This window comes from Curtobacterium sp. Leaf154, from assembly GCF_001424595.1.
GTDB classification, from domain to species: Bacteria; Actinomycetota; Actinomycetes; order Actinomycetales; family Microbacteriaceae; genus Curtobacterium; species Curtobacterium poinsettiae.
In genome coordinates this window covers 745,156-975,841 of record NZ_LMOS01000001.1, presented here as the reverse complement: position 1 = coordinate 975,841, position 230,686 = coordinate 745,156, and the positions used below count along the sequence as shown (strand labels likewise).

The following is a 230,686-nucleotide window of genomic DNA, read 5'->3' as shown; positions in this document are numbered from 1 at the left end:
CGTGCAGACGCAGGCAGCCCAGCAGAAGGGTGAACTCAAGTGACCCTCGCAGCAGATCGTCCCCGGCGCACCGCCGCGACCCGCGACCGGGCGACGGACCGTCCCGACGTGCGGGTCCGACGCGAGACGGGCCCGAAGCTCCGGACCGCCGTGCAGGCCGTCGTCATCGCCGTCTGGTGCCTCCTGCCGTTCTACTGGATGGTGGTCACGAGCTTCCGCGAGGTCGGGTACACGTTCGACGCCACCCCGTGGTTCACCCACGTGACCCTCGACAACTACGCGACCGCGTTCTCGACGGCACTGGGCAACCACCTCGGCCGAGCCCTCCTGAACAGCGTGTTCATCGGCGTCGCCGTGACCGTCATCGCCCTGCTCGTCGGCACCACGGCGGCGTACGCGCTGGCCCGGCTCGAGTTCCGCGGCAAGTCGTTCATCGCCGGTGCGATCCTGGCCGCGTCGATGTTCCCCGGTGTCGCCCTCATCTCGCCGCTGTTCCAGCTGTTCACCGACATCGGCTGGATGGGGTCGTACCAGGCACTCATCCTGCCGAGCATCTCGTTCGTGCTGCCCTTGACCGTGTACACGCTCGCGTCGTTCTTCCGCGAGATGCCGTGGGACCTCGAAGAGGCCGCCCGCATCGACGGGTGCACCCGGGTGCAGGCGTTCCGGCGGATCATCCTGCCGCTCGCGGCGCCCGCGGTGTTCACCACGGCGATCCTGGCGTTCATCTCGAGCTGGAACGAGTACCTCATCTCGTCGCAGCTCTCGAGCGACGCGACACAGCCGGTGACCGTGGCGATCGCCTCGTTCGCCGGGTCGCAGCCGCACCAGGAGCCCTACACGGCGGTGATGGCCGCCGGCACGATCGTCACGATACCGCTCGTGGTCCTCGTGTTGATCTTCCAGCGGCGCATCGTGGCGGGGCTCACCGCCGGCGGCGTGAAGGGCTGACGGCCATGGCCCAGCGCGGACCCACCCGTCCCACCGCCCACATCGAGGAATCGATCGGCTTCGTCGGCATGTTCGGCGTGCTGTTCCTCGGCGTCACGGTGTTCTGCGAACTCACCGGGCGACCGGCACTCGGCTGGGCGCTCACCCTGCTGGTGTGCGTGCTCGGTGTCGTCGCCCTCGACCGCTGGCGGGTGCGGGTGCTCCGCCGGCACGCCGAGGTCGACGGTGTCGGTGCCACTCCCGCCATCGCTGGGTTCCGCACCGCGCGCGGCGACGACCACCGGCGCCGGCCACGACCCTCCGCGGACGGGCGTGTGCACCGGCACAGCGGGTGGGACGAGCTCGCACCAGCCGGTCGTCGAGCGCCGCACGGCGCCCGCCGGGCCGCAGCGGCCGTCGCGCACGCAACCCCCGGCACTGCGGCCGACCGACCGGCGGACGTGACGCACGGGACGGACGGCTGACGGGCCTCCCGGGTCGCACCGATGGGGATCCAGGAGATCGCGACCGTCACGGGGCTGTCGAAGTCGACGGTGTCGCGGGCGCTCCGCGGCATGTCGAACGTGGCCGACACCACGATCGACGAGGTGCGCCGGGTCGCCGACGAACTCGGGTACGTCCCGAGCTCGGCGGCGGCCGGCCTCGCCACCGGGCGTCAGCGCGCCGTCGGGGTGGTCGTGCCCGTCATCGACCGCTGGTTCTACGTGAAGGCGCTCGGCGGTGTCGACGCGGAGCTCCGCCAGGCCGGGTACGACCTGGTCCTCTACAACCTCGGCGGCCCGGGCGGCGACCGCGACCGGGCGTTCCGACGCTCGATGCTGCGGCACCGCGTCGACGGCCTCGTCCTGCTCTCCCTGGTGCTCGACGCCACCGAACGGGCCGAACTCGAACTCAGTCGGCACCCCATGGTCGTCATCGGCGGCCCCGCACCGGGCCTGCGGAACGTGGGCGTCGACGACCGCGAGGTCACCCGGATCGCCGTCGAGCACCTGCACGGACTCGGGCACCGGCGGATCGCCTACGTGGGCGGCCAGGACGAGGCCGGCCTGAACGTCGCCGTGCCGCACCTGCGTCGGGACGGGTTCCTCGACGCGATGCGGTCGGCGGGGTCCGCGGTGCCGGAACGGTGGTCCCTGGACGGCCGGTTCTCGTTCGCCGGTGGGACCGCCGCCGGGGCCGTGCTGTTCGCCGAGCCGGCGACCGCGCGACCGACGGCGGTGCTCTGCGCCTCGGACGAGATGGCCCTCGGCGTCCTGCTGGCCGCCCACCGAGCCGGCCTCGCAGTACCCGAAGCCGTGTCCGTGATGGGGATCGACGGCCACGAGTTCGGTGCCACCGTCGGACTCACCACCGTCGCGCAGGACCCGGTCGCCCAGGGGCGGACCGCGGCGCGCGCGGTGCTCGCCGAGGTCGACGGCGGTGTGGCCGGCCCGATCGCGGCGGCACCGGCGCACCTGGTCGCCCGCGCGTCGACGGGGCCGCCGCCGGGGTGAGGTCGGCGGCGCGTGGGTGGCGTGGGCGTGGGCGGCGTAGGCGTGGGCGTGGGCGTGGGCGTGATCGACTCGGAACGACGTTCCCGATGTCTCACGACAACGGCGATGTCGTTCCGAGCCGACGCAGCCCCCGCGGCCCTCCCTCGCTCGGCTCGGCTCGGCTCGGCGTAGCCTCGCCCGCATGGAGGTCACGAAACTCGAACACGCCTGCCAGATCATCACCGAGGGCAACACCCGCCTGGTGCTCGACCCGGGCAACTTCACCCGCCCGGTCGACGTCACGGGTGTCGTCGCCGTCGTCGTGACCCACGAGCACCCGGACCACGTCACGCCCGAACAGCTGCACCGGATCCTCGCCGCCGACCCCGATACCATGGTGTTCGGCCCCGAAGGCGTCCGCGCGGCGCTCGCCGACTCCGGCATCGCGGTCGAGGTCGTGACCGACGGCGACCACCGCACCGTCGGCCCGTTCGAGCTCTCCTTCCACGGCACCCGACACCAGCTCATCCACTCCTCGGTGCCGATCGTCGACAACACCGGCGTGCTCGTGAACGGCCGGCTGTTCCACCCGGGGGACTCGTACACGGACCCGGGCGTCCCCGTCGAGGTCCTCGCAGCGCCCGTCGGGGCACCGTGGCTCAAGGTCGGCGAGATGATGGACGCCGTCGCCGCGATCGCGCCGTCCCGCGCGTACCCGATCCACGAGGCCACGCTCTCCGACATCGGCTACGACATGCACACGGGGCGGCTGCGCGAGGCCGTCGAACCCGCGGGGTCGCTCGTCGTGCTGCGGCCGGGGGAGTCGCTCACGATCTGACCGCGCGGGCGGACGGGAGGCCCGTGGCGGGCCCGCCCCGCGCCTCCCTTCCGAGGGGCGGTCGCGTCCACGGCCGCGCGACCGATGCGTGCGCATGTTGCGACAGAATGCGCGTCGTTCGACGGGTGTTTCGTCGCTCGATGCGCACGCAACGGATGCGTGTGCAGGTTGCGACAGAACGCGCGTCGTTCGACCGGTGTTCCGTCGAAATCTGCACGTGCAGCGAGCGCCGTATGCCGGGCGCAGCACGACGGCGCACCCGGGCGACACGCCCCGTTTTGGTGCGGATGCAGGGCTTGTGCAATACTTGTCGAGTTGTCGGAACGGCCCCATCGTATAGCGGCCTAGTACGCTGCCCTCTCACGGCGGTAACGCGGGTTCGAATCCCGCTGGGGTCACCACAGGTGACATGCTCCGAGTCCGACAACAGCCGCGGCCCCATCGTATAGCGGCCTAGTACGCTGCCCTCTCACGGCGGTAACGCGGGTTCGAATCCCGCTGGGGTCACCAGCACACGAAACCCCCGTCGAGCTCCTGCTCTGCGGGGGTTTCTTCGTCCCCTCCGACAGGCGGTGTCGACCCGGCTCGGCACATGTGCGCATCCACAGACCGTCCAGGTGCGGGCGATCGCGGGCGCCGCGGGTGGGGCGGTACGCTGTCGACGTCGCCAGACCCGGCAGTGGGGCCTGCCGGACCCAACCGCGCACCAGCCGCCAACGGTCCCTATCCCGAACACCGCACGCGCGGAGACGATCCGGCGTGCTCGGCGATAGGAGAACCGATGACCGATGAGCGCCCACCACACCTGCGATGGGGCTTCGTCACCCTGGTCGCCCTCGGCGGCGCGATCGGGACCACCGTCCGCGCACTGCTCGCTGCGGCGTTCCCCGCCCACGACGGCATCAGCTGGACCATCCTGGCGATCAACGTCGTCGGGGCGTTCTGCCTCGGGTTCCTGCTCGACGCGCTCGCACGCCGCGGCGCCGACGTCGGTCGTCGTCGTGCGGCCCGGCTGTTCGTCGGCACCGGCGTCCTGGGCGGCTTCACGACCTACAGCACGCTCGCGGACGACACCGCGCAGCTGCTCGACCTCGGCCGGTGGACGGCCGGCAGCGGGTACGCCCTGCTGTCGGTCGTGCTCGGACTCGCCGCGGTCGTCCTCGGTCTCTGGGTCGCCGCGGCCACCCGGCCCCGCACCCGCCCCGAACCGCTGCAGGACGCCCGATGAGCCCCGTCGAACTGCTCCTCGTCGCGGTCGGCGGGGGAGCAGGCGCTGCGCTTCGCTTCGTGCTCGACGGGCTCGTCAAGGGCCGCGTGGCCCGTTCGCGGTTCGTCGGGTTCCCGGTCGGCACGCTGCTCATCAACGTTTCCGGGTCGCTCCTGCTCGGCGTGCTGACGGGCCTCGGACAGGCCGGCACCATCCCCGCCTCGACGGTCGCGGTGCTCGGGACGGGCATGATGGGTGGGTACACGACGTTCTCGACGGCGAGCGTCGAGACCGTACAGCTCCTCCGATCCGGCAAGACCCGGCTCGCCGTCCTGAACGGCCTCGGGATGCTCGTCGTCTCGGTCGGCGCAGCTGCGCTCGGCCTCTGGATCGGAAGGAACTCATGACCTCGGAACGCCCCGGCGAACTCGTCCTCGTCCGTCACGGAGAGACGGAGTGGTCGAAGAGCGGGCAACACACCGGCCGCACCGACATCCCGCTCACCGACAACGGCGTCGAGCAGGCGAAGCGCGCAGGCCGGTACCTCGGGGACCGGTCGTTCGCGCTGGCGCTGTCGAGCCCGCTGCAGCGCGCCCGCGACACCGCACACCTGATCGGCGTCGAGCCGGAGCTCGACGAGGACCTGTACGAGTGGGACTACGGCGCGTACGAGGGCCTCACCACCCCGCAGATCAAGGTGCTGCGCCACGGACCGTGGGACCTGTGGACCGACGGCGTCCCCGCCGGCGACACCCCCGGTGAGAACGCCGCCGAGGTCCGGGTCCGCGTCGAGCGCATCCTGAACCGTGCCCGTCCGGTGCTCGCCGAGGGCCACGACGCCGTGTTCATCGCGCACGGCCACGTGCTGCGGGCGCTCGGCGCCGCGTGGATCCGGCTCGCACCGCAGGACGGTGCCGTGCTGAAGCTCGGCACCGCCTCGGTCAGCGTCCTGGGCTACGAGCACGGCCGCCCCGTCATCGACGCCTGGAACATCCAGCCGCGCGACTGACGCGCTGGTGGGGCGTGCGGTGCTCACGAAAGCGACAGACCCGCGGCACCCGGTGCGGTCCCGTCCGCGAGGGCGACAGACTTCAGCGGTTGTTCCGCAGCGATCTGTCGCTTTCGCAGGGCGCGGTGGTCGTGACCACGGACGGACGGGAGGCCCGTGGCGGCCCCGCCACGGGCCTCCCGTCCGTCGTCCGCGCCCGTTCCTTCCCCTGTCACGCGCGATGGCAGGCGGAATCGGGCATCCCTGGTCGGAAGGAATGACCAGGAACGCCCGGAACGACCGGGTGCGTCAGACCGTGCGGATCGCGCTCGTCGCACCGAGGGCACGGCCGCGCCGGCGCTCGATCGCACGCCCGACGAGCAGCAGCCCCACGCTGACCACGGCACCGAGCACGGTCTGCGCGATCCGGTCGAGCGCGAGCAGCTGGGGCGCCTCGGGCAGGCTCAGCCACGAGACCGCCAACGCAAGCGGGGTGAGGAACAGCAGGCACACGGCGTAGTTCCGGGCGACGAAGATCTCGGCGAAGAACTGCCCGACGACGGCCAGCACGACGATCCACCACGCCGACGGTTCGAGCAGCAGGACGCCGACCGCGACCACGGTGCCCCCGATCGTGCCGACCACACGCTGCCCGGCGCGGACGACGGTGTGCCGCTGCCGGATCGCCGGCAGCGTCGACACCACCGCGATGACGGCCCAGTACGGGTGGCCGAGTCCGGGGATCGACTCCGCGACCGCACCGGCGACGAGTGACCCGACGACGTTGAGCGCGACGGTCTCCCACAGGGCCGGGGTCCCGAGGACCGCGAGCGAGCGGTGCTTGCGGTCGGCCAGCGGGCGGAACCGGTGCGGGGCGTGCGGGTGGAGCACCCGGCGGAGCACCGAACCGGACATCGCGACGAGCCAGGCCCAGACCACCGAGCACACGATGATCGTCGCGACGAGCGGGACGTCCGCCGGACGCATCGGGACGAGTGCGGACACGACGAACGCGAACACCGGGAAGATCGGCTGAGCGGGGATCGCCCGGAGCGCGGAGAGGGTGCAGACCGCGACCACCAGGACGACGACGAGACCCACGGCCTGCAGCCAGAGCGGCGACCCGACGAGCCCGACCCCGATGCCGGCGAACATGCAGAGCGTCTGCAGTGCACCCGCGACGCCGGTGGTGACGGCACGCTGCCGGTAGGGCTCGGTCGCACCGAAGATGGCGGTGAACCCGGCGAACATGGCGAAGGCGGCGTACCCGGGCATCCCGAGGGCGATGAGCAGCGCGAGCGGTGCGCCACCGGCGATCGCGGCGCGGGCCGCGCCCTCGAGGTTGATGGTCCGGGTCGAGTGCGCAGGTGTCGTCATGTCGTCCCCATCTTCCCACCGCGACAGGTGTCGGGGAGTCGCCTCGGGCCTCCAGGCCGCGCCGTCACGGGGTGACGGGCGTGCGACGGCGGGGTGACGGGCCCGCCACGGGCGGGGTGCCGCGCGTTGGTATACCAATGGTAGAGTCGCCTGATCGTGCCGCGGTCGCGGCGCAACGACGAGGACGAGGAGGGCCGGGCTCATGGGAAAGACGCTCGCCGAGAAGGTGTGGGACGACCACGTCGTGGTCAAGGGTGAGGACGGCAACCCCGACCTCCTCTACATCGACCTCCACCTCGTGCACGAGGTGACGAGTCCGCAGGCGTTCGACGGCCTGCGGCAGGCCGGTCGGCCGGTCCGTCGCCTCGACCTGACGATCGCGACCGAGGACCACAACACCCCCACGCTCGCCATCGACCGCCCCATCGCGGACCCGACGAGCCGGATCCAGATCGAGACCCTCCGTCGCAACTGCGAGGAGTTCGGCGTCCGCCTGCACTCCCTGGGTGACAAGGAGCAGGGCATCGTCCACGTGGTCGGCCCGCAGCTCGGCCTCACCATGCCCGGCATCACCGTGGTCTGCGGCGACTCGCACACCAGCACCCACGGGGCCTTCGGCGCGATGGCCTTCGGCATCGGCACGTCCGAGGTCGAGCACGTCCTCGCCACGCAGACCCTGCCGCTCAAGCCGTTCAAGACGATGGCGATCACGGTCGAGGGCACGCTGCGCCCCGGGGTGACGGCGAAGGACATCATCCTGGCCGTCATCGCGAAGATCGGCACCGGCGGCGGCCAGGGCTACGTGCTCGAGTACCGCGGCTCCGCGATCCGCGCGCTCTCGATGGAGGGGCGCATGACGATCTGCAACATGTCGATCGAGGCCGGTGCCCGCGCCGGCATGGTCGCCCCCGACCAGACGACCTACGACTACGTGCAGGGCCGCGACCACGCCCCGACCGGTGCGGACTGGGACGACGCCGTCGCCTACTGGGAGACCCTCGCCACCGACGACGACGCCGTGTTCGACGCCGAGGTGTTCATCGACGCCGACGACCTCGAGCCCTTCGTCACCTGGGGCACGAACCCCGGCCAGGGCGTCTCGCTGTCCGAGAACGTGCCGGACCCGTCGAGCTACAGCGACCCCAACGACCAGGCCGCAGCACGCCGAGCCCTGGAGTACATGGACATCACCGCCGGCACCCCGATGAAGGACATCGCCGTCGACGCGGTGTTCATGGGGTCCTGCACGAACTCGCGCATCGAGGACCTGCGGGCCTTCGCGTCGATCATCAAGGGCCGCACCAAGGCCGACGGCGTCCGGGTGATGGTCGTGCCCGGCTCCGCCCGCGTCCGGCTCGAGGCCGAAGCCGAGGGACTCGACAAGGTGTTCACCGAGTTCGGCGCCGAGTGGCGGTTCGCCGGCTGCTCGATGTGCCTCGGCATGAACCCGGACCAGCTGGCACCGGGGGAGCGCTGCGCGAGCACCTCGAACCGCAACTTCGAGGGGCGCCAGGGCAAGGGCGGCCGTACGCACCTGGTGTCGCCGCTCGTCGCCGCGGCCACCGCGGTGCGCGGCACGCTGTCGAGCCCGTGGGACCTGGAGACCGACGACGAGATCGCGGCGGCGACGTCCGCCACCGCCACCGAGGGGACCTTCTGATGGACAAGATCACCACCGTCACCGGCATCGCGGCCCCGCTCAAGCGGTCCAACGTCGACACCGACCAGATCATCCCCGCGGTCTACCTGAAGCGCGTCACGAAGACCGGCTTCGAGGACGCCCTGTTCTCCGGGTGGCGCCAGGACCCCGACTTCGTCCTGAACCAGGAGCGCTACCAGGGCGCCCGCGTCCTGATCGCCGGCCCCGACTTCGGCACGGGGTCGTCCCGCGAGCACGCCGTCTGGGCGCTCCGTGACTTCGGCTTCTCGGTCGTGATCTCGCCCCGGTTCGCGGACATCTTCCGGGGCAACGCCGGCAAGCAGGGCCTGGTCACCGCGATCGTGACCGAACCGGAAGTCGAGCGGCTGTGGGCCGTCATCGAGGCGAACCCGGGCGTCGAGGCGACGGTCGACCTCGTGACGCAGCGCGTGTCGCTGGGGGATGTGGACGTCCCCTTCGAGATCGACGCTTACACTCGTTGGCGGTTGATGGAAGGGCTCGACGACATCGGGCTCACCCTCCGTGACGAGACCTCGATCACGGAGTTCGAATCCCGCCGCTCCAGTTGGCGGCCGAAGACATTGCCGGTGAAGTAGTGAACTCTCTCGTACAGGACGCAGCGGCCGCAGGGGCGCGCGTGGGCCTCACGTCGGACGAGATCGTCATCCGCGGGGGCAAGCCCCTCGTGGGGCGCATCGAGGTCCGTGGGGCGAAGAACCTCGCGACCAAGGCCATGGTGGCGTCGCTGCTCGGTGACACCCCGTCGATCCTCCGTGACGTGCCGGACATCTCCGACGTCAAGGTGGTCCGCGGGCTGCTCGAGGTGCACGGCGTGCGCATCACCGATCCGGCACGAGGCGAGCTCATCCTCGACCCGTCGCGCGTCGAGTCGGCGCACTTCGCCGAGATCGACGCCCACGCCGGCTCGAGCCGCATCCCGATCCTGTTCTGCGGCCCGCTGCTGCACAAGCTCGGCGAGGCGTTCATCCCCGACCTCGGCGGCTGCCGCATCGGCGACCGCCCGATCGACTTCCACCTCGACGCCCTCCGTGCCATGGGCGCGGTCGTCGACAAGCAGGTCAACGGCATCCACCTGACGGCCCCGGACGGCCTGACCGGCGCCTCCATCGAGCTGCCGTACCCGAGCGTCGGCGCCACCGAGCAGGTCCTGCTCTCGGCGACCCTCGCCAAGGGCGTCACGGAGCTGCGGAACGCCGCGATCGAGCCCGAGATCATGGACCTCATCGCGATCCTGCAGAAGATGGGCGCCATCGTCTCGGTCGAGCCGAACCGCGTCATCTTCATCGAGGGTGTCGAGTCGCTCCGCGGCTACACGCACCGTGCGATCAACGACCGCAACGAGGCCGCGAGCTGGGCCTCTGCAGCGCTCGCCACCAACGGCGACATCTTCGTCGAGGGTGCGAACCAGCAGGAGCTCATGACGTTCCTCAACGTCTTCCGCAAGGTCGGCGGCGGGTTCGACATCCAGGAGGACGGCATCCGGTTCTACCGCGAGCTGGACACCCTGAAGCCCGTGGTCATCGAGACCGACGTGCACCCCGGCTTCATGACGGACTGGCAGCAGCCGCTCGTCGTCGCGCTGACGCAGGCCGACGGCCAGAGCATCGTGCACGAGACCGTCTACGAGAACCGCTTCGGCTTCACCGACGCCCTGAACGAGATGGGTGCCGACATCGTCGTGCACAAGGAGGGGCTCCCCGGCCACGACCGCCGTGTCGCCCGCCGACCGTTCGAGCAGGCTGCCGTCGTCACCGGGCCCACGAAGCTGCACGCCGCGAACGTCCGCGTCCCCGACCTGCGCGGTGGCTTCAGCCACCTCATCGCGGCGCTGACCGCCGAGGGCGAGTCGCACATCACCAACGTCGGCATCATCAGCCGCGGCTACGAGCACTTCATCCCGAAGCTGCGCAAGCTCGGCGCCGACTTCGACTTCGCTGGGTAGGCACCGTGCGGGCTGAAGGCAAGGGCGACGGTCTGGAGGCCCGTGGCGGCTCCGACGCGCAGGTCGCGACCGGCATCCCCGTGCGTGGGCGCCGGTGGCGCCGCGGCGAGCTGAACACCGCGTTCCGCATCGTCGCCTCCATCGTCATCCCGACGTTCCGGTTCTCGGCGCGCTACCACTGGCACGGCCCGAACCGCCTGCCGGCCGAGGGCGCGTTCGTGCTCGCGCCGAACCACTTCACGAACATCGACCCGCTGGTCGTGGGCACCGCCGTGTACATCTCGAAGCGGGCGCCGCGGTTCCTGGCGAAGGCGTCGCTGTTCACGGTCCCCGTGGTCGGCAAGCTCATGTCCGGCATGGGGCAGATCCCGGTCGAACGCTCCGGCCGGACGCGTCTGAGCGACCCGCTCGGCGGCGGCCGGTCGCTCGTCGAGCAGGGCGGGGCGATCATCGTCTACCCCGAGGGCACGCTCACGCGCGACCCGGACCTGTGGCCGATGCGCGGCAAGACGGGCGCGGTCCGGATCGCGCTCGAGAACGACGTCCCGATCATCCCGATGGCCCACTGGGGCACGCAGAACATCATGGCGCGGTACGGCAAGAAGCTCCGGCTGTTCCCGCCGTCGCGCGTCGACGTGATCATCGGCGACCCGGTCGACCTGTCGGCGTACCGCGGTCGGCCGATCGACCAGCAGATGCTCGGCGAGGCCACCGAACTCGTCATGCGCGAGATCACCGCGCTGCTCGAGGTGCTCCGTGGTGAACGGGCACCCGCGACCCGCTGGGACCCGGCGGCGAACAACCAGAAGGAGACCGGCCGGTTTGAGTGACCTCCGCCCCCACGACGACCGACCCGACCCCGCTGCGGCGGCTCCCGGGGCCTTCGACACCGCTGCGATCCGGGTGGTCATGCAGTCGACCGACAAGCCCCGGGTGGCCGTCATCGGTGCCGGCAGCTGGGGCACCACGTTCGCGAAGGTGCTGGCCGAGGGCGGTGCGTCCACCGTGGTGTGGGCCCGGCGCCCCGAGGTCGCCCGCGAGATCACCGAGACCAAGCGCAACTCGGACTACCTGCCCGGCATCAACCTGCCGCGCACGCTGACCGCCTCGACGTCCCTCGAGCGCGTGCTCGACGGTGCCTCGCAGGTGTACGTCTCGGTGCCCTCGCAGACCCTGCGCTCCAACCTCGCCGCGATCCGCGAGCTGCTGCCCGCCGACGTGCCGGTCGTCAGCCTGATGAAGGGCGTCGAGAAGAGCACGGGGCTGCGGATGAGCGAGGTCCTGCTGCAGGGCCTCGGCATCGACCAGGACCGCATCGCCGTGGCCAGCGGCCCGAACCTGGCGCTCGAGATCGCCCGCCGGCAGCCGACCGCCGCCGTGGTGTCGTCGTCCTCGCTGGAGACCGCCACCGACGTCGCCGCCGTCGCGACGAACCCGTACTTCCGGTCGTTCATCAACACCGACGTCATCGGCACCGAGTTCGGCGGCGTGCTGAAGAACCTCATCGCCGTCGCGATCGGCATCGTCGACGGGGTCGGCTACGGCGAGAACACCAAGGCCTCGATCATCACCCGCGGCCTGGCCGAGATGACCGACTTCGCGGTGTCGCTCGGTGCGCAGTCGTCCACGCTGTCCGGGCTCGCGGGCCTCGGCGACCTCATCGCCACGTGCCAGTCGCCGCTGTCGCGGAACAACACCGCCGGGCGGCTGCTCGGTCAGGGCTACCGGTTCGACGAGGTCGTCCGCCAGATGAACCAGACGGCGGAGGGGCTGGCCTCGGTCGCCCCGATCCTCGAGCTGGCCGCGGCGAACGGTGTCGACATGCCCATCGTCAGCCAGGTCGGCGAGGTCCTCGCCGGTAGGCTCGATCCGCGCAACATCGCGCCGCACCTCACCGAGACCGACGAGCCGCAGGGCGAGTGACCGGTCCCGCACCGAGTCACGAAGGGACTCCCGTGCCCACGATCCCCGAGGGAACCCCCATGCCCAGGACCACCGTCGCCGTGCTCTTCGGCGGTCGATCGAGCGAGCACGAGATCAGCTGCGTGACCGCAGGCGGCATCATGGACGTCGTCGACCGGTCCGAGTACGACCTGGTGCCGATCGGGATCACCCAGGACGGTGCCTTCACGCTGCAGTCCGACGACCCGGCGCAGTGGACGATCCGCGACGGCGCGCTGCCGACCGTGCCCGACAACGGCACGCGGATCGCGTTCCCGACGTCCCCGGCCACGAACGAACTCGTCGTGTCGCACCCCGACGGCACCGTCACCGCGATCCCGGTCGACGTGGTGTTCCCGATCCTGCACGGCCCCTTCGGAGAGGACGGCACGATCCAGGGCCTGCTCGAGATCGCCGGGCTGCCCTACGTCGGCGACGGCGTGCTCGCGAGCGCCCTGGCCATGGACAAGCACGTCGCCAAGGCCGTGCTCGAGCACGCCGGGCTGCGGGTCGCCCCGTGGACAACAGTGCTCCGCCGGCAGTGGGCGGCCGACCCGGTCGACGTCGCCGAGACGGTCGCCGCACACGGCTGGCCGCTGTTCGTCAAGCCGGCCCGAGCGGGATCGAGCATGGGCGTCTCACGCGTCGACGACCCCTCGCAGCTGGGTGCCGCCATGGACCTGGCGTTCGAGCACGACTCCAAGGTCATCATCGAGCCGCGGGTGATCGGCCGCGAGGTCGAGGTGGCCGTGCTCGAGGGGCGCGACGGTGCGCCGCGGACGAGCCTGCCCGGCGAGATCGTGGTGGCCGAGGACGGCTTCTACGACTTCGCCTCGAAGTACCTGGGCGGCGACGAGTCGCTGCTCTGCCCGGCCCCGCTGACCGAGGCGCAGACCGACGAGATCCGCTCGATCGGCGCGCGCGCGTTCGAGGCCATCGGCGGTTCGGGCCTGGCCCGTGTCGACTGCTTCCTGACCGACGACGGCTTCGTCGTGAACGAGGTCAACACGATGCCGGGCTTCACGCCGCTGTCGATGTACCCGCGCTGCTGGGCGGCGTCGGGCGTGTCCTACGGCGAGCTGGTCACCGAGCTCATCGAACTGGGTCGCGCCGCCGTCCGCTGACCAGGTCGGTCAGCCCTGCACGTCCGCCGGGTCGAGGCACTCGTGTCCGTCCTTCGGCAGCGACGACACGGCGTCGGACAGCTCCTGCACGACCGACGTGGTCTTCGTCGAGTCGACGACGACCTGCACGGCCGGCGACCGTCCGAACGTGGTGAAGACGACCTGGTCGCCGCGGTCGTCGCGGATCCAGTCGACGCCGCCCTGCGAGAAGCACGGCAGGTCGGACACGGTGGGCACGGCGACGCCGCAGTGGTAGATCGCCACCTCGGGGTCGCCCCAGGCCGCCGTGGCCTGTGCGTTCGTGTTCCGCAGGTCGAACTTGGAGCCCACGGTCGCGGGCAGTCGGACCTGCACGGCGGCACACGCTGCGGCGTCGGCCGACGGCGCTGCGGTCATCGAGACGGCGTTCGTGCACCCGGTCAGCCCGGCGGCGAGGGTGATCACGACCCCGACGATCGCGAGGGTTCGAGGGGTGCGGCGCGCGGTGTCCATCGCCGTCCAGGCTACCGTTCTCGTGTGGACGCGACGGACGACGCCTGGACCGGACCGACGGTGGGGGAGCTCGGCGAACTCGTCGTCCTCGACCGGATCACGAGCCGCCTGCCGACCGGGACGCCGATCCTCGGCCCCGGTGACGACTGCGCGGTGGTGGCAGCACCCGACGGTCGGTTCGTCGTCACGACCGACATGATGGTCCACGGTCCGGACTTCCGGTGGGCATGGTCGTCGCCGACGGACGTCGGGTGGAAGGCCGCCGCCACGAACCTCTCCGACGTCGGGGCGATGGGTGCGGTGCCGAGTGGCCTCGTGATCGCCCTGGCCGCGCCGCAGGACACCCCCGTCGCGGTCCTCGAGGGCATCGCCGACGGCTTCCGGCTCGCCGTCGACGCGCTCGCGCCGGGGTGCGGGGTGGTCGGTGGGGACCTCTCCACCTCGGCCACGTTCACGGTCACCGTCACCGCCTTCGGGGACCTGCGCGGCCTCGCACCCGTGCTGCGGTCGGGCGCCGGGGTCGGTGACGTGCTCGCGGTGTCCGGCGAGACGGGTCGTGCCGCACGTGGGCTGTCCCGGCTGTTCCGCGACGGCGTGGACGACCGGGGCGAACCGGACCGCGCAGCGACCGTGACGAGCGGCGCCGACACGGACCCCGACGTCGGACGGCAGCGTCGCCCGGTCCCGCCGATCGCCGACGGCCCGCTCGCCGCGCAGACGGGGGCCACCGCGATGCTCGACCTGTCGGACGGCCTGGCGATCGATGCCGGCCGGATGGCACGCGCGAGCCGCGTCACGCTGGAGATCGACGCCGAGGCCGAACTCGACGACGCCGCGCTGCACGGCGGCGAGGACCACGGACTCCTCGCCACGTTCCCCGCCGACGTCGTCCTGCCCGGGGGCTTCCGCCGCATCGGCGTCGTGCGGGAGCGTGGCGACGCAGACCTGTTGCGCGCCGGCTCCCCGGTGCCGACGACCGGCTGGGACCCCTACGCCGACTGGGACGGCGCCGCCGGCTGACCCGATCCGGTCGGTGCACGACCGTGTTGCGACAGGACACGCGTCGTTCGACACGTGCACTGTCGCAGAGCGCGTGCACAGGCGCACCGCGCCTCAGTCGGCGGCGACGGCCTCCCACGCGACGGTCTCGCCGTAGCTGCGCTTGCTGAACGGCGCGAGCCCCGTCGGCCAGGTGGGTTCGGGGGAGCGCTTGCTCCGCTCGACCACGACGACGGCGTCGGGAGTCAGCTTCGGCGCCAGCGCCTCGAGCACCTCGGCGAGCTCGTGCTCCGTGACGTCGTAGGGCGGGTCGATGAACACCAGGTCGAAGGTGCGGACGGTTCCGCGCAGGTACCCGAGCACGGGCTGCGGCTGCACGTCGATCCGGACACCGGGGATCCGCTGCTGCACCGCCTTCGCGTTCGCCCGGCACGCCTGCGCCGCTGCGGACGCCCGGTCCACCAGGACCACCTCGACGGCCCCGCGCGATGCCGCTTCGAGTCCGAGCGCGCCCGTGCCCGCGTACAGGTCGGCCACCGACGTGTCCTCGACCAGTCCCCGCGCCTCGAGCGACGAGAACAGCGCCTCACGCACGCGGTCGCTCGTCGGCCGGGTGCCGGACTTCGGCACGCGGAGCGTCAGGGAGCCGGCGGCGCCGGCGATGATGCGGGTCATGCAGCCACCGTATCGGCCCGGCGGGTCCGTTCCGGCGTTCTCCACAGGCCCACTCGGGAGGCGCGGGTGGGGTCGGTCGTGCCCGGTACCGTTGGACCGTGGTCACCTCCGGAACCCCCGCTGCGCCGGCCGCGCCCGACCTCGGTCCGGCGCCGCTCGACGCGCGGCTCGCGAACGTCCTCGGCGGTCGGACGGCGACCGCGATCGAGAAGGCCTTCGGCTACCGCACGGTGGGGGAGTTCCTCGAGCACGCGCCGCGTCGGTACGCCGAGCGTGGTGCGCTGACGGCCCTCGACTCGCTCGCGATCGGCGAACCGGTCACCATCGTGGCCGAGGTGGTCGACGTCCGCGAACGCACCATGCGCGCGCGTCGTGGCTCCATCCTCGAAGCGAAGATCGGTGACGGCAAGGGGCTGCTCACCCTGACGTTCTTCAACCAGGGATGGCGCACGAAGGACCTCGTGCCCGGCGCCCGCGGCATCTTCTCCGGCAAGGTCAGCGACTACCGCGGTGCCCGGCAGCTCGCCCACCCGGACTACGAGCTGTTCGACCCGGACGACCCACGGGCCACCGCCGACCCCGGTTCCGACGAAGCGATCCGGTGGTCGCGCCAGCCGATCCCGATCTACCCGGCGACGGCCTCGCTCACCTCGTGGCAGATCGCGAAGTCCGTCGGCATCGTCCTCGACACCCTGCCGGACCTGCCCGACCCCGTGCCCGCGTCCGCGCGGTCCCGGCTCGACCTCGTGCCGTTCCGCCGGGCTCTCGAACTGCTGCACCGCCCCGAGAAGGTCGCCGACTTCAAGCGCGCGCAGGACGCCCTGCGCTACCGCGAGGCGTTCGTGCTGCAGACCGCCCTGGTGCAGCGCCGGATCGCGGCCCGTCGCACCGCGGCGACGCCGCGCGTGGCCGCTCCCGGTGGCATCCTCGAACGCTTCGACGCCACCCTGCCCTTCACGCTGACCGACGACCAGCGTGCCGTCGGTGCCGACATCGACCACGACCTCGCCCGTACCTGGCCCATGCACCGCCTGATCCAGGGTGAGGTCGGTTCCGGCAAGACCCTCGTGGCGATCCGGGCCATGCTCACCGTGGCCGAGTCCGGCGGGCAGTCCGCGCTCATCGCCCCGACCGAGGTGCTTGCGGCGCAGCACCTGCGGTCCATCGTGAAGTTCCTCGGTCCGGACCTGGCGGCCGAACTCCGACCGGTGATCCTGACGGGGTCGCAGTCCACCGACGAACGCCGTCGTGCCCTGCTCGCCGCGGTGTCGGGCAGCTCACGGCTGGTCGTCGGCACCCACGCCCTCCTGGGCGACCGGGTGGACTTCGCCGAGCTCGGACTCGTGGTGGTCGACGAGCAGCACCGCTTCGGCGTCGAGCAGCGCGAGGCCCTCCGCACCAAGGGCACGACCCCGCCGCACGTGCTCGTGCTCACGGCCACACCGATCCCGCGCACCGTCGCGATGACCGTGTTCGGCGACCTCGACGTCTCGACCATCACGGGCATGCCGTCGGGGCGTGCCGGCGTCGAGACCTTCACCGTCCCGCTCGCGGAGCACCCCGGCTGGGAGCCCCGGATCTGGTCGCGGATGGCCGAGGAACTCGCGAAGGGCCGGCAGGCGTTCGTCGTCTGTCCAGCCATCGACGACGCCCACACCGAGGACGACGGGGAGCCGGAACCCGCCGAGGCCGAGGCCGACGCCCCGAAGCGCGCTCCTGCGACCGTCCTCGCCACGGCCGAGCGGATGCGCACCATGCCCGCGCTCGAGGGGCGCTCGATCGCGGTCCTGCACGGCCGGATGACCGCCGACGAGAAGGACCGCGTGATGACGTCCTTCGCCGCCGGTGACCTCGACGTCGTCGTGGCCACGACCGTGATCGAGGTCGGGGTCGACGTGCCGAACGCGGCGATGATGGCGGTCCTCGACGCCGACCGGTTCGGTGTCTCGCAGCTCCACCAGCTGCGCGGTCGCATCGGCCGTGGGCAGTGGGCCGGTGTCTGCCTGCTCGTCACCACGGCCGAGCTCGAGACCACCTCGCGTGAGCGCGTCGAGGCGGTGGCCGCCTCGGACGACGGCTTCGAGCTCGCCCGGATCGACCTCGAGCTCCGACGCGAAGGCGACGTCCTGGGTGAACGGCAGTCCGGAGGGCGGTCCTCGCTCAACCTGCTCCGGGTGGTCGAGCACGCGGACCTCATCGTCGACGCGCGCGAAGAGGCCGAGCGGGTACTCGAACCCGACCCGGAGCTCGAGGGGTCGCCGGCCCTCCGCGACGCGCTCGCCCGGCGCCTCGACGAGTCCGACGCGGCGTTCCTCGGCAAGAACTGACCCGGGGGCACGACGGCGCGCGCGGTATCGTCGCTGCCATGGCGCAGATCGCGGTGGTCCCCGGTTCCTTCGACCCCGTCACCCTCGGGCACCTCGACGTCATCGGCCGCGCGGCCGGGCTCTTCGACGAGGTGCACGTCCTCGTGGTGCACAACCCCGACAAGAAGCCGGCGATGTTCGAGGCGGTCGACCGGGTCCGGCTCATCCGGGACTCGCTGGTCGAGGTCGGCGCGCCCGGGACGGTCACGGTCGGTGAATGGACGTCGGGCCTGCTGGTCGACTACTGCCGGCAGGTCGGCGCGAAGGTCCTGGTGAAGGGCGTGCGGTCCGGCGAGGACGTCGCGTACGAGACCCCGATGGCCATCATGAACCGCCACCTGGCCGACGTCGAGACGGTGTTCCTGCTGCCCGAGGCATCGCGGGCGCACGTGTCGAGCTCGCTCATCCGCCAGGTGTCGTCCCTCGGCGGCGACGTCACGCCCTACGTGCCGAAGAGCGTCGCGGACGCCCTCGCGGCCCGCTGAGCGTCCCCGGGGCGGCACCGCGTCCGGACACGCCTGTCGCCACCTCGACTCTCGGCCTGGATCGCGCTAGGCTTGTCGATCGTGTCTTCCCCCGTGAACAGCCCCTACGCCCTGCGCGTGCGCGACCTCGCGCACCGGCCGGGCGAGATGCGCGAGCACTCGCTCGACATCGAGGTGCCCGACGCGATGGGGGCCGGTCTGATCGCCGTTCGCCAGGGTGCGGAACTGCGGATCGACGTCAAGCTCGAAGGCCTGCACGAGGGCGTCCTCGTGTCCGGGCACGCTTCAGCCGACGCCGCGGGGGAGTGCTCGCGCTGCCTCATCGACATCAGCGAACCGATCGAGGTCGATTTCGCCGAGCTGTTCGCGTATGATGCCTCGGAGGATTTCGACTTCTTCGTTCGCGATGACCACGTGGACACCGAACAGGTCGTTCGAGATGCGGTGGTGCTGTCGCTGCCGTTCCAGCCGGTCTGCCGACCGGACTGCCCAGGACTCGACCCGGTGACGGGTGAGCGTCTGGCCGACCTCGGCGAGCAGCCCGCTCGTCAGGTGATCGACCCCCGGTGGGCAGCGCTCAGCGGGATCGCTCTCGACGACAGTGCTGCAGGATCCACCGACGGTGACACCACCGCACCGAAGACCACCGAGGGCGAGGAGCGGGCCGAGACCGAGTAGGTCCCGACACCGCCAGCCCCCGTTCCGACCACCGACCAACCGAAAGAGATTCACCATGGCCGTTCCCAAGCGCAAGCAGTCCCGTGCGAACACGCACGCCCGTCGTTCGCAGTGGAAGGCCACGCCGATCCAGCTCGTCAAGACGATCGAGAACGGTCAGGTCACCTACAGCCTCCCGCACCGCGCGAAGGTCGTCGAGGACTCGGCCGGCACGCCCCTGTACATGGAGTACAAGGGCCGCAAGGTCGCCGACGTCTGATCGGACCGAACGCATGACGACAACGTCCGGCGCTGCGGGGTCTCGCCCCGCGGGGCCGGACGTCGTTCGTCTGCAGGGCATCCTCGGGGTCGACATCGATCTCGAGCTGCTCCAGCTCGCCCTGACGCACCGCTCCTACGCCTACGAGCACGGGGGCATCAAGCACAACGAGCGCCTCGAGTTCCTCGGGGACTCGATCCTCGGCCAGGCCGTGACCGTGAAGCTCTACCGGTCGTTCCCCGACCTCGACGAAGGTGACCTCGCCAAGCGTCGAGCGAGCCTGGTGTCGACCGTGGCGCTGGCCGAGATCGCCCGGATGATCGGGCTCGGCCGCTACCTGCGCCTCGGCAAGGGCGAGGAACAGACCGGTGGGCGCGACAAGTCGTCGATCCTGGCCGACACGGTCGAAGCCGTGATCGGCGCGACGTACCTGTCGGCCGGCCCCGACCCGGCCACCGAGCTCGTGCTCCGTCTGGTCGAGCCGCTCATGATCGACCCGGACCGCTTCGGCGCCGCGATGGACCCGAAGACGAGCCTGCAGGAGCTCGCCTCGAGCCGCTCGCTCGGCAACCCGGCGTACCGCGTCACCGAGACCGGCCCGGACCACGACAAGACCTTCACGGCCACGGTCGTCCTGCAGGGCGAGGACATCGCCACCGGCACCGGGTCGAGCAAGAAGGCAGCCGAGATGGCCGCCGCGCTCGACGCCTGGACGCGGCTGTCCGGTCGAGCGGCCTGACCGCGTGCCCGAACTCCCCGAGGTCGAGGTCGTCCGCGCTGGCCTCGAACCCGCCGTCAGCGGCGCGCGGGTCCTGCACGTCGACGTGGTCGACGACCGTGCCCTGACCCGGCACGACGGCCCCGCCGAGGACTTCGCCGACCGGCTGACCGGTCGCACCATCGCCGCCGCCGTCCGCCGGGGCAAGTTCCTCTGGATGCCGCTGCAGCCCGAGCACGACGGGGACCGCCCCGAGGCACTCGTCGCCCACCTCGGCATGAGCGGGCAGATCCTGCTGGGCCGTGGTCGGCAGGCGGCGAAGCACCGGCGGATCCTCATCGACGTGCAGCCCGCGGGCACCGACCGCTCGGGTGCGCCGGAACCCCCGGTGGAGCTCGAGTTCGTCGACCAGCGCACGTTCGGTTCGATGGCGATCGACGCGATGGTGCCGACGATCGACGGAGCTCCCGCCGGGTTCGGCGGGCAGGTCGACGCGACCGACCCCGACGCCGTGTGGCGCCGCTGGGTGCCCGGGCAGGTGTCGCACATCGCCCGTGACCCGCTCGACCCCGCGTTCGACGACGACCGGTTCACCGCGATGGCCCGGAAACGTTCGAGCGGCATCAAGCGGGTGCTGCTCGACCAGGGTGTCGTGAGCGGCATCGGCAACATCTACGCCGACGAGTCGCTGTGGGCGGCGAAGCTGCACTACGACCGCGCCGCCGACCGGCTCACCCGCGCCGACCTGCGACGCCTGCTCGACGAGGTCCGCGCCATCCTGCGCCGGGCGCTCGAGGACGGCGGCACGAGCTTCGACGCCCAGTACGTCAACGTGAACGGGCAGTCCGGGTACTTCTCGCAGCGCCTGAACGTCTACGGCCAGCAGGGCAAGCCGTGCCCCCGCTGCGGCACCACGATCGTCCGCGAGGCCTTCATGAACCGGTCGAGCCACATCTGTCCCGTGTGCCAACCGCGTCCCCGTGCCCGCACGCGTTAGCCTGACGCCAACCTGAGCATCCGGAGACCGCATGTACTTGAAGAGCCTGACCATCAAGGGGTTCAAGTCCTTCGCGCAGCCGACGACGTTCGCGTTCGAGCCGGGCGTGACGTGCATCGTCGGCCCGAACGGCTCCGGCAAGTCGAACGTGGTGGACGCCCTGGCCTGGGTGATGGGGGAGCAGGGGGCGAAGACCCTGCGCGGCGGCAAGATGGAGGACGTCATCTTCGCCGGCACCTCCACCCGCGGTCCGCTCGGTCGCGCCCAGGTGCTGCTGACCATCGACAACAGCGACGGCCTGCTGCCGATCGAGTACTCCGAGGTGACGATCGCGCGCACGCTGTTCCGCAACGGCGGCAGCGAGTACGCCATCAACGGTGAGAACTGCCGACTGCTCGACGTGCAGGAGCTGCTGAGCGACACCGGCCTGGGCCGTGAGATGCACGTGATCGTCGGGCAGGGGCAGCTCGACAAGGTGCTGCACGCCACGCCGGAGGACCGCCGCGGCTTCATCGAGGAGGCCGCGGGGATCCTGAAGCACCGCCGCCGCAAGGAGAAGACCCTCCGCAAGCTCGACGCGATGCAGACCAACCTGACCCGCTTGTCCGACCTGGCCGGTGAGATCCGGCGGCAGCTGAAGCCCCTCGGGCGACAGGCCGAGGTCGCGCGCAAGGCCCAGTCGGTCGCCGCGGTCTTCCGCGACGCCAAGGCCCGCATCCTGGCCGACGACGTGGTGCGCCTGCGCCGCGAGCTGCACGACCACCAGGAGGTCGAGGCCGGCCGCAAGTCCGAGCGCATCGTCCTGACCGAACGGCTCGACCAGACCCGGGTGCGCCAGCAGCACGTCGAGCAGAGCATGGTCGGCGACGACGTCGACCGCGCCCGCACCGTCGTGCACCGGCTCGAGAGCGTGCAGGAGCGCCTCCGCGGCCTGTCGAGCCTGGCGAACCAGCGCCTGATGTTCCTGGCGCAGCAGGCCGACGCCCCGCAGCAGGGCCCGACCGTCACCCAGGAGCAGGTGGACGGGGTCCGCGCCGAGGCCGATCGCCTCGCGGCCCGTGCCGACGAGATGCAGGGCGGCTCGGCGACGACGGCCCGTGCCGTGCAGGACGCCCGGGTCGCCCTCGACGCCCTCGACGAGCGGATCGCCGCGCAGGCCGCCCGGGTCTCGCAGCACGACCTCGAGGCGCAGCGGCTCGCCAGTGCCGTTGACGTCGCGCGGTCGAAGCGCGGTTCCGCCGTCGCCGACCGTGAACGGCGGGAGCGGGCTCTCGCCGAGGCCGGGGAGCGTGCCGAGCGTGCTGCGGCGGCCCTCGCCGAACTCGGGGTCGACCCGTCCGAAGGTGTCGACGAGGCCGCACTCGCGCAGACCCTCGAGCAGGCGCGTGCCGAGCTCGAACGGGCACAGAGCGCGCGCGACGAGCAGCGCGACCGGCTGCACGCCCTCGAACGCGAGCGGGACGCCCTGGACGCCCGGGTCACCGCGCTCGGCATGTCGATCGAGGTCCGTGACGGCTCGCAGGCCCTGATCGACGCCGGCCGCGCGGGCATCGTCGGTCGCCTGGCCGACAGCCTGACGGTGTCCCCCGGGTTCGAGGCCGCGATCGCCACCGCGCTCGAGGGCCTCGCCGACGCCGTGCTCGCCGACGGCCGCGGTGTGGCGCTCGACGCCGTCGACCACGCCCGTGCCGCTGACCTCGGCCGGATCGACGTCGTCGTCGCGGACGCCGTGCCCGTCTCCACCGCTCTGCCCGCGACCCTGCCGGCCGGCGTCCGCCGTGCCACCGACCTGGTGCAGGGACCGCCGGCGCTCGCGTCGATCCTGCGCGACACGCTGGTCGCGGAGACCGACGACCTCGACCTGGAGGCCGTGCTCACCGCCGCCCCGCAGGCCACGGTGGTCACGCGGTCCGGCGACCTCGTCCGTGCGGTCCGCGTGACCGGCGGCGGGGAACGCGTGACCTCGCGTATCGAGCTCGTCGCGGAGCGCGACGACGCCGTGACCCGACGCGACGCGATCGCGACCGACGCGGAGGACGCCGCCACGGGCCTCCAGGCCGCGCGCAGCGCCGTCGAGGACGCACGCCGTCGTGCGGACGAGGCCGACGCGGCATCCCGGGCGTACACGCGGGCGAAGGCCGAGTACGACCGCACGAGTGCGTCGACGCGGGCGAAGGCGGAGAACGCCGCGGCCGAGGTCGAGCGGCTGCGCGCCGCGCTGGCGGAGACCGACGGTGCCGTCGAGACCGCCGAGGCGGCGCTGGCCGAGGCCGAGTCGGCCCACCGGACCTTCACCGAGCAGGACCGCCCCGTGGTCGACGCGTCCGAGCGCCCCGCGCTGCAGGACGCGCTCGAGGCCGCGCGCGCCGCCGAGGTCGAGCAGCGCATCCAGGTCGAGACCGTGCGCGAGCGGGTGCGCGCCGAACGAAACCGCGCCGACCAGCTCGAACGCCAGCTGGAGGCCGAGCGTGCCGCCGCTGAGGAAGCCGCGCGGCTCGCGGTGATCCGCCGCGGACAGATCCGCACCGCCGAAGCCGTGCTCGCCGACCTGCCCGGGGTGCTCGGCGCGGTCGACCGTTCGCTGGCCGAGGCGCGGGTGCAGCTGGCGACCGAGGAAGCCGAGCGGTCGAAGCGCAACACCGAGCTGCAGACGATCCGCAACGAGGAACGTGAACTCCGCGACCGCCTGCAGACCATCACCGACGGCGTGCACTCCCTCGAGATGGAGATCTACGAGAAGAAGCTGCACGTCTCCGGCGTCCTCGACCGGGCGCAGAGCGAGCTCGGGCTGACCGAGGCGGTACTGGTGGCCGAGTACGGGCCGCACGTGCCGGTGCCGGTCGACGTGCTCGTGGACCCGCGGGTGCTCGCGCGGAAGCACCGCGAGGCGGAGCGCGCAGCGGCGGCCGTCGCCGCCGACGCCGCGGGCGTGCCCGAGCCGGACCGCGCGGACGCGCACGAAGACGCAGACGCAGACGCAGACGCCGAGATGAGCACCGACGACGGCACTGACGAGCCGGCCGACGACCTGGCCCTCGTCGAGCCTGCGTCCACCCTGCCCGGCGGCCCCGCCCTGCCCGAGTTCGACACGACCGACGAGATCGACCCCGCCGACGTCGAGACCGTCCCCTACGTCCGCGCCGAGCAGGAGCGCCGGCTCAAGGCCGCCGAGCGCGACCTCGGGCAGCTCGGCAAGGTGAACCCGCTCGCGCTCGAGGAGTTCCAGGCGCTCGAGCAGCGGCACGCGTTCCTCGCCGAGCAGCTCGAGGACCTGCAGAAGACCCGGACGGACCTGCTGACGATCATCGACGAGCTCGACACGAAGATGCAGACGATCTTCGAGTCCGCGTTCAACGACACGAAGGAAGCGTTCGACGTCATCTTCCCGATCCTGTTCCCGGGCGGATCGGGGTCGATCAACCTGACCGATCCGTCCGACCTGCTGGGCACCGGGATCGACGTGCAGGTGAAGCCCGCCGGCAAGAAGATCGACCGCCTGACGCTGCTGTCCGGCGGCGAGCGGTCGCTGGCTGCGGTGGCGCTCCTCGTCGCGATCTTCACCGCGAGGCCGTCGCCGTTCTACATCATGGACGAGGTCGAGGCGGCGCTCGACGACGCCAACCTCGGCCGTCTGCTGACCGTGTTCGAGCGCCTGCGCGAGTCGTCGCAGCTCATCGTCATCACGCACCAGAAGCGCACGATGGAGATCGCGGACGCCCTGTACGGGGTGTCGATGCGGCAGGACGGCGTCTCCGCCGTCGTCGGGCAGCGGGTGCAGAAGCGCGAGCCGGCGGACGCGGTCGCGTAGGCGCCCTGGTCGCGACTGCGACAGACAGGAGGCGCGGTGCCAGCTGGCACCGCGCCTCCTGTTCCGTCAGGTGCGTCCGGACAGGACGCCGGGTCGCTACGCGCGACCGCGGATCGTCCGGAGCAGCCAGCCGATGATCCCGAGCAGGATGAGCACGATGCCCACCCAGAGCAGGAGCTTCAGGGCGCCGACGAAGATGCCGCTGAAGAGCAGGACGAGGCCGACGATGATCGCGATGATCAGCAGTGCGGGCATGAGGGTCTCCTATCCCTGGAACGAGACCGAGCAGATGCCCGGACCAGATCGGGACGCTACTCCTCGGCGCCGCATCGCGTTCGCTCGTGCGGCGGGACCGCGCCCGCTCAGCCGACGAGGTTCTGCACGAACACGTGCGGCGTGAAGCCCGTCAGGTCGTTGATGCCCTCGCCCTGCCCGATGAGCTTGATCGGGATGCCGGTCTTCTCCTGCACGCTGAGCACGAAGCCGGCCTTGGCCGAGCCGTCGAGCTTCGTGATGACGAGGCCGGTCACGCCGGCGCCCTCGATGAATGCCTGGGCCTGGGCGAGTCCGTTCTGGCCGGTCGTCGCGTCGAGGACGAGCAGGACCTCGCTGATCTCGGTCTGCTTCTCGACGACGCGCTTGATCTTGGTGAGCTCGTCCATCAGCCCGGCCTTGGTGTGCAGGCGCCCGGCGGTGTCGATGACGACGATCTCGGTCTGGTCGCGGATCGCCTTCTCGACGGTCTGGTACGCCACCGATGCGGGGTCCTGCCCGGGCTGCGACGGACGGACGACGTCGACCCCGGCGCGCTGGGCCCAGGTGGCGACCTGCTCGACCGCCGCGGCGCGGAACGTGTCCGCCGCCCCGACGAGCACCGTGCGGTCGTAGGTCTTCAGGAACTTGGCGAACTTGCCGATCGTCGTGGTCTTGCCGACGCCGTTCACCCCGACGACGAGCACCACGGCGGGCCGCGCGCTGAGCTTCAGGGTGGTGTCGAGCTTCGAGAGCCGTTCCTCGAGGACCTCGCGGAGCATGCGCTGCAGGTCGGCGGGGTCGGTCGTGCCGTACCGGTCGACGCGGGCGTGCAGGTCCTCGATGATCTCCTCGGAGATGTCCGGGCCGAAGTCGGCGCCGATCAGGGCGGTCTCGAGGTCCTCCCACGTGGTCTCGTCGATCGTCTTGCGCTGGAAGAGGCCGCGCAGCCGTGTGGACAGTGACCAAGAACTCGCCATGCTCCCAGCTTAGAGCGCGGCACATGTCCGCTGTGCCCGGTATGCTCGGGGACACGAAGGGGAGTATTCCCTCTCGGTGACCCCGTCAGTACGGTCCGGAACGATCCGGCCCCGGGGCGCCGGTCGTGCGGCACCGGTTCCGGTGCGGGGCGACGGAAGAGACCTTCAGGCCTCGGCGTACCCGCACACCAGTGGCACGCCCTACCTGAAGGAAACCGTGGACGTCCCACTCTTCGTCTGGCTCATCACGATCGCCGGCATCCTCGCGCTGCTCGTGTTCGACTTCTACTCGCACGTGCGCACGCCGCACGTGCCGCACATCCGCGAATCCGCGTTCTGGTCGGCCTTCTACATCGGCCTGGCCATCCTGTTCGGCATCGGGATCCTGGTGTTCGGCGGCGGACAGGCCGGTGGTGAGTACTTCGCCGGCTGGCTGACCGAGAAGGCGTTGTCGGTCGACAACCTCTTCGTCTTCCTCATCATCATGTCGAGCTTCGCCGTGCCGAAGGAGTTCCAGCAGAAGGTCCTGCTGGTCGGCGTCGCGATCGCGCTCGTCGCCCGCGGTGTGTTCATCGCCCTCGGCGTCACGATCATCGAGAACTTCTCGTGGGTCTTCTACCTGTTCGGTGCGCTGCTGTTCTGGCTCGCCTGGTCGCAGGCCCGCAGCGGCAACGACCACGGCAACGAGGGCGATTCGCGGCTCATCCGGATCCTCAAGCGCTTCATCCCGACCTCGGACCACTACGACGGTGACCGCCTGACCACCCGCGTCGACGGCAAGCGCCTGTTCACCCCGATGCTGCTCGTCATGGTCGCCATCGGCCTCACCGACGTGCTGTTCGCGCTCGACTCCATCCCCGCGATCTTCGGGCTGACGCAGGACGCCTTCATCGTGTTCACCGCGAACGCGTTCTCGCTCCTCGGGCTCCGGCAGCTGTACTTCCTGATCGCCGGTCTGCTCGAGCGCCTCATCTACCTGGGTCAGGGCCTGGCCGTCATCCTGGCGTTCATCGGTGTGAAGCTCGTCTTCCACGCCATGCACGTCAACGAGCTGCCCTTCATCAACGGTGGCGAGCACATCGAATGGGCGCCGGAGATCCCGATCTGGTTCTCGCTGGGCTTCATCGCCCTGACGATCACGGTCGCGACGATCGCCTCGCTCGTGGTCTCGAAGCGCCGCCAGGAGCGCGGGCTCACCCCGTCGGGTGAGCCGAAGGAGTCGGTGGAAGCCGACGCGAAGTAGTCGTCACCACCTGACGGACGCCAGGCGCGGTGCCAGCTGGCACCGCGCCTGGCGTCTGTCCGGAGCGTCGCCCGGAGCGTCAGACGGCCTGGCGACCGGGGGTCGCGTCGAGCAGGTGGGCCAGGTGCTCGGGAACCGAGCCGCCGCGCGCCACCGTCGCCCGTGCCCACAGCCGGCCCGCCCGGTACGACGACCGGACCAGCGGCCCGGCGAGGACCCCCGCGTAGCCCATCTGCTCGGCGAGCTGGCGGAGCTCGACGAACTCCGCAGGGCTGACCCAGCGCGCGACCGGCAGGTGCCGCGGTGACGGGCGGAGGTACTGCGTCAGCGTGATGATGTCCGTGCCGGCGTCGTGCAGGCGCTGCAGGGCGTCCTCGATCTCGATGCGCTCCTCGCCCATGCCGAGGATCAGGTTCGACTTCGTGACGAGTCCGGCGTCGCGGCCCTGGGTGATGACGTCCAGGGAGCGTTCGAACGTGAACGCCGGTCGGATCCGCTTGAAGATCCTCGGGACGGTCTCGACGTTGTGCGCGAAGACCTCGGGGCGGGCGTCGAACACCTGGCCGAGCTGGTCCGGTCGGCCGTTGAAGTCCGGCACCAGGATCTCGACGCCGGTGCCGGGGGAGTGCTCGTGGATCTGCCGGATCGTCTCGGCGTAGAGCCAGGAGCCGCCGTCGGGCAGGTCGTCCCGTGCGACGCCGGTCACCGTCGCGTACTTCAGGCCCATCGAGACGACGGAGTCCGCGACCCGGCGGGGCTCGTCGCGGTCGAGCGGTTCCGGCTTGCCGGTGTCGATCTGGCAGAAGTCGCAGCGGCGGGTGCACTGCGATCCGCCGATCAGGAACGTCGCCTCGCGGTCCTCCCAGCACTCGAAGATGTTCGGGCAGCCGGCCTCCTGGCAGACGGTGTGCAGCTGCTGGTCCTTGACCAGGGCGGACAGCTCGCGGAACTCGGGGCCCTGCGTGGCGCGGGTCTTGATCCACCCGGGTTTCGTCTCGATCGGGGTCTCGGCGTTCCGGGCCTCGACCCGGAGCATGCGGCGGCCTTCGGGGGCGAGGGTCATACGAGGGTCTCCTGTCGGGCGGGCGCGGTGCTGGTACTCGTGCTGGTGCTGGGGGTTGTCGTGCTGATCCGATGGCCGCGGTGCATGCCGTCGACGGCCTGTTGGACGCCGTGCGCTACCAGGGGTGCGAGGTCGTCGACGGTCACGGGAGCGAGTCCCAGGTGCGCCGCGGCGGCGCTCAGCGTCGTGACCCCGGCGTCCGCGATGCCGCACGGGACGATCGCTCGGTAGGCGTCGAGGGCGTTGTCGCAGTTGATCGCGATGCCGTGGCTCGTCACGCCCTCGGCGACGTGCAGCCCGATGGCGCCGATCTTGGCGGCGGGGGAGCCGTCCGCGCTCGGCACCCATGCGCCGCTGCGCCCGGCGACCCGTTCGGCGTGCACTCCGACGGCGGCAGCAGCGTCGATGATGACCTGCTCCAGGTCGCGCACCCAGGCGACGACGTCGAGGGGTTCGGCGAGTCGGACGATCGGGTAGGCGACGAGCTGCCCCGGGCCGTGCCAGGTGATGCGGCCGCCGCGGTCGGTGTCGACGACGGGGGCACCGTTCGTCGGCAGGTCGGAGGGTTCGGTGCGGCGTCCGGCGGTGTACACGGACGGGTGCTCGCACAGCACGAGGGCTCCGGGGGAACGGCCTGCGACGACGGCGGCGTGCAGGTCCCGCTGCAGAGCGAGACCGTCGGCGTAGTCGAGCAGCCCGGGGTGGTGCACGATCTCGAGTTCCGGCATGCGGCGAGCGTACGACAGTTTCTGGACGGCGTCCAATAACCATCCTCTTGACCTCAACTATGGTTGAGATGGTCCGATGGGGACATGGACATCCGCCAGGTACAGCTCGCCACCCGATCGCTCGACGACACCGCCCGGTTCTACGAACGGCTGGGGTGTCCGGTCGAGATCGTCGACGCCGCGGTGCGCGTCGTCGTGGGGTCGTCGCTCCTCCTGTTCCGTGAACTGCCCGAGATGACCGGAGCCCTGCACCTGGCGATCACGATCCCCACCGGGACGTTCGACGCGGCCAAGGCCTGGATCGCCGGACTGACGACGGTGCTCGGTGCCGATGACCAGGACGAGTTCGAGGGGCCGCCGAACTGGAACTCGCGGTCGGTCTACTTCGAGGGGCCCGACGAGCAGCTCCTCGAGCTCATCGAGCGGCGGGACCTGCCCGCAGACGCGGACGAGAACACGGTCGTCCCGCTCGTCTCCATCAGCGAGGTCGGCGTCCCCGTCCCCGACGTCCTCGGCGCCGTCGATGCCCTGCGACGCGCCGGTCTCGAGCCCTACGCGAACCCGCCGGGGGAGTCCTTCGCCGCGGTCGGCGACGCGGACGGCCTCGTGATCCTGGTGTCGCCCGACCGGCGCTGGTTCCCGACCGGTGACCGGAGTCCGTCGAGCGCGCCGGTGGTCGTCGACCTGGGCCTCGGGGCACCGCTCGAACTGACCGAGGGTGTCCTCCTGCGGTGAACGGACCGGTGCGGCCTGCGCGAGCCTTGTAGAATCGACGGATCATGGCGCAATTCGGCTCACTCTCCGATCGGCTGACCGAGACCTTCCGCAATCTGCGGAGCAAGGGTCGGCTGACTCCGTCCGACGTCGACGGCACCGTCCGCGAGATCCGGCGGGCCCTCCTCGACGCCGACGTCGCGCTCGAGGTCGTCAAGGCGTTCACCGCCTCGGTGCGCGAGCGTGCCCTCTCCGACGAGGTCAACCGCGCGCTCAACCCGGCGCAGCAGGTCGTCCAGATCGTCAACGAGGAACTCGTCGGCATCCTCGGCGGGCAGCAGCGACGGCTCGAGTTCGCGAAGAAGCCGCCGACGGTCATCATGCTCGCGGGTCTGCAGGGTGCCGGTAAGACGACCCTGGCCGGCAAGCTCGGCAAGTGGCTCAAGAAGGACGGCCACACCCCGATGCTCGTCGCGGCGGACCTGCAGCGACCGAACGCCGTGCAGCAGCTGCAGGTCGTCGGCGAACAGGCCGGCGTGCACGTCTTCGCGCCCGAGCCCGGCAACGGTGTCGGTGACCCGGTCAAGGTCGCCAAGAACGCCATCAAGGCCGCGATCGACCAGCAGTACGACACCGTCATCGTGGACACCGCCGGTCGTCTCGGTGTCGACGCCGAGCTGATGAAGCAGGCCGCGAACATCCGCAAGGCCGTCGACCCGGACGAGGTCCTGTTCGTCATCGACGCGATGATCGGTCAGGACGCCGTCAACACGGCCCGCGCGTTCCAGGAAGGCGTCGACTTCACCGGTGTCGTGCTGTCGAAGCTCGACGGTGACGCCCGCGGTGGTGCTGCCCTGTCGGTGGCCAGCGTGACCGGCCGCCCGATCATGTTCGCGTCGACGGGTGAGTCGCTCGACGACTTCGAGCCGTTCCACCCGGACCGCATGGCGAGCCGGATCCTCGACCTCGGCGACATCCTGTCCCTCATCGAGCAGGCGCAGGGTGCCTTCGACGAGGAAGAGGCGCGCAAGGTCGCGGACAAGATCGCGACCGACAACTTCACGCTGAACGACTTCCTGCAGCAGATGCAGCAGCTCCGCAAGGCCGGCTCCATCAAGGGCATGCTCGGCATGCTCCCGGGCGCCAAGGGCATGCGCGAGGCGCTCGACAACTTCGACGAGCGCGAGATCGTCCGCACCGAGGCGATCATCCAGTCGATGACGCCCCAGGAGCGCGAGCTCCCGAAGCTGCTGAACGGTTCGCGTCGTCTGCGCATCGCGCGCGGCGCCGGATCGACCGTCACCGAGGTCAACGCCCTGGTGAACCGGTTCGAGCAGGCCGCCAAGATGATGAAGACCGTCGCCCGCGGCGGTGTGCCGCAGATGCCGGGCATGGGTCCGATCCCGGGCATGCACGGCGGCAAGAAGCAGCAGCAGGGTGGCAAGAAGAAGTCGAAGGTCGGCAACCCGGCCAAGCGCGCGGCCCTCGCGGCCGGTGCCGCGGCTGCGCCGCAGCAGGCCCCGCAGGGCTCCGGCCTCGGCCTCGGTGGTGCCAAGGGTTCCAAGGCGCCGACCGAGGAAGAGCTCGCGTCGCTGCAGAAGTTCCTGGGTCGCTGACGCGGCTCGCGATCGCGACCACCTGACGGACGGGCGCGCTCCGCTCAGCGTGACGCGCCAGCAGCACGCGGGGCGCGCTGACCGAGCCTGCGAGGGAGGGGAGCCAGCTGGCACCGGGCCTCCCGTCCGTCGTCCGGTCGCGTCGCGACGTTCCTTCCCATCGCACGCGCGCTGGAAACCGGAATCGGGCGTACCTGGTCGGAAGGAACGTACGGGTACGCCCGATTCGACCGGGTACGCCCGGTCCGGGTGGGTGCGTCAGAGCGCGTCGCGGAACTCCGTGACCAGGTGGCGGACCACCGCGCGCAGGTCGCCGCCGTTCTCGCGCGCGACCTGCAGCTGCCGCTGGTACGAGGCGCCGCGCTCGATCATCGTGTCGAGGTGGTGCAGTTCGTCCTGGCAGCCGAGCCGCTCCGCGATCGGGTCGAGCCGCTGCACCAGGTCGTGCACCTCGTCGGTCACGAGCCGCTCGTCACCGGCGACGTTCGTGATGATCTCGGCCTCCATGCCGTAGCGGGCCGCGCGCCACTTGTTCTCGCGGATGAACCACGGCTGCATCGTCGGCAGGGTCTCACCGGCGTCGAGCCGGTCCGAGCACGCGGTGACCAGGCACTGCACCAGCGCGGTGACGGCACCGACCTCGTGCAGGGTCGAGATGCCGTCGGACACGCGGTTCTCCAGGGTGCCCCAGCCGGGCGAGGGGCGGATGTCCCAGCGCAGGTCCTTCACGCTGTCGATGACGCCGGTGTGCGTGAGGTCGCCCACGACCTCCTCGAAGTTCGCCCAGGCACCGAGCTGCGGTGGGAGTCCACCGGTCGGGAGCTGCTGGAACATGAGCGCACGGTTCGAGGCGTACCCGGTGTCGGTACCGCCCCAGAACGGGCTCGACGCCGTGAACGCCTGCAGGTGCGGGACGTAGGCGAGCATCGCGTTCATGATCGGGACCGCCTTGTCGCGGTCGTCGATGCCGACGTGCACGTGCACCCCCCAGATGAGCATCTGGCGTCCCCACCAGCGGGTGCGGTCGATCAGGGTCGTGTAGTGCTCGCTGTCCGGGGTGATCTCCTGCTGGTCCCAGACGGCGAACGGGTGCGTGCCGGAGCACATCACCTGGGCGTCGAGCGGTTCGGCGGCGTCGATGACCTCGCCGATGATGCCGGACAGCTCGCTCGTCGCCGCACCCACCCGATCGTGGACGCTCGACACGACTTCGACCGTGTTGGTCAGCAGCTCCTCGGTGACGCGGTCGGGGTCACCGAGCCGCTCGTGCACGGCGGCGATGACGGCGGGGGCGCGTGGCGCGAGGTCGCCGGTCGACAGGTCGACCAGCGGGAGTTCCCACTCGACGCCGATGGTCGACGGGCGGGACTCGGTGAAGCGGATGTCCATGCCGTCCATCCTGCCCGGAACGTTGTCGGACACGCACAACGATCCGTCCGCCGGTCGCACGGACCCCGCAGAATGGGCGCATGAGCAGCGTCGCTTCCGCCCCCGTCGTCCCGGAGCCGCTCCGGAGCGTGGCGTCACCCTGGACCCTCGGGCCCCTGCACCTGCCGAACCGGGTGGTGATGGGGTCGATGCACACCGGGCTCGAGGTGCAGGACGACGGTGGTGCCGGCATGGCTGCGTTCTACCGGGAGCGTGCAGCTGGCGGAGCCGCGTGCATCATCACCGGCGGCATCGCGGTCAACGACGAGGCCCGCGGTGGTCCGGACTTCGCGGTGTTCGGGGTCGGGGGAGCCGACGAGCGGTTCCGGGTCGCGGTGCAGGCCGTGCACGACGAGGGCGGGACGATCCTGGCGCAGCTGTTCCACGCCGGTCGGTACGCCCTGGCGTCGGGGATGGTCGACCGGCACGGGGACCCGCAGCGCGTCGTGGCGCCCTCGGCCCTGCCGTGGGCAGCCGCCCGGGGCGTGGTGCCGACCGCGCTGACGGCGGCCGAGGTCGAGCGGACCATCGAGGACTTCGCCGCCGCTGCCCGCACCGCCCGCGCGATCGGGTTCGACGGCGTGGAGATCATGGCGTCCGAGGGGTACCTGATCAACCAGTTCCAGTCGCCGCTGACGAACCTGCGCGACGACGAGTGGGGCGGCGACGCAGCACGTCGTCGGCGGTTCGCGATCGAGGTCGTCCGGGCCGTGCGCACCGCCGTCCCGGACCTCGCCGTGACGATCCGGCTGTCCGGCGCCGACCTGATGCCCGGCTCCTCGACCGACGACGAGGTCGACGCACTCGTGCACGACCTGCTGCCGCTCGGGCTCGACGGCATCTCGGTCGGCATCGGCTGGCACGAGTCCCGCACCCCGACGGTGCAGGCCGCGGTGCCGCACGGGGCCTGGCTGGCGTACGCGTCCCGGATCGCCGGGGTGGTGCGCGCGTCCCCGCACCCGCACGTCCGCGTGATCGCCTCGAACCGGATGACGGACCTGCGGGACGGCGAGGCGGTGCTCGCCGACGGCCTGCTCGACGCCGTCGCACTCGCCCGACCGTTCCTGGCCGATCCCGCACTCGTCGACCGCTCCCTGGCCGGCCGGTTCGCCCTCGTGAACACCTGCATCGGCTGCAACCAGGCGTGCCTCGACCGGTCGATCATCGGCGCACCGGTGTCGTGCCTGGTGAACCCCCGCGCCGGCCGCGAGGTCGCGTTCCCCGCACGCCCGACGGCCGACCCGAAGCGAGTCGACGTCGTCGGCGGCGGTCCGGCCGGGCTCGCCGCGGCGGTGGACGCCGCCCGCCGCGGCCACGAGGTCACCCTCTGGGAGGCGTCCGACCGTCTCGGCGGCCAGTTCGGCCTCGCCGCACTCGTCCCGGGGAAGGAGGACTACGCCGCCACGGTGCGGTCCGCCCGCACGGAGCTCGAGGAGCGGGGCGCGACCATCCACCTCGGACGCCCGGCCACGGCTCGGGACCTCGTCGACAGCGACGCCGTCGTGCTCGCGGCCGGGGTGGTCCCGCGGAGCATCGACGTCCCTGGCAGCGACCTGCCGCACGTGCTGTCCTACGAGCGGGCGCTGCGGGACGGCGTCCCCGAGGGCACCGTCGCGATCATCGGCGGCGGCGGCATCGGGGTGGACACCGCGGCGTTCCTGACCGAGTCGCCCGACGAGGCCGTCCGGGCCGCCGGGTTCGCGGCGCGCTGGGACCTCGACGTGTCCGAGGAACTCGTCGGCGACGTCCCGCAGCGGCTCCCCGCGGCACCGCGCACCACCCGACCGGGGCCGGACGTGACGGTGCTCCGCCGATCGGGCAAGTTCGGCCACGGGATCGGCATCACCTCGCGGTGGGTCGCGATCGGCCGGCTGCGCGACGCCGGCGTGCGGATGGTCGGCGGCGTGCAGGAGTACCTGCGCATCGAACCCGGGGTGCTCTGGATCCGCGACGAGCACGGGGACGAGGTCGGCGTGCCGGCGGACACCGTCGTGGTCTGCGCCGGGCAGGAGCGGGCGAGCGACGCCGAGGGTGACGCTCCCGACGGACTCGCCACGGGCCTCCAGGCCGCCGGCGTGCCGTACGCCGTCGTCGGCGGCGCGCGGGACGCACGGAGCGTGGACGCGGTCCGGGCGACGTCCGAAGCCCTCGAAGCGGTGCGGCGCCTCGCCCCGTAGCGAGTCGGCTCGCATCACGGCCGGGAATCTGCAAGAATGAACGGTCGAATCGCCGCAGCTCGACCCTCTATCCAGCTGTGAGCGATCTCTCTCGAGCTTTCGCCGTGTGTGCCCCCACGCCCGCGGTTCCAGTTCAACCACAACGAAAGCAAACAGGAGCAATTGTGGCTGTCAAGATCCGTCTGAAGCGTCTCGGTAAGATCCGTGCGCCCTACTACCGCATCGTCGTCGCCGACTCGCGCACCAAGCGCGATGGTCGTGTCCTCGAGGAGATCGGTCAGTACCACCCCACCGAGGAGCCCTCGGTCATCAAGATCGAGTCCGAGCGTGCGCTCTACTGGCTCGGCGTCGGCGCGCAGCCGACCGAGCAGGTCGCGGCCCTCCTCAAGCTGACCGGCGACTGGGCCAAGTTCAAGGGCGAGAAGGACACCGAGTCCAAGGTCAAGGTCGCCGAGCCGAAGCAGGCCTTCCAGGTCGACTCCTCGAAGAAGGCCGTCCTCAAGCCGAAGTCGGAGAAGACGGCTCCCGCCGCCAAGGCCGACGACGCCGAGACCGCCGACGAGACGACCGAGGCGTAGTCCTTGCTCGAATCCGCGCTGACGCACCTCGTCAAGGGGATCGTCGATCACCCTGACGACGTGCGCGTCGCCAGCTCCACCTCCCCACGCGGCGAGGTCCTCGAGGTGCGTGTGCACCCCGAGGACCTCGGCCGCGTGATCGGTCGCGCCGGGCGCACCGCCAAGGCGCTCCGCACCCTCGTCACGGCCCTGGCCGACGGCAAGCGCGTGCGGGTCGACGTGGTGGACACCGATTCCTAGGGAGACGACCCAGCTCCGGGTGGGTCGAATCACGAAGGCGCACGGGCTCAAGGGCGGCATCAAGCTCGAGCTCTACACCGACGACCCGGATCGTCGGTTCACCCCGGGCGCCACCTTCACGCTCCAGGTCCCCGACGACTCTCCGTGGTCGGGCAAGACCCTCGAGCTGGACGAACTCCGCTGGTACAACGGTCACCCCGTCGCGTTCTTCGCCGGGATCGACGACCGCACCGGCGCCGAGTCCCTGGCACGCATCATCCTCTGGGTCGAGCAGGACGCCGACGCCGAGACCGGTGAGGACGACGCCTGGTACGACCACCAGCTCGTCGGGTTGAAGGTCCTGCGCGACGGCGCCGAGGTCGGCACCGTCGCCCGTGTGGACCACATGCCCGCGCAGGACCTGCTCGCGATCGACACGCCGACCCGCGGCGAGGTCCTCGTGCCGTTCGTCTCCGCCATCGTGCCCGCGGTCGACATCGCTGCCGGCACGGTCACGGTCACGCCGCCGCAGGGCCTGTTCGAGGACCCCGAGGACACCTCGCGCCCAGAGACGGTCACGGACTAGCTGCCGTGCGGATCGACATCGTCACGATCTTCCCGGAGTTCTTCTCCGTGCTGGACGTGTCCCTGCTCGGCAAGGCGCGCTCCGGCGGCCTGCTCGACCTGCACGTGCACGACCTGCGGTCGTGGACCACCGACCGGCACCGCACCGTCGACGACACCCCGTACGGCGGTGGCGCTGGCATGGTGATGAAGCCGGAACCGTGGGCGCAGGCGCTCGAAGCGCTCTTCCGCCCCGACGGCTCGTCGACCCTGGTGGTCCCGACGCCGGCCGGCACCCCCTTCACGCAGTCGATCGCGCGCTCGCTCGCGTCGAAGTCGGACCACCTCGTGTTCGCCTGCGGGCGGTACGAGGGCATCGACGCCCGCGTCTTCGAGTGGGCGTCATCGCGCGCCACCGTCGTCGAGCTCTCGCTCGGTGACTACGTGCTGAACGGTGGCGAGGTCGCCGCGATGGCGATCATCGAGGCCGTCGGTCGACTGGTCCCCGGCGTGGTCGGCAACCCCGAGTCACTGGTCGAGGAGTCCCACGAGGACGGTCTGCTCGAGTACCCCTCGTACACCAAGCCCGCGTCGTGGCGCGGCCTGGACGTCCCCGACGTCCTGCTCAGCGGGCACCACGCCCGCGTCGGTGCCTGGCGGCACGAGCAGCAGCTGGAGCGGACGCGGCGCGTCCGTCCGGACCTGCTGCCCGACGCGTAGCGCGACCCGTCCTGGGAAAGCGACAGACGTCCGCGGAACATCCGCGGACACCTGTCGCTTTCGCTGTTCTGACGGTCCGCGGCCCGCGAGGTCTGTCGCCTCGGTGGGGTGGGGGCGACGCGTGACGGACTGGAGGCGCGGTGCCAGCTGGTGCCGCGCCTCCAGGCCCGCTACTGGTCGCGCTGGGCGCGACGCAGGGTCAGGACCTCGGGTCCGGCCTCGGTGACCGCCACGGTGTGCTCGACGTGCGCAGCGCGCGAGCCGTCGACGCTGCGCAGGGTCCAGCCGTCGTCGTCCTGGGAGAGCTCGTCGGTCGTCTGCATGAGCCACGGTTCGATGGCGACGACCAGCCCCGGCCGGAGCTTGAGCCCGCGGCCCGGACGGCCGTCGTTCGGCACGTGCGGGTCCCCGTGCATCGTGCGGCCGACGCCGTGCCCGCCGAACTGCAGGTTGACGTCGTGACCGGCCTGGTGCGCGACGTGTCCGATGGCGTGCGAGACGTCGCCGAGCTTGTTGCCGGGGGCGGCCTGGGCGATGCCGGACGCCAGCGCCCGCTCGACGGTGGCGATCAGGGCCTGGTCCTCGGCACGCGGCGTCCCGACCTGGACGCTGACGGCGGAGTCCGCGACCCAACCGTCGACGCTCGCGGCGAAGTCCAGGCTCACCAGGTCGCCGTCCTGCAGCGCGTAGTCGTGCGGCAGGCCGTGCAGGGCGGCGTCGTTGACCGACGTGCAGAGGTTCTTGCCGAACGGCGACATCCCGAACGACGGGTGGTAGTCGACGTAGCAGCTCTCGGCCCCGCGCTCGGCGATCATCCGGGCCGCGACGCGGTCGAGGTCGAGCAGGTTCACGCCGACGTCGACCGTCTCGAGCAGTTCGTCGAGCACGTCGGCGACGAACCGGCCGGCGACACGCAGGCCGTCCAGCTCGGCGGGGGTGCGGAGTTCGATCATGGGTCCATCCTCGTCGTTTTGCCTCGCGCGCTCTCTGTGGCAGTATTGAACGCTGTGCCCTGGCTGGACTCTGCCACGGGGGAGTCGCCGACACCGGGCACGCACCACCACTTTCCGAACCTTCTATCCGCGGCGACCCGTGTGCGTCCGCAGAGAGTGAAACCCACCATGAGCCAGCTCCTCGACAACGTCGACGCAGCATCGCTGCGGACCGACGTCCCGGACTTCCGTCCCGGCGACACCATCAAGGTGCACGTCAACATCATCGAAGGCACGCGCTCGCGTATCCAGGTCTTCCAGGGTGTCGTCATCGGCCGTCAGGGCCACGGCATCGGCGAGACCTTCAAGGTCCGCAAGGTGAGCTTCCAGGTCGGCGTCGAGCGCTGGTTCCCGGTGCACTCGCCGATCATCGACCACATCGAGATCGTCACCAAGGGTGACGTCCGTCGTGCGAAGCTCTACTACCTGCGCGAGCTCCGCGGCAAGGCGGCTCGCCGCAAGATCAAGGAGAAGCGCGACGCCTGATCGCCTTCACAGTGAACGTCCGCGAGCCGGACGACGCTGCGAGCCCCTCGTCCATGTACGGTTGTGCATCGACGGGGGGCTCTTCCCATTGCGGCAGAGCGAGCGGTTCGAACGAGAGCGGAAATGACGGACACGACAGACGATTCGGGGCGCAGGCCACGTGCCGAGAAGCAACGGAACGGTGTCCTCACATTCCTCCGCGACCTCGTCATCATCTTCATCGCGGCACTCCTCGTGTCGTTCCTGGTGAAGACGTTCCTGATCCGGTCGTTCTACATCCCGTCGGCGTCGATGGAGAACACGCTGCAGATCAACGACCGCGTGATCGTCAACGAGCTCGTTCCCGGAACCGTGGCGCTGAAGCGGGGGGACGTCGTCGTCTTCAAGGACCCGGGCGGATGGCTCACCGGTTCCGACGTGCCGAACGTCACGCCGGACACGCAGCCCGCCAAGGCCATCGACTGGGCCCTGACGCAGGTCGGGCTCGGCACGGGGGACAGCGACGACCACCTCATCAAGCGCGTCATCGGACTGCCGGGTGACAAGGTGTCGTGCTGCAACGACCTCGGGCAGATGTCCGTCAACGGCGTCCCCATCAAGGAGCCGTACCTGAAGCTGCCCGCCGGTGCCCCGGCCTCGGCGACCGACTTCTCGGTGACCGTGCCGAAGGGCACCATCTGGGTGATGGGCGACAACCGGAACGACTCGAAGGACTCCCGGTACAACGGCGACACCCCGTCGAAGGGCTTCGTCCCGATGTCCGACGTCACCGGCCGCGCGTTCGTCATCTCCTGGCCGGCGAGCCGGTGGACCTGGCTCGACGACCACCCCGAGGTGTTCGCCGGCGTGGAGGAGCGCGACGAGTGACCGCCGTCCGTCCGTCGCTCCGGGTCGAGAAACGGCTGCTGGCCGAGGGCCGCGTGACCGTGATCGGCATGGACGAGGTCGGCCGTGGCGCCATCGCCGGTCCGGTCGGGGTCGGAGTGGCCGCGGTGACGCTCGACATCGGACGTGTGCCCCAGGGGCTCGCCGACTCGAAGCTGCTCTCCGAAGCGCGCCGGACCGACCTGGTGCCCGTCGTGCAGCGTTGGGCGCGGACAGCGGTCGGCATGGCCTCGGCGGAGTTCGTCGACCAGCAGGGCATCGTCCCCGCCCTCGGTGCTGCCGGGGCGCAGGCGCTCGGTTCCCTGGTCGCAGACGGGGTGTCCCTCGACGGCGCAGTGGTCGTGCTCGACGGCTCGTTCGACTGGTTGAGCAGGGCCATCCCCGCATCCCTCCGGCCGGCGACGGAACCGCTCGAGGTCGTCGTGCGGGTCAAGGCCGACCGCGACTGCGCCTCGGTGGCCGCGGCGTCCGTGGTGGCCAAGGTCGCGCGTGACGCCGTCATGATCACGGCGCACGACGACGCTCCGCACTACGGCTGGGTGTCGAACAAGGGGTACGGGTCGACGGCGCACTACGACGCGATCCGGACGGTCGGGGCGCACACCCTGCACCGGAAGTCGTGGCTGCACCAGGCCTCGAGCGTCGCGCTGGACGGGTTCGACGAACTCGACGCCCCCGCGGCCCTGACCGGTCCTCCGCTCGGGCGTCCGTCGCCGTAGACTGTGGGCGCAATGGATGAGGACGAATTCGACGACTACGACCGCGAGGTCGAGCTGGCCCTGTACCGCGAGTACCGAGACGTGGTCTCGCAGTTCCGTTACGTGGTCGAGACGGAGCGCCGTTTCTACTTGGCGAACGAGGTCGAACTCGTGCGCCGTGACACGGAGCACGACTTCTACTTCGAACTGACCATGAACGACGTCTGGGTCTGGGACGTCTACCGTTCCGACCGGTTCGTCAAGGGTGTCCGCGTGCTCACGTTCAAGGACGTGAATGTCGAGGAGCTCACGACGCGGGAACTCGAACTGCCGAAGGAACTCGCACTCGACGAGTGATCGTCGCTTTTCATTCTGCTGCTTTCTCGGTGAATCGCCGGTGATCCGAAGCGCCATGGAATTGTTCGCGCTATTCTGATGGCGATTTAACCGCCCCACGAACAGGAGCACCCCATGGCACAGAAGGTCACCGTCCAGCTCGTCGACGACCTCGACGATTCCCCCATCACCACCGGTGAAGGCCGGACGGTCGAATTCGCGTTCGACGGCTCGTCGTACGAGATCGACCTGTCGAACGACAACGTCGACAAGTTCCGCGAGGCGATCTCCGATTACGTCGCCGCGGCGCGCAAGGTCTCCGGTCGTCGGACCGGTGGCGGTTCCGCCCCGAAGTCCGCACCCAAGCGCGGCAACTCGGAAGAGCTCGGCAAGATCCGCGAGTGGGCCAAGGAGAACGGGTACGAAGTCTCGTCCCGTGGTCGTATCTCGACGCAGGTGCAGGAAGCGTACGCAGCAGCGCACTGACGCTCGCCGCAGCAGGACCCGGGTGATCTCGATCGCCCGGGTCCTTCTTCTTTCCTCCACAGTGGCAATCTGCTCGCACTGATTCCACAGATTCTGCATCGTCACTGATGCGGCTGTTCGTTCCCGAGATCGTTGTCGTGGAGGCAACGACATGGAACAACAGGTGCAACGCCCACCGGGGCGGTCGCTCCGGAACGGCCGACTCGGGCGATTCGGTGAAGAACGCGCGGTGGTCTGGCTCGAAGCTCGGGGATTCCGTGTCCTCGAACGGAACTGGCGATGTGCGCGTGGGGAGATCGACATCGTCGCGTGGGATTCCTGCACGCTCGCGTTCATCGAGGTGAAGACCCGGTCCGGTGCGGCGACCGGGCACCCGTTCGAGGCGATCACCGCAGCGAAGCTCACCCGGATGCGTCGGCTCGTCCCCGAGTGGTTCGACGCGCATCCCGAGGTCTCGGCACGTGCGGTCCGCGTGGACGTCGTCGCGGTCCACGTCGACGGACCCCGCATCGTCGTCGAACACCTGGCAGGCGTGCTGTGACCGGCATCGGCCGCGCGGCCGCGGTCGCGCTGCTGGGGGTCACCGGCCGCTGCATCGAAGTCGAAGCCCACCTCACCAGTCAGCTCCCGGCGTTCAGCATCATCGGGCTGCCCGACACCTCGTTGGGCGAGGCGCGGGAACGCGTGCGATCCGCGGCCGCGAACGCGGGGTGCCCCTTGCCCGCCCGTCGGATCACCGTGAACCTGACCCCCGCTGCGATCCCGAAGCGCGGTTCCGGGTTCGACCTGGCCATCGCGATGGCGGTGCTCGCCGGCGCGGGACTCGCGCCGGACGTCTCGGAGCGTGTCGTGTACATCGGCGAGCTCGGCCTCGACGGTCGGGTGCGTCCGGTCCCCGGGGTGATCCCGATGCTCATCGCCGCGCGCGACGCCGGTGTCGACCGCGTGGTGCTGCCCGTCGGCAACCTGACCGAGGCCCGTGTCGTCAGCGGTGTGCGGGTCCGGGGTGTGGACTCGCTGCGGGCGGCGGCCATCGACGCCGGGGCGCTCCTGCCGGCGGTCGAGGTCGACCCGGTGCTGCCGGTCCCGATCCCGTCGGTGCCGCGTCCCGTGGCCGAGCTGTCCGACGTCGTGGGGAACCCGGTCGGGGTCCGTGCCGTGATCGCGGCGGCGGCCGGGGGACACCACGCGCTGCTGCTCGGGCCGCCGGGTGCCGGCAAGACGATGCTCGCCGAGCGGCTGCCCGGGCTGCTGCCGGACCTGGACGACGAGACCGCGCTCGAGGTCGCCGCGGTCCGGTCCGTCGCCGGACTCGGCCCCGCGTCCTGGAGCACGAAGCCACCGTGGGAAGCCCCGCACCACTCCGCCTCGGCTGTCTCGCTCATCGGCGGTGGGTCGGGGGTGCTGCGTCCGGGGGCCGTGTCGCGCGCCACCGGGGGCATCCTGTTCCTCGACGAGGCGCCGGAGTTCCCCCGGGCCGTGCTCGACGCGCTCCGGCAACCGCTCGAGTCCGGTCGGATCACCGTCCACCGGGCGGCGGGCGCCGCCGAGTTCCCCGCACGCTGCCAGGTCGTCCTCGCGGCGAACCCCTGCCCGTGCGGGAACGCCGGTGGTGCCCACGGGCAACCCTGTGAGTGCTCGCCGAGCACCGTTCGCCGGTACCTCGGGCGGATGTCCGGGCCGTTGCTCGACCGCATGGACATCCGCGTGCTCGTGCCCCGGGTGACGACGGGGCGGATGCGCGCCGCGGACGGCAGCACGCCGACCACGGCGGTCGCACGTGCAGCGGTCGCGGCAGCGCGGGCCCGCATGGCGGAGCGGCTGCACGGGACGGGATGGTCCCGCAACGCCGAGGTCACCGGGACCTGGCTCCGCGCCGACGGGCGCATCGAACCCGGGTCGACCGCGGACCTCGACCGTGCACTCGACCTCGGCACCCTGACGATGCGCGGCTGGGACCGCGTGATGCGACTGGCGTGGACGCTCGCCGACCTCGATGCCGTCGACCGGCCCACGGGTGAGCACATCCGGGGTGCCCTGGCCCTGCGGAGCGCGCTGTGATGCCGGCGGGCACGGAGCTCCTCGACACCGTGGCGCGCCTGCTGGGACGCAGCGGCGCCGCGGTCGACCCGGTGCAGGCCGCGGCACGGGTCGCGTGGTCGGCCATCGTCGAACCCGGGGACTCCGTCGCCGGCGAGCTCCTCGCCGGGCTCGGGCCGGAGCGCGCACTCGGTGGGGTGTTGCTCGCCGCGGACGGCGACCACGACGCGCTGCTGGGGGACTGCGTCGAGGCCGAGGTCCCCGGAGCCGAGGACCCCGCGGTGCTGCTCGGGGTGCTGCGGACCGCGGTGGAGCGCTGGCGGCCCCGGCTGGCCAGCGTCGAGGTGGGCGACGTCCTCGCGGCCGCCGGTGCGGTCGGCGCCGGTCTGCTCGTCCCGGAGAGCGACGGGTGGCCCTCGTCGCTGGACGACCTCGGGCCGCACGCCCCGGTGGTCCTGTGGACGCGCAGCCCCGGCGTCCGCCTCGGCGACGGGACGCCGGTGCTCGGGGTCGTGGGGTCCCGGGCGAACACGGTGGCCGGTGCCGAGGCGACCGCGGAGATCACCTCGACGGCGGTGGACGCCGGATTCCGCGTCGTCAGCGGTGGCGCCTACGGCATCGACGCCGTGGCGCACCGCGTGGCCGTCGCTGCCGGAACACCCACGATCGCGGTCCTGGCCGGTGGCATCGACCAGCTCTACCCGGTGGGCAACGCGCAGCTGCTCCACAACGTGGCACGGCAGGGCGCCCTGCTCGCCGAGTCGGCACCGGGGACACGACCGACGCGGTGGCGTTTCCTCGCTCGGAACCGGCTGATCGCCGCGCTGGCCGACGTCACGGTGGTGGTCGAGGCCGGTGCTCGGTCCGGGGCGCTCAACACCGCTCACCACGCCGCGCAGCTCGGCCGGCCGGTGTTCGCCGTGCCCGGAGCCTTCGCGTCCTCGGCGTCGGTCGGGTGCCACCGGCTCATCGCGCAGCGGCGGGCGGAGATCGTCGTGCACCCCGGCGATCCGGTCGCGGCGATCCGTGCGGTGTCCGGGACCGGTGGGGGAGCGGTGCAGGACGAGCCGTTGTTGTCCGGCAGGCAGGACCCCGAGGTGGTCCGGGTCCTCGACGCGCTCGGCCGTCGTGCGCTGCCCGAAGCCGAGATCGCCCGCCGAGCCGGGATGTCGACGGCGGACGTCGCCGACGCGCTCGCGCTGGCGCAGCTGCAGGGGCTCGTCGTCCCGAGCGGCGGCGGGTGGGGGCGGGCATGACGGTCTGCAGCCGTACGCTGACGTCGTGGCTTCGCGGACGGACGATCGACTCGAGGCGGCGGTGCACGCCTTCCTCGGACACGCGCGGCACGCGCGGGGCCTCAGCGGGCAGACCCTCCGCGCGTACGCCAACGACCTCGAGCAGCTCGTCACCTTCGCGGGCGGCCGCAGCGTCGACCGCGTCGCCGACGTCGAGCTGGAGCTCCTGCGTGACTGGCTGTGGGACGCCGACCAGCGGGGGCTGGCCCGGTCGACCATCGCCCGACGGTCCTCGTCCGTGCGGGCGTTCACCCGGTGGGCGAGCGAGACCGGGGTGACCCCGACGGATGCCGGGGTCCGGCTCCGTGCGCCGAAGGGTGGAGCGCACCTGCCCCGAGTGGTGTCCGCCGACCAGGTGCGCACCCTGCTCGACGGGCTCGGCGCCCGGGCCGCGACGGACGACCCGACGGCGCTGCGGGACCTGGCCCTCGTCGAGATCCTGTACGCGGCGGCGATCCGGGTCAGCGAACTCGTCGGGATCGACGTGACCGACCTGGACCGCGGACGCCTGACCGTGCGGGTCCTCGGGAAGGGCGGCAAGGAACGCGTGGTGCCGTTCGGCGTTCCGGCGCGCGACGCGCTCGAGGCATGGCTGGAGCGCGGACGGCCCGCCCTCGCCGCTCGGAGCGTCGGCCCGGCGAGCACGGCGCTGTTCCTCGGCGACCGTGGCGCCCGACTCGGCGTCCGGAGTGCGTACCGCGTGGTGGCGCGGTTGCTCAGTGATCTGCCGGGCGAGGGCCCGAGCGGCCCGCACACCTTCCGCCACACCGCGGCGACGCACCTGCTCGACGGGGGAGCGGACCTGCGCGCGGTGCAGGAACTCCTCGGGCACGCGAGCCTGGGGACGACGCAGATCTACACCCACGTGTCGTCGGCGCGGCTGCGCGAGGTCTACCGGACGGCGCACCCGCGCGCCTGACGCTGCGCCGACGTCCCTGACGCTCGGTCGCCGGTGGGCTCAGCCGGGCCACGCCGACTCGGGCAGCAGCACCGGCCACTCGGCAGGCGGCAGGTACGGCATCGGGTCGACGTAGCGACCGTCGACCCGCGCACCCAGGTGGAGGCACGGTGCCGTCGCCGGACAGTGCCCGACCGAGACGCGCCCGACTGCATCGCCCTGCACGACCTCGTCACCGGCGGCGACCAGGGGCGTCACCGAGTCGAGCGTGCTGACCAGCCCGCTGCCGTGGTCGATCGTCACGACGGTGCGGCCGCCGACCGCGCCGGCGAACGCCACGGTGCCGTCCGCCACCGCCGACGCGGTCGTCCCCAGGGCCGCGGGGACGTCGATGCCGCGGTGGCCGGCGGCGTAGTCGGAGGACGGCGCCTCCCACGCACGCTCGACCACCCGTGACCCGGTCGGCCAGACCCAGCGGGCCTCGGCTCCGTCGGCGTCGGCCGCAGGAGTCACCGACGGCCCGGCTCCCGACGACGGCGCAGCACCGAACGCCGCCGCCCCGAACGCCGCCGTCCCGCACAGCACCGCCGCGCACACCACGGACAGCAGGACGGGACGGGAGCTCGATCGCATGTCCCCAGCCTCGGCCGTGGAACCGGCCCCGTGGCGGGCACGGGGCGATCCGTGGAGGGGGAGTCGCGCCTCCAGGCCTGGGGAGGAACGACGCGACGGCCGATGCGACGGAGTCGACGTCGTCCGACAGCGACACCGTCGTTCCGCGTCGGCACGCCGACCAGTCGATCCGCGTCGGCACGCCGACCAGTCGTCCCGATCTCGCACCCGGTTATGACCACATCCCGGGCGAGGAGTACAGTCGGGGCCGCTCCGGAACACGCAACGCCGCTCGGACGGCGAACCAGCCGACCGCCGGGGCACCGTGCTGCACACCGGCACGGCGGCAGAACCCAGGAGCATCGTGTCCACCACGACCACCGGGCACGGCGAAGACCGTGCGTTCAAGGGGAAGGTCACCCTGTTCGCCATCGCGGCGGCGGTCGGTGGCTTCCTGTTCGGCTTCGACTCGTCCGTCATCAACGGCGCCGTCGACGCGATCAAGGGTGAGTTCAACCTCTCCGACGCGGCCAGCGGCTTCGCGGTCGCTTCGGCCCTGATCGGCTGCGCGTTCGGCGCCTACTTCGCGGGCCGTCTCGCCGACCGCTACGGCCGCACCCGGATCATGTTCTGGGCCGCCGTGCTGTTCTTCGTCTCGTCGATCGGATCGGCGTTCGCGTTCGCCACGTGGGACCTCGTGGTCTGGCGTCTCGTCGGCGGTCTCGGCATCGGTACCGCCTCGGTCATCGCACCGGCGTACATCTCCGAGGTCTCCCCGAAGGCGATCCGCGGGCGGCTGGCCTCGTTCCAGCAGCTCGCGATCACGCTCGGTATCTTCGCCGCGCTCCTGTCCGACCAGCTCTTCGCCGTGACCGCGGGCAGCGCTTCGGCCGAGGTCTGGGGCCTGGCCGCCTGGCGCTGGATGTTCCTGGTCGGGGTGATCCCCTCGGTCGTCTACGGCGTCCTGGCGATCACGCTGCCGGAGTCCCCGCGGTACCTGCTCACCAAGGGGCGGGACGACGACGCGCGCGTGGTGATGGGCAAGATCGTGCCGCGCGACACCGTGAACACGAGCCTGGAGGAGATCCAGGACGGCATCAAGAAGGAAGCCAGCGAGAAGAAGGGCTCCATCCGGGGCAACCGCTTCGGGCTCCAGCCGATCGTCTGGGTGGGCATCATCCTGGCGGTGCTGCAGCAGTTCGTCGGCATCAACGTGATCTTCTACTACTCGACGACGCTCTGGCAGGCGGTCGGCTTCAAGGAGGAGGACTCGTTCCTCATCTCCACGATCACCTCGGTGGTCAACGTCGCCGTGACCTTCATCGCGATCTTCCTGGTCGACAAGGTCGGCCGCAAGCCGCTGCTGGTCGCGGGTTCCGCGGGCATGTTCGTCTCGCTCACCATGGTCGCCATCGCGTTCTCGCAGGCGACGATCGTCGACGGCAGCCCGAGCCTCCCCGGCTCGTGGGGCGTCATCGCGCTGATCTTCGCGAACCTCTTCGTGGTGTCCTTCGGCGCTACTTGGGGTCCGCTGATGTGGGTCCTGCTCGGTGAGATGTTCCCGAACCGCATCCGTGCCACGGCGCTGGGGATCGGTTCCGCCGCCAACTGGATCGCGAACTTCATCGTGACGATCTCGTTCCCGGTGCTCTCGGGCTTCAACCTCACCGTCACGTACGGCATCTACGCGCTGTTCGCGCTGCTGTCGCTCTTCTTCGTCATCGCGAAGATCCCGGAGACGAAGGGCCGCTCGCTCGAGGAGATGGGCATCTCCGCCGACGGCGACACGGTGGACGCCAAGGCCTGATCAGGACGGCCGGATCCGCGGGGATCCGCCGGATCGACCGGACAGGAGGCCCGGATCACGTCAGCCGCGAGGCGCGCGTGATCCGGGCCTCCCTTCTGTTAGCATCTATCCAGCAGCGTGCTGATGCGCGCTGACTTCGCGTGTCCACCAGGCCCTCATCGGCTCGGTACCCGACCACCGGTCCCGCTCTCACGAGCGGGCGGTCGCGTGCCAGGACACCAGGGATCACGACCGACGGTCGCGATCGACACAACCGCAACAGGTCCGCAGTGACGTGTGAGAGCACGGCTGCGCGCCGAGAACACAGAAGGAGGACGGCACATGGCCGTCGTCACCATCCGCCAGCTGCTCGACAGCGGCGTCCACTTCGGACACCAGACCCGTCGGTGGAACCCGAAGGTGAAGCGCTTCATCCTCGCCGAGCGCTCGGGCATCCACATCATCGACCTGCAGCAGTCGCTGGCCTTCATCGACCGCGCGTACGACTTTGTCAAGGAGACGGTCGCGCACGGTGGCACGATCCTCTTCGTGGGCACCAAGAAGCAGGCCCAGGGCTCCATCGCCGAGCAGGCGACCCGCGTCGGCCAGCCGTACGTCAACCAGCGTTGGCTCGGCGGTCTGCTCACGAACTTCCAGACGGTCTCCAAGCGCCTCGCGCGCATGAAGGAGCTCGAGGAGATCGACTTCGACGACACGACGAAGGGCTTCACCAAGAAGGAGCTCCTCATCAAGAAGCGCGAGCTGGACAAGCTCCACAAGACCCTCGGTGGTATCCGCAACCTCACGCGGACCCCGAGCGCGCTCTGGATCGTCGACACCAAGAAGGAGCACCTCGCCGTCGACGAGGCGCAGAAGCTCGGTATCCCGATCATCGGCATCCTCGACACCAACTGCGACCCCGACGAGATCACGTACCCGATCCCGGGCAACGACGACGCGATCCGCTCCGTCGGTCTCCTGACCCGCATCGTCGCCGACGCCGCGGCCGAGGGCCTGAAGACCCGCCACAACGGTGGCGACGAGGACGAGGCCAGCGAGCCCCTCGCCGAGTGGGAGCAGGAGCTCCTCGGTGGCGAGACGGCAACCCCGTCCGCCGACGCCGCCCCCGAGGGTGCGACCGTCGAGGAGAACAACGCTGACGCGCAGGTCGCCGCGAAGGAGATCGGCGAGCCGATCGCTGACGAGGCGAAGAACGCGGAGCCGACGGCCGAGGCCGAGGCAGCCGCGGAGACCACCCCCGCCGAGTGAGCTGCCGGGGCGTCGGACCCACCGGGTCCGGCGCCCCGACTGCACTCCACTCTCCACACACGTACAGTCCAGAAAGGACTCCAGTCAATGGCAAACTTCACCGCTGCTGACGTGAAGAAGCTCCGCGAGGACCTCGGCGCCGGCATGATGGACGCGAAGAACGCGCTCGTCGAGGCCGACGGCGACTACGACAAGGCCGTCGAGCTGCTCCGCATCAAGGGTGCCAAGGCCGTCGCCAAGCGCGACGACCGAGCCACCTCCGAAGGCGTCGTCGTCGCGACCTCCGAGAACGGCGCCGCCACGGTCGTCGAGCTCGCGAGCGAGACCGACTTCGTCGCCAAGAACGAGAAGTTCACGACCCTCGCCGACAAGGTGCTGGGTGCGGTCGCCGCTGCCGGTGCCGCCGACGTCGCCGCCGCCAACGCTGCACCGCTGGACGGCAAGACCGTCCTCGAGGTCGTCAACGAGTCGGCTGCCGCGCTGGGCGAGAAGCTCGAGGTCCGCACGGTCCGCCGTGTCGAGGGCTCGGCCTTCGAGATCTACCTGCACAAGACCAGCCAGGACCTGCCGCCGCAGATCGCCGTCGTCATCGCGTACGAGGGTGACAACGCCGCCGAGGCGCGTTCGATCGCCCAGCACGTCGCGTTCGCGAACCCGACGTACCTGACCCGCGACGAGGTCCCGGCCGAGGCCATCGAGAAGGAGCGTGCGACCGTCGAGGCGATCACGCGCGAAGAGGGCAAGCCCGAGGCCGCCCTCCCGAAGATCGTCGAGGGTCGGGTGAACGCCTACATCAAGCAGGTGTCGCTCCTCGACCAGGACTACGCGAAGGACAACAAGATCTCCGTCGCGAAGGCCGCCGAGAACGCCGGCATCACGATCCAGGGCTTCGGCCGCGTCAAGGTCGGCGCGTAACGAACCCGTGACGGGGTCAGGAACCAACGAGGTTCCTGGCCCCGTTTTTCGCGCGCACCGACACGACACGCGCGCGACACATCCGCGAGTACATTTCCACGAGACCACGACGAAGGGTGCGGACCAGATGACCGACGAGAAGACCGGACGACGCCGCGTTCTGCTGAAGCTGTCGGGAGAGGCGTTCGGCGCCGGCTCCCTCGGGGTGAACCCCGACGTGATCGGCACCATCGCCAAGGAGATCGCCGTCGCCGCGCGCGAGGTCGAGATCGCGATCGTCGTCGGCGGAGGCAACTTCTTCCGTGGCGCCGAGCTCTCGCAGCGCGGCATGGACCGCGGACGCGCCGACTACATGGGCATGCTCGGCACGGTGATGAACGCGCTCGCGCTGCAGGACTTCCTCGAGCAGGCCGGCGCCGCGACGCGCGTGCAGTCCGCCATTGCGATGACCCAGGTCGCCGAGCCGTACATCCCGCGGCGGGCCGAGCGGCACCTCGAGAAGGGCCGGGTCGTCATCTTCGGTGCCGGCGCCGGTCTGCCGTACTTCTCCACCGACACGGTGGCGGCGCAGCGTGCGCTCGAGATCAAGGCGGACGAGGTCCTCGTCGCCAAGAACGGCGTCGACGGCGTGTACACCGCGGACCCGAAGAAGGACGCCTCGGCCGAGAAGCTGCACCACGTGACCTACCAGGACGCACTGCTCAAGGGCCTCAAGGTCGTCGACGCCACCGCGTTCTCGCTCTGCATGGACAACGGCATGCCGATGCACGTCTTCGGCATGGAGGGCGACGGCAACGTCCAGGCCGCCATCCGTGGCGAGCGCATCGGCACCGTCGTCAGCAACTGACCCCCGGCGCTGACTAGACTCGACGCCAGTACCGAAGGAGTAACACCGTGATCAGTGATGTCCTGACCGAAGCCACCGAGAAGATGGCGAAGGCTGTCGAGGTCGCCAAGGACGACTTCTCGACCGTCCGCACCGGCCGCATCAACGCGGCGCTCTTCCAGAAGATCCCGGTCGAGTACTACGGCACCCCGACGCCGCTCGCGCAGCTCGCGTCGCTGCAGACGCCCGAGGCCCGAACGCTCATCGTCACGCCGTACGACAAGTCGGCGCTCAAGGAGATCGAGCGCGCCATCGCGACGTTCCCGAACCTCGGTGCCAGCCCGACGAACGACGGCGACATCGTCCGCGTGACGATCCCCGAGCTCACCAAGGACCGCCGCAAGGAGTTCGTCAAGCTCGTGCGGACGAAGGGCGAGGACCACAAGGTCGTCATCCGCAACATCCGCCGCAAGGCCAAGGACGACCTCGACGCGCTCAAGGGTGAGATCTCCGACGACGAGATCTCGCGTGGCGACAAGGACCTCGAGGGCCTGACGAAGAAGCACGTCGACCAGATCGACGACGCGCTGAAGAAGAAGGAAGCCGAACTCCTCGAGGTCTGATGCGTCGCTCCGACCAGGGCGATGACCGCCCCACAGCAGAGCACGGGCCCGCGACGAGCGGGCCTGTGAAGAAGGGGCTCCGCCAGGACTTCGATGCGCGCGCACGTGCGGCGCGCACCGACTTCGAGGCGCAGCTCCGCCAGCGCAAGGCCGACTTCGGTGCGCGGAACGAAGCACTGACGGCGCGGACCGGGCGCAACCTGCCGGCGGCGATCGGCATCGCGCTCGCGTTCGCGGTCGTCATGCTCGGCACGCTGCTCCTGTTCACGCCGTCCTTCATGGTGGTCGCGGCGTTCCTGCTGGGCGTCGGCGTCTACGAGCTGACGAGCGCGATGCGCTTCGCCGGCCGCGACGTCCCGCGGATCCCGAGCGTCGCCGTCGCGATCGCGGTGGTGCCGGCGGCGTTCCTGTACGGGCAGGCCCCGGCGCTGTTCACGCTGCTCGGCGGCATCGTCCTGATCAGCGTCTGGCGCCTGGTCGAGGTCGCCCTCGCCCGGCAGAAGCCCCCGGCCGCCAACGTCGTCCGTGACCTGACGAACGGGCTGTTCGTCCAGGCGTACATCTCGTTGCTTGGTGCCTGCGTCGTGCTGCTCTCCGCCCAGCGGGACGGCAACCTCTGGGTGATCGGCTTCATCCTCGTGGTCGTCGCGGTCGACACCGGTGCGTACGCGACCGGCCTGAACCTCGGCAAGCACCCGATGGCACCCCGCATCAGCCCCAAGAAGACGTGGGAGGGTTTCGCCGGGTCCGTGGCGGCGAGCATCGTCGTCGGCATCCTGGTGGCCGTGTTCATGCTCGGGCTGCCCTGGTGGACCGGTGTCGTGCTGGGTGTGCTCATCTCCGGGTCGGCCACGCTCGGCGACCTGACCGAGTCGATGATCAAGCGTGACCTCGGCATCAAGGACATCTCGTCGTTCCTGCCCGGGCACGGTGGACTGCTCGACCGCATCGACAGCATCCTGCCGTCGGCCGCGGTCGCCTACGTGCTGTACCTGGTCGTCAACCACTGACCCGCCCCCGGGCCGGGCTGTACGTGGCACTCAGCGCGTCCAGGTTGTGCCACGGGTCGGGACTGGCAGAATGACGCCGTGGCCACCACCTTCCCGACCGCAGCCCGTTCCGCCCTCGGTTACGACGTCGACGAAGTCGAGCGTTTCCTCGAGGACGCCCGGCGCGCGTACTCCGCCGACGACAGTGCCCCCGGCATCGAGGCTGCGAAGATCCGTGCCACGGCGTTCTCGATGCGCAAGGGCGGCTACTCCACCTCGCACGTCGACGCCGCTCTCGAGCGGCTGGAGGACGCCTTCGCGGCGCGCGAGCGTGAGCGGGAGATGAGCGAGGTCGGCAAGAAGGCCTGGTACGCCGAGGCGCGGACGAAGGCGTCGGACGTCGTGGCACGCCTCGAGCGGCCCGACGGCCAGCGGTTCAGCCGGGTGAGCGTCCTCGGCACCGGCTACCACCCGAAGGACGTCGATGCCTTCGCCGCCCGACTCGCGGGGTACTTCCGCGAAGGCAAGCCGCTCAGCCTCACCGAGGTGCGCTCGATCGTGTTCCGCCCGAAGCACGGCGGGTACCGCGAGGCGCAGGTCGACGCGGTGCTCGACGCCGTCGTCGAAGTGATGCTCGCTGTCCGATGACGACGCGCTGTCCCCAGGTGCTTCGCTTTCCGTGATCGTTCCGTTACCCTGGTCCTACTCATGGGCAGGCACACGGCAGATTCAAGCTCCGACCGCGATACCCGCGAGCACCTCAGCCTCCAGGCTTCCGGTGAGCGCCGCGCGGCAATGCAGCGAACCCGCACGACGGAGACGTCGGCGTTCGGGGTGACCCCGCAGGCAGCGGCGACGGGGCCGGTGGCCACGCCGAAGTCGGTCGCGGCGAACCGCGTCTCGGACGAGCGTGTGGCGTCCTTCGCCCACGACGCGCTCGTCGCCGAGCAGCGTTCCCCGAAGCAGCGCACCGCGACGGTCCAGCGCCGTACGACGCCGAAGCTGGCCGAGCCGGCCCGTGTCGCGTCGGTCAACGCCGTGGCCCGCAAGCGCGCGACGGCCCCGATGTTGTCGTTCGTCGGCGTGTTCCTGTTCGTCGGCGGGTCGCTGTTCAACCCGCTGCAGGCCGACGTGGCACAGGCCGCCGTCGACACCCCGGTGCTCGTGAAGGCCCCGGCACCCCAGCAGTACACCGCACACGGCACCTACGGCGAGGCCGCTGCCGACCGCGACGGCTACGGCGTCACGGTGCCGGCCCCGAAGGTCGTGAAGCCCGTCGTCGAAGACGACGACGCCGATGCCACCGACGACGCCGCGGATGCCGCAGCCCCCTATTCCGAGCCGGTCTCGGCCGCCAACACGCTCGCGGCCACCGCCGCGACCCCCGACCCCGGCAGCGCGCAGGCGATCGCCCTGCAGCAGGTCACGGCCCGCGGCTGGGGCACCGACCAGTACAACTGCCTGGTCTCGCTCTGGAACAAGGAGTCCGGCTGGCGGGTGAACGCCTACAACCCGAGCGGTGCGTACGGCATCCCGCAGGCCCTGCCCGGCAGCAAGATGGCCACGGCCGGCGCCGACTGGCAGACGAACCCGGCGACGCAGATCACCTGGGGTCTCAACTACATCGCCGGCGTCTACGGCACCCCCTGTGGTGCGTGGGGTCACAGCCAGGCCAACAACTGGTACTGATCGGCTGCTCGGGTGCCGCGCAGCAATCGGCCGCGGCGTCCCCGTGGTCGCGACGTCGAGCCTGACGAGGAGTCCACCCTCGATCGGCTGATGAGTTCGTGGAAGCGCACCGAGGTCCGCCACGGTCGCGAGTACCAGGTGCAGCCGATCTCTGCCGCGTCGGCGCAGAAGGAGTACATCTGCCCGGGCTGCGGTGGCACCGTGTTGCCCGGCACCGCCCACGTGGTGGTCTGGCGCGCGGACGGCGTCCTGGGTGACGCCGCCGACCTGGCGTCCCGTCGGCACTGGCACAACCACTGCTGGAGCATCGCATGACCGAGCACGACGTGACGCACGACACCGAGATCCGCTCCGCGACCGAGCTGCCCGCCCGACGCACCGAGGTCGAGCTGGTCACGGACGACCACCTGACGCTCGTCGGGGAACTGGCCGAGCCCGCCGACGCGCCTGCCCGCGGCACCATCGTCACGCTCCACCCCCTGCCGACCGCACACGGCTTCATGGACTCCCACGTGCTCAAGAAGGCCGCTGCCCGGTTGCCGGCCCTGGCCGACATCGCGGTGCTGCGGTTCAACTTCCGATCCGTCACGTCGCCGCGCGGCACGTCCGAGGGGGGCTTCGGCGACGGCGTCTCCGAGGGCTTCGACCTGCGTGCCGCTGTCGCCGAGGTCGTCGACCGCGGGCTGCCGACGCCGTGGCTGGTGGGGTGGTCGTTCGGCACCGAGGTCATCCTCAAGCACGCACTCGAACACGTCGAGGCCGGCACCGTCGCCGGGGTCGTCCTGCTGTCACCGCCGCTGCACCGCACGTCGGACGCCGAGCTCGCCCGCTGGGCCGCCGTCGACGTCCCGGTCGTGGCGCTCGTGCCGGAGCACGACGACTTCCTGCAGCCCGAAGCTGCGGCCGCGCGGTTCGCGCTCGCTCCCAATGTCCGGGTGGTGCCCGTCGCGGGCGCGAAGCACCTGTGGGTGGGGGAGCGGTACGTGCGGATCGTGCTCGACGCGATCGCCGACCTCGTCGTCCCGGGCAGCGCACCGCTGGCGACCCACTGGCCGGTCTGAGCAACGCCCACGGCACGCCGTGCGCCCCGCCACCTGCTGCGGGTGGGGCGGCCTGGAGGCGCGTGTCGGGCCTCCGGGCCGGTGACCGTCAGCGCTCGGTCGCGTCCACGTCGTCGCGCTCGTCCGCAGCGGACGCTGCGGCGGGCGCCGTGCCGAGCAGGCCGGTCGCGTTCGTGAGGACCCCGCGGAGGTTCTCGAGGTAGCCCGCGACGGCCTCGCGCTCGGTGCGGATCGCCGCCAGGCGGTCCTCGGCCTCGGCGATGACACCGGCGGTGCGCTCCTCGGCGTCGGCGACCATCCGGTGCACCCGGTCTTGAGCGTCGGCGACGATGGTGCGTGCGTGCTCCTGCGCCTCGGCCGTGCTGGTGCGCTCGAGGTCGTCGGCTTCCTGCTGCAGACGCTCGGCTCGCTCACGGGCCTCGGTGGCGCGGCGCGTGGCCTCGGCGAGCTGCAGGTTCGCCTCGTCCAGGTACTTCTGCGTCTCGGTCACGGTCTCGTGGTGCTTCTGCAGGTAGTCCTGCTCGGCGTCGTCGCGGCGGGCCGCGAGTTCCGACTCGAGGGTCGTGCGGGCTTCGTCGCGTGCTCGGGCGATCTCGGCACGGACCTCGTCGCGTTCCTTCACGAGGGCGGCGCGGGCGGTGTCGATCTCCTGCTGCAGGGCGGTGCGCTCGGCTTCGAGCACCCCGAGCTCGGCGGTGCGGCGGTCGGCGATCTCGGCGTCGACCTCGGCGTGCTCGCGTTCGCGGCGGGCGGCGATGGCGTTCTCGTGCTCGCGGACGGCACGCTCGGCTGCTGCGTCGGCTTCGGCCCGCTCCTGCGCGATCCGGGCGTCGTGCTGCTCGAGTTCGCGGGCGATCCGGTCGGCGGTCTCCTGCACCAGGCGCGCGTTCTCGACGCGGGTCTGTTCCTCGTCGACGCGCAGCTGGGCGCGGGCTGCTTCGATCTCCTGTTCGAGGTCGGTGCGGGCCACGGCGAGTTCGCGCTCCCACTCGGCGCGGGCGGCCGCGAGCTCCTCGTCCAGTTCGCGGCGGCGGTCACCGATCTCGCTGTCGAGCTCGGCCCGCCGACGCGCGACCTCGGACTCGAGTTCGGCGCGACCGGTCTCGAGGGCCAGCGCGTGTGCCTGCTGCTCCTCGTCCCGTTCGCGGTGCCAGGCGGCGCGGCCCTCGGTGACCTCGCGCTCGAGGGCCTCGCGCCGGGTCGTCTCCTCACGGTCGAGGTCCTCGGTGCGGCGGGTGTGGTCGGCTTCGAAGACCGAACGGCGGTGCTCGGTATCACGGTCGAGCTCGGCTGCGGCGGTGCGGGCGTCGGCGGACTCGCGCTGGGCGATCTCGCGCAGTTCCGCGACCTCGTGCTCGACCTGGGCGCGCAGTGCGTTCGTCTCACGGATGGCGACGGAGCGGACCTCGGCGGCCTCGGTCACCGCGGCACCGCGGATGGCGGCTGCCTCGTTGCGGGCGTCCTGCGTGAGCAGACCGGCCTCGGCGCGGGAGCGCTCGACGGTGTCGGCGGCTTCGGCGCGGGCGCGCGTCAGCTCGTTGGTGGCGCGGGTGCGGGCGTCCTCGAGGGTGTCGCGCGCTTCTTCCTGCGCTTCGCGGACGGTGCGCTCAGCTTCGGCGCGGCTCGAGGCTCGGAGCCGCTGGGCGTCGATGTCGGCTTGGCTGATGAGCCGGGTCGACTGTTCCTCGGCAACACGCAGCGTGGACTCGAGGCGGGTGCCCAGACCGCTGTACGTGGGGGTGCCGGCTTCGTCCAGCTCGCCCTGCAGCTCGGACACGCGGGCCTGCAGGAGACGGATCTCCTTCGCGGCGTCGGCGCGGTCGTTGTTCGACTTGATGAGCTCGCGGCGCAGGTCGTTCAGTGAACGCTCCACCTCGTCGCGGCGGTACCCGCGCAGCTCGGTCCCGAACTCGGCCTCGTCGTTCGCCACGTGTCGCTCCTGGGTGCTCGGCGGAGGGCCCGGATCGGCCCGCGGTCGATTGTAGTGGCGGCCGGAGCGGGTCGTCTGAGTCCGGCGACAGCGCGGATTGATGCACTGTCCAGCGATGCTCGCTATCCTGAGTCGCTGATTCGCGCGCCGACATCCCCACCCCGGCGCGGTAGGGAGAGTGTTCGTGCGATTCGTCCTGGCGATCGTCAGTTTCGTCATCGGCCTGCTGCTCGTGGTGCTGGCGGTGGGGCAGCGGACCGTGTTCGCGCCGCCGTCCTCGCTCGTGGCCGAGAGCTCGACGACCAGTTCCGCCCCGGTGACGGTGATCCCGGGGACCACGCTCAACGCCAACCCCGGCTACCAGCGCATCAACGTGTCCGGCTCCGGCAAGGTGTTCGCGGCGTACGGCAAGACCGCCGACGTCGACGCCTGGATCGGTGACGCCGAGCACACCACGCTCCGCTTCGACGCCGTGAAGGGCTCGCTGGTCGGGTCGACCTCGGGCAGCGAGACGAGCGTGCCGTCGCCGAAGGGCAGCGACCTCTGGTACCAGGAGTACGACGGTGCCGGACAGTTCACCGTCCGCCTGCCCCAGGACGTCTCGGTCCTGGTCGTGAGCGACGGCAAGGCCGCCGCACCGAGCGACGTGTCCGTCACCTGGCCGCAGGACACCGCGACGCCGGCGGTCGGTCCGCTGCTCGTGGCCGGCGGCGTGTTCGTCCTCGGAGGCCTCGTGCTGCTCGTCCTCGCCTTCCTGCACCAGCGCCGTGGCCGCGGTCCCCGCCGTCGCAGCGGTGGCAGCCGTCCGCCGCGGGTACGTGCCTCGCGCCGTGCCGCCGCCGCCGGAGCGCAGGTGCCTCGCCCCGGTCGTCGTGGGACCCGCGCGTTCGTCGGCGTCCCGGTGCTGCTCGTCGGTGCCCTGACCCTGGCCGGCTGCTCGTCGGACTACTGGCCGCAGGGCGGCGATCCGTCGCTGGCCACGCCGACCCCGACGGCCACCGCCACGGGGGCGGCGGAACCCACCGAACCGACCGCCGCGACCAAGCAGCAGATCACCCGCATCGTGCAGCGCGCCGCGGCCGTCGCGAAGCAGGCCGACGGGGCGCGCGACCGCGACCTGGTCCGCACCCGGTTCTCCGGCGCGGCGCTCGACCTCCGGCTGGCCAACTACTCGATCCGCGGCAAGGACTCGGACGTCAAGGCGCCGCCGGCCATCTCCGCAGCGCAGGTGTGCGTCGCGCTGCCGCAGCAGACCGACACCTGGCCGCGGACGGTCTTCACGATCGTCGCCGAGGACTGTGACGCCAAGTCGGCGCCGCAGGCCCTGACCCTGGTGCAGGACAGCGCCCGTGATCCCTACAAGGTCGCGTACGACGTGTCGCTCGAGGCCGACGCGAAGATCCCGAGCCTCGCCCCGACGACGATCGGTGCGGCGCTGCTCGCGCCGGAGTCGAAGCTCCTGACCATCCAGCCGGACCAGGTCGCGACCGCCTACGGCGACATCCTGTCGAAGGACACCGCCAGCGAGTACGCCGACCTGTTCACCACCGAGGGTGACGCACTCCGCACGACCATCGGCAAGGCGTACAAGGACAAGAAGGCCAAGGCGCTGCCGGACACGGCGAAGATCGAGTACTCGTCCGAGGTCCCCGCCGACTCCGCCGTCGCCATCGCGACGGACGACGCCGGCGCCCTGGTCTCGGCTGACCTGGATGAGATCGAGAAGGTGACCCCGACCGCGTCGGGCGCCGAGGTGAACACCGAGGGTGCCGTGAAGGCACTGTCCGGCGTCGACACGAGCAAGAAGGGCATCAGCGCCACCTACAGCGTCCAGCTGCTCTTCTACGTGCCGCCGGTCGCCTCGGATGGCAAAGTGGTCCTGCTCGGGTTCACGCAGGGCCTGACCGCAGCAAGTGAGGTGCAATGAGCAACATCCCCCCGACCCCGTCCGGGCTCCGCGGAGCCGTGGACCTGTCGTCCCTCGTCGACCGCGCACAGCGGCCGCCCCAGCCGTCCGGCGCTCCGGCCCCGGCGGGTCCAGCAGGCGGTGCCGCGCCCGGTTCCGACGTCGGCACTGCGAGCGGCGCCGGCCCGACGGTCCCGTCGCTCGTCATCGACGTCACCGACGCGACGTTCCAGGACGTCCTGGAGCTGTCGAACGTCGTCCCGGTCATCGTGGACATCTGGGCCGAGTGGTGCGGGCCGTGCAAGCAGCTCTCACCGATCCTCGAGCAGCTCACGGCCGAGTACGACGGCCGCGTGGTGCTCGCCAAGGTGGACGCCGACACGAACCCGCAGCTCGTGCAGGCGTTCCAGGCGCAGTCGATCCCGACCGTCGCAGCCGTGATCGGCGGACGCCCGCTCGGGCTCTTCGTCGGCGCACTGCCCGAGGCGCAGGTCCGCGACGTCTACGAGCAGGTGCTCCAGGCCGCCGAGCAGAACGGGGTGTCCGGTCGCGTGTCCGTCGACGGCGCAGCGGCCGACGTCGACGCGGAGCAGGGCGAGCCGGAGCCGGAGCCGCTCCCGCCGCACCACCAGGCCGCGTACGACGCGATCGAGCAGGGCGACTACGCCACCGCGATCGAGGAGTACAAGACCGCCATCCTGCAGGACCCGCACGACCAGATGGCCGTCGCCGGGCTCGCGCAGGTGTCGCTGCTCGACCGGCTGAACGGCCGGACGGCCGACGAGATCCGCGCCGCTGCAGCCGCAGGCCCGCACGACGTCCAGGCGCAGCTCGCCGTCGCCGACCTCGATATCTCGGGCGGACACGTCGACGACGCCTTCGGGCGCCTGCTCGACCTCGTCCCGACCGTGTTCGGCGATGACCGTGAAGCCCTGCGCGTGCGGCTCGTCGAGTACTTCGAGCTCATCGGTTCCGAGGACCCGCGCGTGGTCGCGGCCCGCCGCCGCCTGGCGAACGCGCTGTACTAGCCCCTGCCGGGTCCGTGCGGCGCAGCAGACGCCGTCGTCACGCCGAGACGCCGCCGGATCCGGCGGCGTCTCGGCGTTTCCGCGGCGTCTCGCGGACACGACGGCGTCTCGCGGACACGACGGCGTCTCGAGCAGGACCGCCCGGACCCGCAACGCGACAGACGGGAGGCCCGGTGCCAGCTGGCACCGGGCCTCCCGTCCGTCGGTCGGTCGCGTCATGGACGCGGGCCGGGTTACCGGGCCAGCTTCAGCCAGACGGCGCCGAGCGGCGGGACCACGACGTGCGCCGAGGCCGGGCGGCCCGCCCACGGGGTGTCCTCGGCGGTGACGACGCCGAGGTTGCCGACTCCGGAGCCGCCATACTCGGCCGCGTCGGTGTTGAGCACCTCGTGCCACTCGCCCGCCGTCGGCAGCCCGAAGCGACGCTCCACCGGGACGCCGGAGAAGTTGACGAACACCGCGACGCGGTCGTCGCCGTCCTTCCGCAGGAACCCGAGGGTCGAGTGCGGTGCGTCGCCGCCCTCGAGCCACTCGAAGCCGTCGGCCGTCGAGTCGTGGGTCCAGAGCGCCGGGGAGTCCTTGTAGACGCGGTTGAGTTCGGCGACGAGGTCCTGCACGCCGCGGTGGCCGGGCTGGTCGAGGAGCCACCAGTCGAGGCCCTTCGCCTCGGACCACTCCGCGGGCTGCGCGAACTCCTGGCCCATGAAGAGCAGCTGCTTGCCGGGGTGCGCCCACATGAACGCCAGGTAGGCGCGCACGTTCGCGAGCTTCTGCCACTCGTCGCCGGGCATCTTGCCGTACAGGGAGCCCTTGCCGTGCACGACCTCGTCGTGGCTGATCGGCAGGGTGAACTGCTCGCTGAACGCGTAGACGAACGAGAACGTGATCTCGTCGTGGTGGTAGCTGCGGTAGGCGGGGTCGCGCTGCACGTACTCGAGCGAGTCGTGCATCCAGCCCATGTTCCACTTCTGCCCGAAGCCGAGCCCACCGGCGCTCGTCGGCTGGGTCACCCCCGGCCACGAGGTGCTCTCCTCCGCGATCATCACGATGCCGGGGTACCGCTTGTACGCCGTCGCGTTCGTCTCCTGCAGGAAGGCGATCGCGTCGAGGTTCTCGCGCCCACCGTGGATGTTCGGCAGCCAGTCGGTGCGGGAGTAGTCGAGGTACAGCATCGACGCCACCGCGTCGACGCGCAGACCGTCGATGTGGAACTCCTCGAGCCAGTACAGCGCGTTCGCGACCAGGAAGTTGCGGACCTGCGGCTGCCCGAAGTCGAACACGTAGGTGCCCCAGTCGAGCTGCTCACCGCGGCGGGGGTCGGGGTGCTCGAACAGCGCGTAGCCGTCGAAGCGGCCGAGCGCCCACTCGTCCTTCGGGAAGTGCCCGGGGACCCAGTCCATGATCACGCCGATGCCCGCCGAGTGCAGGCGGTCGATCAGGTATCTCAGGTCGTCCGGCGAACCGAAGCGTGCGGTCGGGGCGTAGTACCCGGTGACCTGGTAGCCCCACGAGCCACCGAACGGGTGCTCGGAGAGCGGCAGGAACTCCACGTGCGTGAAGCCGGTGTACTCCATGTGCCCGATGAGCTGGTCGGCGACCTCGCGGTACGACAGGCCGGGGCGCCACGAGCCGAGGTGCACCTCGTAGACGCTCATGGGGGCGTCGTGCGTGGTGGTCTGCGCACGGCGCTCCATCCACGCGGCGTCGCCCTCGGACCACGTGTACGTGGACTCGGTGATGACGGAGGCCGTCGCCGGCGCGATCTCGGCTTCGCGGGCGAACGGGTCGGCCCGCTCCACCCAGCCGGAGTCGGTGAGGATCTGGAACTTGTAGCGCTGGCCGACGACGGCACCGGGCCAGAAGAGTTCCCAGACACCGAGGTCGCTCAGACGGCGCATCGCGGTGGTGCGGCCTTCCCAGCCCTCGAAGTCCCCGATGACACGCACGGCGGTGGCGCGCGGTGCCCAGACGGCGAACGCGACCCCGTCGACCCCGTCGACCGTGCGGGCGTGTGCACCGAGGTGCTGCCAGAGCTGCTCGTCGCGGCCTTCGCCGAACAGGTGCAGGTCGAGCTCGCCGAGCGTCGGGGCGAACCGGTACGCGTCGTCGGTGGTCCAGGTGGCGTCGTCCTCGTCCGTTGACGCGTCGTAGTCGTACTCCGACTCGACGCGGTACCGACCGAGCGTGTCGGCCGTGGCGCCGGCCCAGAGCCCGTCGCCCTCGTGCGTGAGCTCGATGTCGTCGCCGTCGGGGCGGACGAGTCGCACCGCGCGGGCCAGGTGGCGGACGACGCGGACGCTCGTGCCGCCGTCGACGGGGTGCGGGCCGAGCACGTCGTGCGGCTGGGACCACCGGCCCTCGGCCACCTGCAGGCGCAGCCAGTCCTCGATCGGTGCCGGGCGCGGGTCCGTGGCGGCACCGGCAGTGCCGAACGCCGGGGCCGGGGCATCGGCCGGAGTCGGGGAGGCGGCAGCAGCGCCGGGGGCGACCGGGGCGTCGACGGACGCCGGACGGACGACCGGTGCCGAGCCTCCGGTCGGGGCCTGCGGGTCGTCCGACGACGAGGCCGCCGCCACGGACGGCTGCCGCGGGTGCGTCGGGTCGGCGGGGTGTCCGGCGAGCGTCGCGGACTCCGACACGCCGCGGTCGGGCGCCTCGCGCTCGGCCGGAGGGGCACCGGGCAGGTCCTCGGCGGGAGCGGACACCTTCGGCTCGTAGCGCGGCACGGCCGGCGGCGGAGGCGGTACCGGCGGCACGGCCGGTCCGCGCTTCGTGGGGTCGGTCGGTTCGGGGGTCATCGGTGGGGTCCTTCCACGACGAGCAGGTGCACGGGCTCCTGGAACGCGTCCAGGCGGACGTAGTTCGACGCGCCCCAGGTCCAGCGCTGACCGGTCACGACGTCACGGACGTCGAACAGGCCCTCGGTCGGCAGACCGAGTGCGGCGAGGTCCAGGTGCACGGTGGTCTCACGGGCGGAGTGCGGGTCGACGTTGGCGACGACGATCACCGTGTCGGGCCGACCCGACCGGATGAAGTCACCCGACAGGTGCTTCGAGTAGACGACGATCGCCGGGTCGTCAGCGGCGTGCACGTGCAGGTTCCGCAGCTGTCGCAGCGCGGGGTGCGCCGCCCGGAACCGGTTGAGCATCGTGACGTACGGGGCGAGGGACGCGCCCTCGGCCTCGGCCAGTGCGAAGTCGCGCGGCTTGTACTCGTACTTCTCGTTGTCGATGTTCTCTTCGGAGCCCGGTCGTGCGACGTCCTCGAACAGCTCGTACCCGGCGTACATGCCCCACGTCGGCGCACCGGTGGCGGCGAGCGCCGCACGCACCTTGTAGCCGGCTCGGCCGCCGAACTGCAGGTACTCGGTGAGGATGTCGGGGGTGTTCACGAAGAGGTTCGGGCGCAGGTAGTCGCTCGTCTCGTGCGAGAGCTCGGTGAAGTAGTCCTCGATCTCGTCCTTGGTGTTGCGCCAGGTGAAGTACGAGTACGACTGCTGGAACCCGGCTTCGGCGAGCGCGCGCATCATCGCCGGGCGGGTGAACGCCTCGGCCAGGAACACGGTGTCGGGGTGCTCGTCGCGGATCTCACGGATGACCCGTTCCCAGAACCACAGCGGCTTGGTGTGCGGGTTGTCGACGCGGAAGATGCGGATGCCGAAGGCGATCCAGTGGCGCAGGACGCGCTCGACCTCGGTGACCAGGCCCTCGGGGTCGGTGTCGAACTGGATCGGGTAGATGTCCTGGTAGCGCTTCGGCGGGTTCTCGGCGGTCGCGATGGAGCCGTCGGCGCGCTGCGTGAACCACTCCGGGTGCTGGGTGACCCAGGGGTGGTCGGGGGAGCACTGGAGCGCGAAGTCGAGCGCGACTTCCATGCCGGTGTTCTTCGCCGTCTCGACGAAGTCGCGGAAGTCGTCCTCGGTGCCGAGGTCGGGGTGGATCGCGTCGTGCCCGCCTTCGGCGGAGCCGATCGCCCAGGGGCTGCCGGGGTCGTTCGGCCCGGGCGTGAGCGTGTTGTTCGGCCCCTTGCGGGCGGTGGTGCCGATGGGGTGGATCGGCGGCAGGTAGATGACGTCGAAGCCCATCCGGGCGACGGCGGGCAGGCGGCGGGCCGCGGTGCGGAAGTCACCGCTCTTCCAGGATCCGTCAAGGTTCTTCTTCGCGCCTTCGGAGCGGGGGAAGAACTCGTACCAGGCGCCGACGCCGGCGCGGGTGCGTTCGACGTCGAGCAGCTGGGTGGCGGAGTGCGTGCGGAGCGAGGTGAGGGGGGCTTCCTCGACCTCGGCGACGATGCGCGGGTCGTCGACGGCGGCCAGGCGTTCCGCCGGGTCGAGGTCGGTGTCGCGGACCCGTGCGGCGGCGCGTGTGGCGGCGGGGGAGCCGGTCTCGTCGGCCAGCCGGTCGAGCAGCACGGCGCCGTCGAGCAGCGTCGCCTCGGTGTCGACGCCGGCTGCGATCTTCAGGCGTGCGCCGTGCAGCCAGCTCGCCCAGTCGTCGGAGTACGACTCGACGTGCCAGGTCCAGACGCCGACGTGGTCGACCTGCACCGTGGCGTCGTAGCGGTCGGTGCCGGTGGCACCGAGGGTCATGGGGACGGTGCGTGTTCCACCGTCTGGGCGTTCGAGGACGAGGTCGGCGCCGATGATGCCGTGTCCTTCTCGGAAGACGGTCGCACCGAACGTGATCACCTCGCCGTCGAATGCCTTGCCGGGGAAGCCGTTCGGCGTCCTCGGGGCGAGCTCGGTGATCGGGATGCGCCCGATCTTCGGGCGTCGGGGTCGGTCTGCGGTGGCCACGGAAGCGACGCTACCCGGCGGGCGGCTCCGCGTTCCCCGGATTCCACCCACTGTGGAGGGGCCGGGCGCGCCGTGGACCCTGTGGAGGACCGGACGCAAGGCCCGTGGCGGGGCCGCCACGAGCCTCCCGTCCGCCTGACGGTCGCTGTGCCCGGCCGCACCCGCCTGCTCGCGCTACGCCACCTCGAACAGGTGGATGCCGGGGCCGTAGGCGGTGAAGACCTGCCCGGCGGGACGGAGGCGCTCGTGGTCTCGGTGCTTCTCGCTCGACCAGGCCAGGCGGTACCCGAGGACGTCCTCGCGCACCGGCAGGGTCAGGTCGCGGGTACGGCCGCTGCCGTGCACGACCACCAGGACGCGGTCGAAGGGCTCGTGCTCCGGTGTCGACTCGACGAAGTACTGCAGGGCGCGGTGCACCGGCTGGTCCCAGCCCTCGATCGTCATCGCGTGCCCGTCCGGTCCGTACCAGGACATCCGCGAGGCCCCTGGCGTCTCCTGGCCCTCGACGCCGAAGCGGGTGGGCCGGAGTGACGGGTGCGCCTGCCGGAACCGGGCCAGCGCGGCGACGGCCTCGGTCATCGTCTCGGCGTCCTCGTCGTCGGACCAGTCGACCGGGGTCAGGTCGTCGGACACCACGTAGGCGTTGTTGTTGCCGTGCTGGGTGCGGCTCCGCTCGTCGCCGGCGGTGAGCATCGGCACCCCGGCGGACAGCATGAGCGTCGCCACCATGTTGCGCATCGACCGGCCACGCGCGGCGCGGACCCCCCGGTCGGCGGTGTCGCCCTCGATGCCGTGGTTGAACGAGCGGTTGTCGTTCGAGCCGTCGCGGTTGTCCTCGCCGTTGGCCTCGTTGTGCTTGCCGTCGTACGACACCAGGTCGAGCAGGGTGAAGCCGTCGTGCGCGGTGACGAAGTTCACGCTCGCCAGCGGGCCGCGGTCGGCGCCGAAGACACTCCTCGACCCCGACAACGCTTCAGCCAGCCGGCCGATGCCGGTCTGCGGCAAGCCGGTGCGGCGCTCCTCGGCGATGTCGGTGAGCCAGAACTGCCTGACCGTGTTCCGGAAGCCGTCGTTCCACTCGCTCGTGCGGTCCCCGGCCGCACCGAACGCCCCGGTCTTCCAGCCGTCGGGGCCGACGTCCCACGGCTCGGCGACCACCAGGGTGTCCTGCAGGTCGGGGTGGTTCCGGATGCGTTCGAGCAGTGGGTGCGACGGGTCGAACCGGTGCTCGCCGTCGCGGGCCAGGGCGGCCATCAGGTCGAAGCGGAAGCCGTCGACCTGCACCTCGCGCGCCCAGTACACCAGACTGTCGACGATGAGGTCCGCGGTCGCCTCGACCGAGGTGTCGAGCGTGTTCCCGCACCCGGTGGTGTCGTAGTAGCCGTCCCGGTACGGCGAGGCGGAGTGCGCCCAGCGGTACCGGTTGGCACCGTCGATGCCGCGCAGGCTCGTCGTCGGGCCACCCAGGCCCTCTTCCGCGGTGTGGTTGTAGACGACGTCGAGGACGACCTGGATGCCGGCCTCGTGCAGCAGCCGGACCATGCCCTTGAACTCGCGCAGGACGGCGTCGGCACCCTGCTGCCGGGCCGGTGCCGAGGCGTGCGCGGCGTGCGGGGCGAAGAACCCGAGCGTGTTGTAGCCCCAGGCGTTCTGCCGGCCGGCGTCGCGGAGCCACCGCTCGGTGTCGAAGGCCTGCACGGGCAGCAGCTCGAGCGTGGTGACGCCGATGCGGTGCAGGTGCGCGATCGTGCTCTCGTGTGCGACCCCGGCGTACGTGCCGCGCAGGTGTTCCGGCAGGTGCGGGTTCGCTGCCGTCAGGGTGCGGACGTTCGCCTCGTAGACGACGGCGCGGTCGAGCGGGACCTGCGGCTTCACGACGCCGCCCCAGTCGAAGGCGTCGTCGACGACGACGCTGGTCCAGCGCGGGCCGGCTGCTTCGTCGTTCCCCGTCGGCAGGATGCCCCGCGCGTACGGGTCGAGCAGCGGACGCGTCGGGTCGAACTCGTGCCGCGGGCCGACCGGGCCGTCGACGAGCAGGTGGTACCGGTCGCCGGGCACGACCCCGGGGACCTCGCCGGTCCACACGTCCGTGTCCGGCACGCGCTCGAGCGGGTGTCGGGTCGGCCGGCCCTCGGAGCCGTCGGAGCGGTCGGTCCCGTCCGCGCCGTCGGCGCTTCCCGCGCTCGTCACGACCAGGACGACGCCCGTCGCCGTCGCGGACCGCAGGGTGAACCGGGGGACGGTCCCGCCCAGGGAGAACCCCGGCGTCAGGTCGATCGCTGTCTCGTGCACGCGACAAGGGTACGAGGACCGGCGCGTATCCTGGACACTGCTCGATCCAGGGGGTGCATTTGTCGGTCTACCTCGACCACGCCGCGACGACGCCGATCCTGCCGGAGGCGCTCGCCGCCTTCACCGATGCCCTGGGCACCGTCGGCAACCCGTCGTCCATCCACAGCGCCGGTCAGCGCGCGAAGATGCTGCTCGAGGACGGCCGCGCCGCCGTCGCGCGCTCGCTCGACGCCGACCCGGTCGAGGTCGTGTTCACCTCCGGCGGTACCGAGAGCATCAACCTCGCCGTGAAGGGCCTGTTCTGGGCTCGCCAGCGTGACCGTCAGCGGCCCCGCATCGTCGTCCCAGGCGGCGAGCACCACGCCACCGTCGACACCCTGACCTGGTTGGAGACGCACGAGGGGGCCGTCGTCGACGTGGTCCCGTTGGACGCGCAGGGTCGCGTCGACCTCGCCGGACTGGAGGCGCGACTCGCCGACGCCTCGGACGTCGCCCTGGTCACGTTCCTGTGGGCGAACAACGAGGTGGGCACCATCCAGCCCGTGTCACGGATCGTCGAACTCGCGCACGCCGCCGGCGTGCCCGTGCACAGCGACGCGGTCGCCGCCTACGGCCAGGTGCCCGTGTCGTTCGCGGCGTCCGGCCTCGACGCCCTCAGCGTCTCCGCCCACAAGATCGGCGGGCCCGTCGGCATCGGTGCGCTCGTGCTCGGACGGAAGGCGACCGTCGAACCCCTCATCCACGGTGGTGGGCAGCAGCGGCAGGTGCGGAGCGGCACGCAGGACGCCCCTGCGGCTGCGGCCTTCGGCGTGGCGGCCGGCGCGGTGGTCGCCGAGCCGATGCCGCACCCGGCGCTCGCCGCCCTGCGGGACCGCCTGGTCGCCGGGGTGCGTGCGGCCGTCCCGTCAGCCGTGCTGATGGGGGACCCCGTCGACCGGCTGCCGGGCAACGCGCACTTCACGTTCCCCGGGTGCGAGGGCGATTCGCTCCTGTTCCTGCTCGACGCCGCCGGGGTCGCGGTGTCGACCGGATCGGCGTGCCAGGCCGGGGTGCCCGAGGCGTCGCACGTGCTGCTCGCGATGGGGCTGTCGGAGCAGGACGCCCGCGGTGCGCTCCGGATCACACTCGGGCACACGACGACCGACGCCGACGTCGACGCGTTCCTGGCTGCGCTGCCGGATGCGGTCGCGCGGGCCGGTGCCGCGGGGATGGCGTCGCGGGAGCCGCTGCTCGGGCGGTAGGGCCTCTTCCGTCGGGCTGGATGCCACGGGGCACGGTTGCGGTGCTGGACATCGTTCTGATCCTGACGTCGAGAGCCTCGCGACTCTACGGGTCACGGCGGGTGCGGGTCGCGCGCGGCTGCGGGAGCGGCTGCCGTCGGATCCACACACCGACCCAGACGTGCGAGAGCCCGGTCGCTGCGAGACCGACCATCGCCCACCCGACGACGCCGTGCCCGGTCCCGACCCAGAAGACCCCGAGGACGAGGACGAGCGTCGTCACGACTGCACCGAAGGCGAGCATGAGCAGACTGGACACGGGACTGGCGTTCTGGGCGAGCCGAGCGTCACGCACCCAGGCCGGGTTCCGCACGCGCCACAGGACGATCGCGACGGTGCCCAGCAAGACCGCGATGCTCACTGCGAGCAGACCTGTTCCAGCCACGGCCCGATGGTGATCCGACAGGACCGTCCTCGACGCGATCTCCACGAGGGCCTCGCGACCGACCCGCATCGTTGTGATACTTGGACATGCTCGAGTTGGTGCGACCGCAGACGGCGTTGTACGAGGCGTGGGCTGAAGCGCATGCCGAGTGGGGGCCGGGTCTGCACGAGGACGGGTTCGGGATCACGGCGCACGACGACGTCAGCGACGAGGACGGGTTCCGCACCTGGGTCGGCCGAGTGCACGCCAGGCCCGGCGCGCTCTGGTGGATCGTCGAGGACGGCCGTGTCCTGGGCGGGATCGCACTCCGGGCTCCGGGAGACACCGCCGGCGTGCACCGGTTCGGCCACGTCGGGTACGGGATCCGCCCGTCAGCACGGGGCCGCGGCGTGGCGACGTGGGCGCTGGGCCAGGTGCTCGCCCACGCCTCGCGCGTCGGGATCGACCCCGTGATCGCGCTCTGCCGCGATGACAACGCCGGGTCCATCCGGGTCCTGGAGCACTACGACGCGGTGCTGTCGTCGATCGAACGGCGTGAGGGAGTGCGGCTCCGGCGGTACGCCGTCTCCCGGTCGCACCGGCGTCCCGGGTAGCCGATCGAGCGCACGGCCGCCCCCGGGAACCCGTGTCGACGCGTCACACCAGCCCGGCGAGGAGCGCGTCCGTCTCGGCTGCGGTCGGCGCTGTCGCCGGACCGTTCCTGGTGACCGCGAGGGCCGCCGCGGCGTTCGCCCGGCGGACGGCGTCGACGACCGACGCACCACGGGACAGCGCAGCGACGAGCACTCCGCCGTGAGCGTCTCCCGCACCGTTGGAGTCCACCGCGACGACCCGGAAGCCGGGGACCAGCACGGGGGAGGCACCGGGCTCGACGACCCAGCAGCCGGCTGCGCCGTCGCGCACCAGGGCGGTCCCGCGGGCGGCCGCGGCGATCGTGGTGACCGCCTCGGGGAGTCCCGCGGACGTGGGAGCCATGAGTCGCGCCTCCCGTCCGTTGGCGCTGACCACGTCCGCACGCGCCATGACGGGGCCGAGCACCGCCGGGGGCAGCGTGTCGACCAGCGGCGACGGGTCCAGGACGACGCGGACGGAGTCGGGGACACCCCCGAGCCAGTCGGCGATCGCTCGCCCGTTGACGGCGTGCGCGAGGCCGTAGCCGGACACGAACACGGTGTCGTCGGCGACGAGGGCGATCCGGTCGAGGTCGGCGCGGCCGAGCTGCCCCTCTGCGCCGACGCTCGTGACGAAGGTCCGCTCCGTCGAGGCGTCCACGAGTGCGACGCAGTACCCGCTGTCGACGTCGTCGAGACCGGGCTGCAGGACGTCCACGCCGGACGTGGCGAGCGCGCGACGCACCACGTCGCCGAACGGCCCGCTGCCGTACTGCCCCCCGAACGCGACGTCGAGTCCGTCCCGGACAGCGGCGACCATCGTGTTCAGGCCGCCGCCCGCGGTGATCTCCGACGCGGAGGCGATGACGTCGCCGCCCGGATCCGGGATCGCGTCGACGCGCATGACGATGTCGACGATGACGTTGCCGACTGAGACGAGGCGGGGCATCAGGCGCGCGCCCCGGCGTCCGTGGTGGTGGCCGGCTCGTGCTCGGTGAGCCGGCCGCGTGCTCCGCCGGTCAGCAGGTAGACCGCGGCAGCGACGATGAACGTGATCACCCAGCCGAGTCCGTTCGCGCCGATCCAGGTCGCGGAGAACGCACCGACGAAGACGGGGTCCGCGTCACCGACCTGCACCTCGGTGAACAGGAAACCGATCACGATCGCGACGATCCAGGCGGCGAGGGCACCCCAGGCGACACCACCGCGGTACCAGTACCGGCCGCCAGCGCGCAGGTCGAGGAGCGCCGCCGGGTCGTACCAGCGCCGCCGGACCATGTCGGCGGTGAAGACGCCGAGCCACGCGGTGATCGGGACGGCGAGGACGGAGATGAACGTGATGAACGGGGCGTAGAAACCGTCGGCGACGAGCATGAAGTACATCGCGCCGAGTGTGGTGACGACCACGTCGACCGCGACCGCCCACACGCGCGGGACCTTGATACCGAGGGTCAGCGTGGTGAGGCTCGCCGAGTACACGGACAGGTGGTTCGACAGCAGCAGGCCACCGAACGCCGCGATGAGGTACGGGATCGCCATCCAGCTCGGCAGCAGGTCGCGGATCGCAGCGACCGGGTCACCGGCCTGCGCCAGCGTCGGGTCTCCGGCGGAGACGAGCGCGCCGAGGCCGACCAGGACGACGAGCGGGATGCCCGCACCGGCGGCACTCGACGCGATGAGCGCGCCGGCCTTCGACGAGGTGCGGGTGTAGCGGGCGATGTCCGCTCCGGCCGTGGCCCAACCGATGCCGGTACCGGCTGCGATCGTGCCGATGCCGATGACCATCGCGGCGACGGGGCCCGCGGGCTGGGACCCGACGACGTCCCAGTCGACGCGCAGCACGAGGAAGACCGCGACGAACACGTTGAGCGCACCGAACACCCACGTCGCCCACTTCTGGACGGCGACGATGAACGCGTGCCCGAGGCCGGAGACCAGCACCGTGGCGACGACGAACACCAGGATCGCGACGATCGTCAACACCGGGTTCGCCTTCGCGTCACCGCCCGTCCCGAACAGGATCGTGAACAGCGACAGGAGCACGAACGCCGCCGTCGTGGTGTTCACCGTCTCCCAGCCGAGCCGCGACAGCAGCGACACGAACGTCGGCCCGATGTTCCCGCGGACGCCGAACACCGCTCGGCTGAGGGTCAGACCCGGCGCACCGCCGCGGCGGCCGGCGACGGAGATCACGCCGACGACCGCGAAGGACCCTGCGGCGCCGATCACCGCGACGAGCAACGCCTGCCAGATGGTCAGGCCCTGGAACGCGACCAGGGTCGCACCGAGCGGAAGACCGAGGATGGAGATGTTCGCGGCGAACCAGACCCAGAACAGCGCGCCGGGCGTACCGGTCCGTTCGTCGTGGGGCACGGGCTCGATGCCCCGCTGCTCGATCGTCGTCAGCGTGCCGCTGCTGAGCGTGGTGGGCGTGTGGGACATGGTTCGGTTCCTCTTACGTCGTCGGAAGGGTGGTGCGCGAAACCGTGCGTCGGCCTGTCCAGGCGACGCCACAGCGTGGGGGGAAGGGGGAGGCGGGTCAGCTGCCCGCGCGGAGAGTGAGGAGTCCGTCGACGACCCGGTCGAGCCGGAGGTCGTTGACCGTGGTCACGGTGGCGACGGCATCGGCGGGCCAGGCATCCGGCCCGTGGACGGCGCCGAGCACCGCACCGGCCATCGCGGCGATCGTGTCGGTGTCGCCGCCGAGTGCAGCCGCTGCGCAGAGGGTCTGCCACGGGTCGAGGTCGAGGGCGACGAGGGCGAGTGCGGCGACGACGGACTCCTGGCTGGCCACGCTCGTGCCGATGAGCCGCGTGATCGTGTCGATCTGCGCGGACGCGGGCACGGTCGGCAGGTGCTCACGCGCCCACGTCGTCCTCGCAGCGATGTCCGCACCGGCGACCCAGTGGCCGCGCTCCGCGCCGATCGTGGCGGCGGCGACCGCGGCGTCGAGCGCTCCGGACCGCGTCGCCCCGTCGATGCCGGCGCTCACGGCCCCGGCGATCGCGCTCGCTCCGGCGATGCCGAGTCCGGTGTCGTGCGTGACGCGGCTGGCGTCCTGGACGGCGTCGACCAAGCGGACCAGGTCGTTCGAGGGCACGGCGACGCCGACCGGTGTGATCCGCATCGCGGCCCCGTTCGTCGTGCCGGTCGAGCCCGCCTCGGACGCGGGGACGCCGTCGAGGATCCGCTGCACCGCGGTCTTCGTGCTCGGGCCGAGCAGGTCGAGCGAGCCCTTCGCCTCCATCCCGCGCTCCCAGGCGATGAGCGCCTCGGCGAAGCGGACCGGGTCCAGTCGTCCGTTGCCCTCGAGCAGCAGCTCGGCGAGCATCAGGGCCTGTTCGGTGTCGTCGGTGATCGTGCCAGCCGGCATGCCGGTGGCGATGCGCTGGTGCGGTCCGGCGTCGGCGAACCCGGCGATGGCCCCGTGGTCGGCGAGGATCTGCGCGCGGGACATCGACTGGGTCGGCATGCCGAGGGCGTCGCCGATCGCCAGGCCCGTCAGCGCAGCGAGGGCGTGGTCTCGGTGGCGGTGCTGGTTCACGGTGTCCTGTCGTGGGGTCGTGACGTGGTCCCGAAGCGCATGTGCAGTCGGAAGCGGTCGGGGTCGAGGAGGCTGTCGACACGCTCGACGAACGCGCCTTCGGCCGTGCGTGCGATGCGTCGGCTGCGCAGGAACGGCGTGCCCGCGGTGCGGTCGAGCAAGGCCGCGTCGTCGATGTCGAGCGGCACGACGTCGATCCACTGCTCGGCGCTCGCCGGCACCAGACCGGTCTCGGCGATCGTGGCCGTCAGGGAGCCGTCGACGAGTCCGTCGGTGGTCGCGGACGCCAGGCGCCCCAGGTGCGGCACGACGCTGCGCTCCAGGGACACCGGACTGCCACCGACGACGACACGGAGCCGGTCGACCGCGACGAACGTCGCGCTGGCGGCATCGACCTCGGTCTGGAGCGCTGCGTCCTCGAACCGCTCGATGCGCAGGGTGCGGGTCGACACCTCGGTCCCGGAAGCGGCGATGGACCGTGCCCAGCCGCCGCGGGGGTCGAGGGAGGCGCCGTCGAACGTGACGACCGAGCCGATCCCACCCCGGGTGGCGATGTACTCGTCGTCTGCGAGGTCGGCGAGCGCAGCTCGGACGGTGCCACGACTGACGGCGAAGCGCACGGCCAGGTCGTGCTCGCCGGGCAGGCGCTCGCCGGCTCGGTACCGCCCCGTCGCGATCTCGTCGCGGAGCGCGTCGGCGACGAGACGTCGCTTCGAGGTGATCGGCATGCCATGAGCGTACATGTACAAGACCTGTTCAGTCGTGTCTCCGCGCTCAGTGGATGACCGGCCGGTCCGGTCCGGGTGCCTCGACGCTCAGAGGTCGCAGACCGCGGTGGGCAGGTTCTGCTCGGCGCTGACCCACACCGATTCGACGTTCGCCCCGCCCTCGCCGAGTTGGAACGAGACGAGGGCGCCGGGCAGCTGGACGTCCCACCGCGACCAGGATCCGTCCGGTGTCGAGATCCGTTCCGTGAGTGACGGGTACGCGGCCCGGAGTGCATCGGAGCTCGACCCCACACCGATCCCCGCGGCGGTCGTCGGCCCCGCCGTCGTCGTCCGGGCAGAGTCACCCTCGGCGCCGATCAGGACCCCGGTCACGCGGTCGTCCTCCTCGGTGATCCGCAGCGTCGGGCTGCCGTCGCGCGCCCACGTTCCCGGAGCCGTGCACGTGCTCGGCGTCGCGGGCACCAGACGGTACGCCTGCGCGAGGTCATCGCACTCCGCCTCCATGGCGCCGCCGAGCGCGATCGGACCGACCTCGTCGCCCGAGATGGTCCACGAGGACGGGGCGTCGAGCGCGAAGGGGCCCTTGCTCGGGGTCGGGGCAGTGGATCGTGTCGGTGGGGCTGTGGGCTCCGGGGTCTCCTGGACCGGAGCGGACTCCGGGGTGCTGGTCGTGGCCGGTTCGCTGGGCCCCGGCGTGGAGACGGGGGCGGGGTCGGCGGGGAACGGCTGCGGGATCACGCCGAGTGCGACGCCACCACCGGTGATCCCGAGGCCGAGCAGGGCGACGACACCGATGACGATCGCGGCGCGGCGACCACGTCGGCGCGGCGCAGGGCGCTGTTCGGTCGCGCGGGTGAGCACGGTGCGCTTCATCGCGACGAGCATGCGCTGCAGGTCGTCGCCGGAGGGAGGCTCAGTGTTCATCGTGCATCACCGCCTTCTGCAGTCGGGCACGGGATCGGGCTGCACCGCGGGGAGCAGCGTCGACGGTGAGGCCGAGGGCCTCGGCGGCGTCCGCGTAGGAGCGTCCGTCGACGAGGCAGGCTTCGCAGAGGCGGCGGTCGACGGGTGCCAGCGCATCGATCTCGTCGCGGACCCAGCGCAGTCCGACGCGGGCATCGTCCGCGTCGGTGCCTGCGGTGTCGCCGTCACCCGTGCCGGGGCGGCGCGCGTGGTCGCGGCACGCGACGAGCAGCCAGGGCAGCAGGGCGTCGGTCGCCAGGCGGAGCGTTCCGCCGTGCTGCCAGAGCGTGAGGAAGGTGTCCTGCACGATCCGTTCGGCGTCCTCGCTGCTGGAGGCCAGGGCCCATGCGAAGCGGGTCAGGGCGGCCGCGTACCGATCGAACGCGTCAGCCAACGCCGCACGTTCGCCGTTCGCGAGTCGACGCCTCAGTGCTACGTCGGCGTTGGCGCCGTCATCCACGGTTGCCCCCTCTCACCTCAGGAGTGTCGCCAGCGACGCGATCCTGACACAGCGGCGTCCGCCGGCGTGTCGCGCCGCGGGCGGACGCGGGTGGCAGGCCCCCGGTCGACGTCACCGTGACCGGTGTGACGGACCTGCGCCGGGCCTCCCGGTCGGCCGTTTCCCAGCGCGCCGGACAGGCGGGCGCGCTGGGGCACCGCACGGTCGGCGCGTCCGTCGTCAGCGGTCGTCGGCCGTCGGTCTCGGACTGCTCGTCGTGCGCCGCACCACCAGTGACACCGGCACTCGGTGCACGCGCGGCTCCGGCGTTCGGCCGTGCACGCGTTCCCCGAGCCAGCGTGCGGCCTGGGCCCCGATCGCGAAGGTCCCGTTGTCGACCGTGGTCAGCGAGATGTGCCGGATGCTGCCGAGGTACGTGTCGTCGTAGCCGACGAGCGACACGTCGTCCGGGACGGCCAGGCCCAGGTCGTCGGCCGCGGACAACGCGCCGATGGCGACGAGGTCGTTGTAGGCGACGAGCGCGGTCGGACGGTCAGCCATGGCCAGGACTCGTCGGGCCGCCGCGTACCCGCTCTCCTCGCTCATGCCGGCCGGCACCACGACGGCGTCGGCACCGTGGCGGGTCATGGTCGCGCGGAAACCCTGCTCGCGGAGCTCTCCGACGCGCCCCGGGCCGACGAGGTGACCGATCCGGGTGTGCCCGAGCGCGAGGAGGTGCTCTGTCGCGATCGACGCGCCGGCGTGGTCGTCGTTCACGACCACGTCGGTGTGCAGGTCGTCAGGCTCGTAGGTCCCGGCGAGGACCACCGGGATCTCCTGGGCGGCCCGTCGGAGCGCGGCGTCGTCCTCGGTGGTGCCGACCACGACGATCCCGTCGACCTGTTGTCGCAGGAGCATGTCCACGGGGGAGCCGCCCACGCGCCGGGTGGTCGCCGAGTCGACCAGGATGGGTGCCAGCCCGACGGTGTCGAGTGTGGCGGTCAGGCCGGCGAGCAGGTCCACGAACCAGGGGTTCCGCAGGTCGTTCAGCAGCACGCCGACGGTGCCCGTCCGCTGCTCACCGAGGCTCCTGGCTGCGCGGTTCGGTCGGTAGCCGAGTTCGGCGACTGCTCGTTCGACGGCCGCGCGACGAGCGTCACTGACCCCTGGGTCGCCGCGGAGCGCGAGCGAGACCAGCGACTTCGAGACCCCGGCGTGCTCGGCGACGTCCCGGATGGTCGGGGCGTGGTGCGGTCTCGACATGGATGCAGGCTAGTCCTATTCTGGACCGGTCCAGTTCATTCCAGTTCTGTCCAACGAAGCGAGCGCAGATGCCCCCGAAGATCTCCATGAACGTCACGACGACGTTCCACGGCAACGTCGTCCAGGACATCCGACTGGCGAGGGAAGCCGGGTACGGCGGGATCGAGCTGCAGAGCCCGAAGCTCTACCGGTACCTCGACGCCGGCTACGACATCCGGACGCTGCCGCCGCTGCTCGAGGGGCTCGAAGTGACGGGGCTCGGTGCGGTGCTCGACATCGAGCGTCAGGGGGCCGGTCGCGACGACTTCGTGGCGGAGGTCGAGCGCATGTGCGGTGTGGCGACCGCCGTCGGGGCGCCCATCGTGCAGCTGTGCACCGGGCCGGTCGATTCCGCGGTCGTCCGTGACCACCGTGCGGGCCGGCTGGCCGACGACGACACCCGGTACCGGGCGACGCTGGGGCTCGACGAGGACGCAGCGGTCCGCATCACCGGAGCGAACGTCCGTCTGGCGGCGGACATCGCCGCGGACCACGGGCTCGAGGTCTACCTGGAGCCCCTCGCGTGGGCGCACCTCAACCGATGCCGGCACGCGCTGGACATCATCGAGGAGGCCGGGCGCGACAACGTCGGCATCGCACTGGACACCTGGCACTTCTGGACGACCGGGGACACGCTGGCCGAGGTCCGAGCGCTGCCCGCGTCGGTCATCAAGGCCGTCCACCTGTCGGACGGGTTCGACCTGGACCGCGACCGGACGGTTCCCGACCAAGCCGTCCACCGGAACGTCGTCATCGGTGGCGGTGCGATCCCGCTGCAGCAGTGGGTCGACGCGATCAAGGCCACCGGGTACGACGGATGGTGGGTCACCGAGATGTTCTCCGACCGGGCGAACGAACAGGATCCCGCCGTCGTCGCACGCACCATGCACGACCTGACCGCGATCCTGGTGGGCTGATCATGACGCAACGCTTCGCACTCGTCGGTGCCGGCTTCATCGGCGCCGTGCACGCCGCGTCCCTCGCAGCGCACCCCGACGTCGAGTTCATGGGGATCCACGACGTCGACCGTGACCGCGCTGCATCGCTGGCGGCACGGCACGGCACGCGGGTGCTCACCCAGGACGAGGCGTTCGACGCGGCGCAGGTCGACGCGGTCTTCGTCGCTTCCTCCACCGACACCCACGCGCAGCACCTGCACGCTGCCGCCGACGCTGGGATCGCCGTGCTCTGCGAGAAACCCATCGCTGCCGGGTACGCCGACGCGGTCGCGGTGGTCGAGGACGTGCGTGCCAGCGGCGTGCCGGCGATGCTCGACTTCAACCGGCGATGGGACCGTGACCACGCCGAGTTGCAACGCATCGTCGCCGCGGGGGAGATCGGTGCGGTCGAACTCCTCCAGCTCAGCTCCCGTGGCCCGTCCATGCCGCCGCTCGACTACCTGCGGGTCTCCGGCGGCCAGCTCCGCGACCAGACCGTGCACTTCTTCGACCTCGTGCGGTGGATCACCGGCGAGGACCCGGTGACGGTCGCGGTGGCGGGTTCGGCGCTCGTCGACCCGGCCATCCGCGAGTTCGGCGACGTGGACACATCGGTCACGACTCTCACGATGCCCTCCGGCGCGCTCGTGCAGATCGACAGCGTGCGGCGCACCGGCTACGGCTACGACGAGCGCATCGAGGTCATGGGATCGTCCGGACTCGTCGAGTCGCGGCGGAACCACCGCGGGAACGTCGCTCGTTACACCGATGGGCAGATCGTCGCGGACGGACTCCACGACGGCTGGTTCGAGCGTGTGCAGCCCACCTACGCCGCGACGCTCGCCGCCTTCGTCGCGTCGCTCGAGTCCGGATCCGAGCCGCCGGTCTCCCTGGAGGACGGGCTCAGGGCCCAGGCCATCGCCGAGGCGGCCACTCGTGCCCTGTCGTCGGGACGGACGGAGCACATCGACTACTGACCCCCGGTCGGCCGAGTCGGACTCGCGCCGGTAGGATCGATGACCATGGTCGAACTGGACTTCACCGAGCAGCTCTCCGCCCTTCGCGAGACCTTCGGCAACATCCGCTCGGTGGTCGACGTCGACCGCCTGCAGCGTGAGATCGCCGACCTCAGCGAGCAGGCCGGGGCCCAGGACCTCTGGGACGACGTCGACCACGCGCAGCAGGTGACGAGCTCGCTCTCGCACCGGCAGTCGGAGCTGAAGAAGATCACCGACACCGAGCAGCGCATCGACGACCTCGAGGTGCTGGTCGAGATGGCGAACGAGGGCGACGACCAGGAGTCGGCCGACGAAGCCCTCGCCGAGCTCAAGGCGATCCAGAAGATGATCGGCGACTTCGAGGTGCAGACGCTCCTCGACGGCGAGTACGACGACCGTCCGGCCGTCATCACGATCCGTGCCGGCGCCGGTGGTGTCGACGCGGCGGACTTCGCCGAGATGCTCCTCCGCATGTACCTCCGGTACGCCGAGCAGCACAACTTCAAGACCACCGTGATGGACACCTCCTACGCCGAAGAAGCGGGCATCAAGTCCGCGACGTTCGAGATCGACGCCCCGCACGCGTTCGGCACGCTGTCGGTCGAGGCCGGCACCCACCGCCTGGTCCGGATGTCGCCGTTCGGCGCCGCCGGCAAGCGCCAGACGTCCTTCGCGGCGGTCGAGGTCATCCCGCTCATGCCGGAGACCGCCGTCATCGACATCCCGGAGAACGACATCCGTGTCGACGTGTTCCGCTCGTCGGGCCCCGGTGGACAGTCCGTCAACACGACCGACTCGGCGGTGCGGCTGACGCACATCCCGACCGGCACCGTGGTCTCGATGCAGAACGAGAAGTCACAGATCCAGAACCGCGCAGCCGCCATGCGCGTGCTGCAGTCGCGCCTGCTCCTGCTGAAGAAGGAAGAGGAGAACGCGAAGAAGAAGGAGCTCGCCGGCAACATCACGGCGAGCTGGGGCGACCAGATCCGCTCGTACGTCCTGGCGCCGTACCAGATGGTCAAGGACCTCCGGACGGAGCATGAGGTGAACAACCCCTCAGCCGTGTTCGACGGCGATCTGGACGGCTTCATCAACGCCGGCATCCGCTGGCGCAAGCAATCCGTCGCCGACTAGGGGTCCGTGAGCCGCGCGCCTCGCTTGCTTTCCAAGCGGGGCGACCTACCCTGATCCGGTCATGATCAAATTCGACCAGGTCACCAAGGTCTACTCGGGCAACCCGAGTCCGGCGCTCGACAACCTCACCCTCGAGATCCTCAAGGGTGAGTTCGTGTTCCTCGTGGGCGCGTCCGGTTCCGGCAAGTCCAGCTTCCTGCGCCTCGTGCTCAAGGAGGAGAAGCCCACCAGCGGGCAGATCCACGTGCTCGGGCAGCGCCTCGGGTCCCTGGCGTCGCGGAAGGTCCCGTACTTCCGACGCAACCTCGGCGTGGTGTTCCAGGACTTCCGTCTGCTGCCGAACAAGAACGTGTTCGACAACGTGGCGTTCTCGCTGCAGGTCATCGGCAAGAGCAAGGGCTTCATCAGTGAAGCCGTGACCGACGTGCTGAAGCTCGTCGGACTCGCCGGCAAGGCCACCCGCATGCCGCACGAACTCTCCGGTGGTGAGCAGCAGCGTGTGGCCATCGCCCGCGCCGTCGTGAACAAGCCGGCGATCCTGCTGGCCGACGAGCCCACCGGAAACCTGGACCCCACCACGTCCGCCGGCATCATGGCGCTCCTCGAACGCATCAACCAGGGAGGCACCACCGTGCTGATGGCGACGCACGACGCCAGCATCGTGAACCAGATGCAGCGGCGGGTCATCGAGCTCTCGAACGGCACCGTCCTGCGTGACGAGCAGTCCGGCGGCTACCAGACCCAGGCCGTCCCGATCCAGCGAGGCACCGTGTCCAACACCACCGGCATCCAGACGATCCCGGGGCTCATCCGATGAGGCTCGGACTCGTCATGTCCGAGGTCGGCTCGGGCCTGCGGCGCAACGCGTCGATGGTCGTCTCCGTCGTCCTCGTGACCTTCATCTCACTGACCTTCGTCGGTACCGCGATCCTGCTGCAGATGCAGATCAACCAGATGAAGGGGTACTGGTACGACCGGGCGCAGGTCGCCGTCTACCTGTGCACCGACACCGACACCACGGGCAACTGCACCGGCGCGAAGGCCACCGCGGACCAGCGCGAACAGGTCCAGGCGCAACTCGAGTCGTCGACGCTCAAGCCCTACATCGAGAAGACCTACTACGAGAACCAGGACCAGGCCTTCACCCGGTTCAAGGAGCAGTTCAAGGACTCGGCCGCGACGGAGTTCGTCAAGCCGGAGTACCTGAACGAGACCTTCTGGGTCAACCTGAAGAACCCGTCGCAGGCCGATGTCCTGGTCGAGAGCCTGTCGAAGGTCGCCGGCGTGCAGAGCGTCGTCGACCAACGCGGGTACCTGCAACCGATCTTCAACCTGCTCAACGCATCGTCGTACACGGCGATCGGCATCGCGGGGCTCATGCTCGTGGCGGCCGTGCTGCTCATCGCGACGACGATCCGGTTGTCGGCGTTCAGCCGACGGCGAGAGCTCGGCATCATGCGACTCGTGGGTGCGTCGAACCGGTTCATCCAGACACCGTTCGTGCTCGAGGGGGTGATCGCCGCAGCCATCGGAGCCGTCCTGGCCGGCGGCGCGATCACCGCCGTGGTGTGGTTCTTCGTCCGGAACTTCCTGGCGGAGCGCTTCACCGGCACGGCGTTCATCGGCATGGGGGACGCGGCCATCGTGGTCCCCGCGGTGATCGTGATCGGGGTGCTCCTCGCAGCGGCATCGGCATCGATCGCCATCCGTCGGTACCTGAAGGTCTGACGCAGCACAGCATCCGCGAGCGGGCGGCGCGCCGGGAAGGTGCGCCGCCCGCTTCGTGTTGAGTAGTCTGTAGGGCTGCGCGGAACCATCCGGCGCAGTGCACCGGTCACCATCGAGAGGAGTCGTCATGGCGAAGGAACGCGGTGAGAAGATCGTCGCGACGAACCGTCGCGCCCGACACGACTACCTCATCGAGGACACGTACGAAGCAGGCATGGTCCTGTCCGGCACCGAGGTGAAGTCCCTGCGCATGGGGCGTGCGTCACTCGTCGACGGGTACGCCTTCATCGACGGTGGCGAAGCCTGGATCGACGCCGTGCACATCCCGGAGTACACCGAGGGCACGTGGAACAACCACTCGCCCCGACGGAAGCGCAAGCTGCTCCTGCACAAGCAGCAGATCGTGAAGATCTCGCACAAGACGGCGCAGGGTGGCTACACCTTGGTGCCGTTGCAGATCTACTTCCACGACGGTCGGGCCAAGATCGAGATCGCCGTCGCGAAGGGCAAGCGCGAGTTCGACAAGCGCCAGGCCCTGCGCGAGAAGACCGACAAGCGTGAGGCCGAGCGGGCCATGCGCACGCGAAACCGCGTCGGCGAGTAGCGCCGACGCACGTCCTCGGCTAGACTGGGGGACTTCTCCGATCGGGGCATTGGCAACTCAACAGCGTGACAGCGGTTCGCACGTCCGGCCCGCATGGGGATGATCGGTTTCGACATTGCCTGTGTGCCGACGGGAAGCGGGCCGAGGACCCACGGTTATCTCGTTAACGATCCGTGGAAACCAACAAGTGCCAATTCCAAGCGCACTGACTTCGCTCTCGCTGCGTAAGCAGCCCAGCACATGAAGTCCGTCGGCCAGGTGACCGTCCCCTAACCTGATCCCGACGTCATCCAGAGGACTTGCTGCACGGTTGCGCCTCAGGGCCGTGCGGGACTTGCACTGAGACTGGGCCCGTCGTCCTAGAAGCCGGTAGCAAAGGACGGGGCCGAGCAGAACGAACTATCCGGATACGCCCGTAGAAGACGTCGAATTGCAGCGATGGACGGGGGTTCGATTCCCCCCATCTCCACCATTCGCCGAACGACGAACCGCTGTCACGCTGAGCCACCTGAACGCCCCGGCACCGTCCCCTGGACAGTGCCGGGGCGTTTCCTGTTCCGCCACGTCCGAGGACTACGCTGCGGAGCAGGCGCGCAGAACACGCTCGCGTCGAACCCGAACGAGAGGTCAGCACGTGGTGCAGGAGATCGCGATCCGTGTCCGTCTGCGGGAGCAGGAACGAGTGGTGCTCAGCGAGTACGAGCGGATCGTGGGCTCCGTCGCCACGGTCGCCGCCCTCGCCGCCTGGCTGCCGAACCCCGACACCCGACTGGTCGTCCGCGGCCGCGGTGCCGAACCGGTGCGGCTCGAGACCGTCACGTACGGGTCGGTGGTCGAGATGCTCGTCGTGCTCGACCAGCGCTCCGCCGGGGTGGAACGTGCCGCCGCCGCCATCGCCGCGCTCATCGAGTCGGTCCGGCACGAGCACGTCGCCGACGACGTCTCCGGGGTCGCCGGGGAACTCGACCGGCTCGACCGCGCTGCCCCGCGCGGCCGCTCCGTCGTGGAACGCGCCCTGCGGACGTTCCTCGAGGGGGCACGGTCCGACGTCCTCGCGCGCCGGTCCACGACCCGCGTGCGGACCGCACAGGCGCTGCTCCGACTCGCCGAGGCGGACGCGGTGCTCACGGTCGAACGGGTCGCCGATGCCCTGGCGCCGGTGCTCGAGGAGCACGCTGTCGACGTCGAGCTGGACACCGGCTCCGCCGTGGTCGTCGCGCCGATCGACGGGGTGGAGTCGCCGGAGACCGAGGCTGCGCCCGGCGACGCCGACGCCGACGCCTCGCAGGCGGAGACGGAGGCCGTGTCGGCCGTCCTGCCGCTGCCGACGGGTGCGAGCAAGGCGAAGTCGAAGAAGGACGGCGACAAGAAGAAGCAGTCCAAGAAGGACGACGGCAAGAAGAAGCAGTCGAAGAAGGACGACGGCAAGAAGAAGCAGTCGAAGAAGGACGACGGCAAGAAGCAGTCGAAGAAGGACGACGGCAAGAAGCAGTCCAAGAAGGACGACGGCAAGAAGCAGTCCAAGAAGGACGACGACAAGAAGTCCAAGAAGAAGTAGCTCGCGGCCGCTGCCGCTAGAAGTCGAACAGGTTCGCCCGGATCCCTCCGGCGCCGTACTCCCGTCGCAGGAGCCCGCGGCGCCGGAGCACCGGCACCAGGTCGCCGAACGTCCGGTGGATCTGCGCCGGGTGCAGGTCACCCGAGAAGATGATCCCGTCGTTGTCGGCGTCGCTGCCGAGCTCCTCGACGAAGTCCGCGAACTCGTCGGCGGTCCCCACGAACCCCGAGCGTGACGCGATCCGCCCCTGCCGCGCCTTGCGGGTGAGCAGTTCCCGCAGCGGTGCGTCCGGGGTGTCCCCGAGCAGCCCGCGGATCGTGCCGGCCGAGACGTGCTCACCGAAGGTCCCGTCGGGTACCGGGGCGTCCAGGTCGAGCGCGAGCAGGTCGGTCTCGGAGTCGCTCGACCACGCGATGGCCGCCGCACGCAGCGCGTCGTCCGAAGGGTGCTCGGACGCCGCGACGATGCGGTCGGCCTCCTCCGGCGAGGACACGATCACCGGCTTGAGCACGAACAGGATCCGCAGGTCCGACGCGGAGCGCCCCGCCGCTTCCGCTGCGGCGATCACCCGTGCTCGGTAGTCCGTCACCGCGGCGGCCGACAACGGCGCGAGCGCGAGCTGCACGTCCGAGTGGGTCCCGGCGAACGCGAGCCCACGACCGGAGCCGCCGGGGGAGACGACGACCGGGTCCGAGGCGAGCGGCAACGCGTTGAGCGGCCCGTCGGCGGTGAAGTGGGCGCCCTCGTGGTGGAACGCGTCGAGGGCCTCCCCGTCCGCGAAGTGCCAGGAGTCCGGCGCCCCGACGTACCCGTCGCCCCACGAGTGCCAGAGCCGGCGGAGCAGCGTGATCCACTCCTCGGCGCGGTCGTACGCCTGGTCGTGGGGCAGCGGCGGCAGGCCGGCGTGCCGTGCACTGCCGACGTCGGTGACGACGTTGATCCCCAGACGGTCCGAGGACAGGTGTGCCAGGGTCGCGAACTGCCGTGCCGCCAGGTACGGCGGGGTGATCCCCGCGTTGACGGTCGGCGCGATGCCGATGTGCGAGGTGGCGGCGAACAGGTACGGGGCGAGCAGCAGCGGGTCGTGCTTCGGGCCGCCGTACGCCTGCCGGATGCGCAGGTCGAGGGTCGCGGGGTTCCCGAGCGAGACGGCGTCCTCGGCGATGACCAGGTCCATGCCGGCCTGCTCGAGTGTCCGGACGGACTGCTGGTACAGGTCGGGCTTTGTCCAGTCGTGGCCCCAGTCCCAGTCGGACCGGCCCCACGCCTGCGGGCCGAAGCCCCGCGAGAAGAAGTACCCGAAGTGCTGCAGCTCGGCCATTCAGCGCTCCTGCCGGTCGAGGGCCGGCCCACCGACCGACGAGCGGTGCGCGTCGGACGCTCCACGTGCCTCCAGGCCGGTGGTCGCTGCGGACCGCACGGCGGCGAACCCGCGTTCCAGGTCGCGGAGCAGGTCCGCGATGTCCTCGATGCCCACCGACAGCCGGATCAGGCCGTCGTCGATGCCCTGCTCGGCGCGTTCTTCCGGCGTGCGGCCGGCGTGGGTGGTGGTCGCCGGGTGCAGGATCAGCGAGCGGACGTCGCCCAGGTGGGTCATCCGGCTGAACAGCTGCACGGCGTCGATGAACGCGCGCGCGGCGGCTCCGCCACCGGCGAGCGTGAAGGCGAAGACGGATCCGGCCCCACGGGGCAGGTAGCGCTGGGCGAGGTCGTGGAACGGACTGGAGGCCAGGCCCGCGTGGTCGACGCTCGTCACCTCCGGCTGCTGGTCCAGCCAGGACGCGACGGCCAGCGCGTTCGCGCAGTGGCGTTCCACCCGCAGCGACAGCGTCTCGATGCCCTGGCGGAGCAGGAACGCGTTGAACGGGGACGGCGCCGGACCGATGCGTGCGGCGACGACGTCGCGGGCGAACACGGCGAACGCCCGGTTGCCGTACCGCTCGACGTAGCTCTCGCCGCCGAGGGACCGTTCGGGGCTGGTCAGGTGCGTCCAGCGCTCGGGGGCGGCGGACCAGTCGAAGCGGCCGCCGTCGACGACCACCCCGCCGAGTCCGGCACCGTGCCCGGACAGGAACTTCGACGCCGAGTGCACGACGATGTCCGCACCGTGCTCGACCGGGCGCACCAGGTACGGCGTGGCGAGGGTGTTGTCGACGATCAGCGGGACCCCGGCGTGGTGCGCGGTCTCGGCGACGCCGGCGATGTCGAGGACGTCGTTCTTTGGGTTGGGGATCGTCTCGGCGAAGAACGCCTTGGTGTTCGGCCGGACCGCGGCAGCCCAGGCGTCGAGGTCGCGGGCGTCGGTGACGAAGTCGACCTCGATGCCGAGCCGGCCGAGGTTCTGCAGCAGCAGTCCGCGGGTGCCCTCGTAGATGCTCCGGGCGCTGACGACGTGGTCGCCGGTCTGCAGCAGACCGAGGAACGCCACGGTCGCCGCCGCCTGGCCGCTGCCGACCAGGATCGCCTGGACCCCGCGTTCGAGCAGCGCCACGCGACGCTCGACGTCGGCGTTCGTGGGGTTGCCGAGTCGCGTGTAGGTGTAGCCGTCGTCGGTGTCGGCGAAGCGGTCACGGGCCTGGTCGAAGTCGTCGAACAGGAACCCGGAGGACATGTGGATCGCGGGCACCCGGGCGCCGTGCCCGGCGTCGGGCACGAAGCCGCCGTGCACCTGCTCGGTCGCGAAGCCGTGGTCGTCGGTCGCCATGGGACACCTCCGGGGGGTCGTGTGGCGGTAGCCTCGCAGCCCCTCGGGGCGGACAGGCGATTGCGGCCCCCGGTTACGTGGCCGCTGCCCCTCAGACGAGCGCGCGGACCCCGGCGACGACGGTGTCCCAGACCTGGAGCAGGGGCTCGCGCGCCAGCCACACCGCGACGGCGTTGACGAGGACGAACAGCACGAACCACAGCGACGCCGGCACCCGCATCTCGGCTGCGGCGATGTGGAAGTCGGTCTGCACCCGGGCGCCGGTGAGCAGCCAGCGACCGACCTGCGCCACCGACCGCAGGCCGTCGACGACGAAGAAGGCCCCGACGGCTGCGACCACCAGCACGGTCACCTCGGACGGGCGGACGGCCACCCACAGGGCGAGGGCGTCGAAGCCGAGCACGACGAGCAGGCCGAACCAGTTCCGGACGAAGGCGAGCGCCACGAGGCCGATGACCGCGAGCACCACCACGGGCAGCCAGCGGGAGCCGTGCAGCACCCCGGTGACCAGGAGCACACCCGCCCACAGGGGCGCGCTGTAGCCGGCGTAGAGGTTCAGGATGCGGACGAGCCACCGGATGCCGCCGGGCACCCGTCCGAGTTGGACCCAGGCCTCGCCGGAGCCGTCCGGGTGCAGTTCGATGCGCTGGATGCGTCCGCCGAACGGCACGACGACGATCGCGTGCCCGACCTCGTGCGCGATGGTGGCGGCGATGCGTGCCACACGGCCGACGAACGGCACGAACGGCAGGACGGCTCCGACGAGGAGCGCGACGAAGACGAGGGGTGGGGCTGCGGTGGTCAAGCCACCAGCATCGCAGCCCCGCCCAGGAAGATCCTGCGGGACCGGCGTCAGGGGAGCACAGCGGTCGTCAGCACCACCGTGACCAGGACCACGGTGCTGGTGATCGCCAGGGCGGTGAGGACGGCGAGGAACACCGTCAGGCGGTTCACGCGTCGGCGCCCGGCTACTCGACCGTCACCGACTTCGCCAGGTTCCGGGGTTTGTCGACGTCGCACCCGAGCTGCAGGGCGAGTTCACGGGCGAGCATCTGCAGCGGCACGACGGCCTCGAGCGGACCCCACGGCGCCGTCATCGCGCCCCAGGCCAGGCCACCGGTGCCACGGCGGCCGAGCGCGGGGATGTCCGCCGACTCGCCGCCGATGGTGATGACGAAACCACCGCGGGCCCGGACCTCGGCGATCGCCGACCGGATCTTCGGTTCGCCGTGGTCGATGACGACCACCGGTGTGCCCTCGTCCACCAGGGCGAGCGGTCCGTGCTTGAGTTCACCGGCGGGGTAGGCCTCGGCCCAGCGGTAGCTGAGCTCCTTGAGCTTCAGGGCGCCCTCGGCGGCGTACGGCAGCCCGGTGCCACGGCCGAGGAACAGGAATCCGGTCGCCTCCTTGACGCTCGACGCCAGCAGCGGCATCCGCTCGGCGGACACCCGCGCGGCGTGCTCGATCCGGGCGGGCAGGTCGAGCAGCTCGTCGACGAGCACCTGGGCGTGCGACGGCTCGATGCGGCCGGAGGCGACCATCGCGGCGATCATCGCCGCGACGCCGACGACGACCTGCGCCGTGAACGTCTTCGTGGCGGCGACCCCGATCTCCGGACCGGCGTGGCAGTCGAGCACGGCGTCCGCTCGTCGGGCCAGCGAGGAGTGCATGTTGTTCGTCAGCGCGAGCACCGGGTGGCGGTCCTCGAACCGGTCCAGGGCGCGGAGCACGTCGGCCGTCTCACCGGACTGGCTGATCGCGACGACCAGGGTGCCAGGACCGAGCACGGCCTGGTCGGCCTCGCTCGCGACGACGATGTCGGTCGGCACCCCGCCGATCCCGCGCAGTGCCGTCGCGATCACCTGACCGGCGTTCAACGACGTGCCGCAGGCGACGATCGCCAGCCGGTGGAAGCCGGCCAGACCGAGGCCCACCCACATGCTGCCGTCGGCGGTGCGCCGGGCCACCCGGTCCAGGATCGTCGCGACGACGTCGGCCTGCTCGCCGATCTCCTTGGCCATGTGGTCGGTGTGGTCACCGAGGTCGAGCGCGGCCGCGGCGAACGGGGACGCCGTGGGGAACGGCACGGGCACCGTGATGCCGTCGGACGACCAGGTCCAGGCTTCGCCGAGCTCGACGACGTCGCCGTCGCGGAGCGCCACGAACGTCTCGCACCACTCGGCGATCGCACCGATGTCGCTCGCCACGAAGTCACCACGGCCGGAGCGCGCGACGACCAGCGGGGAACGGTCCGCCGCCACGACCATCCGGCCGTCCCGGGCGTCCAGCACCACGATCGCCCACGACCCCTCGAGCTGCGCCGTCGCGATCTGCACCGCGAGCATCAGGTCTGGGTCGACCGTCAGGGCCCGCTCGACCAGGTGGGCGATGACCTCGGAGTCGACGTCGGACCGGAACCGGTGCCCCTGCGCCTCGAGCGTCTGCCGCAGCCGCTCCGCGTTCTCGATGATGCCGTTGTGCACGATCGAGATCCGGCCGGTGCAGTCGGCGTGCGGGTGTGCGTTCGCCTCACGCACCGCACCGTGCGTGGCCCAGCGGGTGTGGCCGATGCCGATGCCGGTGAGCGCGTCGCCGGAACGGGCCGCGACGAGCGTGCGCAGGTCGCCGACGCGGGAGACCGAGCGGATCGTCTCGGCGCCGCCGACGGCCGTCCGGACGGCGATGCCGGCGGAGTCGTACCCGCGGTACTCGAGTCGTTCGAGTCCGTCGAGCAGGTAGGGGGTCGCGTCGTCAGACACGCGGGCCGCGATGATGCCGCACATCGGTTGTCCCTTCGGGGGAGCGAGGGTGGGTGGAACGGGGCGGTGGGGCTGCACCGACCGCCGTCGGGTCTGCCGCGCGTCCGGGTCCCCTGGGCGGGGGAACCGGCGCCCGTCCTCGGATCAGGCGAGGACGGACGTCGGTGTCGTTGGGCCGAGGGGCTCGGGTACCGGACGGGGGTACCGCGGGCTGGCCCCGGGGGAGGGGCACGGCGGTCGGTGCAGGAGAAGCCTCACCCGCCGCCGACCCCACGGCAACACCGGTCGGCCGCTCTTGCGGTTCCCCGCGCGCGGGGGCACACCGCCCTGCGGGCGCGTGCGGACTCCCGCAACCGCGCGCGCTTCGCGTGGAGCGACGCGCCAGCGGCGCGCGGCGCCAGCGGCGCGCGGCGCCAGCGGCGCGCGGCGCCAGCGCCGACCGAGCCTGCGAGGTCGGTTGCGTGAAGACGTGGAGCGCAGACGGACAGGAGGCCCGGTACCAGCTGGTACCGGGCCTCCCCTTCATCCTGTGGTGGCGTCTCCTACGTGAGGAGCGCGACCAGGTGCGATCGCGACCGCGCGCCGACCTTGCGGTAGATCTGCGTGAGCCGCAGTTCCACCGTGCGCTGCGACATGAACAGCGACGACGCGATCTCACGGTTGCGGTACCCCTCGGTGACCTTCTGCACCACCGCGCGCTCCTCGGCGGTCAGCGACGTGAGCACCGCCGACGCGTCCGGCGCGCTGCGCGGCGTCCCGGGGAACGCCGGCGACAGCACCGGCGCGGACCGGACCGACGACGAGCCCGTGCCGAACGGCGGCATCGCCGCAGCCGGCGCCGGGGTCACGAGCGGACGACGCAGGCCCGCCGCCTCGTAGGCCGCTGCGGCCGCCGCACCCAGGCGCGGACGCTCCGCGGGGTTGCCGACCGCGGCCAGCGCCGCGAACGTGCGAGCCCGCTCGTACTGCGAGTCGTGCGGCTGGAACAACTCCAGCGCGCGGCGACGAGCCGACTCGCGGGTGGTGTCGTCGGCGACGAGCGCCAGGCTCCGCGCCAGCACCAGGGCACCCCACCGACCCGGGCGGGCGTGGTGGTCCGCAGCAAGACGGGCCGTGATCGTCCGGGCATCGTCGATCCGACCGAGGCGCACGTAGGCCTCGACCAGGTCACCGAGGTGCCGGAGCACCGCCGGGTTCCGGAGCGACCGGCCGATCGCGTCGGCGGCCTCGAGCGCGGTCGCTGCCTCGTCGAGCCGACCGTCGAGCAGCAGGACCTTGCCGCGGAGCGCGTGCAGCTTCGCCGTCGCACCCCAGAGCCGACTCGTCGAACGGTGCTCGAGGCACCGGTCCACCACGTCGAGCGCCTCGGCCGACCGGCCCTCGGCGAAGTGCCGCCACGCGACGGCGATCGCCCGGGACGGCTCACGCAGCCGCTCGGCGACGGACGAGCCGGACTCCCAGACGTCGATCGCGCGGAGCGCCTGCCGGAAGTTGCCGGAGCGCACCTCGTTCTCGGACGTCAGGTACCGGGCCGCCTCGTTCCACACCGCCGCGGACTCCTGCCCACGGGCGAGCACGAGTGCGAACACCCGTCGCGCGCTCCGGTAGCGCTCGCCGATGCTCAGCGCGTGGGCGAGGAGCAGCAGGGCCGGGTCGGACATCGCCACGAGCGCCGACGTCGCGAGCCCGTCGTGCAGCTCGGTGTCGGGCGGCAGCACGCCGTCCACCGCGGCGATGAGCTCGCGCGCGGTCGTCGTGATCTCGAGGGTGTGCGCGGACGCCGACGCCTCGAGCGGTTCGATCCGGTGCAGCAGGTCCTTCGCCTGGTCGAGCTCCCACGCCTCGGCGCGGAAGCACGCCACCATGGCCATCAGTCCGGCGACGGCGTCCACCTCGGTGGGGTCGGTCGCGTCGACGGGGACGAGCAACTCGTCCGCGTGAACGGCGTCACCGCTGAGGTACTCAGCCGAGTACTGCAGACGCAGCCGGCGGACCTCGTTCGGCGTCGTCCGGAACGGACGGAGCGCCGCCAGGTACCGCGCGGCGAACCCGAGCAGACGCTTGCCGAGCATGGCCTCCGCGACCCCGAGGAGCGCGACGTGCTCGTCCTCGGTCCCGCCACCGATGTGCAGGGCACGCTCGGTCAGCGCGATCGCGGCGTGCACGGCACCGTCCACGACGTACGACCGTGCGGCCTGCAGCAGTGCGACCACGTCGGGGACGTCGTCGACGAAGCTCCGGTGCCACGCGGCCGACCGCGGGTCGGTCTCGGCGCTCGCCGTGGCCAGCTCGGCGTGTGCCGCGCGGCGGTCACGGGCGGGCATCCGCCAGTAGAGCGCGGAACGGACCAGCGGATGCCGCACGGTGACGCTCTGCCCGCGGACGGTCGCGAGACCGGCCCCGACCAGGTCGTCCAGCTCGTCCCGGTCCCACGCCGTGGTCTTCGCGACGGGCACCAGGGCGAGCTTCGCGAGGACGTCCAGATCGCGTCCTGCGGCCGGCTCGAGTGCGAGCGCAGCGATGGCCTCGGTGGTCGGAGTGGGGCGGAGCGGGAGCACGATCGGCTCGGCACCGGTGAGCTGCTCCCGGGTGAGCACCGCGAGCTGTTCGCGGAGTGCGCCGGGGTTGCCGCCGGTCTCCTCGGCGAGGACGGCGAGGACGCCGTCGTTCGCCTCGGCCGGTGCCATGGACCGGGCGAGGAGCAGGGCCTCGTCCGACGGCAGCGGTTCGATGCGCAGGGTCGGCAGGGCCGCGAGCGGACCGTCCGACGGCACCGAGCGGACCGTCGCCACGACGCGCAGGGCGGTGCCCGCGAGTCGTCCGGCGAGGAACGCGATGAGCTCCTGGCTCTCCGTGTCCATCCGGTCGAGGTCGTCGATGAGGACGAGCGTCGGCGGCAGGGTCAGAGCGTGCACGGCGTCGAGGAAGTCGTGCGCCGCCGCCAGTCCGGCCGTCACAGCGGCCGCGGTCCCACCGGCCTGCAGCAGGTGGGCGATGTGCGCGGTCGCTCGTGGGTCGTCCAGCGCGGTGAACAGGGAGGTCACCCCGGCCAGTGGCCAGCGGGATTCACTCCCGTTGACACCGACCCGGACGATGGGCAGGGAAACGCGGTTCGAGACCGCGTCGAGGACGCTGCTGCGTCCGGAACCAGGGTCGCCGACCACGACCATCGCGGACTCCCGTGGGAGCACTGCGAGGGTCGCGATCCGGTCGACCTCGAGACGTCGACCGGTGAGTGCCATGACTCACCGGCCTCCGGGTCCGGAGGCGGATGCTGCGAGGAGGGCGTCGGCGAACACGGGGGTCGCTGCGACGGGGCGCGCTGCGGCGGACCGGGCTGCTGCACGGCGGGTGACCGTGGCGGAGCGCGGACGAGAGGCGGCGACTGAGCGCGCGCCGGAACTGTCGTGGATTGGATGCGGTCGTCGAGTGAGGGTGCACTCGGTTCCGCTCGGGAACGATGATGTCATCGTCTGTATCACCCCTCGGGTTAGGGTCTTCGGACGAACACGACGGGTCGGTTCCACCGTTCGGATCTAGGGAATCCGAGGGCGTCACGTGACCTGCCGTCTGGAGCACGATAACTCAGGTCTCGTCCCGCTGAGCGGACTCGCGCGGACGGATGTCCACATCCGTGCCCCCAGTACGGGGGGCCACGAGGGGGCCCCTCTTCCGCTCGCTGCGGGGTGTCCGAACGAGCCGATCGGGGCCGTCGGAGCCAACCGGGGTACAGGGCTGTCCGGACCGTGTTCGTCGCCGCAGGTGTACCACGGACGGGATGTCCAACGCCGAACCGACCGACGCCCGCCTCGATGACCGCACCCGGTGGCGCGCCTTCGCCGTCTGCGTGGCGGTCGCGGCCCTGACGATCCTCGACCTGTCGAAGGTGAACGTCGGGCTGCCCTCGATCGAGCAGTCCCTCGGGGCCACCAGTTCGTCGCTCCAGCTCATCGTGGCGGGGTACGCGCTGGCCTTCGGTCTCGCCCTCGTGCCCGCCGGCCGGCTCGGCGACCTGAAGAGCCGACGGGTCATGTTCATCGTGGGGCTCAGCGCGTTCACCGGATCGAGTCTGCTGTGCGCCGTGGCGCCGAACATCGAGGTCCTGATCGTCACCCGGATCCTGCAGGGCTTCGCCGCCGGCATCCAGATGCCCCAGGTCATCGGACTCGTGCAGCAGCTGTTCCGGGGGCCGGAGCGGGGCCGTGCGTTCGGGCTGTTCGGCGCGATGATCGGCATCTCCACCGCACTCGGCCCGACCATCGGTGGTGGCCTCATCGCGATCGGCGGCGAGGAGTCCGGCTGGCGGCTGCTGTTCTGGATGAACGTGCCCCTCGGCATCGCCGCGCTCGTCTTCGCCATCCGCCTGCTGCCGAAGGGGGCTCAGGGGACGGCGCAGGACCGCGAACTGGACGTCGTCGGCATCCTGCTGCTCGGTGCGGCCATCGTCACCCTGATGCTGCCCTTCGTGCTGACCAGCGGCGGTGGTGGTTCCGCGACGCGCTGGTTCTGGCTGGTCGGCTTCGCGGTGTTCCTCGTGCTGTTCGTGCTCTGGGAACAGCGGTTCAAGCGGCAGGGCAAGTCGCCCGTGGTGCACTTCGAGCTCTTCCGACTGTCGTCGTACCGCAACGGACTGTCGATCGTCGCCGTCTACTTCGCGGCGCTGCCGGCGTCCTTCCTCATGGTGACGCTCTACCTGCAGGAGGGCCTCGGCCTCTCGCCGCTGTTCGCCGGCATGGTGAGCATCCCCTTCGCGGCGACGAGTGCCGTGGGCTCGTACATCGGCGGACGGATCGTCGACCGGGTCGGGCGGGCGCTGGTCGTCGCCGGGCTCGGGATGGTCGTCGTCGGCTTCCTGCTGCTCATGCTCGCCGCGGTCGCCACTCCGCCGGAGGTCACCCCGTGGGCGATGGCCGGAGCGTTCCTGGTGGGTGGTCTCGGTGGTGGGTTCGTGGTGTCACCGAACCAGACGCTGACCCTGGCCGAGATCCCCGTCGAGCAGTCCGGTGTCGCGGGCTCGATGCAGCAGCTCGGGCAGCGGGTCGGGACGGCGATCGGTACCGCGGTCGCGACGAGCATCTTCTACGGCATCGTCCGGAGCCAGACGGCGGAGTCGGGGTCCGGCGGGTCCGGACCGGGCAGCCGGCTCGACGCGTACCACGACGCGTTCCGCAGCGGCACGACGTTCACGGTGTCGCTGATGGCGCTGGCGTTGGTGCTGGCGGGTGCGGACCTGGTGGCGCGTCGCCGGGCGGCGCGGCGGTCCGAGGGGGAGTCCGAGCGCTCCGACGCGGCTGCGGAGCCCGCCGACCGCGGCTGATCCGCTCGACGGCGGCCGATCCGCTCGAGGGCGGCCGATCCGCTCGAGGGCGGCCGATCCGCTCGGCCGCCGGCCTAGGACTCGCGGCGGATGACCTCGACGACGGCGTCGTGCACCAGGCCGTTCGTGGCGAGGGCGCTGCCGTGCCAGGGCCCGGGATCGCCGTCGAGCGAGGTGAAGCGACCGCCGGCCTCCTCGACGATGGGGACGAGGGCGGCGATGTCCCACGGCTTCAGGTCCGGTTCGCCGGCGACGTCGAGGACGCCCTCGGCCACCATCATGTACGACCACATGTCGCCGTAGGCCCGGGTGCGCCAGACCCGGCGGGACAGGTCGACGAGCGGCTCGAGGCGGTCGTCGTCGTCCCACTGCTGGATGCTGTTGTAGCTCAGGCTGGCGTCGGCCAGGTCGGCGACCCCGGACACCCGGAGCGGTCCGTCCAACGAGAACGCACCGGAACCCTCGGCCGCCCACCAGCGCTTGCCGAGGGCCGGAGCGCTGACGACACCGAGCACCGGGCGACCGTCGACCGCGAGCGCGATCAGGGTCGCCCACACCGGCACGCCACGCAGGTAGTTGGCGGTGCCGTCGATCGGGTCGACCACCCACTGCCGGTGCCCTTCGCTGACGGCCTCGGCTCCGGTGTCGGCCGTGGTCTCCTCACCGAGGAACGCGTCGTCCGGTCGCTCGGCGGCGAGCCGCTCGCGCAGGGCCCGTTCGACCGCCTGGTCGGCGTCGGTGACGTGCGTGCTGTCGGCCTTCTTCGTCACGTGCAGGTCGGCGGCACGGAAGCGCTCGAGGCTGATCGCGTCGGCAGTGTCGGCGAGGGAGCGGGCGAAGTCCAGGTCGGCGCTGAGGTCCACGTCGCCCAACCTACCGTCGCTACGCGGCGACGACCTCTTCTTCCTCGAGCCGGGTGACCTCGCGTTCGCGTGCGATGCGGGTCCGGCGGGCGACGAGCCCGTGCACCACGACGCAGAGCAGGAGCGCGGCGGCCAGCCAGAGGGCGAGCACGAGCGATGACCGGCCGAGCGAGGCGTCCGGGAAGTACTGCAGGTCCTGTGCGGCCTGCAGCCACGCGGCACCGCTCCAGAAGGTGTGCAGGGCGGCGAAGAACCCGGGCTGGAAGGCCGGCTGGAAGATCCCGCCGGAGGACGTGAAGTTCAGCATCACGAAGAGCATCGTGAGGATCGGGGTGGTCCACCGTCCGAGCACGGGATGCAGCCCGACGCCGAGCGCGACGATGATCGCGTCGTAGAGCCAGGCGAACAGGAACACCTGCCACTGGTGGGTGGTGATGACGCCGTAGATCGGTCCGGCGACGATCACGCCGATGCCGGCGACGACCCCCGCGGTGGCGAGCCCGATGACCGCGGTCCACACGCCGCGGAGCTTCGTCGCGACCGAGGCCACGGCGATCGCGGACGCGTACCCGCCGACGCTCAGGGCCACGAGCAGGAAGAACAGTCCCTGGCCGGTGGTGTCCTGGTCGCCCGTGGGCACGACGTCGACGACCCGGAACGGCACGTGCTGGTCGTAGGCGATCGGCAGGAACACCTTCTGTGCGGCGCTCGCGGTCGTCTCCGACGCGGCGGTCGAGACGTAGAGCGTGGCACCGGTCGCGGTGGGTGCGTAGACCGCCGCGAGGTCGCGGTCGCGCACCTGCTGCTCGGCGGCCTTCGTCGAGGCGACGACGTGGGCCACGAGGGCGCCGTCGGACTGGTCGGTCACGGTCTGGGCGAACACCTGGGTGGCGGCGCCCTGGCCGACGATGCCGACGGGGAGTTCGTGCGGCGCCGGCGCGTGGAAGGCGCCGAGGTACGCCAGGCCCATGCCCGCGGCCAGGAACAGCGGAACGAGGATGTGCGAGGCGAACGTCAGCAGCACGCGACCGAGGCCGGCCGGGCGCAGGACGCTGTCGGAGCCCTGCGGCTTCGGGGCTCGCGAGGACTTGTGCGTGGGGGAGTGGTGCGCGTGCGACGTCGTCGTCGTGCTCGGGGACGGGGCGTCGACAGCGGGGGTCGGCGCAAAGTTGTACTTTGCAACTTCAGACACGATCGCCAACTGTACAACGCTGGTGCGTGCTTGTCGACGCAGGCCCGGAGCCGAGGCGTCGCCCGGTGGGAGGTTGCCCGCTCCGTGCGAGGCCGCGAGCCCGCACGGAGCGCACGACCTTGCACCGTTCAGAGCCCCTCGCACGGTGCGAGGTCTGCGCGGTGCGACGGGGCGGGCGCGGGCTGAGTGGTCACGACTCACCGCGCGCCGGCGCTCGGGCGGTCACGAACTGTCGGATGCCGCGCCGCCAGCCGACAGTTCGTGACCGCTCGACGCACACACCGCGGGGTGTCGTGACCAGCCGCCGACCAGCGCCGAGCGCCGACCGGCCGCCGACCAGCCGCCGAGCGCCGACCGGCCGCCGACCAGCCACCGCCCCTCGCGCTACTCCGAACCGGGGTCCGACGCGCCCATCCCGGTCAGCAGCGCCCGGAACGAGTCGAGCCGCTCGACACCGGTCGGCCCGAGCTCCCCGTCCTGCACCCGGTCGACGATCTCCCAGTCGTGCGCCTGCGCCAACGGGATGCCGTCCCGCGCGGGCAGCACCGGGATCGCGTGCGAGGCGAACGCCCGGAACACGTTCGCGGGGTCGACGTGCCCCAGGCCGAACGACCGCACGCCCGGGGTGTCGATGATCCAGCCACCGTCACGGACCCGCAGCGCGATCGACGACGAGGAAGTGTGCCGCCCCCGGCCGGTCACGGAGTTCACGACGCCGATCGCCCGCGTGGACCCGGTCAACGCGTTCACCAGGGTCGACTTGCCGACGCCGGAGTGCCCGACGGTCACGGTCACCTTGTCGTCGAGCAGCTCGTGCAGCGCCTCGAGCGGGACGTCGTCCGAACGGCTCGTCACGATCCGCAGGTCCAGGCAGCCGAAGTGCGCCAGGAACGCAGCCGGGTCGGCGAGGTCGGTCTTCGTGATGCAGAGGATCGGGTCGAGCCCCGCGTCGAACGCCGCCACCAGGTACCGGTCGATCAGGCGGGTGCGCGGCTCGGGGTCGGCGGCGGCCACCACGATGAGCATCTGGTCGGCGTTCGCCACGATGACGCGCTCGACCTCGTCGGAGTCGTCGGCGCTCCGGCGCAGCAGGGTGGTGCGTTCGGCGACCTTCACGATGCGCGCGAGCGACCCGGGGTCCCCGGAGACGTCGCCGACGAGTGACACGTGGTCGCCCGTGACGACGGACTTCTTGCCGAGCTCGCGGGCCTTCGTGGCCGTGATGACGTGGTCGTCGATCAGCACCCCGAACCGCCCGCGGTCGACGTTCGTCACCCACCCGACGGGGGCGTCGTCGTAGGTCGGCCGGGTCTTCGTGCGTGGCCGGTTGCCCTTCGGGTTCGGACGCACCCGGACGCTCGACTCGTCGTACTGCCCGTACGGCTCGTCCGCGTCGGTGTCGTCACCGTCGGCGTCGTCCCACCAGCTCATGCGTCAGTCCCCACTCACCGGTGCAGCGGCCACCGAGGACGCCACGAGTGCCGCCCACAGCTCCGGGAACTGCGGCAGCGTCTTCGCCGTCGACCCGATGTCGTCGACGGCGACGCCGTCGACGACGAGGCCCACGATCGCCCCAGCGGTCGCCATCCGGTGGTCGTCGTACGCGCCCCAGGCGCTGCCGTGGAGCGGCGCCGGCTCGATCCGCAGGCCGTCGTCGAGTTCGTGCACCGCGCCTCCAGACCGGTTGAGGTCCGCCGCCAGCGCGGCCAGGCGGTCCGTCTCGTGCCCCCGCAGGTGGCCGATCCCGGTGATCTCGCTCGGGCCGTCCGCCAGCGCGGCCAGCGCGACGAGCGCCGGTGCGAGTTCGCCGCCGCGGCTCAGGTCGAGTTCGAGACCCGGCAAGGAGGCCCCACCCCGGATCCCGACGCCGCCGTCGACGACCAGGTCGTCACCGTCACGGGCCACGCTCGCCCCCCACAGGGGCAGGAGCGTCTCGAGGTCGGCACCGACCTGGGTCGTCTCGGTGGGCCAGGTGCGGATGCGGACCGTGCCGCCGGCGACGAGCGCGGCGACCGCGAACGGCGCGGCGTTCGACAGGTCGGGCTCGATCGTGACGTCACGCGCGCCGATCGGACCGGGGTGCACGACCCACTCGCCGACCGACGGCTCGTCGACCCGGACGCCGCGGGCACGGAGCGCCGCGACGGTCATCTCGATGTGCGGCATGCTCGGCAGGCGTTCGCCGACGTGGGTGAGGTGCAGGCCCTCGTCGAAGCGGGGCGCCGACAGCAGCAGGCCGGAGACGAACTGCGAGGACGCCGACGCGTCGATCGTCAGGGCACCACCGCGGACCGAGCCGGTGCCGGTGAACGAGAACGGCATCGAGCCGCCGCCGTCGTCCGTGACGTCGACACCGAGGTCCACGAGTCCCTGCACGATCGCGTGCATCGGCCGCTTGCGGGCGTAGGGGTCGCCGTCGACCGTGACGGGCCCGACGGCCAGGGCGGCGAGCGGTGGCAGGAAGCGCATCACGGTGCCGGCCAGCCCGCAGTCCAGGCGGACGTCGCCGTGCATCGGGGCGGGCGTGATCCGGAGGTCCGGACCGTAGGGGTTCGGGGCGGTGCCGGCCGCCGGCTCGAGCTCCTCGATGCCGACGCCGAGCGCACGGAGGCCCGCGATCATCAGCGCCGAGTCGCGGGAGTGCAGCGGGAGCCGGATCGTCGAGGGGCCGTCCGCGAGGGCCGCGAGCACGAGCTCCCGGTTCGTCAGCGACTTCGACCCGGGCAGCGCGACGTCACCGCGCAGCGGACCCCCTGCGACCGGGGCGATCCAGGGGTCGGCGGGCTGGGCCCCGCTGTGGGAATGCGTCGTGTCTGCCATCGGTTCACCAGGGTACTGAACGCACCGGGAGGATCAGTGGCGACAGCAACACTCGCTCGAGAGCGGACCAGCACGGCGACCGTGCTGACCGCGGTGCCGACGACGCTCGGCACGCTCGGCCTAGACTTGGCGGCGATGACGACCGACGAACCGCAGGCAGCTCCGCACCACCCGGTCGACGAGACCGAGGTGCAGCTCGACGCCGTCGAAGACGAGCAGACCGCCCTCGACGACGCAGCCGACGAGCCCGTGGACGCGAAGACCGTCTCCGAGGCGGAGCTGCGGTCCCTGTTCGAGGACCAGGCCCTGCCCTTCATGGACCAGCTCTACGGCGCGGCCATGCGGATGACCCGCAACCCGGCCGACGCGTCGGACCTGGTGCAGGAGACCTTCGTCAAGGCGTTCGCCGCGTTCCGCCAGTTCAAGCAGGGCACGAACCTGAAGGCCTGGCTGTACCGGATCCTCACGAACACGTTCATCAACACGTACCGCAAGAACCAGCGGAACCCGTACCAGGGCACCATCGACGAGCTCGAGGACTGGCAGCTCGGCGGCGCCGAGAGCGTCACCCAGTCGATCTCCGCCCGGTCCGCCGAGGCCGACGCGATCGACCACCTGCCGTCCTCCGCCGTGAAGGACGCCCTGCAGGCCATCCCCGAGGACTTCCGGATGGCCGTCTACTTCGCCGATGTCGAAGGCTTCTCGTACCAGGAGATCGCCGACATCATGAAGACCCCCGTGGGGACGGTCATGAGCCGCCTCCACCGTGGTCGCCGGCTCCTCCGTGGGCTCCTGGCAGACCACGCCCGCGAGACCGGCATCGTCCCGGACGCAGCGTCGACGGCAACGATGCGCGGACGAGGCCGGGGCGCGGCGTCGACGACGAAGGCAACCGCGGCCACGGGTCGCACCGGACGGAAGGACGCACGATGAGCGGCTGCGACTGCTCGAAGGCGAAGGCCGAACTCGAGGAGTTCCTGCACGACGAGCTCCGCCACGAGGACGCTGCGGACATCCGCGAGCACATGGACGGGTGCGAGGACTGCCAGACCGAGCACCGCGTCGGCGTCGTGCTCATGGAGACCGTCCGCCGTGCGTGCAAGGAGACCGCTCCGGACCAGCTGCGCAGCGAGATCCTCGAGCGCATCCGGCAGGAACAGTCGACGCACTGACGTCACAGGCCGGGCGCACGCCCGGCTCGGGTGGCGCCCGGACTGGTCAGGCATCGGCGTTCGCCTCGGCCCGGTCCGGCGTCAGCGGCCGGCCTGGAACGCACGGGTGATCGCCGCTGCGTCGAGGACGCGCTCGTGCACCCGGACCGTGTCCACGTCGCCGGTGTAGACGTAGTCGCCGGCGTTCGGCCAACCGGCCAGCGTCTGGCGTCCGGCGCGCCAGTGTCCGGCGTACTGCCGCAGGGTGACGGCATCGGAACGACTGCCCTGCAGCTGGCCGTCGACCCAGAGCGCCATCGATCGCGACTGGAACGTCGCGACCGCGTGGTGCCATTCGCCGTCGGTGACCGTCGCCGTCGATCCCAGCGTGAACTTGAACTGCGACCCTGATCCCTCGACGCCGAACCGCAGGACTCCGTCGGCACCGATGTACAGGTGCCGGTCGCGGTACTGGGACGCGGCAGAGCGGTCCGAGCCGAAGCCGAACACGCGCCCGCCGTCGGTGTCCTGGGTGCGGAACCAGACCTCGATCGTGAAGGCGTTCGGAGCGTCGACCGCGGTGTCGGTGACCGCCCACCCTTCGGCCCCGTCCTCGGTCCAGAACGTCGCGTACGGGTTCGTGGCGCAGTCGGCGTCGACCCGGGCAGCGGCGGGCGTGAAGGTGCCGTCGGCCCCGGACCCGCTCGAGTCCACGACCCGGGGGCCGCTCTTCTCGGCGAAGTCCCACGCGAGTGCCGCGCCGGGTGCGGGCTGGTGGAAGCACCCGAACCCGCCGGTGCCGAGTGCCGAGGCGGTGCCGGTCGAACCGCTGAACCCGGCTCCGGCCCCGAACCCGGTTCCCGCTCCTGCTGCGGCGAGCAGGGTGAGGACGATGGCAGCCGCCGTGAACGCCGCGACCGGCACGGTGGACGACGACACGGCGGTGACGGTGACGGTGCCGGGCTCCGCGACGACCGGCGAGTGGAGGTCCCGCCGCGGCGCGCCGCAGGTCCGGCAGGGGCGACCGGCGGTGATGTCCCGGTCGGCCCGCCCGGCGACGACGAGCACGGCGGCGACGACACCGGTCAGCAACAGGGAGGTCCAGTCGCCCCCGCGGATCCAGACACCGGGCAGCCCGACCCACGGGAAGCGCAGGACGCCGACACCGAGGACGGCGTCCGGGGCGACGGCAGTCCGGTCGGCCGTCGGGTTGGCGTCCCCGCGCAGGCGCAGGGCCCCGTCCTGTTCGACGCGTTCGAGCCGGTGCAGCCGGAGTCGGTCCCGGTGGTCCGGGTCCTCGACGAGCAGCACCCGTCCGGCCTCGACGGTGTCCGGGCCGGCCGGCATCGCGGCGACGACGTCCCCGGTCCGGATGCCGGGCGCCATCGAGTCGGAGACGACGGTCGTCACGTGCCACCCGAGGGCCGCGGGGAGCGACGCCCACAGCGCGAGCAGCAGGGCCGACCAGAGGATCGTGCGTGCCGTGACCGCGAGGAGCAGCCGGGGCACGTCGCCGGCGCAGCGGACGTGACGGCGGGTGGTGGCGTTCGGCATCGGCTGCTCCTCGGGTCGGGCGGGTGGGACGGGTCGGGTTCGGGACGGGGTCAGTCGGTCTGCGCTTCCCACACGAACGTGGTGCCCGCCTCGGACGACTGCACGGTGTTCGGTGCGTCCTCGCCCAGGTCGTAGCTGAAGCGGTAGGTCGTGCTCGCCGTACCCGTCGCGGGCTGCCACGCGTCGACGCCGGTGCCGAAGGACTCGGACTCCATCAGGCCGGCGAGCGTCCCGTCGTGCACGGTCGTCGCCGTGGTGAAGGTGCTGCAGTCACCGGGGGTGCCGAGGCTGCCGCGCTCGACGGTCAGTCCCACGTGCTCGGCGAGTGCGTCGTCGTCGGCCTGGTCGGTGGTGAAGAGCTTCACGGTCGAGGCGTTGGTGGTGTTCGCCGTGACGGTGATGCAGTTCGAGCCGCTGGACCCGGGCACCAGATCGTCGGCGTCGAACATCGCGACGCCCTGGTCGTCGTCGGTGAGCGAGACGGCGCCGGTGCGCCAGCTGTTCGCGGCGTTGTCGGTGCTGCTCGAGAAGGCGGCGTACGAGGCCGTGGCGATGAGGGCACCGCTGGCGACGACGGCGAGCGGGAACGCGATCCAGGCTGCGGTGCGGCCGTGGCGGGAGGTGATGTGCATGGCTGTCCTGTCGGTCGGGATCACCCGGCGGGTGATATGACAGCAGAGTATATGAATATCAGTTGTTATGGAAGCCCGTCGCAACACGACCGGCGGCCCGGGTAGGTTGGCCGACATGACCCTCACCGTCGAGTCGACCACCGCCTGGTCCGACACGGACGTCGCCGACGTCGCCGCCCTCGTCCGCCTGCTCGGTCACGACGTCGACGACGCGTCGATGCGCGCCCGCCTCGAACGGCTCACGCCCGAGGCCGGGCACCGCACCTGGGTCGTCCGGGGGGACGACGGCCGTGTGGCCGCCGTGGCCGGGGCCCAGGTCACGTGGGCGTACGCCAGCGACGAACCGACGGCGCAGCTGCTGCTGCTGGTCGTCGACGACACGGCCCGGAGGCTCGGCACCGGTTCCGCACTCATCGACACGTTCGAAGCGTGGGCCGTCGAGCAGGGCGCGCGTCGCCTCAGCGCGGTCAGTGCGGCAGCGACGGACAACGCGCACCGGTTCTACCAGAAGCGCGGGTACCACGACGCCGGAGTCCGGTACACCAAGTTCGCCTAGGGGCGTCGCACTCCTCGGGAACAGCGAAGCGCCCCGCGTGGGAGTCCATCGGACTCCCACACGGGGCGCTTCCTCGTGGTTACGCCGACGTGCTCAGTGCCGTGTCGATGACGTCCGCGGCCTCTTGTGCGGAGCGCTTCGACGACCCGGTGGCCGGTGCTGCACTCGCCGAGCGGGCCGCGACGGACAACGGTCGGCCGCCCAGGTGCGGCGACAGGTTCATGCAGACGAACGGCCAGGCGCCCTGGTTCTCCGGCTCCTCCTGTGCCCACACGACGTCGGCGTCCGGGTAGCCGGCCAGCACCTCGAGGATGCGGTCGAGGGGGAGCGGCGCGAGCTGCTCGAGGCGGACGAGCGCGACGTCGGTGATCCCGCGCTTGTCGACCTCGGCGCGCAGGTCGTGGTGCACCTTGCCGGAGTGCAGCACGACCCGGCGGACGGCACCCTTGTCGGTGATCCGGTGGTCGTCCAGCACGGGTTCGAACGTGCCCGTCGTGAAGTCCTCGACCGCGCTCGTCGCCTGGCGGAGCCGGAGCATCGCCTTCGGCGAGAACACGATGAGCGGCTTCTGCGGACGGGCCCAGGCCTGTCGGCGGAGCAGGTGGAAGTACGACGCCGGGGTCGACGGTCGTGCGACGATCATGTTGTCCTCGGCGCACAGCTGCAGGTACCGCTCGATGCGTGCCGACGAGTGGTCCGGCCCCTGGCCCTCGTACCCGTGCGGCAGCAGCAGGACGAGGCCGGAGCGCTGTCCCCACTTCTGCTCGGCGGACGAGATGAACTCGTCGATGACGATCTGGGCGCCGTTCGCGAAGTCACCGAACTGCGCTTCCCAGAGCACGAGGGACTCGGGGCGTTCCACCGAGTAGCCGTACTCGAAGGCCATCGCCGCGTACTCGCTCAGCAGCGAGTCGTACACGTAGAACCGGGCCTGGTCCTCGGTGAGGTTCGACAGCGGCAGCCACTCCTGGCCGTTCACCCGGTCGTGGAAGACCGACTGGCGCTGGACGAAGGTGCCACGGCGGGCGTCCTGTCCGGCGAGGCGGACCGGCTTGCCCTCGACCAGGATCGACCCGATCGCCATGAGCTCGGCCATCGCCCAGTCGATGCCGCCGTTGCGCGTCATCTCGGTGCGCTTGGTCAGCAGCTGCTGCAGCTTCGGGTGGATGGAGAACCCGGCGGGCGGGTTGCTGTGTGCGTCGCCGATCGCCCGGACGAGTTCGTCGGACACGGCGGTCTCGTGCACCTCGACCTCGGAGTCGTCGCGCTGCGCTGCCGGGCGTTCGAGGCCCTGCACCGCACCGTCGTCGACCTCGATCACCGGGATGGTGCCGGTCTGCGCCTCGTGCGTCTCGGCGAAGGCGCGTTCCAGGCGGTCCTGGAAGTCGCGGTGCGCTTCGTCGTACTCCTCTTGCGTGATGTCACCACGGCCGACGAGGGCCTCGGTGTACAGCGTGCGGACGGAGCGCTTCGCCTCGATGAGGTTGTACATCAGCGGCTGCGTCATCGAGGGGTCGTCGCCCTCGTTGTGGCCGCGACGGCGGTAGCAGATCAGGTCGATCACGACGTCGCGGTGGAACTCCTCGCGGTACGCGAAGGCGAGCTCGGCGACGCGGGCGACGGCCTCGGGGTCGTCACCGTTCACGTGGAAGATCGGCGCCTGGATCGTCTTCGCGACGTCGGTGGAGTACACCGAGCTGCGCGCGGACTCGGGCGGGGTGGTGAACCCGACCTGGTTGTTGATGACGAGGTGGACCGTGCCGCCCGTGCGGTAGCCGCGGAGCTGCGACATCTGCAGCGTCTCGACGACCACGCCCTGGCCCGCCATCGCCGCGTCGCCGTGCACGAGCACGGGGAGCACGCCGAAGCTGCCGGGGGCCTCGCGGTCCTGCTTGGCGCGGACGATGCCCTCGAGCACGCCGTCGACGGCCTCGAGGTGGGACGGGTTCGCGGCGATCGTCACCGGGATGCTCGAGCCGTCGGACGTGCGGAACACGCCCTCGGTGCCGACGTGGTACTTCACGTCGCCGGAGCCCTGACCGGACACCGTGCCCGGCAGCGACGAGCCCTCGAACTCACGGAAGATCTGTCCGTAGGTCTTGCCGGCGATGTTCGTCAGCACGTTCAGGCGGCCACGGTGGGCCATGCCGATCGCGACCTCGGCCAGTCCGGCTCCGGCGGCGTGCTGGATCAGGGTGTCGAGGAAGGCGATGGTGGACTCGCCGCCCTCGAGCGAGAAGCGCTTCTGGCCGACGTACTTGGTCTGCAGGAAGGTCTCGAACGCCTCGGCCTCGTTGAGCTTGCCGAGGACGCGGAGCTGCTCTTCCTTCGACGGCTTCGAGTACGGCACCTCGATGCGCTCCTGCACCCAGCGACGCTGTTCCGGGTCCTGGATGTGCATGTACTCGATGCCGACCGTGCGGCAGTACGCGTCGCGCAGGATCCCGAGGACGTCGCGGAGCGGTGCCGAGGTGGTGCCGGCGAGCCCGCCGGTGACGAACTCGCGGTCGAGGTCCCAGAAGGTGAGCCCGTGGCTCTCGATCTCGAGGTCGGGGTGGGTGCGCTGGCGGTACTCGAGCGGGTCGATGTCGGCCATCAGGTGCCCACGGACGCGGAAGCTGTTGATGAGCTCCTGCACGCGCGCGGTCTTGTTCACCCGGTGCGCCAGGTCGACGTTGATGTCGTTCGCCCACTGGATCGGCTTGTACGGGATCCGGAGCGCGGCGAAGATGCCGTCGTAGAACCCGTGCTCACCGATCAGGCGCTCGTGCACGTGCTTGAGGTACTCGCCCGAACCGGCGCCCTGGATGACACGGTGGTCGTAGGTGCTCGTCAGGGTGATGGTCTTGCCGATGCCGAGCTCGACCAGGGTCTTCGACGCCGATCCCTGGAACTGCGCCGGGTACTCCAGGGCACCGGCGCCGATGATCGAGCCCTGCCCCTTCGTCAGACGGGGGACCGAGTGCACGGTGCCGATGCCGCCCGGGTTGGTGAGCGAGATCGTCGTGCCCTGGAAGTCCGCCGGGGTGAGCTTGTTGTCACGGGCGCGCTTGACGAGGTCCTCGTAGGCCGAGAGGAACTGGCCGAACGTCAGGGACTCGGCCCGCTTGATGCTCGGCACCAGGAGCGAGCGGGTGCCGTCCTTCTTCGGGACGTCGATCGCGATGCCGAGGTTCACGTGCGCCGGGGCGACGACGAACGGCTTGCCGTCGCGCTCCTCGTAGAAGACGTTCTGGCTCGGGAAGTCCTTGAGCGCCTGCACCATCGCCCACCCGATCAGGTGCGTGAAGGAGATCTTGCCGCCGCGGGCGCGCCGCAGGTGGTTGTTGATGACGATCCGGTTGTCGATCATCAGCTTCGCCGGGATGGTGCGGACGCTCGTGGCGGTCGGGACCGTCAGCGAGGCGTCCATGTTCGACGCCAGGGTCTTCGCCATGCCCCGGAGCGGGGTCGCCACGTCCTCGTGGGTCTCCTCGTGGTCGTCCGCGGCGTCGTTCGCCTCGGCCGGGATCGGCTGCGGTGCCGGCTGGCGCGAGGTGGTCTTCGCCTGGATCGGACCGGACTTGGCCTCGCCCGGAGCGTCACCGGTGGCGGGCTGCTGCGTCGACGACTGCTGCTGGGCCGGTGCCTGCTGCGCGGGGGACTGGGCCGGGGCCGCAGCGCCACCGACCTGCGTGCGGTGGTAGCTCTCGAGGACCGGCCACCAGGACTTGTCGACCGACTCCTTGTCCGCGACGAACTGCTCGTAGAGCTCGTCGACGAGCCACTCGTTCGCCCCGAATTCGCCCGCGGTCTCGTCCGTTCCGGTCAGATGGCTCGACACAGCCGATCGCCCACTCTCCGTCGATAGATGCTCGTGTGTGTCGTGCGGAGCAACCCTGCGCCGCACAGGTTCCAAGCCTAGCCGCTCCGACATGTCCGTTCCGTGTCAGCCACGGCGCGAGTCGGCGGCCCGTGGGCACCCGGTCGGGGCCTTGACCGGAGCCGTACAGTGGAGCGCATGAGGTTCTACGAGACGCGGCCGACGCACGACCTGACCTACTCCGACGTCTTCCTCGTCCCGAGCCGTTCCGGTGTGACGAGCCGCTTCGACGTCGACCTGGCGGCGAACGACGGCAGCGGCGCCACGATCCCGATCGTCAGCGCCAACATGAACTCGGTCACGGGCCCCCGGCTCGCCGCCACGCTCGCCCGGCGCGGTGGCCTCGGCGTGCTGCCGCAGGACATGCACCTGCAGGACCTCGACGCCGCGATCCGCTGGGTGAAGGACCAGCCGGTCGACTTCGACACCGCCTACGACATGGGGGCGCAGACCACCGTCGCCGAGGCCCTGGAGCAGCTCCTGCCCGTCGCCGGCCGTGGCGTGGTCGTCCGCGACGCCGACGGCGAGTACCTCGGCTGCGTGCCCGCCACCCGCCTCGGCACCGCCGGCCCCGACGCCGTCCTCGGCGACCTGCTGCACGGAGCCTCGACCGCCATCGACGCAGAGGACGCCGGGACACCCCGCCACGTCCACCAGGTGCTCTCCGCCGCCGAGGTCGACTTCGCGCCGGTGATGCGGCACGGTCGGGTCGTCGGCACCACGAGCCAGACGAGCGCGATCCGCTCCGACATCTACACGCCCGCCGTCGACGCCTCCGGGCGGCTCCGGGTCGCCGCCGCGCTCGGCATCAACGGCGACGTCGCGGCCAAGGCGAAGGCGCTGGCCGCCGCGGGCGTGGACGTCCTGGTCCTCGACACCGCGCACGGACACCAGGACGGCATGCTCCGTGCCCTCCGCACGGTCTCGTCCCTGCATCTCGGCATCCCGCTCGTCGCCGGCAACGTCGTCACCGCCGACGCCGTCGCGCACCTGGTCGGCGCCGGGGCGGACATCATCAAGGTCGGTGTCGGGCCGGGCGCCATGTGCACGACCCGCATGATGACCGCAGTCGGCCGCCCACAGTTCTCCGCCGTGCTCGAGACGGCCGCCGCCGCTCGGTCGCTCGGCGCGCACGTCTGGGCCGACGGCGGGGTGCGCTACCCGCGCGACGTCGCCCTCGCGCTGGCCGCCGGGGCGTCCGCGGTCATGATCGGCTCGTGGTTCGCGGGCACGCTCGAAGCGCCCGGTGTCCTGCGCCGCGACGCCGCGGGCAAGGCGTACAAGGAGAGCTGGGGCATGGCCTCGGCCAAGGCCGTCCGCGAGCGCTTCGAGCGGCTCGACCCGTACGAGCGGGCCCGCAAGGAACTCTTCGCCGAGGGGATCTCGTCGTCGACGATCTACCTCGACCCGGAGCGCCCGAGCGTCGAGGACCTGCTCGACATGATCACCACCGGCGTCCGCAGCTCCGCGACCTACGCGGGTGCGTCGTCGCTCGCCGAGTTCTCCGAGCGCGCGCTGGTCGGCATCCAGTCCGCCGCCGGGTACGAAGAGGGCAAGCCCCTGCCCGTCAGCTGGTAGCGCGGACGGGGCGCGCGTCGCCCTGGTCGCGACCACGAACGGACGGGAGGCGCGGTGCCAGCTGGCACCGCGCCTCCCGTCCGTCCTGCCGGAGCGTCTACCGGCGTCGGGTCGCGTCCTCGACCTCGCCGACGAGTTCCTCGAGGATGTCCTCGAGGAACAGCACACCGAGCGTGCGGCCGTCCGCGTCGAACGCACGCGCCACGTGGCGGCCGGCGGCCCGCATGGTCGCGAGCGCGTCCTCGAGGTCCATCTCCGTGTACAGCGAGATGAGCTGCCGGATGCGCTTCGGCGGCACCGGGTCGTCGAACTCGTCCGGACGCAGGTCGATGACGTCCTTCACGTGCACGTAGCCCGTGGGGGAGCCGTCCTCGCCGACGAGCACGTAGCGGGAGAACCCACGCTGTGCCACGGCGTGCTCGACGTCACCGGGGGTGGCGTCGTCGGGCAGTGTGACGAGCTCGGCCATCGGCACGGCCACGTCACGGACCTTCTTCTCGGTGAACTCGAACGCCAGGGCGAGCTTGCCGTCGTCGGTCAGGGTGCCCTCGCGGCGGGACTGCTCCACGATCGTCTGCACCTCTTCCACCGTGAACGCGCTCACCGCTTCGTCCTTCGGCTCGACGCGGAACAGTCGCAGCACGGCGTTCGCCACCTCGTTCAGGCCGACGATGACCCAGTGCAGGCCGTGGCCGATGTACCAGAGCGTCGGCACGAGCAGCAGCGCGGCGCGGTCGGGCATCGAGAACGAGATGTTCTTCGGCACCATCTCGCCGAACACGACGTGCAGGAACGACACGAGCAGCAGCGTGAACACGAAGGCCACCGTGCCGATCACCTCGGCGCTCCAGCCGGTCAGGTGCAGCGGGACCTCGAGCAGGTGGTGGATCGCCGGCTCGGAGACGTTCAGGATGAGCAGCGAGCAGACCGTGATGCCGAGCTGTGTCGTCGCGAGCATGCGGGTGGCGTGCTCCATCGCCCACAGCGTCATCTGCGCAGCCTTCGAGCCCTCTTCGGCGCGGGGCTCGATCTGCGAGCGGCGTGCCGAGATGACGGCGAACTCCGCCGCGACGAAGTACGCGTTGCCCAGCAGCAGGACGACGAGCCAGAAGATGCCCCACCAGTCGGAGCTCATCGGGTGCTGCCCTTCGTCGTGGTGGCCGCGGCCTTCATGGTGGTCGGGGTGCTCTTGGTGGACGGGATGATGATCGCGGTGGCCGCCGTGTCGGTCGGCTCGCGCGTCGGGGTCCAGCGGATGCGGTCGATCCGGCGGCCGTCCAGACGCTCGACGCGGAACACGCCGCCGTCCAGCGGGACCTCGTCGCCGACGACGGGCAGACGGCCCAACGTTGACATGACGAACCCGCCGACGGTCTCGTACGGGCCGTCCTCGGGCACCTTCACACCGGCGCGGTCCTCGAGCTCGTCGGGACGCAGCAGACCGGGGAAGGTCAGCCAGTCTCGGGAGCGGACCACGTCGATGCGTGCGCGGTCGTGCTCGTCGGAGACCTCGCCGACGATCTCCTCGATCAGGTCCTCCAGCGTGACGACCCCGGCGGTGCCGCCGTACTCGTCGACGACGATGACCATCTGGTAGCCGCGGCCACGGACCTCGGCGAGCAGGGTGTCGCCCGGCATCGTCTCCGGCACACGCTCGGCGTCGGTCATGAGCGCCCCGACGGGGACCTCCGGACGCTTCTCGCGCGGCACGGCGACGGCCTGCTTGACGTGCACGATGCCGACGACGTCGTCCGCGTCCTCCTCGATGACGGGGAAGCGGCTGAAGCCGGTCTTGCGGGCGAGGGCGATGACGTCCTCGGCGGACTCGGACACCCGGATCGTGGAGAGCCGGGGGCGCGGGGTCATCACGTCACTGGCGCTCAGCTCGGAGAACGAGATGGTGCGCTCGAGGAGCGTCGCGGTGTCCTGCTCGAGCGAGCCCTCGGACGCCGACCGGCGCAGCAGCGAGGTGAGCTCCTCGGCACTGCGGGCGCCGGAGAGCTCTTCCTGCGGCTCGATGCCCATCGACCGCAGTACGGCGTTCGCGGTGCCGTTCAGCAGCGCGACCGCCGGCTTGAAGACCGTCGTGAACGCGATCTGCAGCGGGACCACGAGCCGTGCGGTCTGCAGTGGCAGCGCCAGCGCGAAGTTCTTCGGCACGAGCTCGCCGAGGATCATCGACAGCAGGGTCGCGATGACGAGCGCCACGATCGAGCCGACGGTCTCGACGATGCCCTCCGGCAGGTTCATCGCCAAGAACGGCGCCTCGAGCAGCTTCGCGATCGAGGGCTCGAGCAGGTAGCCGGTCAGCAGCGTGGTCAGCGTGATGCCGAGCTGCGCGCTGGACAGGTGGGTCGAGGTGACCTTCAGCGCGCCGATGACCGGTGCGAGGCCGGCCTCTCCGCGGTCACGCCGTGCTTCGACGTCGGCCCGGTCGAGGTTCACCAGCGCGAACTCGGACGCGACGAAGACACCCGTGCCGAGGGTCAGCAGGATGCCGCCGATCAGCATGACGATGTCGATCGGACTCATGATTCACCCCCGTTCGCGCACAGGGATGACGTGCAGCTCACCGAGTGAGCGGCGGATGAGTGAGGCGAAGAACTATTCGGGGGATCGTCCACAGTGCTGCCAATCGTACCGCCTGCGCGGGCTCGGAGCCGTGGAACCGTACAGATCCGGTCCGCCGTCTACGCCGTGATCCGCGCGCGGTGGTACTGCTGCGGCTCGTAGTCGACCGCCACGCGGAGTTCCAGCGCGGCGCGGAGCGCGAACGACGGGTCGCGGAGCATCTCGCGCCCGATCATCACCACGTCGGCCAGGCCGGTCGCGACGATCTGTTCGGCCTGGAACGCCTCGGAGATCATCCCCACCGCGATGGTCGGGATGCCGGCGTCGCGCTTGATCGCTGCGGCGTGCGGTACCTGGTAGCCGGGGCCGACCGGGATCGGCGCGCTCGCGACGTTGCCGCCGGTCGACACGTCGGCCAGGTCGGCACCGTGCTCGGCGGCCCAGCGGGCGACGACCGTGGTCTCGTCGAGCGTGAGCCCGCCGTCGACCCAGTCGGTGGCCGAGAAGCGGACGACGATCGGGAAGCCCTCGCCGACCTCGGCACGCACGGCGTCGACGACCTCGAGCAGCGCGCGGGCACGGTTCTCGAGCGAGCCGCCGTACTGGTCGGTGCGCTGGTTGCTCAGCGGCGACAGGAACTGGTGCAGCAGGTACCCGTGGGCGGCGTGGATCTCGACCAGGTCGAACCCGGCCTCCACCGCGCGGCGGGCGGACTGGGCGAAGGCGAGTGCGACGACGCGGATGTCCTCGACCGCGAGCTCGCGGGGCGCGTCGTAGCCGTCGAACGCCACGGCCGACGGGGCGACGGTGGTCCAGCCGCCCTGGTCGGCGGGGACGGTGCCGCGCGTGGCGTCCCAGGGGCGGTACGTCGAGGCCTTGCGGCCGGCGTGCGCCAGCTGGATGCCCGCTGCGGCGCCCTGCTCGTGCAGGAAGTCGACGATCGGCTTGTAGGCGTCGCGCTGCTGGTCGTTCCACAGCCCCAGGTCCTGCGGGGTGATCCGTCCCTCGGGCACGACGCCCGTCGCCTCGACCACGACCGCGCCGGCACCGCCCTTCGCGAACCCGCCCAGGTGCACGAGGTGCCACGGGGTCGGCACGCCGTCCTGCTGGTCCACCGAGTACTGGCACATCGGGGAGACCCAGATGCGGTTGCGGACGGTCAGGTCACGGACGGTGATCGGGTCGAACAGGGCGTGCGTCACGCGGGCTCCTCAGAGGACGGGTGCCGGTGCCTCGGCCAGTTCCGTCAGGAACGACCGCAGCGACGCCGGCGACGTGTAGTGGTGGCCGACCGCCCCGATCGCTTCCGCACCGGTGGCGTTCTCGGCCCTGTTGTCCACGAACACCATCTGACCCGGGTCGATTCCCAAGCGCGCACAGGTGTCGCGGTAGATGGATGCCGCGGGCTTCAGGACGTGCTCCTCGGCGCTCACCACGACGGTCTCGAACAGCGAGCCCATCGGGGATCGTCGGTACGGGTCGCCGAAGTCGAAGCCCGCGTTGGAGAGCAGCGCCACGCGGGTGCCGGCGTCGTGCAGCTCCTCGACGATGTCGAGGGTCTCCGGCTCGACCTCGAACCACCCGGTGAAGTCGATCGCCCAGAACCGGTGGATCTCGGAGATGCTCCAGTTCCGTCCGGTCCGTTCCGCGATGGCACGCCAGTACGCCACGACGGACAGGTCGCCGCGGTCCAGGTCGTGCCGGAGCTCCTGGTACACCGGGAACAGTTCCTCCGCCGGGACACCGGTGGCGGCCACCAGGGCGTCCCGCGAGGCGTGCGGCGTCCGGCTGATCACCTCGCCGTAGTCGAAGACCACCACGCGACCAGGCAGGAACAGGCTCATGGCCTCCACCGTAACGTGGGGCCGGTGAACGACTTCGTGCCCGTCCGACCGTCCGATGCCGCCGCGTGGGTCACCGCGCCGACGGGGGGGTCCACCAAGTACCGGCGCGGGGTGCTCGGCATCGCGACCGGGTCCGACCAGTACCCCGGCGCCGCGGTGCTCGGGGTCGACGCCGCCGTGCACACCGGCGTTGGCATGGTCCGGTACGTCGGACCGTCGCGCGCCACCGACCACGTGCTCACCCGCCGCCCCGAGGTCGTGTCCGGCGTCGGCCGCGTGCAGGCCTGGCTCGTCGGCTCCGGCATCTCGGCGCCGTCGCTCGGCGACCTGGACGAGGCGACTGCGTCGGGCTTCTCGCACGCCTCTGACGACGGCGTCCCGGTCGTCGTCGACGCCGGGGCGATCCCGCTCGTCGACCTCGGGCCACTCGCAGTGCTCACCCCGCACGCCGGTGAGCTCGCTTCGTTCCTGGGTGCGGATCGCGCCGACATCGAGCAGGACCCGGCCGCCGCGGCGCTCCGTGCGGCCGAGCAGTCCGGCAGCGTCGTGCTGCTCAAGGGGGAGCGGACCCACGTGGTCACCCCGGACGGGTCGGTGCGGCTCGTGGCGTCCTCGGCGACGCCGTGGCTCGCCGCCGCCGGCGCCGGGGACGTGCTCGGCGGGGTCCTCGGGGCACTCGTCGCCGCGCGGCAGGGCGCCGTCGAGGCTGCCGGTTCGTCGCTCACGCCGTCGGACCTCGCGCACCTGGCTGCGTCGGCCGCGGTGGTGCACGGGCTCGCGGCGCGACGGGCGTCCGGCGGCGGGCCGTTCCCGATGACGACGCTCATCGCCGAGCTGCCCGGGGTCGTCCGGGACCTCGTCGTGGACGGGGATGCGCGCGGGTAGCGGTCGGTGCGCGTGCACCTTCCGACGATCCACGAGGTGATCGACGCGTGTTCTGTCGAAGGATGCGAACGCAGTGGGTTCGGCGGTCATGTCACGGGCGTGACGCGCGTCGCGGACGTCAGGTCGCGGGGGTGGCGTGCACCAGGAACTCGACGGAACCGGCGTCGTCGACCTTGACGAACCCCAGGCTCGGCGCCTGCACGCCGTAGTCCGAGAAGGTGATCGGGACCGAGCCGGAGATGTCGACGCCGTCGCCGTTCAGGCCGACCTGCAGCTTCGCAGTGACCTGCTTCGTGACGCCGTGCAGCGTGAGCGTGCCGGGGGCCGTCACGGTCGTCGTGTCGGAGCCGCTCGGCACCGCGTCGGCGATCGGTGCGGTGAGCTCGAACGTGGCCTCGGGGAAGGCCGCTGTGTCCATGGCGGAGTCGCGGAAGTACGAGTCGCGCTGGCCCGAGTCGGTGGTGATGTCGCCGACCTGCACCGTGATCTCCGCGGCGGTGATGCTCGTGCCGTCGACGGTCGCGGTGCCCGAGACGCTGTCGGTGCGGCCGGTGACGGTGACGTCCGAGCCGTTCAGGACCTCGTGGACGCGGTACCCGGCCTCGGAGTCGCCGCCGACCGTCCACTCGCCGGACAGGTCGGTGTCGTCGAGGGTGGAGGCCTGGCGCGTCGCCGCGACGGACGGCGCGGCCGAGGCCTTCGCGTTCTCGTTGCTCGTGTAGACGTTCGTGAAGACCACCGCGCCGACGACGCCGAGGACGACGACGGCGGCGATGACGGAGATCCAGATGACGGCCTTGCGGCGCTTGCGCGGGGTGTCGGAGGTCACGAGCTGAACGGTGACACGTCATGCTCGGGAGACCCTGAGTCCGTGGCGGGGATCGTCTCCGGCCGTGCCGCTACGCTCGTCCGGTGCAGAGGACCTCGACCCGGTGGCTCGAACTCGCCGGCTTCGTCCTGGCGTTCTTCGCCGTGCACGGCTTCCTGTGGTGGCTGACCCTCGTGTCGGCGAACCTGCCGCTCGGTGACGTGACCATCACCTACAGCCGCTGGATCGAGACCGGGCGGAGCGCGGACTTCTGGGTGGGCATCGACGGCGCGTGGGTGTACCCGATCCTGGCGATCGTGCCGATGGCCGCAGCGGCGCTCGGGGGCGTCGAGTCGATCGGCACCGGCTGGCTGCTGCTGATGGTGCTGCTCGACGCCGCGGCGTGCGCGTTCCTGTGGCGGTTCCGGGCGCGCGTGGGGTCGTCGGACCGCTTCGGCGTGCACGGCGTGCGGGTCGCCTGGTGGTGGCTGCTGTTCCTGCTCGTGCTCGGGCCGATCGCACTGGGCCGGATCGACACCGTCGCGACGGCGTTCGCGCTGGTGGGGGTGGCGTTCGTTGCCTCGAGGCCGGCCGTCGCTTCCGCGCTGTTCACCGCCGGTGCGTGGACGAAGGTGTGGCCGGCGGCACTCGTCGCGGTGCTGCTGCTCGTGCGTCGTGGACATCGCCGTGGCGTGCTCGCCGGTGCGCTGGTGCTGAGCGCGCTGATCGTGCTCGTCGACGTGCTGTGGGGTGGTGCGCCGTTCCTGCTGTCGTTCATCGGCGAGCAGACCGGTCGCGCGCTGCAGATCGAGTCGCCGCTCGCGACGCCGTTCATGTGGGCCGCAGCCTCCGGCGTTCCGGGGGCAGCGGTGTTCTACAACCAGGAGATCCTGACCTTCGAGGTGTCCGGTGCCGGCACGTCCGCCGCCGCCGCGGTGTCGACGCCGTTGATGGCCGTCGTCGTGGTGGCCGGGGTCGTGCTCGCGCTCTGGGCCGCCCGCCGCGGTGCCCGTCGGGCCGAGCTCGCGCCGGTGCTCGCGCTCCTGTTCGTGGCCGCGCTCATCGCGACGAACAAGGTGGGGTCGCCGCAGTACATCGGCTGGTTCGCGGTGCCGATGGTGTGGGGGCTCGCCGCAGGCACCCCCAGTGCGCGCCGGTTCGTGCCGATCGCGGTGACCGCCCTGCCGATGGCGCTGCTCACGCAGGTGATCTACCCGGGCTACTACGACCAGTTGCTCGGCGTGCAGCCGTGGATCCTCGTGGTGCTTACGGTGCGGAACGTACTCGAGGTCGCGATCCTGGTGTGGAGCGTGGTCGTGCTGGTGCGGATGGGGCGGGCTGCGGGCTCCGGACGGGTGCCGGCGCGCTCGTCGCCGTCCGTGCACGACCAGCCCGAGCCGGGCAGGATGGACGCATGATCGTCGCCTTCTCCGTCGCTCCGTCCGGTGGTCCCGCTGCAACGTCCGACGGGTCCGTGCACGATGCCGTCGCGGCCGCTGTCCGCGTGGTGCGCGAGAGCGGGCTGCCGAACCGCACCTCGTCGATGTTCACCGAGATCGAGGGGGAGTGGGACGAGGTCATGGACGTCGTCAAGCGCGCCACCGAGGCCGTCGGTGCGTACGGCACGCGGGTGTCGCTCGTGCTCAAGGCCGACATCCGCCCCGGGCACACCGGCGAGATCGACGGCAAGCTCGAACGGCTCGAGGCCGCGCTCGGCGAGTAGCCCGCGGCGCCGTCGCCCGACACGCCGGACCGGTCCCTCGGATGTCGGTGGCCGGGTGTCTGATGGTCGGGATCGAGCCACTTCCGGTGGCCTCCGAGACGACGATGAGGAGCGCGTGATGATGCACGACGGCTGGTGCCCCGACTGCGACCTGCGAACGGTCGTCATCGACACGGACGAACAGGGCGAGAACGCCTGGGCGAGCTGCGCGGAGTGCGGCACCGAATGGGTGCACCGTGACGAGCTGCCCGAGCTGCAGGGTGCGTCGAGCGGTGTCGCCGGGCAGGGTCGCCGCGCAGCCTGACCGTCACGGGTCGGGGCGGTGCCATCAGCGCTCGAGCGCCCCGTGCACGCCTTCCGCGCGCTGCTGCACCCGCTCGAACACGTAGTCCGGCTCCGGCCGTTCGAGTGACCCCGTGTAGAACCCGAGCACGAAGTCATGGCCGAAGAAGCTCGTGTGATGCTGGTACGCGGTGGCGAACGACTTCTCGCCACTGTGGAGCCGGACCACGCCGAACTGCCCTTCGGCCACGGTCCATGTGCCGTCGGCCGACACGGTGCTCGGGCGGGACCTGCAGGCGTCGAGCTGGTACCCGCCGTTCCCCGAGCCGTCGCAGACCAGGGCAGCGGGGAAGTCCTGCGCCCGGAATGTGCCGTCCTCGGCCAGCACCAGCACCGAGTGCCCCCGGTCGTCCTGTGCCCACGTTCCGACGAATCCCTGCTGGACGTCTCCGGGGCTCGGCGTGGCGGGCACCCCGGAGCAGGCTGCGAGCAGCAGGGAACTCACCGCCAGGACGCCAGAGAAGCCCGCCCTGTTCCTCCGTGCCACCGGTCCACCGCCCCCGTCCGTGTCGTGCGCATCGTTCGACCGCAGCGCCTCGGTGCTCGCCAGGAGCGCCCGGCCGGGAGCGCGGCCCGTTCCGGCCACTGTAGTTGCGTGCGCTTCCGTTCGCCCTTTGGAGCGGTCTACACTGCTGAGACCGGGTCGTCGCGGCAGTCAGCCACGACGCCGCCCGGACCGTCCCGTTCGTCGCTGAACCCGGACCGGCACCCCCGGTCGTGACGGCGTGATCGACCGTCGCACGCACGCACTGCGCGGACCGGTCTGCCGAACCGGCTGCAGCCGTCGCCGCGTTCCCGATCGCCGCGGTCCCGCACTGCGGACAGTTCTATCTCCCTCCCGCACAGAACAGGCCCCATGTCACAGCTCACGCCTGCGCGTCGCACCCTCGCGCTCATCTCGCTCGCCCTCGGTGGCTTCGCCATCGGCTCGACCGAGTTCGTCGCGATGGGTCTGCTGCCGAACATCGCGCAGGCCCTGCTCCCCGAGCAGTACGGCATCGACCCCGACGCCGGGATCGCCCACGCCGGCTGGCTCGTCAGCGCGTACGCCCTCGGGGTGGTGGTCGGTGCGCCGACCATCGCGGCGATGTCCGCCCGGTTCCCCCGCAAGGGCCTGATCCTCGTGCTGCTCGTCGGCTTCGTCGTGGCGACGATCGCGAGCGCCCTGCTGCCCTCGTTCGGCCTGGTGCTCGTCGCCCGCTTCGTGGCCGGGCTGCCGCACGGCGCCTACTTCGGCATCGCCTCGATCGTCGCCGGCGACATGATGGGTCCGGGCAAGCGCGGCAAGGGCATCGCCATGGTGCTGCTCGGTCTGTCGGTCGCGAACGTCGTCGGTGTCCCCGCGATCACCTGGGTCGGCCAGATGGCCGGCTGGCGGGTCGCGTACGGCGTCGTCGCCGCACTGTTCGCCCTGACGTTCCTGGCCGTCGCGGCCTTCGTGCCGAAGAGCGCCCGCGACGAGCACGCCACGATCGGCCGTGAGCTGCGGGCGTTCCGCGTGCCGCAGGTGTGGATCGTGATGGGCCTCGGCGCCGTCGGGTTCGGTGGCTTCTTCGCCGTCTACTCGTACATCTCGCCGCTCGTGCAGAACGTCACCGGGATGTCGGAGTCGTTCGTGCCGATCGTGCTCGTCGTCGTGGGCATCGGCATGGTCGTCGGCGGGGTCCTCGGCGGACACCTGGCCGACCACAGCGTGAAGCGCACCATCTACGTCGGCATGTTCTCGCTCATCGGCGCCCTGCTCATCACGGTCCTCACGGCGCAGTGGCTCTGGGGCATGTTGCTCGGTGCGTTCCTGCTCGGGGCGACCTCGTCGGCCATCCCGCCGGCGGTGCAGTCGCGCCTGATGGACGTCGCGGGCGATGCGCGCACGATCGCGGCGGCGCTGAACCACTCGGCGTTCAACATCGGCAACTCGATCGGTGCGGCCCTGGGCGGCGCCGTCATCGCGGCCGGCTTCGGGTTCCTCGCCCCGGGCTGGCTCGGCATCGGCCTGGCGCTGCTCGGTGTGCTCGTCACGATGGCGAGCTACGCCGTCGAACGGCGGAGCACCCGACGCGCTGTCCGTTCCTCGTCGCCGTCCACCGGTCCGATCACCGCACCGGTCCCGACGGCCTGACACGCGGGGTGCGCGCACGCACCCACCGGACGGGAGGCCCGTGGCGGCGCCGCCACGGGCCTCCCGTCCGTCACGTGGCGCGGAAGACCGCCCCGAGTGAGCAGAAGACGTCGGGTTCCGTGACGGGACCCGACGTCTTCTGCTCACTCGATGCGCGACGCGACGCGCGTCAGAGCCCCAGGGGGCTGCCGTCCTGCACGATGATGCCGTCGGTGATGGCACGCTTCCGGAGCGCCACCTTCGTGCCGACGTCGAAACCGGCGACGCGGTACTTCTCGCGGATGCGCTTGAGGTAGCTCTTCGCGGTCTCCTCGGAGATGCCGAGCTGGTAGGCGACGCTCTTGACGGGCTCGCCGCCGCCGTACAGTGCCATCACGCGACGCTCCTGCGCGCTGAGCTTCGGGACGCCGCCGACGTCGCCGCTGTTGATGGCGAGGTCGAGCTCGGCCGAGACGTACTGCTCGCCGCGCTGGGCGGAGCGGATCGCCTCGACGATCATGTCGGCGTCCTCGCTCTTGACCAGGTAGCCGAGGGCACCGGCGCCCAGGGCTTCGCGCACGACGTTCGGCTCCGAGTAGGTGCTCATCACGACGGTCTTGACGCCGGCGGTCTTGAGCGTCGAGATCTTCAGCGACACCGGGATGGAGTCCTTGAGGTCCAGGTCCAGCAGCACCACGTCGACCGGGAACGCGGGGCTCGTCAGGAGCTCCGGCCAGGTCGTGACGGCGGCGACCAGGGTGATGTCGTCGGCCGCGTTCCGGATCCACTCCGTGAGCGCGCCAAGGAGCATCCTGTGGTCGTCGACCAGTGCGAGTCGGATCGGTTCCTCTGGAGTCGCCATGCTGGCGTCCTTTCTCGGTGCGGATTGCTCGGCCGATCCTAGGAGGATCCCGGCCGGAAGCGGGTGAGGCGTGCTGGTGTCCGCCAGCTACATCGACGGATGTCGGTTCACGACGCAGTGCGCGACGATGTGCAGCGTGCCGTCGCGAACGGTCTCGGTGTACTGGCCGATGCGCTGCAGGGCGCTCCAGGCCGTCGGGCCGAGGCTGCGCCGGGGCACCCCGCGGGACTCGATGACGACGGGCACGTCCATGGTGTCGTCGCTGACCGGGTGGCCGTCGGAGCCGATCGGGCCGAGCGTGACCGAGACGACGGGCATGCCGGGCTGCGCGGTACGGCCGTCGCCGACCATCTGCCAGATCGCCTGCAGCAGGCCGTCGCGCTGCGTGGGGGAGAGGTGTCCGGCCAGGGCGGTCGGGTCCGCGACGCTCACCGAACGACCGAGGTGGTCGGACTCGGTGATCGCGTGGTAGAGCCAGGTCTCACGGCGGCCCTCGATCAGGTGCAGACGGAGCTCGGTGGCGAGGGACGCGGCGACGGAGCTCGAGGCGTCGGACAACGGCAGCGGGTCGGTGCCGTTCGCGACGGCGTCGAGCAGCTTCTCGGCGGCGAGGTCGAGCCGGGCGAGCTCGTCCGAGGCGAGCATGCCGACGGCGAACTGCGGCGCCTGCACGTTGCTCTGCACGAGCACCCGGTCGAGCTCACGCTGCACGAGTTGGCGGAACCGCTGCACGACGTACAGGGCGAGCGACGGCGGCACGACGACGAGCGAGAGCAGGGACACGATGCCGGGCAGGGTGTCGTGCGTGATCGGCGTCGACACGACGGCCATCACCACGAACGCGATGCCGAGCACGCCGATGGCGGCGGCGACCTCGCGGGCGGGTCGGAGCGTGGCGATCGGCAGCAGCGCGAACCCGGCTGCCATCGAGGCGCTCGCGGTGTGGGCGATGTCGTGCTCGGGCCAGATGCCGATGAAGTCGAGCGTGACCACGCAGGCCAGCACGACGCAGATCAGCGCGAACGCCGGCCCCGTCAGCCGTTCGCCGTAGGTCAGGACGCTGAGCCCGACCCCGACGGCCGCGACGATGTAGAGCACCCAGGCGACCGTGGGCAGCAACGGGTCGGAGTACTCGTTCCAGCGCACCAGGAAGAACGCGATGCCGGCGACGGCTTCGATCGCGGTGAGGATCGCGGCGCCGAGGCCCAGGTACCCGGCACCGAGTGACGCGCCTGGTTTGGCGGCCTGGCGCAGGGACCGGGCGCCGGTGGACGTCGAGGGGAGTCCTCGGGCCTGGCGGCGCTCGCTCGTGCGGTAGCGCTCGCGCGCCTCGCGACGGGTGCGGGGGGCCGGCGGAGCGGTCTCGCCGGGCAGGCTGCGGCCGATGGTGTCCTCGGGGATCCGGCTCATCGCGGTGCCTCCAGGACGACGGTGGTGCCGGAGCCCGGCGCGGAGAAGAGCTTCGCGTCGCCGCCGACTTCGCGCAGACGGTTCACGACGCTCTCCTTGAACCCGAGGCGTTCGGCGCTGACGGTGGTCAGGTCGAAGCCGACACCGGAGTCGGTGACCATGGCTCGGACGACCTCGTTGTCGTGGACGATCGTGACGTGTGCCTCGCCGACGCCGGCGTGCCGACGGACGTTCTCCAGGCACTCGCCGAGTGCGAGCAGGAACGCGTCGAGCACGTTCGACGGCAGCAGGACCTGCCCGGTGCCGTGCCAGCTGACCTCGAGGCCCATCCGGCCGAAGCGCTGCTTGACCGATTCGAGGGTCTGCCCGAGCGGTGATTCCTCTTCGCGGGTGAGCGAGTAGTCGCCGGACTGCGAGGGCTGCGGGGTCGCGCCGAGGCGCAGGTGCCGCAGCAGCCGGGCGTCCTCGGCGGCCTGCTCGCGCATCGCCTGCTCGGAGACGCCGACGCCGGAGTGGGCGAGCAGCGTCAGGGTCGCGAGCACGGTGTCGTGCAGCAGGCGGGCACCCTGGCGTCGCTGCGCCTCGGTCTCGCTGGCCTGCCGTTCGGCGCGGTGGGCGGTGCCGATGCTGTAGATCCGGCGGGCCACGCGGGGGATGCTGCGCGAGATCCAGATCGCCACGACGGCCATCAGGATCCACCCGAGCAGTGCGCCGCTGACCGGGGTCGACAGGATCGAACCCGAACCCCAGACCATGAGCACGACGACCACGCCGCCTCCGGCGATGGTGATGCCGAGCCCGACCGGGTGCCGACGCTGCGCCATCAGCGGTGCCGAGAGCCCGCCGGCGGCCAGGGGCATCACGGCGCTGGCGATGAGCGGCCGGGCCGTGTCGTCGACGCCGGTGAAGAGCAGCACCATGGTGGCGAGCCCGGCGACGACGACGGCGGCGGTCCACCACACTTCGCCGCCGCGGCCGAAGCACACCAGCGCGGTGATCATCGCGGCGATGCACAGGAGTGCGCCGACGAGGACCGGCACGGGCACGGCTGCAGCGGAGACGATGCCCACGACGCTGACGAGCGCGCAGACGATGCCCACGACACGGGTCGCCGACCGCAGCAAGCGGTCGCGTTCCTGTGCGATGAAGTCCATCGATGTCCTGGTTGGTGACGATCTGGGTGGAGCGGGAAACCGAGCGTCGGTCAGTGCCGAGCTCCACGCCATCATTCCACGCGCGCCACCCGTTGGGGGGTCTTCGGCGCGCCGCCCGCGCTCTGCGGCACCGGTTCAGGACTCGAGCAGCCGCCGCAGGTGCGCCCCGACCTGCTCGTGTTCGATGAGGAACCCGTCGTGTCCGAACTCGCTCTCGATCACCGCCGCGGTGTCACCGTCGAGCGCGTCCGGCACGCCTGCGGCGATCCGGTGCTGGTCCTCGACGGGGAACAGCCGGTCACTCGAGATGCCCACGACCAGGGTCCGCGCGGTCACGAGCGCCAGCGCCGCCGCCACCCCGCCGCGCCCGGCACCGACGTCGTGCGAGTCCATCGCGTACGTCAGCGTCACGTAGCTCGAGGCGTCGAACCGCCGGGTGAACTTGTTGCCGTGGAAGTCGAGGTAGCTCTCCACCGAGAAGCGTCCGTCGTCGCCGAGCGGTGAGACGTCGCTCTGCCAGGACCGCGCAAAGCGGCTGTTCAGCTCGTCCGAGGCCCGGTAGGTCATGAGCGCCATCCGCCGTGCCAACGACAGTCCGCGGTGCGGCCCCTCGCCGGTGTCGGCCTCGTAGTAGTCGCCGCCCGCGAACGCCGGGTCCATCTGGATCGCCGCCCGCTGCAGCGAGTTCGCCGCGATCTGGTCGGCGGTGGTCTGCGCCGTCGATGCCAGGACCGCCAGCCGCCCGACCCGCGCCGGGTGCGAGACCGCGAACTCGAGGGCGTGCATGCCGCCCATCGATCCGCCGACGACGGCCGCGAAGGTGTCGATGCCGAGCCGGTCGGCGAGCTGCGCCTGCACCTCGACCTGGTCCCGCACCGTCAGGAACGGGAACCGCGAACCCCACTCCGCGCCCGTCGGCGACACCGACGACGGTCCGGTGGTGCCCTGACAGCCGCCGAGCATGTTCGGCGCGATCACGAACCACCGGTCGGTGTCGATCGCCCGGCCGGGTCCGACGACGTCGCCCCACCAGCCGGCGGTGCGGTGTCCGGGGCCGGCGGGCCCCGTGACGTGCGAGTCCCCGGTGAGCGCGTGCAGGACGAGCACGGCGTTGTCGCGAGCCGCGTTGAGCGTGCCCCACGTCTCGTACGCCACGCGCACGGACGGCAGGCGGCCGCCGCGCACCCACTGCTCGCCGAGCGACGCGAAGTGCCGTGCGCCCGGGTGGTCACCGGGGCGCCAGGCGCCGGTCACGGGCGGCTTGCCCAGGGTGCCGAGTTCGGTGCCGGGCACCAGGGTGGACGGCACGGAGTCCTCGGGGGTCGTCTGCCAGTCCATGGTGCGTCCAGTCTGCCGGGAGGCGCGGGTCGCCGCCGCCGTGTTACGTCACGTCGGCGCGTCGCCGGGCCCCGGGCCCGGGTGCCGCGGCCGTGTGTGCGCATGTTCCGACATCGTGCGCGTTGTTCGACTCGTGGATCGTCGCATCATGCACACGTACCGGATGCGTGTGCAACGAACGACGTCCCACGCGTCGATCGACACGTGGGACGTCGCAACATCCACACGCATCGAGCGAGTGGTGCCGGCGGCGCGGCGAGCCCTACGCGCGCTGGCTCTCCTGCGCGACCGCCCGGGCCGCGGCGAGCCCGGCCTCGAGGTCTGCCTTCAGGTCGGCGATGTTCTCGATGCCGACCGACAGGCGCACCAGGCCGGGCGTGACCCCGGTGGTGAGCTGCTGCTCGGGCGTGAGCTGCGAGTGCGTGGTCGACGCCGGGTGGATGACGAGGGAACGGACGTCACCGATGTTCGCCAGGTGCGAGAACAGCTGCAGGTTGTCGACGAACGCCTTGCCCGCGGGCACCCCGCCCTTGAGCTCGAACGACAGCACGGCACCGACGCCCTTCGGCGCGTACCGGTTCGCGGCCGCGTACCAGGGCGACGTCGGCAGGCCCGCGTAGGCGACGGTGGCGACGTCGGGGTGCTGGTCGAGCCACTCGGCGATCTCCTGGGCGTTGGACACGTGCCGCTCGATGCGGAGCGACAGGGTCTCGATGCCCTGCAGCAGCGCGAACGCCGTGTCCGCCGAGTTCGAGGCGCCGAGGTCACGGAGCAGCTGCACCCGGGCCTTGACGATGTAGGCGAGTGCGTCGCCGACGGCCTCGGTGAAGACCGCACCGTGGTACGACGGGTCCGGGGTGCTGAACTCCGGGAACCGGTCGGCGTGCTGTGACCACGCGAACGTCCCGCCGTCGACGATGAGCCCGCCGATGACGGTGCCGTGTCCGCCGAGGAACTTCGTGGCCGAGTGCACGACGATGTCGGCACCGTGCTCGAACGGACGGATCAGGTACGGCGTCGCGATCGTGTTGTCGACGATCAGCGGGACACCGGACTCGTGCGCGACGTCGCTGACCCCGGTGATGTCGAGGACGTTGATCTTCGGGTTGCCGATGGTCTCGGCGAAGAACAGCTTCGTGTTCGGGCGGACGGCGCGGCGCCACTCCTCGAGGTCGTCCTGGTCCTCGACGAACGTCGTCTCGATGCCGAGCTTCGCCAGCGTGTACTTGAACAGGTTGTACGTGCCCCCGTAGATCGACGACGACGACACGATGTGGTCGCCCGCCCCGGCGATGTTCAGGACCGCGTAGGTCTCGGCAGCCTGGCCGGACGCGACGAGCAGGGCACCCGAACCGCCTTCGAGCGCCGCGATCCGCTGCTCGACGACGTCGTTCGTCGGGTTCGTGATCCGGGAGTAGATGTTGCCCGGCTTGGCGAGCGCGAACACGTCGCGCGCTTCGTCCGAGTTCGCGAAGACGTACGAGGTCGTCTTGTAGATCGGCGTCGCTCGGGCCCCCGTGGTCGGGTCCGGCTGCGCTCCGGCGTGGACCTGGGTGGTCTCGAACTGCCAGGCGGCGGCGTCGTTCGTGCTCATCGGTGCTCCTGTCGGGTGCGGTTCTCGTGCGGTCGCGCCGTCGGCCGGGAGGCACGTGCGGCGCTGCGTCCCCGGTCACGGTACGCAGGTGGCCGGGTCCACACCAGCGCACCCGCCTCGGGACGTAACGCACCCGCCCGACGCGCCACGGGCCTCCCGGCCGTCCGTCCGCACCGTGCTGTCACCGTCGGACGGTGCGAGGTCGGTGGTCCGGTGCGGAGCTGCCGCGCCGCACGGGACGGGCAAGCTCGCACGGGCCGGAGGAACGCGCACGGTGCGGGGTTCCGTCGGACGGTGCGAGGTCGGTGGTCCCGTGCGGCGCTGTCGGGCCGCACGGGACGGGCAAGCTCGCACGGGCCGGAGGAACGCGCACGGTGCGGGGTGGCACCGCTACGCCGCGTCGCGGCGGAACAGCCAGTCGACCTTCGGCTCGAGCAGCCAGCGCATCCCGCGCCGCACGAAGGGCTGCGCCAGGAAGAGGCTGACGACGCACGCGATGACGACCATCAGCAGCACGAACGGCCAGGCCGAGTGCTCGCCTGCCAGGACGCCGGACTCCCGGATCGGGTAGAGCACGAACGTGTGGAGCAGGTAGACGTACATCGTCGCGGCGCCGAACCGGGTGATCCAGACGTTCCGGCGGGGGATGAGCACCAGGAACGACGCCGTCAGCAGCGTCGCGAGCAGCATCAGGCCGAAGCGCACCGCCCCCGCCCACCAGGCGTCCTCGCCGAGCCCCGAGTAGGAGTCGTCGTAGAAGAACCAGTGGTGCAGGTCGAACTCCTTGAACTGCGGGATCCAGACCGCGCACGACACCGCCCACGCGGCGAACACCACGGAGGCCGCCACCCGCACCCGGACGACCGTGCGGCGCGACGCCTCGTACCAGCGGTCGAAGACGCCCCACTGCTTGACCTGCCAGCCGAGCAGGAAGAACGGCAGCAGGCTGATCGCACGGGACAGCGAGAGCGTCGAGTCGACGTTGTCGAAGTACCCGACGCCGATGCTGAACACGACCGCCCAGAACAGCGGCCACCGCAGCTGCGCCAGGTACGGCAGGATCAGCTTGAAGATGCCGAGGGCCAGCAGGAACCACAGGGTCCACGTCGGCTGCGTCGGGTTGAAGTCCTTGCCGCCCTCGACGATGCCCTGCACCACGGTCCAGATCGTCTGCATGATGATGTACGGCACGACGATGTCCGTGATCGTCCGGCGCATCCGCTTCGCCGTCGGGGTGTCCGCCGACGAGAAGTACCCGCTGATCACGCCGAACGCCGGCATGTGGAACGCGTAGATGAACGTGTAGAGCGCCAGGGCGTGCTCGCTCGCCGGCGTCTGCCGCTGGATCGCGTGGCCGATGACCACGAGCGTGACCGCGACGAAGCGCGCGGTGTCCCACATCGGGATCCGGCGCGGGGCTCGACCGGGCTCGAGCTGCGTCGCCGGGGCCGAGGGGGCGGGAGGGGCGGCATCCGTCGTCATCGCCGGTCACGTTACCGGATCGTGACCTGGACGGCCTGGTGCGGTGCCGGAACCGTCCCGCTCGGTACGGTGGACGGACCGGGCCACCACGTGCTCCGGTCACCGACGCAGGAGGCAGATCACATGGCAGCACGGCGCGCAGTCGTCACCGGAGCGAGCTCGGGCATCGGGGCGGCCACCGTCCGGCTGTTCCGGTCGCGGGGCTGGGACGTGCTCGCCGTGGCCCGCCGCACCGCGAAGCTCGAAGCGCTCGCCGCCCAGACCGGGGCGGACACCCTGGTGGCCGACATCACGGACGCAGACGACGTGACGGCGCTCGCCGCGCGGGTCGCGGACCTCGGCGGCGCCGACGTCCTGGTGAACAACGCCGGCGGGGCGTTCGGCTCGGCGAGCGTCGAGGAGTCTGACGTCGACGACTGGCGCGCCATGTTCGAGGTCAACGTGATCGGCACGAAGCGAGTGGTCTCCGCGCTGCTGCCGCACCTGCGCGACCGGGCTCGGGTGTCCGGGGGAGCCGACATCGTCACGGTGACCAGCACCGCCGGGTTCGTCGCGTACGAGAACGGCGGCGGCTACAACGCGGCGAAGTTCGCAGAGCACGCCTTGGTCGGCGCACTCCGGCTCGAACTGAACGGCGAGCCGATCCGGGTCGTCGAGATCGCGCCGGGCATGGTGAAGACCGACGAGTTCGCGCTCACCCGGTTCCGCGGCGACGAGCAGAAGGCCGCCGCGGTGTACGACGACGTGCCGGAGCCGCTGGTGGCCGACGACGTCGCCGAGGCGATCGTGCACGCGGTGGAGCTGCCGCCGCACGTGAACCTCGACCTGGTGACGATCCGGCCGGTGGCGCAGTCGGCACAGCACAAGCTGGCGCGCGGCCCGCTGACGCCGCGCTGAGCAGCCGGTACGCCGCGCACCCGTGCCACCCGCGCCGCGCGCCGCGGCGACCCGCGCAGCGCCCGGGCGGCGGGCGCGGGTCGCGGGCGTGGGCTCCCTGCCGGTACCGTGGTCGGATGCCGATCAGCAGCGAACCCGAGCCCGCGGCTCCGTCCACCGTGACCGTGACGAGCGGGCTCGAGGTACTCGGCTGGCTGGAGTTCGGTGACGCCGCACGCCTGCTCGCCAAGGACGTCCTGTCCAGTGGCTTCGAGCCCGAGGTCGTCGTCGCCGTCGCCCGCGGCGGACTGATCATCGCCGGTGCCGTGGCGTACGCGCTCGGCACCAAGGAGTGCGGCTCGATCAACGTCGAGTTCTACACCGACGTCGAGCAGCGGCTGGAGGAGCCGGTCGTGCTCGCCCCCGCCCTCGACGCCCCGAGCCTGGCCGGCAAGCGGGTCCTGGTGGTCGACGACGTGTCCGACTCCGGCCGCACCCTGCGCCTGGTGGTCGACATCATCCGGAACGCCGGCGGCGACGTCCGGAGCGCCTGCCTGTACTCGAAGCCCGGCACCGTCCTGGAGCCCGACCACGTGTGGCGCCGGGTCGACGGCTGGATCACGTTCCCGTGGAGCGCCCTGGCGCCCGTGACGGCCGAGTCGTGAGCATCCACCTGGTCGGCGGCGGGCTGTTCGCCGCCTCGGACGCCGCCGCGCCGTTCCTCGCCGAGGCCACCGCCCGTTCGGCGGCGGTCGGCCGCAGCGTCCCGCGCATCGCCCTGCTCTCCGTGGCGGGCCCGGACGGCGGCAGCCCGGCGTCGACCGCCGACATCGCCGAGGTCCTCGGTGGCCCGCGAACAGCCGAGGTGTTCGTCACCGAGGTCGCTGCCGGCCAGGTCTTCGACACGACGGTCCTGAGCGACGTCGACGCCCTGGTGATCGGCGGCGGTGTCACGCCCGACTACCTCGCGGCGATCGCGCCGCTGGTGGACCAGCTCCGCCTGCTCGTCTCCGACGGTCTGCCCTACCTCGGCTACTCGGCCGGCGCGATGATCGCCGCCGACCGTGCCCTGGTGGGCGGCTGGCGCATCGGTGGCGTCGAGATCTGCCCCGAGGCCGCGTCCGAGGGCCTGGACGAGGTCGAGCTCCGCGAGGGCCTCGGGCTGGTCGACCTGACGATCGACGTCCACGCGGTGCAAGCCGGCACGCTCGCGCGGCTCATCGCCAGCGCCGAGGCCGAGTTCGTCACCGCCGGGCTCGCGATCGACGAGGACACCACGCTCGTCGTCGGTGAAGGGGCGCTCGAGGTCCGGGGGACCGGCAGCGTCTGGCGCGTGATGGCCGGCGACGAGTCGGTGTCCGTCGCCACCATGGGCGCGTAGCCGACGTGGAACCACGGCCGCTCGCCGACCTGGTCGACCCCGGCTGGGCGTCGGCGCTCGCCCCGGTCGAGGACGACGTGCACCGGATCGGTACGTGGCTCCGTGACGAGACCGCTGCGGGTCGGCACTGGCTGCCCGCCGGCGGTGACGTCCTGCGCGCGTTCACGACCCCCTTCGACGCCGTCAAGGTGCTGGTCGTCGGCCAGGACCCCTACCCGACGCCCGGCCACCCGATCGGCCTGTCGTTCGCCGTCGACCCCGCGGTCCGTCCGGTGCCGCGGAGCCTGGCGAACATCTACCGCGAGCTGTCCGACGACCTCGGGGTGACACCGCCCGCGCACGGTGACCTGCGGGCGTGGTCCGACCAGGGCGTGCTGCTGCTCAACCGGGTGCTCACCGTGCAGGCAGGTGAGGCCGGCAGCCACCGCGGCAAGGGCTGGGAAGCGGTGACCGACCAGGCCGTCCGAGCGCTCGTCGCCCGCGGTACCCCGCTCGTGGCCGTGCTCTGGGGCGCCCAGGCCGGGTCGGTGCGGCCGATCCTCGGCGACACCCCGGTCGTCGCCTCGGCCCACCCGAGTCCGCTCAGCGCGTCCCGCGGGTTCTTCGGCAGCCGCCCGTTCTCGCAGGTGAACGCCCTGCTCGAGTCGCAGGGCGCACCGCCCGTCGACTGGACGCTGCCCGCTCAGTAGGCTCGGCACGTGCTCGAGGAGGAATACCAGCGACGGCGGGTCCTGCCGCGACACCTGCGTGCCCCGGCGGCGACCGAGACGGCCTTCGAGTACCGCATCCGTGCGGCCGAGGTGGGGGACCTGCCCCACGTGCGCGAGATCCACACGCACTACGTCCGGAACTCGTCGGTGACCTTCGACCCGTCGGCGTTCACGTACGCCGCGTGGAAGAAGCGCTACGACGACATCCGCAAGCGCCGGCTGCCGTTCCTGGTCGCGGAGAACCCCGCCGGGCAGATCCTCGGGTACGCGCTGGTCGACGCGTGGAACCCGCGGGACCGCTCGAACCACGTCGTCGAGGACTCGATCTACCTCGGTGCCGCGTCCGGTGGCAAGGGCCTCGGCCGTGCGCTGATGGAGGCCCTGCTCGACGAGTGCCGGTTGGCCGGGGTGCGCGAGGTGGTGGCGGTCATCGCGGACCGGCAGGCCGAGGCGTCGATCCGGCTGCACGAGCGGCTCGGCTTCGAGGAGGTCGGCCGGATGGGCAAGGTCGGCTACAAGTACGACCGCTGGCTCGGCACCGTCACGATGCGGCTCCGCCTGCGCGGGCCACGGCTGTTCGCCCGCCGCCGCTGACGGCACCGGTGCCGGTGCCGTCACCGGCGCCGGCACCGATACGGACCTGACGGACCTGACGGACGTCCGTCACGCTCGCCACGTGGCCGCAGGGCGGACGGGAGGCCCGTGGCGGGCCCGGCACGCGCCTCCAGGACGTCGCCCGGTCGCCGCCACGGCGACCCCGCCGTCTGAACGCGCGCGCTCCGGCACGTCGAGCGCCCGGCTCTCGTCACTGCGGAGAGCGGTCCGAGCGACTACTCGTCCGACGGCGCCTCGTACCCCGCGGACGTCGCAGAGGCCGTCTCGGTGCCGAGCTTCGCGGTGACGGTGACGGTGAGGACGGTCCCCTCGTCCGCTGCGACCGGCGTGTACGAGTAGCTCGTCGCTCCGCTGATCGCAGTGCCGTCGCGGTACCACTGAGCAGTGCTCTTCGCCGTCCCCGGGGAGGCGGCGACACCACTGACCACGAGCAAGCCGTCCTGGAACTGGTCCTGCTGGATGACCGGGTTGCCGATGAAGCGCAACGCACCCGTGTGCGGGGAGACGGGGATCGTGCCGAGGTCCGCGCTCCCGCTCGTCGGCACGGTGATGACGGTCGCGTCGTCGAACGAAGCGGCGTCGCGGTACCAGGTCGTCTCGAACGGAGTCCGGGTCTGCGGGTTCTCGTCGTCGCTGCCGAGCGAGTCGGAGAACAGCAGCTTGTACCGGGTCGCGGAACCGAGGTCGCCAGTGAGCCGGAAGTACCCCTGCGCGTCGGTCTCGTTCGGACCCGACCTCGGCCCGACGAACTGGTCGGTGCCCGGATCGAAGCGCATCGGGACCATGGTGAGTGCGGGGACACCGTTCCCCGCGGCGTCGACCACCCGCCCGCTCACGAACGGCGTGACGGACAGCGCGAAGTCGATGTCGGGCTTCGTGGAGGCCGGGACCAGCGGGACCGGCGTCGCGGCACCCTGCGTGGAGGCGTGGTCCCACCACTGCGTGCTGTACCGGATCGGGAAACCGTGCGCGTCGGGGTGCGCGGAGTCGTAGAAGCCCGCGCTGATGACGTCGTTCGTCGTCGTCAGTTGGTCGAGGGTGTAGCTGCCGTCGGCGGCCGTGGTCGTGTGGCTGTTCGAGAAGCCACCCACCGGGTTCGCCGACACCGACGCGCCGGCGATCGGCGTGCCGTCGGCGGTGGTCACCGTGCCCGAGACCGCCGCGCCCCGAGCGAGTTCGTCGTCAGCGACTGCCGTCGGGTGGGCTGCAGTCAGTGTGACCTTGGTCGAGTCACTCGACAGGAGCGTGTGGCCGAGGTACTCCACGACGTAGTCGTGGTTGCAGCTGCTCCTGCCGGTGGTGGCGCAGTTGAACTGGACCGTGTACGAGCCCGCGGCGAGCGGGACGTCGTCGGCGCCGCTGGAGTGGTCGTCCATCTCGGAGATCGACCAGTGCCCCGCCGCGTCGGTGTACGCGTACGCGGAAACGTAGTTTCCCGCGAGGCCACTGAGGTAGACCTCGACGCCGGCGAGCGGGACAGTGGCGGCTGTGGCGGACGGTTTGCCGGTCAACGTCCCGGACACCGAGAACGCAGGGTCGGCCTGCGCTGGACCGGCCAACCCGACCAGCCCGACCATCGTCGTCGCGGCGATGGCGATCATCGCCACTGTTCGAGCGACACGGGTCTGTCGTTGCACGAGATTCCTCCGATTTCGGTCGAGGAACCCTAGATGCTCCCCCGGCAACAGGCTAGTCAGGACCGCGCGCACCACAACCCGTGGGGCGCAAGTCCTGAACCTCCTGAGCGACCGCTCATGTGGGTGCGGCTCTGCCCGTGGTGACCAGCAGCTCCGGGTCGAGCGCTGGTGTGGTCGCTCCCTGCAGGGCGGACGGGAGGCCCGTGACGGGCCCGGCACGCGCCTCCAGGCCGTCGCCCGGTCGCGTCAGCCTGCGGCAGCCTCGGTGATGAACTCGTCGCGCGTCACGCGGAGCAGCGCGGTCGCCGCTGCCGCAGCGGCGTCGGCATCGCCGTCGACCGCTGCGCGACCGACCGCCTGGTGCCGGAGCGCCGCTTCGCGCGTCCAGCGCGTGATCGGGTCGCGCGACTCCGACGTCCGCGTGCGCAGGAGCGCCTCGACGGTGCCGGCGAAGTGCGCGAACACGGCGTTCCCCGACCCGGTGAGCAGCGCCCGGTGGAAGCGGACGTCGGCCTCCAGGTAGGCGCGGCTGTCCTCGCGCCCGCAGGCGTCGAGCATGTCCTCGGCGGCGGCGAGCACGGCGGAGGCGCCGTCGGTGCCGGCGGTCAGGGACGCCGCGACCGGTTCGACCCCGAGCCGGAGTTCGACCAGCTCGCGCTGCTGCACGAAGTACGCCGGTGACGTGCCCCGCCACCGGATGACGGTCGGGGCGAGCAACTCCCACGCGGTGATGTCGCGGACGAGCGTGCCGACCCGCTGCCGGGGCTCGACCAGGCCGAGGGACTGCAGGACGCGCAGGGCCTCGCGGACGACGGAGCGGGACACCCCGAACTCGTCGGCGACCACGTCGGGCCGGACGACGGAACCCGTGGCCAGGTCGCCGTCGACGATCCGCTGGCCGAGCGTGTCGAGCACCTGGGCGTGCAGTCCGCGTGCCGTGGGCATCGTTCCTCCGTGCAGTACGGGTCACGCGGTCGCCGTGACACCGATCCCATCGAAGCGGCAGACTCCGGGGGCGGGCGGTTGGCGCGCGGGACGACGTCGTATAGTCTGATTAATCAGATTATTGAGGGTCGGCGTTCGTCGCGCCAGTCCACCCTCGACACGAAGGCGACGGAGCCGCGCAGCAGCGACTCCAGGAAGGGGCGCTGATGCCTCACGCTCTCCCGGACCACCTGCTCGCCGCAGGTGGCACCACCGAGACGGTCGACCCGTCCGGTTCGATCCCGCAGTTGATCATCGCGGCACTCGTCGGCATCGTGGTGATCATCGCGCTCATCACCTGGCTCAAGGTGCACCCGTTCATCGCGCTCACGATCGGTGCGCTCGGCGTCGGTATCGGTGCAGGGCTCGCTCCGGACAAGGCGGTCACCAGCTTCGGCGACGGCTTCGGCGCGACCATGACGAGCGTCGGCATCCTGGTCGGACTCGGGGCGATGTTCGGCAAGATGCTCGTCGACTCCGGCGCAGCGGACCGCGTCGTGGACACCCTGGTGCGGAAGTCGTCGAAGGCGGCGCTGCCGTGGACGATGGCCCTGATCGGGGCGCTCATCGGGCTCCCGATGTTCTTCGAGGTCGGCCTCGTCCTGCTCATCCCGATCATCGTGCTCGTCGCCAAGCGCAGCGGGGTGCCGATCATGAAGATCGCCGTCCCCGCCCTGGTCGGCCTGTCCACGATGCACGCGTTCGTCCCGCCGCACCCCGGCCCGCTCGTCGCGATCTCCACCGTCGGCGCGAACCTCGGCACCACGCTCGCCTTCGGCATCGTGCTCGCGATCCCGGTGATCATCCTGGCCGGGCCGCTCTTCGCCCGCTTCGCGGCCCGCTGGGTCGACATCCCCGTGCCCGACATGTTCGGGTCGCGTGGGGCGGTCGCCACCGCCGGGCCGGGGTCGGGTTCCGCCTCGGGGTCGGGTTCCGGGTCCGCCGCCTTCGCCGACGACCCGGCGCACCCCGGACGGGAGGCCCGGCGCGGCCCCGCCACGCAGGACACCGCGTCCCTGCCCAACGGCAAGAGCGACTTCACGCGCGTCATCAGCGAGCCGCGCAGCCCGTCGTTCACCGTCGCGCTGATCGGCATCCTGCTGCCGGTCGTGCTCATGCTCGCCCAGGCGATCCGTGAGGCCACCGCACCGGACGCCGCCGGCTCGTGGGTGAGCCTGCTCGACTTCCTCGGCTCCCCGATGATCGCCATCGGCATCGCCGCCGTCTACGCCATGGTCTTCTTCGCGATCGGCGGCGGCATGGACCGCTCCGCGGTGTCGAAGTCGCTCGAGAGCGCGCTGCCCCCGATCGCCGGGGTGCTGCTCATCGTCGGCGCCGGCGGCGGGTTCAAGCAGGTGCTCATCGACACCGGCATCGGCGGCGTGATCGCCGACGCCGTGAAGGACTCCGGCGTCTCCGTGCTGCTCGTCGCCTGGATCGTCTCGGCCCTGGTGCGCGTCGCGACCGGTTCCGCCACGGTCGCCACCGTGACCGCCGCCGGCATCATGGCGCCCATCGCCGCCGACCTGTCGACGCCGATGACGTCGCTGCTCGTGCTCGCGATCGGTGCTGGCTCGGTGTTCCTGTCGCACGTCAACGACGCCGGGTTCTGGCTGGTGAAGGGGTACCTCGGCACCACCGTGGGGCAGACGTTCAAGACGTGGACGGTGCTCGAGTGCCTCATCTCGGTGTTCGGTCTGCTCGGGGTCCTGCTGGCCGGGGTGTTCATCCGATGAGCGGCGCAGCAGACCACGGTGCGGCAGCTGCTGCCGGTGCGGCCGACACCGGGCTCGACGCCCGCGTCCTGGTCGTGATGGGGGTCTCCGGGTCCGGCAAGTCGACCGTCGCCGCGATGGTGGCGGAGCAGGTCGGGTGGGAGTTCGCCGAGGGCGACGCGATGCACCCGCAGGCGAACGTCGACAAGATGCACGCCGGTACCCCGCTCACCGACGAGGACCGCTGGCCGTGGCTCGACGTCGTCGCCGGGTGGATCCGCGGGCACCTGGACGCCGGGACGAACGGCGTCGTGACCTGCTCGGCCCTGAAGCGCTCGTACCGCGACGTGCTGCGGGCCCCCGGGGTGGTGTTCGTGCACGTCGCCGGTGACGGCGCGCTCATCGAGGAGCGGATGGCGCAGCGCTCCGGGCACTTCATGCCGACGTCGCTGCTGCAGTCGCAGCTCGCCACGCTCGAGCCGCCGCAGCCCGACGAAGCCCACGTGACGATCGCCGCCGACCGCACCCCGGAGGAGGAGAGCGCCGAGGTCGTCGAGCGGCTCGGACTCGTCCGGATCCCGCGAGGCTGATCCGGTGGTGCCGGTGCTCAGCTGAACCGGATCGGCGTCCCGACGGGCAGTGCCGCCAGGGTGCGGGTCATCTCCGCCGAGATCCGCACGCAGCCGTGCGAGCTGCCGGTCGGGTCCGGGTAGTAGTGCAGTGCGGTCAGCGCAGCGTTGCCGCCGTAGGACGGGATCCGGGACGAGTGCGCCCCGGTCAGGATGATCGGGTTGCCCTGCGTGTACGCGACGCGGGTGTCGACGTACGCCGCCTCGACGTAGGTGGCGGTGTCGGCCGGTGTGGGGTCCTCCGGTGTGCCGAGCCGGGCGGCCTCGGTCGCGGTGACCTTGCCCGACCGGGTGACGACGGACACGGTGCTGGCGGCGACGTCGACGGTGATCATCCGGTCGGTGCGCACCACCGTGAAGTCGGCGGCCCGGGCCCAGGCGAACGTCGCGCTCGGGGCGTCCGGGGCGCCGCCGTCACCGGGGGTGCGGTTGCGGGACGGCGTCGACACCAGGAGCATCCCGCCGTCCTTGCCGGGGGAACGACCCCAGACCGCCGTCGCCGCGGGCCGGTTGATCGTCGACACCAGGTGGGACAGGGTCGCCACCGGCCGGGCGCGGCTCGACGGGCTCGCGTACAGGGCGACGAGCGGCGTGCGCGGGGTCGCGATCTGCCACGTGTCCTCCGGCTCCACGTCCGAACCGTCGAGCAACTGCGGGACGACCGCGTCGTGGAACGCCAGCGGCAGCGCGGCCAGGGTCGCGTCGGACGGTGCGGCGGGGACGGCCGCGAGCGTCGGGGTCCGCGTGGCGCTCGGGGTCGGTGTCGTCGTCGCCCGTGCCGCGCGGGTCGACTCCGGCTCGGGCTCGGGCGACCCGACGCTCACCCCCACCACGACGGCGGCGACGGCGAGCACCACCACCCCGGCGGTCGTCGCGATCCAGGTGTTGCGTCGCATGGTGCTTCCCCCCTCGGTCGATCCGTCAGCGTTCGGTGGATCCGTCAGCGTTCGGTGACGGTGCCGCCCTCGACCCGCCACTGCCGGTCGAGTCGGACGGTCTCCAGCATGCGCCGGTCGTGTGTGACGAGCAGCAGGGTCCCGTCGTAGGACTCCAGCGCCTGCTCGAGCTGCTCGATCGCAGTGAGGTCCAGGTGGTTGGTCGGCTCGTCGAGCACGAGCACGTTCACCCCGCGGGCCTGCAGCAGTGCGAGCCCGGCCCGGGTGCGCTCGCCGGGGGAGAGCGCCGAGGCCGGTCGGCCGACGTGGTCCGCCTTGAGCCCGAACTTCGCGAGCAGCGTCCGGACGTCGGCCGTCGTGTACTCGGGGACGATCGCCTCGAACGCCGCCGCAAGGGGCTGGTCGCCGGTGAACGCCGCACGCGCCTGGTCGACCTCGCCGACCGCGACGCTCGAGCCGAGCGAGGCCGTGCCCGTCGTCGGCGCCTGCTTGCCGAGCAGCGCCCGGAGCAGGGTGGACTTGCCGGCGCCGTTCGGACCGGTGATGCCGATCCGGTCACCGCCGTCGACCTGCAGTGAGACCGGGCCGAGGGTGAAGTCGCCCTGGGTGAACGTGGCGTTCGACAGCGTCGCCACGACGGCCGACGACCGGGGTGCGCTGCCGATCGTGAACTCGAGCTGCCACTCCTTTCGCGGCTCCTCGACCTCGTCGAGCCGGGCGATGCGGGACTCCATCTGCCGGACCTTCTGCGCCTGCTTCTCGCTCGACTCCGAGGCGGCACGGCGGCGGATCTTGTCGTTGTCCGGGCTCTTCTTCATGGCGTTCCGCACGCCCTGGCTCGACCACTCGCGCTGCGTCCGAGCCCGCGAGACCAGGTCGGCCTTCGTCGACGCGAACTCGTCGTACGCGTCCCGCTTGTGCTGCCGGGCGATCTCGCGCTCCTCGAGGAACGAGTCGTACCCGCCACCGAACAGCCGGTTCGACGACTGCGCCAGGTCGAGCTCGAGCACCGAGGTCACCGAGCGCGCCAGGAACTCACGGTCGTGGCTGACGAGCACCACCCCGCCGCGCAGCCCGCGCACGAACGCCTCGAGTCGGTCGAGGCCGTCCAGGTCGAGGTCGTTGGTCGGCTCGTCGAGCAGGACGATGTCGAACCGTGACAGCAGCAGCGCGGCGAGCCCGACGCGGGCGACCTGCCCACCGGACAGCGCGGTCATCAGGGAGTCCGGGCCGACGCCGTCCGCAGCGGAGTCGCCGGTACCGGGCTCGAGGCCGAGGTCGGCGAGCACCGCCGGGATCCGGTCCTCCAGGTCGGCGGCCCCCGCGGCGAGCCAGCGGTCGAGCGCCGCCGAGTACCGGTCGGCCGCTGCGTCGCCGGCGTCGGGGTCCCCGAGGGCCGCCGCCGCTGCGTCCATCGTCACCGTCGCCTCGGTGCAGCCGGTCCGGCGCCCGAGGTACGCCGCGACGGTCTCGCCCGCGGTGCGCTCGTGCTCCTGGGGGAGCCACCCCACGAACGCGTCCGTCGGCGCCAGGGAGACCGTGCCGGCCAGCGGCTCGTCGACCCCGGCCAGCAGCCGGAGCAGCGTGGACTTGCCGGCACCGTTCACGCCGACGACCCCGATCACGTCGCCCGGCGCCACCGTCAGGTCGAGGGAGTCGAACAGCGTGCGAGCGGCGTACCCGCCGGACAGGCCCTTGGCGACGAGCGTGGCGGTCATGCGCCCATCGTGCCACGCGGGAGCGGCACCACCGGCGCGACCCTCAGCCCCGCGGCGTCAACCGGCCCGCACCGATCGGCAGCAGCCCGCCCCGGTACTCGAGCGCGTTCGAACCACCCACCGGCACCGAAGCCGCCCCGAACCGCCACGCGCGGTTGAACAGGTACACGCCGATCACCGTGTCGCCGTCGTCCGGCACCGCCCACGTGCCGGTGCCCCACTGCGCCGGGTGCCCCACCCCGTCGACGGTGACGGTCGGCCGGGCGAACCAGGCGAACAGGGGCTTCACGAGCCGCAGTTCGATCCGGCGCTTCGTCGTGCCGGAGGGGAGAGTGGTGTCCACCGTCGAAGGATACGGGCGACCGCCGCCTAGGCTCGGAGCCGTGTTCGAACTCCACCACCTCTCCGCGCAGGAACTCTGGGACTGGATCCGCCGAGGGGAGGCGACCGCCCTCGAGGTCACCGAGCACTACCTGGCCCGCGTGGAACGCGTGGACGCCGGACTCGGTGCCTTCGTGACGGTCACCGCGGACGCTGCCCGGGCCCGAGCCGATCGCCTCGGCCACCTGGTGCCGACGTCGAGACCGTTGTGGGGCCTCCCGTCCGCCGACAAGGACCTGTACGACCGCGCCGGCGTCTCCACGCGGAACGGCACCGCGAGCCTGCCGGAGCGGCCCGCCGCGGCCGACCACCCGCTCGTCGCCGCGCTCGACGCGGCGGGCACGGTCAGCCTCGGCAAGACGGCGTCACCGGAGTTCGGTATGTCCTCGTCGTCCGAGACCCGGCTCGGCGTGACCCGGAACCCCTACGACACCACGCGGGCGCCGGGCGGGTCGTCGAGCGGTGCGGCCGTCGCCGTCGCCGCCGGGCTGCTGCCGGCCGCGATCGGTTCGGACGGCGGCGGGTCGGTGCGGATCCCCGCGGCGGCGACCGGACTCGTCGGGCTGAAGCCGAGCCGCGGTCGTGTGCCGTCCATGCCCGGCCGCTCCGGCGTCGGCGGCCTGTCGGTCGCCGGACCGCTCACCCGCTCCGTCGCCGACGCGGGCATGCTCCTCGACGCGCTGGTCGCGCCGACCGGGCTGCCGGAGCCGTCGCCGTACGCCCTCGTCACCCCCGACGTCGGCGAGGGGCCGTTCACCGCGGCCGCCGTCCGCGGCGAGGGCCGGTTCGTCGTCGGGGTGCTCGACGGTTCGCCGTGGGACGACACCGTCGACGTGGTCGTCGATCCCGCTGCCCGTGCCGCCGTGGAGACGGCCGTGCGGGTGCTCGGCGAGGTCGGGCACGGCGTCGAGGACGTCCGGATGCCCCGCGTGCCCTACGCCGACGCGTTCCGGGTGGCGTGGGAGAGCTCGGCTGCCCGCCTGCCGCTGGTGCCCGGAATCGACCTGTCGGCGCTGACCCCGCTCGTGGGTTGGCTCGTGGCGCGTGGGCAGGCACTGTCCGCCACGCAGGTCCTCGACGCGATGACGACGCTCGACACCTTCTCGACGACGCTCATCGGCGCGTTCGACCGGTTCGACGCGGTGCTCACGCCGACCCTCGCGATGACGCCGCGGCCCCTCGGCTGGTACGGCGACGACCCGGACGAGGACTTCCGCCGCCAGTGCGCCTACTCGCCGTGGACGTCGATGGCGAACGTGTCCGGGCTCCCCGCGATCACGTTGCCGGTCGGCGTGACCGACGACGACCACCCCGACGGGGGCGGGCTGCCGATGGGCGTGCAGCTGATCGGACGCCCCGGCTGCGAGCGCGTCCTGCTCGCGATCGGCGCGCAGCTCGAGCGCCGGTTGCGCTGGCAGCGGCGGCACCCGGTCGCCTGGACCGCCTGACGCCAGGCCCGGGCGGCTCCGGGAGCGCGCGGGGCGCGGGGCGAGCGGCGCACCGTGCGGCGTTGTCAGGCTGGTGCGGCGTTGCACGTTCGGTGCGGCCTTGTAGGCCGGCTCCGTGCGGGCAAGCCCGCACGGGTTGGCGGGGCGTGCACGGTGCGTTTTTATGCACGTGGTGCGGTGTTGCACGTTCGGTGCGGCCTTGTAGGCCGGCTCCGTGCGGGCAAGCTCGCACGGAGTGACGGGGCGTGCACGGTGCGGTGGGCTCGTGTGCGTCTGTCGGGAGGTGCGGGGCGGGCCGGTGTCGTGCCTCCTGTCTGTCGCACGGTGCGGTTTCGTGCATGTGGTGCGGTGTTGTTTGTTCGGTGCGGCCTTGTAGGCCGGCTCCGTGTGGGCAAGCTCGCACGGGTTGGCGGAGCGTGCACGGTGCGGTGGGCTCGTGCGCGTCGGTCGGGAGGCGCGGGGCGGGGCGCGCACGGTGCGGTTTCGTGCATGTGGTGCGGTGTTGCACGCTCGGTGCGGCCTTGTAGGGCGGCTCCGTGCGGGCAAGCCCGCACGGGGTGGCGGGGCGCGCACGGTGCGGTGGACTCGTGTGCGTCTGGTCTGGAGGTGCGGGGCGGGCCGGTGCCGTGCCTCCTGGCTGGCGCACGGTGCGGTTTCGTGCATGTGGTGCGGTGTTGCTTGTTCGGCGCGGCCTTGTAGGGCGGCTCCGTGCGGGCAAGCCCGCACGGAGTGGCGGGACGCGCACGGTGCGCCGCCGCCCGCCGCTCGCCGCCCGCCCGGCGCCGCCCGCCTACGGCAGCGTCGGCGCCGCCGCCACCAACGCCCGCGTCACCGGGTGCTGCGGCGCATCGAGGAGCGAAACCGGCCCGTGCTCGACGACCCTGCCGTCGGACATCACCGCGACCGTGTCGCACAGCCGCTGCACGACGCCGATGTCGTGCGACACCAGCACGAGCGTCAGCCCGAGGTCGTCGGCGAGCGATCGGAACAGCTCGATCACCCGGGCACGGACGACCACGTCGAGGGCGCTCATCGGCTCGTCGCCGAACAGGATCCGGGGCGAGTGCACCACGGCCCGGGCGATCGCGATCCGCTGCCGCTGCCCGCCGGAGAACTCGTGTGGGTACCGGTCGACCGTGTCCGCGGGCAGGTCGACGCGCTCCAGCACGGCACGGACGAGCTCGTCGTGCGACCCCGGGACCTGCAGGGCCCGCAGCGGCTCGGCGACGATCGCGCCGACGCGCATCCGCGGGTCGAGGGACGCGTACGGGTCCTGGAACACCACCCCGGTCTCGCGACGGAACCAGCGCAAGGCACGCGCGGACCGGGACGCGACCACCGGACGACCGGAGGCGGCGACGGTGCCGGCGGAAGGGGCCTCCAGGCCGGCGAGCAACCGGACCAGCGTGGACTTGCCGGACCCCGATTCGCCGACGATGCCGAGCCGTGCGCCGGGGGCGACCGCCAGGTCGACACCGTCGACTGCGGTGCGGACCGGGCCGGGCTCGAACGGGCCGCGGCGGGGGAGGCGGTAGGTGCGGTGGAGACCGGTGGTCTCCAGGGCCGGGAGGGTCACGGGGCGGTCCTCCTGGCGGTGGCACGTGCGGCGTCGACGAGCGCGGCGGTGGCGGGGTGCTGCGGCGCGGCGAGCAGGTCCGCGACCCGGCCCTGCTCGACCACCCGGCCGGCGTCGAGCACCACGGCGGTGTCGGCGATGCGCGCGAGCACGGCGAGGTCGTGGGTGACGAACACCATGCCCGCGGGCAGGTGCTCGAACAGGTCGAGGATGCGTGCCTCGGTCGTGACGTCGAGCGCCGTGGTCGGTTCGTCGGCCACCAGGTACGACGGCTCGCCCGCCATCGCCATCGCGATGCAGATCCGCTGCCGCTGCCCGCCGGACAGCTGGTGCGGGTACTGCCGCAGCAGCGATTCCGGGTCGGGCAGGCCCACGGACGCCGCCAGGTCGACGGCCGCCGCGCGGGCCGCGCGACGGTCGAGCCCGCGGTGCAGGCGCAGCGGCTCGGCGATCTGCCCGCCGACCCGTCGCAACGGGTCGAGCGCGGTGCCCGGCTCCTGGAACACCATCGCGATGCCCGATCCGCGGTGTCGCGCGCGCTCGCGGTCGGGCAGGCCGACGAGTTCGGTGCCGTCCAGGCGGACGCTGCCGGTCACGACGGCGCCGGTGGGCGCAAGGCCCATCAGGGCGAGCGAGGTCATCGACTTGCCGGATCCGCTCGCGCCGATCACGCCGACGCGCTGGCCGGGAGGAACGGTGAAGCTGACGTCGTCGAGGATCGTCCGCCCCGTGATGCGGACCGACAACCCGCGCACCTCGAGCCCGGAGGCTGCGGTGGTCGCGTCGGTGCCGGCTGGGCCGGCTGGGCCGGATCCGGCGCGTGCGTCGGCGGTCATGCGGTCACCCCCGGGGTGGTCGTCGCCGGATCGCTGTGACGGTCGTCGGTGCTGCGGTCGCTCGTCGTCAGCCGCGGGTCGGAGGCGTCGCGCACCGCGTCGCCGAGCAGCGAGAGTGCCGCGACGACGAGGGCGATGGCGGCGCCCGGCCAGGTCGCACTCCACGGGTGGACCCCGATGTAGGTCTGCAGGTCGGACAGCAGGCTGCCCCACGACGCGGTGTCGGACCCTGCGCCGTAGCCCAGGTAGGACAGCCCGGCTTCGGCGAGCACGGCCGTGGCCATCGCGAGCGACAGCTGCACGGTGAACAGCGGCGCCGCGTTCGGCACCAGGTGGCGGAACAGCACCCCGGCACCGCCGACGCCCGATGCCCGCGCCGCGGTGACGTAGTCGCTCCGGGCGATCCGCCGGATCTCGCCGCGGGCAACGCGGGTGATCGTGACGCCGAAGGACAGCCCGACGCTGACGATCACCACGCCGAGCGACCCGCCGAACACCGCGGTCAGGAGCATCGCGGTGAGCAGGGTCGGGAACGCCACCAGGATGTCGAGCAGGACCGCGGTGCCCTCGCGCACCCAGCGGGCGGTGAGCGAACCGATCGCGGTGAGGACGATGCCGACGACGCTCGCGATCACGCCGGAGCCGACGGCGACGAGCACGGTGGTGCGGGTGCCGGCGAGCAGGTAGCTGGCGATGTCGCGGCCGGCGGCGTCGGTGCCGAACCAGTGCGCGGCGCTCGGTCCCTCCCACTGGTGGAACGGGTCGGCGCGGAACGGGTCCTGCGGCGTCCAGACGAACGACACGGCGGCGAGCACGACCAGCAGGCCGAGCACGACGACGGCGAAGACCCCGGTCGGTCGGGACACCAGGCGGCGGATCATCCCTGCACCTCGCGCTGTCGGGGGTCGAGGGTGCGGTGCACGACGTCGACGGCGAACCCGACGAGCAGCACGAGCCCCGTGAGCACGAGCAGTTCGGACTGCACCTTGGTGATGTCACGGCGGCCGACGTCGGTCACGAGCATCCGACCGACCCCGGGCAGCGAGAACAGCTGCTCGACGACGACGGCCCCGACGAGGAGCCCGGCGATCTGCACCCCGAGGACGGCGAGCACCGTCAGGGCGACGCTCGGCAGCCCGTGACGGAGCAGGGCCTGCGTGCGGGTGAGGCCGATCGCGGCCGCGGTGCGCAGGTGGTCGGCGTCGAGGACGGAGAGCGTGGCGGAGCGGGTGAACCGCAGGATCACGGCCCCCTCGACAGCACCGATGGTCAGCGCGGGCAGCACGAGCGACGCGAACGCCCGCCCGGGTTCCGACCAGCCGTCGAGCGGGAAGCCCTGCGTCGGCAGCCAGTGCAGCGTCACGGCGAACAGCGCGACCAGGAGCATGCCGGCCCACACGACGGGCACGGCGGCGACGGCCTGTGCGACGAACCCGATGACGGCACCTCCCGGGCGGCGACGGAGCACCGCGGCGACGACCCCGAGCGGCACGCCGATCACCAGGGCGGTCACCAGCGACATCGCGGCGAGCGGCAGGGTGATCGCGAGCTTCTGCGCGATCTCCGGAGCGACGGCACCGTTCGTCACCAGGGAACGGCCGAGGTCACCGCGGAACACCCCGCCGATCCAGTCGAGGTACTGCACCACGACGGGCCGGTCGAGTCCGAGCTGCTGGCGGAGCTGCTCCACCTGCGCCGGGGTCGACTGCGTGCCGGCGACGACCTGGGCGACGTCACCGGGCAGCACGCGGAGCGTGGCGAAGATGATGACGCTCGCCACGAGCAGGCCGACGACGAGCAGGAGCGCCCGCCCGATGAGGAACCGGGTCACGACACCGATGCTACGGGGAGGGAGTGCGTCCCGGGCACGCGGCCGCTCCGGGGCGTGGTGTGGCTCCGCCTCACTTGACCGCGAGCTTCGACAGGTCGAGGCGCGAGTTGCCGCCGTCGACCGGGAAGCCCGTCACGCCGGAGCGCACCGCGGTGATCTCGGTCGCCGTGTAGAGCCACTCGCCGGCCGCGTCCTCGCTGACGATGCGTGCGGCCTTCCGCAGTGCCTCGGTCTTGGTGGCCTCGTCGGTCGCCGCGATCGACCGGGCGTACAGCGCCTGCACCTTCGGGTTGTCGTAGCCGAAGTAGTAGTCCGGGTGCGCCCAGTTGCCGAAGTCACGCGCCTCGACGTGGTCGACCATCGACAGGTCGAAGTCCCGCTCGCCGGACTTCGGCGCCTGGAACACCGAGGACAGCCAGGTGGCGAAGTCGACGCGCTTGACGGTCAGGGTGATCCCGACGTCGGCGAGCTGGGACTTCAGCACGTCGCCGATGGTGGTCGGGTAGATGTTCGCGTAGGTGAGCGTCAGCTTCAGGTCCTGCTGCCCGGCGGCGGCGAGGAGCTTCTTCGCGTTCGCGGGGTCGTACGCGTCGATGTCGGTCAGGTCCTCGTAGCCGGGGTCGAGCTCCGGGATCGGGCCGCCCTGCTCCACGCCTGTGCCGCCGATCGCCTTGATGAGCGCCTTCGCGTCGATCGCCTGCCGGATCGCCTGGCGCACGCGCTTGTCGGTGAAGGGTTCCTTGCGGTCGTTGAACGCCAGCGTGTACTTGTCGGTCGTCTTGCCGCTGTGCAGCGTGATGTCGCCGTTGCCCTGCAGCTGGCTCTTCAGGGTGCCGTCGACCGGGTTCAGGACGTCGAGGTCACCGTTCGCCATCGCGTTGACGGCGGTCGACGGGTCGGTGATGTACCGGAAGACGATCTTCGCGACCTTCGCCTTCGTGCCCCAGTAGTCCTCGTTGCGGTCGAAGGTGAGCGAGTCGCCCTGCTTCCAGTCCGACACCTCGAACGGGCCGGTGCCGTTCGCACTGTCGGACAGGTCGTTGTCCGCGGCCTTCTCGAGCACCAGGCCGGCGCGACCGGTCAGGTTCCAGAGCAGGTCGGAGTCGGGCTTGGCGAGTTGCAGCACGACGGAGTCCGCGGACGGCGAGGTGATCGACGTGACGCCCGCGAGCATGGCCGAGTCGACGTACGAGTCGTTCGACTTGACCTGCTCGAGCGACCACACGACGTCGGCCGCGGTGACCGGCTTGCCGTCCTGGAACGTCGTGCCGTCCCGCAGCGTGAACGTGTACGTCAGGCCGTCGTCGGACACCTGGTGCGACGAGGCCAGCACGTCGCGGACGTCGCCCTGGGCGGTCCGGCCGACGAGCCCCTGGTACACGTTGTCGATGAGCACCTGGTCGAGCGCCGCCCCGGACTGGGTGCGGATGTCGAGACTCGTCGGCTCGAGCACGAGCCCGACACGGACCGTGGCGTCCTTGCCGCCGGTGGTGTCGGACGAGCCGGAGCAGCCGGTCAGCGCGAGGGCTGCGACGACGGCGACCGCGGTGGCGGTGACGACAGCGCGCCCGGTGCGCGAGGTGCGTGCAGGACGACGGAGCAGGAGCGGACTCATGGGGTGGTGGGTTCCTTCCGGGCGCGAGGGCGGGATCGGGCCTCGCGCTCGCACGAGGCTACCGGCGGCCGGGGCCGTCCGGCGACGGTTCTTCGATCGGGTGCAACAATCCGTGCCGCCCCGCCCATGCCCGGATCGCCGACGCCAGTTCGAGGGGCGCCTGGTTCTGCACCGCGTGCCGCGAGGCCACCGTCACGATCTCGGCGTCCGGCAGACGCTCGGCGAACCCGGCGTGCAGCTTCGGGGAGACGTACCCGCGGTCGCCCCGGACGAGCAGGATCGGCACGCGCAGGGCCTCGAGGTCCGGCCACGCGTCGGCGAAGCGCCCCACCGACGACGTCCGGCCGGCGGGCAGGTGCGGGAAGTGGTGCCGGCGCACGAGCCGTCCGTCCGCACCGAGGGCCGTCGTGTGCCGGGCCTCGCGCAGCAGCACCTGCCGGTCGTCACCGACCCGAGCCTCGATCGCCCGGTCGACGACCTGCTCGAGGGACTCGAACGGCTCCTCGGCCTCGAGCGCACGGGCGATCCGGTCGACCGCACGCTGCGCGAAGTCCGGCGACATGTCGACGAGCACGAGTCCGGTGACCCGCTCCGGCGCGGTGGCCGCGAGCCGAGCCGACAGGATGGCGCCGAGCGAGTGCCCGACGACGACCCCCGGCGGCACCGCCAGTGCGTCGAGCGCGGCGAGCACGCTCGGCGCGGTCGCGGCGGCCGCGTAGTCCGCGTCCTCCCGCCACGACGACCGACCGTGGCCGGGCAGGTCGAGGGCGACCGCCGGCTCGCCCACGGCGAGTGCCGTGGTGTCGAAGCTGTGGGCGTCGATGCCGAGCCCGTGCAGGTAGGTGATCCGCGCCTCCCGGCCAGCGTCGCCCCACCGGATCGCGGAGATCTCCTGACCGTCCGCGGTGCGGACCACCTGCCTGGAGGCGCGGAGCGGCGTGGTCACGCCGCTCGCGCTGGCGAGGGTGGGCAGGTCGGCGAATTCGTCGTCGGGGGCTTCGGACACGGGGACGATCCTCGCACCGTTCCGGGGGCCTGGAGACGTTAGGTAAGGCATGCCATACTCGGTTCCGTGGCAACCCGGTATCGCGTCTTCTCCGTCCGTGTGGCCGCCGTGACGTCGCTCACCCCGAACTTCGTCCGGGTGACACTGACGGGCGACGCGCTCGCCGACTTCTCCTCGGTCGGTCTCGACCAGCGGATCAAGATCGTGCTGCCCCTGCCCGGCATCGGCTTCTCCGAACTCCCCGAGGACCAGGACTGGTACGCCGCCTGGCGTGCGCTGCCGGACGAGACCCGGAACCCGCTCCGCACGTACACGGTCCGCTCGTTCCGGCCGGACGCCCGCGAGCTCGACATCGACTTCGTCGCGCACGGCGACACCGGTCCGGCGTCGCGCTGGGTGTCGGCGTGCCGCGTCGGTGACGAGCTGCGCATCGTCGGGCCGCGGGTGCCCGAGTCGCCGGAGGACCTGCCGACCGGTGCCGCCGAGTTCGCTCCCGGGCACGCGAACCGGATCCTGCTCGCCGGGGACGAGACCGCCGCACCGGCGATCTGCGCCATCCTCGAAGCCCTCGACGTCTCGACCGTCGGCCACGTCTTCATCGAGGTGCCCACCGACGCCGACCGGCTGCCCGTCAGCGCGCCCGCCAGGGTCGAGGTCCGCTGGATCGCCCGCAACGGCGCCACCCACGGCGTCCGGATGACCGACCAGGTGCACGCCTGGGCCTCCACGGTCGCACCGGCCACTGCCGCCGCGTGCGAGTCGGCCGCCGAGCTCACCGACGTCGACGTCGACGAGCAGGTGCTGTGGGACGTCCCCGCCGCTGTCGAGGAGCGTCCCGTGTACGCGTGGATCGCGGGCGAGGCCGGCTGCGTCAAGGAACTCCGCCGCCACCTGGTGCGCGGCGTCGGCATCGACCGCAAGCAGGTCGCGTTCATGGGCTACTGGCGGCACGGCAAGGCCGAGCACTGATGCCGACCGCGGGCACCGCGCACGGCCCGGTCCCGACCACCGCGCTGGGCGCCCGCGGGCTGACCCTGGCCTACGACGACCGGGTCGTGGTGGACACGCTCGACGTCGACATCCCCGACGGTGAGCTGACTGTCATCGTCGGCCCGAACGCCTGCGGCAAGTCGACGCTGCTGAAGTCCTTCGCCCGCACCCTGAAGCCCCGTGCCGGCACGGTGTACCTCGACGGTGCGCCGATCGACTCGTACCGCCCGAAGGCCGTCGCCCGCCGGGTCGGGATGCTCCCGCAGACCCCGATCGCCCCCGACGGCATCACCGTGCGCGACCTCGTGTCCCGGGGCCGGTTCCCGCACCAGGACCTGCTGCACCCCTCGTCCGGATCCGACCGGCAGGCCGTGCAGGCCGCACTGGAGCAGACGTCGACGGTGGAACTCGCCGATCGCAGTGTCGACGAACTCTCCGGCGGCCAGCGGCAGCGGGTGTGGATCGCGATGGTGCTCGCGCAGCAGACCGACATCGTGCTGCTCGACGAGCCGACGACGTTCCTCGACATCGCGCACCAGTACGACGTGCTCGAACTCGCCTCGACGCTGCACGCCGCCGGCCGCACGGTCGTCGCGGTGCTGCACGACCTGAACCAGGCCGCCCGCTACGCCACCCACGTCATCGCGATGCGCGACGGTGCGATCGTCGCCTCGGGGGAGCCGTCGTCGGTGCTCACCGCGGACCTCGTCGAGGATGTCTTCGGCCTGCCGTGCGTCGTCGTCCCCGACCCCGAGACCGGCACGCCGCTCGTGGTGCCCCGGCGGCCCGCGGCCTGACGCGCGGCTGCGGCGGCGGCCGGGTGGGGCTGGTCCCGACTCGTCGTGGGCCGGCGCGCGAGTGGTCACGAACCGTCGGCTGGCGGCGCCGCAGGCGACGGTCTGCGACCGCTCGCCGCGCGCCCGACAGGGTGTTGCGACCGGCCGTGGCCCTGTCCCGGCGCCGGCACGCGCCTCCAGGCCGTCGGCCGGTCGCGTTTCGTCGCCAGGCCGGCCCGCCGCCGAGTGGTCACGAACCGTCGTGGGTCGCACGTCGTGTGGTCAGGAACCGTCGGCTGGCGGGGCCGTAGGCGACGGTCTGCGACCGCGCGGCGCGGGCCCGGCGGGGTGTTGTGACCGGCGACCGGGTGCAGTGGGGTGGGGCGCGGCGGCCGGGAGGCGCGTGGCGGCGCCGCCACGCGCCTCCAGGCCGTCGGATGGTCGCGTTTCGTCGCCAGGCCGGCCCGCCGCCGAGTGGTCACGACTTGTCGTGGGCCGCACGTCGTGTGGTCAGGAACCGTCGGCTGGCGGCGACGCAGGCGACGGTCTGCGACCGCTCGGCGCGGGCCCGGCGGGGTGTTGCGACCCGCGCGGGTGCAGTGGGGTGGGGCGCGGTGGCCGGGAGGCCCGTGGCGGCGCCGGCACGCGCCTCCAGGCCGTCGGATGGTCGCGTTTCGTCGCCTGGCCCGCCTGCTGCCGAGTGGTCACGACTCGTCGTGGGCTGCACGTCGTGTGGTCAGGAGCCGTCGGCTGGCGGCGCCGCAGGCGACGGTCTGCGACCGCTCGCCGCGCGCCCTGCGGGGTGTTGTGACCGACCGGGCCCCGGCCGGCCGGCTCAGCGAGGCCGCACGAACTGCCGCCCGACCGGCGTCGGGACGACAGTTCGCGCACCCGCACCCGCACCCGCCGCACCCGTCAGCGGTACCCGCCGTCCTCCAGGCCGGCCTCGACCTCGAAGCGGTTCCGCAGCGGATCCCGGCCGGCGACGGCGTAGAGCAGCGGCATGAGCATGCCGTACCGCCGCCACTGCTCGACGTGCACCCGCTCGTGCCGGAGCACCCGCGGGCCGTCGTTGTCACGGGTCAGGTACACCGAGCCGACGCAGGTGCCGCCTCGACGGAAGACCCAGCGTGGGAGCCCCGTGCAGACCACGAGCCCGTCGACCACCCGGATCCGCCCGGTCGACAGCGGGACGCCCACGGCGAGCCCGACGGCCGTCGCGAACACCCATCCCGCCCGGGACACGGGGGAGTCGAGCAGCGGGTTGCGCACGCTCAGGCCGGGCGGCCGTAGGTCTCGAGCAGGCGCAGCCAGACCTCGTTCATCGTGGGGTAGGCGGGCACCGCGTGCCACAGGCGGTCGATCGGGACCTCGCCCACGACGGCGACGGTGGCGCCGTGCAGCATCTCGGCGACGTCCTGGCCGACGAACGTGACGCCCACGACGACCCGGCGGTCCTCGTCGACGACCATCTTCGCGCGGCCCGTGTAGCCGTCGGCCTGCAGCGAGGACCCGGCGATCGCACCGAGGTCGTACTCGACGGCGCGGACGTTCATCCCCTGCTCACGGGCCTTCGCCTCGGTCAGGCCGACGCTCGCGACCTCGGGGTCGGTGAAGGTGACCTGCGGCGCGGCGGCGTGGTCGGCGGTGGCGACGTGCGCACCCCACGGCTCGGTGTGCAGCGGCGTGCCCTGGTACCGGGCGGCGATCGCCTCGCCAGCGGCGCGGGCCTGGTACTTGCCTTGGTGGGTGAGCAGGACGCGGTGGTTGACGTCGCCGACGGCGTACAGCCAGTCGGTGCCGTGCACGAGCATCGTGTCGTCGACGTCGAGCCAGTCTCCGGCGGTCAGGCCGACCGTCTCGAGCCCGAGGTCGCGTGTGTGGGCGGCGCGGCCGGTGGCGGCGAGCACCTCGCTCGTGATGACCGTGGTGCCGTCGTCGAGTTCCGTCGTGACGAGGCCGTGCTCGTCACGGTCGACGCGGACCGGGTTGACACCGGTGCGGACGTCGACGCCGAGTTCGCGCAGGGAGTCGGCGACGAGTTCCCCGGCGAAGGGCTCCATGCCGCCGAGCAGGCCGTGCCGGGCGACGAGGGTGACCTTCGCGCCGAGCGAGGCCCACGCGGTGGCGAGTTCGGAGCCGGAGACGCCGCCGCCGATGACGAGCAGGCTCTCGGGGACCTGCTGGGCGCTGGTGCCCTCGCGAGTGCCCCACGGCTTCGCGTCGGCGAGACCGGGCACCGGGGGCAGCGTGTGCAGGGAGCCGGTGACGACCGCGACGGCAGCACGGGCGGTGTGCGTCTCGCCGTCGACGTCGATGGTCTTCGGTCCGGTGATGCGGGCGTGCCCGCGGATCAGGTCGATGCCGGCGGACTCGAGCCACGAGACCTGGCTGTCGTCCTTCCAGTCCGAGGTGAACGAGTTGCGGCGGGCCAGCACGTGGGCGGCGTCGAGCGTGCCGGTCACGGCCTGCTTCGCACCGTCGAGCCGCTTGGCCGCGGCGAGGGCGTGTCCGCTGCGCAGGAGTGCCTTCGAGGGCATGCACGCCCAGTACGAGCATTCGCCGCCGACGAGCTCGGCCTCCACAATGGCGACCGACAGGTCGCGCTTCCTGGCGTAGTCCGCCACGTTCTCGCCGACTGCGCCGGCGCCGATCACGATGAGGTCGTAGTCCGTCATGCGGCCGAGCGTACGCGGACCGGCATGGGGTGCGCCGGGCGCGCGGGGTGCGTGGTCAACCCACCCGGGAGGCGCTGGTCACCGCGCCGACGACGCGCAGGATCACGCCGAGGTCGTCCACTGCACGGCCCGGGTCGACGGGCGCGAACCCGGTGAGTGCGGCGCCGACGAGGCGCCGGCCGCGCGTCGCGGCCTGGATGCGCTCGACGAGCGCTGCGCCGTCGAGGCCGAACGGCACGGGTTCGAGCAGTCCGTCGACCTCGGACGGGTCGAGGACGTCGAGGTCGACGTGCACGAAGACGGACGACGCACCGGTGCGCTCGACCGCTGCGGCGAGGGCGTCCGGTGTGGCGGCGTCGACGTCGAGGTGCACGATCCCGGCCTTGTCGAGGGCGGCGCGCTCGGCGTCCTCGACCCCGCGGACCCCGGCGACGACGACCGAGGACGCCGGCACCGCCGGCAGGCCGGGGAACAGGTCGTCGGGGCGGTCGACCAGCAGACGCAGGGCGGCGGTCTCGGCGGCGACGGGCTGGGCACGGTTGAGCGCGCGGTACCCGCTGGAGCCGGAGATCCGGACGAACGCGGTGTCCGGCAGAAGGGCGGCGGTCGCGCCGAGGACACTGGCGCCGTCACCGCCGACGACGAGCACCGGTTCGGTGGCGACGGCGGTCTCCTCCGCGACGCGTTCGGCGACGGCGAGCACCGAGGTGTAGCGGGCGACCGCGGTCTCGAGGCGGTCTCCGGCGCCGGCCGGGACATCGACCACGGTGGTGGACGCCCGGGGGAGGTCGGCTGCGATCGCCGACGCGCCGTCACCCAGGCGCATCGCGCGCGACGACGCCGAACCCTGCCACTGACCGACCACGAGGAAGTGCATCGTCTCAGTCTGTCAGCTGGGGTCCGGCGTCGTCAGGGTGTTCGTCAGATGCTCGAGGATCCGCCGGACTTCAGCGCGGCGAGCCGTGCTTCGACCTCGGCGTCCTTGCCGACGTCCTCGAGGCTCTCGAACTGGGCGTCGAGGCTCGACGACTGCAGCTCCTGCTGGCCGAGCACCTTCGCCTCTTCGCGGCGGACCTTCTCCTCGAAGCGGCCGAGGTCGCTCGTCGGGTCGAGCACGTCGATGTTGCCGAGGGCGTCGTTGACGCGGGACTGGGCCTCGGCGGTCTTCGAGCGGGCGACGAGGTTGTCCCGCTTCGCGCGGAGCTGCTCGAGCTTCTGCTCCATGCCGGCGAGACCGGTCTTGAGCTTCTCGACGGCCTCGTTCTGCGACGCCAGGTTCGGCTCGGCGTCCTTGACCTCCTGCTCGGCAGCGATCTGCTTGCCGATCGCGATCTTGGCGAGGTTGTCGAACTTGTCGGCCTCGGCCGACTTGCCCTCGGAGCGGTACTTGTCGGCTGCGGTGGAGGCGTTGGCGGCCTTCTGGCCCCACTCGACCGCGGCCTTCTTGTCCTCCTCGTGGTCCTGCTCGAGCAGGCGGACGTTGCCGATGGTCTGCGCGATCGCGGTCTTCGCGTCGGCGATGTTGTTCGTGTAGTCGCGGACGAGCTGGTCCAGCATCTTCTGCGGGTCCTCGGCGTCGTCGATGATCTGGTTGATGTTCGCGCGCACGAGGGTGGAGATGCGTCCGAAGATGGTCTGCTTGGCCATTGCTGTTCCCTTTCGTGGAAGTCCTGTGGACGGTGTTGTCGGGTCGGGTCGGGTCGGGTCGTGTCTGGTTCTGGGTGCCGGGGGAGTCCGTCGGGTCAGAAGCGGCCACCGCCGGAGAAGCCGCCGCCCCCGCCCCCGCCGCCGCCACCTCCGCCGAAGCCGCCACCGCCGCTGAAGCCCCCGCCGCCGCCGAAGCCGCCGCCCCCGAAGGAACCGCCGCCGTAGCTGCCGCCGCGACCGCCGAGCAGGCCGCCGAGGACGAGTCCGGTGACGAGTCCGCCGAGCTGGGCGCCGCCACCGCCTCCGCCCTGACCGCCGCCCCAGCCGCCCAGGTCGTCGTTCGCGGCGTCCATCGCGGCTGCGGCGTACTGCTCGGCCGCGCGGGCGGCGTTCAGCGCCTGGCCGGGGTTGCTCGGGGCGAGTTCGACGGCGTCGTCGTAGGCACGCTGGGCCTCGGACAGTCGCGTCCGGGCGGTCGGGCCGATGCCGCCGCGGTGCAGGGAGACGTAGTCGCGGGCCTGGCTGATCCGGTTCCGGGCGTCGCGCAGGGCGGCGTCGAGTGCCTGGGTGGCGCGCTGGCGCTGTTCCTCGGCACCCCGTGCCGCGGCGATGGCCTGGTCGATCTCGGTGTTCGCCCGGGTCAGCGCGTCGACGGCGGCGACCGGATCCTTCGGGTCGAGCCCCTGGCGGAGCACGGCTTCGGCGCGGGTGACCGCTGCGGCGAGGTCCGGACCGCCGGAGCGCAGGCTGCGGGCGGCGGCGACGTCGCCCTGGATGTCGATGCGCATCGCCGCGGCGCGGGCGGTGGCCTCGTCGAAGGACTGCTCGGCGGCGAGTGCGCCGTCGGTGAGCTGCTGCACCTGGGCGAGGGCGTGCTGGGCGTCGCGCACGGCGACGACAGCCTCGCCCTTGTCGCCGGCGGCGATCGAGGCGGTGGCCGCGTTCGAGCGTTCGGTCGCGAAGGCGAGCACCTGGTGGGCCTGGTCGACGTTGTTCGCCACGGTGGCGAGGGTGCGGCCGGTGTAGCGGGCGCGGACGCGGTCGAGTGCGGCGGCTGCCGACCCCACCGAGGCCGGTGCGGCGGCCACGGCCTGGGCGAGCGACGCGGCGGCGTCCTCGACGCCGTCCTCGAGCGAGCGGAGCTGGTCGAACGCCTCGGTCTGCTCCTCGATCGCGGCGTGCGCCCGTTCGCAGATGACGATGATCTGGTTCGCCCACTCGGCGCGCTGCTGGGGGGTGTCGGGGATCTCGTCGTCGAGCTGCTGCCGGATCGTGAAGGCCTTGCGGACCTCGCGCTGGGCGGCCTGCACGGCGTCGGCGAAGGGCTTGGCGGCGTCGGGGCCGAACTGCGCGCTCGCGAACCCGACCTCTTGCTCGGCGGTGCGGAGTTCGTCGTCGATGGTGACCAGGGCCCCGCCGGCGGTGCGTTCGAGGTCGGCGAGCGAGGCTTCCTGTGCCTCGGTGGCTGCTGCGGTGCGGCGCTTGTTGCGGGTCCGGATGACCAGGACCACGACGACGAGCCCGACGACCACGACGAGCAGCAGGATCCACAGCCAGGTGAGGTCGACCGGGGCCTGCGACTGGGTCAGCCCGTCGGCGAAGGCCACGGCGGCGCCGGACCAGTCGCCCTGCTTGAGCTCGGGGAGCAGCGCGTCGTTGACGGCGTTCTGCACGTCGGACGAGGAGATCGCGGTCTCGTTCGTCTGCTGCACGTCGTAGTTGCGCTCGGTGACCGCGACCGAGAGCAGGATGCCGCCGCTGTCGATCTGGTTCTTCTCGAGCACCGCCCGACCCCACTCGGTGTGGTCGGTTGGATCGGAGAAGGAGGGCACGAACACGACGTACAGCTGCGTCTGCGTCTCGGCGTACAGGTCTTGCACGGCCTGTTCGACCCGCGCCTGCTGTGGTGCGGTCAGCGCGTCGGCCTCGTCGAGGACGTACGTCCCGCCCAGGTCGACGGGAGCCGTGGCGTGGGCGGTCGCTGCCGGAGCCAGGACGATCAGCATCGCGACAAGGGCAGCCGTCACACGGCTCCACAGCCGCGTTGTCCCCCTGTGCCCGCTCGATCCGTCCGTGTCCGATCCGTGCTGGACCGCTCGCATCCGTCCTCCGTCCGTCGCCGGTCGGTACCCCGTGGCACCGCCCCGGACCGCGCCACGAGGGCGCTGTCGCCCGGAGTCTATCCAGGCCACGCAGGGGCACCGCCAGACTCTGGGGGAACGCTCCGGAGGGTGCTTCCTGTGGACGTCTTGTCCCCCGTACCGGGGTATGCTGGCGCCACTGTTCGAGGATGAACGGAAGGGGAAGAACGATGGAACGCACCACGAGCACCGAGGTCGTCCCGCTCGAGGACGGCTACCACCGGGTGTCGACTCCGGCGACGGGCGTGATCGGTTTCGTGCGCGAGCACGACGGCCGCTACGAGGTCCTGCGCGGACGAGTCCGCCAGGCGACCCGCTCCGAGGGTCAGTACAGCACCATGAACGTCGCGCTCATCGCGCTGACGCACGCCTGATCCGCTCTGGGCCGGGCCACACGACCGACGGGCGCTGCCCGGGTCGGTGAACCGTGCCTCCAGGCCGTCACGGTGACCATCCGGACACCGGGCGCTGCGCGCGCGGACGACCGGGAGGCACTGGTCGCCGCCGTCGCGTCGGCGAAGGATGTCGAGCCGCTCGCCGTGCGCGCGGGGCGCGTGTGTCCGCACTGCGCGGGAACCGACCACGGCCGTCCGTGGGCGAGTGCCGCGGGCGTCCCGGTCGGCGTGAGCCTGTCGCGCGCACCGGGCGTCGTCGCCCTCGCGGTCGGACCGTCGGCACTCGGTGTCGACGTCGAACGGGTGTCCCGGGTCGCCGCCGCGCCGCTCGACGCCTTCACGCCGGGGGAACTGCTCCGGGCCGGCGGGGACCCGGCGCTCCTCGCTGGCGCGTGGGCGGCCAAGGAGGCCGTGCTGAAACGCGACGGACGCGGGCTGCGCGTCGACCCGCTCGCGGTGGACGTCGACGTGGTCGGCGGCACGGCCCGCTTCGAGGGTGTCGGACAACCGCTCACCGTGCTGTTCCCCGCGCCGGACGTGGTGCTCGTCGTCGCGGCGGGTGGCCTGCCCGTCGACGTGGTCGGGACGGTCAGCGGGGGAGCGTGAGCACCTCGGCGCCGTCCTCGGTGATCGCGATGGTGTGTTCCGTGTGGGCGGTCCGCGCTCCGGTGGCACTCCGCAGGGTCCAGCCGTCGGGGTCGGTGACCAGGACGTCGGTGTCTGCCATCACCCACGGTTCGAGCGCGAGCAGGAGCCCCGGTCGGAGCGTGTAGCCGCGGCCCGGGCGGCCGGTGTTCGACACGTGCGGGTCCTGGTGCATGGTGGAGCCGATGCCGTGTCCGCCGAACTCGACGTTCACCGGGTAGCCCGCGGCTTCGAGCACGGTGCCGATCGCGTGCGACAGGTCGCCGATACGTGCCCCGGGTCCGGCGGCGGCGATGCCCGCGGCCAGCGCCCGCTCGGTGGCGTCGATGAGTGCGGTGTCCTCGGGGCGTGCGGTGCCGACGACGAAGCTGATCGCGGCGTCGGCGGCGATGCCGTCGAGGGAGACCGCGAGGTCGAGGGTCAGCAGGTCGCCGTCGCGCAGCGCCTGGTCGTGGGGCAGCCCGTGCAGGACGGCGTCGTTCACGGCGGTGCAGATGTGGTGGCCGAAGGGGCCGCGGCCGAACGAGGGGGCGTAGTCGACGTAGCAGGAGTCGGCGCCGGCGGCCTCGATCATCTCCTTCGCCCACCGGTCGATCTCGAGCAGGTTCGTGCCGACGCGGGTGCGTTCGCGCAGGGTCTGCAGGATCGTGCCGACGAGGGCTCCGGTGGCGCGGCCCTTGTCGACCTCGGCGGGGGTCAGGATCTCGATCACGCGGATGATCATACCGGTATTACTATGTGGTCATGGTCCGTCTCCCACTCCGCCCGGACGAGGTCGCGCGCGGTCGTCGCCTCGGTGCGCTGCTCCGTCGTGCCCGGGGTCCGCGGTCGATCGTGGACACCGCCCTGGCTGCGGGGATCTCGCCGGAGACGCTCCGGAAGATCGAGACCGGGCGCATCGCGACGCCGGCGTTCTCGACGATCGCGTCGGTCGCCGGTGTGGTCGGGCTGTCGCTCGACGCGGTGTGGTCCGAGGTCAGCTGCGACCCGGTCGACGGCGAGCTGGCGGGCTAGTCGACGCGGCGAAGCCTGCTATCCAGCGGGCAGCGCCGGCACGGACACCTCGTCGACCCAGGGCCCGGTCACCGCGTGGACGTCCGCGACGGAGCGGCCGGCGGCGTCCGCGAAGGCGCTGAGCACGTCGGGCACGGTGACGGATCCGTGCCGGTGCCGCTCGGTGATGCTCCGCAGCCCGGTGAAGAAGGCGTCGTCGCCGAACGTGCGGCGGACGGCGTGCAGGGCGAGGGCGCCGCGCTTGTAGACGCGGTCGTCGAACATGTCCTTCGCGCCCGGGTCACCGACGACCAGGTCCTCCGGCTGCTCGAGCAGTCCCTGCCGGTACCGCTCGGCCAACACGTCGGCGGTGTCGTCGCCGCGGTCCTCGGACCACAGCCACTCGGCGTAGCAGGCGAACCCTTCGTGCAGCCAGATGTCCTGCCAGCGGGTGACGGTCACGGAGTTGCCGAACCACTGGTGGGCGAGCTCGTGGGCGATGAGACGGTCGGTGCCGTGCTCGCCGTCGACGTGGTTCCGGCCGAACACCGCCAGGCCGTGGGCCTCGAGCGGGATCTCGAGGTCGTCGTCGGTCACCACGACGGCGTACGCCGCGAACGGGTAGGGGCCGAACCGGTCACCGAACAGCGCGAGCATCTCCGGCACCTGGCCGAAGTCGGTCTTCGCGGCGGCGGCGAGGTCGGCGGGGTGGTGCAGTGTCACGGGGACGCCGCTCGTGCGCAGCTTCGTGGTGCGGTAGCGGCCGATCTGCACGGTCGCCAGGTACGTCGCCATCGGCTCGGTGGTGGCGTAGGTCCAGCGGGTGCCGACGCGGTCACGTTCCTTGGCGAGCAGCTCGCCGTTCGCCAGGACGTCGTACGCAGCCTCGGCCGCGATCTCGATGCGGTAGGTGGCCTTGTCGTCGGGGCGGTCGTTGCACGGGAACCACGACGGCGCCCCGGTGGGCTGCGCGGCGACGATCACGCCGTCGGAGAGTTCCTCCCACCCGAGCTGCCCCCATGCGCTGCGCACGGGGTGCGGGGTGCCCCGGTACCGCAGGTGCACGCTGAACACGGTGTCGGCGGCGATCGGTTCGGCCGGGGTGACGGTCACCTTGTGCGTGGCGGTCGACACCTTCTTGGCGCGTCGGCCGTCGACGTCGACGCGGTCGACCGTGAGCCCGTGCAGGTCGATGACGACCTTGTCGAGCGGTTCGAGGGCGCGCGCGGTGATCGTCGCGGTGCCGTCCAGGCGGTTGGTGGCGACGCGGTAGTCGAGCCGGAGCTCGTAGTGCTCCGCACTCCAACGTCGGTCGCCGCTGTGCGGGGTGTAGGGGTCTGCAGCGGGATCGGTGGGCACGGGGACAGTCAACCTCATGGTGCCGGTGGGGCTGTCACCGAGGGCGGTGCCGCTGTCCACGGAGCGATCGGGTTGCCGGCCCAGCGGGACCCCGGCGGCACCTGCTCACCGCGCATCACGAGCGAGGACGGTCCGACGGTCGCCCCGGCACCGATGCCGGCCGCCGGCAGGACCACGCTGTGCGGCCCGAGCGTGGCGCCAGCGTCGAGCCGGACGGTGTCGAGCTGCATCACGCGGTCGTGGAACAGGTGCGTCTGCACGACCGTGCCCCGCGCCACCGACGCCCCGGACCCGATGGTGACCAGGTCGGCCTCGGGCAGCCAGTACGTCTCGAGCCAGGTCCCGCGCCCGATCGTCGCGCCGAGGCTCCGCAACCAGGCGGCCAGAGCAGGGGTGCCGGTGGCCTGCTCGGCGAACCACGGCCGGGCGACGGTCTCGACGAAGGTGTCCTGCACCTCGTTGCGCCACACGAACGACGACCACAGCGGGTGCTCCCGGGCGGTGATCCGGCCGACGAACGCCCACTTCGCGATCGTCGACACCACTGCGGCGACGGCACCGGCGGCGATGAGCACCGGACCGGCGAGCAGCACCGTCCACCCGATCCCGACGGCCGACCACAGCGCCAGCAGTGTGCCGGCCACGCCGAGCGCGATCGCGGCGGACACCATCGGGGCGACCAGGCGCAGCAGCTCCCAGCAGCCGCGGGCGACCTTCAGCCGCCTGGACGGACGGAAGGTGCGTGCCTCGTCGAACTCCGTCGCCGCTCGTCGCAGCCGCACCGGGGGTGATCCGAGCCACGACGACCCGCGCTTGGCCTTCTTCGGCACGGCGGACAGCACCGCCACCAGGGCCTCGCGCGGCACCGAGCGTCCGGCGCCCGTCATCCCGCTGTTGCCGAGGAACGCCCGACGACCGACCTTCGACCGACCGATCCGCACCCGACCGCCGCCGAGCTCGTAGGTGGCCACCATGGTGTCGTCGGCCAGGAACGCCCCCGACGCGATCTGCGTCAGCGCCGGGATGAGCAGCACCGTGGAGATCTCGGTGTCCCGACCGACCCGGGCGCCGAGCAGGCGCAACCACACCGGCGTCACGAGCGAGGCGTACAGCGGGAACAGCAGGGTCCGCGCCGCGTCGAGCACCCGCTCGGTCGACCACACCTGCCAGCCGATCCGGGAGCGCACCGGGTGCCGCCCCTCGTGCAGGCCGATGCCGAGCAACCGCACCGCGACCACCACCAGCAGCGCGTACACCGCACCGGCGACGACCGTCGCCAGGGGGACCGTCACCAGCGCGCGGAGCACCGCGTCGCCCAGGGCCGACGCCCGCCCCACCAGGGCCAGGGCGACCAGCAGTCCGACCGCGACACCGACCACCGGCAAACCGGCCACCGCCAGGGACCCGGCCCCGTACGCGAGCAGCCAGCGGCGACGGACCGCAGGGCGGGCCTCCCGGTCGCCGCGAGCCGACCCGACGCGTTCCGCCGGCGCCCCCGCCCAGCGTTCGCCCGCCGGCACCGGACCGCCGACGGCGGAACCCGCCGTCACCTCGGCACCCGCGCCGACGTGCGCCCCCGGCAGCAGCGTCGTCCGGCTCCGCACCACGGCGTCGTCGTCGATGCGGACGTGCCCCAGGTGGAACACGTCGCCGTCGAGCCAGTGCCCGGCAAGGTCGACCTCGGGTTCGATCGACGCGCGCTTGCCGATCGTCAGCATCCCGGTCACCGGCGGCAGTGTGTGCAGGTCGACGTCCCGCCCGATCCGCGCACCGAGCGCCCGTGCGTAGTAGCTGATCCACGGGGCACCCGCGGTCGACGGGCCGTCCACCGCCTCGGCGATGCGCTCGGCCAACCACACCCGCAGGTGCACCGAACCCCCACGGGGGTACGAGCCCGGACCGACCCCGGCGAGCAGCAGCCGCGCCAGCACCGCCGTCAGCGCCATCTTGCCGATCGGCGTCACGAACACCAGGAGCATCAGCACCAGCACCGGCCAGGGCAGCACCGGCAGGAACGGCAACGTCGTCGCGTGCAGCACCGCAGCCACCAGGGCCGTCCACGTCAGCACCCGCAGCCCGCGGAGCACCTGCACCGGCAGCCCGAGCAGCGTCATCAGCAGCCCCGTCGCCGGGGGGACCGGAGCCACGTCGCGCGACGACGCCTCGACCGGCCCGGACTCGTCCAGCGCCGCCGCCAACGCCCCGATCCGCGGGTGGTCGTACACGTCAGCCACCGTCGTCGTCGGGAACCGCTCACGGATGGCCGACACCAGCTGCGCCGCCGTCAACGACCCACCGCCGTGCGCGAAGAAGTCGTCGTCGACGCTCGCCACCGGCACCCCGAGGATCGCCGACCACCGCTCGGCGATCCACGCCACCGTGTCCGGCAGCATCGCCGCGTCCGTCGCCCCCGGCAACGGCCACGGCAGCGCCGCACGGTCGACCTTGCCCGACGTCCGTGTCGGCAGCGACTCCACCACCGCCACCAACGGCACCAGCGCCGCCGGCAACTCCTGGCGCAACCGTGCGTTCGCCGCCGCCACGTCCACCGTCGCCCCCGCCACCGGCGCCACGTACCCGACGAGCACCTGGTTCCCCGCCGGGGTCCGCTGCACCACCGCAGCACCACCCGCCACGTCGTCCAGGGCCTGCAGCGCCGCATCGATCTCACCGAGCTCGATCCGCCGACCGCCGAGCTTCACCTGGTCGTCCGCACGCCCCTGGAACACCAGCCCCTCGGGCTCGTACCGCACCAGGTCCCCGCTCCGGTACGCCCGCTCCCACCCGAGCTCCGGGAACGGCGCGTACTTCTCCGCGTCCTTCGCCGGGTCCAGGTACCGCCCCAGCCCGACCCCACCGATCACCAGCTCACCGACACCGCCCGGCTCCACCCGCTGCCCGGCACCGTCCACCACGGCCAGGTCCCACCCGTCCAGCGGCAACCCGATCCGGATCGGCTGGCTCCCGTCGAGCAGGGACCCGCACGCCACCACCGTCGCCTCGGTCGGCCCGTACGTGTTCCACACCTCACGGTCACGACTCGCGATGCGCGCCGCCAGCTCCGGCGGGCACGCCTCACCACCGAAGATCACCAGCCGCACCTGCTCCAGCGCATCGTCCGGCCACAACGCCGCGAGCGTCGGCACCGTCGACACCACCGTGATCGTGTGCGCGATGAGCCACGGCCCCAGGTCCACCCCCGTCCGCACCAGCGACCGGGGCGCCGGCACCAACGCGGCACCGTGCCCCCACGCCAACCACATCTCCTCGCACGACGCGTCGAAGGCCACACTCAGCCCCGCCAGCACCCGGTCACCCGGACCGATCGGCGCCGCCTGCAGGAACATCCGCGCCTCGGCGTCCACGAACGCCGCAGCACTGCGGTGGGTGACCGCCACGCCCTTCGGCACCCCGGTCGACCCGGACGTGAAGATGATCCACGCGTCGTCGGTCTCGCGGGGGAGCTCGGCGCTCGCCGCAGGGTCGGTCACGGGCAGTTCGGCGCCGTCGCGGTCGCGCAGCACGCCGCCGGCACCGATCACCCCGACGACACCGGCTTCGCCGAACACCAGGGTGGCGCGTTCCTCGGGGTCGTCGGCGTCGACGGGCACGTAGGCGGCTCCGGCGGCCAGCACGGCGAGGATCGACAGGTACAGGTCGCGCCCGCCGGAGGGGATCCGCACCCCGACCCGGTCCCCGCGCCGGACGCCCCGGCGTGCGAGGTCGTCGGCCTGCGCGTGCACCAGGTCGAGCAGGGCGGCGTAGTCGACGCTGCCGGCGGGGTCCTCGAGCGCGGTGGCGTCCGGATGGGTCGCCGCGGTCGCCGAAAGGACGTCGAACAGGGTCCGTGGGGCGGGTGCGTCGCCGCCGCGGGCGAGTTCGAGCTGCGCGTTCCCGGTGCCGGTGGTCATCGAGGCCTCTTCCCGGTCGCGTGCGGGACGACCGGCCCGTGATCCTAGGGGACCGAGGTGTCCCGCTCGGAAACACGGGGTAGCGCAGGGGCGGGGCGGGGCGTCGCGCGCCGAGTGAGCAGAAGACGTCGGGTCACCCGCCTCGACCCGTCGCGTTCTGCTCACTCGACGAGGAGCCCCAACGGGGGAAGGTCGCCGCAGGCGACATCGTGCGCAGCCGACAGAGCGCAGCGAAGACGTCTGCTTGCGCGGGTGTGTCCAGTGCCCCCAGGAGGATTCGAACCTCCGCCCCTGCCTCCGGAGGGCAGTGCTCTATCCCCTGAGCTATGGGGGCCAAGGGGTGTGAACAACCGTAGCAGGTCCGGTGGGTGGTCCTGGACAGCGCGTGTCGCGCAGTGGACGCGGGGGGCGGCCGGTCTGGAGGCGCGGTGCGGGCCGGCCACGGGCCTCCCGTCCGCACGGTGCGCGGGTTGCGTTCCGGTGCGGGGTTCTGCATTCCGTGCGGCGCTGGAAGCGCGCACCGGGCACGCAACCGCGCACCAGGTGGCGGACCGCGCACCGTGCCGGCCCGCGTGCGTCAGCCCGCAGGCGTCGCCGACCCCGTCGCGGACGGCTGCAGCGCGGCCCGCACCGCGTCGACGACGGGCTGCGCCCCACCCGGCTCGGTGAACAGCGTCGACTGCGCGGTGATCCAGTACGGGTCGGCGAAGGCATCCGCCCGGCCGACGGCACCGTTCAGGGCGAAGTACCCCTCGACGCGGTAGGTGGGGACCGATCCGCCCCGCTCGTACAGGGCGTCCTTCAGGTTGGTGAGCGACTTCTCAGGCAGGTCGGCGACCGCGAACGTGATCGCCGTGGCGTCCGCGTCGGTGCTCACGAACCGGCAGACGCGGCCCTGCTGCTTCGCGATGGTCGCGGCGGGGGAGCCCTTCGCCGGTGTGAACGAGTCGTCGAGCTCGAAGGTCTGCCCGTACACGGACAGGGCGCTCATCGGCAGGAGTTCACCGCAGGTCTGCGACACCGGCTTGCCCGCGGGGGTCGCACTGGCCGACGGGGTGCTGGCCCCGCCGCCCGAGCACCCGGCGAGCACGACGGCTGCTGCGGTGGTGAGGGTGGCGACGGTGAGCGCCCGGGCACGGCTGCGGGGGGTCATCCCGACATGATGCTGCATCGACCGGTGCGGACCTGGGCGTCCCGGTAGGATCGGTCCTCGTGACTCCTGCCGAACTCTCCGCCGCGTACCTGTCGATCCTGACCGGGATCGTCGAGCGCCGAGGCGCGTCCGAGACCGTGACGATCGAGGAGTCCCACGTGGTGCTCGAGCGTCCGAAGAACCGCGCCCACGGCGACTGGGCCTCGAACGCCGCCATGCAGCTCGCGAAGCGGCTCGGCACGAACCCGCGCGAGCTCGCGACCGAGATCGCCGGCGAGCTGACCGAGCTCGACGGTGTGGACTCCGTCGACGTCGCCGGCCCCGGCTTCATCAACATCACGCTCGAGGCGGCCGCCGCTGGCGAGATCGCGCGCACCATCGTGGACGGCGGCGAGTCCTTCGGCACCGGCGACCTGTACGACGGCGTCCGGATCAACCTGGAGTTCGTCTCCGCCAACCCCACCGGCCCGATCCACATGGGCGGCGTCCGCTGGGCCGCAGTGGGCGACAGCCTGGCCCGCGTGTTCCAGGCGCAGGGCGGACTCGTCACCCGCGAGTACTACTTCAACGACCACGGCGCGCAGATCGACCGCTTCGCCCGCTCCCTCGTCGCCAGCGCACTCGGTGAGCCGACGCCCGAGGACGGCTACGGCGGCGCCTACATCGCCGAGATCGCGGCACGGGTCATCGCGACCCTCGAGCCGGGCATCGACGTCCGCGACCTGCCGCGCGACGAGGCGCAGGAGCTCTTCCGCCGCGAGGGCGTCGACTTCATGTTCGCGGACATCAAGTCGTCGCTGCACGACTTCGGCGTCGACTTCGACGTCTACTTCCACGAGAACGCGCTGCACGAGTCGAAGGCCGTCGAGCGTGCGATCGCCCGGCTGCGGTCGGCCGGCGTGATGTACGAGGCCGAGGGCGCCGAGTGGCTCCGCACGACCGACTTCGGCGACGACCGCGACCGCGTCGTCATCAAGTCGGACGGCGAGCCCGCGTACATCGCCGGCGACCTGGCGTACTACCTCGACAAGCGCGAGCGCGGGTTCGAGCGGAACCTGATCATGCTCGGCGCCGACCACCACGGCTACGTCGGCCGCATGATGGCGATGTGTGCCGCGTTCGGGGACGAGCCGGGCAAGAACCTCGAGATCCTGATCGGGCAGATGGTCAACCTGCTCAAGGACGGCGAACCGATGCGCATGTCGAAGCGCAACGGCACCATCGTCACGATGGAGGACCTGGTCGACGCCGTCGGTGTCGACGCCGGCCGCTACGCCCTGGTCCGCTTCGCCAGCGACACCGCGATCGACATCGACCTCGACCTGCTCACGAAGCGCACGAACGACAACCCCGTCTTCTACGTGCAGTACGCCCACGCCCGCACCCAGTCGGTGGCCCGGAACGCCGCGGCCGCCGGGGTCGACCGGTCGGTGTTCGACGCCTCGCTGCTGACCCACGAGTCGGAGAGCGCGCTCCTCGGAGCCCTCGCCGAGTACCCGCGGGTCGTCCGGCACGCCGCCGAGCTGCGCGAGCCGCACCGCATCGCGCGCTACATCGAGCAGCTGGCTGGCCTGTACCACCGCTGGTACGACTCCTGCCGCGTCACGCCCCTCGGCGACGAGCCCGTGACCGACCTACACCGCACGCGCCTGTGGCTGAACGACGCCACCGGCCAGGTCGTCCGGAACGGCCTCGGCCTGCTCGGCGTGTCGGCTCCGTCCCGCATGTAGCGGTCGCCCTCTCCGCAATACACCGGTGTTCGCGCACCGAACACCCGCATCCCGGGGTGTCGAGCGCGAACACCGGTGTTTTGCATCCTGGCCGCGCCCGGCCGCAGCCTGGCCGCGCCCGGCCGCAGCTGCGCCGCAGGCCGGGCTGGCAGGCTAGGACGCATGCCTGCAGCCACCGAACGCCCCACCAAGCGCCGCCGCTGGCCCGTCGTCCTGCTCGTGCTCGTCGTGGTGCTCGCCGGCCTCGTCGTCGTCGCCGAGTTCGTGCTGCGCGGCGTCGTCGACCGGATCATCGCCCAGCAGGTCGAGCAGTCGCTGCCCGACGGCACGACCGGCCAGGTCGACGCGCACGCCGAGGGCATCGTCATCCCGCAGCTCATCAGCGGCACGCTCGATCGCGTCGAGATCTCCTCGGAGAAGCTCACGGTCGACGGCATCCCGCTCGCCGCCGACGTCACTGCGCAGGACGTCCCGGTGGACGGCAAGGGTGACGTCCGCGACGTCGACGGCACGGTCACCCTGGCGTCGTCGAGCGTCAAGGACCTGGCGAAGTACAGCCCGCTCTTCGACCGCCTCAGCCTGGCCGACGGTGGGGTCGAGCTGACCGGGTCGTCGTCGGTGCTCGGCTACGACATCACCTACGCCGCCAAGGGTGCCGTCGTCGCGCAGGACGACGGCCGCGGTATCTCGATCACCCCGGAGAGCGTCCGGATCACGAACTCCGACCTCGGTCTGAAGGTCGACTCGATCCCGGGCGTCACCGGCGTCCCGGTGCAGGTCTGCACCGCGCAGTTCCTGCCCGAGGCGCTGCGGGTGCGCTCACTCGACGTGTCGAAGTCGGACGCGACGGTCCGCATCACCGCGGACGCGCTGCCGCTCACCGAGGACGGCCTGCGGACCGTCGGCAGCTGCCGCTGAGCGGACGGGTGCGTAACGCGGCCCGGGAGGCGTGGCTCGCGTCGGTAGGATCGGGTCCCGTGAGCGAGAACCCCCTTGCACCGCCGCGGCTGCGGTTCCCGACGGACGCCTCCGAACTGGTGGACCGCATCTGGCCCGCGTCCGCGACGCGGACCGACGACGGCACCCTGGCGATCGGTGGCATCAGCGCGACCGACCTGGTCGCCCGGTTCGGCACGCCGCTGTACGTCGTCGACGAGCGTGACGTGCAGTCCCGTGCGGTGCGGGTGCGGAACGCCTTCACCGAGGCCTTCGAACGCATCGGCAGTCACGCGCACGTCTACTACGCCGGTAAGGCGTTCCTGACGACGCAGGTGGTCGCGTGGATGGCCGAGGCGGACCTGCGCGTCGACGTCTGCACCGCCGGTGAGCTCGCGGTCGCCCTGGCCGGTGGCATCGACCCCGGTCGGCTCGGCTTCCACGGCAACGACAAGTCCGACGCCGAGATCGCCCGTGCGGTCGAGGTCGGCGTCGGCACGATCGTGCTCGACAGCCACGAAGAGGTGCAGCGCGTCGCCCGCGCCGCCGCCGACGCCGGGGTCGTGCAGCGTGTGCGCATCCGGATCAACACCGGCGTGCACGCGTCCACCCACGAGTACCTGGCGACCGCTCGCGAGGACCAGAAGTTCGGCATCCCGCTGTCCGAGGCCGTCGACGCCGCGGCAGCCGTCCGTGCCGAGCCCTCGCTCGCCTTCGTCGGCCTGCACTCGCACATCGGTTCGCAGATCTTCGACGACGCCGGCTTCCGCGAGGCCGCACGTCGGCTGATGGACGTGCACGCGACGCTCGTCGCCACCGGCCCGGTGCCCGAGCTGAACCTCGGCGGCGGCTGGGGCATCGACTACACCGAGGCCGACTCGGCGTTCGCCCCCGAGGACGTCGCCGATGCACTGGCCGCGATCATCGGCGAGGCCTGCGCCGAACGCGGCATCCCGGTGCCGGACATCGCCGTCGAGCCGGGCCGGTACGTCATCGGCCCGCCCGGGGTGACGCTGTACCGCGTCGGCACGATCAAGCCCGTCACGCTCGAGACCGACGACGGCGGCAGCGCGACCCGCACGTACGTCTCGGTCGACGGCGGGATGAGCGACAACATCCGTCCGGCCCTGTACGGCGCCGACTACACGGCCCGGCTCGCCCGCACCTCCGACGCACCAGCGGTGCTGAGCCGCGTCGTCGGCAAGCACTGCGAGAGCGGCGACGTCGTGGTGAACGACGAGTACCTGCCCGGCGACGTGCAGCGCGGCGACCTGCTGGCCGTGGCGGCCACCGGTGCCTACTGCTGGGCGCTGTCGAGCAACTACAACCACGTGGGCCGCCCGCCGGTCGTCGCCGTCGCGGACGGCACAGCCCGTATCCTCGTGCGGGGCGAGACGATCGACGACCTGCTCGCCCGTGACACCGGGGTCGCCGCCGTGCCCGCCGAGGGCACCGGCCGCTGACCCCCGACCCGACCGGGTCCGCCCACCCCGCAGGGCGTGCCCCCATCGACAGGAACCGCTACCAGATGATCGAATACCGCAACGTCCGTGTCGCGCTGCTCGGGGCCGGCTCGGTCGGTTCCCAGGTCGCGCGACTGCTCCTCGAGCACGGCGACGAGCTGGCCTCGCGCGCCGGAGCCGGGCTGGAGCTCGTCGGGATCGCCGTGCGCGACGTGGACGCGGAGCGCGACGTCGACCTGCCGGCGGAGCTCTTCACCACGGACGCTGCGTCGCTCATCCTCGGCGCGGACATCGTCGTCGAGCTCATCGGCGGCATCGAGCCGGCGCGCACCCTCGTGCTCCAGGCGCTGCAGTCCGGCGCCGACGTCGTCACCGGCAACAAAGCGCTGCTCGCCACCCACGGCCCGGAGCTCTTCGCCGCGGCCGAGCAGGTCGGTGCACAGCTCTACTACGAGGCCGCCGTGGCCGGTGCGATCCCGATCATCCGTCCGCTGCACGACTCGCTCGCCGGTGACCGCATCGTCCGGATCATGGGCATCGTCAACGGCACGACCAACTTCATCCTCGACCTGATGGACCGCAAGGGTTCCACGTTCGAGGACGCCCTGGCCACCGCGACGGAGCTCGGGTACGCCGAGGCCGACCCGACCGCCGACATCGAGGGCTACGACGCCGCGCAGAAGGCCGCGATCCTGGCCTCGCTCGCGTTCCACACCTCGGTGCCGCTCGCCGCCGTGCACCGCGAGGGCATCACCCACGTCACGATCGAGCAGGTCCGCGCCGCCCGCAAGGCCGGCTACGTCGTGAAGATCCTGGCGACCGCGGAGCGGCTGACGGACGAGGACGGCCGCGAGGGCGTCAGCGCCCGCGTCTACCCGGCCCTCGTGCCCGAGTCGCACCCGCTCGCGAGCGTGCACGGAGCGAAGAACGCCGTGTTCGTCGAGGCTGAAGCCGCCGGTGACCTGATGTTCTACGGCGCGGGTGCCGGTGGCGTCGAGACGGCCTCGGCGGTCCTCGGCGACCTGGTCTCCGCGGCTCGTCGGCACGTCATCGGTGGCCCGGGCGTCGCCGAGTCGACGCAGTCCGAGCTGCCGGTGTTCCCGATCGGCACCGTCCGCACGAGCTACCAGATCACCCTGCACGTCACGGACGCACCCGGCGTGCTGTCGACCGTCGCAGGCGTGCTCGCCAAGCACGGCGTCAGCGTCGAGACGGTCGAGCAGACCACCACCGGCGCAGCCGAGGGGACCGCGACGCTCGTCATCGGCACCCACCTGGCGCGCGAGGCCGACCTCGCGGACACCGTCGTCGCCCTCCGCGGCGAGGACGTCGTCCTGGACGTCACCAGCGTCCTGCGCGTCGTCGGTCGCTGACGCGACCACGGGCCTCCAGGCCGACCAGCAGGCTCGCCGAGCCGAACCACCACCAGATCCACCCCACCGGACAGAGAGAGAAGCCTGATGGCCCACCAGTGGCAGGGAGTCCTGCGCGAGTACGCCGACCGACTCGACGTGACCGAGGCGACGCCCATCGTCACCCTCGGTGAGGGCGGCACGCCGCTCATCCCGGCTCGTCGGCTCTCCGAGCGCACCGGCGCCGAGGTCTACGTGAAGTTCGAGGGCATGAACCCGACGGGCTCGTTCAAGGACCGCGGCATGACGATGGCGATCTCGAAGGCCGTCGAGCACGGCGCGAAGGCCGTCATCTGCGCCTCGACCGGCAACACCAGCGCCTCGGCCGCCGCGTACGCGACGCACGCCGGCATCACCGCCGCGGTGCTCGTGCCCGAGGGCAAGATCGCCATGGGCAAGCTCAGCCAGGCCGTCGCCCACGACGCCCAGCTGCTGCAGGTGCAGGGTAACTTCGACGACTGCCTCGACATCGCCCGCGACCTGGCGGCGAACTACCCGGTGCACCTCGTCAACTCCGTCAACAACGACCGCATCGAGGGGCAGAAGACCGCCGCGTTCGAGGTCGTCGACGTCCTCGGTGACGCACCGGACTTCCACTTCCTGCCCGTCGGCAACGCGGGCAACTACACCGCGTACTCGCGCGGCTACCGCGAGGACGTCGCCGCCGGTCGGAGCACCAAGCTGCCCCGCATGTTCGGGTTCCAGGCCGCCGGTTCCGCCCCGATCGTGCACGGCGAGGTCGTCCGGCACCCGGACACCATCGCGTCGGCCATCCGCATCGGCAACCCGGCCTCGTGGCAGTTCGCGCTCGAGGCGCAGCAGGAGACCGACGGCTACTTCGGTGCGATCAGCGACGAGGCCATCCTCGCCGCGCACCGCATCCTGTCGGCCGAGGTCGGCGTCTTCGTCGAGCCCGCGTCGGCGATCGGTGTCGCCGGGCTGCTCGAGCGCGCCGACGCCGGCGTCGTGCCGAAGGGCGCGAAGGTCGTCATCACGGTCACGGGTCACGGCCTGAAGGACCCGCAGTGGGCCCTCCGCACGCCGGACGGCGGCGAGGTCACCCCGACGAGCGTGCCGGTCGACACGAAGTCGATCGCCGACGTGCTCGGTCTGGTCAGCGAGCAGTGATCTCCGACCGCTCGTCCGGACCGGGGGAGGGCGTCACCGCCCGCAGCGCTGTACCGGCCGGACGGGCGGTCCGGACACTGCCGGCCGGATCGACGGTCCGCGTCCGGGTGCCGGCCACGTCGGCGAACCTCGGCCCCGGCTTCGACTCGCTCGGCCTCGCGCTCTCGCTCTACGACGAGGTCGTGGTGCGCGTGCGCCCCGAACCCGGCGCGACCGTCACGGTCGAGGGCGTCGGCGCCGGTGAGGTCGCCACCGACGACTCGAACCTGGTCGTCCGTGCCGTCCGCCGAGGGTTCGAATACGCCGGTGTCGACCAGCCCGGCCTCGAGCTGCACGCGACGAACGCGATCCCGCACGGGCGCGGTCTCGGCTCGTCCGCCGCGGCGATCGTCGCGGGGCTGATGGCGGCCCGCGGCCTGCTCGAGGGCATCGTCGACCTCGACGCCTCGACGCTCCTGACCCTGGCCACCGAGATGGAGGGCCACCCGGACAACGTCGCGCCGGCGCTCTTCGGCGGCCTGACGATCGCGTGGATGACCGCCGAGGGCCCGGCGTACAAACGGCTCCTGGTGCACCGCGGTGTCGCCCCGGTGGTGTTCGTGCCGACCTCGACGCTCTCCACCAAGCTCGCGCGCTCCCTGCAGCCCGAGCAGGTCCCGCACGCCGACGCCGCGTTCAACGTCTCCCGCTCGGCGCTGCTCGTCGCGGCGCTCATCCAGAGCCCCGAGCTGTTGCTCGCCGCGACCGAGGACCGTCTGCACCAGGCGTACCGCGCCAGCGCCATGCCCGAGACCGACGCCCTGATCCGGCTGCTCCGGCAGCACGGCCTGGCCGCGGTGGTCTCCGGTGCGGGGCCGAGCCTGCTCGTCCTCGGCAGCGACCCGGCACAGCGGCTGACCGCCGCCGACCTGGTCCAGCGACACGCCGAATCCGACTGGCGGCCGCTCATGCTGGCCGTCGATCTCGGTGGTGCTACAGTGGCAGCGCACTCGGCGCTCGAAGCCGAACCCGCGTAACCGTACGGATCGCTCGTCCTCCAGGACAGCTCCTACGACGTCGCAGGGTCCGGTGCGCGAGTGTGCATCTCTTTCTGATCACCGAATCCCGATCCGTCGTCTGAACGGCGGTCGATGCTCACTGCATCCGGGACGGTGGAAACTCTCCGCGTTCTGCGGTTCGAAAGGAAACACCGACCTTGACCGACAACAACTCCGCCCAGGTGGAGATCCCCAGCGACCTGCGTGCCCTCCGTCTCCCGGAGCTCCAGCGCATCGCCTCCTCGCTCGGCATCACCGGGCTCTCCAAGCTCCGCAAGGGCGACCTGATCGCCTCCATCGAGGACAAGCGCCCCGTCGACGAGACGCCGGCCGCCCCGGCCGCCGTCGTCCCCGAGACCCCCGCCGAGCCGGCCGCCACCGAGCAGCCGACCCTGCCGGAACCCGCCGAGACGCCCGCGCAGCCCGCTGCCGAGGCCCCCGTCGCCGACTCCGAGGCACCCGCCGAGTCGGCAGCCCCGAGCCGTGCCCGTCGTTCGCGCCGTGCGTCGTCCGGTGGCACCGTGAACGCCGCACCGACCTCGGCCGCCGAGCACACCAACCACGGTCAGACCGGCACCGAGGACCTCCTCGCCGGGCTCGACCAGGTCCGCGCCGAGAAGGACGCGCAGGAAGCCGCGCAGTCCGGCTCGCAGCGCCGCGGCCGTGGCCAGCGGAACGCCGAGCAGCGCTCCGAGCAGCGTGGCGCCGAGCAGGGCCAGCAGGCGTCGGCACCGGCCGAGGCCGAGCAGCCGAACCAGGCTGCCCAGCAGCAGGGCCAGCAGAGCCAGCAGGCCCCGACGTCCGCCGTGCAGGCCGACCAGGACCAGAACGAGTCCGGCGACCAGAACGACCAGGGCGACCAGAACTCCGAGCAGGGCGAGGGCGGCTCGCGCCGCGGTCGTCGCAGCCGTGGTCGCGGTCGTGGCCGTGGGCAGAACGCCGAGAACGTCGAGCAGCAGAACGGCGCCGACCAGCAGAACGGTGGCCAGAACGGCGGCCAGCAGAAGCAGAACGGCGCCGACCAGAACGGCCAGCAGAACGGCGGCCAGCAGAACGGCGGCCAGCAGAACCAGCAGAAGCAGAACGGCGGCGAGCAGCAGAACGGCAAGCAGAACGACCAGCCGAAGCAGGCCGACGCCAAGCAGGACGACAAGTCCGACCAGAAGCAGCAGAACGCCGGTCAGCAGAAGCAGCAGACCAGCGGCCAGCAGAAGCAGCAGCAGCAACAGCACGCCGACGAGGCCGAGAGCGGCCGCAGCCGTCGCCAGCGCGACCGCAAGCGCGGCCGTGGCGGCCAGAACGACGACTTCGAGCCCGAGGTCACCGAGGACGACGTCCTGATCCCGATCGCGGGCATCCTCGACGTCCTCGACAACTACGCGTTCGTCCGCACCACCGGCTACCTGCCGGGCCCGAGCGACGTCTACGTCTCCCTCGGCCAGGTGAAGAAGTACCACCTGCGCAAGGGCGACGCCGTCGTCGGTTCGATCAAGCAGCCGCGTGACGGCGAGCAGCAGAGCCGTCAGAAGTACAACGCGCTCGTGGCCGTCGAGTCGATCAACGGCCAGTCCGCCGACGAGGCCGCGGCCCGTGTCGACTTCAACGACCTCACCCCGCTGTACCCGAACGAGCGCCTGCGCCTCGAGACGGAGCCGGGCAAGCTGTCGACCCGCATCATCGACCTCGTCTCGCCGATCGGCAAGGGCCAGCGCGGTCTCATCGTGTCCCCGCCGAAGGCCGGCAAGACCGTCGTGCTGCAGGCCATCGCGAACGCCGTCGCCAAGAACAACCCCGAGGCGCACCTGATGGTCGTCCTCGTCGACGAGCGGCCCGAAGAGGTCACCGACATGCAGCGCACGGTGAAGGGCGAGGTCATCGCCTCGACCTTCGACCGTCCCGCCGAGGACCACACCACCGTCGCCGAGCTCGCCATCGAGCGTGCGAAGCGCCTGGTGGAGCTGGGCCACGACGTCGTGCTGCTGCTCGACTCGATCACCCGCCTGGGCCGTGCGTACAACCTGTCGACCCCGCCGTCGGGCCGCGTGCTCTCCGGTGGCGTCGACTCGGCGGCGCTCTACCCGCCGAAGCGCTTCTTCGGCGCCGCGCGCAACATCGAGGACGGCGGCTCGCTGACCATCCTCGCGACCGCGCTCGTCGAGACCGGCTCCAAGATGGACGAGGTCATCTTCGAGGAGTTCAAGGGCACCGGCAACATGGAGCTCCGCCTGAACCGTCACCTCGCCGACAAGCGGATCTTCCCCGCCGTCGACGTGAACGCCTCTGGTACCCGTCGCGAGGAGCAGCTGCTCTCCGCGGACGAGGTCAAGATCACCTGGCGTCTGCGCCGGGCCCTCGCCGGGCTCGACCCGCAGCAGGCCCTCGAGATCGTGCTGCGGAACCTCAAGGAGACGCAGTCGAACGTCGAGTTCCTGGTGCAGGTGCAGAAGTCGGTCCCCTCGACCGGCGCCCACCACAACGGCCACCAGGAGTAACGCGTGTTCGAGTCGGTAGCGGGGCTGCTGGCGGAACACGAGGACCTGACGCAGCAGCTGTCGGACCCCGCGCTCCACGCCGATGCGGCCCGGGCGAAGAAGGTGAACCGGCGGTACGCCGAGCTCAACCAGATCAAGTCCGCGTACGAGGCCTGGCAGGCGGCGGGGGACGACCTCGCCGCCGCCCAGGAACTCGCGCGTGAGGACGCGGCGTTCGCGGACGAGGTCCCCGGGCTCGAGGAGCAGCTGTCGGAGCGCCAGGAGCGTCTCCGGCGGCTGCTCATCCCGCGCGACCCGGACGACGGCCGCGACGTCATCATGGAGATCAAGGGCGGCGAGGGCGGCGAGGAATCGGCGCTGTTCGCGGCCGACCTCCTGCGCATGTACTCGCACTACGCCGAGACCAAGGGCTGGAAGGTCGAGCTCCTCGAGCGCACCGAGTCCGACCTGGGTGGCTACAAGGACGTCCAGGTCGCGATCAAGTCGAACACGACCGACCCGTCCCAGGGCGTCTGGGCACACCTGAAGTACGAGGGCGGTGTGCACCGCGTCCAGCGTGTGCCGCAGACCGAGTCGCAGGGGCGCATCCACACCTCGACCACCGGCGTGCTGGTGTTCCCCGAGGTGGACGAGCCCGAAGAGGTCCAGATCAACCAGAACGACCTGAAGATCGACGTCTACCGGTCCTCCGGCCCTGGCGGCCAGTCGGTCAACACGACGGACTCCGCGGTCCGCATCACCCACCTGCCCACGGGCATCACGGTGGCGATGCAGAACGAGAAGTCGCAGCTGCAGAACCGTGAGGCCGGCATGCGCGTGCTCCGTGCACGCATCCTCGCGCGCCAGCAGGAGGAGCTCGACGCGATCGCCTCGGACGCGCGCAAGTCGCAGATCCGCGGGATGGACCGTTCGGAGCGCATCCGCACGTACAACTTCCCGGAGAACCGGATCGCGGACCACCGCACCGGCTACAAGGCGTACGACCTCGACCGCGTGATGAACGGTGCCCTCGAGCCCGTCATCCAGTCCGCCATCCAGGCGGACGAAGAGGCGCGGCTGGCCGCCATCGGCGACCAGGACGCCTGATCGGCGTGACCGGACTGGAGGCCCGCGGCGGCTCCGACGGGTCCCGCACGTACGCCGCGGATCGCCTGCTCGAGCAGGCGACCGCGGCGCTCGTCGCCGTCGGCGTCCCCACGCCCCGGGTCGACGCCGAGCTGCTGCTCGCGTGGGCGACCGACACCTCGCGCGGTGCTGTCCAGGCCCGGGCGCTGATCGGCGGCGGCATCGCCCCGGAGCACGTCGAGCGCTTCCGGCACGCGGTCGCCCGCCGAGCCACCCGTGAGCCGCTGCAGCACATCACCGGGCAGGCGTACTTCCGCGCGCTCACCCTGGCCGTCGGACCGGGCGTGTTCGTGCCCCGTCCGGAGACCGAGGGCGTCGTCCAGTTCGGCATCGACGCCCTCCGCGCGACCGCCGTGCCCGAGCCGATCGCCGTCGACCTGGGCTCCGGAAGCGGTGCGATCGCGATCGCGATGGACACCGAGGTGCCGAACGCCGTGGTCTACGCGGTCGAGCGGTCGCCCGAGGCGCTGCCCTGGACCCGGCGCAACGTCGATGCCCACGGCGGGACCGTGCGGCTCGTCGAGGGCGACCTCGCCGACGCGCTGCCGGAACTCGACGGCACCGTCTCCGTCGTCGTGTCGAACCCGCCGTACGTGCCGGACGACGCGATCCCGGTCGACCCCGAGGTCCGCGACCACGACCCGGCGATGGCGCTCTACGGTGGGCCGGACGGCCTCGACGCCGTGCGCGCCCTCGCCGAGACGGCCTGGCGGTTGCTGGTGCCCGGGGGAGCACTGGTCATCGAGCACGCCGAGCCGCAGGGCGCCGGCGTCCGGCAGGTCCTGGCGGCCCGGGGGTTCCGCACCCCGGAGACGCACGTCGACCTGACAGGTCGCGACCGCACGACCACCGCGACGCGCTAGGCGGGGGTGAGCCGCGCCTCCAGGCCGTCGTCGCCCGCCGTCGGCTGCGGTGAGACGCCGTCGTGTCGGTGAGACGCCGCGATGTGCGCGAGACGCCGCGGTGTCTGGCGGCGTCTCGACAAGACGACGGCGTGTCGGCGGGTGTGAGCGCTCGTCAGGCGACGGGGGAGGTCTCGCGCTGCGCCGCGACGAAGGCGCGGACGTACTCGCGCAGGTCGGTGTCGTGCTCGACCAGCACCGCGTGGATGCCGACGCTCCGCGCACCGGCGATGTTCTCGGGCATGTCGTCGGCGAAGAAGGTGCGCTCCGCGGGGACCCCGTGGTGGGCGATCGCGCGCTGGAAGACCTCGGGCTCGGGCTTCCGGGCGCCGAAGTTGCTCGTCGTGTCGAGGTGCTCGCCGAAGACCTCGGGCAGGGACGGTGCCCACTCGTGGATCCACCGGCCGGCGAGCGGACCGTTGTTGGTGAGCAGCCCGACACGCCCGTGCTCGCTCGCGATCCGGACCGCCTCGATGCGTTCCGGCAGCTCGGTCATCGCGGCGCCGCGGATCCGGGCCCAGTCGGCCTCGGGGACGTCGCACTCCATCGCGCGCTCGAACGCGGCGAGGTACTCGTCGCCGTCCGCGAACCCACCGGCCTCGGCGCGCATCTCGTGACCGCAGTCCCACCAGCGGCGTCGGAGCTCCTGGAACGCGTGTCCGGTGAACTCGGAGAGTGCGGCCATGCGCACCTTCCAGTCGTACCGGACCAGGACGTCGTCCATGTCGAAGAGGAACAGGAGCGGGGGTGCAGGCGTCTCGTTCACGATGTCCACCATTGTGTCGCACTATCATCGTCGAGTCATGGCATCCCGATACGACTGCACCGACTCCGACGGGCTCCTGACCGGGATGCGGCTCGCACGCGCCGCCCTCGGACGCGGAGAGCTCGTCGTGGTCCCCACCGACACCGTCTACGGCCTCGCCGCGGACGCCTTCAGCGCGACCGCCGTGCAGCGGCTGCTCGACGCGAAGGGCCGCACACGGCAGTCCCCGCCGCCCGTGCTCATCCCCGGTCCGCCCACGCTCGACGCGCTCGCCAGCGACGTCCCGCAGCCGGTGCGCGACCTGGTGGCCGAGTTCTGGCCCGGCGGGCTGACCGTCATCCTGCACGCCCAGCCGTCGCTCGACTGGGACCTCGGCGAGACGCGGGGCACGGTCGCCCTGCGGATGCCGGACTCACGGATCGCCCTCGAGCTGTTGCAGGAGGTCGGGCCCCTGGCGGTCTCGTCCGCGAACTCCACGGGCGACCCGGCCGCGATGGACGTCGACGCCGCCGAACGCATGCTCGGTGACAGCGTCGCGATCTACCTGGACGGCGGGCCGATCGAGGTGCACGACGGCTTCGAGGCCAGCACGGGGTCGACCATCGTCGACGCCACCGGGCTGTCGGACGGCGGGAAGCTCCGCATCGTCCGGCACGGGGTGATCCCCGACGAGGAGATCATCCGGGTCGTCGGAGCCGACCTCGTCACATGAAGTACTACCTGCTCGCGGGGGCCATCGCCGCGGTCGTGAGCTTCGTGATGAGCCTGATCGTCTGGAAGCTCGGGCTGAAGTACAAGTGGTACCCGCAGGTCCGCGAGCGGGACGTGCACCGCACCCCGACGCCGCGGCTCGGCGGCATCGCGATGTACATCGGCGTCATCGTCTCGCTCCTGGCGGCCTGGTTCCTGTTCCCGTCGATCGCGGGGACCGACTACTTCCGGTTGGTGTTCTCCGAGCCGGGCCGTGTGCTCGCGGTGCTCGGGGGAGCGACGATCATCGTGGTCCTCGGCGTCGCGGACGACATCTGGGACCTCGACTGGATGACGAAGCTCGCCGGGCAGATCATCGCGGCGGGCATCCTCGCCTGGCAGGGCGTCGCGATCGTGTCGCTGCCGATCGGCAACACGCTGGGCGTCGGGTCGTCGTACATGAGCCTGATCTTCACCGTGCTGGCGGTGGTGCTCGTGATGAACGCGGTGAACTTCATCGACGGGCTCGACGGGCTGGTGGCCGGTGTCGCGATCATCGCCGGCGGCGTGTTCTTCCTCTACACGTTCTTCATCAACCGCGTGGTCGTGCAGACCGAGTTCTTCTTCAACCTGCCGTCGCTGCTCACCGCGGTCCTCGTCGGGGCCTGCTTGGGCTTCCTCATCCTGAACTGGCACCCCGCGAAGCTCTTCATGGGGGATGCCGGCGCGCTGCTCGTCGGGTTCCTGATGGCCACGAGTGCGGTCTCGGTCACGGGCAACATCGACCCGGCGGCGGTCCAGACACGCCAGGCGCTGCTGCCGGCGTTCATCCCGATCCTGCTGCCGTTCGCGATCCTGATCGTCCCGATCCTGGACTTCGGGCTCGCGGTCACCCGACGGCTCAGCGCGGGGAAGTCGCCGTTCTCGGCCGACCGGAAGCACCTGCACCACCGCCTGCTCGACATGGGGCACTCGCACTTCCACGCGGTGCTGATCTTCTACGCCTGGACCGCGACCGTCGCCTTCGGGTGCCTGCTGTTCCTCTTCGTGGACTGGTACTGGGTCGTCGTCTTCGTGTCCGTCGGCTTCACCGTCTGCGCCGTCGCGACGTTCGCGCCGCTCGGACGGAAGCGCGCCGAGATCGCCGCGCAGACCGCCAACCGCTCCGCCGCCGTGGTGGACGCCAGCCTCGACCCGCTCGACCGGGCCGCCAACGACCGCACGATCCCTGGAGACATCACGTGACCGCACCGAACGCGCTCGACCACGTCCGGCCGGTGTTCCGCCGCATCATCACCTGGGGAGCGGTCCTCGCCGTCGCCCTGGCGGTCGTCGGCGGACTCATCGGGTTCCTCGTCGCGGACGGCCCCGGGCTGGTCGGGGGACTGCTCGGCGCGGTGCTGAGCGTCGTGTTCCTCGGCCTCACCGCGGTCAGTGTCCTCGTCGCGCTGCGGGTGTCGAAGGGCCAGATGATCTCGGGTGCGTTCTTCGGGATCGTGATGGGCACCTGGCTGCTGAAGTTCATCGTCTTCATCGTGCTGCTGGTCCTGCTCAGGGACCGCGACTGGGTCGACTTCCCGGTGCTGGCGATCGTGATCATCGCGGGGGTCGTCGGCTCCCTGGTGATCGACGTCGTCGCGGTCGCGAAGGCCCGCACCCCGATCGACGTCCGGCTGCCGGGCGACGGTCTCGACGACTCCGCGGACGCTGGGAACCCGACCCCCCGCGTCTGAGAAGCCGGGAAGCCTCTCGCACCTGATAGGCTTCTCGAAGTCCGCTACCGGAGCCTTTCGCTCGGGGCGGGCGAGCCTCCACAACGTCCACCATCGCGTGCCATGATGTGCGCGCGCCGACACAGGAGACAGCGCTGCTATCCCACGCTCTTCCCCTGTCCCTCTCCGCTGCGGTTGACACCGTCGCGGCGGGGAGCAGCAAGGCCGCCGAGTTCCATGGTCCGTCGATCAACGAGTTCTTCCCCGATGCTCTTCTGTGGGCAGGGACGCCGTTCGAGATCGATCGGCTCGTCCTCATCCGATTCTTCGCCGTCGCCGTGCTCCTGGTGTTCGCGTTCGTGGGTACCCGTGCACTGAAGCTCGTGCCGAACCGCGGTCAGGCGTTCATCGAGTACGCGTTCGACGTCGTCCGCCGCAACACGTTCGACAACCTCGGCGAGAAGGACGGCAAGCGCTTCCTGCCGCTCCTGGCGACGATCTTCTTCGGCGTGCTGTTCATGAACCTGACCGGTCTGGTGCCGTTCATGAACCTCGGCGGGACCAGTCGCATCGCGATGCCGATGATCCTGGCGATCGTCGCGTACGTCGCGTTCATCTACGCCGGTCTCCGCAAGCACCCGGGCACGTTCCTCCGGAACTCGCTCTTCCCGCCCGGTGTGCCGTGGTTCCTCTACATCATCGTGACGCCGATCGAGCTGGTCTCGACCTTCGTGCTCCGTCCCGTCACCCTGACGCTGCGACTCCTGATGAACATGGTCGTGGGGCACCTGCTCCTCGTGCTGTTCTTCTCGGCCACGCAGTTCTTCTTCTTCGACGCTTCGCTCGGCTTCAAGGCCTTCGGCGTCGGGACCATCGCGTTCGGCATCGCGTTCAGCTTCTTCGAGGTCCTCGTCGCGCTGCTGCAGGCCTACGTCTTCATGCTCCTCACCGCCGTCTACATCCAGCTGGCGCTGGCTGACGAGCACTGATTCCTCACTGACCCCCTACGGGACCGACGACCGTCGGACCCGCACCTCGAAAGGAAAACACGTGGACGCAACGACCGTTCTCGCGGAGATCAACGGCAACATCGCGACGGTTGGCTACGGCCTCGCAGCGATCGGCCCGGCCATCGGCGTCGGCATCGTCGTCGGTAAGACGATCGAGTCCGTCGCTCGCCAGCCCGAGCTCCAGGGCCGCCTGACGACCCTCATGTACATCGGTATCGCCTTCACCGAGGCCCTGGCCTTCATCGGTATCGCCACGTACTTCATCTTCACCGGCACCAACTAAGGCTCCTCGATGCACAACGCACTCATCATCGCGGCGGAGGAGACGCACAACCCGCTGATCCCGCCGTTGTACGACGTCGTCTGGTCGGCGCTTGCCTTCGTCATCATCTTCCTGGTGATGTGGCGTGTCGTCACGCCGCGCATCACGAAGATGCTCGATGAGCGCACCGAGGCCATCGAGGGCGGCATCAAGAAGGCCGAGGCCGCTCAGGAGCAGGCCGCTGCTGCGCTCGAGGAGTACAACAAGCAGCTCGCTGATGCACGTGCCGAGGCATCGCGCATCCGTGAGCAGGCCCGCGCCGACGCCACGGCGATCGGCAACGAGGTCCGCGAGCAGGCGACCGCCGATGCAGCACGCATCACGGCCAACGCACAGGCGCAGATCGAGGCCGAGCGCCAGAGCGCCGTCCAGGCACTCCGGTCCGAAGTGGGCACCCTCGCGCTGGACCTCGCGTCCGGCGTGATCGGTGAGTCCCTCAAGGACGACGCCAAGTCCACCGCAGTGGTCGACCGCTTCCTCGCCGACCTCGAGGCCTCGCAGGCCACGAAGACGGGGGAGCACTGAGCATGCGCAGCGCTACCAGAGAAGCACTCGCGTCCACCAGGGCGGTGCTCTCGGACCTCGGTCCGAGCGCCGGCCTGGTCGCGGGTGCCGAGATCCTCGCCTCCGGGCGTGCGATCGCCGGTGCGCCGCAGCTGCTCGGGCTGCTGTCCGACCCCACGGCCGACGCGGCCGGCAAGAAGGTCCTCATCGACCGTGTCTTCGCCGGACAGTCGGACGCGACGCGTGCGGTCCTGACCGCGGTGGCCGGCTCGCGCTGGTCCTCGCAGCAGGACCTGCTCGCCGGCATCGAGGACGCGGGCATCCGCGCCGTCGCCGCCACCGCGGGTCCGGACTCGTCGATCGAGTCGGAGTTGTTCGCCTTCGAGACCGCCGTCCGTTCGGACGCCGGACTCGAGCTGGCGCTCGGCACCAAGCTCGGCAGCCCCGAGCAGAAGGGCGCGCTCGTCGAGCGGCTCCTCGGTGCCAAGGCGTCGGAGCAGACGGTCATCATCGTGTCGTCCCTGGTGCAGCAGCCCCGTGGTCGTCGCATCGGTGAGATCGTCCGCGACGCATCGCGCATCGTGGCCGAGCAGGCCGGCAAGCTCGTCGCGACGGTCGTCACGGCGACGCACCTGACCCCCGCCCAGTCGGCCCGCGTCACGCGCGGTCTGTCCGAGCGGTACGGCAAGGACATCAGCATCAACCAGGTCGTCGACCCCACGGTCGTCGGCGGGGTCCGGGTGCAGATCGGCGGCGACGTCATCGACGGCACCGTGTCCACGCGACTCTCGGAGCTCCGGCTCCAGCTCGCCGGCTAGGCGTACGGTCGAAGCCGCTCCTCCCCAAGTCCACAACGGGAACTGCCGAGTTCGGCAGCGTCACCCTCTCGGAGCCGAAGGGCCCCGGAAAACCACAAGGAAAATCCCATGGCAGACATCACCATCAGCCCCGATGAGATCCGTGATGCCCTGAAGGACTTCGTCTCGAACTACGAGCCGACGAAGGCCTCCACGGCCGAGGTCGGGCACGTCACCGACGCCGGTGACGGCATCGCCCACGTCGAGGGTCTCCCCGGCGTCATGGCGAACGAGCTCATCCGCTTCGCGGACGGCACGCTCGGCCTGGCGCAGAACCTCGATGAGGACTCGATCGGCGCCATCGTGCTCGGCGAGTTCGGCGGCATCGAAGAGGGCATGGAGGTCACCCGCACGGGTGAGGTCCTCTCCGCCCCCGTCGGCGACGCCTTCCTCGGTCGCGTCGTCGACCCGCTCGGCGCCCCGATCGACGGTCTCGGCGAGATCGCAGCCGAAGGCCGTCGTGCCCTCGAGCTGCAGGCCCCCGGCGTCATGGCTCGCAAGTCGGTCCACCAGCCGCTGCAGACCGGCATCAAGGCCATCGACGCGATGATCCCCGTCGGCCGTGGTCAGCGTCAGCTGATCATCGGCGACCGCCAGACCGGCAAGACGGCCATCGCGATCGACACGATCATCAACCAGAAGGCCAACTGGGAGTCCGGCGACGAGGACAAGCAGGTCCGCTGCATCTACGTCGCCATCGGCCAGAAGGGCTCCACGATCGCCTCCGTCAAGGGTGCGCTCGAGGACGCCGGTGCGATGGAGTACACCACCATCGTCGCCGCCCCGGCCTCCGACCCGGCCGGCTTCAAGTACCTCGCCCCGTACACCGGTTCGGCCATCGGCCAGCACTGGATGTACCAGGGCAAGCACGTCCTCATCATCTTCGATGACCTGTCGAAGCAGGCCGAGGCCTACCGTGCGGTGTCGCTCCTGCTGCGTCGCCCGCCGGGCCGCGAGGCCTACCCGGGTGACGTCTTCTACCTGCACTCCCGTCTGCTGGAGCGTTGCGCGAAGCTGTCCGACGAGCTCGGCGCGGGCTCGATGACGGGTCTCCCGATCATCGAGACCAAGGCGAACGACGTCTCGGCGTACATCCCGACCAACGTCATCTCCATCACCGACGGCCAGATCTTCCTGCAGTCGGACCTCTTCAACGCGAACCAGCGTCCGGCCGTCGACGTGGGCATCTCGGTGTCCCGCGTCGGTGGTGACGCCCAGGTGAAGTCGATCAAGAAGGTCTCCGGCACGCTGAAGCTCGAGCTGGCGCAGTACCGCTCGCTCGAGGCGTTCGCGATGTTCGCGTCCGACCTCGACCAGGCGTCGCGTCGTCAGCTGGAGCGCGGTGCACGTCTGACCGAGCTCCTCAAGCAGCCGCAGTACTCGCCGTACCCGGTCGAGGAGCAGGTCGTCTCGATCTGGGCCGGCACGAACGGCAAGCTCGACACCGTCCCGGTGCCGGACGTGCTCCGCTTCGAGTCCGAGCTGCTCGACCACCTGCGTCGCAACTCCGACGTGCTCACGACCCTGCGCGAGACGAACCAGCTCAGCGACGACACCGTCGCCGAGATGGACAAGCAGATCGACGAGTTCACGAAGAGCTTCCAGACGAGCGACGGCAAGACCCTCGGCTCCGAGCAGTTCGACGCGGCCGAGGCCGAGGACGTCGACCAGGAGCAGATCGTCAAGGGTCGTCGCTAGATGGCAGCGCAGGTCCGGGTCTACCGCCAGCGGATCAAGTCGGCGAAGACCACGAAGAAGGTCACCCGCGCGATGGAGCTGATCTCGGCGTCGCGGATCCAGAAGGCGCAGGCCCGTATGGCTGCGTCCGGTCCGTACTCGCGGGCCGTCACGCGTGCGGTGTCGGCCGTGGCGACGTTCTCGAACGTCGACCACGTGCTGACCACCGAGCCGGAGTCGTCGACCCGTGCAGCCGTCGTGCTCTTCACCTCGGACCGCGGCCTGAACGGTGCGTTCAGCACGAACGTCCTCAAGCAGGGCGAGGAGCTCGCCTCCCTGCTCCGCAGCGAGGGCAAGGACGTCGTCTACTACCTGGTCGGTCGCAAGTCCGTCGGGTACTTCGCGTTCCGTGAGCGTCCGTCCGAGCAGCAGTGGGTCGGCAACACCGACCAGCCGGAGTTCTCGACGGCCAAGGAGATCGGCGACGCCGTCGTGGCGAAGTTCCTCCAGGACACCGCTGCCGGCGGCGTGGACGAGATCCACATCGTGTTCAACCGGTTCATCAGCCTGGCGACCCAGGAGCCCCAGGTCGTTCGCCTGCTGCCCCTCGAGGTCGTCGAGGGCATCGATGAGCCCGAGGGCAACGAGCCCCTGCCGCTCTACGAGTTCGAGCCGGACGCCGACGCGGTGCTCGACTCGCTGCTCCCGGTCTACATCGAGAGCCGCATCTTCAACGCCATGCTGCAGTCGGCTGCTTCCGAGCACGCCGCACGGCAGAAGGCGATGAAGGCGGCCAGCGACAACGCCGACTCGCTGATCCGTGACTTCACCCGACTCGCGAACAACGCGCGTCAGGCGGAGATCACCCAGCAGATCTCCGAGATCGTCGGCGGCGCCGACGCCCTCTCGTCGAAGAAGAAGTAGTCCGCGTCGTTCGCGGACAGATACCCACCCTCAGGAAGGCACCAGCCATGACCGACACCGCAACCACCGCGGTCGAGACGTCGTCGGCGCCCGGTGTCGGCCGGATCGCCCGCGTCACGGGCCCCGTCGTCGACATCGAGTTCCCCCACGACGCAATCCCGGAGATGTACAACCTCCTGTTCACGACCATCACCATCGGTGACTCGTCGCAGGAGATCGGCCTCGAGGTCGCGCAGCACCTCGGCGACGACCTCGTTCGTGCCATCTCCCTGAAGCCGACCGACGGCCTGGTCCGTGGCCAGGAGGTCCGTGACTCGGGCGCTCCGATCTCGGTCCCCGTCGGCGACGTCACCAAGGGCAAGGTCTTCGACGTCCTCGGCAACGTGCTCAACACGGACGAGAAGCTCGAGATCACCGAGCGCTGGCCGATCCACCGCAAGGCCCCGGCCTTCGACCAGCTCGAGTCGAAGACCTCGATGTTCGAGACCGGCATCAAGTCCATCGACCTCCTCACCCCGTACGTGCAGGGTGGCAAGATCGGCCTCTTCGGTGGTGCGGGCGTCGGCAAGACCGTCCTCATCCAGGAGATGATCCAGCGCGTCGCGCAGGACCACGGCGGTGTGTCGGTGTTCGCCGGTGTCGGTGAGCGCACCCGTGAGGGCAACGACCTCATCGGTGAGATGGAAGAGGCGGGTGTCTTCGACAAGACGGCTCTCGTGTTCGGCCAGATGGACGAGCCGCCGGGAACGCGTCTCCGCGTGGCCCTGTCGGCGCTGACGATGGCGGAGTACTTCCGCGATGTCCAGAAGCAGGACGTGCTCCTCTTCATCGACAACATCTTCCGCTTCACGCAGGCCGGCTCCGAGGTCTCGACGCTGCTCGGTCGCATGCCGTCCGCCGTGGGCTACCAGCCCAACCTCGCCGACGAGATGGGTGTGCTCCAGGAGCGCATCACCTCGACGCGTGGTCACTCGATCACCTCGCTGCAGGCGATCTACGTGCCGGCTGACGACTACACCGACCCGGCTCCGGCCACCACGTTCGCGCACCTCGACGCGACGACCGAGCTCTCCCGTGAGATCGCGTCGCAGGGTCTGTACCCCGCGATCGACCCGCTGGCGTCGACGTCGCGCATCATGGACCCGCGTTACCTGGGTGCCGACCACTACGAGACGGCCACGCGCGTCAAGCAGATCCTCCAGAAGAACAAGGAACTGCAGGAGATCATCGCCATCCTCGGTGTCGACGAGCTCTCCGAAGAGGACAAGATCACGGTCGAGCGCGCTCGTCGTATCCAGCAGTTCCTCTCGCAGAACACCTACATGGCGAAGAAGTTCACGGGTGTCGAGGGCTCCACGGTGCCCCTCAAGGACACCATTGAGTCCTTCCGTGCCATCGCCGACGGCGAGTTCGACCACGTTGCGACCCAGGCGTTCTTCAACGTCGGTGGCATCAACGACGTGGAAGAGAAGTGGGCGCAGATCCAGAAGGAGAACCGCTGACATGGCGGGTCTCAACGTGAGCGTCGTCTCGGCTGACCGTGAGGTCTGGTCGGGCGACACCACCATGGTCGTCGCACGGACGACAGAGGGCCAGATCGGCATCCTCGCCGGACACGAGCCGATGCTCGCGATCCTGGCGCAGGGTCAGGTCCGCATCACGCGGGCCGATGGGTCGACCGTCGCGGTCGACGCCGAGGACGGCTTCCTGTCGGTCGAGCACGACACGGTGACGATCGTCGCGCGGCAGGCCGCGCTGGCGTCCTGACCGGACTGACCGTCCTGCTCCCGCCTTCGGAGACGAAGCGGGAGGGTGGGGACACGAGTCGCATGCTCGATCTGCGTGCGCTCTCGTTCCCGGAACTGGCCGATGAGCGGGCCGCGGTGATCACCGCGGCCCGCTTCGTCAGTTCCGAGGAGTCCTCGGCCAGGACGGCACTCAAGCTCGGTCCGAAGTCGATCGCCGAGCGTCTCCGGAACCTCGAGCTCGAGACCTCGGGCACCATGCCTGCGATCGAGCGGTACACGGGGGTCCTGTACGACCCGTTGGGCGCCCAGGACGCGGACGCTGCGACCCGGGAGTGGTGGGCGGAGCACGTGATCGTGCAGTCCGCGATGTTCGGGCCGATCGGTGCGGGGGACCCGATCCCGGCGTACCGGCTGTCGCACGACTCGCGGCTCGGTTCGATCCGGTTGGCCGCGCACTGGCCGGCGGTGTCGACCCGTTCCCTGCTGACCCGTGCGGACGGCCTGGTGCTCGACCTGCGGTCCGAGGGGTACCGGCAGCTCGGCCCCGTGCCCGGAGCGGTGGCACCACGGGTGGTGAGCGTCGACGGCTCCGGCCGTCGTCGAGCCCTGAACCACTGGAACAAGACGGCGAAGGGTCGCCTGGTGGCGCTGCTCGCCCGCACCCATGCGAGCATCGGCAGCATGGGCGACCTGGTCGACTGGGCTGCTGCGCACGGTGTCGTCGTCGAACCGAACGAGGGCGGCTGGGACCTGGTCGCCGAGAGCCTGGAGCCCGTCACGGCCTGAGCCGGACCCGCCCGGTCCGTCCTCCACAAGCGTCGTCAGCGGCGCTCCGGTCCACAGATGGCCGGGGCGCCCCTGCCTGGAGGCCCGCAGCACGTTTCGATGACGTGCATGATCCCTCTCACGGCACAGTCCGACCCCGGTTCCGCAGTCCGTTACCCTCGCGAGATCGCCGCTGCGGTCACCCTCCCCGCCGCGGCGGCCGCGCTGGTCGCGCCCGGTCGTGCCGACCTGTCGACGGCCGCTGCGACGGCCGTGGTGACAGCGTGCGGCGCGCTCGCGCCCCGGATGGCCCTGGTCCCCTTCATCGCGGCACAGGGCGCACCGGATCCCCGGTCGATCCGCGTGTTCGACCCCTTCGCCGATCCGACGCCGCCGGCGCTCCACGGGTTCGGCCCAGCGCCCGACCGTGCCAGGGTCCGGCTCGCAGGGGACCGATGTGCTGATGCCTGGCGGCTGTGGCGGGCACAGGACGGCCCGTTCGACGGCTCGTCGGGCGCTGCGGGTGCCCTGTCGCTCGGGGCGTGGTGCGCCTGGGCGCTCGGATCGTGGGCACGGGCGGAGACCCGGGCACGCTACGCCCTCGAGACCCGCGCGGACGACCCGCTCGCGGGACTCGTCCTGCGCTCGGTCATCGCCGGCAGTGGGCCGTCGTGGGAGCGGCGATGACCTGGGGTCGACAGGATCGTCTACGGTGGGGGAGACCACACTGGGAGGGCTCCGGTTGCGCGACGACGACATCGAGGACACCGTCATCCGGCGACCCCGACGATCGCCGGGCGATGACCGGACGGCCGACGCCATCGGCGACACGGTCATCCGTGGCGCAGCACCGGGCGGTTCCGGCACCGGAGCGGACCCGGCGTCCGAGTCCGACGACGGGGTCCTCGGCGACACCGTCATCCGGCCCGGACACGACGGCGCCGTCCGAGTGCCGGCGCCGGCTGACGACGCCGATCCGGAGGACACCGTCGTCCGGCTGCCAGCGCGACCGGGCGCCGGGCCGGGCCCGTCCGTGGGTGCTGCCCCGGGCCTCCCGACCGTGCCGTCGGTCCCCGCAGCGCCGACGGCACGCGTGCCGTCCATCCGCATCGGCGACCGCACCTTCCGGCTCGACCACCCGGTGGTCATCGGCCGACGGCCGTCGCTGCCGCGGGTCACCCGCGGTCCACAGCCCGAACTCGTGACCGTGCGGTCGGTGTACGGACAGGTGTCCTCATCGCACGTGCGGATGCACGCCGAGGGCGAGGCCGTCGTCGTGCAGGACCTCCGGTCCACCAACGGGACGGTCGTCCGCCCGGCCGGTGCACCCGCCTACCGCATGGCGTCGGGTGCGTCGATCGTCGCGCTGACGGGTACGGTAGTCGAGATCGGTGACGGCAACGCCATCGAGGTCCTCTCGCCGTACCTCCGGGTCGCACCGACGGCAGAGGGGGCGCCTCCGGTTCTCCCGTGGCCCTCCGATCAGACAGCACACGGCACGCCCCGACCCACCAGAGAGCGATCCTGACACGTGACCGAACTCGGCCGAGCAGCCACTGCGCACGCCATCGACGTCCCCGGTGCCGACGGCGCCACCCTGACGCTCTCGTGGGGAGCCGCGACCGACGTCGGTCGACGGCGTGACCACAACGAGGACAGCTACATCGTCGGTGCGCCGTTCTTCGTCGTCGCCGACGGCATGGGCGGGCACCTGGCAGGCGACCGCGCCAGCGACGCGGTCGTGCGTCGGCTCGAACAGGTCACCGCGGAACCGTTCACCACGCGGCAGGGCATCCAGCGTGCCCTGCTCCTGGCGACGGCCGACATCGAGCGTGCAGCCGGCGGCAACGCCATCGGCGCGGGCACCACGGTCACCGGGATCGCACTCGTGGCGTCGCTCGGGCAGCCCGCGGCGCTCGTGTTCAACGTCGGCGACTCGCGTACCTACCGCATCGAGGACGGCGTGCTCCGTCGCGTCACCGTCGACCACTCGGTGGTGCAGGAGATGGTGGACGCCGGCCTGTTGCGGGCCGAGGACGCCGAACAGCACCCCGACAGCAACGTCATCACGCGAGCCGTCGGCTTCGGTGAGCCGCCGGCGCCGGACTGGTGGACCCTGCCCCTGCGGGCCGGTGACCGCTACATCGTCTGCTCGGACGGGCTGACCAAGGAGCTCGGCGACGCCGGCATCGCCCGGATCGCCGCACGCGAGCCGGGCGCGCAGGACCTGGCGGAGCGCCTGGTCGGCGACGCCGTCGTGGCCGGTGGCCGTGACAACGTCACCGTGGTGGTGCTGCAGGTCGACGCCGCACCGGACGACGGTGACCTCGAGGACACGCTGCCGCGGCACTAGCTGGCCCCCGAACTGGGGGAACACGTCGACCGGTGGGGGACCGACGTGCGGAATGTCGGTCACCCACGCTTCGTACAATGACATGGCCACGTCGAGAGAGCTGGCCGCTCGGCCGGGGGGGGAGGAGAGGACCATGGCGAGACGCCTGCCGTCCAACCCGCCCGTGATCGGCGGTTTCAGTCCCGTGCACGTCCTCGGGTCCGGTGGCTTCGCCGACGTCTTCCTCTACGAGCAGGACATGCCCCGGCGCCAGGTCGCGGTCAAGGTGCTGCTGGACGAGGTCGTCGACGACCGTGTCCGGCAGATGTTCCAGGCCGAGGCGAACCTGATGGCACGGCTGAGCACGCACCCGTCGATCCTCACCGTCCTGCAGGCGAGCGTCGCGGCGGACGGTCGCCCGTACCTCGTGATGGAGCTCTGCTCGTCGTCGCTCAGCGAGCGGTACCGTCGCGAACCGATCCCGGTCTCCGAGGTGCTGTCGATCGGCATCCGCATCGGATCCGCCCTCGAGACCGCACACCGCGAGGGCGTGCTGCACCGCGACATCAAGCCGTCGAACATCCTGCTGACCGCCTACGGCAACCCCGTGCTCTCCGACTTCGGCATCGCCGCGACCATCGGCGGCACCGACCCGGACGAGCCGATCGGCATGTCGATCCCGTGGTCGGCCCCCGAGGTCCTGATCGACGAGTCGCGCGGCACGATCCAGTCCGAGGTGTACTCGCTCGCTGCCACCGTCTACTCGCTCCTGGCGGGGCGCAGCCCGTTCGAGGTCCGTGGCGGCAAGAACGGCGCGAACGACCTGATGCACCGGATCGACAAAGGCGGGGTGAAGCCCACCGGACGCACCGACGTGCCGCCCTCGCTCGAGCGCCTGCTCGCCTCGGCACTGTCGCGCAAGCCGCAGGGGCGCCCGGCGTCGGTGATCGAGCTCGTGCGCGGGTTCCAGCAGGTCGAGGCCGAGCTCGGCATCCCGCAGACGTCCGCCGACGTCGCGGTCGAGGCCTGGGCGATCTCCACACCGACCCCACACGGCGACCGCACGATGATCCGTGAGCTGCAGCCGCCGACCCGTGTCGGTGGCCGCCGCCGGACCCGACGCGCCGTGCAGGGCGGTGTCGTGGCCGGCGGCGGCCACAGCGTCGGCACGGTGCACCGCACCGGTTCCGTGACGCGGAGCCGCCGCCGGAGCCGTTCGACCCTGGTCTGGGCGACCTCCCTCACCGTCGTCGTGGTCGCCGCCCTCGCCGTCGCCACGGTCGTCGTCGTCGGACGACTCGGCGCCGGGGCGATCCCCGTCGTCGCCGAACTCCGCGCCGAGACGTCCCCGCAGTCGGTGTCGTTCAGCTGGACCGACCCGGGCCTGCGCAGCGGCGACACCTACGTCATCTCGTCGAACGGCTCCTCGAGCCAGCAGACCGGCACGACCTTCGTCGTCTCCGGTGACCGGGGCGACGAGGAGTGCATCGCCGTCGCGGTGAACCGGGACGGCAAGACGGGCGCTGCGAGTGCGCAGAAGTGCGCGACGATCGGGAGCGCCGGGTGATCCGCGCCCTCCTCGCGAAGCACCGCTCCGCCGCGGTGACGACGGGCGTCTCGGTGCTCGTCGCCGCCGTCGTCGCGACCACCGCCATCGTGTCCACCGGGTACCACACGCAGCGCGTCGACCTCGGGGACGGCACCGTGTGGGTGCCCTCTGCCGAGTACGGCGCCGTCGGACGGGCGAACACCGGCATCCTGCAGCTCAACACCGCGGTCGAGACGGCCAGCGACGACCTCTCGGTGCTGCAGCGTGGATCCACCGTCTACAGCGTCGACGAGACGAAGGGCACCGTCGCACAGGTCAACGTCGCCGACGCCACCGTCGGTGACGCCATCACCCTGCCGGCGGGGACGCCACATGTCTTCTTCGCCGGTGACACCGCGGTCATCGGCAACGCCGACACGGGCGAGCTCTGGGCCACACCCGCGAGCGACCTCGCCGAGTTCGACGCGTCGGCCAAGGCCGACCTGACCCTCGGCGCCGACACCGTCTTCGACGCCTCCGACGGGCACGTCGCGGTCTACTCCGCGAAGACCGGGACGGCATCGCTCGTCGACGTCGGCACGACACTCACCGTCGACCAACGGTGGAAGGTCAAGATGGACCGCGGCGACGACTTCCAGGTCGCGACGTTCGACGGGCACCTCGCCGTGCTCGACCGCACGAGCGGTGCCCTGTCGGTCGACGGCCGCACCGTCGAGCTCGGTGACCGGGTGGGCTCGTCGCCGGCGCTGCAGCGTTCGTCGGACACGACGGCCCAGGTGACCGTCGCCGGCACAGCGGGCCTGGTCCGGGTCAGCGCCTCCGGTGCCGTGGACGCCACCGCGCTCCAGGTCTCCGGACGCGCCGCCCGGCCCTACGTCGACGGATCGTGCACCTACGCGGCATGGGCGGGCGGACAGGCGATCGACACCTGCGACGGCAACGCGCTGCAGCGGCTGGCGAGCACCGGCGGCACGAGCGAACTGCAGATCCTGCACAACGGCGACACCGTCGTCGCCAACGACCCGACGAGCGGCCGTTCCTGGGCCATCGACCGGAGCGGTCAGCTCATCGACAACTGGGCCGACCTGATCAAGCGGGACGACCAGCAGCAACGGGAGCAGGTCTCCGACGACGACCCCGAGGTCGACAAGGACCAGAAGCCGCCGGTCGCGGTCGACGACGAACTGGGCGCTCGTCCGGGACGCACCACGAGCCTCCCGGTCCTGCTCAACGACTACGACCCGAACGGTGACCCGATCATCGTGAGCAAGGTCGGCACCATCTCGAAGTCCGCCGGCCGCGTCGCGATCGTCGGCGACGGCCAACGCCTGCAGGTGACGCTGTCGTCGCGCGCCACCGGAACCGTGACGTTCCCGTACACGATCACCGACGGCAACGGCGGCTCCGACACCGCGACCGTCCGGGTCACCGTCCGCCCCGACAGCCAGAACGAAGCACCGCGGCAGGTGCGCGACACCTCTGCCGACGTCGTCCAGAACGGGCACGTCGTGACGAACGTCCTCGGCGACTGGGTCGACCCGGACGGCGACCCGGTGTACCTGGAGTCGGCCACGGCGTCGAACGGCGACCGGGTGTCCACCACGCCCGACGGTCTGCTCGACTTCCGGAACGACAGCGGTCGGACCGGCGAACGGTCCGTGCAGCTGGTCGTGAGCGACGGCCGCGCGGACGGCCGGGGCGCCGTGACGGTCCGGGTGGCCAAGCAGGGCACCGTCCCGCTGCGTGCCGATCCGTTCCCCGTGTCCGGCTACGCGGGCAAGGCGTTTACGGTCGAGCCGCTCGACCACGTGCGGGGCGGCAACGGCACCGTGACGCTGACGAGTGTGTCCTCGGCGTCCGGCCTCACCGTCACCCCGAGCTACGACGCCGGCACGTTCCGCGTGCAGGGTGAACGGGCGGGCGACCACCAGCTCGAGTACACGGTGACCGACGGCGTGAAGACGTCGAGCGGCATCGTCCGTGTGACCGTCCTCGCGCCACCGGACGCGTCGACGGCGCCGATCACCACGCCGAAGACGGTGTTCGTCAACACCCTGTCCTCGAAGGACACCGACGTCACCGCGACCGACATCGACCCGGCGGGCGGCGTGCTGCTCGTGACGGCGCTCGACGGCCCCGGACGCGGCAGCGGCGTGCAGGCGAGCATCCTCGACCAGCACACGGTCCGGGTCACCCTCACGGCACCGCTCGACGGACCGGTCTCGTTCGGGTACACCGAGACCAACGGCCTGGCGTCGTCCCCTGGCACGATCACCGTCGTCGAGATCCCGAAGCCCGACCGCATCCAGCCACCGGTCGCCCAACCGGACAGCTCCACGGTGCGTGTGGGCGACGTCGCGAACATCGACGTGCTCGACAACGACACCCAGCCAGAAGGCGAGCCGCTGACGCTGCAGCCCGAGCTGGTGCAGAACGTGCCGGGCGACGGCGGGCTGCTGTTCGTCTCCGGTGACCACCTGCGGTACCTCGCCCCGAAGACGCCGGGCAACTACACCGCCGTCTACCGGGTCGCCGGGCCCGACGGCCAGTACGCCGACGCCGCCGTGTCGATCTCGGTGCGCGAGCGCGACGCCGCCACGAACAACCCGCCGGTCCCGCAGACCGTCACCGCGCGCGTCGTCGCCGGTTCGTCGGTGCGGGTCAGCGTGCCCCTGAACGGGATCGACCCGGACGGCGACTCCGTCCAGCTCGTCGGCGTGGGTTCCAACCCCGACAAGGGATCGGTCACCGACGTGGCCGCGGACGCCCTGACCTACGAGGCCGGCGACTACTCAGCCGGCACCGACGAGTTCACCTACACCGTGGTGGACGCTCTCGGCGCCCGTGCGAGCGGCACCGTGCGCGTCGGCATCGCGCCGCGCGCCGAGCAGGCGTCGAACCCCGTGGCCGAGGCCGACCACGTCACCATCCGGCCGGGCGGCTCGGTCACGGTGCGCGTCCTGCAGAACGACTCCGACCCCGAGGGTGGGCAGCTCACCGTCGCACAGGCGGAGCCCACGGCAGAGGACGTCACCGCGAAGATCCTCCGCAAGCAGCAGATCCGCGTCACGCCCCCGAAGTCGGCGAAGAGCGGTGACTTCGCGGTCCTGTACACCGTCGCGAACACCAGCGGGGGATCGAGCACGGCCTTCCTCACGGTGACCGTCGACCCGGACGCCCAGCCGCTCCGGCCCGAGGTCGACGACACCACCCTCGACCTGCAGGACATCCTGCACCGGCAGAGCGTGACCGTCGACGTGCTCGACAACGTCTTCTTCGCCGAGGGCACCGCGGCCGACCTGCGGGTCGGCGTCGTCCCCGGCTACGGCGACACGGCGAAGCCCACCGACGACGGCCGCATCACCGTGCGGTTGACCGACGACTCGCAGGTGATCCCGTTCTCGGTCGCTCGGATCGACCATCCGGACATCGTGTCCTACGGTTTCATCAACGTGCCGGGCTTCGACGATGCCCTGCCCCAGATCAACCGCAGCGCGGGCGCGGTCACGGTGAAGAGCGAGGCGACCGTCCGCATCCCGCTGCAGGACTTCGTCGTCACCGCGAACGGCAAGACCGCGAAGATCACCGACCGCGGCACGGTCAAGGCCACCCACGCCAACGGGCAGAGCCTCGTGGTGGACTCGTCGACGCTGCAGTTCACGTCGGCGAAGCTCTACTACGGCAGGGCGTCGATCTCGTTCGAGGTCACCGACGGGTCGTCGGCGAACGGCGGCAAGGGACGCGTCGCCACACTCGTGCTGCCGATCACGGTGACGCCCCGGTCGAACCAGCCGCCGGCGTTCACGGGCTCCTCGGTCGAGATGCAGCCGGGGGAGACCCGCAAGATCGACCTCACGAAGCTGACCGACTACCCGTACCCGAAGGACCTGCCGGAACTCCGGTACTCGATCGTCGGGCGGCCCGCAGCGGGGACGACCGCGTCGATCGCGAAGCAGCAGCTCACGATCTCGGTCGCCGACACCGCGAAGAAGAACACGACGGCGTCCGTCGGGATCGGTGTCGCCGACGACGCCAACGCCGGGCGTGCCGGGACGGTCACCGTCGGTGTCGTCGCCTCCACGCGACCGGTGGTGCAGCCCGGCGCCGACCGCTCGGTGACCAAACGCGGGGCGACCACCACCATCGACGTGCTCACGAACGACCAGCCGACCAACCCGTTCCCGGGTGAGCGTCTGCGCGTGGTGAACATCCGCGGACTGTCCGGCGGGCTGCCGAGCGGTGTCACCGTCACCCCGAGCGGTGACCGCACCCGCCTGCAGGTCTCGGTCGCAGCCACCGCGAAGCCCGGCGACGCGCACCTGCAGTACCAGGTGGCGGACGCGACGAACGATCCCGACCGCTACGTCTGGGGCGACGTCACGATCTCGGTGCAGGACGTTCCCGATGCCCCCGGTGCGCCCAGCCGGACCGGCTCCTACGACGGTGGCCAGGCCACCCTCACCTGGTCGACGCCGCAGGGCAACAACTCGCCCATCACCGGCTACCGCGTCGTCGGGACCAACGGTGTCTCGAAGAACTGCGGCACCGCGACGGTGTGCACGCTCACGGGACTCGACCCGAAGGCGTCCTACCGGTTCCAGGTCGTGGCGACCAACGCGATCGGCGACTCGAAGCCCTCGGCCCGCTCGGCCCCGGTGAGCGCGGACTTCGTGCCGGCACCGCCGAAGGGCATCACCGTCACGCCGAGCAAGTCGACGCCGAACCAGCTCGACGTCAAGTGGGGCAAGGTGTCCGCGCCGAACAACGGCAGCGCGGTCGACGACTACATCGTGTCGATCGAGGGCCCGGGCCTGTCGACCACTCGCCACACCGGGACCGCCACGAACACCTCGTTCACCGGTGCCCAGAGTGCTGCCCAGTACAAGGTCACCGTGTCGGCCCGCAACGACGCCGACCGCAACGGCACCGTCGTGCAGTGGAACTCCGCGTCCGCGACCGGCAGCGCTGTCGGGACGCCCGGCAAGCCGACGAACCTGCAGGCGGTCGCCGGAGACCAGGCAGACTCCTCGGGTCGGTCGACCGTGACCGTGACCTGGAGCGCCGGTGATGCCGCGGGCGGCTCGGGGCTCCGCTACGCCGTGTTCCGTTCCGGCAACGTGAACTGCGCTTCGCCTTCCTCGAACTCACTCGGCAGCTCGAGTCCGACGCGCGACTCGGGTGTCGGCGGTGGGTCGACCCGGTACGCGGTGACCGTGACCAACGGCTACTTCTGCAACGTCGAGTACGTCGACGCCGTGACCTACGAACGCCCGTCGGGAACCGGCAGACCCTCGGTTGACGTCGTGCCGGCTGGCACCAACCTCTGGAACGTGAGCGTCACCGCCCCGTCGCGGCCTGCACATCACTACCAGCTCGAGACCGGCGGACAGCCGATCACGCTCCAGCCTGGCCAGACGTGGACGGGCGTGCCCGGGTCCGGCGCCCGCAACGTCTCAGCACCCCTGACCCTCCGCGCATGCGGCGGCCCAGGGAGCAGCTTCTGCACGTCTGATGCTGACTCCTGGACGGGGAACGCCACCGCGTTCGATGCGAACCTGACGGTCACGACCGCCCAGCAAGGACAGGCGATCGCCGTGACGGGCCCCAGCGGCAGTGGGATCACGGTGCGGTACACCGCGTACTGGTACGCGAGCGACGACGGTGACGGATTCCCCACGACATCGAGCTGGGACGCTGGGCAAACTCCTCCCGAACCACCGTTCTTCGCCAAGTCCGTCAAGGTCCGCGCGTACGTCAGCGCGACGGACGGATCCGGTTCGACCCAGGCCGGCGAAGCGACCGAACCGTTCTCGGTCGCAGCCGCCCCGGAACCTCCGCCAGAGCAACCGGCCCCGGAACCCGCCCCCGGCGGCTGACCCCCGCCGCCCCGACCAGCCCTCTGCCGCACCTCCCGCCACGACCGAAGGACCATCCCGCATGAGCATGACCCCGGAGCAGGCCACCTGGTTCGCCGACGTCGCAGGCCGCATCGTGACCAACGTCGAGCAGGTGCTCCTCGGGAAGACGTTCGTGATCCGCCTCGCGGTCACGGCGATGCTGAGCGAGGGACACCTGCTCCTCGAGGACGTCCCCGGCACGGGCAAGACGAGCCTGGCCCGGGCGATGGCGCAGAGCGTGCAGGGCACCACGAACCGCATCCAGTTCACCCCCGACCTGCTGCCGGGTGACATCACCGGCATCAGCGTCTACGACCAGCGGACGCAGGAGTTCGACTTCCACCGCGGGCCGGTCTTCGCGAACATCGTGCTCGCCGACGAGATCAACCGTGCCAGCCCGAAGACCCAGTCCGCGCTGCTCGAGGCGATGGAGGAGTCCGCGATCACGGTGGACGGCGTCAACCACCGTCTCGCTGCACCGTTCATGGTCATCGCGACCCAGAACCCGATCGAGCAGGCCGGCACGTACCGCCTGCCCGAGGCGCAGCTCGACCGCTTCCTGATGAAGACGTCGATCGGCTACCCGGACCACGCCGCGACGGTGAAGATCCTGGAGACCTCGTCGGCTCCCTCGGCGTCGGTCCCGCTGGCGAGCGTCGTGCCCGCCGCGACCATCACCGAGATGGCGGCCCTGGCGCGCACCGTGCACGTCGACGCCGTGATCGCCGACTACGTCGCCCGCCTGGTCGACGCGACCCGCTCGGCGAGCGAGGTCCGACTCGGCGTCAGCGTCCGCGGTGCGATGGGCCTGATCCGTGCGTCCCGCGTCTTCGCGGCGCTGAGCGGCCGGCACTACGTCACCCCGGACGACGTGAAGGCGCTTGCGGTCCCCGTCCTCGCACACCGCCTGGTGCTCGACGCCGAGGCCGAGTTCGACGGCGTCAGCGCACCGAGCGTCATCGCACAGCTGCTGGTGGAGACCCCGCCGCCCGCCGACCGAGTCACGACGTGACGGACCGCCGGTCCGTCTCCACGCGCTCGCGCCGTCCGTCCTCGACGCGGTCGCGTCGTGGCACGACGGCGTACGAGCGCACGGGGACCGTCACCGGCATGACCAACGTCCGGACGCGCATCGTCGGTGACCGCGACGGCGTCGCAGCGGATGCGGTGATCGGGATCGTCCGGCTCTGGGCAACGGCCTGGAGGCTCGTCCTGCGTCTCTGGGGCGAGGTGTCGTCCGTCGTCACCGGGCTCGGGTGGACGGTCGCCGCGCTGACGCTCGTCGCGTTCGTGGCCGGCTACCGGTTCGGCCTGCGGGAGATCGTCGTCGTCGGGTTCGCCGGTGCGGTGCTCGCGGTCGTCGCCGCGGTGGCGCTGATCGGCCGGTCGCGGCTCGCGATCCGGATGCGGTTGCCGCAGCACCGCGTCGCGGTCGGCGACGAGGCCGGTGTGATCGTCACGGCCGAGAACCCCACACGGTTGCCGTCGGTGCCGACGACCGTCGAGGTGCCGGTCGGATCGGGCCTCGTGGACGTGGCGATCCCCGCCATCGGGCCGCAGGGCACGTTCGAGCGGCAGGTTCCCGTCCCCACGCTCCGCCGCGGGGTGCTCGACGTCGGTCCCGTGACCGGGGTCCGCGCCGACCCGGTCGGGCTCGTCCGCCGCGAGGTCGTCTGGACCGCCCGCGAGCAGGTCATCGTGCACCCGCGCACGATCGCGATCCCGTCGACGAGCACGGGCCTGGTGCGCGACCTCGAGGGGCAGGCGACGACCGACCTGTCGCCGTCGGACATCGCCTTCCACGCGATCCGCGAGTACATGCCCGGTGACGACCCCCGCACCATCCACTGGAAGTCGACCGCCAAGTCCGGCGCGCTCATGGTCCGGCAGTTCGAGGACACCCGACGCTCGCACCTCGTGGTCGCGCTCGGCATCGCCCGCGGCGAGTTCGCCGACGACGAGGAGTTCGAGCTCGCGGTGAGCGCCGCGGCGTCGCTCGGTGCCCGGGCGATCCGCGACGGCCGTGAGGTCTCGGTCGTGGTGTCGCAGCGCACCCCGGAGTTCGCCAAGCGCGCCGTCTACGCCGTGCGGACGCTCCCGACCGTGACGCCCACGCGCCTGCTCGACGACTTCGCCTCGGTCGGCCTCGCCGACGCCTGCCTGCCCATCGCCGAGGTCTCGCGGATCGTCGGCAGCGACACCGAGGGCATCTCCGTCGCGTTCCTCGTGGTGGGGTCCACCGTCGGCCTGCCCGCCCTGCGGCTCGCCGCAACCCGGTTCCCCGTCGGGGTGGAGGTCGTCGCGGTGATCTGCGAGCCCGAGGCCCAGCCCCGGTTCCTGCGGGTCGCCGGCTTGACCGTGATGACCATCGGCTACCTGGACGACCTCCGGCACGCCCTGCACCGATCGGCGTCGGCAGCGTGAGCGCCGCACCCGTGACCACCCCGGCACCCTCGGCGGACCGGGCGAGGCGTTCGACGCGACGGTCGGACCGTCGCGATGCCCGACGACTCGTCCCGTTCCGGCTCGCCGGCGGCACCCTGGCGGTCTGGCTGCTGCTGGCCGTCGCGAGCACGTCGTGGTGGCCGGTGTACCGCGACCCAGCGATGCTCACCGCGGCGGTCACCGCGATCGTCATCGGGACGGTCGTCGCGCTCCTCGGCACCCTGTTCCGGCTGCCGACGGCCGTCGTGGCGATCGCGACGGTCGCCGCCTTCACGGTGAGCGGTGTCCCCGCCGCCGTGCCGAGTCAGGCCAACGGCCTGCTGCCCACCGGGCGCGGATTCCTCGACCTCTTCGCGGGCGTCGCCCTCGGCTGGAAGCAGCTGGTGACCATCAGCCTGCCCGTGGGGTCGTACGAAGCGTTGCTCGTGCCGTACTTCGTGACGCTGCTCGTCGCCACGGTGATCGCTGTGAGCGTGGCGACCCGCGCCTCCAGGCAGGAACTCGCGAGCATCCCGGCACTCGTGCTCTTCGCGGTGGGCGTGGTCGTCGGGCCGAGCCGGCTCGACACGTCGATCGTGACGGCCGTCGTCCTGGTCGGCATCGCGCTCGTCTGGGCGCTGACGGTGCGGCACGCGCGTCGCGCGGTCGCGGTGGCCACCACCATCGGTTCCCGTGTGCCGGTCGCGCGGTCGATCGTCCGTCCGGCGCTCGTCGGCACGGGGACCATCGTGGCCGCGGCGGTCGTGGCGACCGGTCTCGGCCTGGTCGCTCCGCCGTCCGGGGACCGCACGGTCGCGCGCACCGACGTCGTGAAGCCGTTCGACCCCCGCGACTACGTCAGTCCGCTCAGCGGGTTCCGTGCCTACGAGGAGTCGACGGCATCGGACGCCACCCAGCTCCGGGTGACCGGTCTGCCGAAGGACGGGTTCGTCCGCATCGCGACGCTCGACACGTACGACGGCGTGGTCTACCGCGTCGGCGGGTCCGACGGTTCGGCCGGCTCGGGCACCTTCGAACGGGTGCCGACCGCGGTCGACGTCCGGGGTGTCCGGGGCACCACGGTCGACGTCGGGGTGACCGTCGACGGCTACCGCGGTGTCTGGTTGCCCACCGTCGGCGACCTGGAACGTGTGCAGTTCACCGGGAAGGACGCCGACGACGAGCGCGGCGCGTTCTTCTACAACGGGTCGACCAGCACCGGCGCGGTGGTGGGCGGCGTCGGCGACGGCACCTCCTACGACCTCACCGCGGTGCTGCCCGACCAGCCGACCGAACGGCAGCTCGCCACCGCCCGGCCGGGGAGCGCTGCCGTGCCCACCGCGCGGGACGTCCCCGACGCCGTCCGCGACACCGTGGAGTCGACCACGAAGGACGTGTCGGCGCCCGGGGCGAAGCTCCTCGCCGCGCTGCAGGCGATGCAGCGGAACGGGTACGTCAGCCACGGTGTCGGTGACGACCGGAAGAGCCGGTCGGGCCACGGCGCCGACCGGGTCCAGGAGCTCCTGACCGCACCCCTGATGATCGGCGACCAGGAGCAGTACGCCGCGGCCGCCGCACTCATGGCGGACGAGATCGGGTTCCCCGCACGGGTCGTGATGGGCTTCACCGCCGGGGGAGACTCGGGCCGGAACGGCACCGCACAGCGCGGGGGGACGACGACCTTCCGCGGGTCCGACGTGACGGCCCGCATCGAGGTGGACACCGCGCAGTGGGGATGGGTGATGCTCAACCCGAACCCCGAGGTGCGCGACATCCCGAACGAGCAGCAGCAGACCCCGCAGCCGGTGACCCGGCCGGAGACCGTCGTGCCGCCGCCTCCGGTGGACCAGCAGGACCAGGACCAGCAGGCGCCTCCGGAGAGCGACCGGAACACGCCGCCGGTGCAGCCGCTCTGGCTCCAGATCCTGCTCGCGGTGCTGCCCTGGGCACTCGGGACCCTCGGCGTGGTCGCACTCGTGCTCCTGCCGTTCGCCGTGATCGTGCTGCTGAAGCGACTGCGACGGCGCCGACGGCGGAACGCCGCCTCGCCGCGGGGCCGCATCGTCGGTGCCTGGGACGAGTACCGTGACCAGCTGCTCGACCGTGGGCACGACGTGCGGCGTTCCGCCACTCGTCGTGAAGCCGTCGTCGGCGCACCCGGCGAGGGCGGTACCGGACTCGCTGCGCTGGCCGACCGCGCGGTGTTCGGACCGAGCGACCCCGACCAGACCACCGCCGACCGCATGTGGTCCGCGACCGACGACGCGATCGGCTCGTTGCGCCGCGACCGCACCCGCCGGGAGCGGTTCCGCACGGCGGTCTCGCTCCGGTCCCTGCGGGGAACGCTGCGGCGTCCGACGGCGCGGGCTCGTCGGGGGACCGGCGGCCAGGGTGCACCGGGGCGCGGCGACTACGATGTCCAGAGGCCGGACGAGCGTCGTGGTCGGCCGAGTGAGGACAGAGGCACCACGTGATCAGATGCGAACACTGCGGATCGATGCTCCCGGACGGGGCGATCTTCTGCGGTGAGTGCGGCCGCGCGGTCACCGCTGCGGCGAGCCGTCGCCCGGTCGCGCCGACCCCCGTCGAGCAGGCACCGCCGCCGCCGTTGCAGCAGCCCGACGCGCACGGCCGACGATCCGACCCCGCCTCCGACGCCTGGTTGCCCGAATCCACGCTCGACCCCGCGACCCGTGCCTGGCTCACCGGTGCCGACCGCCGCGGCGAGGAACCGCCGGCCCCCGTGCCGGTGCAGCGTCCCGATGACCTCGCCCCACGACAGGCGCCCTCGCACGTGCACGGTGCCGGGTCGGGGCTCGACGACTGGTCGGGTGCGGCGGACCGGTCAGCGGCCGAGCCGGTCCTGGACCCCGACGCCTACGCGTCCGACCCGCTCGACGCCGACGACCCCGAGCGGACCCGGATCGCCCCGGCACCCGGTCGACCCGCGACACCCGCGGCGCCGGCGAACGACGCCGATGCGCCCACCGTGCAACAGCCGGTGCCGTCTCCGCCAGCCGCTCCCGTCGCTCCCGTCGCGCCTGTCGCGCCCGAGCCCTCGCTGCCCGTCTGGGCACCGCCAGCCGACTCCGCACCGCAGGCAGCACCCGCCGGTCCGTCCTGGTGGGTGGGCCGGGGCGCACCTGCCGCCGCCGAGTCACCCGCCGAGCCGGTCGTCCCGCCCATGCCAGGAGCACCGTCCGAACCGGTCGCCGAGCAGGACGCTCCGGCTTCCGCGCGTGCGTCCGAGGCGCCGGTCGTTTCCGCGCCGGAGCCAGACCACCTGACCGTCGCTGCCTCGGAGACCGCTGCCGACGACGACCAGTCGCCCGTCGTGTCGCCCCCGCAGCCCGGGGACACCGCCGTGGTCGAACCGCTGATCGACCGCCGTCCGCCGCGTCCGGCCCCGCTCGTCACACCGGGCATGCACGAGACGACCATCTGCCACGTCTGCGGCAACCGGCTCGAGCCGGACGACATCTTCTGCGGTGAGTGCGGGGCGGTCCGGCCCGCCGTGACCGCGGCCTTCACCGGCCCGGTCATGCCGTTGCCGATGACCCGGCCCGACTGGGCAGCGGACGACACCGCCGGCACCGAGACGTCCGAGGCGAGCACCGCCACGAACCAGGACGACGGGCACGACAGCAGTGCGGACGAGCCCGCGGACCCAGACGGGTCCGCCGACGTCGCCGCACTCGACGAGCCGGATGACGAGATCCAGGCGGACGACGAGTCCGTCCCCGCCGACGTGGAGCAGTCGAGTCCGGGCGGACGCCCCCGCGGGGCGCACGCTGCACCGGAGACCGAATCGGAGACACCGCGCGGGGCGCCTTTCGTCGCGGATTCGCCGATCCCACCCGTGCCGGGTTCCGTCGCCGCGCCGTCCTCGGCGCCGTCCACCACGACCACGGGCGCACCGCTCGGTGCGCCCCTGCCCCCGATCCCGGGCGTGACCGGACCGGCGCTGCCCCTGCAACCTGCTGACCGGCCGGACTCGAACGCCGGAGTCGACGACCTCGACGAGGACGTCGACGAGACCCGCATCGTCGCGAAGACCCCGACCCGGGCTCCGTTCGTGCTGCACTTCAGCACGGGTGAGCGACTCGGCGTGCACGGCACCGGGCTCCTCGGTCGACTGCCCCGACCGCAGCCGGGGGAGCGCTACGACGACCTGCTGACCGTGCACGATCCGGGCAAGTCCGTGTCGAAGACCCACCTCGAGCTCGGCCGGGACGGCGATGACCTGTGGGTCTCGGACCGGTTCTCCGGCAACGGCACGGTCGTCCGGCACATCGACGGATCCATCCGCCGCTGCGAGCCCGGTCGCCGGTACCGCGTCGAGCGGGGCGCGCGCGTCGACATCGGTGAGCAGTTCTTCCTGGTGCAGTAGGGCACTTCTCCACAGATCCGCTCCCGGGCCAACGCCGGGCACCCGGTTCCTGGTGCGATGGGGACATGTCCCGGTTCACCGCTCGCTGCGTGGTCGTGGGGGCCGCGGTCGCGCTCGTCGTGGTCGGCGTCCTCGCGCCGCTCAGCGGCGTCGGGCACGGTGTCCTGCTCGGCGCAGGCGCGTGCTGCGCACTGGTCGACGTGGTGCTCCACCGTTCCGCGTCGGCGCTCCCGGCGGACCGTCCGGTCGTGGTCGTCGCGCCGTCGATCCCCGACCGGGTCGGTGCTCCGGGCACACCTCCTGACACGTCGGAACGCCTCCACGTGCTGCAACCGCCGGCGGCCCTCGTCCCCGACGCCGATGGTGGGTCACCCACACTCGTCCTCGGACACGGTCCCGGCGATCACGTGGTCCGGGTCGATGCGGCGTCACACGTCGCGGTCGTCGGGACCGGGGCACTGGCTCTCGCGGTGTTCCGCGGGCTCGCCGAGCAGCTCCGTGCCGCTGCCGTCCACGACGGGGACGACCTGCGGTGGGCCGTCGCGCCCGGACTCCTGGACGCCGGGGGACCGACCAGCGACGAGCCCTCGCTGCGCACCCTGCCGCGGGGCACCTCGGTCGCGGTGTGGATGGACGAGGGCGGCCGACCGCTCGGCACCGTGGTGCTCGTGGCCGGACTCGGATCGGTGCCCCGACACCGGGACGTCACGGTCGAGGTCACGCGGTACGGCTGTTCCGTCCGCCGATCCGACGACCACGACGTCGTCCGGGTCGCCCCGGCGCTCCCGCTGCTCGACCTCGACCCCGTCGGCACCGGCTGAGGAAGCGCGCCGCACGAGGGCCGCCGATCGATCGGCGACGACCGAGCATCAGCGCAGCCCGGCGCCCGCGCGCACCGTCCCGACGGGCACGCCGCCACCGAGGACCCGCTCACCGGTCGCCTCGAGCACGTCGGCCACCCCGTCGGCCGCGACGAGCCCGTTGCGCTCGAGCAGGGCCAGGGCTGCCAGGGTGCCGGCCCGTTGCGAGCCGTCGAGCACCTTCACCGCGACCGCCGCACCGCCGGGCAACCCCATGACCATGACGCCCTCGGCACCGAACTTCGCCAGCACCTGCAGCCGCTCGATGGTCACCGTGTTCGCACGTCCGACGCCGTCGATCGCCCACGGGTGGGCCAGGACCGCGTCGGTCAGGGCGGCGGAGTCGTCGTCGGCCCGTGCCACGACCCCGGCGAACCCGCGCGCGAGCCCGGTCAGGCTCAGCGGGAACACGGGAGCGCCGCAGCCGTCCGTGCCGACCAGGTCGACGGACTCGTACGTGTACTCCTCGACCACGGAACGCACCCGCTGCTGCAACGGGTGCTCCGTGTCCAGGTACGTGGCTTCGTCCCACCCGTTCACCCGGCAGGCGGCGAGCATGCCGGCGTGCTTGCCGGAGCAGTTCATGGCCAGTCGGCGGGGGCCGTCCATCGTGCGGGCGGTCCCGCGGTCGAAGGGCATGTCCGGCGGGCAACCGAGGTCGGCCTCGACGTGGTCGAAGGACTCGAGCATGTGCAGGGCGAGCGCCTGGTGCGCGGCGGTGCCGGCGTGGCTCGCGGTGGTGAGGACGAGCTCCTCGTCGGAGAACAGCGCACCGGCTCGTCGGACCGCCAGCGCCTGGAACGGCTTCATGGTGGAACGCGGGTAGATGCTCGCGGTCACGTCGCCGACGGAGTCGATCACCGTGCCGGTCGCGTCGACGACGACGCCGGCGCCGACGTGTCGGCTCTCGTCGAACCCTGAGCGTTCGAGCACCGCCAACTCGACGGAACCGTCGGCGGTGAGAGGATGGCGATCACTGCGGACTTCGGGGCTCACCGTCATGCCGCCATGCTAGCCAAGGCGAAGGGGCGCACCCGTGCACGACCACTCCTACGAGGTCTCCGTCAGCTGGACCGGCGACCGCGGGACCGGCACCTCCGGGTACCGCGACTACGGCCGCGAACACGTCGTCTCGGCCACCGGCAAGCCCGACGTCCCCGGCTCCGCCGACCCGACGTTCCGCGGGGACCGAGATCGCTGGAACCCCGAGGAGATGGTGGTCGCGGCACTGGCCCAGTGCCACATGCTCAGCTACCTGCACGTCGCGGTCACGAAGGGCTTCACCGTCGTCGACTACCGGGACACCGCGACCGCGTCGCTCCGCCTGAACCGCGACGGGTCGGGCGAGCTGACCGAGGCGACCCTGCACCCGGTGGTCACGATCCTCGAGGCCGACCGGGTGGCGGACGCCGAGGCCGCGCACACCACGGCCAACGAGCTCTGCTTCATCGCGCGGTCGGTGGCGTTCCCGGTGCACCACGAGCCGCAGCTGGTCGTCCGACCTGCGTCATTGGCAGGGGACTCTTCGGCTGGTGGGGCAGACTAGGTTCCCGTGAAGCGTCTCCGCCTGCTCCCGATCGCCATCGTCCCCGCCGTCGTGCTGGGACTCGCCGCCTGCTCCGGCTCCGGTTCGAGCGGGCCCTCGGCCTCGCCGACCCCGTCGGCCAGTGCCACGGCCTCGGCGATCACCTCGTGCCCCGACCCCGGCAAGTCGTCCGACTCGATCAAGGCGACCGGGGCGTTCGGGGGAGCGCAGGCGCCGACCGTGAAGTTCGCGTCCGGTCTGTCCGCCAAGACCCCGCAGGCCACCCGGCTCGTGCAGGGCAAGGGCGCGTCCCTCGACGAGGGCGACTACGCGCAGGTCTCCTACAGCGTGTACGAGGCGTCCGACGCCAAGAAGCTCGGCACCGTCGGCTTCGACGAGGGCAACCCGCAGGTGCTCTCCGTCGGTGGCAAGGGCTTCGGCGCGCTCCTGGCCTGCTCGAAGGTCGGCGACCGGATCGCCGCGGTCGGACAGTCCTCCGCACTCGGCTTCAACACCGGCGGCGAGATCGTCGTGGTCGCCGACGTCGTCGCGCAGACCCCGACCAAGGCGAACGGCACCCCGCAGGACCAGGACCCGGGACTGCCCACGGTCAAGGACAAGGCTTCCGGTGAGCCGGAGATCACGGTCCCGAAGGGCGTGAAGGCACCCACGAAGACCACGGTCGAGGTGCTGAAGCAGGGCGACGGCGCCGCGATCGCCGACGGCGACACCGCGCTCGTGCAGTACAAGGGCGTCGTCTACGACACCGGCAAGGAGTTCGACTCCTCGTGGTCGAAGGGCGTCCCCACCACCTTCACCGTCTCGGAGAGCGCGCTCATCAAGGGCTTCGTCACCGGGCTCGTCGGCCAGAAGGTCGGCTCGCAGGTGCTCATCGTCGCTACGCCGGAGGACGCCTACGGCGCCAACCCGCGGGAGGGCTCGGGCATCCCGAAGAACGCCACGCTCGTCTTCGTCGTCGACATCCTCGCCAAGGGCTGACCGTGACGGACGACCGCGTCGGCAGCGCCGGTCCGGAGCGTCGGCGCATCGTCGTCCTCGGCAGCACCGGCTCGATCGGCACCCAGGCGCTCGACGTCGTCGCCCGCAACCCCGACCGGTTCGAGGTCGTCGGGCTCACTGCCGGCAGCAACCGTGCACTGGTCGCCGAGCAGGCCGCCCGGTTCGGCGTCCGCGACACGGCGTTCGGTGCGGCCGACTCGGAGCAGCTCGTCCGCAGCGTCGAGGCCGACGTCGTCCTGAACGGCATCACGGGCTCCGTCGGCCTCGGTCCGACGCTCGCGGCGCTCGAGAGCGGTGCCACACTGGCCCTCGCCAACAAGGAGAGCCTGATCGTCGGCGGCTCGCTCGTGCAGCAGGCCGCGTCGCCCGGGCAGATCGTGCCCGTCGACAGCGAGCACTCCGCGATCGCGCAGGCGCTCCGTTCCGGCGCCGACACCGAGGTGCAGCGGCTCGTCCTCACCGCGAGCGGCGGTCCCTTCCGCGGGCGCACCCGTGAGCAGCTCCGCGACGTCACCCCCGCCCAGACGCTGGCGCACCCCACCTGGGACATGGGACTCGTCGTCACGACGAACTCCGCGACCCTGGTGAACAAGGGGCTCGAGGTCATCGAGGCGCACCTGCTCTTCGGCGTGCCGTACGACCGCATCGACGTCACCGTGCACGCGCAGTCGATCGTGCACTCGATGGTCGAGTTCGTCGACGGCTCCACCATCGCCCAGGCATCGCCGCCGGACATGCGGCTGCCGATCGCGCTCGGCCTGGCCTGGCCGGACCGCGTGCCCGGCGTCGGCGTCCCGCTCGACTGGACGACCGCGAGCACGTGGACGTTCGAGCCCCTCGACCAGGACGCCTTCGGAGCCGTTGCCCTCGCGAAGCGGGTGGGCGAACTGGGGGGGACGTTCCCGGCCGTGTTCAACGCCGCGAACGAGCAGGCCGTCGCCGCGTTCCACGCCGGCGCGATCGGTTTCCTGGACATCGTCGACACGGTCGAGCGCGTCGTCGAGGAGCACACCGCGGGGGAGCCGTCACTCGACGGCGTGCTCGCTGCGGAGCAGTGGGCGCGCACCGCTGCGGACCGCGCACTGACCCGCTGACGCGGGTCGCGCCTCCCGTCCGACGCGGAGGCGGCAGACCGCGGACGTGACGCACCGGCCTGGAGGCCCAGCTCGCCTCGCAGACGGCGCTCGGCTCCGTCATGGAATCAGTCCCGTACTCTTTCCCGGTGACCGTCGAATCCGTCCTGCTCTTCGTCCTCGGCGTGGTCGTCTTCATCATCGGCCTGCTGGTCTCGATCGGACTCCACGAGCTGGGGCACCTGTCCTTCGCGAAGCTCTTCAACGTCAAGGTGACGCAGTACTCGCTGGGCTTCGGCAAGGCGATGTGGTCGTTCAAGCGGGGTGAGACCGAGTACGGCATCCGCCCGATCCTGCTGGGCGGGTACATCTCGATGGTGGGCATGCTCAAGCCGCGCGCTTCGGGCCGCGAGATCACGAACACGGGGATGTACAGCGCGTTCGTCCAGGACGCCCGTCAAGCCAGCGCCGAGCAGATCGCGGACTCCGGCGGCGACGACTCCCGCGCCTTCTACCGCCTGACGCCGTGGAAGCGGATCATCGTGATGGTCGCAGGCCCGGCGATGAACCTGGTGATCGGCATCGTGCTGTTCGGCGTGCTGCTGTGCGGGTTCGGGGCACCGACCACGACCTTCACGTCGAGTGTCGGCTGCGTCCTGCCGAACAGCCGGACGACCGAGTGTTCGCCCGGCGACGCCGTGTCCCCGGCGAAGCAGGCCGGCATCGCCTCCGGCGACGTCGTGCTCTCGGTGAACGGCGAGCAGGACCCCACGATCACGCGCGTCTCCCAGGTCTTCCAGGAGTCCGCGGGTGAGCAGGTCACCGTGGTCGTCGACCGCGACGGCGCGCGGAAGACGCTCGAGATCACCCCGACGACCGCCACCCGTGACGTCTACGACGCCGAGGGGAAGGTCGTCAAGAACGACGACGGCACCACGAAGACCCAGCGCGTCGGCGTGGTCGGCGTCAGCATCGGTCAGTCCTTGGTGCGGCAGTCCCCGGCCGCGGTCCTGCCCGCGACGGGCGCCCAGATCGCCGCGTCGGCGCACCTGATCATCGACCTGCCGCAGCGTCTGGTCGCGGTGTGGAACGCCGCGTTCGGTGCGCAGGAGCGGTCGCAGGACAGCCCCGTGTCGGTGGTCGGTGTCGGTCGTGCGATCGGGGAGGTCTCGTCGATGAGCGGTGTCCCTGTGGTCGACAAGGCGTACACGATCCTCGGGCTGCTGGCCTCGCTCAACATCGGCCTGTTCGTGCTCAACATGGTGCCGCTGCTGCCGCTCGACGGCGGGCACATCGCGGGCGCGCTGTGGGAAGCGATCAAACGACGGTCGTTCAAGCTCGTCGGCAAGGCCGACCCGGGGCCCATCGACCTGGCGAAGACGATGCCGCTGACGATGGTCGTCGTGGTGCTGCTGGCGGGCATGAGCGCGCTGCTCATCTACGCCGACATCGTCCGACCTGTGAACCTGTTCGGGTAGCGCTCGGAGCCACTACGCTCAGCGCATGAGCACAGCCGCCACGAACCCTCCCGAGGTTCGCGCCGTCGAACGACAGGGGCTCGACGTCATCGCCGAGTCGGATCGGAAGGGCTCCCCGAGGGGGCTGTTCTGGCCGTGGTTCGCGGCGAACATCTCCGTCCTCGGCATCGCGTACGGGTCGTTCGTCATCGGGTTCGGTATCTCGCTGGCCCAGGCGACGATCGTCTCGGTCATCGGGGTGGTGTTCTCGTTCCTGCTGTGCGGCATCGTCGCGATCGCCGGCAAGCGCGGTTCGGCGCCGACCATGGTGCTGAGCCGAGCGGCGTTCGGGGTCCGCGGCAACCGGGTGCCCTCGTTCCTCAGCTGGGTCCTCACCGTCGGGTGGGAGACCTCGCTCGCCGCGCTGGCGGTCCTGGCGACCTCGACGGTCTTCACCGAGCTCGGTTGGGACGGCGGGGTGCTGACGAAGGTCGTCGCGCTGATCGTCGTCGCAGCGCTCGTGGTCGGCGCCGGGGTCGCCGGGTTCGACGTGATCATGCGCCTGCAGACCGTGATCACCGTCGTCACCGCCGTGTTGACGGTCGTCTACATCGTGCTGGCTGCGCCGACGATCGACTTCGCGGCGCTCGGTGCCCTGCCGTCCGGCAGCACCCAGAACGTCATCGGGGCGCTCGTGCTCGTGATGACCGGGTTCGGCCTGGGCTGGGTGAACGCCGCCGCCGACTACTCGCGGTACCTGCCGCGGGGCGCGTCCACCGGTGGTGTCGTCGGGTGGACGACCCTCGGCGGCGCACTGGCGCCGGCGATCCTCGTGGTCTTCGGCGTCCTGCTCGCCGGGTCCTCGCCGGACCTGAACGCGGCGATCCAGGACGACCCGATCGGCGCGCTCACCACGATCCTGCCGATCTGGTTCCTCATCCCGTTCGCGATCGTGGCGATCCTCGGGCTCGTCGGGGGAGCCGTCCTCGACATCTACTCGTCGGGCCTCGCGCTGCTCAGCGCCGGCGTGAAGATCCCGCGGCCGGTCGCCGCCGGGGTCGACGGCGCGTTCATGGTCGCCGGCGCCGTGTACATCGCCTTCTTCTCGGAGAGCTTCGTGAAGCCGTTCCAGGCGTTCCTCGTGACCCTCGGGGTGCCGATCGCCGCATGGGCCGGCATCTTCGTCGCCGATGTCCTGCTCCGTCGTCGCGCCTACGCCGAGGCGGAGCTCGACGATCGCCGCGGGCGCTACGGAGACGTCCGGTGGCTGCCGATCGCGCTCGTCGTGCTCGGCACGGTGCTCGGCTGGGGTCTGGTCACGAACACGTACGGCGTCCCCGCGTGGCTGAACTGGCAGGGCTACCTGCTCGGCCCGTTGGGACTCGGCGGACGCGGAGGGGCCTGGGCGTACGCGAACCTCGGCGTCCTCGTGGCCCTGCTGGTCGGGTTCCTCGGCACGCTGCTGTTCGCGCGTGGGTCGATCCGCCGTCAGGAAGCACTGAGCACCCCGGAAGCACTCGGCACCCCGGACGACCTGCGATGAGCGCGGAGGTCCCCGACGACGCCTGGCTCGTCGTCATCGACATGCAGCAGGTCTTCACGGGCGAGAACCCGTGGGCGGCACCGCGCTTCGACCACGCCGGCGCCGGCATCGAACGGCTCCTGCCCCGGTTCACCGGTCGCACGGTCTTCACCCGCTTCGTCGCCCCGGTCCAGCCCGAGGGTGCGTGGGTGCCGTACTACCGCGAATGGCCATTCGCTCTGCTCCCGGACGCCGACCCGCTGTACGCGCTCACCGAGCCCTTCGCGTCTGCTGCCGCGGACCGGAACGACCCCGTCGTCACGGAACCGACCTTCGGCAAGTGGGGGACGGGCCTCCAGGCCGTCGTCGGCGACCATCCGCACCTGGTGCTCACGGGGGTGTCGACCGACTGCTGCGTGCTGTCGACCGCGCTGGCGGCGGCGGATGCCGGCGCGACGGTGACGGTCGTGGCCGACGCCTGCGCCGGCGCCAGCGACGCGGACCACGACCGGGCCCTCGCGGTGATGCGGCTCTACGCCCCGCTCATCACGGTCGTGGACTCGGTCAGGGAGCTCTGAACGGACCCACGGGGACCAGAGCCGGCATGGTCAGACCGAGCGCGTAGAGTGCTCACGTGCCCGCAGTCAACCTCGGTATGCCCAAGTCCCCCGAAACCCTCGCTCCGCGTCGCAAGTCGCGGCAGATCCAGGTCGGCAAGGTGCTCGTGGGCGGCGACGCCCCGGTGTCCGTGCAGTCGATGACCACGACGCAGACCACCAACATCAACGCGACGCTGCAGCAGATCGCCGAGCTCACGGCGTCGGGCTGCGACATCGTCCGGGTCGCCGTGCCCACGCAGGACGACGCCGACGCGCTGGCGATCATCGCGAAGAAGTCGCAGATCCCCGTGATCGCCGACATCCACTTCCAGCCGAAGTACGTCTTCCAGGCGATCGACGCCGGCTGCGCGGCGGTCCGCGTCAACCCGGGCAACATCCGCAAGTTCGACGACCAGGTCGGCGCGATCGCCAAGGCTGCCAAGGACGCCGGCGTCTCGCTCCGCATCGGTGTGAACGCGGGGTCGCTCGAGCCGAGCCTGCTGCAGAAGTACGGCAAGGCCACCCCCGAGGCGCTCGTCGAGTCCGCCGTGTGGGAAGCCTCCCTGTTCGAGGAGCACGACTTCCACGACTTCAAGATCTCGGTCAAGCACAACGACCCGATCGTCATGGTGAAGGCCTACCGCCAGCTGGCCGCCGCTGGTGACTGGCCGCTGCACCTCGGTGTGACCGAGGCCGGGCCGGAGTTCCAGGGCACCATCAAGAGCGCCACCGCGTTCGGCATCCTGCTGGCCGAGGGCATCGGTGACACCATCCGCGTGTCGCTCTCGGCCCCGCCCGCGCAAGAGGTCAAGGTCGGCCTGCAGATCCTGCAGTCGCTCAACCTGCGGGAGCGCAAGCTCGAGATCGTCTCCTGCCCCAGCTGCGGCCGCGCCCAGGTCGACGTCTACCAGCTCGCGAACGACGTCACGAAGGGGCTCGAGGGCATGACCGTCCCGCTCCGCGTGGCCGTCATGGGCTGCGTCGTGAACGGTCCGGGCGAGGCGCGTGAGGCCGACCTCGGCGTCGCCTCCGGCAACGGTAAGGGGCAGATCTTCGTCAAGGGCCAGGTCGTCAAGACCGTGCCCGAAGCCGAGATCGTCCAGACGCTCATCAACGAGGCGAACCGCATCGCGGACGAGATGGGTCCCGTCGCCGCCACCGGCACGCCCCAGGTGATCATGGCGCCGTAGGCGCGACCACCATCCCGACCGGAGGCCCGGTGCCAGCTGGCACCGGGCCTCCGGTCCGTCGTCGGGCGGCGCCGGCGCTGGCGACAGCGCCGGTCTGCACGGTGCGTGCTTCGCGGTTCCGTGCCGGGTTGATCGCCCCGTGCGAGCCTGCAGGCGCGCACGGAGCGGCTGGTGCCGCACCGGCCGATCAACCCCGCACCGTGCGGCGCTGCTCCGCGACGCCGGCGACGTCGGCGACGCGCCTGCCGCACCGGGGAACGGCCTGGAGGCCCGGCGCGGCTGCTCGACGTGCGTCCCGTCGGCACGGTGCGGACTTCGCGAGCGGCAGCCGGGTTGATCGCCCCGTGCGAGCCCGCAGGCGCGCACGGAGCGGCTCGTGCCGCACGAGCCGGTGAACGTCGCACCGTGCCGAGCGGCGATCCTCGCGCACAGCGGCGGGGACACCGTAGGGAGCCCGCGCCGCCAGCCCGCCGCCACTAGGCTTGCCCCGTGGTCACACGGCTTTCGCATCTGTTCCTCCGTACGCTCCGCGACGACCCCTCCGACGCCGAGGTGACGAGCCACAAGCTGCTCGTCCGCGCCGGGTACGTCCGTCGCCAGTCCCCGGGGATCTTCGCCTGGCTGCCGCTCGGCCTCCGGGTGCGCGCCAAGATCGAGGCGATCATCCGCGACGAGATGGTCGCAGCCGGTGCGCAGGAGGTCCTGCTGCCAGCGCTCCTGCCGCGTGAGCCGTACGAGGCGACGAACCGCTGGACCGAGTACGGCGACGGCATGTTCCGCCTGCAGGACCGCAAGGGGTCCGACTACCTGCTCGCCCCCACGCACGAGGAGATGTTCGCGCTCCTGGTGAAGGACCTGTACTCGTCCTACAAGGACCTGCCGGTCACCCTGTTCCAGATCCAGGACAAGTACCGCGACGAGGCCCGGCCCCGCGCCGGCCTCCTGCGCGGCCGCGAGTTCACGATGAAGGACGCGTACTCGTTCGACCTCACGGACGAGGGGCTCGAGCGCAGCTACCAGGTCATGCGCGATGCGTACGAGAAGATCTTCGCCCGCCTGGGCCTCGACTACGTCATCGTCAAGGCCGATGCCGGCGCGATGGGCGGCTCCAAGTCCGAGGAGTTCCTGCACCCGATCGGCGTCGGCGAGGACACCTTCGTCCGCAGCGCCGGCGGTTACGCGGCCAACGTCGAGGCGTACGTCACCCCGGTCCCCGAGTCCCTGCCGGTCGAGGGCCAGCCCGAACCCGTGCTCCTGCCGGCGTCGGACACCCCGACGATCGACACCCTCGTCGCCCACGCCAACCAGGTCGCCCCGCGCGACGGCGCACCGTGGACCGCGGCCGACACGCTGAAGAACGTGGTGCTCGCACTGACGCACCTCGACGGCACGCGCGAGGTCGTGGTCGTCGGCCTGCCCGGTGACCGCGACGTCGACCTGAAGCGTGCCGAGGTGTCGTTCGCCCCGGCCGAGGTCGAGGCCGCCGGCGACGACGACTTCAAGAAGCACCGTGGCCTGGTGAAGGGCTACATCGGCCCGCAGGTCCTCGGCGCCGACAGCGCCACCGGCATCCGCTACTTCGTCGACCCGCGCGTGGTCGACGGCACGAGCTGGATCACCGGCGCCAACGAGCGCGGCGTGCACGTCTCCGGCCTCGTCGCCGGCCGCGACTTCGTGGCCGACGGTGTCGTCGAGGTCTCCGACGTCCGTGCCGGCGACCCGTCCCCGGACGGCTCCGGCCCCCTCGAGACCGCCCGCGGCATGGAGATCGGGCACGTCTTCCAGCTCGGTCGCAAGTACGCCGAGGCGCTCGGCCTCAAGGTGCAGGACGAGAACGGCAAGCTCGCCACGGTGACGATGGGCTCCTACGGCATCGGCGTGACCCGCATCCTCGCGATCCTGGCCGAGTCCCACAACGACGAGAAGGGCCTGGTCTGGCCGAAGAACGTCGCACCGTTCGACGTGCACATCGTCGCCACGGGTCGCGACCAGGTCGCCTACGAGCTGGCGTCCTCGGTCGTCGCCGAGCTCGAGGGCGAACGGTTCGACGTGCTCTACGACGACCGCCCGAAGGTGTCGCCCGGCGTGAAGCTCCGTGACGCCGAGCTGCTCGGCATGCCGGTCGTCGTCGTCGCGGGTCGCGGCGCCGCCGACGGCGTCGTCGAGCTGTGGGACCGTGCGACGGGCGACCGCCGCGACGTGCCGGTGGCCGAACTGCTCGACGCGGTCCGCGCGATCTGACACGACGCCGTCGTGTCCGCTGGACACCGCCGATCCGACGAGACGCCGCCCGATCGGGCGGCGTCTCGCGCATCTGGCGGCGTCTCGGCGAGACGACGGCGTGTCACGACCTGGACGTGACCACCTGACGGGCGGGAGGCCCGTGGCGACGCCGCCACGGGCCTCCCGTCCGCCGTCTGGTTCTGGGGTACGCTTGTGGCCGACTTCTGCGCAGTTCCACCCCGCAGGAGCGACTCATCTGAATACGGAGGCACCTCGGTGAAGATCGATCTCGCAGTCCTGCGACTCATGGAGCGCGAGCGGGAGATCCCGTTCGACGAGCTCGTCCAGATCATCGAATCTGCCATCCTGACCGCCTACCAGAAGCACGCCGACGAGAACGGCGAGCCGGCCCACGCGCAGTCGCGTGTGGAGCTCGACCGCAAGTCCGGCGAGGTCAGCGTCTACGTCCCCGAGCTCGACGACGAGGGCACCGTCATCGGTGAAGCCGTCGACCAGCCGAGCGACTTCGGGCGCATCGCGGCCTTCGCGGCGAAGCAGGTCATCAACCAGCGCCTGCGCGACATCGGCGACGACAAGATCCTCGGCGAATTCCGCGGCAAGGAAGGCGACATCGTCGCCGGCGTGGTCCAGCAGGGCCCGAACCCGAAGATGGTGCACGTCGACCTCGGCACGATCGAGGCGATCCTGCCGCCCGAGGAGCAGGTGCCGGGGGAGTCCTACACGCACGGCTCCCGCATCCGCGTCTACGTGACGAGTGTCGCCCGCGGCAACAAGGGTCCGCAGATCACCGTCTCGCGCACGCACCCGGGCCTGGTCCGGAAGCTCTTCGCGCTCGAGGTCCCGGAGATCGCGTCCGGCGTCGTCGAGATCACCTCCCTCGCCCGTGAGGCCGGTCACCGCACGAAGATCGCCGTCAAGGCCAACGAGCCCGGTGTCAACGCGAAGGGCGCCTGCATCGGCGAGCTCGGCGCACGTGTCCGGTCCGTCACGAACGAGCTCGGTGCCGAGAAGATCGACATCGTCGACTACTCGTCCGACCTGGCGTCGTTCGTCGCGAGCGCCCTGTCGCCGGCCAAGGTGACGAGCGCGTTCGTGCTCGACGCCTCGACGAAGGCCGTCCGCGCACTCGTGCCGGACTACCAGCTGTCGCTCGCGATCGGCAAGGAAGGCCAGAACGCCCGCCTCGCCGCGAAGCTCACCGGTGCACGCATCGACATCCAGCCGGACTCCATCCTGGACGGCGAGGACTAGGACGATTTCGCCCCCGGCGTGCCCCTCGAGGGCGCGCCGGATCGCGCACGTCCGAGGCAAGGAGTAGAGTGGTTCCCGTCAGAACGTGCATCGGCAGTCGTCGTCGCGCTTCCCGATCCTCCCTCCTCCGAGTCGTCGCCCTGAGCGATGGCCGTGTCGTGGCGGATCCGAAGGCAGTCATGCCGGGCCGGGGAGCATGGCTCACACCGACCGTCGATGCCTACGATCTGGCCGTCAAGCGCAGGGCTTTCCGCCGTGCGCTCCGGTTGGATCGCGATCCCGACACGTCCGCGGTGCTCGACCACATCGTCGGTCTCCCACAGGAACCGGCCGAGCGCCCGGACATGACAGAACAGGCTGAACGGCTTATGGACAACTGATGAGCGGCTCGAAGTGAGACCCGTCATCCATTGAGTCCTGCCCCTTCACGGGGTGGGACCCGTGAAGGAGAACAGTGGCTAAACCACGCGTACACGAGATCGCAAGCGAACTCGGCGTCGACAGCAAGACCGCACTCGAAAAGCTCAAGGAGCTCGGCGAGTTCGTCCGGGGTGCCAGCTCGAGCATCGAGCCCCCCGTGGCACGGAAGCTCCGTGCCGCCCTGCAGGCAGACGGCGTCCCCGCGTCGAAGCCCGCCGACTCGGCGTCCGCGCCGAGCGCACCCGCCAAGGCCAGCGCGCCGAAGTCGAGTGCACCCAAGCCCGGCGGCCCCCGTCCGGGTCCGGCTCGTCCGGCCCCCGCGCCGGAGCCCGAGGCCCCGGCAGCACCCGCTGCCGACGTGCCGGCACCGGCCGCACCGAAGTCCGTCGCCCAGCGACAGGCCGAGGCCGAGGCCGCGCAGAAGGCCCGTGCCGAGAAGCAGGCCGCTGAGCAGCAGGCCGCCGCGCAGGCCGGCGACTCGACCGACGAGGCACCGAAGTCCGACGCGGTGAAGCCGGGCAGCAGCCCGAAGGCTCCCGCGGCGGCCGGTCCGAAGCCGGGTGGCCCCAAGCCGGGTGCACGTCCGGGCAACAACCCGTACTCGTCGAACCAGGGCATGGGCTCGCGCCCGCCGCGCCCCGGCAACAACCCGTACTCCTCCAACCAGGGCATGGGCCAGCGCCCGGCCGCCGGCGCAGCCGGTGGCGGTGGCATCCCGCGTCCGCAGCCCCCGCGTCCGGGCACGCCCCGTCCGGGTGCTCCGCGTCCGGGTGGTCCCGGTCAGGGCAACCGTCCCAACGGCTTCGGGCAGCGCCCGGGCCAGGGTGGTGGCCGTGGCGGCCCCGGTGCACGTCCGGGTGCCGGCGGCGGTGCCGGTGGCGGCTTCCCGCGTCCGGCCTTCAGCGGCCCGCGTCCCGCCGGTGGCGGTGGCCGTGGTCGTGGCCCCGGTGGTGGTACCGCCGGTGCGTTCGGTCGCGGTGGCGGCAAGAGCCGTGCCCGCAAGTCGAAGCGGACGAAGCGCGCCGAGTACGAGATGCGTCAGGCCCCGTCGCTCGGCGGTGTGCAGGTCCCTCGTGGCGACGGCAACACGGTCGTCCGACTCCGTCGTGGTGCGAGCATCTCGGACTTCGCGGACAAGATCGACGCCATGCCCGGCAACCTCGTGACGGTGCTGTTCCACCTCGGTGAGATGGCGACCGCGACCGAGTCGCTGGACGAGGCCACGTTCGAGGTCCTGGGCGACGAGCTGGGCTACAAGATCCAGATCGTCTCGCCCGAGGACGAGGACAAGGAGCTCCTCGAGGGCTTCGACATCGACCTCGAAGCAGAACTCGAGGACGAAGACGACGACGTGCTGCAGCAGCGGCCGCCGGTGGTCACCGTCATGGGTCACGTCGACCACGGCAAGACCCGCCTCCTCGACGCGATCCGCAACTCGAAGGTCGTCGAGGGCGAGGCCGGCGGCATCACCCAGCACATCGGTGCGTACCAGATCGTCGCCCAGCACGAGGGCATCGACCGCCCGATCACCTTCATCGACACCCCGGGTCACGAGGCCTTCACGGCCATGCGTGCTCGTGGTGCCCAGGTGACGGACATCGCGATCCTCGTGGTCGCGGCGGACGACGGCATCATGCCCCAGACCATCGAGGCGTTGAACCACGCGCAGTCGGCCGGTGTGCCGATCGTCGTCGCGGTCAACAAGATCGACAAGGAAGGCGCGAACCCCGCCAAGGTCCGCCAGCAGCTCACCGAGTACAACCTGGTGGCCGAGGAGTACGGCGGCGACGTCATGTTCGTCGACGTGTCGGCGCGGCAGAACATCGGTATCCAGGAGCTCCTGGACGCCGTGCTGCTCACCGCGGACGCCGGTCTCGACCTGCGTGCCAACCCCGACAAGGACGCACGTGGTGTGGCGATCGAAGCCCGACTCGACAAGGGTCGCGGTGCAGTCGCCACGGTGCTCATCCAGTCCGGCACGCTCCACGTCGGTGACGCCATCGTGGCCGGCACGGCGTACGGCCGTGTCCGTGCGATGACGGACGAGAACGGGGTCGCGGTCAAGGCTGCGACGCCGAGCCGCCCGGTCCAGGTGCAGGGTCTGTCCTCGGTGCCCCGCGCCGGTGACACCTTCCTCGTCACGGAAGAAGACCGCACGGCCCGTCAGATCGCTGAGAAGCGTGAAGCGGCCGAGCGCAACGCCCTGCTGGCGAAGTCGCGCAAGCGCATCTCGCTCGAGGACTTCACCCGTGCGCTCGAAGAGGGCAAGGTCGAGTCGCTCAACCTCATCATCAAGGGTGACGTCTCCGGTGCCGTCGAGGCACTCGAACAGTCGCTCCTGGACATCGAGGTCGACGACAGCGTCCAGCTCCGCATCCTGCACCGCGGTGTCGGTGCGATCACGGAGTCGGACATCGACCTCGCCACGATCGACAACGCCATCGTCATCGGCTTCAACGTCCGTCCTGACGTCAAGGCCCGTGAACGTGCGGCGCGCGAAGGCATCGATGTGCGCTTCTACTCGGTCATCTACAACGCACTCGACGACATCGAGCAGTCCCTCAAGGGCATGCTCAAGCCCGAGTACGAAGAGGTCCAGTCGGGCGTCGCCGAGATCCGCGAGGTGTTCCGTTCCTCGAAGTTCGGCAACATCGCGGGTGTCATCGTCCGCTCCGGCACGATCACGCGCAACGCCAAGGCGCGCGTCATCCGCGAGGGCGTCGTGGTCGCCGATGGCCTGGCCATCGAGTCGCTGCGTCGCTTCAAGGACGACGTGACCGAGGTCCGCACGGACTTCGAAGCCGGTATCGGTCTGGGCAAGTTCAACGACATCCAGATCGGCGACGAGGTCGAGACGACCGAACTCGTCGAGAAGCCGCGCGACTGATCGCGTGACTCCTCTGGGCCCCGGCCTCCCCACGCGGGAGGCCGGGGCCCGACCCCTTTCCCACGCAGGACCACCGGCGGGAAGCGTCCCGCCACTGCCTCAGGAGGCACCCACATGGCCGATCCGCAGCGCGCACGCAAGATGGCGGACCGCATCAAGGAAGTCGTCGCACGCCGGCTCGACAAGGGTCTGCGGGACCCGCGACTCGGGTTCGTCACGATCACCGACGTCCGTGTGACCGGTGACCTGCAGCACGCGTCGATCTTCTACACCGTCTACGGCACCGACGAGGAGCGCGCAGACTCCGCAGCGGCGCTCAAGGCCGCGACCGGCATGCTCCGGTCCGAGGTCGGCAAGAACATCACCGCCCGGCTCACGCCGTCGCTGGAGTTCATCGCGGACGCCCTGCCCGAGACGTCGGCGCACATGGAGGACCTGCTCGTGCAGGCCCAGGTGCGCGACGAGCAGGTCCGTGCGGCCTCGGTCGGCGCGACGTACGCTGGCGACGCCGACCCGTACAAGCGCGACGAGGACGACGAGGACGACGACTCCGAGGACGACGGCGCCGCCGAAGCCCGTTCCTAGACCCCGGGCAGCTGGTAGCCGCTCGCGTCGTCGCCGACGGCGAGACCGTCACGCAGCAGCGACGCGAGCGCCCGGTCGCGCTGGTCTGCGTCCGGCCACACCGGTTCGATCTCGGACCGGGTGACCGGCACGTCGCTGGCGCGCAGCTCGGCCATGATCAGCCCGCGGACCTGCCGATCACTGCCGGCGAACTTCGCCTGGCGCGGTGCCCGCGGTCCGTCGTGCTCCGGGTAGCCGGCAGCACGCCAGGCGCAGCGGTCCGCGATCGGGCAGGCGTCGCACGCGGGGGAGCGTGAGACGCACACCAGGGCGCCGAGCTCCATCACGGCGGCGTTCGTGGCCGCGGCGTCGTCACGGTCCACCGGCAGGACGGACTCCATCAGCGGGAGGTCCTGCTTCGCCTTCGCCGGCCCGGGTTCGCCCTGGCCGAGGACCGCCCGTGCGAGCACGCGGCGAACGTTGACGTCGACGACCGGGTGCCGGTCGCCGTAGGCGAAGACCGCGACGGCCCGTGCGGTGTAGTCGCCGATGCCCGGCAGCGCGAGCAGGGCGTCGACGTCCCGAGGCACCACGTTGCCGTGGTCGGTCGCGATCGCGGTCGCCGCGGCGTGCAGCGCGAGCGCGCGTCTCGGGTAGCCGAGCCGGTCCCAGGCGCGCACCGCCTCGGACGGAGGCGAGTCCGCGAGGTCGCGAGGCGTCGGCCACCGGGTGAGCCACGCCTCCAGACGGGGGACCACGCGCGCGACCTGCGTCTGCTGCAGCATGATCTCGCTGACCAGGGTGCCCCAGGCGGGGAAGCCGGGGCGGCGCCACGGCAGGTCCCGCGCCTGCTGCCGGAACCACGCGATCAGCGGGGTGGCGATGTCGGGCCGTTCCGGCGTGGCCGGTTCCTGCACACCGGCTCCCGCAGTCGGGTTGTCCACATTCTGTCTGGAGGCCCGACTCGCGTTCACCACGACAGCCTACGGTGGACGCATGGCACGCTGGGCACCCGAAGAGACCGACACGATGGCCGCGATCGCTGCAGAGGCGATCGCGCAGGTCGGCACCAACCGCACCGTCATCGGCATCGACGGGCAGGACGGCACCGACCTCGAACGGGTCGCCGCCGCGCTCGTCTCCGGGTTCGAGCAGCACGGGGTCTCCGCCATGGCGGCCGCTGCGCCGTCGGCCGACCAGGACACGCTCCGGGCTGATCTGGTCACGCCCTTCCGCACGACCGGTGCCGGCGACGGCGTGTTGATCGTGCACGGGCGGGGCCTCCTCGCCCCCGGGGTCCGCACCCTGTGGCGCTGGTCGCTGTGGGTGGAGCAGGAAGCCGGGCGGCTCGAGCGCCGGGCCGACGTCAAGATCGCGGCCTCCGCGGTGCTCGACGTCACCGATCCCGAGCACCCCCGCCGTGAGTGGAACGACGCCTGCTGACCGGCGCTGGTAATCTCTCCTGGTGCTCGAAACCGCGCCGGACGGCATCCTCCTCGTCGACAAACCGCAGGGGATCTCCAGCCACCGGGTGGTCTCCATCGCCCGCCGGCGACTCGGCCTGAAGAAGGTCGGCCACGCGGGCACCCTCGACCCCATGGCCACCGGGCTGCTCCTGCTCGGCATCGGGCCGTCGACCCGGTTGCTCACGCACCTGGTGGGGCTCGACAAGACGTACACGGCGACCATCCGGCTCGGTGTGTCGACGGACTCCGACGACGCCGACGGCACGCCCACCACGGCTCCCGGTGTGACCGCTGCCGACGTCTCGGAGGCCGCCGTCGGGGCCGCCGTCGCCGAACAGCGCGGCGTGATCGACCAGGTCCCGTCCACCGTCAGCGCGATCAAGGTCGACGGGCGCCGCGCCTACGACCTGGCGCGGAAGGGTGAGGCGGTCGAACTCAAGTCCCGCACGGTGACCGTCTCGCAGTTCGACGTCACGAACCGCAACGACCGGACCGTCACCGTGGACGGCACGGACGTCGCCGTGGTGGACCTCGACGTCGTCGTCACCTGCTCCTCGGGCACCTACGTCCGTGCGCTCGCCCGTGACGTCGGCGCGACGCTCGGCACCGGCGCACACCTCGTCGCGCTCCGTCGGACCCGGGTCGGACCGTTCGACGTGCGGGACGCGATCGACCTCGAGGACGATGCCGTCGACGTCCGCGCCGCGCTCGCACGTCCTGCGGACATCGCCCGTCGACTGTTCTCCTCCGTCACCCTCGATGCCGCGTCGGCGAAGGACCTCACCGACGGCAAGCGCGTCGCCGCGGAGCACCCCGACTCGGACGGGCCGGTGGCAGCGGTCACCGCCTCCGACGACCGGCTCGTGGGCCTGGTGTCCGTCCGGCGCGGGCTGCTCCGGGTCATCACCAACTTCCCGGCGCCCGGTGCGTCGTCCTCCTCGCAGACCGGAGCGCGCGCGTGATCGAGTGGTTCATGTGGGTGCAACTGGTGCTCGCGGTCGTGGTGGGGCTCTTCGCGGTCGTCATGGGGTTCGTCGGCTGGAAGCCGAACGACTACACCGTCGGCGCCCTCGTCCTGATCGAGCTGCTGCTCCTGGTGCAGGGTGTCATCTCGATCGTGCTGCCGGCGACGGGCAGCCCGCCCGACGGCAACGCACTCGAGTTCGGGGTGTACGCGGTGTCGGTGCTCCTCGTCCCACCGGCCGCGGTCGTGTGGGCGCTGATCGACCGGACGAAGTGGAGCACCGTGGTGCTCGGCGCCGGGGCCTTCACCGTCGCGGTGATGGTCTACCGGATGTACCAGATCTGGTTCGCGTTGAACTGACGTCGCAGGTCATGCGCGCAGCCGCGCGTCGGTAGAATCGGTGCAATGGCGACCAGATCCTCACTCGCGACCGGCATCGGCCGCGTCCTCATCGCCGTGTACGGCATCCTCGCGCTGGCGGCGACCGGACGCAGCGTCGTGCAGATCATCGAGAAGTTCTCGTTCGCACCGTTCGCGTACACGCTCAGCGCCGTCGCCGCGGTGGTGTACATCGTCGCGATGATCGCCCTCATCGTGCCCGGTCGGTTCTGGTACCGGGTCGCCTGCGTCACGATCGCGTTCGAGATGACCGGGGTGCTCGTCATCGGCACCCTGTCGCTGTTCGACCGTCAGCTGTTCCCCGACGACACCATCTGGTCGTACTACGGCATGGGCTACGCCTTCGCGCCGCTCGTGCTCCCGATCGCCGGGCTCTGGTGGCTCCGCAAGCACCACCGCACCGCGGTCGCCGAGCCGACACCGGTTGCGTCCTCGTCCACTGCCCTGGCGAGCGAGTAGGGGCCGCCGTGCAGTTCTACGAGGACACCGCCGACGTGGCGGACGGGTTCGGGCCGAGTGCGGTCACCATCGGCAAGTTCGACGGTGTGCACGTCGGGCACCGAGCCGTCATCGCGCACCTGGAGCGTGCTGCGCGCGAGCACGACCTCGTGGCGACCGTGGTCACGTTCGACCGGCACCCGCTCAACGTGATCGACCCACCGCACGTCCCGCCGGCCCTGACGAGCACCGCGCAACGCCGCGAGCTGCTCGAGGACGCCGGGGTCGACGCGACCCTGCTGCTCCGCTTCGACCAGGAACTCCAGTCGAAGTCGCCCGAGGCGTTCGTGTCCGAGATCCTCGTCGACACCCTGCACGCCCGCCTGGTGTTCGTCGGCAGTGACTTCCGCTTCGGCGCGAAGGGCGCCGGTGACGTCTCCCTGCTGCGTGTCCTGGGGGAGCAGCACGGGTTCACGGTCGAGCTCATCGACGACGTGGACCTGATCGACGACGTCCGACCCGACGACGAGCGCCGGGTGTCCTCCACCTGGATCCGTGAGCTGCTCGGCCAGGGCCGCGTCGCCGAGGCCGCACGGCTCCTGGGGCGTGAACACGCCGTCCGCAGCGTCGTGGTGCACGGCAACCAGCGCGGCCGCGCGATGGGGTACCCCACCGCGAACCTCGATCCGGCGTGCGAGGGGTTCGTCCCCGCCGACGGTGTCTACGCTGCGCGGGTGCTCCACGACGGCACGGTCTACCCGGCTGCGGTGTCGGTCGGCAACAACCCGACGTTCGAGGGCGTGCCGGCCAAGCAGATCGAGGCACACCTGCTCGACGTCGACATCGACCTGTACGGCGACCGGATCTCGGTGCTCTTCGTGTCGTACGTTCGCGGCATGGTGAAGTTCTCGTCGATGGACGAGCTCGCCGCGCAGATGCGCCAGGACGACCTGGACATCCGACTGCTCCTCGGGCTGCCCGCGCCGGTCTGAGCCGCGTGTCCGCCGTCCCCGCGATCACGCTGATCCGGCCTGCACGCTGATCCGGCCTGCACGCTGTGCTCGGCCCGCACGCTGTGCTCGGCCCGCACGACGACGCCCCCGTGACCGTTCCGGTCGCGGGGGCGTCGTGGGTGGTGCTGCGGCTCAGCCGCCCAGGGCGTCGAGCCAGATCTTGCGGGCGTCGAGGGCTTCCTGCGCGTCCTTGATCTTCCGGGCGTCACCGGTGGCCTGGGCCGCGGCGAGCTCGGACTGGAGCTTGTCGATGGCGTCCTCGAGCTGGCTCGCGAGACCGTTCTGACGGGCCTTGCGCTCCGGGTTCGATTCCTTCCAGTGCGCGTCCTCGAGCCCACGGACGTGGTCCTCGATCGCGCGCAGGCGGTCCTCGACACGACGGACATCGGCGCGGGGGACCTTGCCGATCTCGTCCCACCGGCGCTGGATCCCGGTCAGGGTCTTGCGCGCGGCGACCCGGTCGGTCGCCTGCAGGAGCGGCTCGGCCTCGGTCAGCAGGGCCTGCTTCGCTTCGAGGTTGGCGGAGAACTCTTCGTTCTCGGCCGCGCTCTCGGCGTGGCGCTGCTCGAACAGCACGTCACCGGCGGCCTTGAAGCGGGCCCAGAGTGCGTCGTCGTGCCGCTTGCCCGCACGCCCGGCGTTCTTCCAGTCGTCGAGGAGCTGACGGTAGTCCGGGATCGCGTCGGAACCGCGGGGTGCGAGGGCCTCGGCCTGCGCCACGAGCTCCTGCTTGCGGGTCCGGGCGTCACGGTGCTGTGCGTCCAGTTCGGAGTAGAAGGCACGACGGTGCTGGTCGACGGTGGACCGCGCTGCGCGGAACCGCTTCCAGAGGTCGTTCGCCTCGTTCTTGGGGATCCGGGGCCCGTCGTGCTGGTGCTGCTGCCAGCGTGCGAACACGTCGTCGAGCTGCGCCGTGATCTGCTTCCACTGCGCGCGCGCCGGGTCGACCGCGGCGAGTGCCTCGGCTTCCTCCACCAGGGCGGTGCGGTGCGCCAGCGCGTCCTGCAGGGCCTGCTGCGCCTGCTCTGCCTGCTCCTTGGTGAGCGAGCCGAGCTGCTCGGCCAGGACACCCACGCGGGTTTCGAGCGACTTGATGTCGCCCACCACCCGTGCATCGGCCACCAGGGCCGTCAGGTGCTCGACCGTCCGCGCGACGTCGTTCGCCGACGCGCCGCGCTGGACGCGCTGCTCGGCGATCTTCACCTGCCCCTCGAGGTCGGCGTACTTCCGCGCGAAGTAGGCGAGTGCTTCTTCGGGGGTGGCGTCCGGGTACTCACCGACAGCACGTTCGGTCTCTTCGTACCGGACGTACACGGTCCCGTTCTCGTCGACCCGCCCCCAGGTCGTTGCTTCGTCAGATCCCACAGGTCTCGCCTCGATCGTGGTCGTGCATCGCCGACGTCACCGTCGGCACGGTCAGGTCGTCAGCCTATTGCACGGACGGGCTCCGCCGCCCGACCGGTGCGACGGGTTGTGGACTACTTCTCCTCCGCGATGGTCGCGTCGGTGATCTTCGTCGCCACCTTCGGCTCGCCGGTGCCGTCGCTGCCGGGGGATGCGATGCCCTTCGCAGCGATCTCCGACTCGAGCTCGGACAGGCCGCTCGTGACCTTCCCGACGACCGTGTAGCCGCCTGTGGAGCCGTCGAGCGTGGTGTCCCCGTAGACGATGAAGAACTGCGTCGACTGCGAGTAGGGGGAGTCCGACCGAGCGATCGCGATCGTGCCCTTCTCGTAGACGCCGTCCTTCGGCACGTTCTCGAGCGGGCCGTACTCGAAGCCCGCGTCGCCGGTACCGTCGCCGTTCGCGGATCCGCACTGCAGGAACTTCAGACCGGCGCTGTCGGCGAGTCGGTGGCACGTGGTGCCGTTGTAGAACTGGTCGCGGATCAACGAGATCTCGGCACTCGCGGCCTGCGGTGCCTTCGCCCCGTCGAGCTCGATGCCGAGGTCGATGCTCTTGTTCAGCGTGAGCGTGCCCGTCCAGGTCGCGCCCTTCGCGATGGACTTGCTCGGCACGTCGCCGGTGTTGCCGGCCGTCGCACTGGCCGACGGCGTCGCCGTGGACGACGCGGAGGTGCTCGGTGTCGGGGCGTCCGACCCCCGCGACCCGGCGAAGGCGAGCTGCGACCCGGTGGCGAGGGCCGCGACGAGGACGAGGGCGCCTGCACCGATCAGGTTGTCGCGCACACGGCGGCTGCGCTGCCGCTCGTGCAGGCCCTGACGGGCTTGGTAGAGGCGGAGCCGCTCGCGCGCCTCACGGTTGTCACGCGCTGGGTTCTTCGGTGCCACGGTGCTGGTCTGCCCTCTCGTCGCAGTGTGCAACGAGCGTAGCCGAACGGTCACCACCACCGGCTCGGAGGCGCGGCGTGCGTCGGTGGTGCGGCTTACGATTGCAGGATGGCAGCGGATCGTTCGGGCATGCACGCGCCCACCACGGGTGGTCGCGCCGGTCTCGCGCAGGGTTCCGTCCCGCTCGCCGTCCGGATGCGACCGACCAGCCTCGACGAGGTCGCCGGCCAGCAGCACCTGCTCGGGCGGGGCTCACCCCTCGTGCAGCTCGCCACCGGCACGCGTGACAACCCCGGCGGGGTCTCCGTGATCCTCTGGGGTCCGCCCGGCACCGGGAAGACCACGCTGGCGCAGGCCATCGCACGCCAGTCCGGCCGCGAGTTCGTCGAGCTCTCCGCCGTGACCGCCGGCGTGAAGGACGTTCGCGAGGTCATGGAGAAGGCACTGACCCACCGCGACCTGTACGGGTCGACCACGGTGCTGTTCCTCGACGAGATCCACCGCTTCAGCAAGGCCCAGCAGGACGCCCTGCTGCCCGGCGTCGAGAACGGGTGGGTGATCCTGATCGCAGCCACCACCGAGAACCCGTCGTTCTCGGTCATCTCGCCGCTGCTCTCCCGCTCGCTGCTCCTGACGCTCAAACCACTCACCGATCCCGACCTCGGCATGCTCGTCGACCGTGCGGTCGAGGACCCCCGGGGCCTCGGCGGCGCCGTCGTCCTGGGCGACGAAGCCCGCAGTTCGATCATCCGGCTCGCCTCCGGTGACGCCCGACGCGCCCTCACCGCGCTCGAGGCCGCGGCGGCATCGGCCACCGCGGCGCAGGACGACGACGACGACACCGTGCCCGTCGTCGACGCCGACACCGTCGCCGCCGCCGTCGACCGGGCCCTGCTCCGCTACGACCGACAGGGCGACGAGCACTACGACGTCATCAGCGCGTTCATCAAGTCGGTACGGGGGAGCGACGTCGACGCAGCCTTGCACTACCTCGCCCGCATGATCGAGGCCGGCGAGGACTCCCGGTTCATCGCGCGGCGGATCATCATCTCCGCGTCCGAGGACATCGGCATGGCCGACCCGCAGGCGCTGTCCATCGCGGTCGCCGCGGCGCAGGCCGTCCAGCTCATCGGCATGCCCGAGGGTCGCATCCCCCTGGCCGAGGCGGTCGTCTACCTGGCGACGGCACCGAAGTCGAACGCCGCCTACAACGGGGTGAACCAGGCGATGTCCGACGTCAAGGCGGGGCGGATGGGCACGGTGCCGATGCACCTGCGCGACGCGCACTACGCCGGGGCGAAGCGACTCGGGCACGGCAAGGGGTACGTCTACTCGCACGACGCCGAGCACGGGGTCGCCGAGCAGCAGTACCTGCCGGACGCCCTCGAGGGCACCGAGTACTACACCCCGACGGCCAACGGGTACGAGCGAGAGGTCGGGCCGCGGCTCGAACGACTCCGGAAGATCACACGCGGTCACTAGTGTCGGTGCTTCTGCGCCGGGCTGGATGCTGCTAGCATTGCCGGGCCTACGTCCTGGTCCTCGAGCACGGCTGCGTCGAGGACAGAGTGCCACTCCGGTGGTACGGGGGCAGAGGTTCGGACTGTAGCCGTCCGATCCCACAGGCTCATCCCTCTGGATCCCGTCGTCGGGACCGAGCACGTGCTGCACCACTGAGCGTGCTGTTGGAGTGCCCGGCGAGTATTCAGTTCGAACAGAGAAAAGGACCCTGTGTCTACCAAGTCACGTACCCGCAGCAAGACCCGCCTGTCGCGCGCGCTCGGCATCCCGCTGACGCCGAAGGCGGCCCGTTACCTCGAGAAGCGCCCCTACGGGCCCGGTGAGCACGGCCGTACGCGCCGTCGTGCGGACAGCGACTACGCCGTCCGCCTCCGTGAGAAGCAGCGTCTGCGCGCCCAGTACGGCATCCGCGAGAAGCAGCTCCGCATCGTCTTCGAAGAGGCCCGCAAGACGAAGGGCCTGACCGGTGAGAACCTGGTCGAGCTCCTCGAGCAGCGCCTCGACGCCCTCGTGGTCCGTGCCGGGTTCGCCCGCACCACCGCGCAGGCCCGTCAGCTGATCGTGCACCGTCACATCCTCGTCGACGGCAAGCTCGTCGACCGCCCCTCCTTCCGCGTCAAGGAGGGCCAGCTGATCCACGTCAAGGCGAAGTCCGAGTCGATGGAGCCCTTCCAGGTCGCCGCTGCCGGTGGCCACCAGGAAGTCCTCCCGAAGGTCCCGGGCTACCTCGAGGTCGAGATCGAGAAGCTCCAGGCCCGCCTCGTGCGTCGCCCGAAGCGCGCCGAGGTCCCCGTGACCTGTGAAGTGCAGCTCGTCGTCGAGTACTACGCAGCTCGCTGATCCACTGAACACACCCGAACGGCGGGTCGTCCTCTCGAGGGCGACCCGCCGTTCGGCGTTCCGGCACCGGCGGCTAAGCTTGTCCGGGCATGCACCGCCCGGGTGCACAGAGGGAGAGGCACCGTGAAGCAGCTGTTCTTCGTCGCCGTCGGCATCGTCATCGGCTTCGCCGTCGCACACCGGATCGCCCAGACCTCCGGTGGCGCCCGGCTCTTCGCCGAGGTGAACGCCAAGACGAAGGCCTTCACGGGTGCCGTCGCGGACGGCTACCGATCGCGCGACGCCGAGCTCCGCACGGACGTCTGAGCGCTCCGCTTCGAGCTGTCACGACTCTCCTCCACCCACGACCTGAACCCAGGAAGCACCATGCAGACCGCAGAGATCCGCCGCCGTTGGCTCCAGTACTTCGGTGACCGCGGCCACACCGTCGTCCCGTCCGCATCCCTCGTCTCCGACGACCCGTCGCTCCTCTTCACGGTCGCCGGCATGGTGCCGTTCATCCCGTACCTGACCGGGCTCATCCCGGCGCCGTTCCCGCGGGCGACGAGCGTGCAGAAGTGCATCCGGACGAACGACATCGAAGAGGTCGGCAAGACCCCTCGCCACGGCACGTTCTTCCAGATGAACGGGAACTTCTCGTTCGGCGACTACTTCAAGGAGCAGGCGATCCAGTTCGCCTGGGAGTTCCTCACCAAGTCGGAGACCGACGGGGGGCTCGGCTTCTCGCCCGACGACCTCTGGGTCACCGTCTACGAAGAGGACGACGAGGCGATCGCCTTCTGGAAGCAGCACTCGTCGCTGCCCGACGAGCGGATCCAGCGTCTGGGCAAGGACACGAACTACTGGTCGACCGGGCAGCCCGGACCCGCGGGTCCCTGCTCCGAGATCTTCTTCGACCGCGGCCCCGACCACGGCATCGACGGCGGCCCGGCCACCGACGACGACCGCTACGTCGAGATCTGGAACCTCGTCTTCATGCAGTACCAGATCGCCGACGTGCGGTCGAAGTACGACTTCGAGACCACGGGCGAACTGCCGAACAAGAACATCGACACCGGCATGGGGCTCGAGCGCGTCGCCTTCATCAAGCAGGGCGTCGACAACATGTACGAGATCGACCAGGTGCGCCCGGTGCTCGACCGCGCGGCCGAGATCTCCGGCCGTCGCTACGGTGCCGTGCACGAGGACGACGTGCGCATGCGCGTCATCGCCGACCACGTCCGTTCCTCGCTGATGCTCATCGCCGACGGCGTGAGCCCGTCGAACGAGGGCCGCGGGTACATCCTCCGTCGCCTGCTCCGCCGGACCGTGCGCGCCATGCGCCTGCTCGGCGTCGAGGCCGCCACATTCCCCGAGCTCTTCCCGGCGTCCCGCGACGCGATGCGCGACGCCTACCCCGATGTGGCGTCCGACTACGACCGGATCTCCCGCATCGCCTACGCGGAAGAGGAGACCTTCCTCCGCACCCTGGCGCAGGGCACGACCATCCTCGACGTCGCGGTCGAGCGCGCGAAGCAGGACGGTGCCCCGTCGATCGGCGGCGACACGGCGTTCCTGCTGCACGACACCTTCGGGTTCCCCATCGACCTGACGATGGAGATGGCCGAGGAAGCCGGCGTGCACGTCGACCGCACGGCCTTCGAGACCCTGATGTCCGAGCAGCGCGCCCGGGCGAAGGCCGACGCGAAGAGCAAGAAGACCGCGATCGCCGACCTGAGCGTCTACAGCGCGTTCCGGGCGAAGGGCGAGACGACCTTCTTGGGCTACGACGCACTCGAGACCGAGACGCGCGTGCTCGGCATCATCGTGGACGGCGTCAGCGTCGACCGCGCGGTGGTGGGCGACATCGCCGAGGTCATCCTCGGCGAGACCTCGCTGTACGCCGAGTCCGGCGGCCAGGACGCCGACCAGGGCTCGATCGTCGGCAACGGGTTCGACCTCGAGGTCCTCGACGTCCAGCGACCGGTCTCCGGGCTCTGGAGCCACACCGTGCAGGTCCGCTCCGGCGAGGTCGGGGTCGGCGACGCCGCGAGCACCGTCGTCGATGCCGAGTACCGCCGTGGCGCGACCCAGGCACACTCCGCGACGCACCTGGTGAACGCGGCGCTCCGCGACATCCTGGGGCCGGAGGCGCTGCAGGCCGGTTCGTACAACAAGTCCGGCTACATGCGCCTCGACTTCTCGTGGTCGCAGCCCGTGTCGCTCGAGACCCGCTCCGAGATCGAGGAGGTCGTGAACACCGCGATCCGCACCGACCTCGAGGTGTCCACGCGCATCCTGCCCATCGACGAGGCGAAGGCCCTCGGCGCGCAGGCCCTGTTCGGTGAGAAGTACGGCGCCGAGGTCCGCATGGTCGACATCGGCGGCCCGTGGTCCCGCG

At 71.4% G+C, this 230,686-nt stretch carries 206 protein-coding genes, 3 tRNA genes and 1 other RNA gene (2 of these 210 running past the window's edge); 138 read left to right on the top strand and 72 right to left on the bottom strand.

The window, feature by feature from the left end; translation table 11 throughout:
- From ASF75_RS04525 to ASF75_RS04480, 10 genes are all read left to right on the top strand, one after another.
- Positions 1–43, top strand: the 3' end of a protein-coding gene (locus tag ASF75_RS04525; RefSeq protein ID WP_017887131.1) for a carbohydrate ABC transporter permease. Its footprint begins 983 nt before the window's first position; the window shows 43 of its 1,026 coding nt (coding positions 984–1,026); the start codon falls outside the window, past its left edge; its stop codon occupies positions 41–43.
- A gap of 65 nt (positions 44–108) precedes the next feature.
- Complete coding sequence (locus tag ASF75_RS04520; protein WP_051067388.1) at positions 109–951, top strand: carbohydrate ABC transporter permease; 843 nt, start codon at positions 109–111, stop codon at positions 949–951.
- A gap of 5 nt (positions 952–956) precedes the next feature.
- Positions 957–1,415 (top strand): hypothetical protein, encoded by a 459-nt coding sequence (locus ASF75_RS17960; protein WP_017887133.1) that lies wholly within the window; start codon positions 957–959, stop codon positions 1,413–1,415.
- A 21-nt stretch (positions 1,416–1,436) separates the two neighbouring features.
- On the top strand, positions 1,437–2,444 hold the full coding sequence (locus tag ASF75_RS04510) for a LacI family DNA-binding transcriptional regulator (RefSeq protein ID WP_056069001.1): 1,008 nt from the start codon (positions 1,437–1,439) through the stop codon (positions 2,442–2,444).
- Between the two features lie 181 nt (positions 2,445–2,625).
- Entirely contained in the window at positions 2,626–3,261 is a 636-nt protein-coding gene (locus ASF75_RS04505; protein WP_056068997.1) for an MBL fold metallo-hydrolase, read from the top strand.
- A 325-nt stretch (positions 3,262–3,586) separates the two neighbouring features.
- Positions 3,587–3,662: transfer RNA gene (locus ASF75_RS04500), tRNA-Glu, on the top strand.
- 33 nt (positions 3,663–3,695) lie between these two features.
- Positions 3,696–3,771 (top strand) — tRNA-Glu (locus ASF75_RS04495).
- A gap of 271 nt (positions 3,772–4,042) precedes the next feature.
- Positions 4,043–4,489 carry a fluoride efflux transporter FluC gene (locus tag ASF75_RS04490; protein ID WP_056068994.1) on the top strand — a complete coding sequence of 149 codons (447 nt, stop codon included), beginning with the start codon at positions 4,043–4,045 and terminating at the stop codon, positions 4,487–4,489.
- Positions 4,486–4,875, top strand: a complete 390-nt coding sequence (crcB, locus tag ASF75_RS04485; protein ID WP_056068991.1) for a fluoride efflux transporter CrcB — start codon at positions 4,486–4,488, stop codon at positions 4,873–4,875. Before ASF75_RS04490 ends, crcB begins: the two co-directional genes overlap by 4 nt.
- Positions 4,872–5,477, top strand: coding sequence for a histidine phosphatase family protein (locus ASF75_RS04480; RefSeq protein WP_017887138.1), 606 nt, complete (start codon positions 4,872–4,874; stop codon positions 5,475–5,477). Before crcB ends, ASF75_RS04480 begins: the two co-directional genes overlap by 4 nt.
- 288 nt (positions 5,478–5,765) lie before the next feature.
- On the opposite strand, the gene ASF75_RS04475 is transcribed toward ASF75_RS04480, so the two are convergent.
- Positions 5,766–6,833, bottom strand: coding sequence for an FUSC family protein (locus tag ASF75_RS04475; protein ID WP_056068988.1), 1,068 nt, complete (start codon positions 6,831–6,833; stop codon positions 5,766–5,768).
- Between the two features lie 202 nt (positions 6,834–7,035).
- Between ASF75_RS04475 and leuC the strand changes: the two genes are divergently transcribed.
- The 6 genes from leuC to ASF75_RS04445 all read left to right on the top strand — a co-directional run bounded on the left by leuC (position 7,036) and on the right by ASF75_RS04445 (position 13,521).
- Complete coding sequence (gene leuC / locus ASF75_RS04470) at positions 7,036–8,493, top strand: 3-isopropylmalate dehydratase large subunit (RefSeq protein ID WP_056068985.1); 1,458 nt, start codon at positions 7,036–7,038, stop codon at positions 8,491–8,493.
- Positions 8,493–9,089, top strand: coding sequence for a 3-isopropylmalate dehydratase small subunit (gene leuD / locus ASF75_RS04465; protein ID WP_017887141.1), 597 nt, complete (start codon positions 8,493–8,495; stop codon positions 9,087–9,089). Before leuC ends, leuD begins: the two co-directional genes overlap by 1 nt.
- Complete coding sequence (gene murA / locus ASF75_RS04460; RefSeq protein ID WP_031259726.1) at positions 9,089–10,456, top strand: UDP-N-acetylglucosamine 1-carboxyvinyltransferase; 1,368 nt, start codon at positions 9,089–9,091, stop codon at positions 10,454–10,456. The genes leuD and murA overlap by 1 nt, the downstream gene beginning before the upstream one ends.
- 5 nt (positions 10,457–10,461) lie before the next feature.
- Complete coding sequence (locus tag ASF75_RS04455; protein ID WP_017887143.1) at positions 10,462–11,286, top strand: lysophospholipid acyltransferase family protein; 825 nt, start codon at positions 10,462–10,464, stop codon at positions 11,284–11,286.
- 79 nt (positions 11,287–11,365) lie between these two features.
- Positions 11,366–12,379, top strand: a complete 1,014-nt coding sequence (locus ASF75_RS04450) for an NAD(P)H-dependent glycerol-3-phosphate dehydrogenase (RefSeq protein WP_031259730.1) — start codon at positions 11,366–11,368, stop codon at positions 12,377–12,379.
- Between the two features lie 59 nt (positions 12,380–12,438).
- Positions 12,439–13,521, top strand: a complete 1,083-nt coding sequence (locus ASF75_RS04445) for a D-alanine--D-alanine ligase family protein (RefSeq protein ID WP_017887145.1) — start codon at positions 12,439–12,441, stop codon at positions 13,519–13,521.
- A 9-nt stretch (positions 13,522–13,530) separates the two neighbouring features.
- Here the strand turns inward: ASF75_RS04445 and ASF75_RS04440 are convergent, their stop codons facing one another.
- Positions 13,531–14,013 (bottom strand): DUF3515 family protein, encoded by a 483-nt coding sequence (locus ASF75_RS04440; protein WP_017887146.1) that lies wholly within the window; start codon positions 14,011–14,013, stop codon positions 13,531–13,533.
- Positions 14,014–14,037: 24 nt separating this feature from the next.
- On the opposite strand from ASF75_RS04440, the gene thiL reads away from it, so the two are divergent.
- Positions 14,038–15,033, top strand: a complete 996-nt coding sequence (thiL, locus tag ASF75_RS04435) for a thiamine-phosphate kinase (RefSeq protein WP_056068982.1) — start codon at positions 14,038–14,040, stop codon at positions 15,031–15,033.
- A gap of 93 nt (positions 15,034–15,126) precedes the next feature.
- Here the strand turns inward: thiL and ASF75_RS04430 are convergent, their stop codons facing one another.
- Complete coding sequence (locus ASF75_RS04430) at positions 15,127–15,687, bottom strand: RsmD family RNA methyltransferase (RefSeq protein ID WP_017887148.1); 561 nt, start codon at positions 15,685–15,687, stop codon at positions 15,127–15,129.
- A gap of 98 nt (positions 15,688–15,785) precedes the next feature.
- Between ASF75_RS04430 and ASF75_RS04425 the strand changes: the two genes are divergently transcribed.
- From ASF75_RS04425 to ASF75_RS04395, 7 genes are all read left to right on the top strand, one after another.
- Complete coding sequence (locus tag ASF75_RS04425) at positions 15,786–18,014, top strand: ATP-dependent DNA helicase RecG (protein WP_056068980.1); 2,229 nt, start codon at positions 15,786–15,788, stop codon at positions 18,012–18,014.
- 38 nt (positions 18,015–18,052) lie between these two features.
- Positions 18,053–18,538 (top strand): pantetheine-phosphate adenylyltransferase, encoded by a 486-nt coding sequence (gene coaD, locus ASF75_RS04420; RefSeq protein ID WP_056068978.1) that lies wholly within the window; start codon positions 18,053–18,055, stop codon positions 18,536–18,538.
- Positions 18,539–18,631: 93 nt separating this feature from the next.
- On the top strand, positions 18,632–19,216 hold the full coding sequence (locus tag ASF75_RS04415; protein ID WP_017888274.1) for a YceD family protein: 585 nt from the start codon (positions 18,632–18,634) through the stop codon (positions 19,214–19,216).
- Between the two features lie 55 nt (positions 19,217–19,271).
- The gene (rpmF, locus tag ASF75_RS04410) at positions 19,272–19,475 is read left to right on the top strand and encodes a 50S ribosomal protein L32 (protein ID WP_017888273.1); all 204 of its coding nucleotides are present in this window, start codon (positions 19,272–19,274) and stop codon (positions 19,473–19,475) included.
- 13 nt (positions 19,476–19,488) lie between these two features.
- Entirely contained in the window at positions 19,489–20,214 is a 726-nt protein-coding gene (gene rnc / locus ASF75_RS04405) for a ribonuclease III (RefSeq protein ID WP_017888272.1), read from the top strand.
- Positions 20,215–20,218: 4 nt separating this feature from the next.
- Positions 20,219–21,190 (top strand): bifunctional DNA-formamidopyrimidine glycosylase/DNA-(apurinic or apyrimidinic site) lyase, encoded by a 972-nt coding sequence (mutM, locus tag ASF75_RS04400; RefSeq protein ID WP_056068976.1) that lies wholly within the window; start codon positions 20,219–20,221, stop codon positions 21,188–21,190.
- A 31-nt stretch (positions 21,191–21,221) separates the two neighbouring features.
- Entirely contained in the window at positions 21,222–24,998 is a 3,777-nt protein-coding gene (locus ASF75_RS04395; RefSeq protein ID WP_056068974.1) for an AAA family ATPase, read from the top strand.
- 96 nt (positions 24,999–25,094) lie between these two features.
- On the opposite strand, the gene ASF75_RS17955 is transcribed toward ASF75_RS04395, so the two are convergent.
- Both ASF75_RS17955 and ftsY read right to left on the bottom strand, forming a co-directional pair.
- Entirely contained in the window at positions 25,095–25,253 is a 159-nt protein-coding gene (locus ASF75_RS17955; RefSeq protein ID WP_017888269.1) for a hypothetical protein, read from the bottom strand.
- A 107-nt stretch (positions 25,254–25,360) separates the two neighbouring features.
- A complete protein-coding gene (gene ftsY, locus ASF75_RS04390; protein WP_017888268.1) occupies positions 25,361–26,230 on the bottom strand; it encodes a signal recognition particle-docking protein FtsY in 870 nt (289 codons plus the stop codon).
- Between the two features lie 217 nt (positions 26,231–26,447).
- Here ftsY and ASF75_RS04385 point away from each other — a divergent pair, with 217 nt between their 5' ends.
- Positions 26,448–27,473, top strand: a complete 1,026-nt coding sequence (locus ASF75_RS04385) for a TerC family protein (RefSeq protein WP_017888267.1) — start codon at positions 26,448–26,450, stop codon at positions 27,471–27,473.
- 79 nt (positions 27,474–27,552) lie between these two features.
- Here the strand turns inward: ASF75_RS04385 and lipA are convergent, their stop codons facing one another.
- Together lipA and lipB are read right to left on the bottom strand one after the other, a co-directional pair.
- Positions 27,553–28,536 (bottom strand): lipoyl synthase, encoded by a 984-nt coding sequence (gene lipA / locus ASF75_RS04380; RefSeq protein ID WP_017888266.1) that lies wholly within the window; start codon positions 28,534–28,536, stop codon positions 27,553–27,555.
- A complete protein-coding gene (gene lipB, locus ASF75_RS04375; protein ID WP_056069167.1) occupies positions 28,533–29,264 on the bottom strand; it encodes a lipoyl(octanoyl) transferase LipB in 732 nt (243 codons plus the stop codon). The genes lipA and lipB overlap by 4 nt, the downstream gene beginning before the upstream one ends.
- An 84-nt stretch (positions 29,265–29,348) precedes the next feature.
- Between lipB and ASF75_RS04370 the strand changes: the two genes are divergently transcribed.
- Positions 29,349–29,999 carry a hypothetical protein gene (locus ASF75_RS04370; RefSeq protein ID WP_056068971.1) on the top strand — a complete coding sequence of 217 codons (651 nt, stop codon included), beginning with the start codon at positions 29,349–29,351 and terminating at the stop codon, positions 29,997–29,999.
- 44 nt (positions 30,000–30,043) lie between these two features.
- On the top strand, positions 30,044–31,594 hold the full coding sequence (gene ffh / locus ASF75_RS04365; protein WP_017888263.1) for a signal recognition particle protein: 1,551 nt from the start codon (positions 30,044–30,046) through the stop codon (positions 31,592–31,594).
- A gap of 258 nt (positions 31,595–31,852) precedes the next feature.
- On the opposite strand, the gene ASF75_RS04360 is transcribed toward ffh, so the two are convergent.
- Positions 31,853–32,992 carry a glutamate--cysteine ligase gene (locus tag ASF75_RS04360; protein WP_175470751.1) on the bottom strand — a complete coding sequence of 380 codons (1,140 nt, stop codon included), beginning with the start codon at positions 32,990–32,992 and terminating at the stop codon, positions 31,853–31,855.
- Between the two features lie 71 nt (positions 32,993–33,063).
- Here ASF75_RS04360 and ASF75_RS04355 point away from each other — a divergent pair, with 71 nt between their 5' ends.
- The 5 genes from ASF75_RS04355 to trmD all read left to right on the top strand — a co-directional run bounded on the left by ASF75_RS04355 (position 33,064) and on the right by trmD (position 37,280).
- A complete protein-coding gene (locus tag ASF75_RS04355; RefSeq protein WP_082509409.1) occupies positions 33,064–35,199 on the top strand; it encodes an FAD-dependent oxidoreductase in 2,136 nt (711 codons plus the stop codon).
- Positions 35,200–35,363: 164 nt separating this feature from the next.
- Positions 35,364–35,777 (top strand): 30S ribosomal protein S16, encoded by a 414-nt coding sequence (gene rpsP / locus ASF75_RS04350; protein ID WP_017888259.1) that lies wholly within the window; start codon positions 35,364–35,366, stop codon positions 35,775–35,777.
- 3 nt (positions 35,778–35,780) lie between these two features.
- Positions 35,781–36,017 carry an RNA-binding protein gene (locus ASF75_RS04345; RefSeq protein ID WP_017888258.1) on the top strand — a complete coding sequence of 79 codons (237 nt, stop codon included), beginning with the start codon at positions 35,781–35,783 and terminating at the stop codon, positions 36,015–36,017.
- 19 nt (positions 36,018–36,036) lie between these two features.
- Positions 36,037–36,582, top strand: a complete 546-nt coding sequence (gene rimM, locus ASF75_RS04340) for a ribosome maturation factor RimM (protein WP_200942672.1) — start codon at positions 36,037–36,039, stop codon at positions 36,580–36,582.
- Between the two features lie 5 nt (positions 36,583–36,587).
- Positions 36,588–37,280: a tRNA (guanosine(37)-N1)-methyltransferase TrmD gene (gene trmD, locus ASF75_RS04335; RefSeq protein ID WP_056068967.1), complete on the top strand. Its 693-nt coding sequence runs from the start codon at positions 36,588–36,590 to the stop codon at positions 37,278–37,280.
- Between the two features lie 170 nt (positions 37,281–37,450).
- Here trmD and map (ASF75_RS04330) read toward each other — a convergent pair whose 3' ends face one another.
- Positions 37,451–38,233, bottom strand: coding sequence for a type I methionyl aminopeptidase (map, locus tag ASF75_RS04330; protein WP_056068965.1), 783 nt, complete (start codon positions 38,231–38,233; stop codon positions 37,451–37,453).
- 168 nt (positions 38,234–38,401) lie between these two features.
- Here map (ASF75_RS04330) and rplS point away from each other — a divergent pair, with 168 nt between their 5' ends.
- The 9 genes from rplS (at position 38,402) to ASF75_RS04285 (ending at position 45,417) form a co-directional block, all read left to right on the top strand.
- Positions 38,402–38,758: a 50S ribosomal protein L19 gene (gene rplS / locus ASF75_RS04325; protein WP_017888254.1), complete on the top strand. Its 357-nt coding sequence runs from the start codon at positions 38,402–38,404 to the stop codon at positions 38,756–38,758.
- A 123-nt stretch (positions 38,759–38,881) separates the two neighbouring features.
- On the top strand, positions 38,882–39,625 hold the full coding sequence (lepB, locus tag ASF75_RS04320; protein WP_017888253.1) for a signal peptidase I: 744 nt from the start codon (positions 38,882–38,884) through the stop codon (positions 39,623–39,625).
- Positions 39,622–40,362: a ribonuclease HII gene (locus ASF75_RS04315; RefSeq protein WP_056068963.1), complete on the top strand. Its 741-nt coding sequence runs from the start codon at positions 39,622–39,624 to the stop codon at positions 40,360–40,362. The genes lepB and ASF75_RS04315 overlap by 4 nt, the downstream gene beginning before the upstream one ends.
- 12 nt (positions 40,363–40,374) lie before the next feature.
- Positions 40,375–40,698: a DUF2469 family protein gene (locus ASF75_RS04310; RefSeq protein WP_017888251.1), complete on the top strand. Its 324-nt coding sequence runs from the start codon at positions 40,375–40,377 to the stop codon at positions 40,696–40,698.
- A 114-nt stretch (positions 40,699–40,812) separates the two neighbouring features.
- Positions 40,813–41,163: a histone-like nucleoid-structuring protein Lsr2 gene (locus ASF75_RS04305; RefSeq protein ID WP_056068961.1), complete on the top strand. Its 351-nt coding sequence runs from the start codon at positions 40,813–40,815 to the stop codon at positions 41,161–41,163.
- Between the two features lie 151 nt (positions 41,164–41,314).
- Complete coding sequence (locus tag ASF75_RS04300; RefSeq protein ID WP_042539661.1) at positions 41,315–41,704, top strand: YraN family protein; 390 nt, start codon at positions 41,315–41,317, stop codon at positions 41,702–41,704.
- Positions 41,701–43,224 carry a YifB family Mg chelatase-like AAA ATPase gene (locus ASF75_RS04295; protein WP_082046959.1) on the top strand — a complete coding sequence of 508 codons (1,524 nt, stop codon included), beginning with the start codon at positions 41,701–41,703 and terminating at the stop codon, positions 43,222–43,224. Before ASF75_RS04300 ends, ASF75_RS04295 begins: the two co-directional genes overlap by 4 nt.
- Positions 43,224–44,459, top strand: coding sequence for a DNA-processing protein DprA (gene dprA / locus ASF75_RS04290; protein WP_156463768.1), 1,236 nt, complete (start codon positions 43,224–43,226; stop codon positions 44,457–44,459). The genes ASF75_RS04295 and dprA overlap by 1 nt, the downstream gene beginning before the upstream one ends.
- Before the next feature lie 25 nt (positions 44,460–44,484).
- Positions 44,485–45,417, top strand: a complete 933-nt coding sequence (locus ASF75_RS04285; RefSeq protein WP_056068957.1) for a tyrosine recombinase XerC — start codon at positions 44,485–44,487, stop codon at positions 45,415–45,417.
- Between the two features lie 39 nt (positions 45,418–45,456).
- On the opposite strand, the gene ASF75_RS17845 is transcribed toward ASF75_RS04285, so the two are convergent.
- Positions 45,457–46,029 carry a M23 family metallopeptidase gene (locus ASF75_RS17845; protein ID WP_056068955.1) on the bottom strand — a complete coding sequence of 191 codons (573 nt, stop codon included), beginning with the start codon at positions 46,027–46,029 and terminating at the stop codon, positions 45,457–45,459.
- A gap of 343 nt (positions 46,030–46,372) precedes the next feature.
- On the opposite strand from ASF75_RS17845, the gene ASF75_RS04275 reads away from it, so the two are divergent.
- The 10 genes from ASF75_RS04275 to ASF75_RS04230 all read left to right on the top strand — a co-directional run bounded on the left by ASF75_RS04275 (position 46,373) and on the right by ASF75_RS04230 (position 55,166).
- Positions 46,373–47,815 carry a sugar porter family MFS transporter gene (locus ASF75_RS04275; protein WP_042539727.1) on the top strand — a complete coding sequence of 481 codons (1,443 nt, stop codon included), beginning with the start codon at positions 46,373–46,375 and terminating at the stop codon, positions 47,813–47,815.
- A gap of 321 nt (positions 47,816–48,136) precedes the next feature.
- On the top strand, positions 48,137–49,063 hold the full coding sequence (rpsB, locus tag ASF75_RS04270) for a 30S ribosomal protein S2 (protein WP_017888243.1): 927 nt from the start codon (positions 48,137–48,139) through the stop codon (positions 49,061–49,063).
- An 87-nt stretch (positions 49,064–49,150) separates the two neighbouring features.
- Entirely contained in the window at positions 49,151–49,978 is an 828-nt protein-coding gene (gene tsf / locus ASF75_RS04265) for a translation elongation factor Ts (RefSeq protein ID WP_056068953.1), read from the top strand.
- Between the two features lie 127 nt (positions 49,979–50,105).
- Complete coding sequence (gene pyrH, locus ASF75_RS04260) at positions 50,106–50,825, top strand: UMP kinase (RefSeq protein ID WP_017888241.1); 720 nt, start codon at positions 50,106–50,108, stop codon at positions 50,823–50,825.
- Positions 50,826–50,872: 47 nt separating this feature from the next.
- Positions 50,873–51,427, top strand: coding sequence for a ribosome recycling factor (frr, locus tag ASF75_RS04255; protein ID WP_017888240.1), 555 nt, complete (start codon positions 50,873–50,875; stop codon positions 51,425–51,427).
- 65 nt (positions 51,428–51,492) lie between these two features.
- A complete protein-coding gene (locus tag ASF75_RS04250) occupies positions 51,493–52,437 on the top strand; it encodes a phosphatidate cytidylyltransferase (protein WP_017888239.1) in 945 nt (314 codons plus the stop codon).
- Between the two features lie 78 nt (positions 52,438–52,515).
- A complete protein-coding gene (locus ASF75_RS04245) occupies positions 52,516–53,064 on the top strand; it encodes a DivIVA domain-containing protein (RefSeq protein ID WP_017888238.1) in 549 nt (182 codons plus the stop codon).
- 147 nt (positions 53,065–53,211) lie between these two features.
- Complete coding sequence (locus tag ASF75_RS18095; RefSeq protein WP_235517511.1) at positions 53,212–54,105, top strand: lytic transglycosylase domain-containing protein; 894 nt, start codon at positions 53,212–53,214, stop codon at positions 54,103–54,105.
- A 12-nt stretch (positions 54,106–54,117) separates the two neighbouring features.
- On the top strand, positions 54,118–54,420 hold the full coding sequence (locus ASF75_RS04235) for a hypothetical protein (protein WP_042539653.1): 303 nt from the start codon (positions 54,118–54,120) through the stop codon (positions 54,418–54,420).
- The gene (locus ASF75_RS04230; RefSeq protein ID WP_056068951.1) at positions 54,417–55,166 is read left to right on the top strand and encodes an alpha/beta hydrolase; all 750 of its coding nucleotides are present in this window, start codon (positions 54,417–54,419) and stop codon (positions 55,164–55,166) included. The genes ASF75_RS04235 and ASF75_RS04230 overlap by 4 nt, the downstream gene beginning before the upstream one ends.
- 88 nt (positions 55,167–55,254) lie before the next feature.
- Here the strand turns inward: ASF75_RS04230 and ASF75_RS04225 are convergent, their stop codons facing one another.
- Positions 55,255–57,096, bottom strand: a complete 1,842-nt coding sequence (locus ASF75_RS04225) for a hypothetical protein (RefSeq protein WP_056068949.1) — start codon at positions 57,094–57,096, stop codon at positions 55,255–55,257.
- A 184-nt stretch (positions 57,097–57,280) separates the two neighbouring features.
- Between ASF75_RS04225 and ASF75_RS04220 the strand changes: the two genes are divergently transcribed.
- Both ASF75_RS04220 and ASF75_RS04215 read left to right on the top strand, forming a co-directional pair.
- Positions 57,281–59,023 carry a hypothetical protein gene (locus tag ASF75_RS04220; protein ID WP_156463766.1) on the top strand — a complete coding sequence of 581 codons (1,743 nt, stop codon included), beginning with the start codon at positions 57,281–57,283 and terminating at the stop codon, positions 59,021–59,023.
- On the top strand, positions 59,020–60,030 hold the full coding sequence (locus ASF75_RS04215; protein WP_056068945.1) for a tetratricopeptide repeat protein: 1,011 nt from the start codon (positions 59,020–59,022) through the stop codon (positions 60,028–60,030). The genes ASF75_RS04220 and ASF75_RS04215 overlap by 4 nt, the downstream gene beginning before the upstream one ends.
- 233 nt (positions 60,031–60,263) lie before the next feature.
- Here the strand turns inward: ASF75_RS04215 and glgB are convergent, their stop codons facing one another.
- From glgB to ASF75_RS04200, 3 genes are all read right to left on the bottom strand, one after another.
- Positions 60,264–62,828 (bottom strand): 1,4-alpha-glucan branching protein GlgB, encoded by a 2,565-nt coding sequence (gene glgB / locus ASF75_RS04210; RefSeq protein WP_156463765.1) that lies wholly within the window; start codon positions 62,826–62,828, stop codon positions 60,264–60,266.
- Positions 62,825–64,825 carry an alpha-1,4-glucan--maltose-1-phosphate maltosyltransferase gene (locus tag ASF75_RS04205; protein WP_200942671.1) on the bottom strand — a complete coding sequence of 667 codons (2,001 nt, stop codon included), beginning with the start codon at positions 64,823–64,825 and terminating at the stop codon, positions 62,825–62,827. Before ASF75_RS04205 ends, glgB begins: the two co-directional genes overlap by 4 nt.
- A 174-nt stretch (positions 64,826–64,999) precedes the next feature.
- Positions 65,000–67,117: a glycogen debranching protein gene (locus ASF75_RS04200; RefSeq protein ID WP_056068943.1), complete on the bottom strand. Its 2,118-nt coding sequence runs from the start codon at positions 67,115–67,117 to the stop codon at positions 65,000–65,002.
- Positions 67,118–67,176: 59 nt separating this feature from the next.
- Between ASF75_RS04200 and ASF75_RS04195 the strand changes: the two genes are divergently transcribed.
- Positions 67,177–68,358, top strand: coding sequence for a cysteine desulfurase family protein (locus ASF75_RS04195; protein ID WP_056068941.1), 1,182 nt, complete (start codon positions 67,177–67,179; stop codon positions 68,356–68,358).
- Between the two features lie 85 nt (positions 68,359–68,443).
- On the opposite strand, the gene ASF75_RS04190 is transcribed toward ASF75_RS04195, so the two are convergent.
- Entirely contained in the window at positions 68,444–68,782 is a 339-nt protein-coding gene (locus ASF75_RS04190) for a hypothetical protein (protein WP_139179675.1), read from the bottom strand.
- Between the two features lie 98 nt (positions 68,783–68,880).
- Between ASF75_RS04190 and ASF75_RS04185 the strand changes: the two genes are divergently transcribed.
- The gene (locus ASF75_RS04185; RefSeq protein WP_201300461.1) at positions 68,881–69,375 is read left to right on the top strand and encodes a GNAT family N-acetyltransferase; all 495 of its coding nucleotides are present in this window, start codon (positions 68,881–68,883) and stop codon (positions 69,373–69,375) included.
- A 43-nt stretch (positions 69,376–69,418) separates the two neighbouring features.
- On the opposite strand, the gene ASF75_RS04180 is transcribed toward ASF75_RS04185, so the two are convergent.
- The 7 genes from ASF75_RS04180 to ASF75_RS04150 all read right to left on the bottom strand — a co-directional run bounded on the left by ASF75_RS04180 (position 69,419) and on the right by ASF75_RS04150 (position 76,330).
- The gene (locus tag ASF75_RS04180; protein WP_056068936.1) at positions 69,419–70,342 is read right to left on the bottom strand and encodes a PfkB family carbohydrate kinase; all 924 of its coding nucleotides are present in this window, start codon (positions 70,340–70,342) and stop codon (positions 69,419–69,421) included.
- The gene (locus ASF75_RS04175) at positions 70,342–71,835 is read right to left on the bottom strand and encodes a purine-cytosine permease family protein (RefSeq protein ID WP_056068933.1); all 1,494 of its coding nucleotides are present in this window, start codon (positions 71,833–71,835) and stop codon (positions 70,342–70,344) included. Before ASF75_RS04175 ends, ASF75_RS04180 begins: the two co-directional genes overlap by 1 nt.
- A gap of 97 nt (positions 71,836–71,932) precedes the next feature.
- Positions 71,933–72,937, bottom strand: a complete 1,005-nt coding sequence (locus tag ASF75_RS04170) for an ADP-ribosylglycohydrolase family protein (protein ID WP_056068931.1) — start codon at positions 72,935–72,937, stop codon at positions 71,933–71,935.
- Entirely contained in the window at positions 72,934–73,665 is a 732-nt protein-coding gene (locus ASF75_RS04165) for a GntR family transcriptional regulator (protein ID WP_214519717.1), read from the bottom strand. The genes ASF75_RS04170 and ASF75_RS04165 overlap by 4 nt, the downstream gene beginning before the upstream one ends.
- 87 nt (positions 73,666–73,752) lie before the next feature.
- A complete protein-coding gene (locus tag ASF75_RS04160) occupies positions 73,753–74,589 on the bottom strand; it encodes a hypothetical protein (protein WP_156463764.1) in 837 nt (278 codons plus the stop codon).
- Positions 74,579–75,022, bottom strand: coding sequence for an RNA polymerase sigma factor (locus ASF75_RS04155; protein WP_056068926.1), 444 nt, complete (start codon positions 75,020–75,022; stop codon positions 74,579–74,581). The genes ASF75_RS04160 and ASF75_RS04155 overlap by 11 nt, the downstream gene beginning before the upstream one ends.
- A gap of 285 nt (positions 75,023–75,307) precedes the next feature.
- On the bottom strand, positions 75,308–76,330 hold the full coding sequence (locus tag ASF75_RS04150) for a LacI family DNA-binding transcriptional regulator (RefSeq protein WP_056068924.1): 1,023 nt from the start codon (positions 76,328–76,330) through the stop codon (positions 75,308–75,310).
- Between the two features lie 68 nt (positions 76,331–76,398).
- On the opposite strand from ASF75_RS04150, the gene ASF75_RS04145 reads away from it, so the two are divergent.
- The 8 genes from ASF75_RS04145 to ASF75_RS04115 all read left to right on the top strand — a co-directional run bounded on the left by ASF75_RS04145 (position 76,399) and on the right by ASF75_RS04115 (position 83,329).
- Entirely contained in the window at positions 76,399–77,286 is an 888-nt protein-coding gene (locus tag ASF75_RS04145; protein ID WP_056068922.1) for a sugar phosphate isomerase/epimerase family protein, read from the top strand.
- A gap of 2 nt (positions 77,287–77,288) precedes the next feature.
- Complete coding sequence (locus tag ASF75_RS04140) at positions 77,289–78,284, top strand: Gfo/Idh/MocA family oxidoreductase (RefSeq protein ID WP_056068920.1); 996 nt, start codon at positions 77,289–77,291, stop codon at positions 78,282–78,284.
- Positions 78,285–78,329: 45 nt separating this feature from the next.
- A complete protein-coding gene (gene prfB / locus ASF75_RS04135; protein ID WP_017888216.1) occupies positions 78,330–79,439 on the top strand; it encodes a peptide chain release factor 2 in 1,110 nt (369 codons plus the stop codon).
- 61 nt (positions 79,440–79,500) lie between these two features.
- On the top strand, positions 79,501–80,256 hold the full coding sequence (gene ftsE, locus ASF75_RS04130) for a cell division ATP-binding protein FtsE (protein WP_017888215.1): 756 nt from the start codon (positions 79,501–79,503) through the stop codon (positions 80,254–80,256).
- Positions 80,253–81,167: a permease-like cell division protein FtsX gene (ftsX, locus tag ASF75_RS04125; protein ID WP_017888214.1), complete on the top strand. Its 915-nt coding sequence runs from the start codon at positions 80,253–80,255 to the stop codon at positions 81,165–81,167. Before ftsE ends, ftsX begins: the two co-directional genes overlap by 4 nt.
- Before the next feature lie 127 nt (positions 81,168–81,294).
- A complete protein-coding gene (gene smpB / locus ASF75_RS04120) occupies positions 81,295–81,771 on the top strand; it encodes an SsrA-binding protein SmpB (protein WP_017888213.1) in 477 nt (158 codons plus the stop codon).
- A gap of 95 nt (positions 81,772–81,866) precedes the next feature.
- Positions 81,867–82,243, top strand: a transfer-messenger RNA (tmRNA) gene (gene ssrA, locus ASF75_RS17250).
- Positions 82,244–82,405: 162 nt separating this feature from the next.
- On the top strand, positions 82,406–83,329 hold the full coding sequence (locus ASF75_RS04115; RefSeq protein WP_056068918.1) for a hypothetical protein: 924 nt from the start codon (positions 82,406–82,408) through the stop codon (positions 83,327–83,329).
- A gap of 16 nt (positions 83,330–83,345) precedes the next feature.
- Here the strand turns inward: ASF75_RS04115 and ASF75_RS04110 are convergent, their stop codons facing one another.
- From ASF75_RS04110 to ASF75_RS04090, 5 genes are all read right to left on the bottom strand, one after another.
- Positions 83,346–84,650, bottom strand: coding sequence for an LLM class flavin-dependent oxidoreductase (locus ASF75_RS04110; protein WP_056068916.1), 1,305 nt, complete (start codon positions 84,648–84,650; stop codon positions 83,346–83,348).
- Positions 84,651–86,033, bottom strand: coding sequence for an O-acetylhomoserine aminocarboxypropyltransferase/cysteine synthase family protein (locus tag ASF75_RS04105; RefSeq protein WP_017888210.1), 1,383 nt, complete (start codon positions 86,031–86,033; stop codon positions 84,651–84,653).
- 91 nt (positions 86,034–86,124) lie between these two features.
- A complete protein-coding gene (locus ASF75_RS04100) occupies positions 86,125–86,838 on the bottom strand; it encodes a M50 family metallopeptidase (protein WP_056068914.1) in 714 nt (237 codons plus the stop codon).
- Between the two features lie 163 nt (positions 86,839–87,001).
- Positions 87,002–88,816: a glutamine--fructose-6-phosphate transaminase (isomerizing) gene (gene glmS, locus ASF75_RS04095; RefSeq protein ID WP_017888207.1), complete on the bottom strand. Its 1,815-nt coding sequence runs from the start codon at positions 88,814–88,816 to the stop codon at positions 87,002–87,004.
- A gap of 518 nt (positions 88,817–89,334) precedes the next feature.
- Positions 89,335–92,034 (bottom strand): helix-turn-helix transcriptional regulator, encoded by a 2,700-nt coding sequence (locus ASF75_RS04090; protein ID WP_056068912.1) that lies wholly within the window; start codon positions 92,032–92,034, stop codon positions 89,335–89,337.
- A 536-nt stretch (positions 92,035–92,570) separates the two neighbouring features.
- Here ASF75_RS04090 and ASF75_RS04085 point away from each other — a divergent pair.
- Complete coding sequence (locus tag ASF75_RS04085; RefSeq protein ID WP_056068910.1) at positions 92,571–94,109, top strand: MFS transporter; 1,539 nt, start codon at positions 92,571–92,573, stop codon at positions 94,107–94,109.
- A gap of 74 nt (positions 94,110–94,183) precedes the next feature.
- On the opposite strand, the gene hisN is transcribed toward ASF75_RS04085, so the two are convergent.
- The 4 genes from hisN to aroA form a co-directional block, all read right to left on the bottom strand.
- Positions 94,184–94,972: a histidinol-phosphatase gene (gene hisN / locus ASF75_RS04080; RefSeq protein WP_017888204.1), complete on the bottom strand. Its 789-nt coding sequence runs from the start codon at positions 94,970–94,972 to the stop codon at positions 94,184–94,186.
- Between the two features lie 19 nt (positions 94,973–94,991).
- Positions 94,992–96,164 (bottom strand): hypothetical protein, encoded by a 1,173-nt coding sequence (locus tag ASF75_RS04075; RefSeq protein WP_156463763.1) that lies wholly within the window; start codon positions 96,162–96,164, stop codon positions 94,992–94,994.
- Between the two features lie 384 nt (positions 96,165–96,548).
- Positions 96,549–97,595: a ribosome small subunit-dependent GTPase A gene (rsgA, locus tag ASF75_RS04070; protein ID WP_017888202.1), complete on the bottom strand. Its 1,047-nt coding sequence runs from the start codon at positions 97,593–97,595 to the stop codon at positions 96,549–96,551.
- Positions 97,596–97,598: 3 nt separating this feature from the next.
- Complete coding sequence (gene aroA, locus ASF75_RS04065; protein WP_056068906.1) at positions 97,599–98,984, bottom strand: 3-phosphoshikimate 1-carboxyvinyltransferase; 1,386 nt, start codon at positions 98,982–98,984, stop codon at positions 97,599–97,601.
- Positions 98,985–99,065: 81 nt separating this feature from the next.
- Between aroA and ASF75_RS04060 the strand changes: the two genes are divergently transcribed.
- Both ASF75_RS04060 and ASF75_RS04055 read left to right on the top strand, forming a co-directional pair.
- A complete protein-coding gene (locus ASF75_RS04060) occupies positions 99,066–99,917 on the top strand; it encodes a sigma-70 family RNA polymerase sigma factor (RefSeq protein ID WP_082509403.1) in 852 nt (283 codons plus the stop codon).
- On the top strand, positions 99,914–100,156 hold the full coding sequence (locus ASF75_RS04055; protein ID WP_017888199.1) for a zf-HC2 domain-containing protein: 243 nt from the start codon (positions 99,914–99,916) through the stop codon (positions 100,154–100,156). The genes ASF75_RS04060 and ASF75_RS04055 overlap by 4 nt, the downstream gene beginning before the upstream one ends.
- An 81-nt stretch (positions 100,157–100,237) precedes the next feature.
- On the opposite strand, the gene ASF75_RS04050 is transcribed toward ASF75_RS04055, so the two are convergent.
- Together ASF75_RS04050 and ASF75_RS04045 are read right to left on the bottom strand one after the other, a co-directional pair.
- The gene (locus ASF75_RS04050; RefSeq protein ID WP_056068904.1) at positions 100,238–101,689 is read right to left on the bottom strand and encodes a LamG-like jellyroll fold domain-containing protein; all 1,452 of its coding nucleotides are present in this window, start codon (positions 101,687–101,689) and stop codon (positions 100,238–100,240) included.
- 50 nt (positions 101,690–101,739) lie between these two features.
- Positions 101,740–102,321, bottom strand: a complete 582-nt coding sequence (locus ASF75_RS04045) for a hypothetical protein (RefSeq protein ID WP_056068902.1) — start codon at positions 102,319–102,321, stop codon at positions 101,740–101,742.
- Positions 102,322–102,436: 115 nt separating this feature from the next.
- Here ASF75_RS04045 and ASF75_RS04040 point away from each other — a divergent pair, with 115 nt between their 5' ends.
- The gene (locus ASF75_RS04040) at positions 102,437–102,877 is read left to right on the top strand and encodes a GNAT family N-acetyltransferase (RefSeq protein WP_042539621.1); all 441 of its coding nucleotides are present in this window, start codon (positions 102,437–102,439) and stop codon (positions 102,875–102,877) included.
- A 79-nt stretch (positions 102,878–102,956) separates the two neighbouring features.
- On the opposite strand, the gene ASF75_RS04035 is transcribed toward ASF75_RS04040, so the two are convergent.
- Positions 102,957–106,700, bottom strand: a complete 3,744-nt coding sequence (locus tag ASF75_RS04035; RefSeq protein WP_200942670.1) for a multifunctional oxoglutarate decarboxylase/oxoglutarate dehydrogenase thiamine pyrophosphate-binding subunit/dihydrolipoyllysine-residue succinyltransferase subunit — start codon at positions 106,698–106,700, stop codon at positions 102,957–102,959.
- A gap of 177 nt (positions 106,701–106,877) precedes the next feature.
- Between ASF75_RS04035 and ASF75_RS04030 the strand changes: the two genes are divergently transcribed.
- Positions 106,878–108,317: a GuaB1 family IMP dehydrogenase-related protein gene (locus ASF75_RS04030; protein WP_056069148.1), complete on the top strand. Its 1,440-nt coding sequence runs from the start codon at positions 106,878–106,880 to the stop codon at positions 108,315–108,317.
- A gap of 97 nt (positions 108,318–108,414) precedes the next feature.
- Here ASF75_RS04030 and ASF75_RS04025 read toward each other — a convergent pair whose 3' ends face one another.
- The 4 genes from ASF75_RS04025 to ASF75_RS04010 form a co-directional block, all read right to left on the bottom strand.
- Entirely contained in the window at positions 108,415–109,452 is a 1,038-nt protein-coding gene (locus tag ASF75_RS04025) for a hemolysin family protein (RefSeq protein WP_017888193.1), read from the bottom strand.
- Entirely contained in the window at positions 109,449–110,849 is a 1,401-nt protein-coding gene (locus ASF75_RS04020; RefSeq protein ID WP_017888192.1) for a hemolysin family protein, read from the bottom strand. The genes ASF75_RS04025 and ASF75_RS04020 overlap by 4 nt, the downstream gene beginning before the upstream one ends.
- A 158-nt stretch (positions 110,850–111,007) precedes the next feature.
- Complete coding sequence (locus ASF75_RS04015) at positions 111,008–112,090, bottom strand: NADH:flavin oxidoreductase/NADH oxidase (protein WP_056068899.1); 1,083 nt, start codon at positions 112,088–112,090, stop codon at positions 111,008–111,010.
- 9 nt (positions 112,091–112,099) lie between these two features.
- Positions 112,100–112,732, bottom strand: a complete 633-nt coding sequence (locus ASF75_RS04010) for an HAD family hydrolase (protein ID WP_056068896.1) — start codon at positions 112,730–112,732, stop codon at positions 112,100–112,102.
- 24 nt (positions 112,733–112,756) lie between these two features.
- Between ASF75_RS04010 and ASF75_RS04005 the strand changes: the two genes are divergently transcribed.
- Positions 112,757–113,617, top strand: coding sequence for an NAD(P)H-hydrate dehydratase (locus ASF75_RS04005; RefSeq protein ID WP_056068894.1), 861 nt, complete (start codon positions 112,757–112,759; stop codon positions 113,615–113,617).
- Positions 113,618–113,735: 118 nt separating this feature from the next.
- Here the strand turns inward: ASF75_RS04005 and ASF75_RS04000 are convergent, their stop codons facing one another.
- Entirely contained in the window at positions 113,736–114,446 is a 711-nt protein-coding gene (locus ASF75_RS04000; protein ID WP_056068892.1) for a YceI family protein, read from the bottom strand.
- Between the two features lie 83 nt (positions 114,447–114,529).
- Between ASF75_RS04000 and ASF75_RS03995 the strand changes: the two genes are divergently transcribed.
- The 3 genes from ASF75_RS03995 (at position 114,530) to ASF75_RS03985 (ending at position 116,452) form a co-directional block, all read left to right on the top strand.
- Positions 114,530–115,843 carry a glycosyltransferase 87 family protein gene (locus tag ASF75_RS03995; protein WP_056068890.1) on the top strand — a complete coding sequence of 438 codons (1,314 nt, stop codon included), beginning with the start codon at positions 114,530–114,532 and terminating at the stop codon, positions 115,841–115,843.
- Positions 115,840–116,148, top strand: a complete 309-nt coding sequence (locus ASF75_RS03990) for an MTH1187 family thiamine-binding protein (RefSeq protein WP_017888186.1) — start codon at positions 115,840–115,842, stop codon at positions 116,146–116,148. Before ASF75_RS03995 ends, ASF75_RS03990 begins: the two co-directional genes overlap by 4 nt.
- A 118-nt stretch (positions 116,149–116,266) precedes the next feature.
- On the top strand, positions 116,267–116,452 hold the full coding sequence (locus tag ASF75_RS03985) for a hypothetical protein (protein WP_056068888.1): 186 nt from the start codon (positions 116,267–116,269) through the stop codon (positions 116,450–116,452).
- A 24-nt stretch (positions 116,453–116,476) separates the two neighbouring features.
- On the opposite strand, the gene ASF75_RS03980 is transcribed toward ASF75_RS03985, so the two are convergent.
- Entirely contained in the window at positions 116,477–116,935 is a 459-nt protein-coding gene (locus ASF75_RS03980) for a hypothetical protein (RefSeq protein ID WP_156463762.1), read from the bottom strand.
- Positions 116,936–117,346: 411 nt separating this feature from the next.
- On the opposite strand from ASF75_RS03980, the gene ASF75_RS03975 reads away from it, so the two are divergent.
- Positions 117,347–118,609, top strand: a complete 1,263-nt coding sequence (locus ASF75_RS03975; RefSeq protein ID WP_017888183.1) for an MFS transporter — start codon at positions 117,347–117,349, stop codon at positions 118,607–118,609.
- A 169-nt stretch (positions 118,610–118,778) separates the two neighbouring features.
- Here ASF75_RS03975 and ASF75_RS03970 read toward each other — a convergent pair whose 3' ends face one another.
- From ASF75_RS03970 to ASF75_RS03945, 6 genes are all read right to left on the bottom strand, one after another.
- The gene (locus tag ASF75_RS03970; RefSeq protein ID WP_017888182.1) at positions 118,779–119,450 is read right to left on the bottom strand and encodes a response regulator transcription factor; all 672 of its coding nucleotides are present in this window, start codon (positions 119,448–119,450) and stop codon (positions 118,779–118,781) included.
- Between the two features lie 87 nt (positions 119,451–119,537).
- Positions 119,538–120,860, bottom strand: coding sequence for a hypothetical protein (locus ASF75_RS03965; RefSeq protein WP_017888181.1), 1,323 nt, complete (start codon positions 120,858–120,860; stop codon positions 119,538–119,540).
- Positions 120,857–122,014, bottom strand: coding sequence for a sensor histidine kinase (locus ASF75_RS03960; RefSeq protein ID WP_056068884.1), 1,158 nt, complete (start codon positions 122,012–122,014; stop codon positions 120,857–120,859). The genes ASF75_RS03965 and ASF75_RS03960 overlap by 4 nt, the downstream gene beginning before the upstream one ends.
- 135 nt (positions 122,015–122,149) lie before the next feature.
- Positions 122,150–123,352 carry a homoserine O-acetyltransferase MetX gene (gene metX, locus ASF75_RS03955; protein ID WP_017888179.1) on the bottom strand — a complete coding sequence of 401 codons (1,203 nt, stop codon included), beginning with the start codon at positions 123,350–123,352 and terminating at the stop codon, positions 122,150–122,152.
- A gap of 262 nt (positions 123,353–123,614) precedes the next feature.
- On the bottom strand, positions 123,615–124,946 hold the full coding sequence (locus ASF75_RS03950) for a bifunctional o-acetylhomoserine/o-acetylserine sulfhydrylase (protein WP_017888178.1): 1,332 nt from the start codon (positions 124,944–124,946) through the stop codon (positions 123,615–123,617).
- 390 nt (positions 124,947–125,336) lie between these two features.
- Positions 125,337–126,428: an acyltransferase family protein gene (locus tag ASF75_RS03945; RefSeq protein WP_056068882.1), complete on the bottom strand. Its 1,092-nt coding sequence runs from the start codon at positions 126,426–126,428 to the stop codon at positions 125,337–125,339.
- A 123-nt stretch (positions 126,429–126,551) separates the two neighbouring features.
- Here ASF75_RS03945 and ASF75_RS03940 point away from each other — a divergent pair, with 123 nt between their 5' ends.
- The 5 genes from ASF75_RS03940 to ASF75_RS03920 all read left to right on the top strand — a co-directional run bounded on the left by ASF75_RS03940 (position 126,552) and on the right by ASF75_RS03920 (position 129,989).
- Entirely contained in the window at positions 126,552–127,325 is a 774-nt protein-coding gene (locus ASF75_RS03940) for an SDR family oxidoreductase (protein WP_031260283.1), read from the top strand.
- 116 nt (positions 127,326–127,441) lie between these two features.
- Positions 127,442–127,969 carry a phosphoribosyltransferase gene (locus tag ASF75_RS03935; protein ID WP_056068880.1) on the top strand — a complete coding sequence of 176 codons (528 nt, stop codon included), beginning with the start codon at positions 127,442–127,444 and terminating at the stop codon, positions 127,967–127,969.
- Positions 127,966–128,685 carry a Type 1 glutamine amidotransferase-like domain-containing protein gene (locus ASF75_RS03930; RefSeq protein ID WP_162243004.1) on the top strand — a complete coding sequence of 240 codons (720 nt, stop codon included), beginning with the start codon at positions 127,966–127,968 and terminating at the stop codon, positions 128,683–128,685. Before ASF75_RS03935 ends, ASF75_RS03930 begins: the two co-directional genes overlap by 4 nt.
- Positions 128,686–128,690: 5 nt before the next feature.
- Positions 128,691–129,374: a uracil-DNA glycosylase gene (locus ASF75_RS03925; RefSeq protein WP_056068876.1), complete on the top strand. Its 684-nt coding sequence runs from the start codon at positions 128,691–128,693 to the stop codon at positions 129,372–129,374.
- 9 nt (positions 129,375–129,383) lie between these two features.
- A complete protein-coding gene (locus tag ASF75_RS03920; RefSeq protein WP_017888172.1) occupies positions 129,384–129,989 on the top strand; it encodes a GNAT family N-acetyltransferase in 606 nt (201 codons plus the stop codon).
- A gap of 236 nt (positions 129,990–130,225) precedes the next feature.
- On the opposite strand, the gene ASF75_RS03915 is transcribed toward ASF75_RS03920, so the two are convergent.
- Positions 130,226–131,611 carry a carboxypeptidase-like regulatory domain-containing protein gene (locus ASF75_RS03915; RefSeq protein WP_056068874.1) on the bottom strand — a complete coding sequence of 462 codons (1,386 nt, stop codon included), beginning with the start codon at positions 131,609–131,611 and terminating at the stop codon, positions 130,226–130,228.
- Positions 131,612–131,893: 282 nt separating this feature from the next.
- Positions 131,894–132,592 carry a FadR/GntR family transcriptional regulator gene (locus ASF75_RS03910; RefSeq protein ID WP_017888170.1) on the bottom strand — a complete coding sequence of 233 codons (699 nt, stop codon included), beginning with the start codon at positions 132,590–132,592 and terminating at the stop codon, positions 131,894–131,896.
- 206 nt (positions 132,593–132,798) lie between these two features.
- Here ASF75_RS03910 and ASF75_RS03905 point away from each other — a divergent pair, with 206 nt between their 5' ends.
- Both ASF75_RS03905 and ASF75_RS03900 read left to right on the top strand, forming a co-directional pair.
- Positions 132,799–134,367 carry a GntP family permease gene (locus tag ASF75_RS03905; RefSeq protein WP_056068872.1) on the top strand — a complete coding sequence of 523 codons (1,569 nt, stop codon included), beginning with the start codon at positions 132,799–132,801 and terminating at the stop codon, positions 134,365–134,367.
- Complete coding sequence (locus ASF75_RS03900; RefSeq protein ID WP_056068870.1) at positions 134,364–134,936, top strand: gluconokinase; 573 nt, start codon at positions 134,364–134,366, stop codon at positions 134,934–134,936. The genes ASF75_RS03905 and ASF75_RS03900 overlap by 4 nt, the downstream gene beginning before the upstream one ends.
- A gap of 17 nt (positions 134,937–134,953) precedes the next feature.
- Here ASF75_RS03900 and ASF75_RS03895 read toward each other — a convergent pair whose 3' ends face one another.
- Genes ASF75_RS03895 through ASF75_RS03885 form a run of 3 tightly spaced genes read right to left on the bottom strand, consistent with a single transcriptional unit; the run spans position 134,954 to position 137,932 of the window.
- Entirely contained in the window at positions 134,954–135,871 is a 918-nt protein-coding gene (locus tag ASF75_RS03895; RefSeq protein WP_056068868.1) for a L,D-transpeptidase, read from the bottom strand.
- Between the two features lie 44 nt (positions 135,872–135,915).
- On the bottom strand, positions 135,916–137,589 hold the full coding sequence (locus ASF75_RS03890) for an ABC-F family ATP-binding cassette domain-containing protein (protein ID WP_056068865.1): 1,674 nt from the start codon (positions 137,587–137,589) through the stop codon (positions 135,916–135,918).
- Positions 137,590–137,632: 43 nt separating this feature from the next.
- The gene (locus tag ASF75_RS03885) at positions 137,633–137,932 is read right to left on the bottom strand and encodes a hypothetical protein (RefSeq protein ID WP_017888165.1); all 300 of its coding nucleotides are present in this window, start codon (positions 137,930–137,932) and stop codon (positions 137,633–137,635) included.
- Positions 137,933–137,972: 40 nt separating this feature from the next.
- On the opposite strand from ASF75_RS03885, the gene ASF75_RS03880 reads away from it, so the two are divergent.
- Complete coding sequence (locus ASF75_RS03880; RefSeq protein ID WP_056068863.1) at positions 137,973–139,418, top strand: amidase; 1,446 nt, start codon at positions 137,973–137,975, stop codon at positions 139,416–139,418.
- A 790-nt stretch (positions 139,419–140,208) separates the two neighbouring features.
- Here the strand turns inward: ASF75_RS03880 and ASF75_RS03875 are convergent.
- The 6 genes from ASF75_RS03875 to ASF75_RS03850 form a co-directional block, all read right to left on the bottom strand.
- Entirely contained in the window at positions 140,209–140,994 is a 786-nt protein-coding gene (locus ASF75_RS03875) for an ABC transporter ATP-binding protein (RefSeq protein WP_056068860.1), read from the bottom strand.
- Positions 140,991–141,830 (bottom strand): ABC transporter ATP-binding protein, encoded by an 840-nt coding sequence (locus ASF75_RS03870; RefSeq protein ID WP_200942669.1) that lies wholly within the window; start codon positions 141,828–141,830, stop codon positions 140,991–140,993. The genes ASF75_RS03875 and ASF75_RS03870 overlap by 4 nt, the downstream gene beginning before the upstream one ends.
- On the bottom strand, positions 141,827–142,711 hold the full coding sequence (locus tag ASF75_RS03865) for an ABC transporter permease (protein WP_056068858.1): 885 nt from the start codon (positions 142,709–142,711) through the stop codon (positions 141,827–141,829). Before ASF75_RS03865 ends, ASF75_RS03870 begins: the two co-directional genes overlap by 4 nt.
- Positions 142,708–143,661: an ABC transporter permease gene (locus tag ASF75_RS03860; protein ID WP_017885780.1), complete on the bottom strand. Its 954-nt coding sequence runs from the start codon at positions 143,659–143,661 to the stop codon at positions 142,708–142,710. Before ASF75_RS03860 ends, ASF75_RS03865 begins: the two co-directional genes overlap by 4 nt.
- Positions 143,662–143,731: 70 nt before the next feature.
- The gene (locus ASF75_RS03855; RefSeq protein ID WP_056068856.1) at positions 143,732–145,276 is read right to left on the bottom strand and encodes an ABC transporter substrate-binding protein; all 1,545 of its coding nucleotides are present in this window, start codon (positions 145,274–145,276) and stop codon (positions 143,732–143,734) included.
- A 58-nt stretch (positions 145,277–145,334) separates the two neighbouring features.
- Positions 145,335–146,282, bottom strand: coding sequence for an alpha/beta fold hydrolase (locus ASF75_RS03850; RefSeq protein ID WP_056068854.1), 948 nt, complete (start codon positions 146,280–146,282; stop codon positions 145,335–145,337).
- Positions 146,283–146,348: 66 nt separating this feature from the next.
- Here ASF75_RS03850 and ASF75_RS03845 point away from each other — a divergent pair, with 66 nt between their 5' ends.
- Together ASF75_RS03845 and ASF75_RS03840 are read left to right on the top strand one after the other, a co-directional pair.
- Positions 146,349–147,251 (top strand): siderophore-interacting protein, encoded by a 903-nt coding sequence (locus tag ASF75_RS03845; protein WP_235517510.1) that lies wholly within the window; start codon positions 146,349–146,351, stop codon positions 147,249–147,251.
- Complete coding sequence (locus tag ASF75_RS03840; RefSeq protein ID WP_056068851.1) at positions 147,251–148,069, top strand: ABC transporter ATP-binding protein; 819 nt, start codon at positions 147,251–147,253, stop codon at positions 148,067–148,069. Before ASF75_RS03845 ends, ASF75_RS03840 begins: the two co-directional genes overlap by 1 nt.
- Positions 148,070–148,963: 894 nt before the next feature.
- On the opposite strand, the gene ASF75_RS03835 is transcribed toward ASF75_RS03840, so the two are convergent.
- The 5 genes from ASF75_RS03835 to ASF75_RS18230 all read right to left on the bottom strand — a co-directional run bounded on the left by ASF75_RS03835 (position 148,964) and on the right by ASF75_RS18230 (position 154,379).
- Positions 148,964–149,320: a hypothetical protein gene (locus ASF75_RS03835; protein WP_017885775.1), complete on the bottom strand. Its 357-nt coding sequence runs from the start codon at positions 149,318–149,320 to the stop codon at positions 148,964–148,966.
- A gap of 2 nt (positions 149,321–149,322) precedes the next feature.
- Complete coding sequence (locus tag ASF75_RS03830; RefSeq protein ID WP_056068849.1) at positions 149,323–150,726, bottom strand: dihydrolipoyl dehydrogenase family protein; 1,404 nt, start codon at positions 150,724–150,726, stop codon at positions 149,323–149,325.
- A gap of 55 nt (positions 150,727–150,781) precedes the next feature.
- Positions 150,782–151,603, bottom strand: a complete 822-nt coding sequence (locus ASF75_RS03825; protein WP_056068846.1) for an arginase family protein — start codon at positions 151,601–151,603, stop codon at positions 150,782–150,784.
- A 44-nt stretch (positions 151,604–151,647) separates the two neighbouring features.
- Positions 151,648–152,373 (bottom strand): PspA/IM30 family protein, encoded by a 726-nt coding sequence (locus ASF75_RS03820; protein WP_017885772.1) that lies wholly within the window; start codon positions 152,371–152,373, stop codon positions 151,648–151,650.
- Positions 152,374–152,468: 95 nt separating this feature from the next.
- Entirely contained in the window at positions 152,469–154,379 is a 1,911-nt protein-coding gene (locus tag ASF75_RS18230; protein ID WP_056068844.1) for a TPM domain-containing protein, read from the bottom strand.
- Between the two features lie 305 nt (positions 154,380–154,684).
- Here ASF75_RS18230 and ASF75_RS03810 point away from each other — a divergent pair, with 305 nt between their 5' ends.
- Positions 154,685–154,888 (top strand): hypothetical protein, encoded by a 204-nt coding sequence (locus tag ASF75_RS03810; protein ID WP_017885770.1) that lies wholly within the window; start codon positions 154,685–154,687, stop codon positions 154,886–154,888.
- 72 nt (positions 154,889–154,960) lie between these two features.
- Complete coding sequence (locus tag ASF75_RS03805; RefSeq protein ID WP_056068842.1) at positions 154,961–155,515, top strand: 4'-phosphopantetheinyl transferase family protein; 555 nt, start codon at positions 154,961–154,963, stop codon at positions 155,513–155,515.
- On the opposite strand, the gene map (ASF75_RS03800) is transcribed toward ASF75_RS03805, so the two are convergent.
- Positions 155,499–156,266, bottom strand: coding sequence for a type I methionyl aminopeptidase (gene map / locus ASF75_RS03800; RefSeq protein WP_031259118.1), 768 nt, complete (start codon positions 156,264–156,266; stop codon positions 155,499–155,501). The two genes, ASF75_RS03805 and map (ASF75_RS03800), sit on opposite strands and share 17 nt — an antisense overlap.
- Positions 156,267–156,298: 32 nt before the next feature.
- On the opposite strand from map (ASF75_RS03800), the gene ASF75_RS03795 reads away from it, so the two are divergent.
- Complete coding sequence (locus ASF75_RS03795; protein ID WP_031259117.1) at positions 156,299–156,568, top strand: helix-turn-helix domain-containing protein; 270 nt, start codon at positions 156,299–156,301, stop codon at positions 156,566–156,568.
- An 18-nt stretch (positions 156,569–156,586) separates the two neighbouring features.
- On the opposite strand, the gene ASF75_RS03790 is transcribed toward ASF75_RS03795, so the two are convergent.
- The 4 genes from ASF75_RS03790 to ASF75_RS03775 form a co-directional block, all read right to left on the bottom strand.
- Positions 156,587–157,906, bottom strand: a complete 1,320-nt coding sequence (locus tag ASF75_RS03790; protein WP_235517509.1) for a M1 family metallopeptidase — start codon at positions 157,904–157,906, stop codon at positions 156,587–156,589.
- Between the two features lie 14 nt (positions 157,907–157,920).
- Positions 157,921–161,817 carry a Pls/PosA family non-ribosomal peptide synthetase gene (locus tag ASF75_RS03785; protein WP_056068840.1) on the bottom strand — a complete coding sequence of 1,299 codons (3,897 nt, stop codon included), beginning with the start codon at positions 161,815–161,817 and terminating at the stop codon, positions 157,921–157,923.
- Between the two features lie 262 nt (positions 161,818–162,079).
- Positions 162,080–162,151 (bottom strand) — tRNA-Arg (locus ASF75_RS03780).
- Between the two features lie 243 nt (positions 162,152–162,394).
- The gene (locus tag ASF75_RS03775; protein ID WP_042539469.1) at positions 162,395–162,970 is read right to left on the bottom strand and encodes a hypothetical protein; all 576 of its coding nucleotides are present in this window, start codon (positions 162,968–162,970) and stop codon (positions 162,395–162,397) included.
- Positions 162,971–163,029: 59 nt separating this feature from the next.
- On the opposite strand from ASF75_RS03775, the gene argS reads away from it, so the two are divergent.
- From argS to prmC, 9 genes are all read left to right on the top strand, one after another.
- Entirely contained in the window at positions 163,030–164,700 is a 1,671-nt protein-coding gene (gene argS, locus ASF75_RS03770; protein WP_056068838.1) for an arginine--tRNA ligase, read from the top strand.
- Between the two features lie 162 nt (positions 164,701–164,862).
- Positions 164,863–165,618 (top strand): LmeA family phospholipid-binding protein, encoded by a 756-nt coding sequence (locus ASF75_RS03765; RefSeq protein WP_017885762.1) that lies wholly within the window; start codon positions 164,863–164,865, stop codon positions 165,616–165,618.
- A gap of 59 nt (positions 165,619–165,677) precedes the next feature.
- Positions 165,678–167,099 carry a diaminopimelate decarboxylase gene (lysA, locus tag ASF75_RS03760; RefSeq protein WP_056068836.1) on the top strand — a complete coding sequence of 474 codons (1,422 nt, stop codon included), beginning with the start codon at positions 165,678–165,680 and terminating at the stop codon, positions 167,097–167,099.
- A 65-nt stretch (positions 167,100–167,164) separates the two neighbouring features.
- A complete protein-coding gene (locus ASF75_RS03755; RefSeq protein WP_017885760.1) occupies positions 167,165–168,472 on the top strand; it encodes a homoserine dehydrogenase in 1,308 nt (435 codons plus the stop codon).
- Between the two features lie 87 nt (positions 168,473–168,559).
- Positions 168,560–169,639, top strand: a complete 1,080-nt coding sequence (gene thrC, locus ASF75_RS03750; protein ID WP_017885759.1) for a threonine synthase — start codon at positions 168,560–168,562, stop codon at positions 169,637–169,639.
- Positions 169,640–169,716: 77 nt separating this feature from the next.
- A complete protein-coding gene (thrB, locus tag ASF75_RS03745) occupies positions 169,717–170,655 on the top strand; it encodes a homoserine kinase (RefSeq protein WP_056069140.1) in 939 nt (312 codons plus the stop codon).
- Between the two features lie 179 nt (positions 170,656–170,834).
- Positions 170,835–173,168 carry a transcription termination factor Rho gene (gene rho, locus ASF75_RS03740; RefSeq protein WP_056068834.1) on the top strand — a complete coding sequence of 778 codons (2,334 nt, stop codon included), beginning with the start codon at positions 170,835–170,837 and terminating at the stop codon, positions 173,166–173,168.
- 3 nt (positions 173,169–173,171) lie between these two features.
- Positions 173,172–174,254 carry a peptide chain release factor 1 gene (prfA, locus tag ASF75_RS03735; protein ID WP_017885756.1) on the top strand — a complete coding sequence of 361 codons (1,083 nt, stop codon included), beginning with the start codon at positions 173,172–173,174 and terminating at the stop codon, positions 174,252–174,254.
- Positions 174,255–174,268: 14 nt separating this feature from the next.
- Positions 174,269–175,156, top strand: coding sequence for a peptide chain release factor N(5)-glutamine methyltransferase (prmC, locus tag ASF75_RS03730; protein ID WP_082509440.1), 888 nt, complete (start codon positions 174,269–174,271; stop codon positions 175,154–175,156).
- A gap of 154 nt (positions 175,157–175,310) precedes the next feature.
- Here prmC and ASF75_RS03725 read toward each other — a convergent pair whose 3' ends face one another.
- Positions 175,311–175,961: an HAD family hydrolase gene (locus ASF75_RS03725; RefSeq protein ID WP_162243003.1), complete on the bottom strand. Its 651-nt coding sequence runs from the start codon at positions 175,959–175,961 to the stop codon at positions 175,311–175,313.
- 37 nt (positions 175,962–175,998) lie between these two features.
- On the opposite strand from ASF75_RS03725, the gene ASF75_RS03720 reads away from it, so the two are divergent.
- The 22 genes from ASF75_RS03720 (at position 175,999) to ASF75_RS03615 (ending at position 203,583) form a co-directional block, all read left to right on the top strand.
- On the top strand, positions 175,999–176,673 hold the full coding sequence (locus tag ASF75_RS03720; protein WP_017885753.1) for an L-threonylcarbamoyladenylate synthase: 675 nt from the start codon (positions 175,999–176,001) through the stop codon (positions 176,671–176,673).
- Entirely contained in the window at positions 176,670–177,896 is a 1,227-nt protein-coding gene (locus tag ASF75_RS03715) for an MraY family glycosyltransferase (protein WP_056068829.1), read from the top strand. Before ASF75_RS03720 ends, ASF75_RS03715 begins: the two co-directional genes overlap by 4 nt.
- Complete coding sequence (locus tag ASF75_RS03710; protein WP_017885751.1) at positions 177,893–178,384, top strand: hypothetical protein; 492 nt, start codon at positions 177,893–177,895, stop codon at positions 178,382–178,384. Before ASF75_RS03715 ends, ASF75_RS03710 begins: the two co-directional genes overlap by 4 nt.
- Positions 178,385–178,491: 107 nt before the next feature.
- The gene (gene atpB, locus ASF75_RS03705; RefSeq protein ID WP_017885750.1) at positions 178,492–179,352 is read left to right on the top strand and encodes a F0F1 ATP synthase subunit A; all 861 of its coding nucleotides are present in this window, start codon (positions 178,492–178,494) and stop codon (positions 179,350–179,352) included.
- 61 nt (positions 179,353–179,413) lie between these two features.
- Positions 179,414–179,656, top strand: a complete 243-nt coding sequence (atpE, locus tag ASF75_RS03700) for an ATP synthase F0 subunit C (RefSeq protein ID WP_017885749.1) — start codon at positions 179,414–179,416, stop codon at positions 179,654–179,656.
- Between the two features lie 9 nt (positions 179,657–179,665).
- Positions 179,666–180,220, top strand: coding sequence for a F0F1 ATP synthase subunit B (locus tag ASF75_RS03695; RefSeq protein ID WP_017885748.1), 555 nt, complete (start codon positions 179,666–179,668; stop codon positions 180,218–180,220).
- A gap of 2 nt (positions 180,221–180,222) precedes the next feature.
- Positions 180,223–181,017: a F0F1 ATP synthase subunit delta gene (locus ASF75_RS03690; RefSeq protein WP_031259114.1), complete on the top strand. Its 795-nt coding sequence runs from the start codon at positions 180,223–180,225 to the stop codon at positions 181,015–181,017.
- 108 nt (positions 181,018–181,125) lie between these two features.
- Positions 181,126–182,754, top strand: coding sequence for a F0F1 ATP synthase subunit alpha (atpA, locus tag ASF75_RS03685; protein ID WP_017885746.1), 1,629 nt, complete (start codon positions 181,126–181,128; stop codon positions 182,752–182,754).
- Entirely contained in the window at positions 182,755–183,657 is a 903-nt protein-coding gene (locus tag ASF75_RS03680; protein WP_017885745.1) for a F0F1 ATP synthase subunit gamma, read from the top strand.
- A 47-nt stretch (positions 183,658–183,704) separates the two neighbouring features.
- Entirely contained in the window at positions 183,705–185,159 is a 1,455-nt protein-coding gene (gene atpD, locus ASF75_RS03675) for a F0F1 ATP synthase subunit beta (protein WP_017885744.1), read from the top strand.
- Position 185,160: 1 nt separating this feature from the next.
- Complete coding sequence (locus ASF75_RS03670) at positions 185,161–185,424, top strand: F0F1 ATP synthase subunit epsilon (RefSeq protein WP_017885743.1); 264 nt, start codon at positions 185,161–185,163, stop codon at positions 185,422–185,424.
- The gene (locus tag ASF75_RS03665; protein WP_315973044.1) at positions 185,421–186,191 is read left to right on the top strand and encodes a YaaA family protein; all 771 of its coding nucleotides are present in this window, start codon (positions 185,421–185,423) and stop codon (positions 186,189–186,191) included. Before ASF75_RS03670 ends, ASF75_RS03665 begins: the two co-directional genes overlap by 4 nt.
- Before the next feature lie 108 nt (positions 186,192–186,299).
- Entirely contained in the window at positions 186,300–186,857 is a 558-nt protein-coding gene (locus tag ASF75_RS03660; protein WP_017885741.1) for a hypothetical protein, read from the top strand.
- Between the two features lie 25 nt (positions 186,858–186,882).
- Entirely contained in the window at positions 186,883–187,698 is an 816-nt protein-coding gene (locus ASF75_RS03655; RefSeq protein ID WP_156463760.1) for an FHA domain-containing protein, read from the top strand.
- A gap of 3 nt (positions 187,699–187,701) precedes the next feature.
- Entirely contained in the window at positions 187,702–188,523 is an 822-nt protein-coding gene (locus tag ASF75_RS03650; RefSeq protein WP_017885739.1) for a PP2C family protein-serine/threonine phosphatase, read from the top strand.
- A 133-nt stretch (positions 188,524–188,656) separates the two neighbouring features.
- Positions 188,657–190,069, top strand: a complete 1,413-nt coding sequence (locus ASF75_RS03645) for a serine/threonine-protein kinase (RefSeq protein ID WP_031259111.1) — start codon at positions 188,657–188,659, stop codon at positions 190,067–190,069.
- Positions 190,066–195,927, top strand: a complete 5,862-nt coding sequence (locus ASF75_RS03640; protein WP_056068823.1) for an Ig-like domain-containing protein — start codon at positions 190,066–190,068, stop codon at positions 195,925–195,927. The genes ASF75_RS03645 and ASF75_RS03640 overlap by 4 nt, the downstream gene beginning before the upstream one ends.
- Before the next feature lie 61 nt (positions 195,928–195,988).
- Complete coding sequence (locus ASF75_RS03635) at positions 195,989–196,960, top strand: AAA family ATPase (protein WP_017885736.1); 972 nt, start codon at positions 195,989–195,991, stop codon at positions 196,958–196,960.
- Between the two features lie 98 nt (positions 196,961–197,058).
- Positions 197,059–198,372 carry a DUF58 domain-containing protein gene (locus ASF75_RS03630; protein ID WP_056069134.1) on the top strand — a complete coding sequence of 438 codons (1,314 nt, stop codon included), beginning with the start codon at positions 197,059–197,061 and terminating at the stop codon, positions 198,370–198,372.
- Positions 198,369–200,846: a DUF3488 domain-containing protein gene (locus tag ASF75_RS03625; protein WP_056068821.1), complete on the top strand. Its 2,478-nt coding sequence runs from the start codon at positions 198,369–198,371 to the stop codon at positions 200,844–200,846. The genes ASF75_RS03630 and ASF75_RS03625 overlap by 4 nt, the downstream gene beginning before the upstream one ends.
- Complete coding sequence (locus ASF75_RS03620; protein ID WP_156463759.1) at positions 200,843–202,762, top strand: zinc-ribbon domain-containing protein; 1,920 nt, start codon at positions 200,843–200,845, stop codon at positions 202,760–202,762. Before ASF75_RS03625 ends, ASF75_RS03620 begins: the two co-directional genes overlap by 4 nt.
- 65 nt (positions 202,763–202,827) lie before the next feature.
- On the top strand, positions 202,828–203,583 hold the full coding sequence (locus tag ASF75_RS03615; protein WP_056068818.1) for a hypothetical protein: 756 nt from the start codon (positions 202,828–202,830) through the stop codon (positions 203,581–203,583).
- A 48-nt stretch (positions 203,584–203,631) separates the two neighbouring features.
- On the opposite strand, the gene ASF75_RS03610 is transcribed toward ASF75_RS03615, so the two are convergent.
- Entirely contained in the window at positions 203,632–204,624 is a 993-nt protein-coding gene (locus tag ASF75_RS03610) for an asparaginase (RefSeq protein WP_056068816.1), read from the bottom strand.
- Positions 204,625–204,658: 34 nt separating this feature from the next.
- On the opposite strand from ASF75_RS03610, the gene ASF75_RS03605 reads away from it, so the two are divergent.
- The 12 genes from ASF75_RS03605 (at position 204,659) to rbfA (ending at position 219,395) form a co-directional block, all read left to right on the top strand.
- Positions 204,659–205,168, top strand: a complete 510-nt coding sequence (locus tag ASF75_RS03605; protein ID WP_017885731.1) for an OsmC family protein — start codon at positions 204,659–204,661, stop codon at positions 205,166–205,168.
- Positions 205,169–205,174: 6 nt separating this feature from the next.
- Complete coding sequence (locus ASF75_RS03600) at positions 205,175–206,146, top strand: FKBP-type peptidyl-prolyl cis-trans isomerase (protein WP_017885730.1); 972 nt, start codon at positions 205,175–205,177, stop codon at positions 206,144–206,146.
- 2 nt (positions 206,147–206,148) lie between these two features.
- Complete coding sequence (dxr, locus tag ASF75_RS03595; protein WP_056068814.1) at positions 206,149–207,261, top strand: 1-deoxy-D-xylulose-5-phosphate reductoisomerase; 1,113 nt, start codon at positions 206,149–206,151, stop codon at positions 207,259–207,261.
- Between the two features lie 128 nt (positions 207,262–207,389).
- Positions 207,390–208,718: a M50 family metallopeptidase gene (locus ASF75_RS03590; protein WP_017885728.1), complete on the top strand. Its 1,329-nt coding sequence runs from the start codon at positions 207,390–207,392 to the stop codon at positions 208,716–208,718.
- Positions 208,719–208,743: 25 nt separating this feature from the next.
- Positions 208,744–210,240, top strand: coding sequence for a purine-cytosine permease family protein (locus ASF75_RS03585; protein WP_056068812.1), 1,497 nt, complete (start codon positions 208,744–208,746; stop codon positions 210,238–210,240).
- Positions 210,237–210,797 carry a cysteine hydrolase family protein gene (locus tag ASF75_RS03580; RefSeq protein ID WP_017885726.1) on the top strand — a complete coding sequence of 187 codons (561 nt, stop codon included), beginning with the start codon at positions 210,237–210,239 and terminating at the stop codon, positions 210,795–210,797. Before ASF75_RS03585 ends, ASF75_RS03580 begins: the two co-directional genes overlap by 4 nt.
- Positions 210,798–210,853: 56 nt before the next feature.
- The gene (ispG, locus tag ASF75_RS03575) at positions 210,854–212,008 is read left to right on the top strand and encodes a flavodoxin-dependent (E)-4-hydroxy-3-methylbut-2-enyl-diphosphate synthase (protein ID WP_200942668.1); all 1,155 of its coding nucleotides are present in this window, start codon (positions 210,854–210,856) and stop codon (positions 212,006–212,008) included.
- 489 nt (positions 212,009–212,497) lie between these two features.
- Complete coding sequence (locus ASF75_RS03570) at positions 212,498–214,249, top strand: proline--tRNA ligase (RefSeq protein ID WP_056068808.1); 1,752 nt, start codon at positions 212,498–212,500, stop codon at positions 214,247–214,249.
- Positions 214,250–214,507: 258 nt separating this feature from the next.
- Positions 214,508–215,503 carry a transcription termination factor NusA gene (gene nusA, locus ASF75_RS03565; protein WP_031259736.1) on the top strand — a complete coding sequence of 332 codons (996 nt, stop codon included), beginning with the start codon at positions 214,508–214,510 and terminating at the stop codon, positions 215,501–215,503.
- 68 nt (positions 215,504–215,571) lie between these two features.
- Complete coding sequence (locus tag ASF75_RS17240; RefSeq protein WP_031259737.1) at positions 215,572–215,883, top strand: YlxR family protein; 312 nt, start codon at positions 215,572–215,574, stop codon at positions 215,881–215,883.
- A 74-nt stretch (positions 215,884–215,957) separates the two neighbouring features.
- On the top strand, positions 215,958–218,810 hold the full coding sequence (infB, locus tag ASF75_RS03560; RefSeq protein ID WP_042540195.1) for a translation initiation factor IF-2: 2,853 nt from the start codon (positions 215,958–215,960) through the stop codon (positions 218,808–218,810).
- A 114-nt stretch (positions 218,811–218,924) separates the two neighbouring features.
- Positions 218,925–219,395 (top strand): 30S ribosome-binding factor RbfA, encoded by a 471-nt coding sequence (gene rbfA / locus ASF75_RS03555; protein ID WP_042540197.1) that lies wholly within the window; start codon positions 218,925–218,927, stop codon positions 219,393–219,395.
- Here the strand turns inward: rbfA and ASF75_RS03550 are convergent.
- Complete coding sequence (locus ASF75_RS03550; RefSeq protein ID WP_414835784.1) at positions 219,392–220,318, bottom strand: A/G-specific adenine glycosylase; 927 nt, start codon at positions 220,316–220,318, stop codon at positions 219,392–219,394. The genes rbfA and ASF75_RS03550 overlap by 4 nt on opposite strands.
- Positions 220,319–220,370: 52 nt before the next feature.
- On the opposite strand from ASF75_RS03550, the gene ASF75_RS03545 reads away from it, so the two are divergent.
- Genes ASF75_RS03545 through ASF75_RS03525 form a run of 5 tightly spaced genes read left to right on the top strand, consistent with a single transcriptional unit; the run spans position 220,371 to position 223,633 of the window.
- Complete coding sequence (locus tag ASF75_RS03545) at positions 220,371–220,817, top strand: hypothetical protein (RefSeq protein WP_052481889.1); 447 nt, start codon at positions 220,371–220,373, stop codon at positions 220,815–220,817.
- A 22-nt stretch (positions 220,818–220,839) separates the two neighbouring features.
- On the top strand, positions 220,840–221,802 hold the full coding sequence (gene truB, locus ASF75_RS03540) for a tRNA pseudouridine(55) synthase TruB (protein WP_056068804.1): 963 nt from the start codon (positions 220,840–220,842) through the stop codon (positions 221,800–221,802).
- Complete coding sequence (locus ASF75_RS03535; RefSeq protein ID WP_056068802.1) at positions 221,799–222,164, top strand: hypothetical protein; 366 nt, start codon at positions 221,799–221,801, stop codon at positions 222,162–222,164. Before truB ends, ASF75_RS03535 begins: the two co-directional genes overlap by 4 nt.
- Before the next feature lie 45 nt (positions 222,165–222,209).
- Positions 222,210–222,662 (top strand): hypothetical protein, encoded by a 453-nt coding sequence (locus ASF75_RS03530; protein ID WP_056068800.1) that lies wholly within the window; start codon positions 222,210–222,212, stop codon positions 222,660–222,662.
- An 8-nt stretch (positions 222,663–222,670) separates the two neighbouring features.
- Entirely contained in the window at positions 222,671–223,633 is a 963-nt protein-coding gene (locus ASF75_RS03525; RefSeq protein WP_017887162.1) for a bifunctional riboflavin kinase/FAD synthetase, read from the top strand.
- Positions 223,634–223,786: 153 nt separating this feature from the next.
- On the opposite strand, the gene ASF75_RS03520 is transcribed toward ASF75_RS03525, so the two are convergent.
- Complete coding sequence (locus ASF75_RS03520) at positions 223,787–225,019, bottom strand: DUF349 domain-containing protein (protein ID WP_156463758.1); 1,233 nt, start codon at positions 225,017–225,019, stop codon at positions 223,787–223,789.
- Positions 225,020–225,132: 113 nt separating this feature from the next.
- A complete protein-coding gene (locus tag ASF75_RS03515) occupies positions 225,133–225,945 on the bottom strand; it encodes a peptidylprolyl isomerase (RefSeq protein ID WP_056068799.1) in 813 nt (270 codons plus the stop codon).
- A 129-nt stretch (positions 225,946–226,074) separates the two neighbouring features.
- On the opposite strand from ASF75_RS03515, the gene ASF75_RS03510 reads away from it, so the two are divergent.
- From ASF75_RS03510 to alaS, 4 genes are all read left to right on the top strand, one after another.
- Complete coding sequence (locus ASF75_RS03510; protein WP_082509432.1) at positions 226,075–227,427, top strand: replication-associated recombination protein A; 1,353 nt, start codon at positions 226,075–226,077, stop codon at positions 227,425–227,427.
- Positions 227,428–227,676: 249 nt separating this feature from the next.
- Positions 227,677–228,306, top strand: a complete 630-nt coding sequence (rpsD, locus tag ASF75_RS03505) for a 30S ribosomal protein S4 (RefSeq protein WP_017887166.1) — start codon at positions 227,677–227,679, stop codon at positions 228,304–228,306.
- Positions 228,307–228,429: 123 nt separating this feature from the next.
- Positions 228,430–228,612: a hypothetical protein gene (locus ASF75_RS03500; protein WP_056068796.1), complete on the top strand. Its 183-nt coding sequence runs from the start codon at positions 228,430–228,432 to the stop codon at positions 228,610–228,612.
- A 60-nt stretch (positions 228,613–228,672) separates the two neighbouring features.
- A protein-coding gene (gene alaS / locus ASF75_RS03495; RefSeq protein WP_056068794.1) for an alanine--tRNA ligase crosses the window boundary here: on the top strand, positions 228,673–230,686 show its 5' portion. The gene runs 644 nt beyond the window's last position; 2,014 of the gene's 2,658 nt are visible here — the first part of the coding sequence; its start codon is at positions 228,673–228,675; its stop codon lies beyond the right edge, outside the window.

Bases quoted from the DNA above. Each gene is read 5' to 3' on its own strand.
- prfB (WP_017888216.1), top strand. From the start codon at position 78,330: ATGGTCGAACTGGACTTCACCGAGCAGCTCTCCGCCCTTCGCGAGACC.
- ASF75_RS03950 (WP_017888178.1), bottom strand. From the start codon at position 124,946: ATGAGCACGAACGACGCCGCCGCCTGGCAGTTCGAGACCACCCAGGTC.
- ASF75_RS18230 (WP_056068844.1), bottom strand. From the start codon at position 154,379: ATGCTGATCGTCCTGGCTCCGGCAGCGACCGCCCACGCCACGGCTCCC.
- leuD (WP_017887141.1), top strand. From the start codon at position 8,493: ATGGACAAGATCACCACCGTCACCGGCATCGCGGCCCCGCTCAAGCGG.
- ASF75_RS03905 (WP_056068872.1), top strand. From the start codon at position 132,799: ATGCCTCACGCTCTCCCGGACCACCTGCTCGCCGCAGGTGGCACCACC.
- ASF75_RS04505 (WP_056068997.1), top strand. From the start codon at position 2,626: ATGGAGGTCACGAAACTCGAACACGCCTGCCAGATCATCACCGAGGGC.
- ASF75_RS04020 (WP_017888192.1), bottom strand. From the start codon at position 110,849: ATGAGTCCGATCGACATCGTCATGCTGATCGGCGGCATCCTGCTGACC.
- ASF75_RS03630 (WP_056069134.1), top strand. From the start codon at position 197,059: ATGACCAACGTCCGGACGCGCATCGTCGGTGACCGCGACGGCGTCGCA.
- ASF75_RS03660 (WP_017885741.1), top strand. From the start codon at position 186,300: ATGATCCCTCTCACGGCACAGTCCGACCCCGGTTCCGCAGTCCGTTAC.
- ftsX (WP_017888214.1), top strand. From the start codon at position 80,253: ATGAGGCTCGGACTCGTCATGTCCGAGGTCGGCTCGGGCCTGCGGCGC.
- ASF75_RS03585 (WP_056068812.1), top strand. From the start codon at position 208,744: ATGAGCACAGCCGCCACGAACCCTCCCGAGGTTCGCGCCGTCGAACGA.
- ASF75_RS04030 (WP_056069148.1), top strand. From the start codon at position 106,878: ATGAGGTTCTACGAGACGCGGCCGACGCACGACCTGACCTACTCCGAC.
- ffh (WP_017888263.1), top strand. From the start codon at position 30,044: ATGGCGCAATTCGGCTCACTCTCCGATCGGCTGACCGAGACCTTCCGC.
- ASF75_RS04215 (WP_056068945.1), top strand. From the start codon at position 59,020: ATGAGCAACATCCCCCCGACCCCGTCCGGGCTCCGCGGAGCCGTGGAC.
- ftsY (WP_017888268.1), bottom strand. From the start codon at position 26,230: ATGGCGAGTTCTTGGTCACTGTCCACACGGCTGCGCGGCCTCTTCCAG.
- ASF75_RS03785 (WP_056068840.1), bottom strand. From the start codon at position 161,817: ATGACCACCGGCACCGGGAACGCGCAGCTCGAACTCGCCCGCGGCGGC.
- ASF75_RS04490 (WP_056068994.1), top strand. From the start codon at position 4,043: ATGACCGATGAGCGCCCACCACACCTGCGATGGGGCTTCGTCACCCTG.
- ASF75_RS03765 (WP_017885762.1), top strand. From the start codon at position 164,863: ATGCCTGCAGCCACCGAACGCCCCACCAAGCGCCGCCGCTGGCCCGTC.
- ASF75_RS03795 (WP_031259117.1), top strand. From the start codon at position 156,299: ATGGTCCGTCTCCCACTCCGCCCGGACGAGGTCGCGCGCGGTCGTCGC.
- ASF75_RS04055 (WP_017888199.1), top strand. From the start codon at position 99,914: ATGAGCGGCTGCGACTGCTCGAAGGCGAAGGCCGAACTCGAGGAGTTC.
- ASF75_RS17955 (WP_017888269.1), bottom strand. From the start codon at position 25,253: ATGCCCGCACTGCTGATCATCGCGATCATCGTCGGCCTCGTCCTGCTC.
- ASF75_RS03645 (WP_031259111.1), top strand. From the start codon at position 188,657: ATGGCGAGACGCCTGCCGTCCAACCCGCCCGTGATCGGCGGTTTCAGT.
- ASF75_RS03985 (WP_056068888.1), top strand. From the start codon at position 116,267: ATGATGCACGACGGCTGGTGCCCCGACTGCGACCTGCGAACGGTCGTC.
- ASF75_RS03890 (WP_056068865.1), bottom strand. From the start codon at position 137,589: ATGACCGCCACGCTCGTCGCCAAGGGCCTGTCCGGCGGGTACGCCGCT.
- ASF75_RS03940 (WP_031260283.1), top strand. From the start codon at position 126,552: ATGGCAGCACGGCGCGCAGTCGTCACCGGAGCGAGCTCGGGCATCGGG.
- ASF75_RS03695 (WP_017885748.1), top strand. From the start codon at position 179,666: ATGCACAACGCACTCATCATCGCGGCGGAGGAGACGCACAACCCGCTG.
- ASF75_RS03915 (WP_056068874.1), bottom strand. From the start codon at position 131,611: ATGATCGCCATCGCCGCGACGACGATGGTCGGGCTGGTCGGGTTGGCC.
- thrC (WP_017885759.1), top strand. From the start codon at position 168,560: ATGGCCCACCAGTGGCAGGGAGTCCTGCGCGAGTACGCCGACCGACTC.
- ASF75_RS04145 (WP_056068922.1), top strand. From the start codon at position 76,399: ATGCCCCCGAAGATCTCCATGAACGTCACGACGACGTTCCACGGCAAC.
- metX (WP_017888179.1), bottom strand. From the start codon at position 123,352: ATGGACTGGCAGACGACCCCCGAGGACTCCGTGCCGTCCACCCTGGTG.
- ASF75_RS04165 (WP_214519717.1), bottom strand. From the start codon at position 73,665: ATGCCGATCACCTCGAAGCGACGTCTCGTCGCCGACGCGCTCCGCGAC.
- ASF75_RS04475 (WP_056068988.1), bottom strand. From the start codon at position 6,833: ATGACGACACCTGCGCACTCGACCCGGACCATCAACCTCGAGGGCGCG.
- pyrH (WP_017888241.1), top strand. From the start codon at position 50,106: ATGACCGACGAGAAGACCGGACGACGCCGCGTTCTGCTGAAGCTGTCG.
- ASF75_RS03870 (WP_200942669.1), bottom strand. From the start codon at position 141,830: ATGACCGCCGACGCACGCGCCGGATCCGGCCCAGCCGGCCCAGCCGGC.
- ASF75_RS03545 (WP_052481889.1), top strand. From the start codon at position 220,371: ATGGCACGCTGGGCACCCGAAGAGACCGACACGATGGCCGCGATCGCT.
- ASF75_RS04050 (WP_056068904.1), bottom strand. From the start codon at position 101,689: ATGCCGAACGCCACCACCCGCCGTCACGTCCGCTGCGCCGGCGACGTG.
- lepB (WP_017888253.1), top strand. From the start codon at position 38,882: ATGACGGACACGACAGACGATTCGGGGCGCAGGCCACGTGCCGAGAAG.
- ASF75_RS03970 (WP_017888182.1), bottom strand. From the start codon at position 119,450: ATGGCGACTCCAGAGGAACCGATCCGACTCGCACTGGTCGACGACCAC.
- ASF75_RS04085 (WP_056068910.1), top strand. From the start codon at position 92,571: ATGTCCAACGCCGAACCGACCGACGCCCGCCTCGATGACCGCACCCGG.
- ASF75_RS04040 (WP_042539621.1), top strand. From the start codon at position 102,437: ATGACCCTCACCGTCGAGTCGACCACCGCCTGGTCCGACACGGACGTC.
- map (WP_056068965.1), bottom strand. From the start codon at position 38,233: ATGATCGAACTCCGCACCCCCGCCGAGCTGGACGGCCTGCGTGTCGCC.
- tsf (WP_056068953.1), top strand. From the start codon at position 49,151: ATGGCAAACTTCACCGCTGCTGACGTGAAGAAGCTCCGCGAGGACCTC.
- ASF75_RS03975 (WP_017888183.1), top strand. From the start codon at position 117,347: ATGTCACAGCTCACGCCTGCGCGTCGCACCCTCGCGCTCATCTCGCTC.
- ASF75_RS03895 (WP_056068868.1), bottom strand. From the start codon at position 135,871: ATGCGACGCAACACCTGGATCGCGACGACCGCCGGGGTGGTGGTGCTC.
- ASF75_RS03990 (WP_017888186.1), top strand. From the start codon at position 115,840: ATGATCGTCGCCTTCTCCGTCGCTCCGTCCGGTGGTCCCGCTGCAACG.
- leuC (WP_056068985.1), top strand. From the start codon at position 7,036: ATGGGAAAGACGCTCGCCGAGAAGGTGTGGGACGACCACGTCGTGGTC.
- ASF75_RS03680 (WP_017885745.1), top strand. From the start codon at position 182,755: ATGGCAGCGCAGGTCCGGGTCTACCGCCAGCGGATCAAGTCGGCGAAG.
- ASF75_RS04355 (WP_082509409.1), top strand. From the start codon at position 33,064: ATGAGCAGCGTCGCTTCCGCCCCCGTCGTCCCGGAGCCGCTCCGGAGC.
- ASF75_RS03755 (WP_017885760.1), top strand. From the start codon at position 167,165: ATGATCGAATACCGCAACGTCCGTGTCGCGCTGCTCGGGGCCGGCTCG.
- ASF75_RS04445 (WP_017887145.1), top strand. From the start codon at position 12,439: ATGCCCAGGACCACCGTCGCCGTGCTCTTCGGCGGTCGATCGAGCGAG.
- dprA (WP_156463768.1), top strand. From the start codon at position 43,224: ATGCCGGCGGGCACGGAGCTCCTCGACACCGTGGCGCGCCTGCTGGGA.
- coaD (WP_056068978.1), top strand. From the start codon at position 18,053: ATGGCGCAGATCGCGGTGGTCCCCGGTTCCTTCGACCCCGTCACCCTC.
- ASF75_RS03855 (WP_056068856.1), bottom strand. From the start codon at position 145,276: ATGAGTCCGCTCCTGCTCCGTCGTCCTGCACGCACCTCGCGCACCGGG.
- ASF75_RS04395 (WP_056068974.1), top strand. From the start codon at position 21,222: ATGTACTTGAAGAGCCTGACCATCAAGGGGTTCAAGTCCTTCGCGCAG.
- ASF75_RS03820 (WP_017885772.1), bottom strand. From the start codon at position 152,373: ATGGCCAAGCAGACCATCTTCGGACGCATCTCCACCCTCGTGCGCGCG.
- rnc (WP_017888272.1), top strand. From the start codon at position 19,489: ATGACGACAACGTCCGGCGCTGCGGGGTCTCGCCCCGCGGGGCCGGAC.
- ASF75_RS03615 (WP_056068818.1), top strand. From the start codon at position 202,828: ATGTCCCGGTTCACCGCTCGCTGCGTGGTCGTGGGGGCCGCGGTCGCG.
- crcB (WP_056068991.1), top strand. From the start codon at position 4,486: ATGAGCCCCGTCGAACTGCTCCTCGTCGCGGTCGGCGGGGGAGCAGGC.
- atpA (WP_017885746.1), top strand. From the start codon at position 181,126: ATGGCAGACATCACCATCAGCCCCGATGAGATCCGTGATGCCCTGAAG.
- ASF75_RS03510 (WP_082509432.1), top strand. From the start codon at position 226,075: ATGCACGCGCCCACCACGGGTGGTCGCGCCGGTCTCGCGCAGGGTTCC.
- ASF75_RS03670 (WP_017885743.1), top strand. From the start codon at position 185,161: ATGGCGGGTCTCAACGTGAGCGTCGTCTCGGCTGACCGTGAGGTCTGG.
- ASF75_RS03935 (WP_056068880.1), top strand. From the start codon at position 127,442: ATGCCGATCAGCAGCGAACCCGAGCCCGCGGCTCCGTCCACCGTGACC.
- ASF75_RS03715 (WP_056068829.1), top strand. From the start codon at position 176,670: ATGAAGTACTACCTGCTCGCGGGGGCCATCGCCGCGGTCGTGAGCTTC.
- ASF75_RS04430 (WP_017887148.1), bottom strand. From the start codon at position 15,687: ATGACCCGCATCATCGCCGGCGCCGCCGGCTCCCTGACGCTCCGCGTG.
- glgB (WP_156463765.1), bottom strand. From the start codon at position 62,828: ATGACCCCCGAACCGACCGACCCCACGAAGCGCGGACCGGCCGTGCCG.
- ASF75_RS04160 (WP_156463764.1), bottom strand. From the start codon at position 74,589: ATGAACACTGAGCCTCCCTCCGGCGACGACCTGCAGCGCATGCTCGTC.
- ASF75_RS04010 (WP_056068896.1), bottom strand. From the start codon at position 112,732: ATGAGCCTGTTCCTGCCTGGTCGCGTGGTGGTCTTCGACTACGGCGAG.
- ASF75_RS04150 (WP_056068924.1), bottom strand. From the start codon at position 76,330: ATGTCGAGACCGCACCACGCCCCGACCATCCGGGACGTCGCCGAGCAC.
- ASF75_RS03840 (WP_056068851.1), top strand. From the start codon at position 147,251: ATGCCGACCGCGGGCACCGCGCACGGCCCGGTCCCGACCACCGCGCTG.
- rpmF (WP_017888273.1), top strand. From the start codon at position 19,272: ATGGCCGTTCCCAAGCGCAAGCAGTCCCGTGCGAACACGCACGCCCGT.
- ASF75_RS03825 (WP_056068846.1), bottom strand. From the start codon at position 151,603: ATGCACTTCCTCGTGGTCGGTCAGTGGCAGGGTTCGGCGTCGTCGCGC.
- ASF75_RS03580 (WP_017885726.1), top strand. From the start codon at position 210,237: ATGAGCGCGGAGGTCCCCGACGACGCCTGGCTCGTCGTCATCGACATG.
- ASF75_RS04370 (WP_056068971.1), top strand. From the start codon at position 29,349: ATGGACATCCGCCAGGTACAGCTCGCCACCCGATCGCTCGACGACACC.
- atpD (WP_017885744.1), top strand. From the start codon at position 183,705: ATGACCGACACCGCAACCACCGCGGTCGAGACGTCGTCGGCGCCCGGT.
- smpB (WP_017888213.1), top strand. From the start codon at position 81,295: ATGGCGAAGGAACGCGGTGAGAAGATCGTCGCGACGAACCGTCGCGCC.
- ftsE (WP_017888215.1), top strand. From the start codon at position 79,501: ATGATCAAATTCGACCAGGTCACCAAGGTCTACTCGGGCAACCCGAGT.
- ASF75_RS03810 (WP_017885770.1), top strand. From the start codon at position 154,685: ATGGAACGCACCACGAGCACCGAGGTCGTCCCGCTCGAGGACGGCTAC.
- ASF75_RS03530 (WP_056068800.1), top strand. From the start codon at position 222,210: ATGGCGACCAGATCCTCACTCGCGACCGGCATCGGCCGCGTCCTCATC.
- aroA (WP_056068906.1), bottom strand. From the start codon at position 98,984: ATGGCAGACACGACGCATTCCCACAGCGGGGCCCAGCCCGCCGACCCC.
- ASF75_RS03610 (WP_056068816.1), bottom strand. From the start codon at position 204,624: ATGACGGTGAGCCCCGAAGTCCGCAGTGATCGCCATCCTCTCACCGCC.
- ASF75_RS04440 (WP_017887146.1), bottom strand. From the start codon at position 14,013: ATGGACACCGCGCGCCGCACCCCTCGAACCCTCGCGATCGTCGGGGTC.
- ASF75_RS04230 (WP_056068951.1), top strand. From the start codon at position 54,417: ATGACCGAGCACGACGTGACGCACGACACCGAGATCCGCTCCGCGACC.
- ASF75_RS03690 (WP_031259114.1), top strand. From the start codon at position 180,223: ATGCGCAGCGCTACCAGAGAAGCACTCGCGTCCACCAGGGCGGTGCTC.
- glmS (WP_017888207.1), bottom strand. From the start codon at position 88,816: ATGTGCGGCATCATCGCGGCCCGCGTGTCTGACGACGCGACCCCCTAC.
- lipA (WP_017888266.1), bottom strand. From the start codon at position 28,536: ATGACCCTCGCCCCCGAAGGCCGCCGCATGCTCCGGGTCGAGGCCCGG.
- ASF75_RS04105 (WP_017888210.1), bottom strand. From the start codon at position 86,033: ATGGCGACCGACGACCACGGCTTCGCGACCGAGCAGGTGCACGGCGGC.
- ASF75_RS03635 (WP_017885736.1), top strand. From the start codon at position 195,989: ATGAGCATGACCCCGGAGCAGGCCACCTGGTTCGCCGACGTCGCAGGC.
- ASF75_RS03720 (WP_017885753.1), top strand. From the start codon at position 175,999: ATGGCATCCCGATACGACTGCACCGACTCCGACGGGCTCCTGACCGGG.
- rsgA (WP_017888202.1), bottom strand. From the start codon at position 97,595: ATGAGCTGGTGGGACGACGCCGACGGTGACGACACCGACGCGGACGAG.
- rbfA (WP_042540197.1), top strand. From the start codon at position 218,925: ATGGCCGATCCGCAGCGCGCACGCAAGATGGCGGACCGCATCAAGGAA.
- ASF75_RS03960 (WP_056068884.1), bottom strand. From the start codon at position 122,014: ATGGACTTCATCGCACAGGAACGCGACCGCTTGCTGCGGTCGGCGACC.
- ASF75_RS04025 (WP_017888193.1), bottom strand. From the start codon at position 109,452: ATGAGCTCCGACTGGTGGGGCATCTTCTGGCTCGTCGTCCTGCTGCTG.
- ASF75_RS04090 (WP_056068912.1), bottom strand. From the start codon at position 92,034: ATGGCACTCACCGGTCGACGTCTCGAGGTCGACCGGATCGCGACCCTC.
- ASF75_RS04300 (WP_042539661.1), top strand. From the start codon at position 41,315: ATGGAACAACAGGTGCAACGCCCACCGGGGCGGTCGCTCCGGAACGGC.
- ASF75_RS17845 (WP_056068955.1), bottom strand. From the start codon at position 46,029: ATGCGATCGAGCTCCCGTCCCGTCCTGCTGTCCGTGGTGTGCGCGGCG.
- ASF75_RS04360 (WP_175470751.1), bottom strand. From the start codon at position 32,992: ATGGACGGCATGGACATCCGCTTCACCGAGTCCCGCCCGTCGACCATC.
- ASF75_RS03830 (WP_056068849.1), bottom strand. From the start codon at position 150,726: ATGACGGACTACGACCTCATCGTGATCGGCGCCGGCGCAGTCGGCGAG.
- ASF75_RS03910 (WP_017888170.1), bottom strand. From the start codon at position 132,592: ATGCCCACGGCACGCGGACTGCACGCCCAGGTGCTCGACACGCTCGGC.
- ASF75_RS04140 (WP_056068920.1), top strand. From the start codon at position 77,289: ATGACGCAACGCTTCGCACTCGTCGGTGCCGGCTTCATCGGCGCCGTG.
- ASF75_RS04110 (WP_056068916.1), bottom strand. From the start codon at position 84,650: ATGGCCGAGCTGCAGCACTTCGGGTACTTCTTCTCGCGGGGCTTCGGC.
- ASF75_RS04175 (WP_056068933.1), bottom strand. From the start codon at position 71,835: ATGTCCCACACGCCCACCACGCTCAGCAGCGGCACGCTGACGACGATC.
- ASF75_RS04510 (WP_056069001.1), top strand. From the start codon at position 1,437: ATGGGGATCCAGGAGATCGCGACCGTCACGGGGCTGTCGAAGTCGACG.
- rplS (WP_017888254.1), top strand. From the start codon at position 38,402: ATGAGCCAGCTCCTCGACAACGTCGACGCAGCATCGCTGCGGACCGAC.
- lipB (WP_056069167.1), bottom strand. From the start codon at position 29,264: ATGCCGGAACTCGAGATCGTGCACCACCCCGGGCTGCTCGACTACGCC.
- ASF75_RS04305 (WP_056068961.1), top strand. From the start codon at position 40,813: ATGGCACAGAAGGTCACCGTCCAGCTCGTCGACGACCTCGACGATTCC.
- ASF75_RS18095 (WP_235517511.1), top strand. From the start codon at position 53,212: ATGCAGCGAACCCGCACGACGGAGACGTCGGCGTTCGGGGTGACCCCG.
- ASF75_RS04310 (WP_017888251.1), top strand. From the start codon at position 40,375: ATGGATGAGGACGAATTCGACGACTACGACCGCGAGGTCGAGCTGGCC.
- ASF75_RS03865 (WP_056068858.1), bottom strand. From the start codon at position 142,711: ATGATCCGCCGCCTGGTGTCCCGACCGACCGGGGTCTTCGCCGTCGTC.
- ASF75_RS03775 (WP_042539469.1), bottom strand. From the start codon at position 162,970: ATGACCCCCCGCAGCCGTGCCCGGGCGCTCACCGTCGCCACCCTCACC.
- ASF75_RS17960 (WP_017887133.1), top strand. From the start codon at position 957: ATGGCCCAGCGCGGACCCACCCGTCCCACCGCCCACATCGAGGAATCG.
- ASF75_RS03900 (WP_056068870.1), top strand. From the start codon at position 134,364: ATGAGCGGCGCAGCAGACCACGGTGCGGCAGCTGCTGCCGGTGCGGCC.
- ASF75_RS03965 (WP_017888181.1), bottom strand. From the start codon at position 120,860: ATGAGCCGGATCCCCGAGGACACCATCGGCCGCAGCCTGCCCGGCGAG.
- ASF75_RS04180 (WP_056068936.1), bottom strand. From the start codon at position 70,342: ATGCCCCGCCTCGTCTCAGTCGGCAACGTCATCGTCGACATCGTCATG.
- ASF75_RS04480 (WP_017887138.1), top strand. From the start codon at position 4,872: ATGACCTCGGAACGCCCCGGCGAACTCGTCCTCGTCCGTCACGGAGAG.
- ASF75_RS04450 (WP_031259730.1), top strand. From the start codon at position 11,366: ATGCAGTCGACCGACAAGCCCCGGGTGGCCGTCATCGGTGCCGGCAGC.
- ASF75_RS03945 (WP_056068882.1), bottom strand. From the start codon at position 126,428: ATGACGACGGATGCCGCCCCTCCCGCCCCCTCGGCCCCGGCGACGCAG.
- rpsB (WP_017888243.1), top strand. From the start codon at position 48,137: ATGGCCGTCGTCACCATCCGCCAGCTGCTCGACAGCGGCGTCCACTTC.
- ASF75_RS04045 (WP_056068902.1), bottom strand. From the start codon at position 102,321: ATGCACATCACCTCCCGCCACGGCCGCACCGCAGCCTGGATCGCGTTC.